Consider the following 230,686-nt stretch of genomic DNA (forward strand, 5'->3'; position numbering starts at 1 on the left):
CGCGGTAAGCGTCTGCTGGGGATGACGGAGCCGGGTAAAGCGCTCTTATCCATTGCCGAACGCATTCTCAATGAAGCCAGCAATGTCCGCCGTCTTGCCGACCTGTTTACCAACGATGCCTCCGGTGTGCTCACGATTGCGACGACTCATACCCAGGCGCGCTACAGCCTGCCGCCGGTGATTAAAGCTTTCCGGGAGCTCTTTTCCGATGTGCGGCTGGAGCTGATTCAGGGTACCCCTCAGGAGATTGAAGCGCTATTGCATAACGGTGGCGCAGATATCGGTATCGCCAGTGAACGTCTGAGTAACGATCCGACGCTGGTGGCTTTTCCCTGGTTCCGCTGGCATCACAGCCTGCTGGTGCCGAAAGATCACCCGCTGGTGCAAACCACCCCTTTAACCCTGGAAGCTATTTCCCGCTGGCCGTTAATTACCTACCGCCAGGGCATCACCGGGCGCTCGCGTATTGATGAAGCCTTTAACCGTAAAGGGCTGATGCCGGATATTGTCCTTAGCGCACAGGACTCCGATGTCATTAAAACCTATGTTGAGCTCGGACTCGGCGTCGGGCTGGTGGCGGAACAATCGGGCGATGCCCGGGAGTCAGACACCTTCACCCGCCTGGAAACCCGGCACCTTTTCGATGCCAATACCGTCTGGTTAGGGCTTAAACGCGGGCAGCTGCAGCGTAATTACGTCTGGCGGTTTATCGAGCTGTGCAACGCCGGGCTGTCGCTGGATGAAATTAAACGCCAGGCAATGGAGCCGGAAGAAGCGGCCATTGATTATCAGATTTAAAATGCCATCGCGGTGGCGGATAAAGGAACAGCGGTCCGTTGCCACGAGGAGGTGAGAAAAACGCTATAATTCATTCACGATTGTCGCGACTGAGGAAGGGAAATAAATGGTGCGGCGTGTGAAATGGTTTTGCTCTCTTTTAGTTATTCTCTCAAGCCAGTGTGCGCTGGCCGTCAGTTATCCGCTGCCGCCGGAAGGAAGCCGCCTGGTGGGAAGCCCGCAGCGGGTTACCGTACCGCACAACAATACGCAACCGTTGGAGGCCTTTGCGGCGCAATATGGCCAGGGGCTGAGCAACATGCTGGAGGCCAACCCCGGCGTTGATGTCTTTCTCCCGAAGTCGGGGACGACGCTGGTGATCCCGCAGCAGTTGATTTTACCTGACACGGTTCGCGAAGGTATTGTGATCAACGTTGCGGAAATGCGCCTCTATTACTATCCGCCGGAAGGCAACACCGTTGAAGTTTTGCCGATTGGCATCGGCCAGGCGGGGCGCGAAACGCCGCGCAACTGGGTGACGACCGTAGAACGTAAGCAGGAAGCGCCGACCTGGACGCCAACGGCTAATACCCGGCGTGAATATGCCCGCCGAGGTGAGAGCCTGCCAGCGTTCGTTCCGGCGGGGCCGGATAACCCAATGGGACTGTACGCAATTTATATCGGCAGGTTGTACGCGATTCATGGCACCAATGCCAATTTTGGTATCGGGCTGCGCGTCAGTCAGGGATGCATTCGCTTACGTAATGACGATATCAAATATCTGTTCGATAACGTCCCGGTTGGCACTCGCGTGCAGATTATCGATCGGCCGGTGAAGTTTACCGCAGAGCCGGACGGTAGCCGCTGGGTGGAAGTTCATGAGCCGCTATCGCGTAACCGCGCAGAATACGAATCTGACAGAAAAGTGCCGTTACCCACGACCACAGGCATCCAGGCGTTTGTGAAGGGGGAAGGCGTCAATGTGATTCGGGCGGAGCAGGCTCTTGAACGACGCTCCGGAATGCCGGTCAATATCAGCGAGGCCGGCACGCAAAGTCATATCGGGAGCTAGCGAGCCCGCTTCTTTTGGGTCCTTTGTTGCATAAGGCATGACTGACCTGCGGTTTTTTCAGATCAAAATTTAGTCTCCGGTATTATTTATGACAGGCCAGGGCCAGAAGATCGCTCTGGCCTGTCATTTTCAATAAATTATCTATTTTATCAATGTAATACAGATCGTTTTACAACCACTCATACCCACCACAAAGCATGAAACCCGTCTCTGTCAGCCGGGAATTTCTTCATTTGTCATGCCTCTTTGAAGCCACTTTCTTTCGCGCCTTAGCGGGATCATTTCCACGAATATCCCCCTGTTCATTTCGTGACCCGACTCCCATTTTATCCATTTTTCAAATGGTCACTCTTGCTAACTATGTGGCGAAGTGTATTTTAGCATATAACTTCACAAATAATTGTGAAGAAGGAAAGTACATCACAAACCTGTTTTGAAGGATCCACCCTTATGTCCGAACTGAAATTTGCCACGCGTTTAAACTCTTTTGCCTCAGGAGCTAACCTCTACTGGCCGGATCTTCAGGGAAAACCCTCTGTACTGCAGATGATTGCTCGTGCCGGTACGGTTAAGGGGTTAACCCACCTTGATCTGAACTACCCGCAACACATCACGACGGATATTCAAATGCTGCGCCAGGCCATTGAAGATGCGGGGCTGGCGGTCAACGGAATGCAAATGCGCTGGGATGCACCGCAATTTAAAATCGGGGCATTTACAAACCCTAATCCGCAGATCCGCCGCGAGGCCATTGAACTGACAAAACGCGGGATTGATGCCGGACGGGAATTTGGTTCCCGCCTGATGACGCTCTGGATGGGGCAGGATGGCTATGACTATTGCTTCCAGGCCGATTACAAAAAAATCTGGGACGATGCGGTGAGTGCGGTCCGCGAAATTGCCGAATATGCGCCGGACGTTGATATCAGTATTGAATACAAACCGAATGAACCGCGGGCTTACAGTATTTTCCCCAATGCCACGACCTGTTTGCTGGCGGTAGAAGAGGCGGGTTGCCCGAACCTGGGTATCACGCTCGATTTTGCTCATGTGCTGTTTGCTAATGAGATCCCGGCCTACGCAGCCGCGATGGTCGCTCGCCGTTCACGCCTGCTGGGGCTTGATCTCAATGATGGCTGGGGGAAACGTGACGATGGCTTGATGGTGGGGTCGGTAAATCCGCGTGCCACGCTGGAATTCCTCTGGCAGATGCAGAGAGATGGTTATCAGGGCGCCTATTACTTTGACACCTTCCCGGATGCCAGCGGTCTTGATCCGGTTCGTGAAGCTGAAATCAACATTGCTACCGTTACCCGATTGCTCAAACTGTGTGCCCGGCTTAATGATAATGATGAACTGACCTCAGCCATCAGCCGTCAGGATGCGGTGGCCTCTCAACGAATCGTCAATGACATCATGCTAGCCAGATAGTGGCAAGCATTAGCAAAAATAAGAAAGCGTTCCCTACGTGACAATAGAAGGCTGAAAAATGAAAAAACTCATACTCTCTGTACTCGCCTCTTCTTTACTGTGCTCGATGGCTTATGCCGCTGATTTAGCCCCGCTGAAATCGGATACTGAGCCCGATCGCACGGACTGGACCCAGCTCAGCAGCAAATATGGTCCAATGCCGAAAGTCGACAGCAAACTAAAAATAGGCGGCGTATCAAAAACGCTGACCAATGAATACTGGCGTTCACTTGGCGAAGGTTACCAAAACGTCGGTAAAAAATATGGTTTCACCGTGGCTTATCAGGCAGCTGCAAATGAGGACGATCAGCTGGGCCAGCTATCAATTGCGGAAACGCTTATCTCCCAAGGGTTTAATGGTCTTCTGGTATCACCCCAGACCGATATTAACCTTGAGCCCGCTCTCGAAAGTGCCACCAGTAAAAGAATTCCCGTGGTCAACGTTAACGATGCCGTGATGCCAAATGCTCCGTATTACGTGGGTAATGTGCAGAAGGATAACGGTGTACGGGTGGCGAAATGGTTCATTGAACATCATCCGCAGGGCGGCAAGGTCGCGGTGATCGAGGGCCAGCCAGGAGTCTATGCTGCCGGTCAGCGTACCAGTGGCTTCAAAGAGACGCTGCAGGCCAATGGCAAATTCAATATTGTCGCCAGCGTGCCGGCGAACTGGAGTCGCGAACAGGCGTTTAATGCCGCCTCAACCATTTTACAGCAGCATCCCGATCTGATTGGCTTTTACGCGAATAACGACACCATGGCGCTGGGGGTCGTGGAAGCGGTTCGTTCGTTGAATAAAGCCGGGCAGGTGGCCGTCTTCGGTACCGATGGTATTTCAGATGCTTATGCCTCGATTAAACGCGGTGAGCTGACAGGAACGGTGGATAGCTTCCCGGTGCTGACGGGGGAAGTTGCAATGGAAGTTATGCTGCGTCTGATTGATGGTCAGAAAATCTCCCGCGTGGTCTCGACGCCCCAGGCTTTAATCACCAAAGAGAATGCGGACGCCTTCTCAACCAAAGATAACGACAAGCTGCGTCAACTGCTGGCTCAGCAGTAAGCCAGGCGGAGGGTGTATGGAACAGTATCGCTTAATGATGCGTGGAATTAGTAAAACATACGGTAATGCGGCGGCATTGCAGGACGTGGACTTTGCGGTCAAACCTGGAGAGGTACATGCTCTGATTGGTGAGAATGGCGCGGGAAAATCCACGCTGTTAAATATTCTTTCAGGTGTACGAGAGGCCGATAGCGGTGAGATTAGCGTCAACGGGCAAACCGTTCAGATGAAGAATCCGTTGAGTGCGCGCCATGCCGGCATTGCCATGATTCATCAAGAATTACAGCATGTTCCGGAACTCTCCGTCGCGCAGAATATGTTTCTTGGCCGACCGCTAACCAAAGCAAAAGGTCTATGGGTGGATAAACAGGCTCAGCTGGAAAGAGCTGAGCTGATCCTCAAGCAACTGGATCCGACAATCGATCCCAATGAGCCGATCAAAAACCTGAAAGTCTCACAGCAGCAGATTGTGGAAATAGCTCGCGCCATGCTCGACGATGCAAAAATTATCGCGATGGACGAGCCGACATCCAGTCTGACTCCGAGAGAGTTCGACCGGTTGGCCGAGCTGATTTCGGATCTGAAAGCTATGGGGGTATCGCTTATCTATGTTTCTCATAAGATGAACGAAATTTTCAAAGTCTGCGACCGGGCCACCATTATGCGGGATGGCAGGCAGGTTGGGGTGGTGAATATTTGTGATGAGGATGAAGAGAGCATCGTCTCAAAGATGGTCGGGCGCAAGATTGAGAAACTTGAGCACAACTCATATGTGACCGAGCGCGAAGTGCTTCGCGTAGAGAATCTCTCTCGGGGTGGCGCTGTGAGCGATGCCAGTTTTACCGTCCGTGCGGGTGAGGTGCTCGGTATTGCGGGTCTGGTCGGAGCCGGGCGTACGGAACTGATGAAACTGATTGCCGGTATTGATAAGCGCAGCAGCGGCAACGTGTTTGTTAACGGTAAGGCAGTACGCAATCACAACGTCACTGCTGCCATCAGGTCCGGTATCGGCCTGGTGCCTGAAGACCGCAAGAAAGAAGGGATTATTAAAGAACGTGCGGTGAAGATGAACATGGCGCTGCCTTCAATGCGTAACTTCACCATTTCGGGAATGATCAGTAAAGTTAAGCTTAATCGGGTGGCGCATGAAGTGATGAGCGATTTGAAGCTACGACCACTGAACATTGATAAAACGATTGGCACATTAAGTGGAGGTAATCAGCAGAAAGTTATTATTGGACGCTGGGTCGCCGCAGATGCTCAGGTTTTTCTGTTTGACGAGCCAACCCGGGGAATTGATATTGGGGCAAAATCAGAAATTTATAATCTGATAGAAAAACTGGCCCGTGCAGGCAAAGCGATTATTGTTGTCTCTTCAGAGATGACAGAGATTATTCGTATTTCTGACCGCGTACTGGTTATGCGTGAAGGGAAGATTACTAAAGAACTGAAAGGTGATGCCATCACGGAAGATAATATTGCACGCTCTGCCATTAAAGATGTCGAAGAGACCATTTAAACTTCTTACCCGTATTAATTTGAAAGGCCATAATCATGATTTCACAAAGTAATTCCCGGCCCGAAAAGCTTCGTGCACTGCCGTTTAAATTTAACCTTCGCGATGCCGGAACATTAATTGGTTTGCTTATTATCATTATTACGTTTTCTTTTCTATCACCGGTGTTTTTCACCATCCCTAATTTGTTGAATATTTTACAGCAATCATCCATTAACGCATTAATTGCGCTCGGGATGACTCTGGTCATTATCTCCGGAGGGATCGATCTTTCGGTTGGTCCGACCGCAGCATTATCGGCGGTTTTAGGGGCAACCATGATGGTAGCCGGCGTCCCCGTGCCGCTGGCCATTCTGGCAACGCTGGGAATTGGGGCTATCTGCGGCGTCTTTAGCGGTTCGCTGGTTGCCTATGCCGGATTGCAACCCTTCATTGTTACCCTCGGGGGGCTGTCGTTGTTCCGTGCTGTCGCGCTGATTTATACCGGCGGCAATCCGGTATTTGGCATCCCGACGGAATTCCGTAGCCTGATTAACAGTGAAATCTTTGGCATTCCAACGCCTATCGTTATTGTCGCCGTTATTGCTTTAGTGCTGTGGACCGTCATGAATAAAACGCCGTTAGGAGAATATATTCTGGCTGTTGGCGGCAATGAAGAAGCCGCTCGCGTTGCCGGCGTGCCGGTGAAAAGAACCAAGGTCACGGTATTTGTTATCTCAGGAACCCTGGCCTCTCTGGCCTCTCTGATCTTGATTGGCCGGTTAGGCGCTGCGGAACCAACGATTGGCAATCTGTGGGAACTGGATGCCATTGCCGCCGCGGCCATCGGTGGGGCTTCACTGATGGGAGGGAAAGGCAGCGTTGTGGGCACAATTATTGGCGCGATCATTCTCGGCGCATTACGCAATGGTTTGACGTTACTAAATATTCAGGCCTTTTACCAATTGCTTGCTACTGGTCTTATTATTATCATAGCTATGTTGATTGACAGAGCGACCAGAGGCAAGTAATGAAGCAAGATCCACGAGCCATTGGTGCTCAAATCCGTATGCGACTGCCCCAGCTGACACCCTTAGAGCGACGTGTGGTTGAGGCGATCATCGCCCGAACCGATATTACTGAGCAAACCTCTCTAAAAGAAATTGCCCAGGAGAATAATGTTTCAGAAGCGATGATTGTCAAAATAGCCAAGAAGCTTAACTTTTCAGGTTTTAGAAACTTCAGAACTGGCTTGATTTATTATAACCAGTCTGAAGTGGCAAGTTTACACGCGGAAATTGAGCCTGATGATTCATCGGAACAACTGTTGTCAAAAGTATTCAGAACATCGATTCAGGCTATTGAAGAGACAATGTCTATTCTGGATATTGCAGAGTTTGACCGCGCTGCGGACATTATATTCAAGGCTCGATATATTGACTTATATGCTGTCGGTGGTTCTGCCACGGTAGCACGTGACTTATCCCACAAGCTTTTAAAGATTGGTATTAAGTCGACGGTCTATGACGACGCCCATATTATGTTGATGTCCGCTGCGGTGCTATCTGACGACGATGCTGTACTTGCAATCAGTCACTCTGGCGCAACGCGTGCCGTTAACGATCCGGTAAAACTGGCGGCACGCAATGGCGCTAAAGTGATTGCGATTACGAATTATGCCGAATCGCCTATTGCGCGTAATGCGCATGTGGTACTCAATTCAACGTCTCAGGGATCGCATTTGCTAGGGGAAAACGCCGCGTCACGCATTGCTCAGCTCAACATTCTGGATGCATTGTTTGTGGCCATTGCGAAGAAGGATCTGAAGCAGGCGGAGAAGAATTTGATGAAAACCCAGCATGCGGTTCAGGACCTGCGAGAATATTAACTATGGGTAAAATTGTTGTGGCGGGCAGCCTCCATTACGACATCATGCTGGATGCGCATCATCGCCCGGAAAAAGGTGAAACGGTAATGGGCACGGGCTGTGCTTACAAGTTTGGCGGTAAAGGGGGCAATCAAGCCATATCCGCTGCTCGTGCGGGAGGGGACGTCATTTTTATTGGTGCGGTAGGGGCTGATGCGCAAGGGGCGTTTCTTCTGCAGACGCTTCGTGATGCCGGAGTCAATATCGAGTCAGTCGCCAAAATAGATGAGATACCTTCCGGGATGAGCGTGGCGATTTCTGATGTTGATGGTGATTATGGTGCGGTTGTCGTCTCAAATGCGAATCAGCATATTCCGGCAAAACTCTTTCAACGGGGTGACATCTGGCAAGATGCCGGAATGCTGGTTCTACAAAATGAAGTTCCGGAAACGATAAATCTATGTGCGGCCATCGAAGCCAGCAAGCGGGGGATTCCGGTCTGTATCAATGCGGCGCCGGCCAGAGAGCTGAGTCCGCAGCTGGAAAGCTGCATCACTTTGCTGGTGGTTAATGCCATAGAGGCGCGTGATATGAGTGGCGTGACGGTGAACGACCTTTCTTCAGCTCTGGAGGCTGCTGAATCATTGGCTAAACGTTTCTCTCAGGTTGTTGTCACTGCCGGCGAACATGGTGTCGCGTTTTGTGAAGCGGGCATTGCAGGCTCGACGTTAGCCGCCAGGCGGATAACGCTGGTGAGTACTCATGGCGCTGGTGATTGTTTTATGGGGGTTTTATGCACCAGCCTGATGCATGGAGAGGCGCTTAGCGATGCGGTATTTCGTGCGAATGAAGCGGCCGCCCGCCATGTCTCTCAACCCCGGGCATAAACAGGTCTTCCGCCATCCAGAGCCTTTTGTATGGCAAAACTAACAGCTGATTTGTCTTCAGAAGAAGGCTGAAAAGCAAGAAGCCCGCTTAAGTTTCCTTAAGCGGGCTTCTTAAATATGGCTCCTCTGACTGGACTCGAACCAGTGACATACGGATTAACAGTCCGCCGTTCTACCGACTGAACTACAGAGGAATCGTGTGAACGAGGCGCATACTACTGGCCTGGCATTTTTGTGTCAACACTAAAATTAACTCACTGATTCAAATGGCTAAATTTAAGTCAACTCGTTGTTTTAGTGCACAAGGTGTTCGTCATCTGTATCTAGCCGGCCATTCTCACGTAATCTTTGTAAGGGATCCTGGCGATAGAAATGGCAAAAACGCTGCCAAAGAGCCGGAAAGCGCGGGGCAAACAGCTCTGGTGCGCTAAAGAAATATTCGGATAACACGGCAAAACACTCGGCCGGGTCGGTCGCCGCATAGGCGTCAATACTGGCGGCGCTCTCGCCAACCAGATCGATCTCATCCTGAATGTTGTTCATCGCTGCGTGGAGGTCGTGCTCCCAGCCGGCGACTTCACGTAACGGAATCAGCGGCACGCCGCTGGCGCGATCGCCATTGCGCATATCCAGCTTATGTGCAACTTCGTGCACGATAAGGTTGAAACCAGATGCATCGAAAGAGTCCTGAATATCCAGCCAGTTCAGGATGATTGGCCCTTGTTGCCAGCTCTGGCCGGACTGGACAATCCGTTGATTGTGGACCAGACCAATATCGTCTTCCCATTCATCATCAACCACGAATGGGGCAGGGTAGATTAGCACCTCGTGGAAGCCATCCAGCCACTCAATGCCAAGCTCAAGAACCGGCAAACAGAACAGCAGGGCAATGCGGGCGTTTTGCAGCGGAGTGAGTTCAAGCCCTTGCAGGGCAACCAGGCGTTTTTGTTGCAGAAAGCGTGCCGCCATCTGCACCAGTTCCTGCTGCTCTTGCGCAGAAAGATTGGCTAAAACAGGAATGGCAAGCGCGTGTTCCCAGGGCATTTCTGCGTTGCCGGACTCTTCATCTACTTTCCAGGGCCATTTAAACATCATATTGCTCGCAAAGTCGTCACTTGAACATAATTAAAGAGACAGGAACTATTAAAGTGCCAAAGAACCTGGCATTATAGCAACCTCAGCGGAGAGATGCCGGAGCGGCTGAACGGACCGGTCTCGAAAACCGGAGTAGGGGCAACTCTACCGGGGGTTCAAATCCCCCTCTCTCCGCCACTATTCAAACACTTACGTCAATTCCTTTCAACGACCCGCGTCACACACTTCTATTGTGTTGGTATAACGGAGCGTCGCAAGTCCATCAATCATCATCCTCTGATTTCTCGTCGACGGGAAGGGCTTACCTCGAGGATATCCGAATGCTTCCTGCTGGCAGAAGATTTCTTTCCTCGTCGCTATAGATGAGAGAAGGGGTTTGCTGACGTTAAGGCAAGAACGGGTGGGCAGGGCAGAAGTCGAATCTGAAAAACAAAGCCCGCACACGGCGGGCTTTAAAACGTAAATTGCATCAGAACTGATAGGTAATACCGACAGCAAACTGATTGTCTTCGGCGGCACCAGTTATGATGCTGTCTTTGTGATCGATCAGGTTAAATTTGTAAGCACTGTAGACATTGAAGTTTTTGTTGAAGTAGTACCAGGTACCCAGCTCGATATAATTCTTCATTTCGGCAGTCTTGTCGCCATTAGTGCCGAGATCTTTGCCTTTTGCATAAACATAGCCGAGAGAAGGGCGCAGACCAAAATCAAACTGGTACTGAACAACGGCCTCGATATTCTGCGTTTTGTTGGCGAAAACGCCATTTTCCATTGGCGTCATATTATGCGATTCGGCATACATCACCGCCGTGTAAAGGCTATTGGCATCATACTTGGCGGCTAAACTCCAGACTTCTGCGGTTTCACCTTTACGATCTGCCGCCTGCTCGTCGGTACGGTCTGAATTGCTGTATGCGGCGGCAAAACCAAATCCATCGATGTTGTAATCGACTGACGTGCTATACCCGTCACCGTTAGCTTTCAAACGATCGCGGTTATTATTTTTACCCTGATATTGCAGTGCGATTGTCAGGCCATCAACCAGGCCGAAAAAGTCGCTGTTACGATAAGTGGCGACGCCGTTGGTGCGAGCCGTCATAAAGTTGTCGGTTGCTACCAGGCCATCGCCACCCCATTCGACCAGCATATCGGTGTAACCCGCCGCGTCATAAACCAGACCATAGTTACGACCATAATCAAATGAGCCGTAGTTGGCGAATCTTAAACCAGCAAACGCCAGACGCGTTGCGCTACCCTGTTCGCCTTCTGGTTTATCGGCTTTGATGTTGTATTCAAACTGTCCATAGCCGGTCAGATCGCTGTTAATCTGCGTTTCACCTTTTACGCCGAAACGGGCATAAGTGGTATCTTTGGAGTTATTGTCACTGTTGTTGCGATCGGTGTTGGTGAAAATGTGTTCACCCACCATTTTGCCGTAGAAATCCAGCTTGTTTCCGTTCTTATTGTAGATTTCTGCTGCATTGACGGTTCCGGCCACTAATAATGCCGGAATCAAAAGTGCCAGTGTTTTTCTTTTCATTATATATTCCCTTTTAATCATCATTAATATGAATAGGTGTGCGTGTTGCAAAAAGCAATTTCATAGTATCGGCAAGGTTCAATTTTATTTAAAATAAAAATGTAAATAAATTATATCCAATATTACAAAATGTTTCATTTTGAATTTTTATATTAAAAATTTATCATTTTGAAATGATGTATTTTTGTGGTTTATTGTTTTTAATAACAATATGTTAGGTGTTTGTGGTGATGTATTCATGTCATTAATTTAATTATCATAAATTATGAGTGTCATTTAAATGATTTGGGTGGGTTATTTAATTCTCGGATAATGCGTGATGCTGCAATGTGCGTGCGGATTTATACGGGCTTTGAGGATGGAGAAATATCTCTCCGCTATACGAACGGTAGTGAGCCAGCGTGCTGGTTATTATTATCCGCCACAGATTTATGGCGATGGATAATAAATCCTGTGCTGCAGTGGCACGTAAGTATCGCTATCTCGCGATGGTTAAAAGCGCTTGTTCACCGGAGGAAGGTGCTGTTTCGTTATCTTTTTCACAGTATAATGTGACGTGCGTCACCTTTTTGCCGGGTGCCGCGGTTTCGTTGTCAGTTAAAGGAGAGGAGTTAATGGAGCAGAAAGCGAAACGAAGCCCGGGTGGGAAACTTGCCCTGTGGGTCTTTTATGCCTTTTGTGGTTACTTTCTGTGGGCAATGGCGCGCTACTGGTGGGTCGTTGGCAAAATTGAAAGTGTCCCCGGTGCGACAATTGACGGCGATCTGGGATCGACGTCAGGTAAGTGGCTTGGCGCTCTGCTCGGGTTCCTTGTGCTGAGCGTGGTTGGCGCTATTCTGGGGGCGATAGCCTGGTACACCCGCCCTGACCCCAGGATGCATGAACAACACGATTAAAGTTGCTATGCTCAACGCTGACTTCTCTCAGAGGAACGCGTATGCAACAACTAGACTGGCAGCAACGCTTTGAAGCCTGGCTTGCGGGACATCTCACCCAGGGCGACTCCGCCCACGACATTTCGCACTTTCGTCGCGTGTGGGGAACCGCGCAGCGGCTGGCTGAAGAGAGTCAGGCCGATCGCCTGGTCATTCTGACCGCCTGTTATTTTCATGACATTGTTAGCCTGCCGAAAAACCATCCCGAGCGCAGCCGCTCCTCGGTGATGGCGGCAGAAAAAACGCTGGCTATTCTCCAGTCGTCATTCCCCGATTTTCCTCGCGACCGCTATCCAGCCGTTTATCATGCGATTGAAGCGCACAGTTTCAGTGCCGGTATTTCCCCACAAAGCGCGGAGGCGAAAATTGTCCAGGACGCCGATCGGCTGGAGGCGCTTGGCGCAATTGGTCTGGCCCGCGTCTTCGCGGTCTCCGGGGCGCTGAACAACATCCTGTTTGATGCTGACGATCCCTTTGCTGACCAGCGTAAACTGGATGACAAAAAATATGCGCTGGACCATTTCCAGTGCAAGCTGTTGCGTTTACCCGACACGATGCAAACGGACAAAGGCAAAGAGATGGCGATACACAATGCGCGCTTCCTCGTGCAATTTATGGCCAAGCTTAGCGCTGAACTTCGCGGCGACCCACTGTCGGTCGATGAGGCGGTTTTAAGGCGCTTTGAGCCACTGGCCTGAAACTGCCCGCATGATTTATGGTAATCTCTGCAAAATTGTCCGGGCTGGTTGAGGGTATGCCGCAAAATTTATCGAAGGAAAAGAGCCTGTTGTTGCCTCCGGAACCTGCCGGGGAAGAGGCTCAGGCGCTGTTACGCCAGCTGATGGCAATATACGATGTGAAAACGCTGGTGGCATTTCTGCTGGCCGTTGGCGATCGCCACTGGAGCCCGGCGATCTTAAAACGCGTGGCGACGGTTCAGCGGGCGGCTAGCCGTATTACGGCCAATGAGTATGCCCGTCTGGCAACGCTGCTGCCGCCACCGCCGGCCCACCATCCCCGTTATGCTTTTCGGTTCGTCGATCTCTTTGCGGGAATCGGCGGGATCCGCAGCGGCTTTGAGGCGATCCGCGGGCAGTGTGTTTTCACCAGCGAATGGAATAAGCATGCGGTGCGCACCTACAAAGCCAACTGGTATTGTGACCCGAATCAGCACCGCTTCAACGAAGACATTCGTGATATTACCCTCAGCCATCGCCCGGATGTCAGCGATGAACAAGCCGCGCAGCATATTCGCGAGACCATTCCTCCCCACGATGTTCTGCTGGCGGGCTTTCCTTGCCAGCCTTTTTCGCTCGCCGGGGTATCGAAGAAAAATGCGCTGGGCCGGGCCCACGGTTTCGCGTGTGAAACCCAGGGCACGCTGTTCTTTGATGTGGTCAGAATTATCGCCGCCCGCAGGCCTGCCATCTTTGTACTGGAGAACGTTAAAAACCTGAAAAGCCATGATAAAGGACGGACATTCCGCATTATCATGCAGACGCTGGATGAACTGGGTTATGAAGTCTCCGATGCCGACCACAGCGGCGCCGACGATCCGAAAGTGATCGATGGACGTCATTTCTTACCCCAGCACCGCGAACGTATTGTACTGGTGGGCTTCCGTCGCGATCTCCAGCTGCACGACGGTTTTACCTTGCGCGATATCTCAAAATATTACCCGACCGCGCGGCCGACCTTTGGCGATCTGCTGGAACCGACGGTGGATGCTAAATTTATTCTGACGCCGGTGCTGTGGAAGTATCTGTATCACTATGCGCGCAAGCATCAGGCGCTGGGCAACGGGTTCGGTTACGGCCTGGTTGATCCGCGCAATCCTCAGAGCGTGGCGCGCACGCTATCCGCACGCTATTACAAAGACGGAGCCGAGATTCTGGTCGATCGCGGCTGGGACCGCCCGTTGGGGGAACAACACTTCGACGATGCGCAAAATCAGCTTCGTCGTCCGCGCCGGCTGACGCCGCGCGAATGTGCGCGGTTGATGGGGTTTGAAAGCCCGCAGGGCTATCGCTTCCGTATTCCGGTTTCCGATACCCAGGCCTATCGTCAGTTCGGCAATTCGGTGGTGGTGCCGGTGTTTGCGGCCGTCGCGAAATTACTTGCGCCGCGAATCGCGCAGGCCGTGGCGCAGCGTGAGTCCGAGGATGAAGCCGGTGGACGTCCACGATAAAGCCACGCGCAGTAAAAACATGCGGGCGATTGGCCAGCGCGATACGGCGATCGAAAAACGCCTTGCCGCGCTGCTCGCTCAGGCCGGATTTACGTTTACCGTTCAGGATGCGACCCTGCCGGGGCGGCCGGACTTTGTCGTGCCAGAGTACCGCTGCGCTATCTTTGCCCACGGCTGTTTCTGGCATCACCATCGTTGCTATCTGTTTAAAGTGCCCGCAACGCGCACGGCGTTCTGGCTGGAGAAAATTGGCAAGAACGTCGCGCGCGATAGCCGCGATATCATGCGCTTGCAAGAGCAGGGGTGGCGGGTGCTGATCGTCTGGGAATGTGCGCTGCGCGGGCGACTGAAGCTGAGCGATGAGGCGCTGACTGAGCGTCTGGAAGAGTGGATCTGCGGCGGCGGTCACCGCGCGCAGATCGACACGCAGGGCATTGGCGAGCCAGAGCTTACTTCTCCACCTCACAAGGCGTAACTTCAGCTCGAGCGGGGAACAGGTATTTCCCCAGCGTGACCAGCACCACGGCAAAAATAATGACGCCCAGCGCCAGCCACTCGATGGACGAAAGGCTCTCTCCGGCAAATCCGGTCCCCAGCAGGACCGCCACCACGGGATTCACGTAAGCGTAGCTGGTGGCGACGGCGGGGGTAACGTTACGAATTAAATACATGTAGGCGTTAATGGCGATAAGAGAACCAAAAATCGCCAGATAGGCAACGGCAAAAATACTGGACCATGACGGCATTTGACTCAGGGTTTCGCCGGTCGCCCAGGAGGCGACCGCCAGGACCACGCCCGCGGCGAGCATTTCAATCGCCCCAGCCATCATGCCCGTCGGAAGCTCAATTCGGGAGCCGTAAACCGAACCAAATGCCCAGCTCATTGAACCGATAAGGATCAACAGCGCCCCCCACGGATTACCGCTCAGATTCCCGCCGCTGTTAAGCAGAATGATGCCCGCCAGACCAATAGCAATCCCCAACCACTCAATCTTGCGGGTGGTGATACCAAAAAAACGGCTAAAGCAGAGCGTGAAGAGCGGCACGGTCGCCACCATGACCGCCGCAATGCCAGAAGGCACATGCTGGTGCTCGGCCAGGGTGACAAAACCATTGCCGACGGCCAGCAGCAGGATGCCGATCAGCGCCGCATTGAGCAGAGGCCTGAGCGGTGGAAGCGAGTGGCCGGTTGCCAGCAAATAAGCGAGCAGTAGCCCGCCGGCGGAGAGAAAACGGATACCGGCCATCATCAACGGCGGCCAGCTGGCAACGCCAATGGCAATGGCAAAATAGGTCGATCCCCAGATGATATAAAGCGCAAACAGGGCGCCGATAAGGGGCAGAAGCTGGCGGGTAGACATACGTCCTCACGACGGTACAGAGATAGAAAGGAGACATATAGTAAACGTGAAAACTACTGCGCTGGCGAGCGCTTTAATTGATCGATAATTGTTAAATTTATATTGACTCCGCGCATCTCTGGGCGAAAAAGCACTTTTACCTCATACTTATGCGGACATGGCCGCTAAGCGTTCAGGCTGCGGCTGGACGCCAGGGGATTAACCCTCAATAAATGAAGGAATACAATTTTGGCAGGAAGTAGTCTTTTAACGCTGTTGGATGATATCGCCACCTTGCTTGACGATATCTCCGTGATGGGGAAACTGGCAGCGAAAAAAACGGCCGGCGTACTGGGAGACGATCTCTCTCTCAATGCTCAGCAGGTGACGGGCGTACGGGCCAATCGTGAGCTCCCCGTTGTCTGGGGCGTTGCAAAGGGATCGTTGGTCAATAAAGTGATTTTAGTGCCGTTGGCCTTACTGATCAGCGCGTTTATTCCCTGGGCGATTACGCCATTGCTGATGCTGGGCGGCGCATTCCTGTGCTACGAAGGCGTTGAGAAAGTGCTGCACAGTCTGCAGGCGCGCAAACACAAGGAAGATCCGCAGGCCCGTCAGCAGCGTCTGGAAGCGCTGGCGCAGCAAGATCCGCAGGCCTTTGAACGCGATAAAGTGAAAGGGGCGATACGCACAGACTTTATTCTGTCCGCTGAAATCGTGGCCATTACGCTGGGAATCGTGGCCGACGCGCCGCTGCTCAATCAGATTCTGATTCTCTCCGGGATTGCCATCCTGGTGACCGTTGGCGTGTACGGCCTGGTCGGCATTATCGTGAAGCTGGATGATATGGGCTACTGGCTGGTGAAGAAGAGCAGCACGCTGGCGCGCTGGGTCGGTAACGGGTTACTGGCGGTTGCGCCGCGCCTGATGAAGCTGCTCTCCATCGTCGGGACACTGGCGATGTTTCTGGTCGGCGGCGGCATTATCGTACACGGCATCGCGCCGCTTCATCATGCGGTTGAACAGTGGGCAGGTGAACAGTCCGCCCTCATCGCCTCACTGCTGCCGACCGGCGTCCACCTGGTGCTGGGCTTTATCGTCGGTGCGGTAGTGCTGGCGGGCGTGAAGGTTATCAGCGGCTTTCGCGCTACGGCAGAGTAAAATCGCCCGGCGATTATGCAAAATTGCTCAGCTTCGTCTATGGTGAAACGGTTTCTCCCAGATGACGGACTAAAAAATGGTATTGTTGGTCAGTGATGAAGTGAGGCGAAAAAGCGGAGGGCCGCGCATGGTTGTGACGGGCTTCGCCAGCGGAATGGTCGAGTGTCGTTGGTACGACGGTTATGTCGTTAAACGCGAGGCGTTCCGTGAAGATGAGTTAGTGCGTGGGGAAGGGCAGCGACAGAAGAGTGCCTGACCCCTATAGCGCCCGGCAAAAGCCGGGCGCTTTGTCGTTATGCTGCTTATTTAACCAACAGGGAGCGTTGATGACGTTTGTTGCTTTGATTGTACTGCGAGAGAACAATGGATAAACCACTGTGGGTAAGAAAACTTCGCCGCGTTTCTCGCCCGGGACATGTGGTTAATTATTGTTTTGTCGCAGTACTCTTTTTTTCTACGCTCCTGATCTGGCGCGAAGTGATGGTGTTGGAAGGGGCCTACGTCACCAACCAGCGCAACAATCTTGAAAACGTCGCCGATGAACTGGACAGTCTGCTGCTGTTCAACATCGACAGAATGGTGTTTTTTCGCAACGGGATGCAGTCGGCGCTGGAAACGCCGCTGGATTTTGAGATTTTGCGTAATGCAGAACAGGAATACATGAGCAAACGCCATGAACCGATCTGGTCCGTGGCGTTACATAACCGGCGTACTCTGCCGGTGTATGGCGTTTCCGATGACTTTGTCGACAGTCAGAGCTCGCTCTCGCGCAACGATGCCCTGACCGGTAATGAGCTGATGGCGGTTCTGGAGCTGGGGTATCTCCTGCGTCTGGTCGAGAATAACCGCGGATTTAACGAACGCATGCTGTACATTTCGCGCAGCGGTTTTTTTACCAGCACCACGTTGCCAAAAAACGCGGTACAGGCCCAGACGTTATATACCCATGCGATCGCCGCCCCGTGGTTTACCCGGCAATCGCAGCGCAATAATCCCGGTCGCGGCGTGTTCTGGCAGACCGTTCTCGATGAGCATGCGCAAAACGACGATCCGGTAGTGACTGCCTCCATTCCCCTTGATTTCCGACATGACTGGCTCGGGGTGCTGTCGATGGATTTTTCGGTGCGAGAGATGAAAGCGTTTCTGGTCAGCGCCATTAAGGGGGGCCAGGAGGGGGAATATCAGCTGTATGATAGTCGGCTTAACCTGATTGCTTCCTCGGCGTCGGGGAATGTACTGACCCTGTTGTCCGCCCGTGAACAGGCGATGCTTAGCTACGCGTTTTTGCATCAAAACCAGGGGGGGATTCGTTTATTAACGCGCTATATCAGCTGGCAGAAATTAAACAACTTTGATGGCGTGCTGCTGAGGATCCATACGCTGCAGGAAGGCGTGCGCGGTGCTTTCGGGACCATTACTATTGCGCTGACGCTGATGTGGCTACTCTTTACGCTGATGCTGATCATCTCCTGGCAGGTGATTCTGCGGATGGTGCGTAATATGAGTGTTTTGCAAAAGTCGCTGGAGTGGCAGGCCTGGCATGACGCGTTAACCCGCCTGTTGAATCGCGGGGCCTTATTTGAAAGGGCAATCGCTACCACCAGAATGTGCGAGCGGACGGGGCGGCCGATCTCGGTGATCCAGCTCGATCTCGATTACTTTAAGAAGGTGAATGACCAGCACGGGCACCAGGCGGGCGACCGGGTCCTGTCGCTGGTTGCCAGTACCATCGCGAGCAATATCCGTGAAGGCGATCTGGCTGGCCGCGTCGGCGGTGAAGAGTTCTGTGTTGTGATGCCTGACACCACCTTACAGGTGGCAACAGCCATCGCCGAACGTATCCGCATCCGCATTTACAGCCGTGAAATTCTGCTCTGCAACGACACCAGTTTGCGGATCAGTGCTTCACTGGGGGTCAGCAGCAGCGATGATTGTGCCGGATTTAATTTTGAAAACCTGCAGTCAACGGCCGATCACCGGCTCTACCTCGCCAAACAAAATGGACGCAACCAGGTCTGCTTTAACGATTTGCCGTCGTGCGCTGGTTTGCGGAAATGAGATTTATCTTAAAAAAACACCCGTGGCCAATGCGCGATCGGAGAAAAAAGAACGCAACAAACCCTTGCGCCATCAGCATTCTGGCAGAGTGACAGAAAGTTCATCCCATTTCTCAATTATTTTCTTCATGAATAGCTCTTGTCATGCAAAATAATTGAGGATAATGTTTTCCCGCAACGGATATCCCGGTGTAACGAATTTTCAAGTGCTTCTTGCATTAGCAAGTTTCATCCCGACTCCTGCGAGTCGGGATTTTTTTCACCTGTACCTAGCGGTTGATCTCCGTGACGCTAAAGTCATGAATATCGAGTTCAAACGCTTCCGCTAGTTCGCACCAGGTGTGATAGTCGCGGCCATCAACGCTGACGTGATGCGGATCGTCGCGCGAACGCCGTATCTCGCTCTCGCTGATTTCATTAATCGCCGCCAGCAGGGCATCAACATCGACATTCACCCCGCGACTTCCCGCATATCCACTATCTTTGGCGGTTTTCATCATGGCTACCTCGCTTGGCTCAGATCGTGCCTGTTTAAGTATAGGCAAAAAATCACCGGATGGTCGGCGCGGCATAGGGGCCGTCGTAATGGCGGATGGTCGATAAAAACGCACTCACCGGGCAGGGCGCTGCACAGCGGGCAGTTTTGTTCTACACTGGCTCAAAAATAGAGGAGATAAGTTATGCAGGTGAACGATCGTGTCACGGTGAAGACCGACGGTGGCCCACGTCGATCGGGTGTAGTTCTGGCAATAGAGTCGTTTAGTGAAGGGACAATGTATCTGGTTTCGCTGGAAGACTACCCGCTGGGGATCTGGTTTTTTAACGAAGCAGGGCACCCGGACGGGATCTTTGTTGAGAGAGAAGATTAGTTCGTAAGGCATCTGAACTGGCGGAGAGCACCGCCAGTTTTGCCTGCGCCTGGTTCAGCGCAGGTTAACGTGTATTCCGCTGGTAATGTTTTCCGCCAGGCGTACGATATGGTAAATCACCTGTTTATTGTGGGTCTGAATTTTCTTTTTAATATTTCCTTTATGCGACGAAACCGTCTTTGCCTTGATGTTCATCTGGCTTGAAATCTGCGCTGTACCATAGCCCGCCATCCACATTTGCAACATATTCGATTCGGTACGACTAAGCGACAGTGTCGGTATATTGATACGGGCGCTGCTGTAGTTATCGTATTTAAGACGATTACCCAGAATTTCATCAAGGTCTTTTGGCGTCAGCGATTTGGAGCTAATAAGTAAATTCTTGCGCACCAGCAGATAGCGATCGAAATGAATGTTAGCTAACGACATAAAGATAACAAATAACGTCCCAGGGTGCTGGGTAATGATATGCCGGATAAGCTGATTGCTGTCCGGATGATGAATAAAGCAATCTTCATTGATAAATACCACTGCCGGATGCATGAATTCACAGGCCTCTTTCAGGCATTCCACAGAATGTACTTCACTAATGTCGCGCTTTTTTATTCCCCGGCTTGTCAGATACCCGGACAATCCCAGCCGGGTATAGCTACACAAATCCATGATAATCGTTGACATGACCCATCCTCAATCAACACGTAACGATAATTTATCCCTCGCCGACAAGCGCGATGAAATCCATTTAAGTGGGTAATAAAAACCCGGTTCAGCACAGGAACCATCAGAGAGTCTAAACTATTCCGTAATATTGCCCATAATTTGCTAGGAATACTCCCAAAGTAATGTGTGGCCCGGGTTATGTGAGGGAATTAAAAGCAAAATTGCCTCTTTTCCAGAGAGCGTGGGCCACAAATAATAAATATTTTTAGGATTTTCCTTATGTTGATTGCGTAAATAGCCAGCGCTTTGTCATCGGCCCTTCATGATCGTTATTAATTAATAATGCGGCGGCGGCCGGCTGCATTTTTTCCTGGAGCGACGGTGGCGTTTTGCGTACGGTCATGTTGGCAAGTTTGACGCCGGTCAACGGCAGGGGTGGCGGGCTTAACGCTTTAATGCCACAATACTTTTTTATCGGTTTGTGGGATGGATGATGAAAAAGTTAGTGATTGTCGGTGCGCTGTTGATGCTGGCCGGGTGTGTCCAGGTTGATAATTACGATACCGTCGTTAAAGCGCCAGCGCCCGCCGGGTTAGAGGGATACTGGCAGTCAAAAGGCCCGCAGAGCGAAATGATGAGCCCGGACGCGATTGCCAGCCTGATTGTGACGAAAAATGGCGACACCCTGGATTGTCGTCAGTGGCAGCGCGTCATCGCCACGCCGGGTAAATTAATGCTGCGTGACGAGCAGGTCTATAACGTCACCTCCAGACTCGATGTTTATCCTGTTGAGCGCTCTGGTAATACGCTGCAATACGATCGCATGACCCTGACTCGCGTTGACCGCCTGACCGCCGAGTGCGAGCAGGCGTGGAAAAAAGCCGCGGCAGGGAAAAGCGTGAACTAATGCAGGTGCGGGCTGAGGCAACGTTCAGCCCGCGAGCTTCCAACGACTACAGCACCTCCTCAATGACCCAAACGCTGACGCTTCCGCCGTTGCAGGTAAAAGTGCCGCAGCCTTCGTCGTCGGTTTCTACCACCTCCTGGCGATTGCCCAGAAAATCTTTCCAGCGCTTATTGCCATAGTTGGCGCCCAGCGGCAGCTGCTTCTCTCCCTCATCGCCGTTAGACAATACAACGACGCATCCCGGATCTTCATCGGTGCCGCTGCGGCTGAACGCAATGCAGTTGGGATGATCGAACCACAGCGTCTGGACGCCGTGGGCAAAACGCTGGCGGGCATCAATCAGTTCATGCAGTTGCTCAATAACCGGCATCTCAATGGCATAGGTCTGGCCATCACCACCGGTATCTTCATAGCTGGCGCCGAAGAGGTCGGCATAAAAAACCGAGGGGACGCCGTTTTCGCGCAGCAGAATGAGCGCATAGGCCAGCGGTTTGAACCACGGTTCGACGGGGGCCTCCAGTGCCTGCAAGGGTTGAGTGTCATGGTTGGTCACCAGCGTAACGGCATGAAACGGGTCGCTTTCAACCAGCGTGCCGCTAAAAATCTGGCTCATATCGTAGTCGCGCCCCTGACGTGACGCCTCGTGAAACTTCATCTGCAAAGGGGCGTCAAACAGCATCGTTTTACCGTCGACGCGCTCAATATATTGCTGGAGCTTATCAACTTCATGCGACCAGTACTCCGCCACGATAAACAACGGCTTTGTCGCCACTTCCTGGACGTGGTCAATCCACGCTTTATAAAACCATGCGGGAATATGTTTAACCGCATCGAGACGAAAACCGTCGCAGCCGGTTTGCTCCATAACCCAGCGGGCCCAGTACTTCAGTTCTTCGGCGACCGCATGATTGCGGAAATCAATATTCTCGCCCATCAGGTAATCGAAATTACCCATCTCATCATCGACCTGATCGCTCCAGCCTTCGCCGGTATAATCGTTAACAATTTTAAAAACGCCGTCCTCGTCGGGATTCTCGATGTGATCGACGCCGCTGAAACATTTGTAGTCCCAGATAAACTGAGAGTACTGCCCGTCCCGGACCGGGAAGGTGTAGCGTGTCCAGGCTTCGCACTCGATAATCTCCTCCGCGATTTGCGTCCGGTCCTGCTCATCGACGCGCTGCACGCGAATATGCTCTTTCTCATCTGCGCCCATCTTGTGGTTGACCACCACATCAAGCAGCACCGCAATATCGTGCTGGTGAAGGGCCGCAATGGCGGCAAGGAGCTGGGCTTTATCACCATATTTCGTGGCAATGGAGCCTTTTTGGTCGAACTCGCCGAGGTCAAACAGATCGTAGCTGTCGTAGCCGACGGAGTAACCGCCGGACGCCCCTTTGTAAGCCGGCGGTAGCCAAATCATGTTAATGCCAATTTCATTCAGGTTCGGGGCCAGGGCTTCGACTTCGCGCCACAACTCGCCGCCGGCGGGGTAATACCAGTGAAAGCACTGCAGTAACGTGGGGTTTTTCATCTTCCATGCTCCAGACGTCATCAAGCTGACCTTTGCAGTATGAGATATCTCCAGCAAATCCGATCAATTTTGGCTCTCTTTTCGCTATGTCTTAAATCGCTGCATATATAATATTTCGGAATAAGATGTAGCGTATAGGTGTTGGTGAGCGAAACTAAACGCCTTACACTACTGGAAAATATCACTTATCAGGGGCATCTATGAAATTAGCACTTCTGGGTCGTCAGGCGCTGATGGGCGCGATGGCTGTAGTTTTAATGGCCGGCGTCAGCGCAAAATCGTTTGCTGCGGAAAATCTGCTCGGGCAGATTAAAGAGCGCGGGACGCTGCGCGTAGGCCTGGAAGGGACCTATCCGCCGTTCAGCTATCAGGGCGACGACGGAAAGCTGACTGGTTTCGAGGTTGATTTTGCTAATGAACTGGCGAAACATCTGGGCGTGAAGGCCGATCTGAAACCGACCAAATGGGACGGCATGCTGGCTTCCCTCGATTCTAAACGTATTGACGTGGTGATTAACCAGGTCACCATTTCCGACCAGCGCAAGCAAAAGTATGACTTCTCTACCCCCTATACGGTGTCGGGTATCCAGGCGCTGGTGAAAAAAGGCAATGAAGGCATTATCAAAACCGCAGCGGACCTGAAAGGTAAAAAAGTCGGCGTCGGTCTGGGGACCAACTACGAAGAGTGGCTGCGCCAGAACGTCCAGGGCGTAGATATTCGTACCTATGATGATGACCCGACTAAATATCAGGATCTGCGCGTGGGCCGTATTGACGCGATTCTGGTCGATCGCCTGGCGGCGCTGGATCTGGTGAAGAAAACCGGCAATACCCTGGCGGTGACCGGCGAAGCGTTCTCCCGTCAGGAGTCTGGCGTGGCGTTGCGTAAAGGCAACGAAGACCTGCTGAAAGCGGTTGATGGCGCGATTGCAGATATGCAGAAAGATGGCAGCCTGAAAGCGCTGTCGGAAAAATGGTTTGGCGCTGACGTGACGATGTAACGGCGGGCGGTGAAAAAAGGCGCTATTGATAGCGCCTTTTTTTATTTCGTACGCCAGTGTGTGCATAATAAAGATAACTCAGTCAGGAGGTACCATGTCACTGCAAAATTTAACGCGCTTCCCGCGCCTGGAATTGATTGGCGCGCCGACGCCGCTGGAATATCTACCGCGCTTGTCCGATCATCTGGGCCGCGAGATTTTTATAAAACGTGACGACGTGACCCCGCTGGCGATGGGCGGCAATAAGCTGCGTAAGCTGGAGTTCCTGGCGGCAGATGCGCTGCGTGAAGGCGCGGATACGTTAATCACCGCCGGCGCGATTCAGTCGAACCACGTTCGTCAAACGGCGGCGGTGGCCGCGAAACTGGGTCTGCACTGTGTGGCGCTGTTGGAAAACCCTATTGGCACTCGCGCCGAGAACTACCTGACCAACGGTAACCGCCTGCTGCTGGATCTGTTTAATACTCAGGTTGAGATGTGCGATGCGCTGACCCAACCCGATGTTCAGCTGGAGGAGCTGGCAACCCGCATTGAAGCGCAGGGCTATCGGCCCTATGTCATTCCGGTGGGGGGCTCAAATGCGCTTGGCGCGCTGGGCTATGTGGAAAGCGCCCTCGAAATCGCTCAGCAGTGCGAAGGCGCCGTGGAACTCTCTTCCGTGGTGGTCGCCTCCGGGAGCGCGGGTACTCATGCCGGACTGGCCGTAGGACTGGAACAGCTGATGCCAGGGGCTGAGCTGATTGGCGTCACCGTATCACGCAAGGTGGCGGATCAGTTGCCGAAAGTCGTTGCGCTTCAGCAGGCGGTGGCGAACAGTCTGGAGCTCCAGGCCAATGCGGAGATTAAGCTGTGGGATGACTATTTTGCGCCGGGATATGGCACGCCGAACGACGAAGGAATGGAAGCCGTGAAGCTGCTGGCGCAGCTGGAAGGCATTCTGTTGGATCCGGTTTATACCGGCAAAGCGATGGCCGGGTTGATTGACGGCATTAATCAGAAGCGCTTTAAGGATGAAGGGCCGATTTTATTTATCCACACGGGTGGAGCGCCGGCGCTGTTTGCCTATCATCCCCATATCTAAAGCAGAACATACAGAATGCAAGAGAGTATCCAACTGGTTATCGATTCCGCGCCTTATCTGCTGAAAGGCGCGGTGTTTACTTTACAGCTGAGCATCGGCGGTATGTTCTTTGGCCTGGTGCTGGGCTTTATCCTCGCTTTGATGCGGATGTCGCCTCTGTGGCCGGTGAAATGGCTGGCGAGAATGTATATCTCCATCTTCCGCGGTACCCCGCTGATTGCCCAGCTGTTTATGATCTATTACGGTCTGCCGCAGTTTGGTATTGAGCTCGATCCGATCCCGGCGGCGATGATTGGCCTGTCGCTTAACACCGCGGCCTACGCGGCGGAAACGCTGCGGGCGGCGATCGCCTCGATTGACAAAGGGCAGTGGGAAGCGGCGGCCAGTATCGGTATGACGCCGTGGCAAACCCTGCGCCGGGCGATTTTGCCGCAGGCTGCGCGCGTGGCGCTGCCGCCGCTCTCCAATAGTTTTATCAGCCTGGTAAAAGATACCTCGCTGGCGGCCACCATTCAGGTTCCGGAACTGTTCCGTCAGGCGCAGCTGATTACCTCGCGCACCCTGGAGGTATTTACTATGTATCTGGCCGCATCGCTGATTTACTAGGTGATGGCGACGGTGCTGTCCTCGTTGCAGAACTATTTTGAAAACCAGCTGAATCGCCAGGAGCGTGATCCAAAATGAGTGCCATTGAAGTCAAAAACCTGGTGAAAAAATTCCATGGCCAGACGGTACTGCACGGTATCGACCTCAATGTCCAGGAGGGGGAAGTGGTGGCGATCATCGGCCCCAGCGGCTCCGGTAAAACGACGCTGCTGCGCAGTATTAACCTGCTGGAACAGCCGGAAAGCGGGACCATCCGGGTGGGCGATGTGACCATTGATACCGCGCGCAGTTTCAGCCAGCAAAAAGGGTTGATTCGCCGCCTGCGCCAGCATGTGGGTTTCGTGTTCCAGAGCTTTAACCTGTTCCCGCATCGTACGGTACTGGAAAACATCATTGAGGGGCCGGTTATCGTCAAGGGTGAGGATAAAAACGAATCCATTGTTCGCGCCCGGGAACTGCTGGCAAAAGTGGGGCTGAACGGTAAAGAAAACAGCTATCCCCGCCGTCTGTCCGGCGGCCAGCAGCAGCGTGTGGCCATCGCGCGTGCGCTGGCGATGCGCCCGGATGTGATTCTGTTTGATGAGCCGACATCGGCTCTCGATCCTGAGCTGGTTGGCGAGGTGCTGAACACCATTCGCCAGCTGGCGCAGGAGAAGCGCACGATGGTGATTGTGACTCATGAAATGAGCTTTGCCCGCGATGTCGCGGACCGCGCTATTTTTATGGACCAGGGGCGTATCGTCGAACAGGGTGAGGCGAAAGCGCTGTTTGCTAACCCGCAGCAGCCGCGCACCCGCCAGTTCCTTGAAAAATTTCTGATGCAGTAATTTTTACCAGCTCGCGGCGGCCGTCCCCAGCGGCGAGGGCGGCCGCGACCAGACCACCGGTGTTCCCGCCAGCTGTAACGGAAAGCGCAGACGCTCACCCAGGCCGAAAGCTGACCACTCCAGCGCCGGCTGGAAATCGCCCCGCTGCGGTTCACGAAAAGAGAGGGGGCTTTCTGGCGTGGGATATTGCATTAAGCATGCCGCCACCCGAGCCAGCGACAGGCGCGCGCGGTAACCCTCACCGCAGGTCGCACGACGATAAAGACCTTTGAGTACCGCGGCAGCCATTAAATAACCGGTGGCATGATCCAGGGCCTGAACCGGCAGAGGCACCGGTTTATCCGCCAGGCGCCACTGTTGACCGGCTGCGGCAATGCCGCAGGCCATCTGCACCAGACTGTCAAAACCGCGGCGGTTACGCCATGGACCGCTCCATCCCCAGGCATTCAGCGACACATCGACCAGCCCTGGTCTGAGTCGAGCCCGGGTTTCGCTATCGAATCCCAGGGTGTCCAGCGCATCGGCACGGTAGCCGTGTACGATAACATCAGCCTGAGAGAGCAAATCTATTAAACGTTGCTTATCGATTGCTGTTTTAATATTCAGTCGTGCGCAGCGCTTGCCGAGCGTGATTTCCTCTTCGAGCGTCGGCTCATACCAGTCTGGCGGATCGATCCGCAGCACCTGCGCACCGAGGCCGGCGAGCAGACGGGTGGCCACCGGTCCGGCAATAATCCGCGTCAGATCGAGAACCCGAATGCCGAGCAGCGGCCTGCTGCGAGATAAACGCCAGTCGACGGGGGAGCCAGACGGTAACGGTGTTTCGATCAGCAGCGGTTCCTGACTGACCGCCATGCCCTGCGGGTGCGCCTGCCATTGTCGGGCGCTGCGCATTGCCGCCGCACAACCGCCTGCTTCGACGACCGCTTGTTCAAGCGCCTCAGCCTGCCACTGGCTAACCGCGGACGCCAGAGAAGCCCGGGAGTCATGTTCACCTAAAACGCGCGCCATGGCACGACGGTGGTGATGTGCGTTGGTATGCAAACGGATCCAGCCTTCCTCAGTCGGGTAGTCGCCGGCCAGGGGATCCCAAAGCGACTGGGGCGGCCGGTTTACAGGATACAGGCTATGATTAAACCAGTAAGACGCGAGGCGCCGGTCGATCCGGATGGGCGAGGGAGAGCCTGAGAGTTGTGCCAGTTGACCGCCCGCGACGGCAATAGAAGCTGAGGCAAAATCGGTGACGGCAAAGCAAGAACGCAGCGCCCCCGTCTGGGTAAATTCGACTTCCGGGGCCGGGTGGGAACTAAAGGCCTGCCATAGCCGGGAATATATCGTGTTTAGCGATAATGGATCCGACATACTTTTCTCCGGTAACGGGTGAGGAGCGCCAGTCATGGCCTAATAAGTGCGATGCATACGATATTTTATACATATAAATAAGATTTATGTGTTAGTTTTCTGTATTTCTAATAATGATTATTACTCAGGAGTTATTTGGTCGGTTATGAGGGACATTGATTTTTTCAGCTGGCGGCGGGAAATGCTGCAACAATTTCAGTCAATCGCGACGGGAGGGGAAGTTTATAATCTCCTGCAACAACAAACGGAAGGGCTGGAATATGACTATTTTGCGCTTTGCGTACGCCACCCCGTGCCTTTTACCCGGCCCAGGATTACGCTGCAATCGACCTACCCGCAGGCGTGGATGACACACTACCAGGCTGAGAATTATTTTGCTATCGATCCGGTATTGCGTCCCGAAAACTTTCTCCGTGGCCATCTGCCGTGGGATGACAGACTCTTCCGCGATACGCCGGAATTGTGGGATGGCGCGCGGGATCACGGGTTGAACAAGGGGGTTACCCAGTGTCTGACCTTGCCTAATCATGCTCAGGGGTTTTTGTCCGTTTCCGGCCGTAGCCGCAGCGCAGGGCCGTTTCATGAAGACGAGCAGGAGATGCGCTTAAGAACGCTGACCGAGCTGAGCCTGCTGACGTTACTGCGGCTGGAAGATGCGATGGTCATGCCGCCGGAAATGAAGTTTAGTCGTCGTGAACTGGAAATATTGAAATGGACTGCGGAGGGAAAAACATCGGCTGAAGTGGCGATTATTCTCTCTATCTCAGAAAATACCGTTAATTTCCATCAAAAAAATATGCAACGAAAATTCAATGCGCCAAATAAAACGCAAATCGCCTGTTATGCGGTGGCGACCGGTTTAATTTGAGCAGGTAGGGTGTTCTGCGTGTCAGACGTGGGGACCGGCTGTGCTGAACTCACAGCCGGTTGACTGTTACTGGCGGTAAGCTTGTTTAATTTGCTTAACGGTGCTGGAGAATACGGCAGCCTGAGCCTCATCTTCCATCTGCGTGATCTGTTTTTCCATTTTAATAATCACCCGACCCGCATCCGCCTGGCCCATTGCCTGGAGCATCAGCGTCAGCAGCGTTTTCAGACAGGTCACTTCCTGCGCCAGTTCTTGATTATTTTCTGCAGTGGAAAAATCTGGAGTGCTCATCGATATCCTCGTTTGCTATCGGCGCTTTTGCGCAATACTAAATGTTAAGGCGGCGCAGTATACCACAAGCGACGGGAAAAAAAGGAGCGCGTAATTTGTGTCCTCTCATCAGAGGTGTAGGCGCATTAATTGCCTGAATAATACGTAATCTGCCCGCGCATCGCAGGTTAATTTTTGCGGTAGTGTGTTTTCATCGTTAATTATTGTTACATATTTTGTTTCGTATTTTGCCCTGCGGTATCGCGGCGCCCTGCGGGTGTTTTTGTAGGGCAAATGTTAAAAATGAAGCGTAATACAACTTACTGTTATCTATAAGTTTCCACTTGCTGTGCAGACAAATTGACATATCCGGGGAAGAAACTTTCCGTAGGGCATTTTTTTGCCTTTTAAAGTGACGAGAAAACCCGGTAATATGTATGAGATAAGCTATCCGTAGCGTTATCCCTAATTCTGGAGATTATTCCTTTGATCAACGTCCTTCTTGTTGATGACCACGAGCTAGTGCGCGCAGGGATACGACGCATTCTGGAAGATATAAAAGGGATTAAAGTTGTCGGTGAGTCCTGCTGCGGCGAGGATGCGGTGAAATGGTGCCGCGCCAATTCCGTTGATGTTGTTCTGATGGACATGAACATGCCTGGAATGGGTGGCCTGGAAGCCACGCGCAAGATTGCGCGTTCCATTGTCGATACCAAAGTGATTATGCTCACCGTGCATACCGAAAATCCGCTGCCGGCAAAAGTGATGCAGGCTGGTGCCGCAGGTTATCTGAGTAAAGGTGCTGCGCCTCAGGAAGTGGTGAATGCCATTCGCTGCGTAGCGTCCGGCCAGCGTTATATTGCTTCCGATATCGCCCAGCAAATGGCGCTTAGCCAGATTGAGCCGGAAAAGACAGAATCGCCTTTTGCCAGTTTGTCTGAACGCGAATTGCAGATTATGCTGATGATCACCAAGGGTCAGAAGGTGAATGAGATCTCAGAGCAGCTAAATCTGAGTCCCAAAACCGTGAACAGCTATCGCTACCGGATGTTCAGTAAATTAAACATCCACGGTGACGTCGAGTTGACCCACCTGGCCATTCGACATGGTCTGTGCAATGCGGAGTCGTTAGCAAGTCAGTGAGTGATGTTTTTGACGCAAAAGCTTTCCTGAAAACGGTAACCAGCCAGCCGGGCGTCTATCGCATGTATGATGCTGGCGGCACCGTCATCTATGTTGGCAAAGCAAAAGATCTGAAAAAAAGGCTGAGCAGCTATTTTCGGAGCAACCTGGCTTCGCGTAAAACCGAAGCGCTGGTGGCGCTGATTGCGCAAATCGACGTGACCGTAACCCATACGGAAACGGAAGCGCTGCTGCTGGAGCACAACTACATCAAGCTGTATCAGCCGCGTTATAACGTGCTGCTGCGTGATGACAAATCCTATCCCTTCATTTTCCTTAGCGGTGATACCCACCCGCGCCTGGCAATGCACCGCGGGGCGAAACACGCCAGGGGCGAGTATTTCGGTCCTTTCCCGAATGGTTATGCGGTTCGCGAGACGCTTGCACTGCTACAAAAAATTTTCCCTGTGCGTCAATGCGAGAACAGCGTGTACCGTAACCGGTCGCGTCCGTGCCTGCAGTATCAAATTGGCCGCTGCCTGGGGCCCTGTGTGTCAGGCCTGGTGAGTGAAGAGGAGTACGCGCAGCAGGTTGAATATGTGCGGCTGTTCCTCGCGGGTAAAGATGATCAGGTGCTGACGCAGCTCATTGCCCGGATGGAGAAAGCCAGCCAGGCGCTGGAGTTTGAAGAAGCGGCGCGCATTCGCGATCAGATTCAGGCCGTACGCCGGGTGACCGAGAAACAGTTCGTCTCGAATACCGGGGATGACCTCGACGTTATTGGCGTCGCCTTTGATGCGGGCATGGCCTGCGTCCACGTTCTGTTTATTCGTCAGGGCAAGGTTCTCGGTAGCCGCAGCTATTTTCCGAAAGTGCCCGGCGGTACGGAGCTTGGCGAAGTGGTGGAGACGTTTGTCGGCCAGTTCTATCTGCAGGGCAGCCAGATGCGTACCCTGCCGGGAGAGATTCTGCTCGATTTTAATCTTGGCGATAAAACCTTGCTGGCGGATTCCCTCTCTGAACTGGCGGGGCGCCGGGTGAACGTCCAGACGAAACCGCGCGGCGACCGGGCCCGCTATCTGAAGCTGGCACGTACCAATGCGGCCACGGCGCTCACCACGAAACTTTCCCAACAGTCGACGATCCATCAACGTCTGCAGGCCCTGGCTACCGTACTGAAACTGCCGGCCGTTAAACGTATGGAATGCTTTGATATCAGCCATACTATGGGTGAACAGACGGTGGCTTCCTGCGTGGTGTTCGACAGTAACGGGCCACTGCGTGCCGAGTATCGACGTTACAATATTACCGGCATTACCCCGGGCGATGATTATGCGGCGATGAACCAGGTTCTGCGCCGCCGCTATGGTAAGGCAATAGAAGAGAACAAGATTCCTGACGTTATCCTGATAGACGGCGGTAAAGGGCAGCTTGGGCAGGCGAAAAGCGTCTTTGCCGGGCTGGATGTGCCCTGGGATAAACAGCATCCTCTCTTATTGGGGGTGGCAAAAGGTAGCGATCGTAAAGCCGGGCTGGAAACGTTATTCTTCGAACCAGAAGGCGAAGGGTTTAACCTGCCGCCTGATTCGCCTGCGCTGCACGTTATTCAGCACATTCGCGATGAATCCCACGATCATGCCATTGCCGGGCATCGTAAAAAAAGGGCAAAAGTGAAAAGCACCAGTTCACTGGAGACTATCGAAGGGGTAGGGCCGAAACGCCGCCAGATGCTGCTGAAGTATATGGGCGGATTGCAAGGGTTACAGCAAGCCAGCGTCGAGGAGATAGCCAAAGTACCGGGTATATCTCACGGTCTGGCAGAAAAGATCTTCTACTCGTTGAAACATTAGGGGCTCTGTAGCAACATAGGGCTAATTTTTACTTCTAACAGATAGTTACCTGTCACTATGCAATTTAATATCCCTACATTGCTTACTCTGTTTCGCGTCATCCTGATACCGTTCTTTGTGCTGGCGTTTTATCTGCCTTTCGTCTGGGCCCCTTTTGCCTGCGCCCTGATCTTTTTTGTCGCTGCCGTTACCGACTGGTTTGATGGTTATCTGGCCCGCCGCTGGAATCAGAGCACCCGTTTCGGCGCTTTTCTTGACCCGGTTGCCGATAAGGTGATGGTGGCGATTGCGATGGTGCTGGTGGTTGAGCACTATCACACCTGGTGGGTAACCCTGCCGGCCGCGACCATGATTGCCCGTGAAATTATTATTTCTGCGCTGCGTGAGTGGATGGCCGAACTGGGCAAACGCAGCAGCGTAGCGGTCTCCTGGATCGGGAAAGTGAAAACAACCGCGCAGATGACGGCACTGGTGTGGATGCTGTGGCGACCAAACGCCTGGGTAGAGTGGGCCGGAATCGCCCTGTTCCTCGTGGCAGCGGTGCTGACGCTGTGGTCTATGCTGCAGTATTTGAACGCCGCACGCGGAGATTTGCTTGATCAGTGATCGTTTCGCCGCAAATTTCAGCAAACGACACAAGGATTTAAAAAATATCGTTGACTCATTTCGCCAGGTAAGTAGAATGCAACGCATCGAACGGCAGCACAGCTTGCCAGACGATAACAAAATCAAGTGATTAGCAAATTTGCTTGATAATGCGGGAATAGCTCAGTTGGTAGAGCACGACCTTGCCAAGGTCGGGGTCGCGAGTTCGAGTCTCGTTTCCCGCTCCAGATTAAAAACATCGGCAGATGCGGGTGTTTAAGTATTAAGGCGCGTTAGCAAAGCGGTTATGTAGCGGATTGCAAATCCGTCTAGTCCGGTTCGACTCCGGAACGCGCCTCCAATTTACATCCCGAGCCCGGATGGTGGAATCGGTAGACACAAGGGATTTAAAATCCCTCGGCCATAGGCTGTACGAGTTCAAGTCTCGTTCCGGGTACCATTGGGATTATAGAATAAAATCAATGATAAGCAGTGTCGTGAAACCACCTACGGGTGGTTTTTTCATTTCTGAAATCCCTCCATTCCTGATATCACGGCGTAACATCTTTCTTGTCGCACGGTCCGTCGACTGACGGAGCGACCGCAATTATTCTGCCATACCGACCGTTTCCCGAAGATCTCATGACGGGGTAATTTATGTCGGGTGAAATCTCGCCAGGCCAGCCGCTTAAACTGATATCATCAATGTCTCTGTTCTTCGGAAAAGGTGTTCATATGCTGCATTCTGGCCAGCCGGCGAGGCGTAGAATTTTCATCGGCGATATCCACGGTCAGTACCACAAGCTCGCCGCTTTGCTGGAACACCTTGATGCTCTGTACCAACCGGATGAGCGTTTACTGATCTTCGTCGGCGATCTGATTGATAATCAGCCAGGGGCGCAGATCGACCACCTGGCGGTGCTGGAGCGGGTGAGGGCGGAAGTGGAATCGGGACAGGCGATATGTCTGATGGGCAATCATGAATTTAACGCCGTTGGCTGGGCACTGCGCCATCCGCATAGCGCTCAGCCGCTGCGGTCGCACTCCCCGAATAATCGACGTCAGCATCAGGCCTTTCTGGCCGATGTCGTCGAAGACACTCCGCGGCATGATTTCTGGATCGACTGGTTTAAAACGCTGCCGCTGTTTGTTGATTATGGCGATATTCGGGCGGTACATGCCTGTTGGCAGGACAAGACGATTGCCCGACTGCGACCGTGGCTGGATGAGCAGAATCGGTTGAAACCCGAAAACTGGGTCGCTGCTTTTGATCAACAGCATCCTCTGTTCCGGATGATCGAGACCGTGCTTAAAGGACCAGAACTGAAACTACCTGCAGGCTTTAGCTTCGTGGATAAGACGGGCGTCGAGCGCCGCCATATTCGTCTGCGCTGGTGGCGGGATGATGCGAAAACCTATCGCCAGATAGCCCAGGTTCAGCCGGAAATGATCGGCCGGATCCCGGATATTCCTCTGGAGCAGACCCATCTGGACACAACAGATGTCCCGGTGGTGATCGGTCACTACACTTTATCCGGTGAACCTTGCTCCTTGAGCGAGCGTGTTGTCTGCGTCGATTACAACGCGGCGAAAGCCGATAACCCGCTTTACGCCTGGATTCAGGAACCCGGTTCGCGGCGCGCGATAACGGGGACGTTTGTCCGCCAGCCCACAATCCTCTCCCGCCATCCTGCCGGGTAGTACCGGTATTCAGCGTTTCCCCCATTTTTCTCAGGCGCGGTATGGCCAAACTGCGGTAAAATAGCGCTCCGGTTCGCCGGACTATTATCCTTTGGGAACGGAACGCCGTTATGGCAATAAAAACAAATTAAATGAGGGATCTTATGGCTACATTGCTTGAAAGCTACGGTGATTGCTTCCGCAAATATGCCACCTTTCGCGGGCGTTCGGCGCGCAAGGAGTATGTGGTTTTTACCGTCGCCAACTTTGTGCTTTCGGCCGTACTGGGGTTGATTCCGATCGTGGGAGGCCTGTTTGGCCTGATCATCATTATCCCCGGCATCGCGGTTGCGGTGCGCCGTCTGCACGATTTGAACAAATCAGGCTGGTGGCTGCTGTCACCCTATGCTGTTCTGCTGGTTGGCTTTATCGGCATTATCGCCACCGTTGATAACGGCGAGGCGGCCGTCTGGGTATGGATAACGGCGGCGGGAGGCATGGCGGCGCTGGCGTTGTCTATCTGGCTGCTGTTTGCCCGCGGCACCGATGGTGTTAACCGCTATGGCGACATTCAACAAGAGAGTGAATACAGCCCGTCAGCAGCCCGGCAGAGCGCGCCGCTCTCATCCGCCGATGATGTGCGGGAACGCCTCGCGCAGGCGAAAAAAATGTTCGATGACGGAACCATTACCGAGAGCGAATACGAAACGATGCGCGCCAGCATCATTAAAGACATTTAACGCTTGCTGAGTACGCTGCCGGGTGGTTTTCTCCCGGCATTTCCGCTACTGTATGCGCCATTTTTCTACCACGACGAGCCTGTTTATGAAAACCGGACCCCTGAACGAAAGCGAACTTGAATGGCTGGACGATATCCTGTCGAAATACGCCACCGAGGGCGCCATCCTTGATGTCTCAGAGCTTGACGGCCTGCTGACGGCCATTCTCTCCGGCCCGAAAGAGATTGAACCGGCTCAGTGGCTGCTGGCTATCTGGGGCGGAGCGGACAATGTGCCGCGCTGGGCGAATGACCGCGAGCGTGACCACTTTGTTAACCTGACTCTGCAGCACATGAGCGACATTGCCGAGCGTCTGGACGAGTATCCCGATCAGTTTGAACCGCTGTTTGGGACCCGCGAAGAGGAAGGTCAGGAGCTGACGATTGTTGAGGAGTGGTGCTTCGGCTATATGCGCGGCGTCGCTCTCGGAAACTGGCCCGCTCTGCCGGAAGAGCCGCAGTCGGCGCTGGACAGCATTGCTTTGCACGGCACGGAAGCGCAGTTTACGGCGGTTGAGGCGCTCTCTGTCGATGAGTTTATCGCCAGCGTGGACCATATCCGCCCGGCAGCGCTCTCGTTGTACCAATACTGGACTGAGCATGCTGAGCCGGAAGTCGTGCAGCAACCGATCCGCAATGAAGTCAAGGTCGGGCGTAACGATCCCTGTCCCTGTGGCAGCGGTAAAAAATATAAGCAGTGTTGCTTAGCGAAATAAATAACGGGTCTGCTGGTCTGATGCCGATCGTTTAAGGGTCGGCTGACCGCTCCGGCAGAGGGGGAAGTATCCGTCATCTCAAAGAGATTGCCGATTTTTATCCGGCGCTGTCAGGTTTTCAACACGCCTGCGGGCAAGTCTGTCCTGGAGGTCGCTGTTAAGCCAGGGATGTCGGTTTTACGCTGGTTTGCGCGAAAGGGGTCTGTCGCGTGGGTTCCGTGGAATATTCCGTCCGCGTATTTCTGTTTCCTGCGCGACAGATGAACTTCCCAGGGCCGGTTTCGCCCGGCCCTGGGAACCCGGCATCGCTCTGGTCGGCGATAAACCAAAAAAATGCGGGTCGCCTTTAAGTGACCCGCATTAGGCCAGAGGCCGTTTTTTTTATCCTACCGCCGGGAGCAAACCCGCGACGATGCAAAACTGAATAGCGACAATCGCAATACCACACAACAGCACCAGCCACAGCGCCGGTGTTCCCCCGGCGACCCGCCAGGGAGCGTCAGGGTGCTGTTTCCGACTCTTCATCACCAGCAGCGAAGGCAGCATGAGCGCCAGCACCGCCAGCGCGACGCCGGCATAGCCCAGCGCCATCACGAAGCCGCGCGGATAAAACAGGGCAAACGCCAGCGGCGGGAGGAAGGTGATTGCACCGCTTTGCAGACGACCGCCGGGGCTGTTTTTACGCTGGAACAGATCGGCCAGATAATCAAACAGTCCAAGCGCCACGCCAAGGAACGAGGTGGCCAGCGCGAGGTCGGCGAACAGATGCACTGCCAGTTCAACGTGCGGCGACGCCACGACTTCGCGCAGTGCTTCCAGCAGTCCGTTCAGGCCGGCATTTTGCGCCAGCAGCGCGGTAAACGCCGGGGAGTCAATACTGCCGAGCGTCGCCAGCTGCCAGAAAATATAGGCGACCAGCGGGATAAAGCTACCGATGATAAAGACCCGACGCAGCTTACGAATATCGCCGTTAAGATAGCTGACGATGCTCGGCACGCTACCGTGAAAACCGAAAGAGGTAAAAATCACCGGGATCGCCGATAGCGCCAGGCCCTGCTGGAGCGGGAGCGTCAGCAGATTGATGCGATGGATATGCGGCAACAGCAGCGCCAGCATAATGGCGAGAAAAATGATCTTGGCGCTAAACAGGAAGCGGTTAAACAGATCAACCAGCGATGTGCCGAGGCAGACTACCGCGCCACCAATGGCGGTAAACAGCAACACGCCGCCCGCAGGAGGAAGCGACCAGCCCAGCCACTGGTTGAGGCTGGAGGCCAGCAGTTCGCCCGCGCCGCTAATGTAGGCTGCGGTTAGCGCATACATCAGGAATAACATGCAGAAGCCGGTCACCCACTGCCCGTAACGTCCGAGATAACGTGCCGCCAGCGAACCGAGCCCCATATCGGCGGGCACGTGCTGATAGACCTCCAGCAGTAATAACGCGGTGTAGCACATCAGCGCCCACAGCGCGATCAGTAAGCAGAAGGTGACGCCGAAACCCACGCCCGCGGAAGCCAGCGGCATTGCCAACATCCCTGCGCCGATTGTGGTCCCGGCCACGATTAAAATACTACCCAGAGTGCGGTTCTTCACGTTTCTCTCTATCCATGAAGGAATTAACAATAAAATATGTCGCGCAGAGTATGTGAAATTATCATTCTCGTCAAATGAGGGTTACAGTGGTTGTAATTAAATATTTACACTCCGCGAAGGCCGCCTGAAGGCTGCGCTGGCGCAAAGCTTCCAGCCTTTCGCCGGGCTATGCTGGGCGTTTTACAGGAGGAGCTATGCAATCGATTCATGGTCATGAAGTGCTGCAGATGATGATCGCCTCGGGCGAACCTTACTCAACGGCCACTCTTGAGGCGGCAATCATCGCCCGCTTCGGCGCAGATGCACGTTTTCATACCTGCTCGGCAGAAAATTTAAGCGCGGCGGAGCTGGTGGCATTTCTACAGAAAAAGGGGAAGTTTGTTGCCGTAGAGGCGGGGTTTAATACGCGTGAGAGTAAGATCTGCCGGCATTAATTTAGCGGCGAAGCCGAAACTTCGCCGCCGGGATAATTAATTCTGCGTGTCGAGCGTCGCCAGCTCTTTATCAATAAAGTACAGGCCTTCGCCGCTTTTACCGGCGAGGGTCAGCTTATCAATAACAGATTTAAATAATTTCTCTTCTTCGTGCTGTTCAGCCACATACCACTGCAGGAAATTAAACGTCGGATAATCCTGATTAGTCATGGCGGCGTGGGCCAGCTCATTAATTTTCTGGGTAATCAGCTGTTCGTGTTCGTAGGTGACGCGGAACAGCTCATCCAGCGATGCGTACTCGGCAAACGGCGAGGAGATAGCGTTGATGCAGGGCAGGCTGCCGGTATCGGTCAAATAATCAAACAGGCGCTGCATATGGGTCATCTCTTCCTGCGCATGACGGCGGAGGAATGCGGCGGCGCCTTCAAAGCTGTGGTAGCTGCACCATGCGCTCATTTGCTGATAAAGCAGAGAAGAATAAAGTTCAAGATTCATCTGCTCATTCAGTTTATCGATCATTTCTGTTTTCAGCATCGCGTGTGCTCCGAAAATAAAGGGTCAACGTAATTGTGCGGTTACTATAATTTGTTATTAATTTATTTGCAAAAAGTAAATTAAAAAACTTATTTATTAAAAATGAAAATGGGAATAAAACGCATTGGCAATTTAATAAGTAATGAGAATGGTTTCGGTTTAATATTTTAGTCAGTTCGTATTATCAAAATAAAAAACAGAAATAAGGTGTCTGGCGTTGGCAGGAAGATGGACTGCCAGGGAGCTGACTGCGTCTCTGCCTGTGGCGGCTGGTACCGGGAGGGCGGGGGCGAAGGCGAAAAATGTGAAGCGCTACGTAATTTATAAAACAACTTTTCATAAAATTTGAAAGTGCGTTTGTTAAGTAGTAGAGTCCATCATAACGCTAACGAACTATCGCGGGAGTGCCCGCACAGCATTCAGGAGAGTAAAGCATGAAAATTGCACTGATGATGGAAAACAGCCAGGCCAGCAAAAACGCCATCATCCTCAACGAGCTAAACGCCGTTGCCGATGAAAAAGGGTTCCCGGTATACAACGTCGGGATGAGCGATGAGCACGACCATCATCTGACCTATATTCATCTGGGCATCATGGCCAGCATTCTGTTGAATTCGAAAGCGGTTGATTTCGTGGTAACCGGCTGCGGAACCGGACAGGGCGCGCTGATGTCGCTGAACATCCACCCAGGCGTAGTGTGCGGCTACTGTATTGATCCGGCTGATGCCTTCCTGTTTGCGCAGATTAATAACGGTAATGCGCTGTCCCTGCCGTTTGCCAAAGGTTTTGGCTGGGGTGCCGAGCTGAACGTGCGCTTTATTTTTGAAAAAGCCTTCACCGGTCGCAATGGCGAAGGTTACCCACCGGAGCGCAAAGAGCCGCAGGTGCGTAACGCCGGGATCCTGAATACGGTGAAAGCTGCCGTGGTGAAAGATAACTATCTGGATACTCTGCGCGCTATCGATCCGGAACTGGTCAAAACGGCTGTCTCCGGCCCGCGTTTCCAGCAGTGCTTCTTCGAGAACTGCCAGGATAAAGAGATCGAAGCTTTTGTCCGCCAGATAGTCGGCTAAGCAAGCCCTCGTTTTTTCGAATAAGGCCAGCCACCGCTGGCCTTTTTGCTGCTATTTTTTGCTCTGCGAGACGCTGCTACCGGCATCTTTGCTCAATCGCAGACTATCTACCATTCCCACCAGACAAATTAAGGCAATAAAGACAAAGGAGAGCCGGAAGCTGATCCCCGGTAGGGTCGTCAGACTTAACCACTCACTGGCTTTTTCACCCATGCGAATGCCGATCGCGCCGAGGGTGATCCCCAGACCCACGGCCAGCTGTGACGCGGTACTGAACAACGTATTGGCGTAGCTCATCTGCGCAGGCGGAACATCGGCAAAAGCAAGCGTGCTCACGCCGGTAAACTGAATCGAGCGGAATACACCGCCGAGATACAGGATCATACAAATAAGCCAGACCGGGGTCTGCGGCGTTAAAAAAGCACAGGCGAGCAGCGAGATGACGTTTAGCGTCCCGTTTATCAATAGCAGCCGACGGAAGCCGAGCCAACGGATGAGCGGGGTGGTAGCGGGTTTAATGGTGAAGTTGCCGACAAACACCGCCAGCACCAGCAGCCCGGAATGGAACGGATCCATACCAAAGCCAACCTGAAACAGCAGCGGTAACAGAAAGGGGACGGCGCTGATGGAAGCACGGAAAAGCGATCCTCCATACATCGTAACCCGAAAGGTGGGCACCTGTAGCGCATCGAGACGCACCATCGGCCACTCTGCCCGGCGGAAATGGCGCAGAGCGAACAGCATGCATCCCGTACCGATCCCCAGCAGGACCAGGGTTGTCCAGCCTTGTGGTCGGGTATCGCCAAGCAACTCCATGGCGCTCACCAGGCTCACCATAGCAACCGATGTCGCAAAGAAGCCGGGAAGGTCAAAGGGACGTCGCTGCGCTTCGCGGATATCGGGAATAATTCGCAGCGACAGCGCGATGGCGATCAATCCCAGAGGAACATTAATAAAGAAAATCCAGTGCCAGCTGGCATAGCGGGTAATAAAGCCACCCAGCGGTGGACCGATGATCGGCGCAACCAGCGCCGGCCATGTCAGTGTGGCAATGGCTTTGATGAGCTGATCTTTTGGCGTGGTACGCAGTACCGCCAGGCGGCCGACGGGCACCATCAGCGCGCCACCAATACCCTGAAGGATTCGCATGGCGACAAAGGTGTCCACGTTGCCGGCAAAGCCGCAAAAAACGGAGGCAAGCGTAAAAATGGCCAACGCCAGCGTGAAGATCTTACGCGCGCCGAAGCGATCGGCAATCCAGCCGCTGGCCGGGATCAATACCGCCAGCGTAATCAGGTAGGCGCTGATACCGATATTGAGGTCAACCGCCGCAACGCCAAAATCTTTTGCCATGTCCGGCAGCGCGGTAGCGATTACCGTCCCGTCAAGAAACTCCATGAAAAATGCGCCGGCGACCAGCAGCGCAGGAGCAGAGAAGGCGCGGCCTTCTCGTGAAGAGATATCTGTACTCATTGTGTGTTTGCCATCGCCTGGTGAGGTGCCTATCGCGGGAAAAACGTGCAGGCTCTTAACTCTGCGATTTCCCTCACTTTTGTTTAATTTATAAATTATTCTTGTAAATAAATTGTGAGTTAGCGCATGTTTCTATTGATTTATGTGATGCAAGTCATATTATAGACCCCATCAATGGTAACACCTGCATAACAAAACCGGAGTCGCTTCATGAAACTGCGCAAAATTCTGAAGAGCATGTTCGAGCAGTACTGCAAAACATTCAAAGATGTACCGCCTGCCGGTATGTTCTGATAAAAAAACCTGCTGCGGCAGGTTTTTTTATCTCTCGGGATTTAGGTTACTATTACGCTCCTCGAAAAAGGAGTAATAAATGTCTCAACATCTCACCGAACAAGACGAACTGGTTTCTGACGTTGTCGCCTGCCAGTTGGTTATCAAACAGATTCTCGACGTCATTGACGTCATCGCCCCTGTTGAAGTCCGCGAAAAAATGACCACGCAGCTGAAAGCCATCGATTTTGCCAGCCATCCGGCTTCGGCCGATCCGGTGACGCTGCGCGCGGTCCAAAAAGCGATTACGCTGATTGAGCTTAAGTTTACGCCGCAGGGTGAAGCACACTAAGTTGTTTCGCCCCGCTATCGCTGTCGATGGCGGGGCGAAAACCAGACGTTAATGAGAGATAGCGGCCCTTGCCGACGCCGGCTGTTCATCTTTAAATAGCTTACTGTTGCCCCAGCACTCTTCATAACGATGGCCGACTAAATCCTCCACGATAATACGCACATCGGACGGGATATCGCTAACCTTACCCCCTGCTTTAATCCGCGCCACTTCCTGCAATACGACCAGGTGCGCTTTGCGATCCAGTTTCATCTGCTTGCTGAAGACAATGGCCGCCAGCGCCAGCAGGATCACGCCGCTACAGAACACCACCGCAATGGCGGTCACTGCGCTTTCTGGTTGCGTATGCGCTTTAGACTGGAACCCGTAAAAGCTGAGAATAGCTCCCATCGTGAAGACAATAATCGAACGCAGGATTTTTCCGGAGAAGGTCATGGCGCCCGCGTAGATCCCTTCGCGGCGGCGGCCGGTATAGATCTCATCAACATCGGCGAGGAAGGTGTAAACGGTCCATGGAATGTAGTACACGCCGCCGGTACCCAGGCCAAACAGCACCGTGATCCCAAACATCAGGATGGTTGCCAGATGAGCGGGCAGATGGAAAAACCACAGCGAGGTGTACAGCAACACGGAGAAAATCACGATGCTCAGCGCCAGAATATAGGGCTTGCTGAATCCCTTTTTCACACACAGGCCGATAAACAACGCCGTAGAGAGCAGCTGCAGAATCGAGTTCAGGCTGTTCAGCCCGGCGACCATCGCCGGATCGTGCTGCAGGACAAAGATAACGAAGTAGGTAAAGATCGAGGCAAACAGCCATTCTGCGCCGAAACCGCAGAGATACATCCCAAGATGTTTGCGGAACACGCGTAGATAGAAGGTTGAACGCATATCCTTCGCCAGCATCAGCAGGGTCGTGAGCAGGCCTTTTTTCTCATTCACGCGAACGTCTTCTTCACGCGGGCGCTCCCAGCTGCAAAACCACAGGCAGGAGATGGCGATAATCAGAATAACCCCGTAGGTCAGCCCGGTCAGGAAGAACGGTGTGGCGGAATCTTTGCCGTACAACAGGATAAACTGACCTGGGATGAACGCCGCCAGGAAGTTGGCAAGCTTGCCGAAAATGGCTTTATAGCCGGTCAGTTTAGAGCGTAATGAGAAGTCGTCGGTCATTTCGGTGGCTAAGGTTTCATAAGGCACCATGACTGAGGTATAAATAATCTCAAAGACGACGTAGGTGCAGAGGTAGTACCAGAAACCCAGCCCCTCAACCCACAGCAGCGGGTAAAACATCATCAGCGGGATGCCGATCAATAAAAAGAAACGTCGGCGTCCGAAGCGTTTGCCGAGCCGCGTTTTACCGAAGTTATCGGTCAGGTAGCCCATTAACGGATTGCTGATCGCATCGATGATGCTGGCGACGGAGAAAATGAACGACGCCTCAATCAGCGTCAGTCCGCAGAACGTGGTGTAGAAATAAAGTAGCCAGGCGCCGCTGATCGCCAGCGCGCCGCTCCCCAGTAAATTACCGCCGCCGTAGGCTAGCTGATGGCGTAACAAAATCGGTCTTCCCTGCAACCCTTGTGAGGTTGAAGCCGCGTATCCTGCCATTAATATAAACCTCATGTTTTAAATTTTTGAAACGCTGTTTTTATATTCTTAAAGTCGATGGCGAAAAGTGATCGCCGTCACTAATCACCCGCTGCGCCATTTCCCAGAGCAGGAATGCGATCGGCTTAAAAGTTTTTAATGCTTTTCAGGAATAAGAACGGCGCCTGAACGGCGGAAATGATGTGTCAGAAACAGCGATCGCTGGAACGTTATCCGCGATGGACGGAGGCGTGAAGCGGAGGGATTGATGATCCGGTGTCGTTTATTCGCGCAGCGGAACGGTGGCCATACGGCGGTCTGCAGGGCATCGTCCGGCGGGTTTTAGTGCCAACGCTGCGCGGTTGCGCCGGCCAGGGCGATCGCTATGCTGCGATGCGAAAGCCGTTCTCTCGGGATCCATACTCGCTGAGAGAACGGTTGATGTGATGCCGGCGCGATGGCCTTAATCCTGGCGGCGTGTCACCAGACTGAGCAGGCGGCGATCGGTCTGAAGCATACCCAGGCCGGCTTTATCCGCGTTACGAACCTCTTCAAGCACGCTTTGCAACAGCACGCCATCCTGCTGCTGCTCTTTCTCCAGCAGCGTCAGGAAGCGCCAGGTGGTGTCGTCGCGTTGCGCTTTAGCCTCTTCGGTCAATCCGGACAGCATGCTGCTACGCTGTTCATAATCGGCCAGGGTGGTGGTAAACAGATCTTCGAGGGAGTGACAGTTATAGCTGTAGCTGCCTTCATTTTTGACGATCGGCCAGTTTCCGCCGGTCTTCATAAAATCGAATACGCGCATCATCTGCGTCACGTGGGATTGTGCCCGGGAGCGCAAAAAGATGGCGGTGCCGTTCAGACGGTGCTGTTCGCACCATTCGCTGAGATGCAGATATAAATTTGAGGCATGAAACTCAAGGTTCATCTGATTATTGAGTTTTTGAGCCATTCCTGAAACGACCATAAAAAATATCCTTATTAAGCTGGAGGTATCATTCACGCGTCGGGAATCTTCGCCGGTGAACGATAAAATGCGAGACTCTTTACGCGTAACATTGTCGGCAAAATAATGAATTTGCACTTTCCCTATGTGTATCGGTAATTAATTAGCGCCTGCCGATATATATAGAATACCCTCAATAATAGACTAAGAAAACTCTCAAGTGCATCTGTTTACGTTTCGTTACAACATCCTTATAAAGCGTGTTGTTTTTGTCTTTTACTTGATTTTAATATCCATATCTTGATGATTTTATTGAATTTATTTTTATGGCTTTTTTTATGATATGGATGATGCCTACGACATATTAATTAAATATGAATTTAATCCTGAGGTCATAATTCGGTCATGTCGCATCAACCATTCGGTAAAAAAGAAATCACGAGAAATGATTGAGTGACGTCATTTTTACAGGACCAGATAAGCGGGATGATGAGGTGTATTCTGTTATTAACGGTAATAAAATTCTCCTGTGCGATATTTCATCTTGTGAGAAGTCGTATCGGTAAGGGAAACGGCTGAAAAAGGGGGCACAGCACTTTCGGGACATCTACTGAGAGCAGGCGGCGGTAGCGACAAGGATAAGTCTGCTGATGATATGGATAATATTGCTATGTGCAGGGCTAATTGTCTGACAATTAGCTCTTTTTTTATGTCATTTTTCGCTAAATCTATGCACGCAATTACTGTAATTCCGCGATGTGATAATGCTCTCGTATGGAGAATTGATTTCCAGTTATTACTTAATGAACAACGGCAGTTCGGTGTGCAATTTTTCTAATGCCTTGTTTTACGTCCGATAAAAAAATTAAGTCCGATACTTCCCTACAGAAAAGCGAAATAAAGCTGGAGTTTACCATGCACAAATTTACTAAAGCGCTGGCGGCGATCGGTCTCGCTGCGGTTATGTCACAATCAGCTATGGCTGAAACGCTTAAACTCGGATTTCTGGTCAAACAACCGGAAGAACCCTGGTTTCAAACCGAGTGGAAATTTGCCGATAAGGCCGGCAAAGATTTGGGCTTTGAGGTAATTAAAATTGCGGTCCCGGATGGTGAGAAAACCCTGAATGCCATCGACAGCCTGGCGGCCAGCGGGGCAAAGGGCTTCGTTATTTGTACACCTGACCCGAAACTCGGGGCGGCGATTGCCGCTAAAGCGCGCGGATACGATATGAAAGTCATCACCGTCGATGACCAGTTCGTGAATGCGAAAGGTAAACCGATGGAGAGCGTACCGTTGGTGATGATGGCCGCCAGTGAAATTGGCGCCCGTCAGGGGCAGGAGCTGTACAAAGAGATGCAAAAACGCGGCTGGGATGTGAAGGATACCGGCGTGATGGCGATTACCGCTGATGAACTCGATACCGCCCGTCGTCGTACCACGGGTTCCATCGACGCGCTGAAAGCGGCCGGTTTCCCTGACCAACAGATCTACCGCGTGCCGACTAAATCCAACGATATCCCGGGCGCCTTCGACGCCGGTAACTCGATGCTGGTACAGCATCCTCAGGTGAAGCACTGGCTGATCGTGGGGATGAATGACAACACCGTACTGGGCGGCGTGCGCGCCACCGAAGGTCAGGGCTTTAAAGCCGGGGATGTGATTGGCATTGGCATTAATGGTGTGGATGCGGTTAACGAACTCTCCAAAGCGCAGGCGACCGGTTTCTACGGTTCTCTGCTGCCTAGCCCGGATATCCACGGATATAAAACCAGCGAGATGCTCTACAACTGGGTCACAAAAGACGCAGAACCGCCGAAATTCACTGCGGTCACCGATGTGGTGCTGATCACGCGCGACAACTTCAAAGAAGAGCTGGCGAAAAAAGGGCTGTAAGGCCTGGTTGACCCTGCCTCCCGCAGCCTGCGGGAGGCTGAGCATAGAAGAGCGGAGTTGTTATGCAACAGTCTACCCCTTATCTCTCATTTCGCGGCATTACCATGACCTTTCCCGGCGTTAAGGCGCTCTCCGATATTAGCTTTGACTGCTATAGCGGACAGATCCACGCCCTGATGGGGGAAAATGGAGCCGGAAAATCGACGCTGCTGAAAATTCTCAGCGGCAACTATATTCCTACCGCCGGCGACCTGCAGATAGACGGCCAACCGCGCGTATTCAGCAACACTACCGAAGCGCTGAACGCCGGAGTGGCAATCATTTATCAGGAGCTGCACCTGATTCCGGAAATGACCGTCGCGGAGAATATCTACCTCGGCCAAATCCCGCATAAGTACGGCTTAGTGAACCGCTCGCTGCTCAACTACGAAGCGCGGCTGCAGCTGGAGCATCTGGGGCTGGATATCGACCCGGAAACGCCGTTGAAATACCTCTCCATCGGCCAGTGGCAGATGGTTGAGATTGCTAAGGCGCTCACCCGTAACGCAAAGGTTATCGCATTTGATGAACCGACCAGCTCTCTTTCGGCGCGCGAGATCGACCATCTGTTTCGCGTCATCCGCGAATTGCGTGAGGAAGGGCGCGTGATTATTTATGTTTCGCACCGCATGGAGGAGATTTTTGCGCTCAGCGATGCGATCACCGTGTTTAAAGATGGCCGCTACGTACGCACCTTCGATGATATGCAGACCGTGAGTCATGACGCGCTGGTGCAGGCGATGGTCGGGCGCGAGCTGGGCGATGTTTACGGCTGGAAACCGCGTGAGTATGGCAAAGAGCGTCTGCGCCTGGAGCAGGTCAAAGCGCCCGGCGTCCGCAGGCCGGTAGATCTGTCGGTGCGCAGCGGGGAAATCGTCGGCCTGTTTGGGCTGGTCGGGGCCGGGCGCAGCGAGCTGATGAAAGGGTTGTTTGGCGGAACCCGTATCACCGGCGGTCAGGTGTATATCGACGGGCAGGCGATCGATATTCGCAAACCGGCACAGGCTATCGAGGCCGGAATGATGCTGTGCCCGGAAGACCGCAAAGCGGAGGGCATTATTCCGGTCCATTCCGTACGCGACAATATCAATATCAGCGCGCGTCGCCGGCATATTCACGCGGGCTGCATCATTAACAACGGCTGGGAAGCGCACAACGCCGATCGGCATATTAAGTCGCTTAATATCAAAACCCCGGGCCCCGAACAGCTGATTATGAATCTCTCCGGCGGCAACCAGCAGAAGGCGATTCTGGGACGCTGGCTGTCGGAAGAGATGAAAGTGATCCTGCTGGATGAGCCGACCCGCGGCATTGATGTGGGCGCTAAGCATGAAATTTATAACGTTATCTATGCCCTGGCGGCCTCCGGTGTCGCCGTCGTTTTCGCCTCCAGCGATTTGCCCGAAGTGCTCGGCGTGGCCGATCGTATCGTGGTGATGCGCGAAGGTGAGGTGGCGGGCGAACTGCTGCATGATGATGCCAATGAACAGCAGGCGTTAAGCCTTGCGATGCCAAAAGTGAGCCAGGCGGTCGCCTGAGTAAGGAGTCAATAATGTCCTCTGTTACTACCCCTAATGCCCGCCAGAGTTCGTTTAGCTTTGCCCGAATCTGGGATCAGTTTGGCATGCTGGTTGTTTTTGCCGTGTTGTTTATCGGCTGCGTGATTTTTGTACCCAATTTTGCCTCGTTTATCAATATGAAAGGGCTGGGGCTGGCGATTTCAATGTCCGGTATGGTGGCCTGCGGCATGCTGTTTTGCCTGGCGTCCGGGGATTTTGATCTGTCGGTGGCATCGGTCATCGCCTGCGCTGGCGTAACGACGGCAGTGGTGATTAATCTGACGGAAAGCATGTGGATAGGGATTGCCGCCGGTCTGCTGCTGGGGGCAGTCAGCGGGCTGGTTAACGGCTTCGTGATTGCCCGGCTGAAAATTAACGCCCTGATCACGACGCTGGCCACAATGCAGATTGTGCGCGGCCTGGCTTATATTATCTCCGACGGAAAGGCGGTCGGCATTGAAGATGAGCGCTTCTTTACCTTAGGCTATGCCAACTGGTTTGGCCTGCCGGCCCCGATCTGGCTGACCGTCGCCTGCCTGATTGTTTTTGGTTTACTGCTCAACAAAACCACCTTTGGCCGCAATACGCTGGCTATCGGTGGCAATGAAGAGGCGGCCCGTCTGGCGGGGGTGCCGGTGGTGCGGACCAAAATTATTATCTTCGTGATCTCAGGCGTGGTTTCTGCGGCCGCGGGGATTATCCTCGCCTCGCGCATGACCAGCGGCCAGCCGATGACCTCGATTGGCTATGAGCTGATCGTTATCTCAGCTTGCGTGCTGGGTGGCGTGTCGCTGAAAGGCGGGATCGGTAAGATCTCTTATGTGGTTGCCGGGATCCTGATCCTCGGCACCGTAGAGAACGCCATGAACCTGCTCAATATCTCGCCGTTCTCTCAGTACGTGGTGCGCGGGGTGATTCTGCTGGCGGCGGTTATCTTCGACCGTTATAAACAAAAAGCAAAACGGGCTGCTTAATAATCCCCCAACCTTTTAGTCTAATCCCTGATTATCGCCAGCGCCCGCTACGCTGGCGATAGCTATCAAAAATGGCGATCCCGGTCACACTGTCTATACTTACATGGCTAACAATCCGTTAACAACCAGCGTTGTGCTGGCCATGAAAGGAGGAGAACAGGGTGGCTGACAAGATATCTGTACCGCCTGTGCCAACCGAACATCATGCATTTTTCTTTGACCTCGACGGCACGCTTGCCGATATCAAACCTCATCCCGATCAGGTTGTTATCCCCACACCGGCGCTTCAGGCGCTGCGGCAGCTTGCGCAGCAGCACGGTGGGGCGGTGGCATTGATTTCAGGGCGCTCAATGGTTGAGCTTGATGCGCTTACCCATCCATACCGGCTGCCGCTGGCCGGTGTTCACGGGGCAGAACGCCGCGATATCAATGGTAAAACGCACATCGTCACGCTTCCTGATGCGCTGCTCCGGGAACTGGATGAGCAGCTGCGGGCGGCGCTGGAGACGATGCCGGGATGTGAGCTGGAACACAAAGGCATGGCGTTTGCGCTGCATTATCGCCAGGCGCCGACGTACCAGAGCGCGGCGCTATCGCTGGCGCAGGGGATTGTCAAACGTTATCCCATCCTCGCATTGCAGTTGGGTAAGTGCGTGGTGGAGATTAAGCCGCGTGGGGTCAATAAAGGGGAAGCGATTGCGACGTTTATGCAGGAGGCGCCGTTTCAGGGGCGTAAACCGGTATTCGTTGGCGACGATTTGACGGACGAAGCCGGGTTCAACGTCGTGAATCAGCTCGGCGGCATGTCGGTAAAAGTTGGCAAGGGCGACACCCAGGCGCAGTGGCGTCTGCCGGATGTCGCGGCCGTTCAGCATTGGTTAATCAGCATCGCAAATAATAAGCAACAACCTGATGCGCAAAATGACAGGAGGGAGGGTTATGGGGCGCTTAGTCGTAATATCTAATCGTATTGCGCCACCGGATGATAAAAAGGCCAGCGCGGGTGGCCTGGCCGTGGGCATTTTGGGCGCGCTGAAGGCCGCCGGTGGATTATGGTTTGGCTGGAGCGGAGAGATTGGCGATGACCAGAAACCGCTAAACACGGTGACGCGAGGCAATATCACCTGGGCCTCGTTTACGCTCAATGAACGGGATCATGACGAATACTACAACCAGTTTTCCAACGCCGTGCTGTGGCCGGCATTTCACTATCGCCTGGATCTGGTGGACTTCCAGCGTCCGTCATGGGACGGCTATCTGCGGGTTAATGCCAACCTGGCGAAGAAGCTTCTCCCGCTGATTGAGCCCGATGATATTTTGTGGATTCATGATTATCATCTGCTGCCTTTTGCCAGCGAGCTGCGCAAGCTCGGGGTCAATAACCGTATCGGTTTCTTTTTGCACATTCCGTTCCCGACGCCAGAGATTTTTAACGCGCTGCCTCCGCATGCCGAGCTTCTTGAGCAGCTCTGTGACTACGATCTGCTTGGCTTCCAGACCGATAACGACAGAGTGGCGTTTCTTGATAGCGTCTCGCTGCAGACCCGGGTGGTGACGCGAGATGGCCGACGCCATGAGGCATGGGGCAAACATTTCCGCACCGAGGTTTACCCGATAGGCATCGATCCTGACGAGATTGTGCGCAGTGCGAAGGGGCCGCTGCCGCCCAAACTGGCACAGCTGAAAAGCGAGCTTAAGGGAGTAAAAAATATCTTCTCCGTTGAGCGACTGGATTACTCTAAAGGCCTGCCGGAGCGCTTTCTCGCCTATGAAGCCCTGCTGGAGAAATACCCGCAGCACCATGGCAAGATTCGCTATACGCAGATTGCGCCAACCTCCCGCGGCGAAGTACAGGCCTATCAGGATATTCGCCATCAGCTGGAGACCGCCAGCGGCAGAATCAATGGCCAGTACGGACAGCTGGGCTGGACGCCGCTGTACTACCTGAATCAACATTTTGAACGCAAACTGTTGATGAAGATCTTCCGCTATTCCGATGTCGGGTTAGTGACGCCTCTACGCGACGGGATGAATCTGGTGGCGAAAGAGTTTATTGCTGCCCAGGATCCGCAGAACCCGGGCGTGCTGGTCCTGTCGCAGTTTGCCGGGGCGGCGAATGAGCTAACCAGTGCGCTGATCGTCAATCCCTACGATCGCGATGAGGTGGCCGCGGCGCTGGATCGTGGTCTGACGATGCCGCTGGCGGAACGCATTGCGCGTCATGCGGAGATGCTGGCGGTCATCAAGGATAACGATATCCATCATTGGCAGGAGCGGTTCATCAGCGATTTGCAGCAGATCGAACCGCGCAGTGAGGAGAGCCGATTGCAACGCAAAGTCTCAACTTTCCCCAAACTGGCGTAGCGCGGTAAGCGGGATACAGGCTGACGCCTTTGGCGTCAGCCTTTTTCCAGAGAGACCAGTAAAACGTCCACGCCGCTGCTGCCGACGATGCTTTTCGCCGAGCAGGTGGCGCGCGAAAACAGGCTGTGGTTGTGATTGCCACATATCACCAGGTCCACGTGATGCTGCTGGCAAAAATCTTTGATGTGGTGGCTGAGTTCGCCGCTGGCAATCGTCACGTTGTCGATAGGGTAATTGGCTTCTTTCGCCAGTCCGGAGAGAAAATCTCGCGTTTCTTCATGCATCAAGTCCCGCAGGTTTTCCAGCATCGGCGCAGCAAACTGGTTATATAACTCCGGATCGGTGGCCAGCGTGATCAGGCTGACTTTGGCATCCAGCGGACGTGCGATAGAGACCGCTTTATTGATAAGCACGCGGCTTTCCGGCGTTGGGGCGACGGCAACGAGCAGATGAGAATAGGACATCAGGCCTCCTTCAGATACGCGAAATAACCCTTCATACTTTCTTTACTCTCATTTTTTATCTCCCGCAATCCCTGTTCATCACACATTAAGCGACTGATTTCTGGTGGAGATAAATCACGTTTTCATCGACCAAATTTTAGTTTTGGACATTCGTTTTGTTATAAAGGAAATGCTGTTTTATAAATAGGTGATGCGTGTTCGTCGACTCTTTGTATTTTTGCCATGGACGGGGGCGAGCTGGCAAAAACGAAAAGGTAACCCTGTTCTCATACTTCTACTGTAGCCATGTATCCACTCCCTTTTGGCTAAGCCAGAAAGCTTGTCGGAGTTCACTAAAAAAAAGACACAGGATTTACGGCGATGAAAACACGTAAAATCGGTTTAGTTAATTATCTGGCCTATGGCTCGGGCGACTTCCTCGGCGCCGGGACCACCGCGCTGACCGCGGCCTGGCTCCTCTACTTCTACACCACCTTCTGCGGCCTTTCCCCTATTGAAGCAACATTGATTTTTGCCACGGCGAGAGTGCTGGACGCGGTGATCAGCCCGCTGATGGGCTTTCTGACCGATAACTTTGGGACCACGTGGCTCGGCAAACGCTTTGGCCGACGTAAGTTCTTTATTCTGCTCGGCATCCCCTGCGTGTTCAGCTACTCCATCATGTGGGTTGGCGATATGGGATTCTGGTATTACCTGCTCACCTATCTGCTGTTCGATATCGTCTACACCATGATTCTGGTGCCGTATGAAACGCTGGTACCGGAAATGACTGATGATTTTAAACAAAAAACCAAATTCTCCGGCGCGCGTATTTCGATGGCGCAGATGTCGGCCATTCTGGCGTCATTCCTGCCGGGCATTCTGCTGACCCAGTTTGGTAAGGACAATGCGGTTTCCTTTTTCTACGCAAGTCTCGTCTTCTCCGTGCTGTGCGCGCTGATGCTGACCTTCGTCTGGTTCTTTACCTGGGAACGTCCGCGGGAAGAGTGGTCGGAAGCCGCGCTGCGGGCGGAAGAAGAGAAGCGCAATTTGTCTTTGGTTCAGAGCCTCAATCGCCTGTTTATTGAGCTGAGTTCGACGCTGCGGATTAAGATTTTCCGCCAGCACCTGGGGATGTACCTTGGCGGCTATATCGCTCAGGACGTCTTTAATGCCGTGTTTACCTACTACGTGGTGTTTGTGCTGATGCAGGAGGCCTCAATGGCGTCCAACCTGCTGGGCACCATGGCTATCTTCCAGTTTATTGCCGTCATCGCCATGATTCCGCTCTGTATTCGCTTCGGGCCCGCCCCTTCGTATCGTATGGTGGTCGTGCTGTTTGGCCTGAGCTCGCTGTCCTACGCGATTCTCTATTACGCCGGACTGAGCGATGTCTACTCGCTGCTGCTGTTGATCTCTGCCGTCGCGGGACTTGGGCGTGGCGGAATCAACTATGTGCCATGGAATACCTACACCTATATCGCGGATGTGGATGAGGTCATCACCGGGCAGCGTCGTGAAGGGATTTTTGCCGGCATTATGACGCTGACGCGCAAAGCCTCTCAGGCCGGCGCGGTGATGCTGGTGGGTATCATTATGCAGCTCTCGGGATTTGTTTCCGGGCAGAAGACCCAGCCCTATGAAGTGAGCCATACCATCCTGTTGATCCTGAGCGTCGGCACGCTGGCGGTGCTGGCCTGCGGTTTCCTCGTCTCCCTGCGCTTCAGGCTCAATCTTGCCACGCATAGCGTGCTGCGGGCGGAGACGCTCAAAATGCGTCGCTCGGGCCGCGCACAGCCAGAGCTGGCGACAGCGGAAGATCGCGCGGTGGTTGAGATGCTGGCCGGCATGCCGTTCGACGCGCTGTGGGGAAATAACAATATTGGTTATCTGAACCGCAATAAACCTGCCGCGCCATCGCTGAAGCAGGGTGCTGAAATGAAATCGACATACAACAGAGGGTAAAGAGATGAAGGTGTGGCCTGTCAAACATAGCCCGTTACTGCGTCAGCCGGCGCATTTTATTAGCCGCCATGAACTGCAGTCGCTGATCCAAAAAGTGACCCATAATCTGGTCAATATTCGCGATGAAGCGGGGACGTTTCTGCTGCGGCTGGACGACGGGCGGGTCATTGATACCAAAGGGTGGGCCGGTTGGGAGTGGACGCATGGCGTAGGTTTGTACGGTATTCATCAGTACTACCAGCAGACCGGGGACACGGCGATGCGCGATATTATCGACAGCTGGTTTGCCGATCGCTTCGCCGAAGGAGCGACCACGAAGAACGTTAATACCATGGCCCCATTCCTGACCCTGGCCTGGCGCTACGAAGAGACCGGGAGACCGGAGTATCTGCCCTGGCTCGATAGCTGGGCGGAGTGGGCGATGCATGAGATGCCGCGCACGGAGCATGGGGGAATGCAGCACATCACGCTGGCGGAAGAGAACCATCAGCAGATGTGGGACGATACGCTGATGATGACCGTACTGCCGCTGGCTAAAATCGGTAAATTGCTCAATCGTCCGCAGTATGTGGAAGAGGCGGTGTATCAGTTTTTACTTCACGTTCAGAACCTGATGGACCGGGAAACCGGGCTGTGGTTTCACGGCTGGAGCTATGACGGTCAGCATAACTTCGCCCGCGCTCGCTGGGCGCGGGGTAACAGCTGGCTGACGATGGTGATCCCCGATTTCCTTGAACTGGTTGATTTACCTGAGCACAGCGCCGTCAGACGCTATTTGATCCAGGTGCTGAATGCGCAAATTGCCGCGCTGGCAAAATGTCAGGATGACAGCGGCCTGTGGCATACGCTGCTGGACGATCCGCACTCGTACCTGGAAGCATCGGCCACCGCCGGATTTGCCTATGGCATTCTGAAAGCGGTGCGTAAGCGCTATGTCGCGGCGGAGTACGCCGAGGTGGCGGAGAAGGCGATTCGCGGGGTGGTGAAAAATATCTCCCCGGAAGGCGAGCTGTTACAGACCTCGTTTGGGACCGGGATGGGCGGCAATCTCGACTTTTACCGCGAGATCCCGCTGACTTCGATGCCGTATGGTCAGGCAATGGCGATATTGTGTCTGACGGAGTATTTGCGCAAATACTTCTAAGGCAGGATTTGATCGCCCTGACAGACGCTGACAAGCACCGCGCCATCAGGCATTTCCCCGGCAGCGCGCGGCTAGCCGGGGCGACAAAATCCCCCGCCGACTTACATCCGCTCGACGGTTTCAATACCCAGCGTATCCAGACCCTGTTTCAGGGTTCTGGCCGTCAGCTGCGCCAGCTTCAGACGGCTGTTGCGTGCGGCTTCGCTCTCGGCGGTGATAATCGGGCAATGCTCGTAGAAACCGGAGAACAGGCCCGCCAGATCGTAGAGATAGGCGCACATGACGTGCGGCGTGCCTTCGCGGGCCACAACGGTCAGCGTCTCTTCGAACTGCAGCAGGCGCGCGGCCAGCTGCGCTTCGCGCGCTTCGGTAATGATCACCGGTGCCGCAGCCAGCGCCTGCTCGTCAACTTCCGCTTTACGGAAGACGGAGAGCACGCGGGTATAGGCATACTGCATATACGGCGCGGTGTTGCCTTCGAAGGCCAGCATGTTATCCCAGTCAAATACGTAATCGGTGGTCCGGTTTTTGGACAGATCGGCATACTTCACTGCGCCAATACCGACCGCATTGGCCAGCTGTTCCAGCTCATCGGCAGGCATGTCCGGATTTTTCTCGGCCACCAGGCGGCGCGCGCGTTCCAGCGCTTCATCCAGCAGATCCGCCAGCTTCACGGTACCGCCGGCGCGAGTTTTGAACGGCTTCCCGTCTTTGCCCAGCATCATGCCGAACATGTGATGTTCCAGCGGCACGGATTCCGGTACATAGCCCGCTTTACGCACGATCGTCCACGCCTGCATCAGGTGCTGGTGCTGACGGGAATCGATGTAGTAGAGCACCCGGTCGGCGTGCAGCGTTTCATAACGATACTTCGCACAGGCGATATCGGTAGTGGTGTAGAGGTAGCCGCCATCCTTTTTCTGGATGATGACGCCCATCGGTTCGCCTTCCTTGTTTTTGTACTCATCAAGGAACACCACGGTCGCGCCTTCGCTCTCGACGGCCAGACCTTTGGCTTTCAGATCGGCAACAATGCCCGGCAGCATCGGGTTGTAGAGACTTTCACCCATGACGTCATCGCGGGTCAGGGTGACGTTCAGACGATCGTAGGTAATCTGGTTTTGGGTCATGGTGATGTCAACCAGCTTGCGCCACATCTCCAGGAAGTAAGCATCGCCACCCTGGAGTTTTACTACGTAGTTACGGGCGCGTTCGGCAAAGACTTCATCTTCGTCATAATGCTTTTTCGCATCGCGATAGAAGCCTTCGAGGTCGGACAGCGCCATTTCACCGGCGTTTTCCTGCTGCTGTTTTTCCAGCCAGGCGATCAGCATGCCGAACTGAGTGCCCCAGTCGCCGACGTGGTTCGCACGGATCACCTTATGACCGAGGAATTCAAGCGTACGGACGGCAGCGTCACCGATGATGGTGGAACGCAGATGGCCGACGTGCATCTCTTTGGCGACGTTCGGGGCGGAGTAGTCAACGACGATAGTTTGCGCCTGCGGCCGGGCGACGCCCAGACGCTCAGACGCCAGCGCGCTGTTCACATTTTCCGCTAAAAAGGCCGGATCGAGGAAAATATTGATAAAGCCGGGCCCGGCGATTTCAACCTTGTTAGCAATCCCGTTAAGGTCGAGATGAGACAGTACCTGCTCTGCGAGTTGTCGCGGCGCCATACCCAGTTTTTTCGCTACTGCCATCACGCCGTTGGCCTGATAGTCGCCGAACTGGATTTTTGCTGACTGGCGGACCTGAGGTTCGCAATCGGCAGGCGCACCTGCCGCGATCAGGGCCTGGCTGACTTTTTCTGAGAGAAGAGCCTGAATATTCACCGGAATACCTTACGTTTAAGGCGCTATAACCCCTGTGGGGCAGCGCCGGAATGTGGACAAATTAGGGCAGGAGTATACTGCATTTGCGCCCATGCGTCAGCACCGTGCGCGCGTTGCCGGGCAGCGCGCTTAATGAATAGCCACTCGGCGAACCCCACAGAAGATTCCCGGTTGGTCGCCGCCGGGAAACACGCTAAATTACCCCCCTTTGACGTGCATTGAGGTGCAGTATGGCAAACTGGCAGCAAATTGATGAGCTTAACGATATTTCCGCGGATCTGCCGCGTTTCACCGACGCGCTAAGCGGGCTGGCCGACCGACTTGGGTTGGATATCGCGCCGCTGGATGCCGACCATATTTCCCTGCGCTGCCACCAAAACGCCACGGCAGAGCGCTGGCGTCGCGGTTTTGAACAATGCGGCACGCTGCTGTCGGAAAACACGATCAACGGTCGACCTATCTGCCTGTTCAAACTGGATGAGCCGGTTTCGGTGGCCCACTGGCGTTTCAGCGTGGTTGAGCTGCCGTGGCCGGGCGAGAAACGCTATCCGCATGAAGGATGGGAGCACGTTGAGATTGTGCTGCCGGGCGAGCCGGATGCGCTCAATGCTCGCGCGCTGGCGCTGCTGTCTGATGAGGGATTGAGTCAGCCGGGGATTTTTGTCAAAACCAGCTCGCCGAAAGGAGAGCGCGAACGGCTGCCAAACCCGACCCTGGCGGTGACGGATGGCCGCGTCACGATTAAATTTCACCCGTGGTCAATTGAGCAAATTGTCGCCAGCGAACAATCTGATGCGTAACAGTGTGAAGCGACGCGGTTTTTGAACGGATAAATCATGACATGCTGTGTTGCCCGCAGCGTAAAGGAGAAGGAAATGACGCTACTGGAAGTCTGCTGTTATAGCATGGCCTGTGCGCAAGAGGCGCAGCGCTGTGGAGCCGATCGCATTGAGCTCTGCGCCGCGCCGCATGAAGGGGGATTAACCCCGTCGCTGGGCGTGCTGAAAACAGTACGCGAAACGGTGACCATTCCGGTGCATCCGATTATTCGCCCGCGCGGCGGTGATTTTTGCTACACCGAAAGCGAGTTTGCGGCGATGCTCGACGATGTGGCGACGGTCAGGGAGCTGGGTTTTCCCGGCGTGGTCATCGGGGTGTTAGATGTGGATGGTCGGGTCGATACCGCGCGCATGCAAAAAATTATGGCGGCGGCCGGTTCGCTGGCGGTCACGTTCCACCGGGCTTTTGATATGTGTGCGGATCCGTATCAGGCTTATCGCACGCTGGCCGATTTCGGCGTTGCCCGTATCCTGACATCGGGTCAGCAGGCCAGCGCTGAAAAAGGTCTTTCATTAATTACGGAACTTATTGCCCTGGGGGATACTCCAACCATTATGGCTGGTGCAGGTGTTCGAGCGGCCAACCTGGCGAAGTTTCTTCAGGCAGGTGTCAAAGAGGTCCACAGCTCGGCCGGACACTGGGTGCCATCGCCAATGCGCTTCCGTCATTCCGGATTATCGATGTCCGCCGATGCCGACGCAGATGAATATTCACGCTATGCCGTTAATGGCGTAGCGGTGGCAGAAATGAAGCAAATCATTTCTGCGCAGAGAAGTTAAACCGTTTTTTGCTGCACATCATGTCGCCCAATATGATGATTGCCCGTACCAGGCCCCTGCAATTTCAACAGGGGTCTTTTTTTCACCTTTATTTGCCCCCGGCTGACTTTTTCGCCAGCGATTGCTGGGTCTCAGGTTTGTTGGCAATAATCACCGCGCGCACCGGCGCCGGGTAACCTTCAAGCGTTTTACTGCTGTCTTCGGGGTCGAGGAAGTCAGCCAGCGACTCCGTAATCATCCATTCGGTACGGCGCTGCTCTTCGGTGGTGGTGGCGCAGACATCGACAATCCGCACATTGACAAATCCGCACTTCTCCAGCCACATTTTCAACGCCGCGGCCGACGGAATAAAGTAGACGTTGCGCATCTGCGCATAGCGGTCGCCTGGTACCAGAACGCTATTTTCATCCCCTTCGACCACCAGCGTCTCCAGCACCAGTTCGCCACCGTCGACCAGCTGATCTTTGAGCTGCCATAAATGGTCGAGCGGCGAGCGGCGATGGTACAGCACGCCCATCGAAAAGACGGTATCGAAGGCGTTGAGCGCCGGAAGCTGCTCAATGCCCAGCGGCAACAGGTGGGCGCGCTGATCGTTACCCAGCAGCTTACGCACCGCTTCAAACTGGCATAAAAACAGCTGCGTCGGGTCAATCCCGACCGCCAGATGCGCGCCGGCGCCGATCATGCGCCACATGTGGTAGCCGCTGCCGCAGCCAACGTCGAGAATCGTGCGCCCGGTCAGATCGGACAGATGCGGCAGCACGCGCTCCCATTTCCAGTCAGAACGCCATTCGGTATCGATATTCACGCCGTAAAGCGAGTAGGGCCCTTTGCGCCAGGGCATCAGGTTTTTCAGCAGGTTCTCTACGCGCAGCCGATGGCCTTCGCTTAGCGGCGTTTCGCTTTCGGCGGTGACGCTATGCAGCAGGTCCAGACGATACGGGGCCAGCTCCGGCAGAAACTCTACGGCCCGTTCCCACTCGCGGAATTTGCCGTGCAGAGCTTCCCGTTGCCACGCCGCGACCTGGGCAGGGAGCGTCTCCAGCCAGTGAGATAGCGGGCTGAGAGCGATGCGTTGATAAAAATGATTGAAATCGATCATGCTTTTTCCTCTGATTTCACCGCCACCAGTGAACCAAAGTTAAAGCACTGAAACCACAATTCGGCATGTTCAAACCCGGCTTTATGCAGGCGGGCTTTGTGCGTTTCGACCGAATCGGTCAACATGACGTTTTCCAGCATGCTGCGCTTCTGGCTGATTTCCAGTTCGCTGTAGCCGTTGGCACGCTTAAAGTCGTGATGCATGTTGAACAGCAGTTCGCCAACATGCGCATCTTCGAAACTGAATTTTTCGGACAGCACCAGCGCGCCCCCGGGATTCAGCCCCTGGTAAACCTTATCCAGAATAGCCTGGCGTTCATCGGGGGCCAGAAACTGAATGGTAAAGTTCAGTACCACCATGGAGGCGTTGTCGATGGTGATATCACGAATATCGCCTTCCACAACCTCGACGGGCGTCGGCGCTTTATAGGCATCGATGTGGCGACGGCAGCGTTCGACCATTGCCGAAGAGTTATCCACCGCCACAATTTTGCAGCCAGGGTGGGCAATGTTACGCCGGATAGAGAGCGTTGCCGCTCCAAGCGAGCAGCCGAGGTCATAAACCTGGGTATCGGGCTGAACGAAGCGTTCAGCCAGCATGCCGATCATAGAAATGATATTGGAATAGCCGGGCACGGAGCGCTGGATCATATCCGGGAAGACTTCAGCAACCCGTTCATCAAAGGTCCAGTCGCCGAGGCTGGCAATCGGCGCGGAAAAAAGCGTATCGCGGTGAGACATAACGTTAAACCCGAAAAAACGAAAACGGCGTATTGTGCGCTAATGTAAGGAGAAAACCAACTCCCAGGGCATATACCACAGATTCGCGAGCACCATCAGCAACAGGGCGCACCAGGTGGCGCTCATTCCGGAGCGACGCCAGCTGAAGAGCCGGTGGTGAAAACCGTAAGAGTGCATCAGTCGTCCGGCAATCAGCAAAATACCGCAGACGTGCACCATCCAGTTCTGCGCGCCATTCATCTCCATAAACAGCAGCAGGATGATGCCAATGGGGACATACTCAACGGCGTTGCCGTGCACGCGGATAGCAACCTGCAGCTCGCTAAACCCTCCGTCACCATACCCAACGTGGTATTGCGTGCGCAGACGTACAACATCAAAAGAAAACTTAATTAGCAATAACGCACCCAACACCGCGTACAGCGCGCTGACCATACAAAAAACTCCCTTTCACTCTTTCAGATGGCTCCGATTAGCATAGCAGGATATCAGAAAAGCGCGGTTTGCTGCGGAATTGACGGTGCGGTCCCGACCTCTGGCATCACCCGGCGCAAATCTTCCCAAAGCGTGCTGACCAGCTCCGGGGCCTGCGCGATGTCCGGGGTGTGGAGAAATAAATAGGGCGTTGTCGACTGGCTCCATTGGGGTAAGGTCTGCAGCCAGACGCCAAACAGCCGGTGATTGTGGGCCATGTCGTCGCTGCCGATAAAGCGAACCAGCGGATTCCCCGCCGTGACCACGGCATGAACCGGAAGTTTGGGTTTTTTACGCTGGGCGTCGATCATGGCCGGATTTCGCGCGATGGCGCTATGCACCGGGCGGCTGTCGAGGATGGCGCGATTCACGTGACGTTGATGCAGCCCGCGATTGAGCGCCTTTTCGGCGTCCCCTTTGGCGAAAAACTCCGGATGCCGTACTTCGACGCCATAGGTGAATTGGGTCGGCAGCGTATCGAGAAAGTGCCACAGGGCAGGGAGGTCTCCGGGGCCAAAGGTGGCGGGCAGCTGCAGCCAGTACTGGCCAATACGCGTTTCCAGCGGCGCCAGACGAGTAAAAAACTCGTGGCTCAGGTCGTCGCAATGGCGCAGAGCGGCCTGATGCGAAATGGTGGCCGGAAATTTAAAGCAGAAGCGAAAATTATCGTGAGTTTGCTCATACCAGCGGGCGACAATCTCCGCCTTCGGCAGGGCGTAAAGGGTCGTATTACCCTCCACGCAGTTAAAGTGGCGAGCATAGTCTGCAAGGCTGGTGATGCCCAGACGCACCCACTTCGGGTGCGACCATTGCGGGAGCCCGATATAAATCATAAGGCGGCGAGGACGTCCTCGGTGCTGCGCACGCGGGCGATGCGCGGGAAAATATGCGTCATGCTGCCCTGGTGCTGCTCGGCAGAGGCGGCGCTGCAGGCGTCTTCGACGATAACCAGGTTGAAGCCCAGCTCCCAGGCATTACGCGCGGTGGATTCAACGCCGATGTTGGTGGAGATGCCGCAGAGAATAAGGGTATCAACACCGCGACGACGTAGCTGCAGCTCGAGATCGGTACCATAGAAGGCGCCCCACTGGCGTTTGGTGACTTCGATATCGCCGTCCTGTTTGCCCAGCGCCTGCGGGTAGGTCCACCAGTTATCCGGCAGCGCGTGCCCGCCGGCCTGCGCGTCAACCGGTTGCTTTAGCGCTTCGGCAAAATCAGCGGACCAGCCAACGCGGACCATGATGACCGGCGAGCCTTGCTGACGGCACTTTTCAGCCAGACGGGCCGCGCGCGTTACCACGTCATCGGCACGATGCGGCCCACCGGCGAAGGGCAAAATACCCTCTTGCAGATCGATGACAACGAGCGCAGTTTTTTTCGCATTGAGTTCTAACATGGTATCCCCGTATCTTCTTCTGTGGTTTGACCGTTACAATACCGTTGCCGATCCGGCTCATGGGTAACAATTTTTGTTAATTTTTGTGAGCACAGGCAATAAGCGTACAGCAAAGCAACGTACAAACTGCATCGGGCTTATCGTGCGGCGGAAATTCTATTATAATGACCGCCTTTTTTCATTCAGTTGTGACATTCAGCTAAAGCTGCGACTCCGTCGCCTGCGAGGCAGGCAACAATCCGCCTGCGGCTAAGTTAAGGGATATCTCATGCGTACAGAATATTGCGGACAGCTACGTCTGTCCCACGTGGGGCAGCAGGTGACTCTGTGTGGTTGGGTCAACCGTCGTCGTGATCTTGGTAGCCTTATCTTCATTGATATGCGTGACCGCGAAGGCATCGTGCAGGTGTTTTTCGATCCGGATCGTGCGGAGGCGTTAAAGCTGGCTTCCGAACTGCGCAATGAGTTTTGCATCCAAATCACCGGTACCGTGCGTGCGCGCGACGAAAAAAACGTCAACAGCGAGATGGCTACGGGCGACATCGAAGTGCTGGCCTCTTCGCTGACGATCATCAACCGTGCAGAAGCGCTGCCGCTTGACTCCAATCACGTCAACACCGAAGAAGCGCGACTGAAATACCGTTACCTGGACCTGCGTCGTCCGGAAATGGCTCAGCGTCTGAAAACCCGTGCGAAAATCACCAGCTTCGTGCGCCGCTTTATGGACGATCACGGTTTCCTCGATATCGAAACCCCGATGCTGACCAAAGCGACCCCGGAAGGCGCGCGCGACTATCTGGTGCCGAGCCGCGTTCACAAAGGCAAATTCTACGCGCTGCCGCAGTCTCCTCAGCTGTTTAAACAGCTGCTGATGATGTCCGGCTTTGACCGTTACTATCAGATAGTGAAATGCTTCCGTGACGAAGACCTGCGTGCAGACCGCCAGCCGGAATTCACCCAGATCGATGTGGAAACCTCCTTTATGACCGCGCCGCAGGTGCGTGAAGTCATGGAAGATCTGGTTCACCAGCTGTGGCTGGACGTGAAAGGCGTCGACCTGGGCAAATTCCCGGTGATGACCTTTGCGGAAGCCGAGCGCCGCTTCGGTTCCGATAAGCCGGATCTGCGTAACCCGATGGAGCTGGTCGATATTGCCGACCTGGTGAAGGCCGTAGAGTTTGCCGTCTTCTCCGGCCCGGCCAATGATGCCAAAGGGCGCGTCGCTGCGCTGCGCGTACCGGGTGGCGCTGCGCTGACCCGTAAACAAATTGATGAGTATGGCAAGTTCGTCCAGATCTATGGCGCGAAAGGCCTGGCGTACATGAAAGTCAACGAGCGTGCGAAAGGTCTCGAAGGCATCAACAGCCCGGTAGCGAAATTCCTCAACGCAGAGATCGTCGACGCCATTCTTGAGCGCACCGGCGCCCAGGATGGCGACATGATTTTCTTCGGCGCGGACAATAAGAAAGTGGTTGCCGATGCGCTGGGTGCGCTGCGTCTGAAGCTGGGTAAAGACCTGAGCCTGACCGACGAAACCAAATGGGCGCCGCTGTGGGTTATCGACTTCCCGATGTTCGAAGATGATGGTGAAGGCGGTCTGACCGCGATGCACCACCCGTTCACTTCGCCGAAAGACATGACTGCGGATGAACTGAAAACCGCGCCGGAAACGGCGATCGCTAACGCCTACGATATGGTGATCAACGGGTATGAAGTGGGCGGCGGTTCCGTCCGTATCCACAATGGCGACATGCAGCAGACCGTCTTCGGTATTCTGGGCATCAACGAACAGGAACAGCGTGAAAAATTCGGCTTCCTGCTGGACGCGCTGAAGTACGGTACGCCGCCGCACGCGGGTCTGGCCTTCGGTCTTGACCGTCTGACCATGCTGCTGACCGGTACCGATAATATCCGTGACGTTATTGCCTTCCCGAAAACGACCGCCGCGGCCTGTCTGATGACCGAAGCGCCGAGCTTTGCTAACCCGACATCCCTGGGTGAGTTAGGTATTCAGGTTGTGGCGAAAGAGACAAAAGAGTCTCCGGAGAATAAGTAAGATGTCATTCAAGCTTCCCGTTTCCGTTCTGGTGGTCATTTATGCCGAAGATACGAAGCGGGTGCTGATGTTGCAGCGACGCGACGATCCCGCTTTCTGGCAGTCGGTAACCGGCAGCCTGGAAGCGGGGGAGACCGCAGCGCAAGCCGCCGTGCGTGAAGTAAAGGAAGAGGTCGCGATTGATGTTGCTCATGAGCAGCTGACCTTAATGGACTGTCAGCGCACGGTGGATTTCGAGATTTTTTCTCATTTACGTCATCGCTACGCGCCGGGCGTTGAGCGCAATACGGAATTTTGGTTCTGTCTTGCGCTCCCTCATGAACGCCAGATTGTCTTTACGGAACATCTGGATTACCGCTGGGTCAATGCGGCAGAAGCCGCCGCCCTGACCAAGTCGTGGAGTAACCGGCAGGCGATTGAAGAATTTGTAATTAACGCCGACTAGTCTTCCCAGCCATTTGCAGGTCGAAAGGCTGCGGGAAGCAGGCATTTTTGGAGAGTTTTTTATGGCAGGTCATAGTAAATGGGCCAACACCAAACACCGCAAAGCGGCACAGGATGCCAAGCGCGGTAAGATCTTTACTAAAATCATTCGTGAGCTGGTTACCGCTGCGCGTCTGGGCGGCGGCGATGTCGCTTCTAACCCGCGTTTGCGTGCGGCAGTAGATAAAGCACTGTCCAACAACATGACCCGCGACACCCTGAACCGTGCTATCGCCCGTGGCGTTGGCGGCGATGATGACGCGAACATGGAAACCATCATTTATGAAGGTTACGGCCCTGGCGGCACCGCGGTCATGGTTGAATGCCTGAGCGACAACCGCAACCGTACCGTTGCCGAAGTGCGCCATGCCTTCAGCAAAACCGGCGGTAACCTCGGCACCGATGGCTCCGTAGCCTATCTGTTCAGCAAAAAAGGGGTCATCTCTTTTGAAGCCGGCGACGAAGACGTGATCATGGAAGCCGCGCTGGAAGCTGGCGCGGAAGACGTTGTGACCTATGACGACGGCGCGATTGACGTGTATACCGCGTGGGAAGAGATGGGCGCGGTGCGCGATGCGCTGGAAGCGGCTGGCCTGAAGGCTGATGCGGCTGAAGTCTCCATGATTCCTTCGACCAAGGCGGATATGGATGCGGAAACGGCACCCAAACTGCTGCGTCTGATCGATATGCTGGAAGACTGCGACGACGTGCAAGAAGTGTATCATAACGGCGAGATCTCTGATGAGGTCGCCGCAACGCTCTAATGTTGCTGACCGTTAAATCACTAACCGGAGGTGCGTGATGGCCATTATTCTCGGCATTGACCCGGGGTCACGCATTACCGGTTATGGCGTTATTCGTCAGGTCGGGCGGCAGCTGAGCTATCTTGGCAGCGGCTGTATTCGGACCAAAGTCGACGATTTACCGTCGCGCCTGAAGCTGATTTACGCAGGCGTGACGGAAATTATCACCCAGTTTCAGCCGGACTATTTCGCCATCGAGCAGGTGTTTATGGCGAAAAACGCCGACTCGGCGCTGAAGCTGGGGCAGGCGCGCGGCGTGGCGATTGTCGCGGCGACGAATCAGGACCTGCCGGTGTTCGAGTATGCCGCGAGGCAGGTTAAGCAAACCGTTGTCGGCATCGGCAGCGCGGAAAAAAGCCAGGTGCAGCACATGGTGCGCACGCTGCTTAAGCTTCCCGCCAACCCCCAGGCGGACGCGGCGGATGCGTTGGCTATCGCCATTACCCACTGCCACGTCAGTCAGAACGCGGCTCAGATCAGCGAGACGCGGCTCAATCTGGCGCGTGGGCGCTTACGATAACGTCAAATCAGGCTGGATATTCATCCAGCCTTTTTTTATGATACCGCAGATACTTTAGCCCTTAACGCAGGAGCTCCATGTGATAGGCAGACTCAGAGGCATCGTTCTCGAAAAACAACCCCCGCTTGTATTACTGGAAACGGGAGGCGTGGGCTATGAAGTACATATGCCAATGACCTGTTTTTATGAACTGCCGGATGTGGGCAACGAGGCCATCGTTTTTACCCATTTTGTCGTTCGCGAAGATGCGCAGCTACTCTATGGTTTTAATAACAAGCAGGAACGCACCCTGTTCAAAGAGCTGATTAAAACCAACGGCGTCGGGCCAAAGCTGGCGCTGGCGATCCTCTCCGGTATGTCGGCGCAGCAGTTTGTTAACGCCGTAGAGCGCGAGGAGCTGGCTGCCCTGGTGAAACTGCCGGGTATCGGTAAGAAAACCGCTGAGCGTCTGATTGTTGAAATGAAAGACCGGTTCAAAGGTCTGCACGGCGATCTGTTTACGCCGGCGACGGATCTGGTGCTGACTTCACCGGCGGGTCCGTCTGATGACGATGCGGAGCAGGAAGCGGTTGCTGCGCTGGTGGCGCTGGGCTATAAACCTCAGGAGGCCAGCCGGATGGTGAGTAAAATCGCTCGCCCGGATGCCAACAGTGAAATGCTAATTCGCGAAGCGCTCCGCGCCGCGTTGTGAGGTAAGGGATGATTGAAGCAGACAGGCTGGTATCGGCAGACAGCGCCGGGTTTGAAGAGACGGCCGACCGCGCAATCCGCCCGAAATTGCTGGCAGAGTATGTCGGTCAACCGCAGGTGCGTTCGCAAATGGAGATTTTTATCCAGGCGGCAAAGCTGCGCGGGGACGCGCTCGATCACCTGCTGATCTTTGGTCCACCGGGGCTGGGAAAGACGACGCTGGCAAACATCGTCGCCAATGAGATGGGCGTCAACCTGCGAACCACCTCCGGTCCGGTGCTTGAGAAGGCGGGTGACCTGGCCGCCATGCTCACCAACCTCGAACCCCACGATGTGCTGTTTATTGATGAAATACACCGCCTCTCGCCGGTAGTGGAAGAGGTGCTGTATCCGGCAATGGAAGACTATCAGCTGGATATTATGATCGGCGAAGGGCCTGCGGCGCGGTCGATCAAAATCGATCTGCCGCCGTTTACCCTGATTGGCGCCACGACGCGCGCGGGGTCATTAACTTCGCCGCTGCGTGACCGTTTCGGGATTGTACAGCGCCTCGAGTTTTACCAGGTTCCTGACCTGCAGCATATCGTCAGCCGCAGCGCGCGCTTTATGGGGCTGGAAATGAGCGACGAAGGTGCGCTGGAGGTGGCCCGCCGCGCGCGCGGCACGCCGCGTATCGCCAACCGCCTGCTGCGCCGGGTACGTGACTTTGCCGAAGTGCGCCATGATGGCACCATTTCGCTGGAGATTGCCGCTCAGGCGCTGGACATGCTGAATGTTGATGCGGAAGGGTTCGACTATATGGACCGCAAACTTCTGCTGGCGGTCATCGATAAATTCTTCGGCGGCCCCGTCGGCCTGGATAACCTGGCGGCGGCGATTGGCGAAGAGCGGGAAACTATCGAAGATGTTCTGGAACCGTATCTGATCCAGCAAGGCTTTTTGCAGCGTACGCCGCGTGGGCGTATGGCGACGGTACGCGCCTGGAATCACTTCGGTATTACGCCGCCGGCAATGCCGTAACCTGGCTGCCGGCAGATGAGCGGTGAGCTTGTTCCGGCAGGGCAGGGATGAGGACCCCGGTCAACTCGCCGCGACCGGGGAAGAGGGCGCGGCTCAGGCGGCCGATTTTTTCATCATGCTGAAGATAAACAGCAGCGCGGCGCACAGCACCACGGACGGGCCGGCGGGGGTGTCGTAAAACGCCGAGAAGGTCAGTCCACCGGTCACCGCGATAATCCCCACACCAACGGCAGCGGCGGCCATCTGCTCCGGCGTACGGGCAAAGCGGCGCGCCGTGGCGGCAGGAATGATCAGCAGCGAGGTAATAATCAACGCGCCGACGAACTTCATGGCGACGCCAATGGTCAGCGCGGTGACCAGCATTAACAGCAGTTTCACCCGCTGCAGCTTCACGCCATCGACAAACGCCAGATCGGGGCTGATGGTCATCGACAGCAGGTTGCGCCACTGCCAGAGCAGGATAGCCAGCACAATCACCACGCCAATGGCGATAGAGATCAAATCTTCCGGCGTTACCGCCAGTAAATCGCCAAACAGATAGGCCATCAGGTCGACGCGAATATTCGACATCAGGCTAACCACCACCAGACCAAGCGACAGCGCGCTGTGCGCCATAATCCCCAATAAGGTATCGAGCGCCAGATGCGGACGTTTTTCCAGCCACACCAGACCGCCTGCCAGCATTAAGGTCACGGCGATCACCGCATAAAACGGATTGACGTTAAGCAACAGCCCGAAGGCCACGCCAAGCAAAGAGGCATGCGCTAAGGTATCGCCGAAATAGGACATCCGGCGCCAGACCACAAACGACCCGAGCGGGCCTGCCGCACAGGCAAGCATCATCCCGGCCAGCCAGCCGGGTAACAGAAGTTCAATCATCAGCGCTCATTTCCCCTACGCAGTACGATCCGCCCCTGCAGGTCATGGCGGTGATTATGATGGTGACGATAGATTCCCAGCTGTTCCGCCCCACGCTGGCCAAACATCGAGATAAACTGCGGATGCGTGGAGACCACTTCCGGGGTGCCGGAACAGCAAATATGTTGATTCAGGCACAGCACCTCATCGGTTTTTGCCATCACCAGATGCAGGTCGTGGGAGACCATCAGCACCGAGCAATCAAGCTCCTGGCGCAGCTGGTTTATCAGATCGTACAGGGCAACCTGCCCGTTAACGTCGACGCCCTGCGTGGGTTCATCCAGCACCAGCAGCTGCGGCTGGTTCAGCAGGGCCCGGGCCAGCAGCACGCGCTGGGTTTCGCCACCGGAGAGTTTTTGCATCGGCGCTTCAATCAGGTGCCCGGCCTGGACACGTTTCAGCGCCGGCAGGATGTCCTGCTTGCGGGTGCCGGGACGTAAGCGCATGAACCGGCTGACGGTCAGCGGCATCGTGGCATCCAGATGCAGTTTTTGCGGGACGTAGCCAATCCGCAGATTGTTCTCGCGCTTGATAACACCGTCACTCGGTGCTACCAGTCCAAGAACCACCCGCACGAGCGTGGATTTGCCTGCGCCATTAGGGCCGAGTAAGGTCAAAATTTTGCCGGGCTTTAGCGTCAGCGAAATGTCAGACAGTACGCGTCGTTGGCCGAAGGCGACCGAGACGTTTTCGAGAGTTACAAGATTTGTCATGTCAAATTAGGGGTTGCACAAGCGAGTGAATGTTATAATATCACATCTTTCTCATTCATTACGATGACTAGACGCATTATGTTACATAAAAATACGCTTCTTTGCGCTGGACTTAGCGCCGTTTTTTTGTTCGCTCAGACCTCTACGGCGAATGCTGCCGTGGTTACCTCAATGAAACCCTTAGGCTTTATCGCTTCCGCTATCGCGGATGGAGTCACGGAGACCCAGGTGCTCCTGCCTGACGGTGCCTCAGAGCATGATTATTCACTGCGTCCTTCCGATGCAAAACGCTTACAGAACGCAGACTTAGTGGTCTGGATTGGTCCAGAGATGGAAGCGTTCATGGACAAGTCAACGCAAAGCATTGCGTCGAATAAAAAGGTGACCATCGCTGAGCTTGCCGGCGTGAAACCGCTGCTCATGAAAGGGGCGGATGACGACGATGACGATCATGGCCACGAACACGCCGCAGGTGAAAATAGTGACGGCGATCACCATCATGGTGTTTACAATATGCATCTGTGGTTATCCCCAGAGATAGCGCGGCTTTCAGCGGTTGCAATCCACGATAAATTATTGGAACTTATGCCGCAGAGTCGAGCCAAACTTGACGCTAACCTGAAAGAATTTGAGGCAAAATTAGCCTCAACCGATAAGCAGGTGAGTAACGAGCTCGCACCGCTGAAAGGAAAAGGGTATTTCGTTTTTCATGATGCCTATGGCTACTTTGAAAAACACTACGGTCTGACCTCTCTGGGGCATTTTACCGTAAACCCTGAAATACAGCCCGGTGCGCAGCGTTTACACGAAATCAGAACACAGCTGGTTGAGCAAAAAGCAACGTGCGTTTTTGCTGAGCCACAGTTCAGGCCAGCCGTTATAGAAGCTGTTGCCAGGGGCACCTCTGTGCGCATGGGGACTCTGGACCCTCTCGGTACCGGGATTAAGCTGGGTAAAGAAAGTTACCCGCAGTTCCTCGACCAACTGGCGAAACAGTATTCGAGCTGCCTGAAAGGAGATTAACGAGGAAGTGAATACGTGCAACAGATAGCCCGCGCTGTCACTCAGGCATTCAACAATTTGCCACGACCTCACCGCGTCATGCTGGGGTCGTTGAGCGTTCTGACATTAGCGGTCGCCGTCTGGCGACCCTATATCTACCATCCAGAATCCGCCCCTATCGTCAGGACGATTGAGCTGGAAAAAAGCGAAATCCGCTCTCTGCTGCCGGAAGCCTCCGAACCTATCGACCAGGCGCCGCAGGAAGAAGAAGCCATTCCTCAGGATGAACTGGATGATAAAGCCGACAGTGAGTCAGGCGGCCACGAATATGTGGTCTCCACTGGCGATACGCTGAGCAGCATCCTCAACCAGTACGGCATCGATATGGGCGATATCGCCCAGCTCTCCTCAGCCGACAAAGAGTTGCGAAACCTGAAAATTGGTCAACAGCTCTCGTGGACCTTAACGGCAGAGGGGGATTTGCAAAGTCTGACATGGGAAATGTCGCGCCGTGAAACCCGCACCTATACCCGGGTTGCGAACGGCTTTAAAATGAGCAGCGAGCTGCAGAAAGGGGATTGGGTCAACAACGTGTTGAAAGGCACCGTGGGCGCCAGCTTTGTTGCCAGCGCTCGTGAAGCCGGGTTAACCAGTACGGAAGTCAGCGCGGTGATCCGAGCGATGCAGTGGCAGATGGACTTCCGCAAGCTGAAAAAAGGCGATGAGTTCTCGGTACTGATGTCGCGCGAAATGCTTGACGGTAAACGGGAACAGAGCCAGCTGCTGGGCGTGCGTTTGCGTTCAGAAGGCAAGGATTACTACGCGATTCGTGCGGAAGACGGTAAGTTCTACGATCGTAACGGTACCGGTCTGGCGAAGGGCTTTATGCGCTTCCCGACGGCACGCCAGTTCCGCGTCTCTTCGAACTTTAATCCGCGTCGCCTGAATCCGGTGACCGGGCGCGTGGCGCCGCACCGCGGCGTCGATTTTGCTATGCCGCAGGGGACGCCGGTTCTTGCGGTCGGCGATGGTGAAGTCGTGGTCGCTAAGCGCAGCGGCGCGGCGGGATACTATGTGGCCGTACGCCATGGTCGCACCTATACCACTCGCTATATGCACCTGCGTAAACTGCTGGTGAAACCGGGGCAGAAAGTGAAGCGCGGCGATCGTATTGCGCTGTCGGGTAACACCGGCCGTTCTACCGGTCCGCATCTGCACTACGAAGTGTGGATTAACCAACAGGCCGTGAACCCATTAACGGCGAAACTGCCGCGTACCGAAGGGTTGAGCGGTTCCGATCGCACCGATTATCTGGCGCAGGTCAAAGAGGTCATCCCGCAGCTGCGGTTTGACTAGCAGGATGTCAATGCAAGCCGGTGCCTGTCGCGCGCCGGCTTTTTCTTTTGTAGGTTCCCCGTCGTATCGCTAAACTATACCCACAATAAGTCGTCTTACGGCTTCTGAGGCTGCAACTTGCGGTTTGACGGGATTACCCCATTATCTTTTTTATGCAGTACGGCTGTGGACTGGGCATGGAAACGAAAAAAAATAATATTGAGTTTATTCCAAAGTTTGAAAAATCCTTTTTACTCCCGCGCTACTGGGGCGCCTGGCTGGGGGTTTTTGCGTTTGCCGGTATCGCTCTGACGCCTCCCTCTTTTCGCGATCCGATCCTCGGTAAACTGGGACGGGCGGTGGGTCGGCTGGCGAAAAGCTCGCGCCGGCGTGCGCAGATAAACCTGCTGTATTGCTTCCCGGAAAAGAGCGAGCAGGAGCGCGAGGCAATTATCGATGAAATGTATATGTCGGCACCGCAGGCGATGGTCATGATGGCCGAGCTGGGTCTGCGGGATCCTGCTCATATTCTTTCCCGCGTCGACTGGCAGGGCAAAGAGATCATCGAAGAGATGCAGCGCAATAACGAAAAGGTGATCTTCTTGGTGCCGCACGCCTGGGGGGTGGATATTCCAGCCATGTTGATGGCCTCGGGCGGTCAGAAAATGGCGGCAATGTTCCATAACCAGGGGAATCCGGTCTTCGACTACGTGTGGAATACCGTCAGACGTCGCTTTGGCGGGCGCATGCACGCGCGTAACGATGGCATTAAACCGTTTATCCAGTCGGTCCGCCAGGGCTACTGGGGCTACTATTTGCCCGACCAGGATCACGGCGCCGAGCACAGCGAATTCGTCGATTTCTTCGCGACCTATAAAGCCACCCTGCCGGCGATTGGCCGGCTGATGAAAGTCTGCCGTGCGCGCGTGGTGCCGCTGTTTCCGGTCTATGATGGGAAAACTCATCGTCTGACGGTGCTGGTGCGTCCGCCGATGGATGACCTGCTGGACGCCGATGATCGCACGATCGCGCGGCGGATGAACGAAGAGGTCGAGATTTTCGTCAAGCCGCATACCGAGCAATATACCTGGATCCTCAAGTTGCTGAAGACGCGTAAACCGGGGGAAATCGAGCCTTATAAGCGCAAAGAGCTCTTCCCGAAAAAGAAATAGCGCCCGCCTGTTCCTGCACCGACGTAGCAAAAGAGAGCCAATGAACCTGTCGGGTTCATTGGCTGTATTGTCTGAGTAAAGCGATATGTTCGCTAATCAACCGATAGCGGTATTCCGGTCTGCCGGTGAGACCATAGTGGTTATTGGTGAAGAGAATCCCCGTTTTTTCTAGCCAGATTAAATATTTACGACACGAAACTCTGGAGATTTGCAGCGCGGTGGCGATCTCATTTGTCGAGAAGGCACTCTCCTGATGGGTATCGATCCATTGGCATACCAGGCGCAGCGTTTGCGGCGTTAATCCCTTAGGTAAGCGGCGGGCGTTATCCGGGCGCTGAATACCGCTGCGCAGTAAATCGTCAACATCGGACTGCTCGTAGCGGGATTTGGCGCGCTGCAGCTCGCGTCGTTTACGCCATGTCAGCAGCGCCTCTTCAAAGCGCGGGAACTGAAACGGTTTAATTAAATAATCAACCACGCCATAGCGCATTGCCGTCTGGACGGTTGCCGCATCGGCGGCGGAAGTAATCATGATCGCATCGATGCTGCGGGCGCTCGTACGCAGGGTGGGCAGCAGATCCAGCCCGTTCTCTCGCTGCATGTACACATCCAGCAGAACCAAATCGATCGGTGGCAAATGGTTCAGCATCTGCTCAGCTTCCGCCAGCGTTGAGGCGATACCGCAGCAGCGAAAGTCGGCGACCCTGCTGATAAACAGCCGGTTCAGCTCCGCAACCATCGAATCATCATCCACAATAAGCACATTGAACATGCGTGGTTCCTTTGACTATCGGGAAGCAGGGGAGTCGACGCCTCGATGCTTCCCGCAGGATTAATGAAGAGACGTGTCGCTATAGCGATGAACGCTTATAGGAGGTGTAACGCGCGTGCCAGAAGGTTTTATCAATATTGGCGATCAGCTCTTCCTCGCTGAGTTTTGCGGCGACGCCTTCGGCCTGGGCCACCAGAGCGACATCAAGGGCAATGGCCCGGGAAATCATCTCAATCTCTTCTACCGGGGGTAATAATCCGCCTTTTCCGGTTGTGGCTAACGGCGAGTGCGCCGCCAGCGTTTTACTGCAGGTAATCAGCATGGCTTCGGTGACGCGTTCTGCTTTGGTCGCCAGGATGCCTAGCCCCAGTCCCGGGAAAATATAGGCGTTGTTGCACTGAGCGATATCGTAAGTCGCACCTTGACAGAACACCGGTTCAAACGGGCTGCCGGTGGCGATCAGCGCGTTACCCTGAGTCCATTCAAGCAACTCTTTCGGCTGCGCTTCGGCGCGGGAAGTTGGGTTAGAGAGCGGCATCACGATTGGCCGCGGGCAGTGGCGGTGCATCTCTTTGATAATCTCTTCGCTGAACAGACCCGGCTGGCCGGATACGCCAATGAGCACGGTCGGGTGCACATTGCGCACGACATCCATCAACGACAGGTTGGCAGACGTGACATCCCAGTGGGCAGTAGTGTCCCGCGGCGTCACGAGGCGTTGCTGAAAATCGAGCAGATTGGGCATCTCATCGGTCAGTAAACCAAAACGATCGACCATGAAGACTTTGCTGCGGGCCTCTTCCTCCGACAAACCATCATCAACCATCAGCGCAATAATTTTTTCAGCAATACCGCAGCCGGCGGAACCGCCGCCGAGGAAGACAACGCGCTGGTCGCGCATACGGGTACCTGCCACCGCGGCGGCGGCAATCAGCGTACCTGTCGTGACGGCAGCGGTTCCCTGGATATCATCGTTGAAACAGCACAGCTGGTTGCGATAGCGATTAAGCAGGCGGCTGGCATTCTTCTGGGCAAAATCTTCGAATTGCAGCAGGACATGCGGCCAGCGACGTTTTACCGCATCGACAAACATATCCATAAACTCCATATACTGATCGTCGTTAATGCGCGGATGACGCCAGCCCATATACAGCGGGTCTTCAAGGAGCTTCGCATTGTTGGTCCCGACGTCCAGCATCACTGGCAGCGTCGCGGCGGGATGAATGCCGCCGCAGGCGGTATACAACGAGAGTTTACCGATCGGAATACCCATCCCGCCGATGCCCTGATCGCCCAGACCAAGAATACGCTCGCCGTCGGTGACGACGATCACCTGAATATCGTTGCGCGAGAAGCCCTGCAGCATCTCGTCAATGTGATGGCGGTTAGGCCAGGAAATAAACAGACCGCGGCCGCGACGATAAATTTCAGAGAAGTGTTCGCAGGCTTCTCCGACGGTTGGCGTATAAATCACCGGCAGCATCTCTTTCATATGACGACGCAGTAAATGATAAAATAGTGTCTCGTTAGTATCCTGAATATTCCGCAGATAGATATGCCGGGAAATATCGCGCTTAAATTCACTGAACTGCTTCCACGCGCGCTCCGTTTGTTCTTCGATAGTTTCAACATTATGCGGAAGCAATCCCTGGAGATTAAACGCCGTTCTTTCCCCCTCGGTAAATGCGAGCCCTTTATTTAACAGCGGATTTTCCAGCAGGACTGCGCCATTATAAGGGGTATATAATGTTTCTTTGACTAACATTTGATGACTCCTGAACATTGTTTAAATAAAAACAGGTTTTAACTTGATAGAAATGTTGCCCTGAGACGGTAATTAAGAAATTAAATAAATCATGATCCCTTCGGTGACCACGCCAATGGCGGTGCCGAGTAAAATAGAGGATGAGGCCGGCTCAATATACGTATCGCTGCGCAGTGCAAACATACCGGCGGCGATGGCTGAAGGGGTTGCGCCAATGATAATAACCTGCTGCATCAGCGTGTGGCTAAGACCAAAAGCCAGGCCTGCCGCGGCCATCATGGCGGGCTGAATCAGATTTTTAATACTGATGTTGGTGCAGGTCTGAATATTAACCGTCGGGCGTTCGCCATAAAACAGCAGGCCAAGAGCAAACAGCGACAGGCCGCCGGCAATTTTCCCGACCATTTCAATCGGCATGCTGAGCATATGGGGAAGCTGTACGCCAGCAAGGCTCAGCAGCACCCCTGAGATAGGGATCCAGACGATTGGATTTCTTATGGCTTTCAGCAGGTTTTGCACAATCAGCTTACCAGCATGAATCTCCTCGCCATCGCCAGCGGCATGTTTATCGCCCATCCGAATCAGGATTATCGTCAGGGGAATCATGAACACGCTGGTGATTAAGTTGCCGATAAGCACGCCCAGAAAGCCTTCGGGTCCAATCAGGACGGCAAGGACCGGCGCACCGAAATAGGCCATATCAGGAAATGCGCACACCAGGGACTGGATCGCGCTGGTTTTGATGTCATGGCGGAATACATAGCGCGAGATCAGCAGAGTAAGGAAATAAGACCCCATCAGGCCAATCACTAATACGGCCATAAAGGCGAAGTTTTTAATTTTATCCGGGTTGGTATTTAACGCGCCAATAAAAAGATGGAAGGGCAGAGCAAACCGAATGACCACGGTGGCTAACACCGAAGCATCTTCACGACGGGTATAGCCTAACTTACCGCTGAGCCAACCGAGTAACATGATAAAAACTAATGGGAACAATGATTGCAATAGCAGCGTAGGCATAAATTATCCTGAAAATAGGGTGTAGGGTTGCTTGTGGTTTTTAATCTAACGATCCCCTATGGAATGAAAGGTGATTGAAATCACAATGGCGGGTATTTAAATAATTTCGCCTTGGGAACTTTACTTACAAATAGCGGTGCGGAGATTAACTCCTTGTTTTTCATGGCTGTCGATAACGCAATGTCGTAACCAATAACTTTAACTACGGCGTAATAATTTAAATTACTTAAAAGGGAGTTTCTAACTCAGTCACAAAGTCGTGAACGGAGAACGTTGTTTTCTTTTTTAGCGAAAATTCCTGTGCTACCGTTTACGTGGTTTTAATTCGAATGTTTCTTCATTTTTTGTTTCTTTTTATTTTTATTTGACTGCGCAATTTTAATATTGCGCCTCGATCCTACGCCATCTATCACAATTCAGGTGAAACATGAAAAATAATTCACTCAACCATCCGGTAGAACAAACGCACTCGAGTGGGCAAACTCCGCGGTTCTTATCCAACGTTGATGTCGGCGCCGTACCTTTAACGCTGTTTGTCGGTATTGCAATGATTGTCGCCGTCTCATCAATGGCGGGACTGTTGCCAAAGAACATGATTGGCGGGCTGGCGGTCATTATGACCCTGGGATTCGCGCTGGCCAAAATCGGGCGAATGGTGCCGGTGCTTAAAGATATCGGCGGCCCGGCCATTTTGTGTCTGATGATGCCGTCGGTACTGGTCTATTTCGGGGTATTTGATCCCCACACTCTGGGCACCGTGCATCTGTTGATGAAAGAGGCCAATTTACTCTATTTTGTCATCGCCTGTCTGGTGGTTGGCAGTATTCTGGGAATGAACAGAACCATTCTTATCCAGGGAATGGTGCGTATGTTCGTTCCGCTGGTTGTGGGGACCGGAGCGGCGATCGCGACGGGGCTGCTGGTGGGAAGCCTGTTTGGCTACAGCATGTACCATACCTTTTTCTTTATTATTGTGCCGATTATCGGCGGCGGTATTGGGGAAGGCATCCTGCCGCTGTCGCTGGCATATTCTGCGATCCTTGGGCAAACGCCGGACGTGTATGTGGCACAGCTGGCGCCAGCTGCGGTGGTGGGGAATATCTTCGCCATTATCTGCGCAGGCTTTCTGGCTCGCCTGGGCGTCCGCCGCCCGGCGCTGTCCGGCGATGGCATGTTAATTCGCAGCCATGATGATAACCACGTTTTCTCGCAGTCTCAGGGAGGGCAGCCCACCGATTTCCAGCTGATGGGGGCCGGGCTGCTAATGATCTGCGCATTTTTCATCGTTGGCGGGCTGCTGGAGAAAGTGCTGCACATCCCGGGACCGGTATTGATGATTCTGGCCGCCGTTCTGTGCAAATACACCAAAATTATCCCCGCAGCGATGGAGCTGGGGGCGCATAGCTGCTACAAATTTGTGTCCGCAGCCCTCGTCTGGCCGCTGATGATCGGCCTTGGGATGCTATATGTCCCTCTGGAGAGCGTGGTTTCCGTCTTCTCGATTGGCTACGTCGTGGTTTGCGGTTCCATCGTGATTGCCATGGCGTTAAGCGGATTTTTCATCGCTTCCCGGCTGAATATGTATCCTGTTGAAGCGGCGATTGTGACCAGCTGCCACAGTGGGCTGGGCGGCACCGGGGATGTGGCGATACTCTCGGCATCGAATCGCATGTCGCTGATGCCGTTTGCACAGATTGCCACCCGTATTGGCGGCGCCTCAACGGTGATTGCCGCGACGTTGCTGCTGAGTTGGATTGTCTGATTACGGATAAAAAAAACCTGCCAGCATGATGCTGGCAGGTTGGGCGTTCACCACGAGGTCGGTATTACTCGACGGTCAGAATACGCGTGGTGTTAGTGCTGCCGATGGTGCTCATCACGTCACCCTGGGTCACGATAACGAGGTCACCGGAGACCAGATAGCCTTTATCGCGCAGCAGATTCACCGCATCGTGCGCCGCCGCGACGCCGTCGTTGGTGCTGTCGAAGTGAACCGGCGTCACGCCGCGATACAAGGCGGTCAGGTTCAGCGTACGTTCATGGCGGGAGAGGGCGAAAATGGGCAGGCCAGAGCTAATGCGTGAAGTCATCAGCGCGGTACGACCGGACTCGGTCATGGTGATGATCGCGGTGACGCCTTTCAGGTGGTTCGCCGCATACATCGCTGACATGGCAATCGCCTCTTCAACGTTATCGAACTGGATATCCAGACGATGTTTGGAGACGTTGAGGCTTGGGATTTTTTCGGCGCCCAGACAGACGCGCGCCATAGCGGCCACGGTTTCTGACGGATACTGACCGGCGGCGGTTTCCGCTGAGAGCATCACGGCATCGGTACCGTCGAGGACGGCGTTAGCGACGTCCATGACTTCCGCGCGGGTTGGCATCGGGTTAGTAATCATCGACTCCATCATCTGAGTCGCGGTGATGACCGAACGGTTCAGCTGACGAGCGCGGCGAATCAGGGCTTTCTGGATCCCCACCAGCTCCGGGTCGCCGATTTCAACGCCAAGGTCGCCACGGGCAACCATCACCACGTCAGAGGCCAGAATTACGTCGTCCATTGCGTCCTGATCGCAAACCGCTTCCGCACGCTCAACTTTCGCGACGATCTTCGCATCGCAGCCGGCTTCGCGCGCCAGGCGGCGGGCATAGTTCAGGTCTTCGCCACAGCGTGGGAAGGAGACGGCCAGGTAATCAACGCCGATTTTCGCCGCGGTGACGATGTCAGCCTTGTCTTTCTCAGTCAGCGCTTCGGCGGACAGGCCGCCACCCAGTTTGTTGATACCTTTATTGTTTGACAGCGGTCCGCCGACGGTGACTTCGGTGAACACTTTCAGACCCTTAACTTCGATGACTTTCAGCTGTACGCGGCCATCGTCCAGCAGCAGGATATCGCCTGGCACGACATCCGCCGGCAGGCCTTTATAATCAATACCGACTTTCTCTTTGTCGCCTTCGCCTTTGCCCAGCTCTGCATCAAGCAGGAATTTGTCGCCGATATTAAGGAAAATTTTGCCTTCTTTGAAGGTGGATACGCGAATTTTGGGGCCTTGCAGATCGCCGAGGATGGCCACATGACGGCCCAGTTTTGCCGCGATCTGACGGACTTTATCCGCGCGAATCTGATGATCTTCCGGGGTACCGTGAGAGAAGTTCATACGTACCACGTTAGCGCCTGCGGCGATCACCTTTTCAAGGTTGTTATCACGATCGGTTGCCGGGCCTAAGGTCGTTACGATTTTGGTTCTGCGAAGCCTTCTGGACATGTAATACTCCGTTGACTAAAACAACTTTGGTGTTGCGTGAACATGGAATCGGCGGTGCCGGTCAGCAATGTCGCTCTGCCGGAACGTTACCGAAGGTGTAATGGGTCACTACCTAATTATCAAGTTTTATGGGTTGTCGCTGTGTACAGGCAGCTCTTTATCAAAACGCGATTCCTTCAATGCTTCCTTGACCCTCTTCAAGTTATCTCTGAATTTCGCTCCTCGACGGAGGGTAAAACCGGTGGCCAGCACATCTATTACCGTCAGCTGAGCAAGACGTGAAACCATGGGCATATAGATATCCGTATCTTCGGGGACATCAAGCGTAATCGACAAGGTTGCCTCTCGCGCCAGCGGGGTACCCGCCGACGTGATGGCGATGACCATGGCATCGTTTTCACGCGCCAGCTGCGCCAGTTCGACCTGGCTTTTTGTCCGGCCAGTATGTGAGATAATCACGACAACGTCATCATCATTGCAATTCATACAGCTCATGCGTTGCAGGACAATGTCGTCGGAGTAGATAACCGGAACGTTAAAACGGAAAAATTTGTTCATGGCGTCATGCGCGACGGCTGCCGAGGAGCCGAGGCCAAAGAAGGCAATTTTCTTGGCCTGGGTCAGAAGGTCGACGGCACGATTAACCGCTGACATATCGAGAGAGTGGTGGACCTGATCTAAACTGGCCATGGCTGACTCGAAAATCTTCCCCGTATAGGACTCTACGCTGTCGTCTTCATCGACATTGCGGTTAACATAGAGAGTACCGTGTGCCAGGCTTTGTGCCAGGTGAAGTTTAAAATCAGGAAAGCCGCGGGTTTCCAGACTCCGGCAAAAACGGTTAACGGTCGGTTCGCTGACGCCAGCTTCCAGCGCCAGGGCCGCAATGCTTGAATGAATTGCCTGAGCAGGCGTAGCAAGAATGACTTCCGCCACTTTGCGTTCGGATTTGCTAAGGTGTTCCAGCCGGGACTGGATTTTTTCCAGCATGTTCATGGGTAACGGAGCGCTCATCAGTGGAAGCGATTTCATTAATGGATGAAATCATCAGGCGTTTTAGCAAGAATATACCCCTCCGTTACGCTAAGCGGGGAGGAATGACGTTAAAAAATGTTGTTTTTTTTCATTACATGATCAGAGTCGTATTTTATTAACTTAAAACCGGTCGAAAGAACGAACAAGTTTAGCCGTTTGCCCAAATAGTCGCCGGAACTTTTCTCCGCGTGCGGTTTAGCGTCGGGAATGGCGGCCTGAGGGTTTCGGGAAGTTCGTAAACACAGTACAGTGCAGTGTAAGAAAATTACAAATATAGCCTGGCATAAGCACCAGACTATCAACTGAGGAGAATGACATGGCGGTAACGCAAACGGCCCAGGCATGCGATCTGGTCATTTTCGGCGCGAAGGGTGACCTGGCGCGTCGTAAATTGTTGCCTTCCCTGTATCAGCTCGAAAAAGCTGGCCAGATCAACCCTGAGACCCGGATTATCGGGGTCGGACGTGCTGACTGGGATAAAGATGCTTACACCAAAGTCGTCCGTGAAGCGCTTGAAACCTTCATGAAGGAAAAGATTGATGAAGGTTTGTGGGAAACCCTGAGCGGACGTCTGGATTTTTGTAACCTCGATGTGAACGATACCAAAGCGTTTTCCCGTTTGGGCAAAATGCTGGATCAGGAAAACCGCGTCACCATCAACTACTTTGCCATGCCGCCGAGCACTTTTGGCGCCATTTGCAAAGGCCTCGGCCAGGCGAAACTGAACGCCAAACCTGCGCGCGTGGTGATGGAAAAACCGCTGGGTACCTCTCTGGATACCTCCCGCGAGATCAACGATCAGGTCGGCGAATTCTTCGAAGAGTGCCAGGTTTACCGTATCGACCATTACCTCGGCAAAGAAACGGTGCTCAACCTGCTGGCGCTGCGCTTTGCGAACTCCCTGTTTGTCAATAACTGGGACTGCCGCACGATCGACCACGTTGAAATCACCGTAGCGGAAGAAGTGGGTATCGAAGGTCGCTGGGGTTACTTCGATCAGGCCGGGCAAATGCGCGACATGATCCAGAACCATCTGCTGCAGATCCTGTGCATGATCGCGATGTCGCCGCCGTCAGACCTCAGTGCCGACAGTATTCGTGACGAAAAAGTAAAAGTGCTGAAGTCGCTGCGCCGTATCGACCGCTCCAACGTGCGTGAGAAAACGGTCCGCGGTCAGTACACCGCCGGCTTCGCCCAGGGTAAAAAAGTCCCGGGCTACCTCGAAGAAGAGGGGGCGAACAAATCCAGCAATACCGAGACCTTTGTGGCTATCCGCGTCGATATCGATAACTGGCGCTGGGCCGGCGTGCCGTTCTACCTGCGTACCGGTAAACGCCTGCCGACCAAATGTTCTGAAGTGGTGGTGTATTTCAAAACCCCGGAGCTGAACCTGTTTAAAGAGAACTGGCAGGAGCTGCCGCAGAACAAGCTGACGATTCGTCTGCAGCCGGATGAGGGCGTGGATATTCAGGTCCTCAACAAAGTGCCGGGCCTTGACCACAAACACAATCTGCAGATAACCAAGCTGGATCTGAGCTATTCGGAGACCTTCAACCAGACTCACCTGGCGGATGCCTATGAACGTCTGCTGCTGGAAACCATGCGCGGTATCCAGGCGCTGTTCGTGCGTCGCGATGAAGTCGAAGAGGCGTGGAAGTGGGTTGACTCTATTACTGAAGCCTGGGCTGCTGACCGCGATGCGCCGAAGCCCTATCAGGCAGGTACCTGGGGGCCGGTCGCCTCTGTGGCGATGATCACCCGCGACGGTCGGTCCTGGAACGAATTTGAATAGTTTGCGGGTTATCCGGAGGAGTTATTTTACCGGTAACATGATCTGACGCAGCAAGTCGCATAATTTTTGCTCTTTTAAGCCCCGGGAGGATTCACCCCCGGGGCTTTTTTTATTACACTGCGGATAGATATTTTGCCGCTGAGCTGCAGTGTTGGTGCCTTTCACCTTCTAAGAAGTTGCTAAAATGCTGTGGCCGGACAGATAAAAATTCAGGAGCCTTTATGAATTCGACAATGTTACGGGTAACAAATCGCATTATCGAACGGTCGCGCGATACCCGCACCGCCTACCTCGCACGGATTAACCAGGCGAAGACCGATACCGTCCATCGCGCGCAGCTGGCGTGCGGTAATCTCGCCCACGGCTTTGCTGCCTGTCAGTCGGACGATAAAGCCTCGCTGAAAAGCATGTTGCGTAACAATATCGCCATTATTACCTCTTACAACGACATGCTGTCCGCCCACCAGCCCTATGAGTATTACCCGGATATCATTCGCAAAGCGCTGCATTCGGTAAATGCGGTAGGCCAGGTCGCGGGGGGCGTTCCGGCGATGTGCGATGGTGTCACCCAAGGTCAGGACGGGATGGAACTCTCCCTCCTGAGCCGCGAAGTGATTGCAATGTCGGCCGCTATCGGCCTGTCGCATAACATGTTCGACGGCGCGCTGTATCTGGGCGTATGTGACAAAATCGTCCCCGGACTGACGATGGCCGCGCTCTCCTTTGGCCACCTGCCGTCAGTCTTCGTACCGTCGGGCCCGATGGCCAGCGGCCTGCCAAATAAAGAAAAAGTGCGCATCCGCCAGCTGTATGCTGAGGGTAAAGTCGATCGTATGGCGCTGCTGGAGTCTGAAGCGGCGTCCTACCACGCCCCGGGTACCTGCACATTTTACGGTACGGCGAACACCAACCAGATGGTGGTGGAGTTTATGGGCATGCAGCTTCCGGGCTCGTCGTTTGTGCATCCGGATGCCGAACTGCGCCAGGCGCTGACCGCCGCCGCCGCACGCCAGGTGACGCGCATGACCGGTAACGGTAATGAATGGATGCCGTTAGGCAAAATGTTTGATGAGAAAGTGGTGGTCAACGGGATCGTGGCGCTGCTGGCAACCGGCGGTTCGACCAACCATACGATGCACCTGGTGGCGATGGCTCGCGCGGCGGGCATTATCATTAACTGGGATGATTTCTCCGATCTCTCCGACGTTGTGCCGCTGCTGGCGCGCCTTTACCCGAACGGTCCGGCGGATATAAACCACTTCCAGGCCGCGGGCGGCGTACCGGTGCTGGTCCGTGAGCTGCTGAAAGGCGGCCTGCTGCACGAAGAGGTCAACACCGTAGCCGGTTTTGGTCTCTCGCGTTACACCATGGAACCCTGGCTGAATAACGGCGAACTGGACTGGCGTGAAGGGGCGACGGCGCCATTAGACGATCAGGTTATTGCAACTTTCGACAAGCCATTCTCTCGCCATGGCGGGACGAAAGTGCTGAGCGGCAACCTCGGGCGTGCGGTGATGAAAACCTCGGCCGTACCGGTTGAGAACCAGATCATTGAAGCGCCGGCGGTGGTGTTTGAAAGCCAGCACGACGTTTTGCCTGCTTTCGAGGCCGGAATGCTGGACAAGGATTGCGTGGTGGTTGTTCGCCACCAGGGGCCAAAAGCGAACGGCATGCCAGAATTACATAAACTTATGCCGCCACTTGGTGTATTATTGGACCGCCGTTTCAAAATTGCGCTGGTTACCGATGGTCGACTCTCTGGCGCATCCGGCAAGGTTCCGTCAGCAATCCACGTTACGCCGGAAGCGTATGATGGCGGGCTGCTGGCAAAAGTACGTGATGGCGATATCATCCGCGTCAACGGGCAGACGGGCGAACTGACGCTGCTGGTGGATGACGCTGAACTGGCTGCACGCCAGCCGCATGTTCCTGACCTCAGCAGTTCGCGCGTCGGGAGCGGCCGGGAAATGTTCGCAGCGCTGCGTGAAAAACTCTCCGGAGCCGAACAGGGCGCAACCTGCATCACTTTTTAAGACGATACAATTTGTAGATCTGGCGAGAGAGAAACTCTGATGAAAAACTGGAAAACAACTGCAGAAGCAATCCTCACCAACGGCCCGGTTGTCCCGGTGATCGTGGTGAAAAAGCTGGAACACGCTGTGCCGATGGCCAAAGCGCTGGTTGCCGGCGGCGTACGCGTACTGGAAGTCACGCTGCGTACCGCATGCGCGCTTGATGCGATTCGCGCGATTGCGAAAGAAGTGCCGGAGGCGATTGTCGGCGCAGGTACCGTAACAAACGTTGAGCAGCTGAAAGCCGTCACCGAAGCTGGCGCGCAGTTCGCTATCAGCCCGGGTCTGACCGAGTCCCTGCTGAAAGCGGCGACTGAAGAAGGGACCATCCCGCTGATCCCGGGGATCAGCACCGTGTCCGAACTGATGCTGGGCATGCAGTATGGCCTGAAAGAGTTCAAATTCTTCCCGGCAGAAGCTAACGGCGGCGTGAAAGCGCTGCAGGCGATTGGCGGTCCGTTCGCCCATATCCGTTTCTGCCCGACTGGCGGCATCTCTCCGACGAACTACCGCGACTACCTGGCACTGAACAGCGTGCTGTGCATCGGTGGTTCCTGGCTGGTTCCGGCGGATGCGCTGGAAGCGGGCGATTACGACCGTATTACCAAAATTGCTCGCGAAGCGGTGGAAGGCGCGAAGTAATTTTCACGCCCTGATAACGAGCGAAATCCAGACCCGGTAGCGCTGAGGCGACCGGGTTTTTTTTATCCCTGAACCAGCACGGCCGACGCGGCGGCTTTCGCGCGCGCCACCGCCTCCTCGACGCTATCGGCGACGGCCAGCGTGACGCCCAGTCGACGAGAACCGTCAATCTCCGGCTTACCGAACAGGCGCAGCTGCAGTCCCGCCCCTACCGCGCCCTGGATATTGCTAAAGGTGACGTTCTGGCTGGTGAGCTGCGGCAGAATGACCGCGGAGGCCGCCGGGCCATACTGGCGAATCGCGCCAACCGGCAGACCGAGGAAGGCGCGAACGTGCAGAGCAAATTCCGAGAGGTCCTGGGAAATCAGCGTCACCATCCCGGTGTCGTGTGGGCGAGGGGAGACTTCACTGAAAATCACCTCATCGCCGCAGACGAACAGCTCTACGCCAAACAGACCGTAGCCGCCAAGCGCCAGCACGACTTTGCTGGCAATTTCCTGGGCGCGGGCCAACGCCAGCTCGCTCATCTGCTGCGGCTGCCAGGATTCGCGATAATCGCCATCCTCCTGGCGATGGCCGACCGGGGCGCAGAAATGGACGCCATCGACCGCGCTGACGGTAAGCAGGGTAATTTCAAAATCGAAATTCACCACCCCCTCGACGATAACCCGACCGGCGCCCGCGCGGCCACCTTGTTGCGCATAGCGCCAGGCCTCAGCCAGCTGATCAGCGTGACGAATAAAGCTCTGACCTTTGCCAGAAGAGCTCATGACCGGCTTCACAATGCAGGGAAGGCCAATCTCCGCGACGGCTTCGCGAAAGGCCGCTTCGCTGTCGGCAAAGCGGTATGCCGAGGTGGGAAGCAGCAGCTCCTCCGCAGCCAGGCGGCGAATACCTTCGCGATTCATGGTCAGTTTCGCCGCGCGAGCGGTGGGAACGACTTTCTGCCCGGCCTGCTCCAGCTCCACCAGCGTATCCGTAGCGATAGCTTCAATTTCCGGTACGATAAAGTCAGGTTTTTCTTCCGCAATCAGCGCGCGCAGCGTTTCACCATGCAGCATGTTGATGACGTGCGAACGGTGCGCCACTTGCATCGCCGGCGCGTCGGGGTAGCGGTCGACTGCGATGGTCTCAATACCCAGCCGTTGGCACTCAATGGCGACTTCTTTACCCAGTTCGCCGGAACCTAACAACATCACCCGTGTCGCTGCCGGACGCAGCGCTGTGCCTAATAACGTCATGACTCTTTTCCACAGTAAAAAAACATGCGCCACATTATAAACGAAAACGTTTGCGTCTGTCTTTATGACCGTTGGTTGAGTCCTGGGTGAAAATTTGCTATACTGTATAAAAATACAGTATAAAGAGGCTGCACAATGGCGGTTGAAATTAAATATGTGGTGATCCGCGAAGGTGAGGAAAAGATGTCGTTTACCAGCAAAAAAGAGGCCGATGCTTACGACAAAATGCTCGATCTTGCCGAGGTCCTCAACGACTGGCTGGTAGAGTGCCCGCTGACGCTGGATGAAACCCAGCGTGATGAAATGGCAATGTGGCTGGCGGAACGCAAAGAGACATTGCACCACATTCTGAGGTCAGGAAAACGCCCGGAAGCAGAAGACGGGGCAACCGGACAGGCTTCTCAGGATGAGAGCTCCGCGGCTGAAATCTCAGAGGCCGTAGCCGAGGGGGCAAGCGAACAACCCGCGGCAACCGCGCCGGCAAAATCGCGCAAGGTAAAGGCCGCCTGAGTCCGGCCGAATTTGCGCATCTTTAGCTGCTCATAACATTTCCTGACATCTCGTCGTTTAGGCTGATGACATCGCTTAATAAGCAACGAGGGAAATCATGGCTAACTGGCTTAATCAACTCCAGTCCCTGCTGGGCCAGCAGGGACCGTCTTCCTCATCAGGCGAGCGGCCGGATGGTAAAAGCTTCCTTCTGCCCGGGGCGCTGGGCGGCCTGGCGGGGCTGCTGGTGGCCAGTAAATCATCGCGCAAGCTGCTGGCCAAATATGGCACCAGCGCACTGCTGGTTGGCGGCGGGGCGGTGGCGGGAAGCGTGCTGTGGAACAAGTATCAGCAGAAAATGCGGGAAAATTCCCCTGCGCAATCTGTCGCTTCGCCGGGGCAAGCCACCGGGGCGTCAACCTCGCCAGCCTCCGGGCTTGATGCCCGCAGTGAACGGCTCATTCTGGCGCTGGTGTTTGCCGCTAAAAGCGACGGGCACATTGATGACAGCGAGCGGGCAAACATTGAAGAGCAGCTGCGCGCGGCCGGTATTGCCGTGCAGGGGCGCGTTCTGATCGATCGCGCGCTGTCCCAGCCTCTCGATCCGCAGCGTCTGGCGCAGGGCCTCAACAGCGAGCAAGAGGCGCTGGAGATCTATTACATCAGCTGTGCGGCGATCGATATCGACCATTTTATGGAGCGTAGCTATCTCAACGCTCTGGGCGAAGCCTTAGGCCTCCCGCCAGAAGTGCGTGCCGACATCGAACAGGATATTCAGGCACAAAAACAGGCGCTTTCTACCTAAATCAGCAGGTTTTGCTTGCAACGTGGGCCACTTTTGCCACCCTTATACACACGCCATCCTTCAAGCCGCTTCTTGAATGATTTTGTGTATGAAATACAGGATGCAGAAGACCAAAAGATGCCACCAAAAGCAAAACGAATCCCCCACGCCATGACCCTTCATGGCGATACCCGTATCGATAATTACTTCTGGCTGCGCGACGATGAGCGTTCGCGGCCGGAAGTGCTTGATTATCTTCGCGAGGAAAATGAGTACGGCCGGCAGGTCATGGCGACTCAACGTAGCCTGCAGGAGCGGGTGCTAAAAGAGATTATTGATCGTATCCCGCCGCGCGAAGTCTCCGCGCCCTACAGCAAAAATGGCTACCGCTATCGTCAGGTATATGAGCCGGGCTGTGAATACGCTATTTATCAGCGTCAGTCGGTGCTGAAAGAGGAGTGGGATGAATGGGAGGTGCTGCTCGATAGCAACCAGCGCGCGGCGCAGAGTGAATTCTATACTCTCGGTGGGCTGGGCATTTCGCCGGATAACATGATCATGGCGCTGGCGGAGGATTATCTCTCCCGTCGGCAGTATGGCCTGCGTTTGTGCAATCTGCAAAATGGCGAATGGTATCCTGAAGTGCTGGAAAACGTCTCCCCGGAATTTGCCTGGAGCAATGATTCGCAAACGCTGTGGTATGTCCGCAAGCACCCGACTACGCTGCTGCCTTACCAGGTCTGGCGGCATACCGTGGGCGCTTCGCCGCGTTCCGATGTGCTGGTCTACGAGGAGAAGGATGAAACCTTCTACGTCAGCCTCCATACGACCACCTCCCGGCAATTCGCCGTGATCTATCTTGCCAGCGCGACAACCAGTGAAGTGCGGCTGCTGAATACCGAAATGCCGGATGCGGAACCGGTGTGTTTCCTGCCGCGACGTAAAGATCACGAGTACAGTCTCGATCATTACCAGCATGCTTTTTATCTTCGCTCCAACCGCGAGGGGAAAAACTTTGGTCTCTATCGTACCCATGAACGCGACGAACAGCAGTGGGAGACGCTGATTGCGCCACGCCAGGATGTGATGCTCGAGGGATTCACCCTGTTTACCGACTGGTTGGTGGTTGAAGAGCGCCAGCGCGGGTTAACCAGCCTGCGCCAGATTAACCGCAAGACCCGGGAAGCGGTTGGCATTGCCTTTGATGACCCGGCCTACGTGACCTGGCTTGCCTATAATCCGGAGCCGGAAACTTCGCGCTTACGCTACGGATACTCATCCATGACCACGCCGGATACGCTCTTTGAGCTGGATATGGATACCGGTGAGCGGCGGGTATTGAAACAGCAGGAAGTGAAAGGGTTTGAGGCCAGCCATTATCGCAGTGAACATCTGTGGATTAAGGCTCGGGATGGTGTGGAGGTTCCTGTTTCGCTGGTTTATCGGCGTGAGCATTTCCGCAAGGGCGTCAGTCCGCTGCTGGTCTATGCCTACGGGTCGTACGGCGCCAGCGAAGATGCTGATTTCAGCGCCAGCCGGTTGAGCCTGCTCGATCGTGGTTTCGTGTTTGCGATCGCCCACGTTCGCGGCGGCGGTGAATTAGGGCAGCAGTGGTACGAAGACGGCAAATTCCTGTGTAAAAAGAATACCTTTAATGATTATCTTGATGTCTGCGATGCGCTGCTGGCGCAGGGATATGGCGATCCTCGCCTGTGCTACGGCATGGGCGGCAGCGCGGGCGGCATGTTAATGGGCGTCGCTATTAATGAGCGGCCGGAGCTGTTTCACGGCGTAGTGGCTCAGGTTCCGTTTGTCGATGTCCTGACCACCATGCTCGACGAGTCGATTCCGCTGACGACCGGGGAATTTGAAGAGTGGGGAAATCCGCAGGACGAAGAGTACTATCGCTATATGAAGAGCTACAGTCCTTACGATGGCGTCACGGCGCAGGCCTATCCCCATCTGCTGGTTACCACCGGGCTGCACGATTCCCAGGTGCAATACTGGGAACCGGCAAAATGGGTGGCCAGGCTGCGCGAGCTGAAAACGGACGATAACCTGTTACTGCTGTGCACCGATATGGATTCAGGGCACGGCGGTAAGTCGGGGCGTTTTAAAAGCTATGAAGGGGTTGCGCTGGAGTATGCCTTTCTGATTGGCCTGGCGCAGGGGACGTTACCCGGCCAGGCGGACGTTTAGCGTCGCTACTCCCCGAGATAGTGCTTGAGCGTTAAGCGCAGCTCGGGGCTCATCCGATCCAGGTTATTGAACAGCCAGCGTAAATAGCCCGGGTCGTTTTCTGCGATTTCGGCCACCGCCTTGCCGCGATATTTACCGAAGGTAAAGGTGGTCAGCAGCGCCGGACGACCGGTAATGGTCGCCATCTCCTCAGGCTGCCAGCCGGAAACGTTGATAATATCGAGAAGCAGTGCGGCGGTGATATAGCAGTCGTACAGCGCGCGGTGTTGATGCAGTCCGGCAGGCGTTGCGACACTGAGCTTACGCGATTTATACAGCCCCATATTGCTGTATTTAATGCCTGGCCACAGACGGCGGGCCATCTTCATGGTGCAGATCCACTCCCCGTGCATTTCCGGTAACACCCGGCGATCGAAGCTGGCGTTGTGGGCGACATACCACCGGCTGCCGATGTAATGCGGCAGAACCTCTTCAATCCACGGCTTGTCGGCGACCATCTCTTCGGTGATACGGTGAATTGCCATGGCCTGGGGGCTGATAGGTCGGTCGGGACGAACCAGATGACTCATGGGATTGGTTATCTGACCATCGACAATATCAACAGAGGCGATTTCCACAATGCCTCCCTGCAGTCCGCAGGTTTCCGTATCGATTACGCGTAGCATGGCTCACTCCGGCCCAAAGAAACCAGCGTAAATGAATGCGCAGCGCTTGCCAACCGGGACGTCCGTAAGGGACGAGAATTATTTCGCTTTGGGTTCATAGGGCAGGCGCGACAGCGAAACAGACGCCAGTCGATGGGCGATCAGGCGTTCACGGAACCAGTCACGCAGGTGTGACGGTTGCTCCCGCTCCACTAAATCGGCGACAACGGGCATATTGTAGCGTTCTTTAAAGGCGACACCGGCCGCGGCAAGGTCGACGTTCACTTTGTCCATCTCGTCCTGCGAAATTTTGGCCAGATTTTTTTCCATATGGTTTCTCCTTCATGATGCTGAAAACCGATCGGGCGCGACGTCGGACCGGGACGCATCGCTCGACTACGCCATTATACAGGGTTATTCTCTGTGCTACATACATAACGAAAAGGAATGACGATTATGCGTACCATCGCCGGGCGCGCGCTGCGCGCCTCTGCTTTTTTCGCCGGTTTCCTCGTCAGCACCGCGGCCTTTGCCCATGCGCATCTTCAACAGCAAACGCCAGCCGCAGATTCGACTGTCGCCGCCTCTCCCGAATCACTGACCTTGAGCTTTTCTGAAGGTATCGAAACGGCCTTTAGCGCCGTGACCCTGACCGGCCCGCAGCAGAAAGCCGTTGCGACCGGTAAGCTTACCCGCAGCGACAGCAATAAAGCCCAGCTGATTGTTCCGCTGACGCAGCCGCTGGCGGCGGGGGAGTATACCGTTGACTGGCACGTGGTCTCCGTTGATGGCCACAAAACCAAAGGGCAATATCACTTTACCGTGAAATAACGCATGCTCACGGGAATCTATATCGGTCTGCGCTTCGTCCACTTTCTCTCGCTGATGGTGGCGTTTGGCTGCGTGCTGTACGGCGCGTGGTGGGCGCCGCTGACGCTGCGGCGTTTGCTGATGCAGCGTTTCTTCCCGCTACTGCGCCACCTTCTGCTGCTCAGCGCGGTTTCTGCGCTGCTGATGCTGATGGTACAGGGCGGTCTGATGGGGAATGGTTGGGCGGATCTCTGGCAGCCTGCTATCTGGCAAGCCGTTGCCGGTACCCGCTTTGGCAGCGTCTGGGTCTGGCAGATTCTGCTGGCGTGGATTGCGCTGGCGATCGCGTGGCTCAAACCTCGTCGTCCGGCGCGTCTGCTGCTGGTGCTGCTGTGCGCGCAGATCTTGCTGATGGCGGGCGTTGGCCATGCGGCAATGAGCGAGGGGGGACGAGGTGTAGTGCAGCGGACTAACCATGCTGTGCATCTGTTCTGTGTCGCCGGCTGGTTTGGCGGGCTGCTGCCGTTCATCTACTGCCTGCGCCTGGCGCGCGGGCGCTGGCGTCAGGCCGCTATCGGCACCATGATGCGCTTTTCTCGCTACGGACATCTGGCGGTTGCGGGCGCGATCGCCAGCGGTGTGATAAATGCGCTGCTGATCCAGGGCGGATTATTCCGTGATTCGCTGTGGGGAGAGATGCTATTGATCAAATGTGCCCTGGTCGCAGGGATGGTAGCAATTGCGCTGGTGAACAGGTATGTTCTGGTGCCACGTATGTCGGTGAACGGAACGCGAGCGGAGCAGCTCATTTTGCGCACCACGCAGGTTGAAATGGCGCTCGGAGCATTGGCGCTGCTGGCCGTCAGCCTGTTTGCGACCTGGGAACCTTACTGAATTAACTGGCTAAATCATGAAAAAAACTCTTTTAACTATGTTGTTACTGGCAAGCTCTGGCGTCGCGCTGGCAGCACCGCAGATTATCACCGTTAGCCGCTTCGAAGTGGGGAAAGATAATTGGGCGTTCAATCGCGAAGAGGTGATGTTGACCTGTCGCCCGGGGAATGCGCTGTTTGCCATTAACCCCAGCACGCTGGTGCAGTATCCGTTGAATGATGTTGCTGAGCAGCAGGTGAAAGCGGGGAAAACCAGCGCTCAGCCGATCTCAGTGATCCTGGTCGACGATCCGCAACATCCGGGACAAAAAATGAGCCTTGCGCCATTTATTGAGCGCGCGCAGAAGCTTTGTTGATACCCGAACCTATCTTACTGTATTAAAATATAAAAAACCGCCTGCGTTCCTTTCAGGAAGCGGCGGTTTTTTGTTGGCACCGGCCATTTTGTCAGGAATTATTCGACCACTTTTGTTGCGGACTGGAAAACCTGACGCGGTAAACTATTCTTATAAGGCAAGGCGACTTAGCCTGCATTAATGCCAACTTTTAGCGCACGGCTCTCTCCCAAGAGCCATTTCCCTGGACCGAATACAGGAATCGTGTTCGGTCTCTTTTTATCTGAAGCTTATCAACTCGTTACATAAAAAGACCGGAAATCATCCCTCATTTCCCGTTACGGTCTTTTTCCCTTATACCACAACAAAAAACGCCTTAACATTCTCTTTACAGAAAATCTGAGCCGGATACTGCGGGTCAAGGTCAGGGCGATGGCGCGCCGCGCGCCCGCAGACAAGGTCTTCATCGCCGCTGGATATCCATGCCCTGAAGATACGCGGGCATATTATTTTAGTGCGATCTATTTGGCCGCGCGTTGCCAGGAAATGAAGGGCTGCCGGGATGAAGATGGAGTAATAAAAACAACGTATTATTCAGGCGCGACGATTGACGGATACAGCTGGGATTCAAGGTAGCAGACCAGGGTCCAAATCTCACCGCTGAAAATAAACCAAAGCGCACCGAGCAGAATTATTATCACGATAACCAGAAGGGCAATTTCACTTTTACTCATAACTTCACTGGCTACCAGAAAGGAAACGATGAAGAGATGATAGTAACGAAACCACAGGATAAGATGCAAACGCCGTGATTTAAAAACGGCGTTTGTTTGATATGGACAGGCGTTAATCCGTCAGGGCTGGGGAGTCAGCTGCGCGACCTGCGCGATCAGGTCGTCCAGCAGCTGGAAGCGGCGGCGGTATTCCGCCCGCTTTTTACTGGCGATGGCATCCAGCGATTTCCTTTCCATCTGTCGCGGCAAGCGCCAGCGCCAGGCGCCATCGGCTACGCCATCAATAGACTGCCAGAACTCATCATAGCTGGCGTGGAAATGGCGCCCCTTGCTGAGACGATAGCGCAGCGCGCGGAAAACGTGGCCATTATCGCTTACGCCATAAATGGCCTGAATGTGGCTTCTGGCGGCCAACGCCCAGATAAACTCGATCAGCAGGCGTTTAGGAAACAGACCATGGCAGGCGCGGGTGGCGAGTTTAATCACTTCATGCGGCACGTTACGTCGCGGCCCCTGCAGCCCGCCGATAACCAGCTGCCATTGCTCCTGCTGGCGCACGACGCTGAAGGTGGCGCTGGCCAGCAGCGTCTGGTTACCATCGCGCAACCACAATGTGGTTTCGCCTTCGCGCTCGGCTTTACCCGCGGAGGAGGCCGAGAGAGTGAAGCGGGCTTCATCTTTACCCTGCAATTCCAGCAGGATCGTCTCTTTAGCGGCGGTCATGGCAGCAGCCAGCTGCGTGCCTGACAGTGAGTCGATGAACTGATAGTGGCTGATAATCGCCTGGGCGCGTTGGCTGGCGTTTAACCCACGCGTCAGATACTGGCGGTGGACTTTACCCGGCATGGTAACCTGTGCGGCAAGCAACTGATTAAAGTCAGGACGCACGGAAAGATTATCCAGCATTGCGCGAGTGGGCGTATAAAATAAGGCCGTACGCAATAAAAATTTCAGCCGGTAATTACGCTTTTGCCAAATCGGAGCGGGAATAAGTCTGCCCATCACCAGATCGGCAATAAGATTTGTGCGGGGCTGTTGTGCGAAGGCTGAGTGCAGGCTATTGTCCGTCACGATAAAATACCTCGTTGTTATTTAGCCTCTATTTTAAGGGCTTGGTGAGGCGAGATTAATATCCTGGCGGACTATATTTCTGTTTCGTTTATATTTGATTGAGGTGGGTATCTTTGGGGTGGTGAAGAGAGAATTAACTATAATTGTATCAGGGGGGCAAAATATGTATCAGCGTATTGAGGGTTCGGCCTGGCGCAATATCTGGCTGGTTGGCGATCTCCACGGCTGCTTTGCCGTATTGATGAGCCATCTCCGGCAGATAAAATTCGACCCATACCAGGATCTTCTCATCTCCGTGGGCGATTTGATCGATCGCGGGCCGCAAAGCGCGAAATGTCTCGCGCTTCTCGACTGCCGCTGGTTCTGTGCGGTGCGAGGTAACCATGAACAGATGGCGCTGGATGCGCAAGAGAGCGGGGCGTTGACGCTATGGGTCATGAACGGAGGCCACTGGTATCAGGAGAGCACGCGCGGCGAGCGGCTGCAGATTGACGAACGCCTGGATCGCTGTCGCCAGCTGCCGCTGATTGTGGAGCTCAGCGCCGGATCGCTGCGCCATATTGTGGCCCATGCCGACTACCCGGCGGCGACCTATCGTTGGCAGCAGCCGGTGGATGAACAACAGGTGCTCTGGAGCAGACAGCGCCTGATGGACCATCTGGCCGGTCGACATGGCGCGATAGGCGGAGCGGACCACTTCTGGTTTGGCCACACGCCGTTGAAGCAACGTTATGATAGCGATAATCAACATTATATTGATACGGGGGCGGTATTCGGCGGTGCACTCACCCTGGTGCAGCTGCAGTAAGCCGCTTAAAAATCGCTGTATTCGCTGGCAGGCTGCCAGAAACCATCAATAAAATCTTCAACCGGAAAACAGCCGCCCTGGCGTATCCGCTGATCGTTCATCGCCACAAGGCACCGTCGTTCGTTATCGTAAACGTCGACGACAATATCTTCGCAACCACCGTCCAGGTAACAAATAAACAAAACTAAGGCGAACATCCTGGCCTCATGTTTGGGTTTGTTAATCAGTATAGGGTAGCTCATAAACGGGGGGAATAAATAACCCGTCTCAGGCGACGGGTTCTTTTTGAATCAGGCAACGCGCATGATCCAGGCATCGGATTGTTGATCGTAGTGCTTACGGTAGAGGACGGAATGTTGACCATCAAGAATGGCAGGGACGCTGGTTTCCGCATCCCAGCCATCCAGCTGCATGCATAAGTCCGGATCGGATTTGCAAGGAATGCTTAACGTTCGCTCCCCCTGCTGTTCACCGTGCAGCTCGGCGTCGTCTATCTCAAACGCGCCGATTCGAATGCTGGTTTTACTCATAAATTCACCCCGTTGGTCTGCTGAGTTGTGGTACGACCAGTTAGGCCGTCATTTTTCAGCGTAGACAACGGGGGACAAACCGCCAGTAAAAAAATGCGGTTTTTTTGCAGTCGATCACGCCTTACCGGCAAATAGTTTACCGTCGCGAACCAGCTCACGCGGGTAGCTGTTTTTCAAACGGGAGCCGACTTTTTTCGCCAGGCCCAGCGTTGCCCCCTGGAACGTGACGATGACTTCATCCTGCTGCGGCGTCGTTTCAGGGTAGACGTCGCGGCCACGATACCACTCTTCCGCTTCATCCTGCGTCAGTTCAAAAGGAGCATCCGGGACGGCGAGCGCAATGACCGCTTCGTGCTGCCAGCGAAAGCCTTTGTTATGGGTTTCCGCCAGGCGAATGCCAATCCGCGAAAAACGGACCTGGCCGATAAATGATTCCAGCGCTTGCGGGAACAGCCAAATCTCTTTATCACGCTGCCAGAGCGTATGATGGTCATCCCAGTGCAGTCCGACGGCGGCCGCGGCGGCGGAAATCGCTGCGGCTTCCCGGCTTTTAAGCGGCGTAAAAGGAAATTTTCCGACTTTGTAACCCGGCGCCGGTCGCGCCTCGATCGCTGCGGTTTTCTTGAGGCGGGCAACAAAAAAACCTTCGCAGTCAAAAATCTGCGGAAAGACGTGGAGAAATCCCTCTGCGGTTAAGGCCTCCGTAGCCTGCGGGAACAGCGTGCCGAGCGGTAGCACCTCGACCGCCTGCGGATAGCGGGCTAACAGCCACTGCACGACCTCTTCGTTCTCTTCCCGGTTCAGGGTGCAGGTCGAGTACACCAGCGTGCCGCCGGGGCGCAGCGCGTGAAATGCGCTGTCGATGAGCTCCCGCTGAGTTTCGGCGATCTGCTGATTACTCTCAGGCGACCAGTTTTTCAACGCATCGGGATCTTTGCGCACCACCCCCTCGCCGGAGCAGGGGGCATCCAGCAGGATGGCGTCAAAGCGTTCCGGCAGCGCGGCGCCAAACACCCGACCATCGAAGTGGGTCAAGGCGACGTTGCTGATGCCGCAGCGGCTGATATTGGCATGCAGGACTTTAACCCGACTGGCGGAAAACTCGTTGGCGAGAATCCCGCCCTTATTTCCCATGCGCGCAGCAATCTGTGTGGTTTTGGAACCAGGGGCGGCGGCCACATCCATGACCCGCTGCGGCATGTCGCCATCGGCAAACAGCGCCGCAACCGGCAGCATAGAACTGGCTTCCTGGATGTAAAACAGGCCGCTGAGATGTTCGGCGGTGCTGCCCAGCGGCAGGGAGTCCTCATCATCGCGTTCGATCCAAAAGCCCTCTTCGCACCACGGGATTGGAGTCAGCTGCCAGCCATAGGGCGCCACCTGCTGCAGAAAGTCGGCGACGGAAATTTTCAGCGTATTCACGCGCAGGCTGCGGCGTAACGGGCGCTGGCAGGCCGCGATAAAGGCATCGAAAGAGAGATGCGTGGGCATCGCGTCACGCATTTGAGCGAGGAATTGGTCAGGAAAATAGACTGCGTTTTGAGCCACTGGTGCGCACCACAAGAAAAAAGGGTGCGCAGTTTATCATAAACGCTCCGGCGGGGGACACCGGAGCGTTTTGCTTACTGTGGCAGGGCCGTGCCCCATTCCCGCCACTCTTTCGGTTCGCTTTCCAGCAGCAGGAAGTGTTTACCATCCTGTGCCTTCGGCGCCAGCGGCGTGCCCGGCGGCGTGGCAAAGGAGATACCGCCGCGAATGAACTGGTTAAAGGTCCCGGTTTTCACGACGCCGCCAATCAGGCCAAAGTCGAGGTTATAGCCGGAAGAGAGCCAGAAGACCGAATTGTTACGCACCAGATACTGATAGCGTTTGCTGATACGCAATTTGACCATCACGCGATCCGACATCGAGCCCAGCGTCAAGCCGGTCACCGTACCGACTTCCAGGCCGCGGAACAGTACCGGCGTTCCGATATCCAGCGAACCGGCTTCCGGCACTTCGACAACGATGCTCAGACCGTCAATGTAGCGGGAGTCGCTAATTGTCGTTTCCTGAATTTCGAAATCACGGCGTGGCGTGCCGCGGCCGGGTTCAACGTTGATGTAGGGCTGGAAAATGGTATCCAGGTGTTCGACGCCCGCCGCAGAAATCTGCGGGGTGATCACCGAGAAACGGGTCCCGCTGCGGGCGAAGGTCTCGACGTACTCCGGGTAAAGCACGGCTTTCGCCTGGACTTCGTTTTTTGCGGTAATCAGATTCAGGGACTGGATCTGGCCGATATTAATGCCCAGGTAGCGAATCGGCATCCCTTCGGAAATTTTACCGGCATCAAAGGCATGCAGCGTAATCTGGCCACCGACTGCCCGGGCAGCGGTTTCAGAAGCATAGAGAATGCGTTTGTTGCCAATTCGCGCGCCGGCGCTGCTGCCGCTGAGATCGTCAAAGCTGATTGCGCCTTTCAATGCCCGTGACAGCGGTGATGCCTGCACGGTCAGACCATTGCCATCGAGCTGGACTTTGGCGCCGCCCTCGGCCCAGAAGACGCTATTGTTGGTCAACAGATTGCGATATTCCGGCTTAATATGCAGATCGATATCAAATGCGTTGCGGCGGGGTTTAACCGAAATGATCTCGCCGACGGCAAACTTACGATACAGCACCACCGAGCCTTCCTGAACATCAGGCAGGGTCTCTGCCGTCAGGCTCAGAGTGGTGGTGGGCACTTCGCTGAGGCTGTTTTCTTCCGCCTTCTCCATATTGGCATACAGCGGATAGCTGGCCTGTATTGCCCCTTTCTCGCCAGGGATAATACGAATACCGCCTTCGACCCACTCGCTGGCGCTGGCGCCCAGCACTTTGATGCCATCAAAACCCACTTTCACGTCAAGACGGCTGTTAACGACAAATTTGCTGTCGCCGCGCACCAGGTCGCGATACTCAGGGGTAATGGCCACCTGGAAGGTGACGCCTTTAGCGGTCAGCTTGCGCTCCAGAACCTGACCCACTTTCACGCCGTGCAGCACCAGCGGCTGCCCGGCATCAATGCCGTAACTCTCCGCTGCCGTGAGCGTCACCGTCGCCACATCCGGTTCATCGAGCAGGGATTTGTCAGCCGGAAGCACCACAAAGTGATTTCGCGTCTCCCCCTCTCCGGGCACCAGTTCGAACGTATTCCCGGTCAACAGGGCGCTGAGGCTGGGGTTATCCAGCGAGATTTTCGGCTTTTTCATCTGAATAAGCGTCTTATCTCTGAGCAGGGTGACCACGCTTGGGTCAACCGTCATCTCACCGGTCACTTTACTGCCGGGATTGAGGTTGAGTTTGGTCAGTTGCCCGACTTCCAGCCCCTGGTACATCAGCGGGGTGGAGCCGGCTTTCAGGCCTTCGCCGTCAGGCAGCTCCAGCGTGACCAGAACCCCGCGCTGGCTATGAGCCAAATCTTCGTACAGACCAAACTCATCGTTTTGTTGCGCGGCCTGAGAATCGGCAGGGGAGTCAAAGGCAATAGCGCCATTGACCAGCGCGGAGAGGCTTTCCAGCTGGACTTTCGCGCCGCCGAGGCCGACATCGGCCTTAACGCCTGACACATTCCAGAAGCGGCTGCCTTTTTTCACCAGGTTTGTAAAGCGGCGTTCAATCAGCACATCGATAGTGACGCCCTGATTGTTATCATTGAGCGCAAAATCGTAAACCCGACCCACCGGAATTTTGCGGAAGTAGACCAGCGATCCGCTGGTGAGCGAACCGAGGTCCGGCGCCTGCAGATGAATCATCAGCTCGCCGTTGTTGATATGGTATTTCGGCTGGGTATCGAGAGCGACGAAATGGTCCTGCGGCTCCCCTTTACCCGGCATCATGCCGATGTAGTTACCGCCAACCAGCGCATCAAGACCGGATACGCCGGCCAGCGAGGCTTTCGGAGTAACCAGCCAGAACTGGGTATCTTTGCGCAGAGCGTCTTTCATATCGCCCTTCACACTGGCAGAGACTTCGATTTTGCTCAGGTCTTTGCTCAGCGAGATATTCTCGACGGTGCCCACCTCGACCCCTTGATAGCGGATAGGCGTGCGCCCCGGGACAATCCCGTTGGCCGACTGGAAGTCGATGGTGATGGTCGTCCCGCGATCGTTATAGCTGGTCCAGATCAGCCAGCTGGCGATCAGCAGGGCTATTACCGGCAGCAGCCAGAATGGCGAGATGCGACGTTTAGTTTTAATTCTGGCTTCAGTCGGTGAAGCGGGCGTTTCCTGACTCATGTGCGTCCCAAAGTAAGCGGCTGTCCAGCCATTCAACAGCAAGGATAGTTAATATTACCGCGGCGCCGAAATATACCGCAGCAGGCCCCATCGTGAAAGCGAGGAGTTGGTCGCGATTAATCAGTGACATGGTTAATGAGATAACAAAAAGATCCAACATTGACCAACGGCCGATCCAGGTAATCAGCCGCAGCAGGATGATGCGGGTACGCAGCCCCTGTTCGCACTTGAATTGTATGCTCACTAATAGCGTAAACAAGACAATAACTTTGGTAAATGGCACCAGAATACTGGCGATAAACACCACGCCGGCAATCGCCACATTGCTATTGGCCAACGACATAATCCCCGACAGAATCGTATCATCCTGTCGTGCGCCGTTGACGTAAATAATGGAGATCGGCAGCAGGTTTGCGGGAAGCAGGAACACCACCGACGCAATCAGCCCGGCCCAGCTTCGCTGCAGACTCTGCGGCCGTCGATGGTGGAGCGGCGTATGGCAGCGTCGGCAGCGTCCGCGGGCATCGCGAAAGCCGGTGTAATGACAGCCGGTGCAAACCTGTAGCGCCGGGTCGGCCCGAAACGCTGGACGCTGGGGATAAAATCGCTCCCATAACTCTTCAACGTTCATATGAATGATCGTCAGAATGCTGAGCAGGGTGAGCGAGATAAAGGCCACAAGCCCGACGCCCGGCTGCAGGAAGGCGTAATCCTGTACTTTGATGGAGGCCACGCCGATACCGACCAGATAGATATCCAGCATCACCCACTCTTTGAGTTTTTCCAGCATCAGCAGCACCGGGCGTAAATTCATCCCCAGAACGTTCCCCAGCCAGAGATAGGCGATCGAGATGACCAGCAGCGCCGGTGCGCCAATCGCACAAAACAGCACCATCGCGGCAGTAAGCGGATCGCCCTGACCGGTCATTTGCCAGATCCCCTGGATTACGTTCGCATCGATACGTACGCCGAGCAGATGCAGACGCAGTAAGGGTTCGGTCCACGCAAAGGGCATCAGGAGCATCATGGTAATGGCCATACTACCCAGTCGCGAAAGAGACCAGTCGCGGCCATCACGCACTTTCGCATTGCAGCGCGGGCACCAGGCACTTTGATAACGCTTAAGCACCGGCAAACGAAAAAGAACGTCACACTGCGGGCAGCGGTGATAATGTGCCTGAGGGAGCGGACGGCTGACCGCATGCACGACCATCTTTTTTGCCGGTGTTATCGGTTGTGTTTTTAGTGGCATTTATTACGTACAGGAATGAATGTATCTCACTATCTTAACCCAGGATTGAATTCATCTTGAGCCTGAACGCATTTAATGCTTATTTTATTAGGCAATGCGTGTTTCGCAGTAAGACAACTAAGTGACCAGATAATGAACAAAACAGAATTTTACGCGGATTTGAACCGTGATTTTCAGGCTTTAATGGCAGGTGAAACCAGTTTTTTGGCGATGATCTCTAATACCAGCGCGCTGCTGTTTGAGCGCCTGACCGAGGTTAACTGGGCAGGTTTCTATCTGCTTGAAGGGGAAACGCTGGTTTTAGGACCATTCCAGGGCAAACTGGCCTGCGTACGGATTCCGGTTGGGCGAGGCGTATGCGGTGCGGCCGTTGCGCAAAATCGCGTTCAGCGGGTGGAAGATGTTCATGCCTTCGATGGACATATCGCGTGTGATGCCGCCAGCAATTCGGAAATCGTCTTTCCGCTGCAGGTGAACAATCAGATTATTGGCGTTCTTGATATCGACAGCACCGCCTTCTCCCGCTTCACCGCTGAGGATGAGCAGGGGCTGGCTGAACTGGTCGCGCATCTGGAAAAACTCATTTCTGCGACTGACTATCAAAAAATATTCGCCCACGTCGCAGGATAATCAACGGATAACGTAGCATTTAGCGATGGCGTCATTATAATGACGCCTGTTCATGCCTGCGGCTTGTTGGCTACGTCCGTTGTAATCAGGAAATTTCATGGAAAATCAACCTAAGTTGAATAGCAGTAAAGAAGTTATCGCGTTTCTGGCCGAACGTTTCCCTCAGTGCTTCAGCGCTGAAGGTGAAGCTCGCCCCCTGAAAGTCGGTATTTTTCAGGATCTCGTGGAGCGTGTTGGGGGGGAGATGAATCTCAGCAAAACCCAACTTCGTGCCGCTTTACGTCTTTATACTTCGAGCTGGCGCTATCTGTACGGCGTTAAGCCAGGCGCAGTTCGCGTTGACCTTGACGGCAACCCGTGCGGCGAACTGGAAGAGCAGCATGTTGCTCACGCTCGTCAGCAGCTCGAAGAAGCAAAAGCTCGCGTTCAGGCGCAGCGCGCAAGCCAGCAGGCTAAAAAGCGCGAAGCCGCCGCCGCTGCGGGTCAGCAGGAAGACGGTGCTCGTCGTGAGCGTAAGCCACGTCCTCAGGTTCGTCGCAAAGAAGGCACCGAACAGCGTAAGCCGCGTCCAGCCGTTGCAAAAGCACCGCGTGAAGAACGTCATACCCCTGTATCAGATCTGACCGCGTTAAGCGTTGGCCAGGCTCTGAAGGTGAAAGCAGGCAACAACGCAATGGACGCCACCGTTCTGGAAATCACCAAAGATGGCGTTCGTGTACAGCTGACTTCTGGTATGTCAATGATTGTACGCGCAGAACACCTGGTGTTCTGAAACGGAGGCCGGGCCAGGCATGAACACATTCTTTAAGCTCACCGCGCTTGCGGGCCTGCTAGCAATAGCAGGCCATGCGTTCGCCGTGGACGATATTACTCGAGTCGATCAAATTCCCGTGCTGAAAGAAGAGCCGCAGCACGCGACGGTGAGTGAGCGCGTTACCTCGCGCTTTACCCGTTCTCACTACCGGCAATTTGATCTCGACAACGCCTTCTCGGCAAAAATTTTCGACCGCTATCTGAATCTGCTGGACTACAGCCACAATGTGCTGTTGGCCAGCGATATCGCTCAGTTCTCGGCGAAGAAGAATCAAATCGGCGATGAGCTGCGTACCGGAAAGCTGGACGTTTTTTACGACCTGTATAACCTGGCACAGAAGCGTCGTTTTGAGCGCTATCAGTATGCATTGAAGGTGCTGGAACGTCCGATGGACTTTACCGGCAACGACAACTTCAACCTTGACCGCAGCAAAGCCCCCTGGCCGAAAGACGAAGCCGAGCTCAACGCGCTGTGGGATGCCAAGGTTAAGTTTGACCAGCTGAGCCTCAAGCTTACTGGCAAAGATGACAAAGAAATTCGCGATACCTTAACGCGTCGCTACAAATTCGCCATTCGTCGCCTGGCGCAGTCCAACAGCGAAGATGTGTTCTCGATGGTGATGACCGCTTTTGCTCGCGAGATTGACCCGCACACCAACTATCTGTCCCCGCGCAATACCGAACAGTTCAATACCGAAATGAGCCTGTCGTTAGAGGGCATCGGCGCGGTACTGCAGATGGATGACGACTATACGGTCATCAATTCGCTGGTAGCCGGTGGTCCGGCGGCGAAGAGCAAATCGATCGCCGTCGGCGATCGTATCGTCGGCGTCGGCCAGTCCGGTAAAGGCATGGTTGACGTTATCGGCTGGCGTCTGGATGACGTTGTTGCGCTGATTAAAGGGCCGAAGGGCAGCAAAGTGCGCCTCGAAGTTCTGCCTGCTGGTAAGGGCGCGAAAACCCGCATCGTCACGCTAACCCGAGAGCGTATTCGTCTCGAAGACCGCGCGGTGAAGATGTCGGTGAAAACCGTCGGCAAAGAGAAAGTCGGCGTGCTGGATATCCCGGGCTTCTACGTTGGCCTGACGGACGACGTCAAGGTGCAGCTGCAGAAGCTGGAGAAACAGAACGTCAGCAGCATTGTTATCGACCTGCGCAGCAATGGCGGCGGGGCGCTGACCGAAGCAGTTTCACTCTCCGGTCTGTTTATCCCGTCTGGCCCGGTGGTTCAGGTCCGTGACAACAACGGCAAAGTGCGTGAAGACAGCGATACCGATGGCGTGGTGTACTATAAAGGCCCGCTGGTGGTGTTGGTCGATCGTTTCAGTGCTTCGGCCTCTGAAATCTTCGCTGCCGCCATGCAGGATTACGGTCGCGGCTTAATTGTTGGCGAGCCGACCTTTGGTAAAGGCACCGTTCAGCAGTATCGCTCGCTGAACCGGATTTACGATCAGATGCTGCGCCCTGACTGGCCGGCGCTGGGCTCTGTACAGTACACCATTCAGAAGTTCTACCGCATTAACGGCGGCAGTACCCAACGTAAAGGTGTCACGCCGGATATCATGATGCCGACCGGTAGCGAAGATCGTGAAACCGGTGAGCAGTATGAAGATAACGCGCTGCCGTGGGATAGCGTCAATGCGGCGACCTACGTGAAATCCGGTGATTTGAAACCGTTCGATCCGCAGCTGCTGAAGCTGCATAATGAGCGCATCGCCAAAGATCCCGAGTTCCAGTACATCATGAAGGACATCGCTCGCTATAACGCAATGAAAGATAAGCGTTATATCGTTTCTCTCAACTACGCTCAGCGTGAAAAAGAGAACGAAGAAGACGATGCGACGCGCCTGGCACGGATTAACGATCGTCTGAAGCGCGAAGGTAAACCGCCGCTGAAGAAACTGGACGATCTGCCGAAGGACTACCAGGAGCCGGATCCGTATCTTGATGAGACGGTTCACATTGCGGTAGACCTTGCGCATCTTGAGAAAGAGATGCCCGCGGTAGAACCGCCGGTCAGCAAATAAGCACCCAACGGGCACAATGATTGTGCCCGTTTTTCTTTCCGTCATCTTCCCGACCGTCCTCTCTTAGACATACAAAATGTCAACAACTTACGCAGATGTCAGTTCGCTGTGACAAAATGTAAAGTTGTGTTTTTCTCGTGACTTAGCGGGGCCTGATCGTTGAAAATTGGCGTTCTACCCATACGATATGGGTAATCGCATAGTGCGTTTTGTTAAATCGAGGTTAAAAGAAAATTATGATGCGAATCGCGCTTTTCCTGTTGACCAACCTGGCGGTGATGGTGGTATTCGGGCTGGTGTTAAGCCTGACGGGAATTCAGTCAAGCAGCATGACCGGGTTACTGATCATGGCGCTGCTTTTTGGTTTTGGTGGATCGATCGTTTCGCTGATGATGTCGAAATGGATGGCACTGAAATCCGTGGGTGGGGAAGTGATTGAGCAGCCGCGCAATGAAACAGAACGCTGGCTGATGAACACCGTCGCACAGCAGGCGCAGCAGGCGGGTATTGGCATGCCGCAGGTCGCCATCTACCATGCGCCGGATATCAACGCGTTTGCCACCGGCGCCCGCCGCGATGCTTCTCTGGTCGCCGTGAGCACCGGGCTGCTGCAAAACATGAGTCGTGACGAAGCCGAAGCGGTCATCGCCCACGAAATCAGCCACATCGCCAACGGTGACATGGTCACTATGACGCTGATTCAGGGGGTGGTGAACACCTTCGTTATCTTTATCTCGCGTGTTATCGCGCAGATTGCCGCCGGCTTCCTGGGCGGAAACCGGGATGACAGTGAAAGCAGCAACGGTAACCCGCTGATTTACTTTGCCGTAGCGACCGTGCTGGAACTGGTGTTCGGTATTCTGGCCAGCATTATTACCATGTGGTTCTCGCGCTATCGTGAATTCCACGCCGATGCCGGGTCTGCCAGACTGGTTGGGCGTGAGAAAATGATTGCCGCGCTGCAGCGCCTGAAAACCAGCTATGAACCGCAGGAAGCCAGCAGCATGATGGCGTTCTGCATTAACGGTAAGGCGAAGTCAATGAGCGAACTGTTCATGACTCACCCGCCGCTGGATAAGCGTATTGAAGCGCTGCGCAGTGGCGAATACCTGAAGTAACGTTGTTGCAGAATAGCTAAAAAATCCGCGGCCCCCGGGCTGCGGATTTTTTTTGGGCTGAAGCCTGAGGAGAGCGGCTATTGTCCCGGACGGGGCTGGGTTACGCGAAGCCCGCTGACGGTTGCGGCAATCACCGCCAGCCCACCGGCCAGCAGCAGTGCGCTGTGGGTGCCGCCGTTGCCCTGCAGGTTAAGTAGCAGGGCAACCAGCGCCGCACCGGTACTTTGACCGAGCAGTCGCGCGGTCCCCAGCATTCCGCTGGCGCCGCCGCTGCGCTGGGCCGGTGCGGAAGAGACAATGGTATGGTTGTTCGGCGACTGGAACAGGCCAAAACCGGCGCCGCACAGCGCCATGCGCCAGATAATATCCAGATCGGAAGGCGAGGAGGGCAACAGCGCGAGGCCAAACAGGCCGCAGGCCATCACCAGCAGACCGATTGCCCCCAGTAATCCCGCGTGCACTTTCTCAATCATATAACCCGCCAGCGGCGCCATCACCATGGTAGCCAGAGGCCACGGCGTCAGCAGTAAGCCGGTTTCGACTTCGCTACGGCCCATCACCGACTGCAGGAAGAAGGGCAGGGAAACCAGCGCCAGCATTTGCGCGCAGAACGAGCAAACAGAGGTACAGATAGACAGGGAAAACAGCGGGATGCGCAGCAGGTCAATCGGCAACAGCGGTACCGGCATCTGCAGCTGGCGGCGCACAAAGAAGAAACCGATAACCAGCATCGCGGCCACTTCTGCAAGCACGAGTCGTCCCGACTGACCCTGGGCAAAACCGCCGAGAGCGGTGATCAACAGGCCAAACGTCAGCGCATTCATTATGGCGCTGGGAAGATCGAAACGGGTGATTTTGCTCCGGCCAACGTTCGCCGGCAGGTAACGCATGGCGAGGATAAGCGAAACAATCCCGAGCGGAATATTAATAAAAAACAGCCATTGCCAGGAGGCCACCGAGAGAATCGCTGCCGCAATAGTGGGGCCAGCGGCCGATGAAACCGCCACCACGAAGGAGTTAATCCCCATCCCGCGTCCGAGAAAACGCTGCGGGAAAATAAGCCGGATCAGCGCCGTATTGACGCTCATCAGGGCGGCGCCGCCAAGGCCCTGCGCGACGCGGGCAAGGGTCAGCATCTCCAGACTATGGGAAAGTGCGCAGGCGAGCGAGGTCAGAGTAAACAGCGCAAGGCCGATTTTATAGATACGCCGATAGCCAAACATATCGCCGAGAAAAGAGAGCGGCAGAAGGGCAATCACGATAGCTATCTGGTAGGCGTTGACAATCCAGATTGACGCCGCCGGCGAGGCGTTTAAATCGGTGGCAATAGTCGGCAGGGCCACGTTAGCGATTGCGCCGTCGAGTACCGCCATGGCTAACCCTAAAACGATGGTCAGAATTGCGCCGTAGCGCTGCGGCAAAGGCAGGCCATCGGAAATGTTTTTATCCATGTTGAATGTATGTCTTTAGGGTAATTATTCTCTGAGTAATGATTTTAGCATTGATTATTCGGCTGTATGTCGCAGATTTGTAACGAATGAGCAGAAGAACGATTGCGGGGGGCGCGATGCGAATTTATAATAAAAACCGGTTCTGATTTTTATAAAACAGTTACGATGAGGTGATAAATGGCAGTTGCAGATTTGGATAAGCAGCCAGATTCTGTCTCTTCGGTATTGAAAGTTTTTGGCATTCTGCAGGCGCTTGGTGAAGAGCGTGAAATTGGCATAACCGAACTGTCCCAGCGCGTCATGATGTCAAAAAGCACCGTTTATCGCTTTTTGCAAACCATGAAATCGCTGGGCTATGTGGCGCAGGAAGGTGAATCCGAGAAATACTCCCTGACGCTCAAGCTGTTCGAACTGGGCGCGCGTGCGCTACAGAATGTCGATCTGGTCCGCAGTGCCGATATCCAGATGCGTGAACTTTCGCGGCTGACGAAAGAGACGATCCACCTGGGGGCGCTGGATGAAGACAGCATCGTCTATATCCACAAAATCGACTCGATGTACAACCTGCGGATGTACTCACGAATCGGTCGCCGCAACCCGTTGTACAGTACCGCTATCGGTAAAGTGCTGCTGGCGTGGCGCGATCGCGCTGAAGTTGAGCAAATTCTTGAAGGCGTCGAATACAAACGCAGCACCGAGCGGACCATTACCAGTACGGAAGCGCTGCTTGGCGTCCTGGATCAGGTTCGTCAGCAGGGCTACGGTGAAGATAATGAAGAACAGGAAGAGGGACTGCGCTGCATCGGCGTACCGGTTTTCGACCGCTTTGGCGTGGTGATTGCAGGTCTGAGTATCTCTTTCCCGACTCTGCGTTTCTCGGAAGAGCGTCTGAGTGAATACGTGGAGATGCTGCACACGGCGGCGCGTAAGATTTCTGAACAGATGGGCTATAACGACTATCCATTCTGATCCGAAGGGCAGCCTGGTCAGTTAAGCGACAGCGGGAATACGTTTCCCGCTGTCGCTTTTACGCATTAACCTTTGTCGATAACGGTTTCGCTTTTGCGTAAAATCGGGCAGTCGGTAACACCGATAATACCGCTATCAGAATGAACGTATTGTGCGGTACTGGTGCCGCGAGCGGTCAGATATTTACACTGAAGCCCCAGTCCCGCAGCATTCTCATTGCTGCCAATAAGAATGCCATAGCCGCTCAATAATATCCCAATCCATACGATAGCCAGTACTACAATGGAACGAATGATTAATCGCATTGTTGCCTCATGGTTTACATTATCCCTGCGCCTATTTTGACAGCTACACGTATTGAAACAAGTCTATGATTCCTAAACTTGTCTTTCGTATTACAGTTAGCCACGGTTTAAGATGCTCATGTTATCCTGGAAACATCTGATACTGATGCGGAGAATGGAGTGAAAAAAGTACGCTGGGTTTTGCTGATAGTCATCATAGCGGGCTGTTTGTTGCTGTGGACTCAGATGCTTAACGTAATGTGCGATCAAGATGTACAGTTTTTCAGCGGCATCTGCACAATCAACAAGTTTATCCCCTGGTAAGACATTTTTATGACGACCGATTTCCTTCTGCTGCGCGAGTGGTAGAATGGACGCCTTCTCTTTGAGGTGGTGAAATGAGTGAGTTACTGAATCCTGGGATCTTAAATCTGGCATCGCTGGCACTGTCCGTTGTGCTGCTGCTTGTCGGTTTGTTGTTATGGTTTTTTGTTAATCGCGCAAGTTCGCGCACCAATCAGCAGATTGAACTGCTGCAGGCGTTACTGGACCAGCAAAAGCGGCAAAATGCGCTGCTGCGCCGTCTCTGTGAAGCCAATGAGCCTGAGAAAGAAGAGGTTACTAAGACTTCGGCGGGAGAGAAAGACGATGACGACTTTATCCGTCTCGTCGCCGAACGGTAACTGACTGACAGGTGTGCACCGCGTCGGTGTGCACCTGGATCACGGAGAGGCTATAACTTTTTCTTATCCTTCCCGATCGTTTTGTTACACTTCCTCGCGCCCTGAGTGTGTTCCCGCTCTCAATTCTGGCTATTGACGCCATTGATTTTTTAGTTAATCAAATTAAATAATAACAATCTGTTTTAATTGTCTGATGAAAAATATCGTCATTAATGCTTCATGTTTAAATTGTATTATAAATAATATTTATAACGTGAGCGGGTGACGATTTTATATCTTTACCTCCGCAGAATTTAAGCGAAATTTCAACTATAGATATGACCTTTTATACGCATCATTATGCACCGGTCCTGACGGTGCTTGCTGAAAATGTGGTGTCTGAATAGCCAGGTACCTGGACGAACCGAAGTTGTTGAGCTATGGTAAAAAAGTTGCAATCATGGGGTTGGCTATATTGCGAATCCTACGGTAGCAGCGAGGGCAACCCTGGGCGGCAAAGACGCATAAATGTGCAGGCGATCAAATGATTACCTTATAATTTGTGCGAAGGATCGAGACACGTTTAAAAATGGCTTGCCATTATTTACGTTGTATGTGATAACACCTTTCGGGTTAAACGAGGTACAGTTCTGTTTATGTGTGGCATTTTCAGTAAAGAAGTCCTGAGTAAACACGTTGTCGTTGAATACCGCTTCTCTGCCGAACCTTATATTAGTGCCTCATGCAGTAATGTGTCAGTTTTATCTATGTAAGCGCCTGTGGGCGAAGAAAACAGTCTAAGGAATTTTGCAAATGGCAAAGATTAAAGGTCAAGTTAAGTGGTTCAACGAGTCTAAAGGTTTTGGTTTCATTACTCCGGCTGATGGCAGCAAAGATGTGTTCGTACACTTCTCCGCTATCCAGGGTAATGGCTTCAAAACTCTGGCTGAAGGCCAGAACGTTGAGTTCGAAATTCAGGACGGCCAGAAAGGTCCGGCAGCAGTTAACGTTACTGCTATCTGATTCAAGACCACTCATCTTGTAAGAAAAGCCTCGCCTCTGCGGGGCTTTTTAGTCTTTATTGCAAAACATTTCCATTTTTCCCCCTCCGTCGCGCTTTGTTGCAAAACAACATCCTTATTCGCATAGTTTCGCATCCTGTTGTGCCGATTTTCTGTTAAATCAGAGGGTTGCAATATAATGCTGGAGCTACGGTGCTAAAGTACAAAAATAAGTCAGTTGCTCATTTCACCCCTCTTCGTTTTGGGCTGTTGTGCGTGGCAATTCTCGGGTGTCTCGGAATACTGTTGGGGCGGGTAGCCTGGCTGCAAATCGTTTCTCCAGATAACCTGGTGAAACAAGAAGATATGCGTTCGTTGCGCGAAGAACCCATCGATGTACAGCGTGGAACCATCAGCGATCGCGAGAACCGCCCGCTGGCGGTCAGCGTGCCGGTGAGCGCTATCTGGGCCGACCCGCAAACCATTATGCAAAAGGGCGGCGTCGGCTATGACCCGCGCTGGCAGGCGATGGCGGAGGCGCTGCACCTCAATCTGAGCGAACTGGCCAAACGCGTTGAGAGCCATCCGCATATGCGGTTCATCTATCTGGCCCGTCAGGTTAACCCGGAGCAGGCCGAATGGATCGACAAACTGCACCTGCCAGGGATCAACCTGCGCGATGAGTCGCGCCGCTTCTATCCCGCGGGGCACGTGGCGGCTAACCTGTTGGGGTTTACTAATATCGATAACCAGGGCATTGAGGGGATTGAGAAAAGCTTTAATGTCCAGCTTACCGGAAAGCCGGGGCGCCGGCTGGTGCGTAAAGATCGTCATGGCCACGTGATTGAAAATATCACCGAGATGCCGGCGGTGCCTGCGCATAATATTCAGCTGAGTATCGACGAACGTCTGCAGACGGTGACTGAAGATGCGCTGGATAACGCCGTGAACTGGAATAAGGCGGAATCAGGGGCGGCGGTACTGATTAAGATTGATACCGGCGAGATACTGGCGATGGCCAGCTATCCGGACTTCAATCCCAATAATCGTGACAACGCCAGGCTCGATGATTTTCGCAACCGCGCCATCAGTGACACCTTTGAGCCAGGCTCGACGGTAAAACCGCTGGTAGTGATGACGGCGTTACAGCAGGGGATTGTGCAGCCGGACAGCGTAGTGGATACCCATCCCTTTGTGCTTGATGGTCACCGCATTCGTGACGTTGGCTATTATCCCGAACTGTCATTGACCGGTATTTTGCAAAAATCCAGCGATACCGGCGTTTCGCATCTGTCGCTGGCCATGCCGGTTCAACACCTGATCGATACCTATAAAGCGTTCGGTTTTGGCGACCCGACCGGGCTGGGGCTGACCGGTGAAAGCGCCGGACTGATGCCGCAACGGCGCTATTGGGGCCAGCTGGACCGCGCGACCTTTGCCTTCGGATATGGTCTGATGGTGACCCCGCTGCAGCTGGCGCACGTTTATGCCACGATCGGCGGCTTCGGTATCGAACGACCGCTCTCGATTACCCGTATCGACCCGCCGGTTATCGGCACGCGGGTTATGCCAGAACCGATAGTGCATGAAGTGGAGCATATGATGGAGAGCGTGGCGTTGCCGGGCGGCGGCGGAACCAAAGCGGCGGTGCGCGATTATCGCATTGCGGTGAAAACCGGGACCGCGAAAAAAATCGGTCCTGACGGTAAATATATCGATAAATATGTGGCGTATACCGCAGGCGTGGCGCCCGCCAGTCGTCCGCAGTTTGCGCTGGTGGTGGTGATTAACGATCCCAGCAATGGCGCCTATTATGGTGGGGCGGTTTCTGCACCGGTCTTTAGCCAGATCATGGGAGATGTGCTGCGGCTGGAAAATGTGATGCCGGACGGTATGCCACAAGGTTCGGAAAATCTGATTGTGATGCATAGCGGGGATGCCGTTCCGCCGGCGTTGTAACAGTGGTCTGAAAGGGCGAATAGCGCTACACTTTCGCCCTTTCAGCGACACCGGAGTTGTCATGTCATACAGTTGCCCACTTTGCCACGCGCCGCTTTCCCGCCGCGATAATAGCTATATCTGCCCGCAGCGGCACCAGTTCGATCTGGCGAAAGAGGGGTATGTCAATTTACTGCCGGTGCAGTTTAAGCGGTCTCGCGATCCGGGCGATAGCGCGGAGATGATGCAGGCGCGGCGGGCGTTTCTCGACGCGGGCCACTATCAACCTCTGCGTGATGCCATTAGCGACTTTCTGTCCGTCGCTGCCCCTGAGCGCCTGCTTGATATCGGCTGCGGGGAAGGGTATTACACCCATGCGTTTGCCGCCATCGCCGCTCATTGTTGGGGGCTGGACGTCTCAAAGTCGGCCATTCGCGCGGCGGCCAGACGCTATCCGCAGGTTAACTTTTGCGTCGCATCGAGCCAGCGTCTGCCGTTCGACGACGCCAGCCTGGATGCGGTGGTGCGAATTTATGCCCCTTGTAATGCGCAGGAGCTGGCACGGGTGGTCAGACCCGGCGGCTGGGTCATTACCGCCACGCCGGGGCCGCGTCATTTGCTGGAGCTGAAAGGGTTGATTTACGATGAGGTGCGTCTGCATGAGCAAAATCATGAACAGATGGCCGGTTTTACATTAAGCCAGAAGCAGCAGCTGGCCTATCCGATGCAGCTGACCGGGGCCGAGGCTGAAGCGCTGCTGCAGATGACGCCATTCGCGTGGCGGGCGAAGCCAGCGGTGCGTGAAACGCTGCGCGCGCAGGCGACTTTCCGCTGCCAGACCGATTTTATGATTCACTGCTGGCAGCGTGAGGCCTGAGAACTAACCGGCGAAATGGCTCCAGAGAATCTGGGCGCCGATACCCATCAGGACAATACCACCAAGAATTTCGGCTCGTTTGCCCAGCAGCGGGCCGATAAACCGTCCGACCATTATCCCCAGCGTCGACATCACCAGCGTTGCGCAGCCGATAGCCAGCGCGGTGGCGATAATATTTACCTGCAGGAATGCCAGGCCGACGCCGACGGCCATCGCATCGAGACTGGTGGCGAAAGCGGTGGTGACCAGCAGCCAGAAACCATGGCGACGAGGCGCTTCACACGCCTCATCTTCGGTTGTACGAAAACCTTCGATGACCATACGTCCGCCGAGAAAGACCAGCAGCACGAACGCGATCCAGTGATTCCACTCCAGCACGAACTGGCTGGCGAGCATCCCCATCCCCCAGCCGACAAGCGGGGTGAGCGTTTCGATGGCGCCGAAAATTAACCCGGTGCGCAGCGCTTCGGAGAACTTAGGTTTGTGTAAGGTGGCGCCTTTACCGATAGAGGCCGCGAAGGCGTCCATGGACATGCCAAAGGCAAGAAGAATCGTAGCGGAGATGTTCATGATTGCGTCCTGACCGGGGAAAATCCATATGACACATCACAGCCCCCAGTAGATATACGCAGCCCGCGATTCAGGTATGCGTACAGCGGTGATGTGTCTATGGTCTCGCCTGATTGAACACCTTCTTCAACCCGTACGTGCCACGTTTTGCAACGAGTATGTTGACACGCACATTTCCTGGCAGGCAGGAAACCGGCTACTCCCCAACGACGGGCGCAACCTTAACATATTTTAAGAATATAAAACAATAACAGGATTTATTTATTTCGATAACCAAATGATAACGATTTTCATTTGAATTTATGGGTAAATAATTCGTTAATAAATATAAGTAAAGTGCGCAGACGGAATATAGCCATGGCTATATATCCATCTGCCAGAAATCGCTGAAATATAGCGTTGGCTATATTAGTAACTTACTGAGTTGAAACGAGAAGTTTGTATATCTTTTCCAGATCGTCGATGTTTCGTACACGAATAAGCAGGCGCCGCTGTTCTAATTGCATCACCAGTACGCCATCTTCCGATAAATTCATCGCTTTAATTCGCTTATATTCAATCCAGATATTGGCGAAGAAAAAACCAGTTGGTTTGAAGATGATTTTCGGCGTCCGGATCCAGAACAGAAACAACCCCATTAACGCCAGCGCAGATAATAACCATGTGGTGATTAGCGCACCGTGACTGATGATATTGTTATAAATCAGAATGGCGATCAGGCCGACGAAGATGATCCCGTCAACGCGACTGCGGCGGAGCAGGGGGATGGCCAGGAGTAACGGGCCGTTGCGACGGGGCATAATAAACTGGTCATAAATGGCAAACGCCAGCAGAACAACAATAAACAGAATCAGCACCAGATCCGTGATTGTCATCTATCCTCCAGTGAAAAAAAAGCCGGGGGCAAGCCCCCGGCGGACAACAGGATTATTACAGGCCCAGCAGGCCGATAGCGTAGCCGACGATACCGATGACGAAGAAGCCGACGATAATCCACAGGGCGTTAACTTTCTTACGCAGCAGCCACATACAGGCGAAAGTCAGCAGCAGAGGCACCAGGCCCGGCATCAGCTGGTCAAGGATAGTCTGTACGGTCGTTACGTGAACCTGACCATCTGAACCGGTGATTTTTGACACCACCAGCGGAATGTTCACATGCGTCCACTTGTTAACCAACGCCCCCATGACAAACAGGCCGAGAATTGACGCCCCCTCGGTCAGTTTCTGCAGGAAGCCGCCGCCCATATCCTTAACGATATCGACACCTTTGCTGTAACCGTATGCCACGCCGTAGTAACGGGTCAGCAGACGGACGGCGTTGAACAGAATAAAGAACAACAGCGGGCCTAACAGGCTGCCGCTCATCGCGATACCGGCGCCCAATGCCGCAAATACCGGACGCACGGTACCCCAGAAGATCGGGTCGCCGACGCCAGCCAGCGGCCCCATCAGACCGACTTTGATACCGTTGATGGCACCATCATCGATCTCGGCACCGTTTGCACGCTGCTCTTCCATCGCCAGCGTTACGCCCAGAACGGGCGCTGCGACGTACGGGTGAGTGTTAAAGAACTCCAGGTGACGCTTAATTGCCTGCTTACGCGCATCGTTGTTCTCCGGATACAGGCGACGAATAGCCGGTACCATAGAGAAGCAGAAGCCCAGCGCCTGCATACGTTCGAAGTTCCATGACCCCTGGAACAGGTTAGAACGAATGAACACGCCACGAATGTCACTCGGAGTGAGTTTTTTCTCGGTGGTATTTTTAGTCATATCAACCATTTCGCTCACCTGTTAGTCCAGTTCGTTATCGAGATCGTTATTACCAGCAGCCTGCGCTGGCGCACCCGCTACGCGGTTGTATTTCGGGCTCAGCTGGATGTAGAGGATAGCCATTACCGCGCCAATCACCCCCAGCGCAACCAGGTTGAAGTTAGTGAACGCAGCGGTGACGAAGCCAAGGTAGAAGAACGGCATCAGGTAGCCTGCGCGCATCATGTTGATGACCATCGCGTAACCAACGACCACGATCATGCCGCCGGCGATGTTCAGACCGCTGGTGACCACTTCAGGAATCGCATTCAGCATGCCCTGAACTTCGCTGGTTCCGACGGAGATAGCCACGATGACCGCCGGGATAGCGATACGCATAGCCTGCAGGAACAACGAAGAGACGTGGAGCCACGAAATCGCCGTCAGGTTGCCATTTTCCGCCGCTTTATCCGCCGCGTGCTGGAAGGCTACGGTAATGGTACGAACGATGATGGTCAGAACCTGGCCTGCTGCTGCCAGCGGGATAGCCAGTGCGATACCGGCGCCGATACCCTGATGACCGGCAATAACCAGAACGGTAGAAATGATGGATGCCAGCGCGGCATCCGGCGCAACCGCCGCACCGATGTTCATCCAGCCCAGGGCGATCATTTCCAGGGTACCACCGATGATGATACCGGTTTTCATATCGCCGAGAACGGCACCGATCAACGTACACGCGACCAGAGGACGGTGGAACTGAAATTCATCAAGTACCGACTCCATACCCGCAATACACGCGACGATGAACACCAGCACAATCTGAAGAAGGGTAATCTCCATTGTACTTCTCCTGTTGATTAAGTCTTAAGTTGAAAACTGGGGCGCGACCCGCAAGGTTATTTCGTTACCTTGCCAATCAGGTCCATCATTTTCAGTTTCTGGTCGGTGGAAACTTTGCGGACTTCCAGCTCGATACCGCGGGCATTTAGCTTTTTAAATGCTTCAATATCTTTTTCATCGACCGAAACGGCGTTGTTCACCTGCGTTTTACCCTGACGGAAAGCCATACCACCAATATTGACGGTGGTGATTTTCACGCCGCCTTCAACGACACGTTCGACGTCGGTAGGGTTGGTAAACAGCAGCATGACGCGATCGCCTGCGTATTTCGGGTTGTTGTAGACGCGAATCATCTTCGCAACGTCGACAACGTGGGCCGTCACGCCCGGAGGAGCAACCTGAGTCAGTAACGTTTTGCGCACGGTATCCGCCGCCACTTCATCACTCACGACAATAATACGGGTAACGTTGGTTTCTTTGGTCCAGCGGGTGGCCACCTGACCATGAATGAGACGGTCATCAATACGCGCCAGGCCGATGACCATGTAGTCGTTCGGACCCATTGGTTTTGCCGGGGCTGCCGCTTTGGCTGCTGCCTTAACCGGCGCCGGAGCGACTTTTTCCACCGCTTTCGCTTTCAGCGCCTTCACGCCTTCGCGACCGGTTTCTACCGCCAGAGCCACCAGCTCGTCGAACGACGGATCGTCGTCGCGCGCCATCAGCGTTTCGACCAGCATCGGAATGTTGACGCCAGCAATCACTTCGTAATGTTCTTTATCGACGACAATGCGGCTGGCGGCATTAAATGGACTACCTCCCCACGTATCGACGAGAAATAACACGCCCTTAGTTGTGTCCAGCTTTGCCAGCTGTGCGTTGTATTTCTCAATTAGCGTTTCGGCATTTTCACCGGGAACGAAATCGATCCAGCCAACGTTTTCCTGCTCGCCCAACAGCATTTCTGCGGTTTTCAGCAGTTGTTCTGCAGCCCAACCATGTGTGCCTATTACAATAGCAATCGTCACTTGCTACCTCCTTTATTATCGTGAATGCATCATCTGTGGTGATACATCCTGAATCACTCTTGCGAACAAAATCGATTCAGTGAGGGTGTAAGATCTAAAATAATTACTACCGCGAATTATTTTAGATAGTGAAAAAATAATTAATGTGATGAAGATCCGTTAATCACGCATCTGCGATTAATAATTTCGCAGCGCAAAAAATAGGCTTACCTATTGCAAAGACTGGTAAAATTTTTTCCAATCTTCCTCCATTTTTTGCTATGTTTAGCTTCCGTTTAATTACTCAGGAGTATAGGGCATAGCCCGCTGTATGGACCCTCATCGACGTCTTTTCACCTTCTGGCATTTTTCTGCCACCGCTACCTGCTACGCTTTTTTACCAGCAACGATTGTCTCTGCCGTGCGTGACATCGCGATGACTCCGTCTGTCGTGAACTGGAGCAACTCATGGAATTCTTAATGGATCCCTCTATCTGGGTCGGTTTATTGACGCTGGTCGTCCTTGAAATCGTCCTCGGTATCGACAACCTGGTCTTTATCGCTATCCTCGCGGATAAACTGCCGCCGAAACAGCGTGACAAAGCGCGGCTGATCGGTCTGTCGCTGGCGCTGTTTATGCGTCTGGGGCTGCTGTCAGTCATCTCGTGGATGGTGACCTTAACCAAACCGCTGTTCAGCATTGCGGATTTCTCTTTTTCCGGGCGCGATCTCATCATGCTGCTCGGGGGGATATTCCTGCTGTTTAAAGCGACGACGGAACTGCATGAACGGCTGGAGAACCGCCAGCACGATGCCGGTCATGGTAAAGGTTATGCCAGTTTCTGGGTGGTGGTGTTACAAATCGTCGTGCTGGATGCGGTCTTCTCGCTGGATGCAGTCATTACCGCCGTCGGGATGGTCAACCATCTGCCGGTGATGATGGCCGCGGTGGTCATTGCGATGATGGTGATGCTGCTGGCCTCTAAGCCGCTGACCCGTTTCGTGAACCAGCATCCGACGGTCGTGGTGCTCTGTCTGAGCTTCCTGCTGATGATCGGCCTGAGCCTGGTGGCTGAAGGCTTCGGTTTCCATATTCCGAAAGGGTACCTGTACGCCGCTATCGGCTTCTCGATCACCATTGAGTTCTTCAACCAGGTGGCACGACGCAACTTTATTCGTCACCAGTCGACGCTGCCGTTACGCGCACGCACGGCTGACGCTATCCTGCGCATGATGGGCGGGCGCAAACAGCACGCCGTGAGCCACGATGGCGAGAGCCCGGCGCCGGTTCCGGTGCCGGAAGGGGCGTTTGCGGAAGAAGAGCGCTATATGATTAACGGCGTCCTGACCCTGGCACAGCGTTCATTGCGCAGCATCATGACGCCGCGCGGTGAAATCAGCTGGGTGAATGCGGAACAAAGCGAAGAAGAAATTCGCCGTCAGCTGCTTTCTTCGCCGCACAGTCTGTTCCCGGTATGCCGGGGCGAACTGGATGAAATCATTGGTATCGTACGGGCCAAAGAGATGCTGGTGGCGCTGGAGGCCGGTGAGAACGTCGCCGCATTAGCCTCGGCTTCGCCGGCGATTGTGGTCCCGGAAACGCTGGATCCTATCAATCTGCTGGGGGTGCTGCGTCGCGCTCGCGGAAGCTTCGTCATCGTGACCAACGAGTTTGGCGTGGTGCAGGGGCTGGTGACGCCTCTGGATGTCCTTGAAGCCATCGCCGGGGAGTTCCCTGATGCCGATGAGACGCCGGAAATCGTCGCGGATGGCGACGGTTGGCTGATTAAAGGATCAACCGATCTGCATGCCTTACAGCAGGCGGTCGGGCTCGATGACATCGTCGATGAAGATGAGGATATTGCGACGGTAGCCGGACTGGTCATTGCCGTGAACGGCCATATACCGCGTACCGGCGATATTGTTGAGCGGGCGCCGCTGCAGTTTACCGTCCTCGAAGCGAACGACTATCGTGTCGATCTGGTGCGCGTAGTCAAAACGGTGCATGACAGCCAGGAAGAAGAATAATCCTCCGGTGTCGTCAGACTGACCGGCCGGTCTCCGCTGGAGGCCGGCCGGTTTTATTATCTGCCATCGCCTCGACCTGACGTCGGGCCGCCAGCCACTGCGGAAAGTCTTCAACCGGCATCGGCCTGGCATAGTAAAATCCCTGCAGGATATCAACGCCGTGGCGCCGCAAATATTCGTCCTGCTGCCGGGTCTCCACACCTTCTGCCACCGTCACAATATTCAGCCGGTGCGCCAGCGCAATAATGATATCCGTTACCGTCGCATTCACGCTGTCGATACCGATAGCGCTGGTAAAGGATTTATCAATTTTCAGCACGTCAGGCCGCAGTTTTTCCAGCCAGGAGAGCGAGCTGTTGCCGGTGCCAAAGTCATCGATAGCCAGGTGCACGCCTCTGAAATGCAGATGTTCCGCCATGTGGTGATCGCCGTCCTGAAGCACGTCCCGCTCGGTGAGTTCAACCACCAGCTGCTGCACCGGGTAGGCGCTGAACCAGAGTTTATGCAGATCGCGCAGCAGTTCACCCTCGGCAAAATGGCGAGCGGCGACATTAATCGAAATGTGAAAATGTTTATCGTGGGGGAATAGCGAAAGCTGGCGTGCGGTTTCTGCAATGACATAGCGGGTGAGGGGAATGATCAGGTTGTAGCCTTCGGCGATAGGAATGAACACATCCGGCGATATGTTTCCCCGTCGCGGATTGTTCCAGCGGAGTAAAATCTCGACGCCGGTACATTTTCCCGAATGGAGATCCTTCAACGGTTGGCACCACAGCTTGAATTCGCGGGCGGCGATGCCGAGGCTGATTTCCCGGGAAAAACTCATCCTGCCCGCGGTAGCCAGCCAGGCTATTCCGGTCATCAGTAGACTCAGGATCAGCGCCAGCGGCAGTTCGCCCGGCAGTTCGTGGAGGGCGATAGCGGAAGCGCCGGGACCGCTGACGTTGATGGCAAACGGGAACTGGGTCGAATGTTGACGGTATATCACAGACTCGCCGGGAAGCACCGGATGATCAACCACCCCGGTCCCGCTGATAAAGTTGCGGGGGCCGACGCTCAGTCCAATACCGGTAATCAACGATGATTTTGCGTTGAGAATTAACTCTCCCAGCAGCTCAATATTGATGATCATCATCACGCCGTCGGCGCTATTGAACGCCGAGGGATACCATTGAATTAAGATGGGCGAGCCGACCAGCAGCGTGTTATCGGTTGAAAAAGCCAGCAGCTCCCGCTGGACTGGCAGGTCGGGTTGCAGCTGATGAATAGAGACGTTGCGATCGCCAAAGATGCTGGAGCAGTAGAGAATATTCGACTTAACCAGCACGATCGAACGCACGGTCTGTAGCGAGGCCGCCAGTTTGCGCAGCGGCAGACGCACATCCTCGCAGGGTTTCCCCACCAGCTGAAGCAGCGAAAGGTGTTGTTCCGATAACGGGCGTAAAATTTTATCCATCGCCACCACCATTTTATTGGTGGTCATCTGGACACGCTGCTGATTTAAACTACGCTGCGAAATAAATCGGATCGCCAACGTGGTCGTCAACGTCAGGAGCGCAACAATCAAACAAATGACAATCCGCTTACGACGGTATGTCGAAATGACCTTTTGTGCATTTTGCATGCGCGACACCCTGTCGACTCTTTGTGTGGAGTAGAATAACAACCGCCATTCAGCAAGTGTAGTGGGTGTAAATAAATAACCGAGAAAAATGCGCCCGGAAGGGCGCATTTGATGGGGAGAGTTTAGTCACACTGAACTTTGATCGCCAGACCACCGCGAGAGGTTTCGCGATACTTGGCGTTCATGTCTTTACCGGTCTCATACATGGTCTCAATAACTTTATCGAGAGAGACGCGCGGTTCGCTGGTGCGACGCATGGCCATACGCGCGGCGTTGATCGCCTTCACGGATGCAATCGCGTTACGTTCGATGCACGGAACCTGTACCTGGCCGGCAACCGGGTCGCAGGTGAGGCCCAGGTTATGCTCCATCCCGATTTCTGCCGCGACACAAACCTGTTCCGGGCTGGCGCCAAGAAGTTCGGCAAGACCGGCTGCCGCCATGGAGCAGGCCACGCCAACTTCACCCTGACAGCCGACTTCCGCGCCAGAAATAGAGGCGTTCATCTTGTACAGGGTGCCAACGGCGCCGGAGGCCATAAAGTAGCGAATATAAATATCCGGGCTGACCGATTCGATAAAATGATCGTAGTAGGCGAGTACCGCCGGTACGATTCCGCAGGCGCCGTTTGTGGGGGCCGTCACCACGCGTCCGCCGGCAGCGTTCTCTTCGTTTACGGCCAGGGCGAACATATTCACCCAGTCAACGACGTTCATCGGGTCGTTTGACAGCTTATCGCTGGCTACCAGCAGACGACGCAGCGCAGAGGCGCGACGAGGAACTCGCAGCGGGCCAGGCAGCACGCCTTCGGTATTCATCCCGCGATCGATACAGGCGCGCATGGTCTGCCAGACGTGAGCAAAATAGTCTTCAATCTCTTTTTTGCTGTGGAGAGCCAGCTCGTTTTGCATCACCATGCCGGAGAGCGACAGCCCGGTCTCTTTGCAATAGGCCAGCATCTCCTGCGCCGATTTGTACGGGTAAGGCACGCACAGTTCGTTGGCACTTTCTTTACCGAAGTGCTCTTCGTCGACGATAAAACCGCCGCCAATAGAGTAGTACGTTTTGCTGTAGATCTCTTTGTCGCCCGCCCAGGCATGAATCGTCATGCCGTTCTCGTGCAGCGGCAGGTTGTCGCTACGAAAGCGCATGCCGTCATCCGCCGGGAAGTCAACTTCATGCTGCCCTTGTGCCAGCAGCAGACGTCCGCGGGTTTCAACGTCGCGGATAAATGCCGGTATCGCGTCAATATCGACCGTATCGGGCTGATTACCCGCCAGTCCCATAATGATGGCGATATCCGTATGGTGGCCTTTGCCGGTTAATGAAAGTGAGCCGTAGACATCGACTGCCACGCGGGTCACTTCATTAAGCAATCCCTTTTCGACCAGGTCATCGACGAACTGTTTACCGGCCTTCATCGGGCCTACAGTATGGGAAGATGAGGGACCAATCCCCACCTTGAACATGTCGAATATACTAATCACGATAATACTCCTGACAGGGTTACCGCAGCGGCGGTAACGATGTGATAACTGCGCATAGTGTAAGAGGGAACCGCACCATCAGCTTAACTATTCACATGAATTAAACTAATGGATAACGGTGAATTTACTAATGGTGAGAGCGCATTCTCATTTTGAGTATATACCCGAAACAGATACCCCGACGACGGGGATAGCGACGGGTCCGAAGCGAGGGAGGCGGCCGGAATTTCAGCCGCGTCAGGCATGATGAAGAAAACTAAGGTTTAGTCCCGATTTGCAGCGCCAGTTCGCGAATAATACCGGCGGTCATTCCCCAGACGAAATAGTGCTGATACCACGACAGCCAGACGCGATGCGAGTTACCGCGGCGGTGAATATCCAGCGGGTGGTAGCGTCCCAGACGCAGCGCTTCAGCGAGCGGCATCTCGAACACCGCAGCGACCTCATCCTGACTGGCGTGATAGTGGAGATTCGGCGGAATGATGCCGACCACCGGCGTGACCTGGAAACCGGTCACGCTGTCTACCGGCGGCAGCACGCCGATAATCTCGACCGACCCGGGGGGAATGGCGACCTCTTCCTGCGCTTCGCGCAGCGCGGCGGCAATCAGCGTGGCATCGGTGGCATCCACGGCGCCGCCGGGGAAGGCAACCTGACCGGCGTGTTTACGTAGCCGCGGCGAGCGTTGGGTTAACAGCAGTCCCGGCTGCGGACGACGAACGATAGGCACCAGCACCGCGGCCTGGCGCTGATTCAGCGCATTGCGCGAGGGCTGCGGGCGCAGTAATTGAAAACGCGAAAGAAAGTCGTCCAGCTCAAGGGCGCCATCCGCCATGTTCTAGCTCTCCAGTTGTTGCAAAATACGATTAACTTTATCAAACGTTTCCTGATATTCGGCCGCTTCTTCGCTGTCCGCCACGATGCCGCCGCCGGCGGAACAGTACAGTTGACCTTGCCAGGCCGTCAGCGTACGAATAGTAATACTGGTATCCATATTGCCACACAGGCTCAGATAGCCGATACTGCCGCACCACGCATTGCGGCGCTGCGGTTCGAGCTCATCGATGATCTGCATCGCCCGCACTTTGGGCGCGCCGGTAATCGACCCGCCGGGGAAGGCCGCACGCAGCAGGTCGCTGGCATGCAGATGAGCCGGCAACCGGGCGGTAATGGTGCTCACCAGGTGGTGCACCGCCGGGAACGGCTCAACCACAAACAGCTCCGGAACCCGTACGCTACCGGCTTCGGCAACCCGACCGATGTCATTACGCATCAGATCGACAATCATCAAATTCTCCGCCCGATCTTTAGGCGAGCTGGCCAGCTTCTCCGCCTGACGGGCGTCCTGCTGCGGATCGGCCAGACGCGGCAGCGTACCCTTAATCGGGCGGGTCTGAATTTCGCCCTGGCGAAGCTGGATAAAGCGTTCCGGCGAAAGGCTGAGTACGGCGCCGTCCTGCAGACGAATAAAGGCGCTGAACGGCGCGCGATTGACGCGGTTCAACTGGCAAAATGCCTGCCACTCATCGCCGCGATAGCTGGCCTGAAAGCGCTGAGCCAGGTTGACCTGATAGCAGTCGCCGCTGTGCAGCCAGGTCTGAATCTGACGAAATTTTTCTCCGTACTGTTCGCGGCTCATATTGGAGCGCCAGGCGGACGTCAGCGCAAACGGGGTCGTTGGCGCGGCGGACTGCGCCTCCAGCCAACGCAGGCGGGCGTGCGGATCGCCATAGCTGAGCAGCGACACTTCGCGGCGCTGGTGATCGACAATCAGCGCCCAGTCATAAATACCGACGGCCATATCCGGCAGCGCGATATCCGCGACGGCGTGCGCGGGCAGAGATTCAAAACGGCGTCCTAAATCATAGCCGAATAACCCCAGCGCGCCGCCGAGGAACGGCAGATGAGGATGCGCCTGTGGCTTTAATCCGCAGCGATCCAGCTGCGTCTGCAGCAGCGTCAGGGGATCGGCCGTTGAGCTGCTCTGCGTCTGACCGTCATCCACCGCGGTTATTTCACCGCGGGTCAGCAGCGTCGTGAGCGGATCGGCGACGATAATGTCAAAACGGTTATGCGGATGGTCAGCAAAACCAGAATGCAGCAGCATCGCCCACGGGGTTGTGCTTAAAGGAGTAAAGTAACGCTCGGCAGCATCCGGGTGCCATGGCAGGGTAATAATAGCGGGGGACAACATCTTCCTCGATCCTAATCGTCACCGTCCTCTGGAAAATCAGGCGGGCGGCATGAAATAATTACGCCACACAATGTAGCAGGAGTGAGTCATGTTTGCAGGTTTACCTTCGCTGAGCCACGAGCAGCAGCAAAAAGCGGTAGAACGTATTCAGGAGCTGATGGCTAACGGGATGAGTAGCGGTGAAGCCATTGCGCTGGTGGCGAGCGAACTGCGCGCCACGCATACCGGCGACCGGATCGTAGCGCGCTTTGAAGATGAAGACGAAGACGAGTAATTACACCGCGGCGATAATTTTAATTTCGACTTTGTATTCAGGCTTCATTAACGCGGCCTGAACGGTGCAGCGTACCGGGGCGTGACCGGCAACCACCCAGGCGTCCCAGGCTTTATTCATGGCGGCAAAATCGCTTTTGTCCGCCAGGAAAATGGTGGCATCAAGAATACGTGACTTGTTGCTGCCCTGTTTTTCCAGCACCGCGTCAATCTGCGCCAGGGTGTTCGCGGTTTGCTCACAGGCGTCCGCGTCAAGGTTGGCCGGTACGCCGGTGTAGTAAAGGGTCTGGTTGTGGATGACGACATCAGACCAGCGGGCTTCCGCATCGATACGCGTAATTGTCATTTTCATTTCCTTCGGTTTTATTCCATCAGACAGCGGCAAGACTGCCATAATGTTCTGCCCACGTCACTACCCGGGCTGGTGAAACGGCGCCCTCCCTGACATAATCACTGTCCAAATAACCAGGGGGCAATGTGATCGACGATTTTGCAGCAGACGGCCAGCTGGCCAGCGCCATTCCGGGATTTAAACCGCGCGAACCGCAGCGCCAGATGGCGGTGGCGGTGGCCCACGCCATAAAAGAGGCGCGGCCGCTGGTGGTTGAAGCCGGGACCGGGACCGGGAAGACCTATGCCTATCTGGCGCCGGCACTGCGGGCCAACAAAAAGGTGATCATCTCCACCGGTTCGAAAGCGCTGCAGGATCAGCTCTACAGTCGCGACCTGCCAACGGTGGCAAAAGCGTTGAACTTCACCGGCAGGCTGGCGCTGCTGAAGGGGCGGTCAAATTACCTGTGCCTTGAGCGTCTTGAGCAGCAGACTCTGGCCGGCGGCGATCTGCCGGTGCAAACCCTGAGCGACGTCATTTTGCTGCGATCCTGGTCTAATCAAACCATAGATGGCGATATCAGCACCTGCGTCAGCGTCGCCGAAGACTCTCAGGCCTGGCCGCTGGTGACCAGTACCAATGACAACTGTCTCGGCAGCGACTGCCCGCTGTACAAAGATTGCTTCGTCGTTAAAGCGCGTAAAAAGGCGATGGATGCCGATGTGGTGGTGGTTAACCACCACCTTTTCCTTGCCGATATGGTGGTGAAGGAGAGCGGTTTCGCCGAGCTCATCCCCGAAGCGGAGGTGATGATCTTCGATGAAGCTCATCAGCTTCCGGATATCGCCAGCCAGTATTTTGGCCAGTCGCTCTCCAGTCGTCAGCTGCTGGATCTGGCGAAAGATATCACCATTGCCTACCGCACCGAGCTGAAAGATACCCAGCAGCTGCAAAAGTGCGCCGACCGGCTGGCCCAGAGCGCGCAGGATTTCCGCCTGCAGCTCGGCGAGCCCGGCTATCGCGGCAATTTGCGCGACCTGCTGGCGGACAGCAACATTCAGCGGGCGCTGCTGCTGCTCGATGACGCACTGGAGCTGTGCTATGACGTGGCAAAACTGTCTCTGGGTCGTTCGGCGCTGCTGGATGCCGCCTTTGAACGCGCGACGATCTATCGTGCGCGGCTCAAGCGACTGAAAGAGATCAACCAGCCGGGCTTCAGCTACTGGTACGAATGCACTTCCCGCCACTTTACCCTGGCGTTGACGCCGTTGACCGTGGCCGAAAAATTTAAAGAGGTGATGGCGCAGAAAGCGGGGAGCTGGATTTTTACCTCCGCGACGCTGTCGGTTAATGACGATCTTCGTCATTTCACCGCGCGGCTTGGCATCGAAGAGGCGGAATCGCTGCTGCTGCCCAGCCCGTTTGATTACGCGCATCAGACGCTGCTCTGCGTGCCGCGCAACCTTCCTCTGCCAAATCAGCCCGGTGCCGCGCGACATCTCGCCGCGATGCTCAAGCCGTTGATTGAAGCTAACGACGGCCGCTGCTTTATGCTGTGCACCTCGCACGCGATGATGCGCGATCTGGCGGAGCAGTTCCGCGCCACCATGACGTTACCGGTTTTGTTACAGGGGGAAACCAGTAAAGGGCAGCTGTTGCAGCAGTTTGTCAGCGCCGGCAACGCTCTGCTGGTGGCGACCAGCAGCTTTTGGGAAGGGGTGGATGTGCGCGGCGATGCGCTATCGCTGGTGATTATCGATAAGTTGCCGTTTACCTCACCGGACGATCCGCTGCTGAAAGCGCGAATGGAAGACTGTCGCCTGCGCGGCGGCGATCCGTTTGACGAAGTCCAGCTGCCGGATGCGGTCATTACGCTGAAACAAGGGGTCGGGCGTCTGATCCGCGATATCGACGATCGCGGGGTGCTGGTCATTTGCGACAACCGGCTGGTGATGCGCCCCTATGGCGCCGTCTTCCTCGCCAGCCTGCCGCCAGCGCCGCGAACCCGCGATATCCGCCGGGCGGTGCGTTTCCTCGCCGTGCCGCCGGCGAGGTAATCTGTCGCAAAATGTGGTAAGCTGCGCGCCATTTTGTCAATCTGCTAGAGCGAGAGCGCGACAACTCATGCGAATTTTGGCTATCGATACCGCCACGGAGGCCTGCTCCGCGGCGCTGTGGAATGATGGCACCCTTTGTGCTCATTTCGAAATTTGTCCCCGTGAACATACCCAACGTATTCTGCCGCTGGTGCAGGATGTCCTGAATGAAAGCAATGTCTCACTGACCGAGCTGGACGCTCTGGCCTTTGGCCGCGGGCCAGGCAGCTTTACCGGCGTGCGCATTGGTATAGGCATTGCTCAGGGGCTGGCGCTGGGGGCTGAACTGCCGATGATTGGCGTATCGACCCTGGCGACCATGGCGCAGGGCGCATGGCGTAAAACCGGGGCCAGCCGCGTTCTGGCGGCCATCGATGCCCGAATGGGTGAAGTGTACTGGGCCGAATATCAGCGCGATGAGCAGGGCGTCTGGCACGGCGAAGAGAGCGAAGCGGTGCTGAAACCTGATGCCGTTCGCGAACGTCTGCAACAGCTGGACGGTAGCTGGGCGACGGTAGGGACCGGCTGGCAGGCCTGGCCCGATCTGGCGAAGGAGACTTCGCTGGTCTTAACCGACGGTGATATGACGCTACCGGCGGCGGAAGATATGCTGCCGCTGGCCTGCTACCTGCTCGCTGCCGGGAAAACCGTTGCTGTAGACAAAGCCGAACCGGTTTATTTGCGTAACGACGTGGCGTGGAAGAAACTTCCTGGCCGAGGATGAATCTCAGTAGGTATAAGACTGAGAGAAGGAGTCGCATCATGGCGGGTCAAAACAAAGCAGTACGTTGGTTATTAGCGGGCGCCGTTGCCGTCGCGTTAAGTGGATGCGTGTCGGTGCCGGACGTGATTAAAGGCTCCAGCCCGACGCCACAGCAAGATTTAGTCCGGGTCATGGCCGCGCCACAGCTCTACGTTGGTCAGGAAGCCCGTTTTGGCGGTAAAGTCGTCAACGTCCAGAATCAACAGGGTAAAACCCGTCTGGAAATTGCCACGGTTCCGCTGGACAGCGGTGCCCGGCCTGAGCTGAACGAAGCATCACGCGGGCGCATCTTCGCCGATGTGAACGGCTTCCTTGATCCGGTTGATTTCCGCGGCCAGCTGGTGACCGTCGTTGGCCCGATTACCGGCGTCGTTGACGGAAAAGTCGGCGGCACACCGTACAAATTTATGCTGATGAATGCGACCGGCTATAAGCGCTGGAACGTGGTGCAGCAGGTGGTGATGCCGCCGCAGCCCATCGATCCGTGGATGATCGGTCCGCGCCCCTGGGCTTACGGTTATGGCGGCTGGGGCTGGTACAATCCGGGCCCTGCGGAAGTCAGAAATGTTGTAACTGAATGATTTTGTGGTTTTTGTAAGCTAAAAGAAACAGCGGCTTGTCCGCTGTTTCTTTATTTTTGGACTAATAAGAAAAATAAATAGTGACGCGCTTCGCAACCTGTAAAACGCCTAATTAATAAACTGGTACGCTGAGTTAATATAATGTTAACAGAATGTTTGTTGATCAGGGGCTGTGATGACGACGAATAACTATTTCAGAGGTGATGCAGTGAAAAAGGTTTGGCTAAACCGCTATCCCGCCGATGTTCCGGCGGAGATAAATCCTGACCGCTACCAATCCCTGGTTGAATTATTTGAACATGCCGCCACGCGCTACGCCGACCAACCGGCGTTTATCAACATGGGCGAGGTGATGACCTACCGTAAGCTGGAGGAGCGCAGCCGGGCGTTCGCCGCTTATCTTCAGCAGGGGCTGGGGCTGCAAAAGGGCGATCGCGTCGCGCTGATGATGCCTAACCTGTTGCAATACCCCATTGCGCTCTTCGGTATTCTGCGCGCGGGGATGATTGTGGTGAACGTCAATCCGCTGTATACGCCGCGTGAGCTTGAACATCAGCTGAATGACAGCGGGGCGGCGGCGATTGTGATCGTCTCCAACTTTGCCCATACCCTGGAGAAAGTGGTCGAGAAAACTCAGGTTAAACATGTGATCCTGACCCGGATGGGCGATCAGCTCTCGACAGCGAAAGGCACCCTGGTGAATTTCGTGGTGAAGTACATCAAGCGCCTGGTGCCGAAGTATCACCTCCCCGATGCGATCTCTTTCCGCAGCGCGCTGCATGCCGGTTATCGCATGCAGTACGTTAAACCCGACATTGTCTGTGCCGATCTGGCTTTCCTGCAGTACACCGGTGGTACTACCGGCGTGGCGAAAGGGGCAATGCTCACCCACCGCAATATGCTGGCTAACCTCGAGCAGGTGAATGCGACCTACGGGCCGCTGCTACATCGTGGGAAAGAGTTTGTCGTGACGGCGCTGCCGCTGTACCACATTTTTGCGCTGACCATGAACTGCCTGCTGTTCATTGAGCTCGGCGGCCAGAACCTGCTGATTACCAACCCGCGTGATATCCCGGGGCTGGTCAAAGAGCTGGCAAAATACCCGTTCACCGCAATGACCGGGGTCAATACGCTGTTCAACGCCTTGCTTAACAACAAAGAGTTTCAGCAGCTCGATTTCTCTTCTCTGCATCTTTCCGCCGGCGGCGGAATGCCGGTGCAGCAGGTGGTGGCCGAGCGGTGGGTTAAGCTCACCGGTCAGTATCTGCTGGAGGGCTATGGCCTGACGGAGTGCGCGCCGCTGGTCAGCGTGAACCCGCACGATATTGACTACCACAGTGGCAGTATCGGGCTGCCGGTTCCGTCGACCGAAGCGAAGCTGGTGGACGATGACGATAATGAGGTCGCGCCGGGCCAGCCGGGCGAGCTGTGCGTGAAAGGCCCGCAGGTGATGCTGGGCTACTGGCAGCGCCCCGATGCGACCGCTGAAATCATCAAAAACGGCTGGCTGCATACCGGCGATATTGCGGTGATGGACGATGAAGGCTTTTTGCGCATCGTCGATCGCAAAAAAGATATGATTCTGGTCTCCGGGTTTAACGTCTATCCGAACGAAATCGAAGATGTGGTGATGCAGCATTCGGGCGTTCAGGAGGTGGCTGCCGTTGGCGTACCGTCGGGAAGCAGCGGTGAAGCGGTGAAGATTTTCGTCGTCAAGAAAGACGCGTCGCTGACCGAAGAGGCGCTGATCACCTTCTGCCGCCGCCAGCTGACCGGATACAAAGTACCGAAACTGGTTGAATTCCGTGATGAACTGCCGAAATCCAATGTTGGAAAAATTTTACGGCGAGAACTGCGTGACGAAGCCCGCGCTAAAGTAGACAATAAAGCCTAAGGTATACGAGAGTCGCCAGACGCCGGCTAAGCCGGCGTTTTTTATGGGCGCAAGTTAAGAGAGCATGATTTGAACTATCAGATGATCACCACCGACGATGGTCTTCGCGCCATCTGTGAAGCGGCAAACGCGGCACCCGCGATTGCGCTGGATACAGAATTTGTCCGCACCCGCACCTACTATCCGCAGCTGGGCCTGCTGCAGCTGTTTGACGGGGAACAGGTTTCGCTGATTGACCCGCTGGAGATAACCGACTGGGCGCCGATGCGTGAGCTGCTGCTGAACAAAGACGTCACCAAGTACCTGCACGCTGGCAGTGAAGATCTGGAAGTGTTCCTCAACACCTTTAACCTGATGCCGCAGCCGTTGATTGATACCCAGATTCTGGCCGCTTTTTGCGGGCGCCCGATGTCCTGGGGATTTGCGTCAATGGTGGAAGAGTATACCGGCATTGCGCTGGATAAGAGCGAGTCGCGCACCGACTGGCTGGCTCGTCCGCTGACCCAGCGTCAGTGCGACTATGCGGCGGCAGATGTCTGGTATCTTCTGCCGATCGCCAGCAAGCTGATGGCGGAAACCGAGGCCGCTGGCTGGCTGGATGCCGCGCTGGACGAGTGCCGTCTGATGCAGCAACGCCGTCAGGAAGTGCAGGACCCGGCGCAGGCGTGGCGTGATATCGGCAACGCCTGGCAGCTGCGCACCCGTCAACTGGGCTGTCTGCAGCTGCTGGCGGAGTGGCGTTTACGTAAGGCGCGCGATCGCGATATGGCGGTCAATTTTGTCGTTCGTGAAGAGCATCTGTGGAACGTGGCGCGCTATATGCCGGGGAGTCTCGGTGAACTTGATAGCCTCGGCCTGTCCGGCAGCGAAATTCGTTTTCACGGTAAGACGCTGATCAGTCTGGTGGCGAAAGCCCAGGAGTTGCCTGAAGAGGCGCTGCCGGAGCCGCTGCAAAACCTGATCGATATGCCGGGCTACCGCAAAGTCTTTAAAGAGATTAAAGCGCTGGTGCAGGAAGTGAGTACCGAGAAGGGGCTGAGCGCTGAGCTGCTGGCGTCAAGACGACAGATTAATCAGCTGCTGAACTGGCACTGGCAGTTGAAAAGCGGAAACGGGCGACCTGAGCTGATTTCCGGCTGGCGAAGCGAGCTGATGGCCGATCGTCTACAGGCGTTGTTAAGCGAATACCCGCGCTAAGCCACAGCAAAAAGCCCGGACAGGTTCTCCGGGCCACTAAGTCGACCAACCCGATAGCGCAAGGCTGTCGGGTTTATTTGGCTCAGGACTTCGACTCTTCCGTTTCTGGCAAAGTCACGTTCAACTCCAGAATCGAAATATCGCCATCCCGTTGTTCCAGCTGAACGCTGACCATTTCCGGGTCGATCTGTACATACTTACAAATCACTTCCAGAATATCTTTGCGTAACTGCGGCAGATAATGCGGTTCAGCGTCGCCGCGACGACGCTCCGCGACGATGATTTGCAGGCGCTCTTTCGCAATGTTGGCCGTGTTCTTTTTCCGCGAGAGAAAAAAGTCGAGTAATGCCATAATTTATCCTCCGAACAGGCGTTTGAGGAAACCTTTCTTCTCTTCTTCAATGAAGCGGAAAGGACGTTCTTCTCCGAGCAGACGTTCAACCGTATCGGCATAGGCCTTGCCTGCGTCTGACGCGTCATCCAGGATAACCGGCTCACCCTGGTTTGATGCCCGCAGCACGGACTGATCTTCCGGGATTACGCCTACCAGATTGATACGCAGGATTTCCAGAACATCTTCCATGCTCAGCATGTCGCCTTTGTTGACACGACCTGGGTTGTAGCGGGTCAGCAGCAGGTGTTCTTTGATCGGCTCATCGCCATTTTCCGCGCGGCGGGATTTGGAGGCGAGGATACCGAGGATACGGTCGGAGTCACGAACGGAGGAGACTTCCGGGTTGGTGGTGATGATGGCTTCATCGGCAAAATAGAGCGCCATCAGCGCACCGGTTTCGATGCCTGCAGGGGAGTCGCAGACCACAAAATCGAAGTTCATCTTTTTCAGTTCTTCGAGAACTTTATCTACACCTTCGCGGGTCAGCGCATCTTTATCACGCGTCTGGGAGGCGGGGAGGATATAGAGATTGTCGGTGCGTTTATCTTTGATTAACGCCTGATTCAGCGTGGCATCGCCCTGAATCACGTTGACGAAGTCATAAACGACCCGACGCTCGCAGCCCATAATCAGGTCGAGGTTACGCAGACCGATATCAAAGTCGATAACGACAGTTTTCTTTCCCTTCTGGGCCAAACCGGTAGCGATGGCCGCGCTGGAGGTGGTCTTGCCAACGCCCCCTTTACCCGAAGTCACAACAATAATGCGTGCCATAGAAATTCCTTGTTAAAAAGGGACTAACTCAACGGTTGAATAGTCAAAGCGGTATCACCCAGACGCAGGCGGGCCGCTTTGCCATAAAATTCGGCCGGGATATTATCACTCAGCCAGTATTCCCCTGCGATGGAAACCAGTTCCGCCGTGAGGTGTGAACAAAATATTTGCGCTTCTCTGTCGCCGCCTGCGCCCGCGAGTGCGCGTCCCCGCATCATGCCATAAACATGGATGTTACCATCGGCAATAAGTTCCGCACCGGCACTCACATGATTTGTAACAATCAGATCACAGTTTGGTGCATAAATGCGCTGACCGGAACGTACCGGCAGATCAATTAAACGCGTTTTTGTGATCGGATTAACAACTGGCGGCGGCGTGACCGGCTCTGGCGTCGCCTGGCGGGGGATTTTCTCTTTCCCTTCCGTCAGTAAAGGAATCCCGGTGCGGTCGATTTCCGTTTTTAGCCGCGGGATTTTGCAACCACTCACGCCCATAATCCGTAAACCGGTGCTCGCAATGGCTTCATGCATAGGGCGCCAGTCAACGTCGTTTTCGACATTGCTGATATTCACAACGACCGGAGCGTGACGTAAAAAAGCGGGAGCCTGGGCGATCTTGTCTTCTAACGCCTGACGAATAACCTCGGGATTTGCGTCGTGCAAATGAACGACAGATAAGGTGAAGCTACTGCCCTTAAGTTCGATTGGCGTATTTGACATCCTGGCCTTACTCAATTTGCTGTTTATCACCCGCCGAAGTGCGGTGATATTCCGAAGACTAAAAGGCATGTTATAGTCACTCATATATTGAGGCAAGTGACCACGGGTCTAATTCCGAGTAAAACTATGTTTTGTGTGATCTATCGAAGTACTAAACGTGAGCAAACCTATTTATATGTCGAAAAAAGGGACGATTTCTCACGCGTTCCTGTCGAACTGATGGCAAGCTTCGGCACGCCGCAGATGACCATGCTTTTACCGCTCGACGGACGGAAAAAGCTTGCCGGTGCCGATCTGGAAAAAGTCAAACAGTCGCTGATTGATCAGGGCTATTATCTCCAACTTCCTCCTCCGACTGAGAATCTACTTAAGAAACACCTGGCGGAACAGGGGAATAAATCTGATTAACCCACCGAGGGGAAATAATGTACCAACATCATAACTGGCAGGGAGCATTACTGGATTATCCGGTAAGTAAAGTCGTTTGCGTGGGCAGCAATTATGCAAACCACATTAAGGAAATGGGCAGTGCAATGCCGGAAGAACCGGTGCTGTTTATTAAACCTGAGACGGCGCTATGCGATATCCGCCAGCCGTTGGTGCTCCCCGAAGGATTGGGTTCGGTGCATCACGAAGTTGAACTGGCGGTGCTGATTGGCAGCACGCTGCGTCAGGCGACGGAAGAGCACGTGCTAAAAGCGATTGCGGGCTACGGCGTGGCGCTGGATCTTACCCTGCGCGATCTGCAGGGTAAGATGAAAAAAGCCGGCCAGCCGTGGGAAAAAGCCAAGGGCTTTGATAATTCTTGCCCGGTTTCCGGTTTTATTCCGGCGGCAGAATTTCATAGCGACCCGCAAAATACGCCGCTGAGCCTGAAAGTGAACGGCGATGTTCGCCAGCAGGGAACGACGGCCGATATGATCCATAAAATCGTTCCGCTGATTGCCTATATGTCGCGTTTCTTTACGCTCAAAGCCGGCGATATCATCCTGACCGGCACGCCAGAAGGCGTCGGGCCGCTGAGTAGCGGCGATGAGCTGGAAGTCGGCTTTAATGGTCTGACGCTCTCCACCCGCGTACTGTAACGTCCTTTTGCCGCCTTTGCGGGCGGCAAAACTTGCATCAGCGTGCCAGACTGGTTATAAGGTGCACCCTGAATGGCAATGACGGACATCCCCTATGAGCGAACAACTTTTCTGGCAGCAAAAAACACTTGATGAAATGACCGACGCGGAGTGGGAATCACTGTGCGACGGCTGCGGACAGTGCTGCCTGCATAAGCTGATGGATGAGGATACGGATGAGATCTATTTCACCAACGTCGCCTGTCGTCAGTTAAATATTAAAACCTGCCAGTGCCGGAACTATGAGCGACGTTTCGAGTATGAGCCGGACTGCATCAAGCTGACCCGCGATAATCTGCCAACGTTCGAATGGCTGCCGCCGACCTGCGCCTATCGCCTGCTGGCGGAAGGGAAGCCTCTGCCGCACTGGCACCCGCTGCTCAGCGGCTCGAAAGCGGCGATGCATGGCGAACGCATCTCCGTACGCCATATTGCGGTTAAAGAAGAGACGGTGCGCGACTGGCAGGATCATATCCTCAATAAGCCCGACTGGGCGCAGTAAAGCGTTACCGCTTGCTAACGTTTGCTAAAACCCGCCGCGAGGCGGGTTTTGTGTTTCAGGCTCTCTGAGCGGCGGGGTCAGGCTTTCTTAGCGTGAAACAGGCCGTTTTCGCCATGGCTCTCTTCTTCAACCCAGAAGTTGATATTGAACTGGGCATCATCGCTCATCTCGATGCGGTGCCAGTACTGCGGCGGGCTGGTGGCAAACTGGCCGGCGTTAATCACCACTTTGACTTCCGGTTCGCTTGCCTGTTCGTCAGCAAAGCCATAATAGGTGACGGTTCCTTCCATCACGCACAGCTGGCCGAAAACGCTGGCGGCGGTATTGTGGTGGCTGAGCAGGGCGGCGGGGACGTTCTGTTTGGTGAAAAATGGCGTGGAGCGTTTAACTTTCCAGTGAGCAGGAATACGCAGGTGTGACATCGTCGGCTCCTTAGTGGATACTTAAAAGATGTATTTAATATGCATCTTTTAAGGTGGCGTCGTCAATCGACAGGCAAAAAAAAACGCCCCTGAAGGAGCGTTTTTACTACCACGAACTTAGCGGCCGAAGAGATCGCGTTTTTTCGGTTTGAAAGGCTGGGCAATCAGCACCAGCAGCGCCACGATCAGATAGGCGGCGAAGATCCCCACCAGCCACTGCGGCATCTCCAGCGTCAGAAACTCCCACTGACGAACGGAGCAGTCGCCGCTGGCGACGAACATCTGCGGGATCCATTTATCCAGCGGGAGCCACGTCGGAAAGCGGGCGGCGAAATCGCAGGTCTGGAACGGGGAAGGGTGCAACTGAATCATGGTGTGTTCCCACGCCAGCTGCAGACCGCGCAGCGCGCTGTACAGCCAGATGACCAGCGCCACATAGCGTAACGGCGTTTTTGGCGCGATGGCTCCGACAATACCGGCGCCCATAATGCCTAATAATGCACAACGTTCATAAATACACATCACACAGGGTTGCAGCAACATCACGTGCTGGAACCACAGTGCGACTAATTCAAGGATAAAAGCGGTTAACGCCATCAGGAGCCAGGCTCCGCGTCCCCTCGAGCACTGGTTTAAATATCGCAACATAGTCATTTCCCTGGAACATGCTAAATCATGGCAGTGTAAACGAAAACCGAACCGACGCCAGCAGCAAGCCCGAAAATATTACGTAAAAGAATTTTGACCTTCCGCCGATCGGCGGCGGAAGGTCGCTTTCGTATTCAGGGGAGCAGCGGCGTTACGATCCACTGATGATCGAGCATCCACTGGGTAACAGGCATCAATGTGAATTCAACGCACAGCAGCCCCACCAGGGTCATGACGATGGTGTAGGGCAGCGCCATCCACACCATGCGGCCATAGGAAAGGCGAATCAGCGGCGCCAGCGCGGAGGTCAGCAGGAAAAGAAACGCTGCCTGGCCGTTAGGCGTGGCGACGGAAGGCAGGTTGGTGCCGGTATTGATCGCCACCGCCAGCAGTTCAAACTGCGGCAGGCTGATAACGCCGTTGTGCAGCGCCGTGCGGGCTTCGTTGATATACACCGTGCCGACGAAGACGTTGTCGGAAATCGACGACAGCAACCCGTTAAACAGATAGAACAACGACAGCTGGGCGTGCGGTGAGGCCTGGAGGACAAACTGAATCACCGGCGTAAACAGGTGCTGGTCGATGATCACCGCAACCACGGCGAAAAATACGGTCAGCAGGGCCGTGAACGGCAGCGCTTCGGTAAAGGCTTTACCAATGGCGTGTTCATCGGTGACGCCGGAAAAGGTGGTGGCCAGAATAATCACCGACAGGCCAATCAGCCCGACTTCAGCGAGGTGCATCGCCAGCGCGGTCACCAGCCAGATGCCGATAATCCCCTGAGCAATCAGCCGCAGGCGATCCTGACGGCTGCGCTGCTGGCGGCTGCGATCGTCGAACTCTTGTAACACTTTACGTACGGCTGGCGGCAACGGCTCGCCGTAGCCGAACCGTTTGGTTTTCTCCAGCAGCAGGCAGGTCAGCAGGCCGCAGATCATGACCGGTAGCGTCACCGGCGCCATCCGCAAAAAGAACTCGCCGAAGTGCCAGCCCGCCGCCTTGGCAATAATCAGGTTTTGCGGCTCGCCCACCATGGTCATCACGCCGCCCAGCGCCGTCCCGACGCCCGCATGCATCATCAGGCTGCGCAGAAAGCCGCGGAACTGTTCCAGCACTTCACGATAATGCTGGTCGATGTGGCTATCGTCGAGGATATCGTTATCATCCGGGCGCGCGGAGGCGACGCGGTGATAAATGCCGTAGAAGCCAACGGCGACGCTGATCACGACCGCCACAACGGTCAGCGCATCGAGGAAGGCGGAGAGGAAGGCCGCGGCGAGACAAAAAGAGAGCGACAGCAGCATCTTACTGCGAATCCCCAGCAGCAGGCGGGTAAAGATAAACAGCAGCAGCTGCTTCATAAAATAGATCCCCGCCACCATGAACATCAGCAGTAGGAGCACTTCCAGATTGCTGGCAATCTCTTCACGGACATGTTCCGGGCTGGTCATGCCGATCATCACCGCCTCAATCGCCAGCAGGCCTCCCGGCAGGAGCGGATAACACTTGAGCGCCATGGCGAGGGTAAAGATAAATTCCACCACCAGCATCCAGCCGGCAATAAACGGATTGAGGTGAAAAACCAGAGGGTTAACGATTAAAACAATGATGAGAGTGAGTTTATACCAGTCAGGGGACTGGCCAAGAAAATTGCGCCACAGAGCGCGGCCATAAGACATTTCCACGACAGACTTCCTTCCCGTCAAATTAATGACATAATTTTACGTGTAACTATTCACAAGATTACCAGTTGAGCAAAACGGGAAGCAACTTACTTCGCCCCGCGTTCGCGCAATGACGGAGAGAACGAAAAGTTGAAAATGAAACGCCGATCCCCTTTTAATTACTTCCTGACGCTATCTGCTCTATAGCGGCTCTGGTATGATGAGTGGAATATGCAACGCTGTGTAATGGAAATCTAATTATGGTCATTAAGGCGCAAAGCCCTGCGGGTTTCGCGGAAGAGTACATCATCGAGAGTATCTGGAATAATCGTTTTCCCCCAGGCACCATCCTCCCCGCCGAACGTGAACTTTCTGAACTCATTGGTGTAACCCGCACCACCTTACGCGAAGTGTTGCAACGTCTGGCCCGCGATGGTTGGTTGACGATTCAGCACGGCAAGCCGACGAAGGTGAATAATTTCTGGGAAACCTCCGGGCTGAATATTCTCGAAACTCTGGCGCGTCTTGATCATGACAGCGTTCCGCAGCTGATCGATAACCTGCTGTCGGTACGTACCAATATCTCGACCATCTTCATCCGCACCGCGTTCCGCCAGCATCCCGACAATGCGCTGGAAGTACTTGCCAGCGCGCGGGAAGTCGAAGATCACGCCGACGCGTTTGCCGAGCTGGATTACAACATTTTCCGCGGCCTGGCGTTCGCCTCCGGGAACCCGATTTACGGCCTGATCCTCAACGGAATGAAAGGGCTGTACACCCGCATCGGTCGTCACTATTTCGCCAACCCGGAAGCGCGCAGCCTGGCGCTGGGCTTCTATCATCAGCTGGCGAAAGTGTGCGAAGAGGGGCTGCACGAGAAGGTTTACGAGATTGTCCGTCGCTACGGCCACGACAGCGGCGAGATCTGGCACCGGATGCAGAAAACCATGTCGGGTGATTTAGTCATCGGCATGCGTTAAGGTATGTTGAGGTTATAAAAAATGCCCGGCAAGTGGACTGTCGGGCATTTTTTTATCGTTTTACAGCGCGTTCTGGCGCGGCGGGCTGCGCTCCAGCAGCTCGATACTGCCATCGGCATTTTGTTGTTCCAGCAGGATATCAAACCCCCACAGACGATGGACGTGCTTGAGCACTTCGCGACGCCCTTTATCCAGCGGGACGCGGTTGTGCGGCACATAGCGCAGCGTCAACGAGCGGTCACCGCGTAGATCGACGCTCCACACCTGAATATTCGGCTCAAGGTTGCTGAGGTTGTATTGGGCGGACAGCTTCGAGCGGATCTCCCGATACCCCTCCTCGTTATGGATAGCGGAGATCTCCAGGTAGTTGTTATGATCGTCATCCAGCACCGTAAAGAAGCGGAAATCGCGCATGACCTTCGGTGACAGGAACTGACTGATAAAACTCTCGTCTTTGAAATCACGCATCGCGAAATGCAGCGTTTCCAGCCAGTCAGAGCCGGCGATATCCGGGAACCAGTAGCGGTCTTCTTCGGTCGGCGACTGGCAAATACGCTTAATGTCCTGGAACATGGCGAAGCCCAGGGCGTACGGGTTAATCCCGTTATACCACTGGCTGTTATAGGGCGGCTGGAATACCACGTTGGTGTGGCTGTGCAGAAACTCCAGCATAAAGCGCTCCGTCACTTTCCCTTCGTCATAAAGGTGATTGAGGATCGTGTAATGCCAGAAGGTGGCCCACCCTTCGTTCATCACCTGGGTCTGCTTCTGCGGATAAAAATACTGGCTGACCTTGCGCACGATCCGCAGGATTTCGCGCTGCCACGGTTCCAGCAGCGGCGCGTTCTTCTCCATAAAGTACAGCAGGTTCTCCTGCGGCTCTGAAGGGTAGCGGCGGGCCGACTCAATGGTCTTCTCTTCTTCCCGCTTCGGCAGGGTGCGCCATAGCATATTCACCTGGCTTTGCAGATACTCTTCCCGGCTTTTCTGCCGCGCTTTCTCCTCCTGCAACGAGATTTTTTGCGGGCGTTTGTAGCGATCGACGCCGTAGTTCATCAGGGCATGACAGGAATCGAGGAGCTTCTCAACCTCATCAACGCCGTAGCGCTCTTCGCAGTCGGTAATGTATTTCCGGGCGAAAATCAGATAATCAATGATCGAGCTGGCGTCGGTCCAGCTGCGGAACAGATAGTTGTTTTTGAAAAAAGAGTTGTGACCGTAGCAGGCATGCGCCATGACCAGCGCCTGCATGGTGATCGTGTTCTCCTCCATCAGGTAGGCGATGCAGGGATTGGAGTTAATCACAATCTCATAGGCCAGCCCCTGCTGACCGTGCTTATACGCCTGCTCGGTTTCGATAAACTTTTTACCGAACGACCAGTGCGGGTAGTTGATGGGCATGCCGACGCTGGAGTAGGCATCCATCATCTGCTCGGAAGTAATGACTTCGATCTGGTGTGGATAGGTGTCGAGACGGTACAGCTTCGCTACCCGGTCAACCTCGGCAAGGTAGGTTTCCAGCAGTTCAAAAGTCCAGTCGGGTCCATCGCTTAAACGAGTGGTGTCCCTGTTCATGGAATCAATCGTAGCCATTAGCGCGCCCTCGTTGTAGGTGGCTCTCTCTGTACGGAAAGCCTCTCATCAAGCATAGAACAGGGGATGACAAACTGCGCCTCCCGACAATTTCTTTTCTTCGCGATTTCGCAATCTTAAAGGCCTTATTTGCCCAATGATGCAGAATACTATTCTGAGTAAAAATGAAGCGCAGCAGGAGATAGTAAATCTATAGGGTCAGTGCTGGTGCGGTTTGCTGTGAGTTAAGTCACCATAAATAAAGCGTATGTTGAATAATATTTTCAGCTGAGTTATCAATTTGTAATCAGATGATTGTTCTTTAACTATTACGGAGTCGCTATGCGAGTCGTCATACTGGGAAGTGGGGTAGTTGGGGTTGCGAGTGCATGGTATTTAAGCCAGGCGGGTCACGAAGTGACGGTTATCGACCGTCAACCCGGGGCGGCGGAAGAGACCAGTGCCGCTAACGCCGGGCAGATTTCCCCGGGCTATGCTGCGCCGTGGGCGGCGCCAGGCGTGCCGCTGAAGGCCATCAAATGGATGTTCCAGCGCCACGCGCCGCTGGCTATCGGTCTTGACGGGACTCAGTTCCAGTTGAAGTGGATGTGGCAAATGCTGCGCAACTGCGATACCCGCCATTATATGGAGAACAAAGGGCGGATGGTGCGTCTGGCGGAATACAGCCGCGACTGCCTGAAAGCGCTGCGTGAAAGCACCGGAATCCAGTATGAGGGCCGTCAGGGCGGCACATTGCAGCTGTTCCGTACTGAAAAACAGTATGAAAACGCCACCCGCGACATCGCCGTGCTGGAAGATGCCGGCGTTCCGTACCAGCTTCTGGAAGCGAAGCGTCTGCTGGAAGTGGAGCCCGCGCTGGCCGAGGTCAGCCATAAGCTGACCGGCGGTCTGCGTCTGCCCAACGATGAAACCGGCGATTGCCAGCTGTTTACCACGCGCCTGGCGGCGATGGCGGCGCAGGCGGGCGTCACCTTCCGCTTTAATACGCCGGTGGACGCGCTGCTGTATGAAGGCGAACAGATTGCCGGCGTGAAATGCGGCGCGGAAATCATCAAAGGCGATGCCTATGTGATGGCCTTTGGTTCTTACTCGACCGCGATGCTGAAAGGGCTGGTGGACATTCCGGTCTATCCGCTGAAGGGCTATTCGCTGACCATTCCGATTGCCGAAGAGGACGGCGCGCCGGTTTCGACTATTCTTGATGAAACCTACAAAATCGCCATTACCCGCTTTGACCAGCGCATCCGCGTGGGGGGGATGGCGGAAATCGTCGGCTTTAATAAAGATCTGCTGAAGCCACGCCGGGAAACCCTGGAGATGGTGGTCCGCGATCTGTTCCCGCGCGGCGGCCACGTCGAGCAGGCCACCTTCTGGACCGGGCTGCGCCCGATGACCCCGGACGGTACGCCGGTGGTGGGCCGTACAGCGTATAAGAATTTGTGGCTGAACACCGGGCACGGCACGCTGGGCTGGACCATGGCCTGCGGTTCCGGGCAGTTGCTCAGTGATTTGATCTCAGGCCGTACACCGGCCATTCCGTATGATGATCTGGCCGTCGCGCGCTATAGCCCCGGCTTTACTCCGGCACGCGCTCAGCATCTGCACGGCGTTCATAACTAAGGAGTCTTCATGTCCCGTCCTGTATTGGCCAGCATTGATTTGCCGGCCTTGCGGCAGAATTTGCAGATTGTCCGGCGTGCGGCCCCCGCCTCGCGCCTGTGGGCGGTGGTGAAAGCCAACGCCTATGGTCATGGCCTGTCGCGCGTCTGGAGCGCGCTGAGCGGCGCTGATGGCTTCGCGATGCTCAACCTTGAAGAGGCGATCCTGCTGCGTGAGCACGGCTGGAAAGGGCCAATTTTGATGCTGGAGGGTTTCTTCCACGCCGATGAGCTGGCGCTTTTCGATAAGTATCGCCTGACCACCAGCGTGCACAGTAACTGGCAGATTAAGGCGCTTCAGCAGGCAAAACTCCACGCGCCGCTGGATATCTACGTCAAGGTCAACAGCGGGATGAATCGCCTCGGCTTTATGCCGGATCGCATTCATACCGTCTGGCAGCAGCTGCGGGCGCTGAACAACGTCAGCGAAATGACGCTGATGTCGCATTTTGCCGATGCGGAAAATCCGCAGGGCATCATTGAGCCGATGCGCCGTATCGAGCAGGCGGCGGAAGGACTGGACTGCCGGCGCTCGCTCGCTAACTCAGCGGCGACGCTGTGGCATCCTGAAGCCCATTTTGACTGGGTGAGGCCGGGTATTGTGCTGTATGGCGCATCGCCTTCCGGCCAATGGCAGGATATCGCCAATAGCGGCCTCAAGCCGGTAATGACGCTCAGCAGCGAAATCATCGCCGTGCAGAACCTGAGGGCGGGAGAGGCGGTGGGCTACGGCGGCCTGTATCGGGCATCCGGCGAACAGCGCATAGGGATTGTGGCCTGCGGTTACGCCGACGGCTATCCGCGCGTGGCGCCGGACGGTACGCCGGTGTTGGTTGACGGTGTTCGGACCCGCACGGTGGGCCGGGTTTCGATGGATATGCTGGCGGTCGATTTAACGCCTTGCCCTCAGGCCGGGATCGGTGCGCCGGTGGAGCTGTGGGGCAAAGAGATCAAAATTGACGATGTCGCCAGCGTCTGCGGCACCGTCGGCTATGAGCTGATGTGCGCGCTGGCGCCCCGCGTTCCGGTGGTGACCGGGTAACGTGCCTGAACGGCGCCATTCGCCGCACTTATGAGCCAGAATTTCAGTAAGTTACTGGGATTCTGGTTTTCCGCTTACGCTCGTCAGCAAAACCGACGCCGTTGTAAGCCGGGGAAATACCCGCGTCAGCCGTGCGTTGGCGGCGCGGGCCCGCTGCTCATCCTCGTCCTGCACGCCCCGGCCCGACCGCCGCAGGCCTGCCCGCAATACAACGTGCCGCTTGATAGCCACCTGGCGCCTTGATTCGATGTTGTTGCCTGCTACGATCTGCTTAGCGCAGGCTGGCATCGCCATAAGCACGGATGGTCCGAACATGACGCACTTCAAACCCGGAGATACGGTGTTCGACGGGACGGGGCCCTCCAGCGTGCCCGACAGATTTGGCAATATCAATACCGCCCCTCCCGGTGGTGGCGCGGTCATCGACGGTCGTCATAAGCGCAGACAATAAAAATCAGCAACCGACTACTTCTGGAAACAACGTCCATCACATGACTACAATGCCCCGGCGAGCCAACGGTCGTTATGTACAGAACACAACACGGACAGCGATATGCCAATGATGAGATTTACCCGCCCCCTGATTAACGCTGGTTTAAAAATGGCCTCGCTGGGGAAAAAAATAGCGATTGGCCTGCTTATCGTTATTACCGTTTTTATTGCCGGGCGTATTTACGAAACGCAGCGAGGGCCTGCACTGCATCCGTGGCATACCTGGTCTGCCGATGAAATGTCGGCAGCAGAGATAGACCGCACAACCTTCGCTGGCTATCTGGGGCGAGAAGAGGCGATTTTTCGCGAGATGAAACTTGAGCTGATCGATACGCTTCCTGACGATCAAAAAACGCCGCTTAATCGTTTTTATGCCCAAAGTCAGGTCTACCCGCAACAGTTTCAGCCTGACTGGAATCGCTCCTTTGTGCTACTGCCGGAGGGAACGCCGCGCGGCGCCGCGGTGTTGCTTCATGGCTTGACGGACTCGCCGTACAGCGTGCGCTATCTGGCAAAAGCCTACCAGCAGCAGGGGTTCGTTGCCGTGGTACCGAGGCTGCCGGGGCACGGTACAGCGCCGGGTTCGCTGACCGCCGTTGACTGGCAGCAGTGGATGGCGACCACGCGACTGGCGGTACGCGAAGCGACCCGACTGGCCGGGGCGAACGTCCCGCTGCATGTTATCGGCTATTCCAACGGCGGCGCGCTGGCGCTGAAATATGCGCTCGACGCGCTGGATGATAAGGCCTTGCCTCCGCCGCAGCAGATAGTCCTGCTGTCGCCGATGATTGGGGTGACCGCGTTTGCCCGCTTTGCCGGACTGACGGGATTACCGGCGGTGTTTCCTGCTTTTGCCCGGGCGGCATGGCTGAACGTGGTGCCCGAGTTTAATCCTTATAAATACAACTCATTTCCGGTGAAGGCGGCCCGACAGTCGTGGTTGTTAACCCAGGCGCTGCAGGCGAAAATTGTCCAGGATTCCCGCAGCCAGCGGCTCGCTGCGCTTGCTCCGGTGCTGACTTTTCAGTCGGTGATGGACTCCACGGTCAGCACCCGGGCCGTGGTGGATTCGCTGTATCGCTATTTGCCGGACAACGGCAGTGAACTGGTGATTTTTGATATCAACCAGGCGGCGAATTTACGCGCGCTGTTTCGGCCTGCGGTCTACTCTGCGCTCAGCACGCTATTGCCGCCAGCGCCGCGCCGCTATCGCACAACGGTGATTACTAATGCTTCGCCTACCACCTACGAGACCGTCGCACGTACCACGCCAGCAGGCGCGCAAGAGGAGCAGGTGACGCGGCTGAACATTGCATGGCCGCAGGATATGTATTCGCTCTCGCACGTCGCGGTGCCATTCCCGATGAACGACTCCCTGTACGGTCGCGAGCCGACGGAGAAGAACCGTTACGGTATTAGTATCGGCACCATTTCGCTACGCGGAGAGACTTCAACCCTCAGCGTAGGGCTGGATACGCTGATGCGCGTCACCTCCAACCCGTTCTTCCCGTTTATGATGGACCGTATTCAGCAACATATTCGCGGCGCTTTCCCGCCTTCCCCCGAATCGGGATTATAATGCAGAGGACATTCTGTTATTTCCCGGCCGGCAACGATATACCTGTCATAAGGGACGCCTGTTAGCCGCAAAAATGGCGGCGGTGATATTTGCAAAGGGTGTTTATTCTTCCCGGACGAAATCGTTACCGGTGATTTTTTAAGGAAAAATCTATGCAACATTGTCGGCTGATAGTGTGGGCAACCCTGGTGATTTTCGCCACTGCGGTACAGGCTGAAGACCATGTTTACGGCGAACAGCGCATCAGCGGCTGGTGGAACTGGCTCAAAAACGATGTTTCGCAAACCTGGAATCAGCCGCAAAATTATGACCTGTATCTGCCGTTTCTTAGCTGGCACAACCGTTTAACCTACGATAAAGAGAAAACGGATAACTACAACGAGATGCCCTGGGGCGGCGGCTTCGGTCTCTCTCGCTATCACGATGACGGCGACTGGAGCTCGCTGTACGCCATGATGTTTAAGGATTCGCATAACAAGTGGCAGCCGATCGTTGGCTACGGCTGGGAGAAGGGCTGGTATCTGGATAGCCGCCAGGATTTCCGCCTTGGCCTTGGCGTGACCGCCGGGATCACCGCCCGCGATGATTTCGCCAATTACGTGCCCTTACCGATTATTCTTCCCTTGTTTTCCGCGAGCTATCGGCGACTTAGCGTACAGTTCACCTATATTCCCGGCACCTACAATAACGGTAACGTCCTGTTTGCCTGGCTGCGCTATGGTTTTTAAACCCGGCGTCAGGCCGGGCGCCGGTGATTTAAAGGGTGATCACTTTTTTAGCGACGGAGTTGGATAACGCCAGCATTGAAATCAATACCGAGACGATAAACGTCAGGGCAATCAGCATTAATTTTGTGCTCAGCGAACCGATTGGGATAAGGGTGCTCAGGAGATGAAAAATGGAGTAATGGAGGATATAAACCCCGGTCATCGTTTTGCTGATTGCCGCCAGAATACTCTCTTTAAACTCGCTGTTTTTTCGGAAACGGACGCCGTTGGCCGCAATAACCAGCGCGACCACCAGAATATAAATTTGCGAACCGGTGAGAATGAATGCATTTCTGTCGGCCTTGAACAGAGCGAAAAAGAAATGGCGCTCGTAAAACCAGGTGAAAAGATAAATAAAGGGTATCGCAAACATCGCGGCTTTGACCACCTTATCGCGATTAAGCCAGCGCACCACCAGCGGGTCGCTAAACAGCTGACCGGTTAAATAGAACAACAGCCAGGTCCACAGGCGATACTGCGGCGCCAGCGTCAGCGCATGCACGTTGGGATAGAGGGCTGCCAGCAGGTCGTAACCATAGGAGAAAAGCAGCAATACAAACACCACGCTAAAGAAGATCCTTCTGCGCTGGCTTAGCCACTCGATCAGCGGGTGGAAGGTATAAATCACAATAAAGGCGAAGACAAACCACGGCTGGATAAGATAGCCGCGCTGGTAAGGTTCCCAGAGATAGTAAATCGTCATCCAGAAAAGAAAGACGATCACCACGCTTTTAATTTTCCCCATCTGCCAGCTCGTACTATGCCGGGACTGGGCATCGAGATAGCCGGCCACCACAAAAAACAGCGGCGTGGCGATGGTCGAGATAAACGTCAGAAAGCCGAGGATCCAGTGGTAATCGTAATCATACCGATCCCAGGTGTTATAGATGGTAAAGAACGTTACCGCCGTCATGCATCCCAGCGTTTTAATAATATTTAACCCGGTGGTGTTCATTGTGGTTGCTGCATATCCTTAGGGTGGAAACAGGCGTAAATAACCGGAAGAACCAGTAGCGTCAGAATGGTCGCAAAACCCAGCCCGAACATGATAACCACCGCCATACTCTGGAAGAAGACGTCCAGCAACAGCGGCGCCAGCCCGAGCACGGTGGTGAAGGCCGTGAGCAGTATAGGGCGTAAGCGCGAGGTTGCCGCATAGATAATCGCCTCGTGCTGCGGTTTTTCCTGTTTTTGTTGTTCAATCTCTTCGACCAGCACGATGCCGTTACGGATAAGCATGCCGCTCAGGCTGAGTAAACCGATAAGCGCCATAAAGCCGAAGGGGATGCCGGTAATTAAAAAGCCCGGGGTCACGCCAATCAGCGCCAGCGGCACGGTCAGCCAGATGGCGACCGCATTTTTCAGCGAGCTGAACATCAGGACGGTGATGACGAACATCACCAGATAGCCCAATGGCAGGGTGGTGAACAGCCCCTGCTGCGCTTCGCTGGAGTTCTCCGCGTCGCCTCCCCACTCAATGCTGTAGCCGTGCGGCAGGCTGAGCGCGTTAATCTGCGGCTGGACCCGCGCCAGAATATCGCCCGGGGTTTGATTGCTCAGCGGGTCGGGGTCGGTCATCACCGTGAGCACGCGACTGCGGTCGCGGCGCAGAATTAACGGGTCTTCCCATTCGAGGTTAAAGCCGCTGACCACGTTGCTCAGCGGAATGTACTGCTGACGGCTTTGGCTCCACACCAGCACGTTTTTCAGATGGTTGGCATCCTGACGTTCGGCGGCCGGCGGGCGCACCACCACCGGCAGCAGATCGGCGCCTTCGCGGTACAACCCGGCGCGGCTACCGCTGAAATTCATCTGCAGCGCACTGTCGATATCTTGCTTATCCACCCCCAGCTCGCGCCCCAGGGTCGGGGAATACTGCGGGCGGATCGTTTTACTACGGTTTTGCCAGTCGTTGCGCACGCTACCGACGGCCGGATCCGCCGTGAGGATAGTGCTTACCTGGCTGGCTATCAGCCGTAATCTGTCGGGATCGGGGCCTTTAATTCGCACCTCGATGGCGCTGTCGCCGGATGGACCAAACATCACCCGCTTGCTGCTGGCATTCACCTGCGGATAGTGGCGCGCAATATAGGCATCCACGTGGCGAGTGAGGGCGTCAATACTACGCTGGTCGTCCATGCGCACCATGATCTGCGCATAGTTGCTGTACTGGCGCTGGCCGCTATAGGTGAGGATAAAGCGCATGCTGCCCTGACCGACGGTCGCCACGGTGGTGACGACGCCGGGCTGGCCGTTAATCGCGGTTTCGATATCGCTGGCCATTTTTTCCGTGGAGGCAATGTCGGTGCCGTAGGGTAGCCACAGATCAACAAAGAAGATCGGCGTATTGGATGACGGGAAAAAGTTCTGCCGCACCGAGCCAAATCCCCAGACTGCACCGGCCAGTAGCGCGGCCATCACCACGAGGGTGACGGTTTTTTTGCCGCAACAGAGCGTTGAGGATCCGCTGATAGCTGCGGTAAAAGCGTCCGCGGTAAGGATCGGCCTCAGCGGCCGGCGGCGGGGAGGCGGCGCCTTTAAACAGCCACCATTTGATCAGCACCGGGGTAATGGTGAGCGCCGAGAACCAGCTGAGCATCAGGGAGATTAACAGCACCTGGAACAGCGATTTACAATACTCCCCCGTCGAGTCCTGCGACAGGCCGATGGGCGCGAAGGCGAGGATCGCAATCACCGTTGCCCCCAGCAGGGGCAGGGCGGAACGGCGGATAACGTAGTTGATGGCGGTCAGCAGCGTTGACCCCTGCTGACGGGCAATCAGCACCCCTTCGACAATCACGATGGCATTATCGACCAGCATGCTAAGGGCGATAATGAGCGCCCCCAGCGAGATCCGCTGTAGCTCAATACCCCACAGATACATAATCAGCAGCGTGCCCAGCACGTTGAGGGCCAGCGAGAACGCGATAATAATGCCGCTGCGCACGCCCATAAAGATCAGCAGCACGCCGACAACAATGGCCAGCGCCATTAAAAAATTAGTGATAAAGCCGTTAACCGAGTGGCCAACTTCAGCCGCCTGATCGTAGAACAGATCGAGGTGAATCCCGGCGGGTTTTTCCGCCGACATTTGTTCCAGCTTTGCCTCCAGCGCATGGCCAACATCGATGACGTTGACGCCGGGAATGAACGAGACGCCCATCGTCACCGCCTGGCGGCCGTTGGCGTGGTAGATGCTGGACGGGGATTCGCTCAGCCCGCGCGAGATGGTGGCAATATCCCGCAGCCGGGTCGCCGCTCCCGTACCGTGCGGGTTGATCGGCAGGTCGCCCAGTTCGTCGATATTCTCAAACTCCCCGGTCGGATGCAGGCGAATGGACTCGCTGCCGGATGTTATCTCTCCGGCGCTGGAAACGACGTTCAGGCGGCTGAGAAGAGCGGAAAGCTGGTTAAGCGTGATGCCGCGGGCCGCCATTTTAGGCAGCGAGATATCAATGTTAATTTGCTGCGGGATCGCTCCGCCGATGGCTACCTTGCCGACGCCGGGCACCAGCACCAGCTCCCGGCGCAGCTGCTCGGCATAGCGGACCAGCTCAGGATTGGTAAAACTGTCGCCGGAAATGGCAAAGAAGAAGCCAAACACGTCGCCGAAATCATCGTTCACGAAGGGGGAAACCACGCCCGGCGGAAAGAGGCGGGCCGCATCACCCACCCGGCGCCGCAGCTCGTCCCAGATTTGCGGCAGCTCGTTGGAGTGGTAATTCGAGGCGATATTCACCGTAATCTGCGACAGCCCGTTGGACGAAATAGAGCTGACGTTATCCAGGTAGGGCAGCTGTTGCAGGGCGTTTTCCAGCGGCAGGGTGACCTCTTCCTCGACCTGTTGCGCCGATGCGCCAGGGTAGTGGGTAATGACCACCGCCGTTTTAATGGTAAAGGCCGGATCTTCCAGACGGCCGATATTGAGCAGGGCGAAAATACCGCCAATGCCCAGCAGCAGAATAGTGAGCCAGACGCGCACGGGATTATTAATAAACTGGCGAGAGATATCCATTACAGGCCTCGTTCACGCGTCCAGATTCGAACCGGCTGTTGGGCATGCAGTTCGCTGACGCCAGCCGCCACAACGCGCTCGCCGGCGCTGAGACCGTCGGTAATAACCACCCCCTGGGTTGTCACCTGCCCGACGCTCACTTTGCGATCCTCAAGATGCAGCTGCTCGCCATCGCCTTTAATCACCCACACGTGCGGCTCGTTGCGCGGATGATTATCGGGATTGAACACCGCCTCAACCGGCACCACCAGCGCTTCACGACCGGCGTTAGCGGGCAGATTTGCCAGATTCACCGTCACGGTGCCGCTGACGCCGCCCACCGCAGGGAAATCAGCCGGGCGCGGCATGGTCAAAATCACCTGCCAGGTGAGCGTGCTATTGTCGCTGCTGCCGGAATGCTCTTTGTACTGGGCGGTGAACTGGCGGTCTGGCAGGGCGTTGATTTTCACTATCGGGCGGTACTGCGCGTTGCGAATATCAAAGGCGCTAAACAGGTTTTCCGGAATACTGAAGACCACATCGAGGAGATCGGTACGCGTCAGGGTCACAATGGTCTGGCCGGCGGCGACCACCTGGTGATTGCGAACCGGCACGCTGGCCGCTACCCCGCTGAACGGCGCGTTGAGCGTCATCTGGTCGAGTTCTTCGCGGGCAATTTTCAACGCCGCATTTGCCGAGTCGCGGCTGGCGCGCTGGATGTCCATTTCGGCTTTCGAAATAGCCTGGCGGCCGGCCAGGGTCTGGAAGCGATCGAACTGCCGCTGCGCGAGCGTGGCGGCAGTTTGTCGTTCATTGACGCGCTGCTGGGCTTCCCGGGCGTTAAGGCGGGCGAGGACCTGTCCTTGCGTAATGTTCGCACCCTGACGAACGTCGAGCGATTCAACCTGGCCACCGCGTTTAAAAGACAGATCCGTCGAATCCCCGGATTCGATGCGTGCAGGAAAAATACGTTGCTGTGAATCACCGACGGCGGTCACCTCCACCGCTTTAACCATCCGCGGCAGCGGCGTGACCTGAGGTGCTTTCTGATCGCAAGCTGTTGTTATTAAAATAACAACAGGAATGAGAGAAAAATAACGCTTCACTGTATTCCCCTCAGAGTGAATAGATTTATTTTACATGTTTGTTACAAGCGCCATGATTATTCAGCCAACGCGGAGACAACGACATAAGTGAATAAACCTGTCGCCGTACAGGCAATGATTGCCAGGGCGATAAACAGGCTCAGACGAACCAGACTATAGCCAAACATCGCTCCTCCTTTAGTACTGGATATATAGTAAGTAAATTCTCATATGCCTAATTATGGAGTGGTTTTTGGAAGTGCTATAGCTCCTGATTATGAGCATAGTCGTAGAAAGGCGGAAATGTTAAAAAGAGTAAAAATTTTCCTTATGTCGACGTTTTAGCGTGGTTTCCAGCCGTTTTGTCTGAGGGGGGCGGGCTCTGTGATATTTTTCAATATAATAATTGGTGGTTGAATAATGTTAACCGTCCTGTGCTACGTTTAATTATAGCGACTTCTGTGCCAGCTTTTGTTTCTGAGATTCTTTCCTCAATACGACACGTCAGGCGTTAATCGCCAACTATTCTATTGGTAATAAAAGGATTGTCTGTATGTATAAAAATATCCTGGTCCCGGTTGATGTCTTTGAAATCGGCCTCGCCGACAAAGCGTTATCCCATGCTCAGTTTCTCGCGCAAAGCGCTTCCGGGCAAATTCATTTAGTGCACGTAAACCCGCTGTTTTCCCCACAGCTGACGCGCGGATTTATTTCTGATGCGCGAAAAATGGAAGACTATCTGGTTAAAAACTCAGAGGAAAAACTTGCTGAGCTGGCCAAAAAGTCCAGTCTGCCGGAAAGCGACATCCATATTCATGTCCGCAGCGGCAATATTCGTGATGAAGTGATCAAACTGGCCGACGAACTGCAGGCAGATGTGGTGATTATTGGCTCGCGTAACCCCAATATTCAGACCCATTTGCTGGGTTCCGAGGCGGCAAGCATCGTTCGTTATGCTCACGTTCCGGTTTTCGTTGTGCGTTAGGGGCGGCCTGATGCTGTTCTGATTTCCGTTACAGGAGTGAGGAGATAACCATGAGTACAGACAAACCGGCTGGCCCGTTCTACAAGCTCTCCGTCGATGAAACCCTGACCAGCACCAACAGTTCCTCCGAAGGTATTAGCAGCGCAGAAGCCGCCTCGCGGCTCCAGCAGTACGGTGAGAATGCGCTCCCCCAAAAGCCGGGCAAGCCCGCATGGCTCCGTTTCCTGGCCCATTTCAACGATGTCCTGATTTACGTCCTGCTGGCGGCCGCGCTGCTGACTGCGGTGATGGGGCACTGGGTCGATACCCTGGTGATTCTGGGCGTCGCGGTGATTAATGCCCTGATTGGCCATATCCAGGAAAGTAACGCGGAAAAATCGCTGCAGAGCATTCGCAATATGCTTTCCAGCGAAGCGGTGGTGATCCGCCAGGGGAACCATGAAACGGTGCCGACCACCGCGCTGGTGCCGGGTGATATTGTGGTGATCCGTGCGGGCGACCGAATCCCTGCCGACCTGCGGGTTATTGAAGCCCACAATCTGCGGGTGGAAGAGGCGATTCTTACCGGCGAGTCGACGGTCGTGGAAAAAAACACCGAGGCGCTGAGCGGCGATCTTCCTCTCGGCGATCGCACGAACCTGCTGTTTTCGGGGACCACGGTCAGTTCCGGCGGCGGTAAAGGCCTGGTGGTGGCGACTGGCGGAGATACCGAACTGGGCCATATCAACCAGATGATGGCGGATATTGAAAAGCACCGTACGCCGCTGCTGGTACAGATGGATAAGCTCGGCAAAGCCATCTTTATTATCATTCTGGTGATGATGGCCGCGCTGTTCGTCTTCAGCCTGCTGTTCCGCGATATGCCGGTTTCAGAGCTGATGCTCTCGCTGATAAGTCTTGCGGTGGCCTCGGTGCCGGAAGGTTTGCCGGCGATCATCTCGATCATTCTCTCTTTGGGCGTGCAGACCATGGCGCGGCAGAAGGCGATTATCCGCAAGCTGCCGACGGTTGAGACCCTCGGGGCGATGACGGTGATCTGCTCGGATAAAACCGGGACGCTGACCATGAACGAGATGACGGTAAAAGCCGTCATTACGGCGGATACCGTCTATCGGGTAGAAGGCGATAGCTATGAACCGATCGGGAATATTCACCCGGTAGATGGGGCCGGGCCGGTTGTGGTGGCGCCCGGTACGCTGCTTGAGCGCTATTTGAGGACCATTGATTTATGTAATGACAGCCAGCTTATTAAGGATGAAAGCGGGTTATGGAAAATTACCGGCGGTCCAACGGAAGGGGCGCTGAAAGTGCTGGCGGCGAAAGTCGCGCTGCCGGTGGTGGCAACCGAATTGCGCAGCAAGATCCCTTTTGATTCGCAATATAAATATATGTCGACGCTCTATCGGATCGGTAATGAAGAGATGATCTTAATCACCGGTGCCCCGGATGTGCTGTTCCGGCTTTGCCAGCAGCAGCAGACCGAGGACGGCCTGCAGCCGCTGAATCAGCCTTACTGGGAAGCAAAAATTGAAGAGTACGCGCGGGAAGGGTTGCGCATGGTCGCGGCGGCGTGGAAACCGGCGGCCAGCGGGCAAAGCGAGCTGACCCATCAGGATCTGCAGCAGGGGGTTATCCTCCTCGGTATTGCCGGAATGATGGATCCGCCGCGTCCGGAAGCGATTACGGCGATTGGCGACTGCCTGCAGGCGGGCATTCGCGTGAAAATGATCACCGGCGATCACCCGCAAACCGCGATGAGTATCGGCAAAATGCTGGGCATTGGCAATGCCGGCAATGCCATCACCGGGCGTGAACTGGAGGTGATGGACGACCTGCAGCTCAGCGAAGCCGCGCAGAAATTTGATATTTTCGCCCGTACCAGTCCGGAAGATAAATTCCGTCTGGTGCAGGCGCTGCAGAGTAAAAAAGAGGTGGTCGGGATGACCGGCGACGGGGTGAACGATGCCCCGGCGCTGAAGCAGGCCGACGTTGGGATCGCCATGGGCATCAAGGGGACCGAAGTGACCAAGGAAGCGGCCGATATGGTGCTGACTGATGACAACTTCGCCACCATCGCCAGCGCGGTCAGGGAAGGGCGGCGGGTGTACGATAACCTGAAGAAAACCATCCTCTTTATTATGCCGACTAACCTGGCGCAGGGGCTGTTGATTATTATTGCCCTGCTGGCGGGGAATTTAATTCCGCTGACTCCGGTGCTGATCCTGTGGATGAACATGGCGACCTCGGCCACGCTGTCGTTTGGCCTGGCGTTTGAGGCCGGCGAAAAGAACATCATGAAGCGTCCGCCGCGCGATCCTAAGCTGCACGTTATGGACGGTTTCGCTATCTGGAGGGTCATTTTCGTCGGCTCGATGATCGCCGTGAGCGCCTTCGTGCTGGAAGCCTGGCTCCAGCCGCGCGGCTATTCGCCAGAGTTTATTCGTACCGTCCTGCTGCAAACGCTGGTGACCGCTCAGTGGTTCTATATGCTCAACTGTCGCGTCGCCGACGGATTTTCTCTGAGTAAAGGGCTACTGGCAAACAGAGGCATCTGGATCGTCAGCGCCGTCCTGCTGGCGTTGCAGCTGCTGATTATCTACGCGCCGTTTATGCAAATGCTGTTTGGTACCACCGCGCTGCCGTTCCGCTATTGGGTAATCACTTTTGTCATCGGATTTGTGATGTTCCTGATTGTGGAAATCGAAAAACCGTTAACCCGGAAATGGCGTACCGCCTGATGTACGTCGACATGAGGATGCCTGCTGTGAAAACGTTCAGGTAAAAGGTAGGCGGGCATCGGGGAGGGGTCTTTCCCGCAGCGACCGTGGCCTTGAAGGCCACGGTCGCGCGTTTGCGGAGATGATACCGGGGGGCTTTATACGGCTCTGTAATGAGCAAAAGCATGCAAGATTAATATCTTAACCAGGATGATGAGGCGGTTCATTCCGCCTCGTCTTCCGCCACGCGTACCCCGACCTTCAGCACGTGGTCTTCCTCTTTCTCCGCCACCGTCCACAGCATCCCGGCGAACTCCACCTGGTCACCGACGACCGGCGCGGCCCCGAGCAGGTCCTGAATCACGTCCCCCAGCGACTGCTGGCGTTCGCGAAACTCTTCCCCGCCGTCAAGACCGTAAATTTGCGCCACATCGGCGAATTTTGCGCTGGCGTCGAGAATAAAGTCGCCGAAGAAGCGCTGGTCGAGCGCCACCGGCGGCGACTGGCTGAACATTTTACCCAGCGCCGGCAGATCGTGCTCGCGGCCGATCACGCAGAGAATATCGCCTTCGAGCAGGCGGGTGCTGCCGGTCGGGTGCAGCAGAACATTGTCGCGGAACAGGGCGGCAATGCGGGTTTCCGGCGGCATATGCAGATCGCGCAGCGCCGCGCCGACGCACCATTTATCGGCGCTCAGCTGGTACACAAACTGCTCCCAGGGGTTTTCCGGGTGAATATCCAGCCCGACGCGGGAAATAGGCCAGCCCACCGGCGGAACCACCACTTTGGCTTTTTTCGCCGCCCAGGAGAGGGACGTTCCCTGCAGCAGCAGCGAGACCAGCACCACGAAGAAGGCGACGTTAAAGAACAGGCGGGCGTTATCAAGACCGGCCATCATCGGGAAGACGGCGAGAATAATTGGCACCGCGCCGCGCAGGCCAACCCAGCTGATAAACACCCGCTCGCGCAGGTTAAAGCCGCGAAACGGCAGCAGGCCGGCAAAGACCGACAGCGGGCGGGCGACGAAAATCATCCACATCGACAGCAGCAGCGCCGGGATGGCGATAGGCCACAGATCCGACGGCGTGAGCAGCAGACCGAGCACGAGGAACATGGCGATTTGCGCCAGCCATGCCAGTCCGTCAAAGTTCTGCAGGATCCCGTGGCGGTTGCGAATCGGCCGGTTGCCAAGCAGGAAGCCGCACAGATACACCGCCAGAATACCGCTGCCGTCCAGCGACGTGGTGACGGCAAAAATCATAATTCCGCCGCTCAGCGCCAGCAGCGGATAGAGTCCCGTTGGGAGCACGATGCGGTTAATCATCTGCAACAGCAGATAACCGCCGCCAAGACCAATCGCAATACCGAGGCCGAACTGCTGCACGATATGCACGGCAAACATCCAGCTCAGGCCGGTTTCATGCTGCTGAATCATCTCGATAAGGGTAATGGTCAGGAACACCGCCATCGGATCATTGCTACCGGATTCAATCTCCAGGGTGGAGCCCACGCGTTCGTTCAGTCCTTTGCCGCCGAGCAACGAGAAGACCGCCGCGGCGTCGGTGGAGCCGACAATCGCGCCGATCAACATCCCCTCGATCAGATCGAGATGGAACAGCCACGCGGCCATCATCCCGGTCAGACAGGAGGTGATCAGCACGCCCACGGTCGCCAGCGAGAGGGCGGGCCAGAGCGCGACGCGAAATGAGCTCGCCTGGGTGCGCATGCCGCCGTCCAGCAGGATCACCGCCAGCGCCAGGTTACTCACCATGTAGGCGAAAGGGTAGTTGTCAAAAGGGATGCCGCCGATACCATCGACGCCGGCCAGCATACCGATGGCAAGGAAAATAACCAGAATCGGGATGCCAAGGCGCGAGGAAAAGGAACTCAATAAAATGCTACAGGTTACTAATACAGAACCCAGAATAAACAGACTAATGACCGCACCGGCGTCCAAAGTTGACGTACTCCTTACTGGCGTGAAGGTTTTATGAAAGTGACATCATTTTAACAACCTGCAGAGTATCCGAAAATGTGTAACAGAAGTTTTTATTCTGTCAGTACCGGATGTCCGCTGAGCGTTAAGGTGGTGGTGGCCGCGTTGTTCACCAGCAGCGCCTCCGCGCCGAGGGGCAGAGTCACGGTCTGCTGCTCGTGGCCGAAGTCCAGGCCGCTGATGAGCGGAACATCGAGCTGGGTGCGAAGATAGTCACAGACCTGCGGTAAATCATAGCCCGCGTCGTAATCGTTAGGCCGGGCACCGGTAAAGCTGCCGAGGACAATGGCGCGCTGATTCGCGAGGATACCACTATTGAGCAGCTGCAACAGCATTCGTTCGACGCGGAACGGATGCTCATTAATATCTTCCAGCACCAGAATACCGTTGGCGATTTGCGGCAGCCACGGCGTGCCAATCAGCGAGGTTATCATCGCCAGATTGCCGCCCCACAGGGTTCCCTGGGCCCGACAATCCGGGCCTTCGCCCTGCCACTCGAGGGTAAATTCCGGGCTGCGCAGCGCTTGCCAGAAGTGGCGTTCAGTAAACGGATCCATCGCTTCGGCGCCAAAGTTACCGGCCAGCATCGGACCGCTGAAGGTGATTATGCTACCCTTTGCCAGCAGGCCCATCTGAATCGCTGTAAAATCGCTGTGTCCGCAAATGATTAGCGGGTTCTGCCGCTGGCGTGCAACGAGGGCCTGCCAGTCGATGTGCGCCAGCAGGCGGCTGGCGCCGTAGCCGCCGCGTACCGCCAGCACGATACGATTAGCGCCTTCGAGGGTAGCCAGCTGGTTGATGTCGTTCAGGCGCTGATGCTCAGTTCCGGCAAACCGCTGCTGGCGGCGAGGGATGACCTCCTGGTGCAGGACCTGATGCCCGGCTTCCTGCAGACGTTGAACGCCGCGGTACGCTGCCTCCTGGTTGAGGCAGTAACCTGAAGGGGCGACCAGATAAAACTGAGACATGACAATTCCTTGCTAAGAATGAAAGGGTTATCATGCCGCCTGGAGCGATTATTGTCATCTCCAGGCGGCAAACTTCAGCCAATAAGGATAGATGTGTGAAATTGAGATGGTTTGTTTTTATCGTTGTATTGTTGGCCGGTTGTAGCTCAAAACAGGATTATCGTAACCCGCCGTGGAACGCTGAAGTTCCGGTTAAGCGGGCGATGCAGTGGATGCCGATCAGTGAAAAAGCCGGCGCGGCGTGGGGCGTTGATCCGCAGCTGGTGACTGCGATTATCGCCATTGAATCCGGCGGCAACCCGACGGTTATCAGCAAATCCGGTGCAGTAGGCCTGATGCAGCTGAAGCCTTCCACATCCGGGCGCGATGTCTACCGGCGCATGGGCTGGCGCGGCGAGCCGTCGGTCAGCGAGCTGAAAAACCCCGAACGTAATATCTCGATGGGCGCGGCCTATCTGAGCATCCTTGAGAATGGCCCGCTTGCCGGGATTAAAGATCCGCAGGTGATGCGCTATGCGGTGGTGGTCTCCTACGCCAACGGCGCCGGGGCGCTCCTGCGCACCTTCTCCTCGAATCGTCAGGATGCGATTGACGAGATTAACGATATGGATGCCGATGAGTTCTTTGAGCACGTGGTGAAAAAACATCCGGCTCCGCAGGCTCCGCGCTATATCTGGAAGCTGCAGCAGGCGCTGGACGCCATGTAGCCGCTTCCGCTCGCGCTGCGCTTCACGGTGACACATCGGGTGTCATTCGCAGAGCCCGGCGCGAGCGGAACGTTTTTCAGACAATCCTTAGAAGTCGTAGCCGACGGTGGCGGTCACGCTGCGTTCGGCTCCCCAGTAGCAGTTGCCGGTTCCGTAGCAGCCGGAGAGATACTCCCGGTCGCTGAGGTTATTGGCATTAACCTGCACAAAAGCTCCTTTCAACGACGGCGACCAGACGCCGAGATCGGCGCGCACCATCGCATCCAGTAAGGTGACCGACGGCAGGCGCTCGGTATTCGCATCATCCGCCCACTGTTTCCCGATATAGCGTACGCCGGCCCCGGCGCTGATCCCTGCCGGGAACTGATAGCGCGCCCAGAAAGAGGCCATCTGATCCGGCGTCAGCTGCGGCGTGTTGTCGTTAGTCCCATCTTTAGTGTCCTGGAAGCGCAAGCGGTTCCAGGTGTAGGAGGCGAGGGTGCTCAGCTCAGGCGTAATCTGGTTGTGCATCTCCAGCTCCACGCCCTGAGAGTGAACTTTTCCTGCGGGAATAAAGGTCGCGGTGGCGATGTTTGGATCGCGCGTCGCCACATCTTTTTGCGTTAAATCGTAGATAGCGATGCTGTACATATCGGCGGAGCCCGGCGGCTGGAACTTCAGTCCCGCCTCCAGCTGTTCTGCCGTGGTCGGTTTCAGCAGGGTGCCATCGGCGCCCGGCAGCATCGCTGGGGTAATCGCCTGGCTGTAGCTCAGATACGGCGAGAGGCCGTTTTCCAGCGCATACAGCAGCGATGCCCGGCCGCTGATATGGTCATCGGAGCGGCGGCTGGAGGTGCCGAAGGTATCGCTGACCTGTTGCGAAACAATGCGATCGTAACGGCCGGAGACATCCAGATGCCAGCGCGCCCAGACCATTTCGTCCTGCAGATAGAGCCCGGTCTGGTAGTAGCGGCGGTTGTTGTTATCGCTGTAGGTCACGGTATGCCCGGTCTGCGCGGTATAGCCGCTGAACGGATCGAGAGGCGACGCGCTGCCGGCGCCGGTCCACAGATCGTTGCGGAAACGGTGATATTCCCCGCCGAGGATCAGCGTATGGGCCAGTTCGCCGGTGGTGAAATCGGCGCGCAGGCGGTTGTCGGTTGACCAGGCATCCAGCGAGCCGCGCGAGCCGCTGTAACCGCGCGCCAGACTATCGCTGTCATCAATCCAGCCGACCTGATACACCTGATCCAGCGATACGTTGGTGTGGGTATAGCTTCCGGCGGAGTAGGCGGACCAGACGTCATCAAACTGATGAGTGAACTCGTAGCTGTAGATCTGCTCGCGGCGCTGATACCCGTCTGACGGATCGCCTTCGTTGGTGCTGGTGGAGAGCTTACGTCCGTTGTGAGCATAGCGGGTGCCGTCCAGCGGCAGCGAGCCGTGATAGCCGCCCGACGGATCTTTTTGCAGGTAGGCGCGCAGCAGCAGCGAGGTGTCGGTATCCGGCTGCCAGAGCAGGGAAGGTGAAATGGCGTAGCGCTCTTCGCGGGTATTATCGTACTGGGTATCGCTGGTGCGCGTCATGCCGATAATCCGGTAAGCCCATTGATCGTTGAGGGCATCGGTATAATCGAAGGCGGCCCCTTTGGTGTTCTGCGTCCCGCCGCTGAGGCGGAAATGGCCTTCCGAGGTAAACTGCGGGCGTTTCGAGGTCAGATTCACCACCCCGCCCGGCACGCTCTGACCGTACAGCGCCGAAGAGGGGCCCCGGATGACGTCAACCCGTTCAACAAACCAGGGATCGATTTGCAGGACGTTGTGGCTGCCGCCGTCGCTCATCAAGCGCATGCCGTCGAGAAACAGGTTATCAACATCACCGCCGTGGTAGCCGCGTAGCGATACCGTATCAAAGCGGGTCGCGCCGCCGCCGAAGCTGGAGTAAACCCCCGGGGTGTATTCCAGCGCCTGGCTGATGGTATTGGCTCCCTGATCATTCATCTGTTGACGGGTGATGACGGAGACCGATTGCGCGGTGGTAATCAACGGCTGATCGGTTTTCGTCGCGCCAGCGGAGGTTTTGGCACTATAGCCCTGCGTTGGCGAGATGGCTGAGTCGATGGGTTGTGCGGTGACGATAACCGTCTCTTCCGCCAGGCTGGCAAACGGGAAGACGGTGGCCAGCGCGTACAGCAGCGCCGGGCGTTTGAAAATGACGCGAGCGGTCATGACATAATCCTGAGTTGACGTAGCCTGGTACTCCTGTACGCCACCACGCATAAAAAACGAAAGTGTCATCTCTCGTAAAAAAGTAATGCGAATTATTATCGTTCTGTTTTTGATTATCAAGGCGGGATTGGTAAATATGAAAATGAAAACCCATGAAAAACTTAATGTTTATTTGACAGGACGGTGATAAACAGCGGATTAAGCGGCGATGGAAACCTGAACTGGCTACCTGATTTGGTAGCCAGTGGTTGAGGGTGGAGGGGATCAGCGGCGACTGTCTAAGCGCATCATGGCAATGGCTCTCCAGGGGGTGGCAAGGAACGGCATCGCAGAAAGAGCCTGCAGCTCCTCTTCCGTCCCTCCATCACTGAAGATGATCGCCTGCACCCGGCTGAGTGGCCAGTCTACGGCAGGTCGGTCGAGCAGTCGGAATGTATCGCCGCAGCGGGCTTCGCCAGGCGCTATCACCCGATAAAACCAGCCGTTGCGCGACTGTTGATGCATCAGTTCTGGAGCATCAGGATCCTGCAAACGGGTCGCCATCGTTTGACAGGCAACGCGCCCCCAGGAGACCTGTACTTCGGCAGCGCCAAGACGAAAGACATCGCCCGGACATACGTTAGCTTCCGTCATGCCATAAGTGGACAAATTTTCCCCAAACAGGCCGGCGCAGAGGCGCTGCCCGGCCTGCGCGGGATATCGCTCACGCCAGAAATCGTAATGTTCCCGGGCATAATGCATGAGCGCGCAATCGGGATCCTGAAAATGTTCCCGGATGCCGTTCTCGGCTTCCAGTCCATGCGTATTGAAATACACGCTGCCGCTTAACGGCACTTTGTGCACTGACCCGTCCGTCCGACGTTGATTGCCGAGGATTGTATGCAGTATCACTTTAAAATCTACGATCATAAGGATCTCCTTCATTTTTCCACCGAGTGGAGAAATGAATCAGAATTTGTATTCCACGCCGGCCCAGAAATTACGACCTTCTTCGATAAAACCTTCGCTGTAGTAATAGCGCGTATCGAAGAGGTTATTGACCGATGCATTGACGCTAAAGCCGTGGCCTATTGCGTAATCGGCGCGCAGGTGGGTGATGGCAAACCCTGGCGCTTTTTGCGAACCATTGCTGTTGCTGTAGCTAGAGGAGCGCGCTTCTTCAGAAAGGGTGAGCTGCAGCGGCGCAATCGGTTTTAGTGTCAACCAGGCGCTGAGCGTCTGGTTTGGCAGGTCGGTGACTTTGCCCGCCTCTTGCCTTTTGCTATCGGCATGAATCAGGCCATAGCTCAGACCGACATCGAGCATTTCAAACGGTGACCCTTTGATCCCAAGATCCAGACCGGTATAGTCGACCCGGCCGCTGTTCTGGTTCTGGACCGTATCAGCATCGATATTAATCGACAAAATGGCGTCACTGACGCGGTTATAGTACGTGCTTATCTCATAGGCCCAACCGTCGGTGATATGGCCATTCCAGGTCAGGTCGATGCTGCGGGCCCGCTCTGGTTTCAGGTAAGGATTCACAAGGGCAATCTGGTCTTTCGCGGGTTTTGAGGTCGTGTAGCGCTCTTTGAGCGTCGGGAAACGGGTACGGTCGGACCAGGACAGGGCCAGCGTATCTTCGTTGGCGAAATGATAGCGGGCCATCGTTTCCCAGTTGAATGCGTTCTGCCTGTTTTCGTCGTAGCGGGTCACGCTGCTGTTCTTTTCGTGTTTCATTCCTTCGAGACTGTTGCGCCAGTCATAACTCATACCGGCGACGATATCGAGATTATCTGCGGCTTCCCATTGATATTCACTGGCGAGAGACCAGGTCCGATCTTGATAGCGATCGTAAGGGCCGTCGGTGCTGCTTTTTTCTCTGTGGACATCATCTTTCCAGTTCACGCCGAAAGAGAGCTGGTCGCGATGACGTACGTCTGCTGAAAGCTGTAAACCTGCGCCAGTGCTGTAATCGCTATAGTGGCTATAGTTGCCGTTTTTGCTGTGCAGATCGGCCAGCGAGTTATACATCATCAGGGTGTTTTTGAAGGTATCGCGATACAGGCGGCTTTTCAGCGTGAAGCGGTCGCCGAGGTGAGTTGTCCCTTGATAGTAATAGCTTTCTTTATCGTACTCTGGCCACTGCCAGTAGCGTGATTTTTGCGAGCTGTTCCCGGCATAAGGTGGATTCTGCTTTTCGCCATCCTGCTTGATCCAGGTAAAAGCATATTCATCGTTTCCCCGAGGGGTAAAACCGAGTTTGAAGATCCCGCGCTTATCATCGCTCGCCGAGTTGGTCATCTTGCCATCTTCACCCGCGAGAGGATTCGTTGTCCCGTGGGGCAGAGCAAGGAAATCCCGTTTCAGGCGGCTACCGCTGAGCTGGATATAGCCCAGTTCGTTGCTTGCCCCGAGAGAAGCATGCGTATCATAGGCGCTATCCTCGCTACGGCTCCAGCCCTGGCGATAACCGATACTGGCCTCCAGCGGTTTGCTCGGGCGCGGCGTGGTAATATTGATGGCGCCGCCCATCTGGTTTGGCCCCTGCAGCAGCGAGGAGTAACCCTTCGACACTTCCACTGACCCGATGTCCGATGTGAGAAAACGCCCGAGGTCGAGATTACCGTCGTAGGGGACATAGATTGGCACGCCGTCGAAAAATACCGGGACCTGGCGACCGTCAAACCCGCGAACTTTGACCTGGAGTTCATTCCGCCCACCTGATTTTTGTAAAACAACACCGGGCATGACGGACAACGCGTGCGCCACATCCTGCTTATCCAGACTCTGGATGGTGTCTGTCCCGAGGATATTCGTTGTCGCAGCGGGTACGGAACTGGACCATACGGTCATCGATTCTTCCGGCCGATCCCCCCACGCGACCTGACTTAAGCTCAAACTTATCAATGTGCAAAGATAACGTTTCCTGACTCTCATTTTTATTATTCCTGTTTTGGTTATTTTTATTTTGAATTGTCTGGCCTCAGTCGAACCTGAATATCAGCCGGTGGCGCATACCACGGCGCCGAAGTAATAAACAATTCAATTCCACAATCGAGGTACTGACAAAGGCTGGCGAGGGTCATTCCGCCGGTCAGTGCCAGCGTGCAAAGCGGGGCGATATGGCGGGCTTGATCTGAGACCTCGCGGGCCTGCTGAGGCGTAAATTTATCAAGTTGCAAAATGTCGGGTTGTGCTCGCAGCGCAGCCAGCGCTTCTTCCGGCGTATCGGCTTCCACGGCCACTTTTTTTTCGGGTGAGCGTCGACGCAGCAGATCTATGGCGTGGGCCCAGTCGCCGTCGTCGGTAAGGAAGCGACGATGGTTCGCGAACAGCAGCAGCGTTTCGGCGCAGCCAGCACGATGGATTAAGCCGCCTGCGGCGACGATCGCCTGGGTGCCTAGCAGCCGCGTGCCGGGGATGGCCTTGCGGGTACAGGCAATATGCGCGTTGGGAAGTCGGGTATGCAGCAGGGCCAGCATCTGCGCAACGTAGGCCGATACGCCGCAGCTCCACTCCAGCACATTTTGCACGGCTTTCCAGCCCTGTTGCAGCGCACATGCGCGACCGGTCGCGCGCAGCAGCACCTCGCCTGGCCTTGCCTGGGCGCCATCTTCCAACCGTGCGGTGACCGTTAACCCGAGGCTTCGCAGCATCTGCGCCGCCGGCGCAATGCCGCTCACGCAGCCGCCCTGACGATGGCGAAACTCCATTATTCCCGCCTGGTTTCCCGTTCCCAGCGCGCGGGTCGTCAGGTCTCCGCCTTGAATATCTTCCATCAACCATGCATCGGTTAGCGCCTGAGGTATGTAGATCATGCTCTTTCTCCGCAATCCCAGGAGATCAGCGCCCAGTCACGGGTAGCGGGCGCGATGGCCTGCGGGGCCTGCTGTTGGTACCAATGGTGAAGCCGTGCTCGCTCTTCATCACTGAGTACGCCGAGCGTCCACTCAACATTTTCTTCGAAGCGTTCGTAGGTGCTGTTATCGCGCTGACAGTTGCGGCCACGGATAAAATCGACCCGCGCCTGAATCCCCATCTGATAGAGGATGTTCAGCGCGTAAATGTAATTTGGCAGTTCGATAACCGCGCGACCCAGCGCGCGTTGGATGGCCGGCGACATAAATGTCGGGCTGACGAGATGTGTGGTATAGACGCGTAGTCGAGCCTGTTGGTGGAGTTTAGTCATCGCTTCCTGCATATCGCCAACTAGCGTTGAGCGGGAGGCGACGGCAATGTCGCAGCGGGGAATATCGTGCCACGATGATTCCCACGCGCGGCAGTGCCAGTGAGCATGGGTGATGCCCATTTGCGAGGCACGCCTTGCGGCAACGTCGAGCATCTTCGGGCTGTAATCGACGCCGTGCACGGCGTGAAGTTTATCAGCCAGCGCCAGCGATACGGTTCCCGGCCCGCAGCCCATATCGAATAAGGTCTCTGCGCCGGTGAGATCGATTTTTGCCAGCAGCTGTACAAGGTAGCTGTCCGCTGGATCGCTGCAACTGATGGACATTTTCTCCGCCCGGGCGTCCCAGTGGGCAGGGGATTTTTCCGTGCGACCGGCAAATCTGAGCTGTTGTCGGTATAGTTCTGCAAAATCAATATCATCAATAAGCATAATCATTCCTGAAAGTGAGGGTTGCCAAGGTGGTGACGAATCTGGGCGGGGGTAACGCCATAGAGCCCGGCGAGGTTATCTGGCTGAAGCTGGGTTGACGGTGGTCCGTGGCTGACAAGCCCATCCGCTTCAACCCGGATAACCGTGTCGGCAACGGCGAGAGCGTGCAGCGGATGATGGGTTGCCATCAGCAGGGTCATGCCGTTTTGGCGAAGTTCACGTAGCGTGTCGAGCAGGCGAATCTGATGGCCAAAGTCGAGGCTTGAGGCGGGTTCATCCAACAGCAACAGCCGCGGCCGCTGCGCCAGTGCGCGGGCGATAAGCGCCAACTGGCGTTCGCCACCGCTCAGCGTGGCCCAGTTCCTGGTTGCGAGATGGGCAATGCCGAGCGTCTCCAGCTGGGCTAAGGCGATATGGTGTTCGCTCTTGATTGGTTGGGAAAAGGCGCCGATGTAGGGGCTTCGTCCCATCAGGACCATCTCCAGCACGCTAAAAGCGAAGGCTCCGTCGTGGGCCTGTGGCACCCAGGCGACGGCGCGCGCACGGTCACGAGGGGTCATTTGTGCGATGGCGATGCTGTCTATCAGAATCTGACCAGAGAGCAGGGGAAGGAGCCCGAGAATACTGCGCATCAGCGTGGTTTTGCCGCTGCCATTGGCGCCCAGCAGACAGCATACCGAGCCAGACGTCAGAGAAAATGACACTTCGCGGAGAACCGTGCGTCCCGGGTAACCCACGCTGGCATGCTGAATCGTGAGCCGTGTCATGGGCGGTTTCCTCGCAGCAGCAGCGCCAGAAAGAACGGCGCGCCGACAAATGAGGTCAGAATTCCCAGCGGGATCTCGGTTGCACTCAGCCCGCGAGCCAGGGTATCGGTGAAGAGCAGCAAGATTGCGCCGATCCCCATTGCCACCGGCAGCAAACGCTGGTGATTACTGCCGGTCAGCAGGCGTCCGGTATGCGGAACAATCAGTCCAATCCAGCCAATAATACCGGCAATGGCTACCGCGCTGGCGGTGGCCAGAGTCGCGCAGACCACCACAATCAACCGTAAGCGTGCGACATCAATGCCCAGAGAACGAGCCTCATCATCGGACAGCGTCAGCAGGTTAAGGCGCCAGCGTAGCAGCCATAGAGGCAGGCAACCGATAATCATCAGCGGAGCGGCAAAGGCCAGATCGCGCAGGGTAATATCCGCTAAGCCGCCCAACAGCCAGAACGTAATAGAGGGAAGCTGAGTATAAGGATCGGCCAGGGTTTTAATCAGTGAAATGCCCGCCCCGCATAGCGTGCCGAGCGCAATGCCTACCAATACCAGCGTCAGCGCCGGATCGTGGCGCGTGATGGCGCGGGCCAGTATGCCGGCACTCAGAACGACCAGCAGGCCACCGCAAAAGGCCAACAGCTGGATATAGAATATCGACAAGCCCAGCCAGATGGCGAGACAGGCGCCCAGACCGGCTCCGGCGGCCACGCCCAGAATATCCGGCGAGACCAGGGGGTTACGAAACATGCCCTGATAGGCCGCTCCCGCAGCGGAGAGCGACGCGCCGATGGCAAGGGCGGCGATAATTCTCGGCAGGCGGATTTGCCAGAAGACGATACTTGCCTGGGGAGGAAGCGACGCGCTATGGGGAGTGAATAAGAGCTCGAACAAACGCCCGACGGTGAGATTCCACGGGCCAGTCAACAAGGCGCCGGAGATAGTCAGTAGCGCAGCCAGCAGCAGTATGAGACTTAGCGTAGATAGTTTCATGCTGAATGCATCAATGTAGCATAGCGGGCAGGCGTTAACGCTGCATGCCAGAAGAGCGAGCTATAGCGAGTTAAATCATCCTGCAGCGAAGTCTGGATCCGTGGGTCGAGCCAGGCATGAAGCCGGCGCATCCCGGCAAGACGGTTAATGCCCGGTGGCGCATCCAGCCAGCCAAACGGCAAACCATCAAGCAGTAGCACCTGCCGTTTCGCAGCGGCGCTGACTCCCTTCCATGCAGGATCCTGCAGAATGTAGTTTCGCGTCGTCACATTTTGGGTCAGGATGATATCCGGTTGCCAGGCCAGCAGATTTTCCAGAGAGACCTGGGTGAGCCCGCTGCGTCCGGCGACGCGGGCAACGTTTTCCAGCCCCAGCAGCTCTGCCGCCTCGGTATGCAGCGATCCCGCTAACCCTGTCTCCAGTCCCTTCGCCCCGCGGGCGGCATAAAAGCGCGTCCGTGCTCTGGAACCGCTTGAAAAGGCCTGAGCGTCGGCGATGAATCTCTGCGCCAGCGCCGCCTGCCGCCGCGTACGGGCTTCGGTCCCAACGATATCGCCAATCGTAAGCAGCTGCTGGGCTGATGAGGCCAGGTTTCCGCCGATCAGTACCCACGGAATCTTGCTACGTTCGCTGACCCGTTGTGCCTGAGAGACCCAGCTGTCGTCTACATTGCCGCAGTCCACCACCAGATCGGGTTCAAGCGCGAGCAGCGTCTCCAGCGATAGCGTGCTGGCGTGTCCGGCAAGTCTCCCCAGTCTGGGAAGTCGGGCGAGGTCCGCCGGGACGGGGGCATCCGGGAACTGAGAAAAATCAAAAGAGGAAAATCCCAGCAGCTTCTCCGGCGCTGCCGCAAGCAGCAACATGTCGGCAGGTGCCCCGGCGCTGATAATCCGACGAATATGAGCGGGAGCGGGGCGTTCACCAACGTGCAAAGCCAGCGGCGTAGCCGCCGTCCCCTCCAGGGTGGGGAGACACAGGAGCAGGCTTAGCGCCTGGATAAAGGTGCGGCGGGATAGAGGCATAAGTTTCTTTCCTGAAACAATAAGATGAAAAAATCGCTATATATTTACATATATAACGATGCTGGAATTGCTTGAGATCAAGGAGAGCTGGATTTGTGTACGAACTACCCCGTAAGGGTAGGAATGAGAACAAGGGCCGGAGTGGAGGAACGCAGGAGAGTCTGGATAAAAAACGCGGCGGTGAGCCCGCCGCGTACGAAGTTTACGGCGCCGATTTTTTAGCGGGTTCGGCGACAGCATCGTTGGCGGCCGGCTGGGTGCTGACGGCGGCAACGGGTTTTTCCACATTCTCGACCGGGCGCGAGGCCGGCAGTGAATCGCACGGTTTCTCTTGCGGACAGATCAGATCCAGCATTTTCAGCGTGACGCCGTTGGTCCAGCCGAAACCGTCCTGCAGCGGATATTCACCGCCGCCACCGCCGGTGCCCGTCGAGCTGACATCATACTTTTCGACCAGCTTTTGTTGACTGTCGTAGGTATGCTGAACATTGCTGAGGAAACGCCAGCTCACCTCCATCGCTATTTTCTGCTGACCGTAGTTTTGTAGCCCCTGGGCGGCAACCCACTGCAGCGGCGCCCAGCCGTTCGGTGCATCCCACTGCTGACCGCTGTTCACGTTAGTCGTGGTTAAGCCACCGGGTTTCAGTAGCTGCGATTCTGCCGCCGCAGCAACCTTCGCCGCGCGCTCGCGGGAAGCGGCGTTGACGTACAGTGGGAACAGGGCCGCGGCGGTGAGCTGATTACGTACTTTATGAGTCTTGAGGTCATAATCGGCGTACCAGCCCGCTTTATCATTCCACAGATATTTCTCCAGCGCCTTCTGGCGGTCGTTGGCCAGGGCATCGTACTGCGCCGCTTTGGCGCTGTCGCCCGCGGCCTTGCTGGCGCGTGCGAGGGTTTTCTCCATGTGGAACATCAGCGCGTTGAGATCGACCGGCACGATGCTGGTAGTGCGGATGGTGCCCAGTTTTTTCGGGTCATCCATCCAGCGTGAGCTGAAATCCCAGCCCGAGGCGGCGGCAGAACGCAGGTCGCGATAGATCTCGGTCGCCGGACGATTCGGGTTGTTCTTCGCGGTGGTGACATCATCGAGCCACGATTCCGGACGCGGCGTATCGTTATCATCCCAGTAGCGGTTCAGCAGCGCGCCATCCTCCATACGCACCACCCGCTGGTTGGCTTTTCCCGGCTCCAGCGCATCGGCGCCTTGCATCCAGTACTGGTACTCTTTTTCCATCTGCGGCAGCCAGGTTTTCAGCACCCGATCGCCATCATGGGTCGCGAGGAGCTCCACCATAAATGAGAAAAACGGCGGCTGTGAGCGGCTTAAATAGTAGCTACGATTACCGTTGGGGATGTGGCCCCAGGCATCGATCTCCGCCGCGAAGTTGGTCACCATATCCTCAACGTTATCCCAGTGCCCGCTCTCGGCCAGGCCCAGCATGGTGAAGTAGCTATCCCAGTAATACACTTCCCGGAAGCGGCCGCCGGGCACCACGTAGGGTTTAGGCAGCGGCAGCAAAGAGTCCCACTTTTCGACTTCAACGGTGCTGCGGGTGAGCACTGGCCACAGGCCGTCGATATGCTGACGCAGCGTCTGACCCTTCGGCGGAACGTAGCGGTCATTGTCTTTCGGCAGGGTGAAGTTCAGCTCGACGAAATGGCGCAGGTCGAAGCTGGTCTGGTTTTTTTGCATGCGATAGTCGGCCAGGATCATCAGCGGATCGCTATTGGGGATGGCATCGGCAAAGGTTTTCTGGTCGGGGAAGAGTCTGGCATTTTGTACATCATTAAACAGCGGGCCGAGCATCACATCCGGGGATGGCGGCACGGGTTTGGTTTCCACGGCCTGGGCGGCCAGCGTCGATAAAGCGAAAATCGCGCCTCCGAGCGCCAGAGATAAAGCGTAAGGCAACGTTGCGGGACGACGTGAAACCGATCTCGTCATGGGGAATTCTCCTTATCATTTCAGACGGTCTTGCCACTGCATTTGACCATCAGAAAACCTTAGACGAATATCCGCCATCCGGGGTGTTGCAGGTAACATTTTGCGTGAAAACAGACAATTTACCTGCCCGTCCGGGCAGAGAAACGAGAATAAAAGACCGGGGGAGAGCGGCGGTGTGCTGTTATCGGTCGATTAAAGTCTGAGGAGAACTGCGGGTGAATCGACGTCATTTTCTACTGTTAAGCGCCGTGTCGCTGTGGGCTGCGGCACGCGCCGGGGCCAGCGATCGCCGGGATGAGGCGCTCTGCTTATGGCCTGGCGAACCGCCGGGCGGCGGCGGGCCATCCGGGGCGCCGCGGCTCTCTGCGCGCGGCGCGCTCACTCATATTGCCCGGCCGCAGCTGACGGTGTGGCGACCGGCGCTATCCCGCGGTCATGGTGTACTGATTGCCGCCGGAGGCGGCTACCGGCGCATCGAAATGGCGAAAGAAGCCTGGCCTGCCGCGCGCTGGCTGACCGCACGCGGTTATACCGCCTATATCCTGAGCTACCGGTTGCCCGGCGAAGGGTGGGGCGCCGGCGCGCTGGCGCCGTTGCAGGACGCCCAGCGGGCGCTGCGGCTGATTCGCGCGCGGGAAGAACAGGTCAGCCTGCTGGGGTTTTCCGCCGGCGGGCATTTGCTGGGTATGGCGGCCTGCCGGGCCGATTTTGCCGCTTATTCGCCGCAGGATGCCCTCGATGATCGCCCGGCTCGTGCCGATAAAGCCGCGCTGATTTATCCGATTATTTCGCTGATGTCGCCCTATAGCCATACCGCGACGCACCGGATGCTGGCAGGAGCCCATGCCTCAGAGGCGGTTGACCGCGCCTGGTCGGTCCAGACCTACGTCAATGCACAGACGCCGCCCTGCTTTCTGGCCCAGGCGGAGGACGATTCGGTGTCCGATCCGCATAACACCCTGATCATGGCCGCCGCCTGCCGGCAGCATCAGATACCGGTCAGCCTCTATCGCTATGCCCGCGGCGGACATGGTTTTGCCATGGGCCGTCCCGGTACGCCGACCGTCGAATGGCCGGAGCATTACGCGCGCTGGCTGAACGGGGGCTAACCCTGATGGCGCAGGCGCACGATATTTGCCTCATGGTGGTGCACAACCGGCGTGGCATCGGCTATCGGGGTGATGGTTTTTTGCACAATAAAGCGGCGCGCTGCAGGGAATTGCACTCGTCTCATGCCGTCTGCTACCTGGCATAATAAATGCTTATCTCTTTGCGGGGTTACCCCAACGTGAGTATAACCGGAGGAGACGGCCATGATAAAAATAACGCTTCCTGACGGGCATTATTATGATGAGATGCTTACCGCGCAGGGACAGCAGCGTCACCACTATAACGCCTGGTGGCAATGGTTTCACAACACCGATCAATTCTCTATCCGGCAAAAGAAAGAGCAGGCGGAGCTGCTTTTTCACCGCATCGGCATCACTTTTAATGTGTATGGGGAAGATGAAGGTACCGAGCGTTTGATTCCGTTTGATAGCGTCCCGCGCATCATTCCCGGCGGAGAGTGGAAAAAGATCGATCGCGGTATTCGTCAGCGGGTCAAAGCGCTGAACGCCTTTTTGTACGATATCTACCACGAGCAAAATATCCTGCGCGCGGGCCTTATTCCGGCGGAGCAGGTACTGGCCAATGAACAATATCAGCCCTGCATGCAGGGGATAAATCTGCCCAATAATACCTATGCCCACATTACCGGCGTCGATATGGTGCGCAACAGCGACGGCCAGTATTACGTGCTGGAGGATAACCTGCGGACCCCTTCAGGGGTCTCGTATATGCTGGAAAACCGCAAAATGATGATGCGTCTCTACCCGGAGATGTTTGAAAATCACCATATTGCGCCGGTCGAGCGCTATCCGGGCTACCTGCTGCAAACCCTGCGTGAAAGTTCCCCGGTGGACGATCCCTGTGTGGTCGTGATGACGCCCGGGCGTTTTAACAGCGCCTATTTCGAACACAGTTTCCTCGCCCAGCAGATGGGGGTTGAGCTGGTAGAAAGCGCCGATCTGTTTATTAAATCGGGCGCGGTCTATATGCGCACCACCGAAGGGCCGCGGCGGGTGGACGTGATTTACCGGCGTGTTGATGATGCCTATCTCGACCCGCTGGCGTTTCGCGCCGACTCGATGCTCGGCGTGCCCGGCCTGCTGTCGGTATATCGCGCGGGCGGCGTGGTGCTGGCTAATGCGATTGGCACCGGCGTGGCGGACGATAAGTCGATCTACCCCTTTGTGCCGGAAATGATCCGGTTCTATCTTGGCGAGCAGCCGATTCTGAACAACATTCCCACCTGGCAGTGTCGTAAGCCGGAGGATCTGCAGTACGTGCTGGGCAATCTCGAGAGGATGGTGGTCAAGGAAGTTCATGGCGCCGGGGGATACGGCATGCTGGTGGGGCCGCGTTCAACCAAAGAAGAGCGGGAGATGTTTCGCCAGCGTCTGTTGGCCAATCCGGCTAACTATATCGGACAGGAGACCCTGGCGCTGTCAACCTGTCCGACCTTCGTGGAAGGGGGGCTGTCGCCGAGGCATATCGATTTGCGTCCTTTTGTCCTCTCCGGCCAGGAGATTCGTCTGGTGCCAGGCGGTCTGACGCGGGTGGCGCTTACCGAAGGCTCGCTGGTGGTGAACTCATCGCAGGGCGGGGGCACCAAAGATACCTGGGTGATGGAGGATGGTGAATCATGCTGAGTCGGACTGCGAGTGAACTATTCTGGATGGCGCGCTACCTGGAGCGCGCGGAAAGCTATGCCCGGGTGCTCGATGTGACGTGGAAGCTGTCGATGATCCCGCGTCACAGCCAGCAGTCGCGGGACCTGGCCCTGCCGCTGAATTTGTCCTTAACCCATGAACTGTTTCAGGCGCGACATGCGCGCTTCACCATGAGCAATTTGCTCAACTTCTTCGCCCTCGACGGCAACAACCCCTGCAGCATTTACAGCTGCGTGGAGATGGCCTGGAACAACGCGCACGCGGTTCGCGGCAGCCTGTCCGCCGAGGTGTGGGAGTGTATCAACGCGACGCGCATTGAACTGCGCCAGCTCCGCCAGCGAGGGATTAGCGAACTGGGCACCGATGGTTTTTTCGAGTGGGTAAAGGAGCGGGTGCACCTGTTTCGCGGCGCGGTGCTGGGTACGCTGCTGCGCAATGACGCGCTGAGTTTTATCGGTATCGGCACCTTGATTGAACGGGCCTACGCCACCACGCAACTGCTGCTGATCAAGGATCAGCAGCTGAGCAGCGATCCGGATCCGGTGCGTGAATACTACCGGCTGGATACTCTGCTTAACGCGGTCAGCGCCCGGGAAGCCTACAACAGTATCTTTCGCCAGCCGGTCACCCGGGAGACGGTGATGGAGCTACTGATTTTGCGCAACGACGTGCCGCGATCCCTGCGGGCCTGTATCTCCGATCTGATTGGTCAGCTGGAACATATCGCCAACGACCGCTCGCACCTGCCGCTGCGCCTGGCGCATCAGCTGAATGTCGATCTGCGCTTCAGCACCCGCGACGATCTGGCGGGCGCCGATTTACAAAGTTACCTCAACGGACTGCTGGCGCGTATTAATGCTCTGTCCGACAGCATCAGACAAACTTATCTGGAGGCGCTATGAAACTGGTCATCGATCACCTGACCCGCTACGGCTACGATGAAGAAGTGAAGTTTTCGACCCAGTATCTGCGCCTGACGCCGCGCAGCACCGGGCGGCAAACCATTACCGCCTGGACGCTGACCTTGCCGGAAGGCGCGGCGGTGACGACCACCGACGCGTGGGGAAATGTCCTGCATGTGTTAACGCTCGACAATCCTCACAAAGAGATTGCCATCCGCGCCAGCGGGATCGTGGATATTGCCGAGGACAGCGAACAGAGCGATGTGGCGGAAGAGGAGCTGCTCTCTCCGCTGGTCTATTTACGCTGTACGCCGTTGACCCGTGCCGACGATCGGATCCGCGAGTTTGCCCGGCGCCTGTATCGCCACGACGAGCCGGAGGAGAGCCTGAATCAACTGATGGCGGACCTGCTGCTGAGAATGCCATACTCACCGGGAGCCACGCAGGTACAGGACTCTGCCGCGGATGCCTTTGCCAGGGCAAAAGGCGTCTGCCAGGATCACACGCACGTCTTCCTCGCCTGTTGTCGCGCGCTGGAGATCCCGGCGCGCTACGTCAGCGGCTACGTTTACAGCGATAATGCCCAGCATGTCGCGATGCACGCATGGGCAGAGGTGTGGCTCAACGGACGCTGGCAATCTTTTGATATCACCAATAATACCCGTCACCTCAACCAGCATCTGCGGCTGGCGACCGGGCTGGACTATCTTGACGCCTGCCCGGTGCGCGGTACCCGGCTGGGCGGCGGCGGGGAAATAATGCTAACCAACGCTGAAGTGCGCGAGCATTCGCAACAGGCACAGCAGCAATAAAAGCAGGAACAATTAACGATGACCTACTGTGTGGCCATGTGTTTAGCGGATGGACTGGTTTTCGCCTCAGATTCCCGTACCAACGCGGGAGTGGATCATATTGCGACCTTTAAAAAGCTCCATGTCTTCGCCGAGGACGGTGAACGCGTCATGGTGCTACAGTCCGCCGGCAATCTGGCCACCACCCAGAGCGTCATAAGCCTGCTGAGTACGCGGATTGCGACTCAGCAGGAGCCTAATTTGATGCAGGTGAGTTCGCTGTATGATGCGGCGATGCTGATCGGCAAAACGCTGCAGGAGGTGATTCAGCGCGACAGCAGCAATCAGCAGCACTGTGGCAACACCAATTTCAACTGTAATCTGCTGCTGGGCGGGCAGATTGCCGGGGAAACGCATCGCCTTTTCCATATCTACCCGGAAGGCAATTTTATTGAAGCCTCGTACGACACCCCTTATTTCCAGATTGGCGAGAGCAAATACGGCAAGCCGATTATCGACCGGGTGCTCAGCCGGGAGACACCGCTGGAGCAGGCGATGTGCTGTGCGCTGATCTCGATTGACTCCACCTTGCGCAGCAATCTCTCCGTGGGCCTGCCGCTGGACACGCTGCTGTACCGCAGCGGCAGTTTGAGCAGCGCCGGCCAGCATCGCATCACCGAAAGCGACCCGTACTTCAACACCATTCGCAAGGCGTGGTCGGAAGGACTGCAAAACACGTTCCTGACCTTGCCGCCCTTTGCGCCGGGCGGCGATCGTTAACGCGTGGTCTGCGGTGAGAAATAGCGTCCCGGCGTCATGCCGGTCATGGTGCGGAAAAAGTAGATAAAGGCGCTGTCGCTGGCGAAATCCAGCGCCTGCGCGGTATCGGTAATACGCGCCCCGGTGGCCAGCAGCTCCACCGCTTTCATCAGGCGCCACTGCTGGCGCCACTGCTGATAAGTCATCCCGGTATCGCGACGGAAAATCCGGCTGATGGTTTTTTCGCTGGCTCCGCAGCGGATCGCCAGCTGCTGCAGCGGCGGCAGCAGGGCGTCGCCGGCGAGCAGCGCCAGACGCTTATCCTGAGGCAGGGCGAGCATCATCGGCTCCTGCGTCGCGCTGCACATTTCCGCCTCGCAAAGCGCGGCGAGGTGCCAGCCGATGCCGTTCTGCCAGTCACTATCCCACGGGCTGGCGGCGATTCGCTCCAGCAGTTCGCGCAGCAGCGGGCCGACGTTAAGGATCGCCGGATGACGTGGGAGAGCAGGATAGTGGGTCGGATGAAACCAGATCGAGCGATAGTCGACAATGCTTTTCATCTCCGCACGATGGTCTATACCGGCCGGTATCCAGGCCGCCCGGGTGGGCGGCAGCAGGCACAGCAGCGCGCCGTTGTTGAGGGTCAGGCGTACGCAGCCCTGACGGGTAAACAGCAGCTGTCCCATCCGGTGCAGGTGGCTACCTGAATCATGTTGGCCCAGCGCCGAGCAGACGCCAATCACCCTGTTATGCAGATCGTCCGGATTAAATAGCGCATTCGCCTCGAGCCACGCCATGATGTCTGATTTCCGATATAAAAAGTCATTATGTTTATAATGTGCGATTTATGGTCCGCCTACAATAGCGCCTCTTAATGGTTCAGGAGGTGATGATGTTCGGGCGTTCGGCCATGGTGCTGGTCACCGCATTATTGATGTTCCCGCAGATCGTGGAGACGATTTACAGTCCGGCGCTGACCGATATCAGCCGCTATTTTTCCATCAGCGCGGCAGAGGCGGCGCAGACTCTGTCGGTTTACTTTATCGGCTTCGCCGTCGGCGTTCTGTACTGGGGCCGATTCAGCGACCGCTATGGCCGGCGTCCGGCGCTACTGGCGGGTCTCGCGACCTATGCCCTGGGCTGCGTGCTGGCGCTGGCGGCGCGTGATTTCACTTTACTGCTGGTCGCCCGGATACTGTCGGCGTTCGGTGCGGCAACGGGGTCTGTGGTGAGCCAGACTATCCTTCGCGACCGCTTTAACGGCCGCCAGCTTGCCGCTCTCTTCTCGATGATGGGCCTCGTGCTGGCGGTCAGCCCGGCGGCAGGCGTCTACCTCGGCGGCGCCATCGTTGCCGGCTGGGGAATGCACGGTGTGTTGACGGCCCTCGCGCTGCTGGCCGCGGTTTTGCTGCTGCTGTGCTGCTGGCTGCTGCCGGAAACTCGTCCGCCGCAGCATGTTCACACCGCGTTTTTACCGCTGTTACGCCGGATGGCGACGGATAAGTCGCTGGCGCTGGCGGTCCTGCTGGTGGCGGCCTTCAACGTCAGTCTGTTCAGCTATTACAGCCTGGCGCCGTTCATTTTCGCGCAGCTGCGTCAGGGGAGCGTGGCTTTTGGCTACAGCGGCATCGCCTTGGCCGTCGGGTCGTTGGCCGGGGCGCTGTTCAATCGTTGGCTGCTCCGCAAAGCCGTTGCGGAAGCGGGAATATTGCTGCTCGCCTGTCTGATACAGCTGATCAGCAGCGTAGCGGTGTTCTGCCTGGCGGATACGCTGCTGTTCCTGCTGCCGATGATGGGGATCACCTGCGCCTACGCCATGGCGATCCCGCTGCTACTCGGCACGGCGCTGGGCGCTTATGGTCACTGTCGGGGAACCGCCGGGGCTATCTTCGGCCTGGCCTATTATGTGCTGATTGGCCTCGGGCTGGCGGCGGTGGGATGGGGGCAATCGCTGGGTGGAACGCTGATCGTGAGCGCCAGCGTAAGCTGCATCGCCGGGCTACGCTATGGCTGCTGTTTGCGCGACATGCGGGCGGGGGCGACCTGACCCGCCCGCGAGGTTCAGCGTGCGGATACCAGCCGTTCGCCGCTGGCGGCGTCGAAAAGATGGATTTTCTCGCGCCGTACCGCCAGCGATAAGGGCTGACGGATAGTCGCTTCGAGACGCCCGGCGACCTGGACATGGATTGGGAAGCCCTGCCAGTCGAGATGCAGCAGCGTGGACTCGCCGGTGATCTCGACAATATTGACGACCCCCGGCAGCCCTTCGTCAGCCGGCTGAATATCCTGCGGACGCAGACCGACAATCACCGGCGCCTGACCCTGCCGTGCCGCCGCCGGATACCAGCGTTCAGGTAGAGCCAGCCACAGTTCGCCGCACTGCACGCCGGGCTGGCCATCGCGCTGCTGAATCTGCCCCTCCAGCAGATTCATCGGCGGGGAGCCGATAAAGCGCGCCACGAAGGTGTTGCAGGGGCGATCGTAAATCTCCAGCGGCGCCCCCTGCTGCACGATCACGCCATCGCGCATCACCACGATCTGGTCGGCAAGCGTCATGGCTTCAACCTGATCGTGGGTGACGTAAATCATGGTGGTGTTGAAGCGCTGGTGCAGGGATTTGATCTCGGCCCGCAGCTCCATGCGCAGCTGGGCATCGAGGTTGGAGAGCGGCTCATCGAACAGAAAAACCTGCGGGTTGCGCACCATCGCCCGGCCCATGGCCACGCGCTGACGCTGGCCGCCGGAGAGCGCTCGCGGATAGCGGCCGAGCAGCTTATCGATACCCAGCATGCTGGCGATGTGCTGAACCTTGTTTTTCTGTGTCGCCTTGTCGACTTTTTTGACCTGCATATGAAAGGCGAGGTTTTCCGCCACCGTCAGATGGGGATAGAGCGCGTAGCTCTGAAAAACCATGGCGACATCGCGGTCCGCGGGATCGAGATCGTTGATTGGGCGGCTGTTCATCAATATCGTTCCCGCCGACAGGCTTTCCAGCCCGGCCAGCAGGCGCAGCAGCGTTGACTTTCCGCAGCCGGATGGCCCGACCAGCACCGTAAAGCTGCCGTCCGGAATGGTCAGATCCAGCGGATGCAGCACCGTCTGTTTACCGTACTGCTTGGCGACGTTTACCAGTTCAACGCTGGCCATAGTCGACCTCCTCGATATGGTGTTGCAAGGTTCGCCAGTCGGGATAGCGACGCGGGGATGAACCGATCGCGTATGCGGCCACGGCGTTGCCCCAACGTAACGCCTGTGAGGCCGACTGGCCGTTTAACAAACCGGCAAGAAACCCGGCATTAAAACTGTCTCCGGCGCCGATGGTGTCGATGACCTCGACCGGTTTCGCCGGCGCGTGATGCCCCTGGTCTGCCGTCCACCACCAGGCGCCATCGGCGCCGCATTTGACAATGCAGCCGCCCCGGCCGCTGAGACGCGTCGCCAGCGTGCGGGCCGCCGCCGGGAGTACGTCCATATCTGCAAGGCCGAGCGTTTCAACCTCATTGAGCAGCAGCCAGTCGCAATCGCCCAGCCAGCGGTGGGTCGCCTCACGCAGCGCGCTGTCCCAGCTGTGCGGCGGCCAGCCGGTATCGACCGCCACCTGAAAACCGCGGTCGCGCAGGGTCGTCAGCAGACGCGGATAGTCCGGTAACAGCGCGGTGCATAAGAAGGTGCCGCAGAGCAGCACAATATCGCCGGGCGTCGCCCGGGTCGGGAGCTGGGTCAGAATGTCGTCGGCGGACAGGCGGGTGATATGTCCATAGTTGCTGAGAAACGAGCGTTCTTTGTCGGGATGCGTCACCGCCACCGTCAGCGAGGTCTCGCAGGGATACTGCGGCCAGCGTTCGGCGCTGCCGGGGAACTGCGCCGCCAGCCAGGCGGTAAAGGCGTCGTCTCCCTGGCAGCCGACGGTGCAGTGGGGGATCTGCATGGCCGCCGCCGCCAGTGCGCAGTTGCCCGCGGAGCCGCCGGGGCGCAGCGCGCTGTGTTCCAGCATCACCTCGGTGCCGGGGAGCGGCCAGTGCGCGAGGGTCCCCATAATTAAGTCAATATTGTAATTACCTGCGATATAGAGCACAGGCGCGGTGAGCGTTTGCATAGTTATCCTTTACTTCCACCGTGAGTGAGACCGCTGACCAACGTTTTTTGTAACCAGATGGCGATAAACAGCGGCGGGACCGAGGCGAGGATACCGACCGCCGCCACCAGTCCATCGTCGGTGGCGCGCCCGGCGGTGAATCCGGCAATGGTGACCGGCAGCGTCTGGGCGGTAATGTTGCTGGTAAACAGCAGCGCATAGAAAAACTCGTCCCAGGCCAGCAGCCAGCCGAACAGCGCCGACGCCCCCAGCATCGGTTTTGCCAGGGGAAGGGTGATGCGCAGCAGCACCTGCCAGACCCGCAGACCGTCGAGTCGGGCGGCCTGCTCAATATCCTGCGGCAGCGCGTCGAACTGATTTTTCACCATCCAGGTGAGAAACGGCATAATCAGCGAACAGTAGACCAGCACCAGCCCGCTGCGGGTATTCAGCAGCCCGAAATGTTCGAGAATAAAATAGAGCGGCAGCACGAAGGCCACCGGCGGCACCATATAGATGCCGAGTCCGGCGTACAGCCAGCCGTCGCGTCCGGGGTAGCGCGAGAAGCTGAAGGCAGCAGGCACCGCCAGCAGCAGCGACACCAGCGTCGCCCCCGCGGCAACCAGCAGGCTGTTGCGCAGAGCGGGGAGAAACAGCGCGCCGGGCTCGCCGGGCTGCAGTGACAGCAGACGGGCGTAGCGGCTGAAGTCCCACTGGCGCGGCAGCCACTCCAGCGGTACCCGGGTCAGATCGGCCGTGGCGCTGACGCTCATCAAAAAGAGCCACGTCATCGGGGCAAGTATCGACAGCGCGACCAGCAGGGCCGCCAGGTAGCGCAGCAGAATACGCAGTTTACGCTTCATAATCAGTGCTCCGGCGACGCTGACGAAGCAGCATAAACAGATACAGGACGATCAGCAGGGCGCACATCAGGGTCATCAGGATGGCGTACGCCGCGCCGCTGCCCGCCCGCAGATAGCTAAAGGACTCCTGGTAGACGAAGAAACTCAGCGTGCGGGTACTGTCCAGCGGCCCGCCGCGGGTCATCACGTAGATGATATCGAAGACTTTAAACGCGTCGATGGTGCGCAGGACCAGGGCCACGCCGAGCGGGGCGACGATCGCCGGGAAAGTAATGGCGCGAAAACGCCGCCATGACGAGGCGCCGTCAAGGCGGGCTGCTTCGTATAAATCCTCCGGAATGGATTGCAGCGCGGCCAGCACCAGCAGGGTGACCAGCGGATAGTTTTTCCAGATATCCGCCAGCATCACCGCGTTGAGCGCCGAGTCCGGCGACCCCAGCCAGCTGCGGTAACCGTCGATAATGCCCCATTGACTGAGCAAGGCGTTAATACTGCCGTAGTCCGGGTTGAAGTTGAGCCGCCACATCATCGCGTTAACGATAGTCGGCAGCGCCCAGGGCAAAATGACCAACACCCGCAGGATATTGCGTCCGACAAATTTCTGATTGAGCAACAGCGCCACCAGCACGCCGATAACCCCTTCAATAGCGACGGAGACCACGGTGAAATAGAGCGTGCGGGCGAAGGCGGCGCGAAAATCCGGATCGGTTAACGCATACAGATAGTTATCCAGCCAGAGGTAATTGGTCGCATCGCCATTGCCCACCAGCGCGGTGTCGGTAAAGCTCAGCCATAGCGTGCGCGCCAGCGGCCAGGCCGTCAGCAGAAACATCACGATGAGCATGGGTGCCAGAAGCACCCATGCCTGACGCCGCTCGCGTTGTTGCAAACTCAGCATCAAATGTCCTTAACGCAGGCGCGCCGCGCTTTTGTCGACGGCTTGCATCGCGGCATCCGGGGCGGCCTTGTCCTGCAGGACGGCCTGAAGCTGCTGCTGTAACGCGTTGGAGAGGCGCGAGTAGTCCGCGGTTTCCGGACGCGACAGCATCACGTTCAGTGATTTATCCGCTGCGGCGATCAGGTTCTCCTGACCTTTCGCCACGGCCGGGTCCTGGTAGGAGGATTTCCATACCGGCAGGCTCAGCTTCGCATACTTATCCTGCACCGGTTGGGAGGTCAGATAATGGATATACTGCCACGCCTGTTCCGGATGCTGGCTGGCTTTGGCAATGCCCAGCCCCATTGACCCGTTCACCGCGCCGGGTTTGTCCGGCGTATCACCGGGCGCCGGCATAATGCCGACATCGCCCGCGACCTTACTTTGTTTCGGGTCGTTGGCCATGTTGTACATATAGGTCCAGTTCAGGGCGAATGCCGCGTCGCCGTTGGAGAAGGCCTTGCGCACATCCTCTTCGAGATATTCGCGGGAGGCCGGATTGCTCAACCCGTCATCCAGCGATTTCTTCATCAGCGTGACCGCTTTCAACGACGCCGGAGTGGAGAAATCCAGTTTACCGTTCTGATAAAACTGCCCGCCAAACCCGGAGACGAGGGTGGTGTAGTCGCACACCAGCGCTTCTGCCTGCGACCAGCTCCACACCAGCGGGTATTTAACGATACCTTTATCCTTGATGATTTTGGCGTCATCCATTACCTGTTGCCAGGTGGTCGGCAGCTGCTTGATCCCGGCTTTGTCCAGCATCGCTTTGTTGTAGTAAAGATACTTGGTGTCGAGGATCCACGGCATGCCCAGCGTTTTGCCTTTGTAAACCACGGTATTCATGGCGCCGGGGAAGACCTTCTCCCGTTCGGCGGCGGGAATACGTGCCGAGACATCCTGCAGGAGATCGAAGTGGCTAAATTCGGCAGGCCAGATGGCATCGAAGAGCACCACGTCGTAGCCGTTACCGCCGGCCCCGCGTGCGGCCACGATTTTGTCATGCAACGCTTCGTAGGGGACGAACTCAAGGTTGATTTTGATATCCGGGTTTTGTTTTTCGAAGTCGGCGGTCATGGCACGAATGTCATTTTCGCTGTATGCCGCCTGGGTCATAAACAGGGCGTTAACCTGGGTGGCTGCCGCCGCCGCACTCCCGCTGATGACCAGCATAGCCAGCAGACCGGCTTTAACCCGAAATGCACTGTAGTCGTTCATGTTGCTCTCCGCGGTACTGAAAAGAGGGATATGATTTATTAAATCAATTTGATTGACTTAATCGGGGCGACAATACGGCCCAAACGTCATTCGTGGCCCTTAGCATAAGCGTAGCAAAGCTTATGCCACCCGAAAGGCGGGCGGAGAATGTCGTTGCGCGAATTGTGACGCTGGCTAAAATTGCAGCATGATGCGACCAGGAAGGGACGGAATGAAAACCTCGGGAACGAACCTTGAACATGCGCGAGTACACAACCGGCGGGTGGTGATTGAGGCCGTGCGTCTGCACGGTACCCTGACCCGGGCGGAGCTGGCGCGAATGACCGCGCTGACGCCGCAAACGGTCTCCAATATTGTCGCCGAGCTACAGCAGATGGCGCTGCTCACCAGCCATGAACCGCGCCGCGCCGCAGGGCGTGGCCAGCCGGCGGTGCCGGTGAGTCTCAACCCCGCCAGCGCGTGGTCCATCGGGATCCATCTCGACCATCAAACCTTGATCATCGTGCTGGTGGATCTCACCGGCGAGATCCATTTCCGCCGGCTCATTCTGGTGCAAAAGCCCCAACCTGGTGCCACCTTTGCCCGCATTGCCGAGGTGGTGCAGGAGATCAAAGCGCTACCCGGGCTCGACTGGAGCCGGGTGCTGGGCATTGGCGTGGTGATGCCGGGGCCGTTTGGCGTGGAGGGCATTTCATCGACCGGGCCGACCACCCTCAACGGCTGGGAAGGGGTGGATGTGGCGTCGGAGCTGGGGCGGATAAGCGGTCTGCCGGTCACCCTCGAAAATGACGCGACGGTGGCGGCTATCGGCGAGCGCTTCCACGGAGTGGCGCGCCAGCTGAATTCGTTTGTTTATCTGTATATCGGCACCGGGCTTGGCGCCGGGATCTTCACCGACGGTCATATTTATACCGGCCACGCCCATAACGCCGGAGAGGTCGGGCATATCGTGGTGCAACCGGGAGGACGCGCCTGCTACTGCGGCAACCAGGGCTGCCTTGAGCGCTACGTTTCCCTGCAGGCGGCCTATGAGTTTTGCGGCCTCGACCCCTACCGGGCGTTGCCCGAGGATCTGCTGGCGGTGGAGGCATCGCTGTTCGATCGGTGGGTGGAGACGGCGTTACCCTCGCTGCGCCAGGCCATTAATTTGCTGGAGTGCGTTTTCGATGCGGAAACGGTGGTGGTCGGCGGCATGATGCCCGCGCCGCTACTGGAGAAAGTGCTGGCCCGTCTGCCGCCGCTGTATCAGTCGGTGCGCGGGCGCTATCTCCCGGCCATGCGGGTGAAAATGGGGATGACGGGCACCGACACCGCCGCCCTCGGCGCTGCCGCACTGCCGATCTTCGATGAGTTTAATCCGCAGTTTCAGGCCTTGATGAAGTAGGCCCGCCGCGGTTCAGTACAGCAACGGTCGGGCCGCGCGTCGCGGATGAGCCCGCGAAAGGACCGCCGGCGGGGACTCATCGCGAGCGGACCACGCGGTTAAAGGCGTTGATTCACGCTTTCGCCAGCGGCAAGTTGTGGATCTGCAGTACCGCTCTGGCGGCTTCCTGACCTTTTTTGATGAAATGCTGGCTGTAAAAATCGATGAACTCGTCGGCAGGCTGGAAGTTGTGCGGCGTCAGAGATACCGAGAACATCGGGACTTCGGTAGCCAGCTGGGCCTGCATCAGACCGCTGACCACGGCCTGGGCGACAAAGTCATGGCGATAGATACCGCCATCGACCACCAGCGCGGCGCACACGATGGCATCATAGCGTCCGCTTTTTGCCAGCTTCTGGGCCAGAAGCGGCATTTCAAATGCGCCAGGGACATCCCAGCTGTCGAGCGAATAATCAACCTGCTGACGTTCCAGCTCCTGCTGAAAACCGGTCTGCGCCTGGCTGACGATGTCACTGTGCCAGTTGGCTTTGATAAAGGCGACGTTTAACGATGGCATGGCATACTCCTGTAAAATGACCGCATCAGGCGAGTCAAAGAATGTTGATCTTCAGGTCTTATACTCCGCGAGCCGTTTCAGGCGACCACCGGGCGATGCTGTCAATTGCTCGGTTCACGCGCGTTCACACGGAGCTCAGGTCCGATCTCATTATCCCAACGCGCTAGCGCATTCAGCCGCGGTTCGGACGTGATCCGGGCGTTAACATTATACTGTTATGTCAAGAGACGATAGCCGTTTTTATCCGCCGCGCGCCGCGCAATACCGGGTTCCGGGTCGGCGGGCGGCGCGGCCGTCGCCTGGGGGCAGGGCGCGCTGTCCCGCCGGACAGAAAAGTGCGCGCATCACCATTTTCTGGCAAAGCTAAGTGATTTAAATTCTTTGTTATTTTCCGCATTTTCTCACATCTTCTGGAGGCAAAAAGTAACGCGGAGAGAGTACCGGTAGTGATGACACAGCACTCGTCGAAGTACCTGCATCAGCAGCAGCGCGATCTGATTCGCCAGCTTTCCCGCCGCTGGCTGTGGCGCAGTGAATTACCCACCTGGATATTAATAATTGTGGTCTACAGCGGCTGGTTTATGACCCTCGCCTACTGGCAGACGCTGGGGCTTTTCCCGGCGACCGTGCTGCTCATCTGGTTTACCGCCTGGTATATGTCGTTGCAGCATGAGCTGATCCACGGCCATCCGACGCCCTGGCGGTGGTGTAATCAGCTGCTGGGTACGCTACCGCTGGCGGTGTGGTATCCCTACGGGCTTTATCGCGACTCGCATCTGGCGCACCACAATAACGACCGGCTGACGCTGCCGGTGGATGACCCCGAATCCTACTATTTTAGTGCCGAAAGCTGGCGCCGTTTCTCGCCCTGGCAGCGTAAAGTGATACATCTGCGCAATACGTTTTTCGGCCGACTGTTGCTGGCCCCGCTGCTGGATATTGTGCAGACGCTGGTCAGCGCGGCGAACGCCTTTCGCTATCGGCAGGGGAAAGCGATGCTAATGTGGCTGGTGCACGGCGGATTGCTGGCCGCGCTCCTGACGTGGATGGCGCGCTGTGATTTTTCACCGCTCTATTTCGTGGTGGTCATCAGCTATCCGGCGCTGGCGCTGACCAAAATTCGCTCCTTCCTCGAACATCGGGCCGCTGACGATCCGCTGGCGCGCTCGGTCATCAATGAGGCCGGGCTGTTGTGGCGGGTGCTGTTTCTGAATCTGAACTACCACTCCGTGCATCATGACCTGCCCGGCGTACCGTGGTACGGGCTGAGAAAAATCTATCTGCTGGAGCGAGATCGCTACCAGCAGCGTAACCACGGGTTCGTGGTGCGCGGCTATGGCGAGTGGCTGCGCGCCTTTTTCTTCCGCGCGGTGGCGGTTAACGCCCATCCGGGTATCGGAAAAGCCTCCCGGGCAGGGGAGCAGACAGGTGAGCGCGATGAGTCATAACGTGAATTTGCCGATGTATGCGGTGCGTCTGCCTGAGAACCAGGCGTTAGAAGCTGCGGTGCGGGAACTGCTTCTCGCCCGAGGCATTGCCGTGAGTTCGCCAACGCCGCCGCCGGCGGACCTACTTTCGCACTGGCGTCAGCCGGACCTGCTGCTGAGCCAGACCTGCGGCTACCCGCTGGTGACTCTGTTGCCGGAGGTTCAGACGGTGGGCTGTTTTCACTATTCGGCGCCCGGCTGTGAAGGCATTGATTATCGCAGCCTGCTGGTGGCCCGTGCGGCGGATAACGCGCGGTCGCTCGCCGATTTCCGTGGGCGGCGGGCTATCTGCAATTCGCCCGATTCGCAGTCAGGTTACAACGTGTTACTGAAAATGGTGGCTCCGCTCGCCCGCGAGGGGCGTTTTTTTGCCGGGGTTAATTTCAGCGGCAGCCACCGGCAGTCGCTGCTCGGCTTACAGCAGGGGACGGGCGATATGGCCGCCATCGACTGCGTTAGCTGGGCGCTGCTGGTGCGTCACGAGCCTGCCGTACTGGAGGGCTTGTGCGTTATCGGCCAAACGCCGTCGGCGCCAGGGCTACCGCTGATTACCGGGCCACAAACGTCAGCGCAAACCCTCGCCGGTTTGCGATCGGCGCTGCGGCAGCTGGTCAGCGATGCGCGATATCGGGAGCGCTGCGAGGCGCAGTTTATCTGCGGTTTCAGCCCGGTGACCCGGGAACCCTATTCCCGATTGCTGGCGTGGCGCGAAGAGGCGCGTCAACAGGGCGTGACGCAACTCTGAAAGACCGGAGAAGGGCTGACCTCCTCCGGGTAAGGCGTCGCATGCGTTGCCGCCTGCTATCGGGTAAAGCGGTTATCTACCTGCGGTAAGCCCAGTTTTTCCCGCAGGGTACCCGGCAGATAGCGCTTTTTCATGGCGCCGCTGCGTTGAAGGATCGGCACCACCTGCTCGACAAAACGATCGAAATCGCCCGGCAAGAGCGGGAACATCAAGTTAAACCCATCGGCCGCGCCGGCGCGCCAGATCGCGGTAAGCTCGTTGGCGACCTCTTCTGCGCTGCCAATCAGCAGCCAGCTATCGGAGCTTTGCAGCAGTAAACGGCCCAGTTCCAGTATGGTCAGCGCCGGGTCGTAGTCGCGGATCAGCCGCAGCGCGGTGCGAATGCCGTCAAACGTCTCTTCATCCGGCAGCGGCGGCAGCGGCTGGTCGACAGCACAGGTCGAGAGGTCCATACGCAGGTAGGAAGAGAGCAGGTCGATAGCCATCCGATCGCTCATCAACCGGTTGTTTAGCTGCTGGCGCTGCTCTTTTTCATCACTGGAGTTCACCACCACCGGCAGCACGCCGGCGATGATTTTAAAGTGTGCCGGGTCGCGTCCGTTCGCCAGCAGCCGCTGGTTCATCTCCTGGCGATAGCGCAGCCCCTCTTCAATGGATTTAATAAACACGAAGTGCATATCTGACCAGGTGGCCGCCAGCGCTTTCCCTGCCTCCGACGATCCGGCCTGTACCAGCAGCGGATGGCCCTGCGGCGGACGCGGCACGTTCAGCGGTCCGCGAACGTTAAAGAATTCGCCGTGATGGTCGAGGTGATGGACTTTCTGTTTGTCGGCAAACAGGCCGCTCGCCTTGTCGTACAGGACGGCATCCTCTTCCCAGGAGTTCCAAAGCCGGGTGACTACGTCAATAAATTCACCGGCGCGCTGATAGCGGTTGCCGTGTTGGGGCAGCTGTCGGAGGCCGAAGTTTGCCGCCTCTTCCTCCAGCCACGAGGTGACGATATTCCAGCTTGCCCGGCCGTTGCTCAGAAAATCGAGTGAGGCAAAGTAGCGTGCAAGGTTGTAGGGCTCGTTATACGACGTCGATGCCGTCCCCATCAGGCCAATATGCTCGGTGACGGCCGCCAGCGCGGCGAGCAGGGTAATGGGTTCCAGCCGGGCGTTGGCGTAGTGGGTCAGACCGCTGGGCACCGTATCCCAGATAGCGATATGATCGGCAATAAAAATAGCATCGAGCGTGGCCGCCTCGGCTTTCCTGGCCAGTTCGGCATAATAACTGAGGGTAAAAATTTCTTTTCCCGGCGCCTGCGGGTGGCGCCAGGAGAAGCGATAATCTCCCTGGGGATTGAAGAAGAACAGATTCAGAATCATCGGGTTTTTAGACATCGTCGCACTCATTCAACTGATGGCCACTCCCTGGCCGGATGATTAAGGGGTCGTCAGGTTGGCATTAACCCATTGTTCGGCCACGGCCGCCGGGTCTTTATGCTGAAGATCCACCTGCTGGTTCAGCGCAATCAGCGAGGCATTGTCGAGTCTGGCGGAGACCGCATTGAGCACGCTGCTGACGTTCGGCGACAGGCTGGCCTTGCGCACCAGCGGCACGACGTTCTGGCTGGGCTGTTCATGCTTATCGTCGGCTAAGACCACCCAATCCTCTTTCGCCAGATTGCCCTGGGTAGAGACCACCGTAGCGACGTCGATTTTGCCGGAATTTAGCGCCAGACGGGTCAGCGGCCCGCCCATATCCAGCGATTTCACCGCTTTAAACTCAAGGCCGTAGACGCGCTTGAGCCCCGGTAACCCCAGCGCGCGCACCGCCAGCTCCGGCGGCCCGCCGATGGTCAGTTGATGGGCGATGGGTTGAAGATCGGAGAGTTTCGTCAACTGGTATTTTTTCGCCGTCTCCGCGCGTACCGCCCAGGCGGTAATCGACGTGGCTGGTGAAGGGTCAAGCAGTGTAAAATCGGTGGGCAGTACTTTCGCCAGTTCTGCGCTCACGTCGCTCTGGCGAGTCGCCTGGGTTTTCCCGTCATAATAGTTAAGCAGGGCGCCAAGATATTCCGGCACAATATCGATCTCGCCGCTCTTTAGCGCCGGCAGAATAATCTCGCGGTTGCCGAGATTAAGCCGGGTTTTGACCTCAATATTCTTTTTCTTCAGTGCGCTGGCGTAAATATTGGCGAGAATAGAGCTCTCGGTAAAATTGGCTCCGCCGATAGTCACGCTTTCTGCCAGTACGCTAAAACTCAAACTGAATAATCCGGCGGCGAGGAGAGATAAACGGAACCGTCGGGCGTTAACAGGGAACCCCAAAATATGCTTCATAGTGCCTCTTTATATGCAGGTGATTTATGGTTGTGGTCGTTGTTTAATACTCTGGTGCGATAGCGGTATGACGCCATCTGCGGCTACAACAGCTGAACAGCAGTTCACTGCCGATAGCCAGTAGCGAGACCACCAGCGACCCGGCAATAACCTGTGGAATATCGCGCTGGCCAAGACCGTCAATCAGGAAACGCCCCAGCCCACCCAGGCCGGCGTAGGCGGCGACCACGGCGGTGGCGATCAGCTGGACCAGCGCGGTGCGCAGCCCGGCGATAATCAGCGGCGCCGCCAGCGGAATACGCAGTTGCCACAGGCTTTGCCATGGCGTCATTCCCAGCGCGGTAGCGGCGTCGCAAAGCGGGCGATCGGCATGATAAATCCCGACCCAGGTATTGGTCAGCACGGGGGGGATCGACATGGCCACCAGCGCGGCAAACACCGGCAGATCATTAAAACCAAATAAAATAATGCACAGCAAAATAAGCCCTAATGAGGGAATAGCGCGGCCAATATTAAACAGATTAATAATAAGGAAGGCGCCTTTCCGCCAGTAGCCGAGGGCAATGCCCAGCGGCAAAGCGATTGCCGATGCGATAGCGATGCTGATCAGCACATAATAAATATGCTCGCGCAGGCGCAGTAAAATACCCGCATCGCCGAACCAGTGTTCGGGTTGTGAAAACCAGTGGACGGTAGCCAGTAATATATCCATTAGCGTGCCCAGGGCGTTAGCCAATAGCCGATGTGGGCAATCAGCGAATCCAGTAAAAACGACAGCACGAGGCTTAATGCCAGGCTGACAACAATCGGGGTGAGAAAATCCTGATTAAAGCCCGCCAGCAGCAATTGCCCCAGACCGCCCTGGCCAATCAGCGCGGTGACGGTCACCAGCCCCACCAGCGTCACGGAGGCAATCCGCAGACCGGCAAACAGAGAGGGCGCCAGCAGAGGTAACTCAATATCCATAAACCGGTATCGGCGTGTGTAGCCGAGCGCGCGAGCCGACTCCAGCACGGCGGCAGGCAGCTTTTCGATTCCGGCGATAACGTTACGCAGCAGGATCAACAGTGAATAGATGGTTAACCCGATGACCGAGGTCGTCAGCGACAGGCCGGTAAAGGGCAGTAACAGAATAAATAACGCCAGCGACGGGATAGTAAAGATGACCCCGCAAAGATAAATCAACGGCTGAGCGGTGGCGGGCCAGCGTAGCGTTACGACCAGCAGCGCGCCCGTTAACAGCGTACCAAAAAACAGCGAGATGCAGACCAGCTGCGTATGCTGCCACAGCAGGTCGCCAATCAGGATTTTATTGTCAACCATCCACTGCCAGTCAATCATAGCGGCGAATTTCCACGTGGCCATCCAGCACATGCTGGAGCAGGGCATGAGAAATGGTGCCCTGATACTGGCCATTGCTGTCCACGTGCACCAGCACGCCCCCCGGCGCATCCAACAGCGCGCTGTAGGCAAAACGCAGCGTATTCAGGGCCTGCAGCGGCTGAACAATCGGCAGCGTGACGCGTTTATCCGGGTCGAACCAGTGAACGGGACGTTGTTCTTTATCCAGCACCAGCCGCAGCGGGCTGGCGACCGTCGGATGCGCGGTGGCTATCGGGGATAAACCTTCGTCAACCAGCGTGACATCATGTCGCGGTAGCTGGCCGACCTGAATCATCCCCAGCCGTTTCAGGTTAGGTTCGGGACCGATAAAGCGTTGGACAAACTCGCTCGCCGGGTGGGCGAGAAGCCGGTCCGGCGTATCACACTGCGCCAGCACGCCCCCTTCCTGGAAGATGGCGATCTTATCTCCCAGCCGGATGGCCTCATTAATGTCATGTGTTACCAGCACGATGGTTTTATGCAGGCGCTGCTGAATAAGCAATAGCTCATCCTGCAGACGCTCGCGGACTACCGGGTCAATGGCGGCGAAGGGTTCGTCCATCAGCAGAATCGGCGGATCGGCGGCTAACGCCCGGGCAATCGCGACGCGTCCCTGCTGCCCGCCGGAGAGCTGGTGCGGGTAGCGCGTCAGCAGGTGACGGTCCAGTGACATTAAGTCCACCAGTTCATCGATACGGGTGCGAATCTGCGCTTTACGCCAGCCCAGCAGACGAGGGACGGTGGCGATATTTTGCGCCACCGTGCGATGGGGAAACAGCGCGGCGCTTTGCATGACAAAGCCAATTTTGCGTCGCACCTGAATGATATCGACCTGCGCGATGTTAACGCCCTGGACATAGACGCTGCCGGAGTCCGGTTTATCGAGCTGATTAATCATGCGCAGGATTGTGGTTTTGCCGCATCCGCTGGGACCGACAAACGTGCAGAATTCACCGTCATTAATTATCAGGTTCAGGCCGCGTATTGCCGCATGCGCGCTGCCGGGGTAGGTCTTATTGATGTTTTCTAATCTGATCATCGGGAATTGTAGCACTCTGAATATATTGAGAATTTATGGCTTTTACGGCGGCACGAATAAAATACAAATTACAGAGCGGCCATGGGGAGGGCAAATACGTTATTCGCAATTGCATAGTTGGAATCTGTTCAACTCTGTCCCGCCCAAAACGCAGTTTTTATCTGATCCGGCCGCGCAGAGCGCGTTTTTGTTCTGCAGGCGTGGCGAAAACGACGATTCTGCTGCCGTTTTGCGCGCGGAAAGGGGGAGACGCAGAATATTGATTTCAGAATTTGTGATGTATGGCACAAACGTCTGGATGGTAAAGTTTTTGTCGTATGAAAAGTTACATTTGATTTTAATCAAGAAATTACGTGCTGAAAATGGTGAAAAATGCAGAGTTAAAATTGTATGGGAAATGATAATGTATTGTATCTGGTATTTTGCGCAATAATGAATAAAACATACTTTTACAAACAACCGGGGCGGAAAAGTGTGACCCCATACGATTTTTAATAAAAGAAAAACCTGATTTCTCATTATATTTTATTGTTTCAACTAACAGTTGAATAACAATATCGCTGAATAATTGCACGGCGAAGGTTGAAATATCATGTTTAACCCCCCTTAAAATAGCTCAAAAAATAGCCTTTGTTATCCCCATAAAATATTGTTATCCCCGCATCTTTTTTTGACAAAAGTCATGCAAAAAATCGACTTTTAATTTGTATTGCATTGATATTGTTGGTTTTATTTACATATTAAACGGTGGGGAAAATAGCTGTCAGAGGTGTTTGTGAGTGGTCTCACATAACCCTGCGATCGCCATTTGGTACACTTCACCGCGTCGAAAAGATAATTAAAGCAGGTTGCTATGAATACCATTCCTCTGCCAAAAACACAGCACCTGGTCGTTTTCCAGGAAGTTATCAGAAGCGGTTCGATCGGCTCGGCAGCAAAAGAATTAGGATTAACTCAACCGGCAGTGAGTAAGATCATCAATGACATTGAAGCCTATTTTGGCACCGAACTGGTGGTCCGTAAAAATACCGGCGTCACCTTGACCAATACCGGTCAGGTACTGCTATCCTGGTCGGAATCGATTACCCGTGAAATGAAGAATATGGTCAATGAAATGCACAGCATGACCTGTAACACGGTCGTCGATGTCTCGTTCGGTTTTCCTTCGCTGATTGGCTTCACCTTTATGTCTGACATGATTCACAAGTTCAAGAAGGTGTTTCCTAAAGCCCAGGTATCGATGTACGAAGCGCAGCTCTCCTCGTTCCTGCCGGCCATTCGCGACGGGCGTCTCGACTTCGCCATTGGCACGCTGAGTGATGAAATGAAGCTCCACGATCTGCACGTGGAACCGCTGTTTGAGTCGGAGTTTGTGCTGGTGGCCAGCAAGTCACGAACATGCATCGGCACCACCACGCTGGCGTCGTTGCAGAACGAACAGTGGGTGTTGCCGCAAACCAACATGGGTTACTACAGTGAACTCCTCACCACGCTACAGCGCAGCGGCATCAACAGTGAAAACATCGTTAAAACCGACTCCGTCGTCACAATTTATAATCTTGTTCTCAATGCTGATTTCCTGACCGTTATTCCTTGCGATATGACAACGCCCTTTGGATCCAACCAGTTTATTACCATCCCGATTACCGAAGCATTACCAGTTGCCCGCTATGCGGCAATTTGGTCAAAGAATTATCGCATTAAAAATGCCGCCTCGGTATTGGTGGAATTAGCAAAAGAATATTCAGCATCTGGTGGTTGCAGAAAAAGACAATTAATCGAAGTTGAGTAGTTAAACAGATTTATTCTTGGTTATAAATTCATATCATCGCGCTGACTATCAGCCGTTGGTACCGGCTAACTATACCCTGAATAATTCAAACCGTAGCGTCGGTGGGGAAATAATCCTGCCGGGAAAGATACGCTTTGAAACATGACGGGACTATTATTTGATATCCAGTTAAGAGGCTATAATGCACATTACATACGATCTCCCGGTTGCCATTGACGATATCCTCGAAGCAAAGAAAAGACTGGCAGGTAAGATTTATAAAACAGGCATGCCGCGCTCTAATTATTTTAGCGAGCGCTGTAAAGGTGAAATATTCCTCAAGTTTGAGAATATGCAACGCACCGGGTCGTTTAAAATCCGCGGCGCCTTTAACAAACTCAGTTCACTAAGCGAAGCTGAAAAGCGTAAGGGCGTGGTGGCATGTTCCGCCGGCAACCATGCGCAGGGGGTCTCGCTCTCCTGCGCCATGCTGGGAATCGACGGCAAAGTGGTGATGCCGAAAGGGGCGCCGAAATCCAAGGTCGCCGCCACCTGCGATTATTCGGCGGAAGTGATTCTGCACGGCGATAATTTCAATGACACTATTGCTAAAGTCAGCGAAATTGTCGAAATGGAAGGTCGCATATTTATTCCTCCGTATGACGATGCCAAAGTTATTGCCGGGCAGGGGACCATTGGCCTGGAAATCATGGAAGATCTTTATGATGTCGATAATGTCATTGTGCCAATCGGCGGCGGTGGTCTGATTGCCGGCATCGCGGTAGCGATTAAATCTATTAACCCGACCATTCGAATTATTGGCGTGCAATCAGAAAATGTCCACGGTATGGCCGCGTCTTATTATGCTGGCGCTATTACCAGTCACCGAACGACCGCTACTCTGGCCGATGGCTGCGATGTTTCACGCCCGGGAAATCTCACTTACGAAATCGTTCGCGAACTCGTCGATGATATTGTTCTGGTCAGTGAGGATGAAATTCGCAATAGCATGATCGCATTAATTCAGCGCAATAAAGTTATTACCGAGGGCGCCGGGGCGTTAGCCTGCGCCGCATTATTAAGCGGGAAGTTAGATAGCTATATTCAGAACCGGAAAACCGTCAGCATTATTTCTGGTGGCAATATCGATCTTTCTCGCGTTTCGCAAATTACTGGTTTAGTTGACGCTTAATCTTATGTTGAGGACAGGATATGAGTACTACTGATAGCATTGTATCCAGCGAGACAAGACAGTCATCCTGGCGTAAATCGGACACCACGTGGACCCTGGGATTATTTGGTACTGCCATCGGCGCCGGGGTGCTCTTTTTCCCCATTCGCGCCGGGTTTGGTGGTTTAATCCCGATTCTTTTGATGCTGGTTTTAGCTTACCCCATCGCCTTTTATTGCCACCGGGCGCTGGCCCGGCTCTGTCTGTCCGGTTCGAATGCCTCCGGTAACATCACTGAGACGGTGGAAGAGCATTTCGGGAAAACGGGTGGCGTGGTCATCACGCTCCTCTACTTCTTCGCCATTTGCCCGCTGCTGTGGATTTACGGCGTCACCATTACCAACACCTTCATGACCTTCTGGGAAAACCAGCTGCAGATGCCGGCGCTGAACCGCGGTTTTGTCGCGCTGTTCCTGCTGCTGCTGATGGCGTTTGTCATCTGGTTCGGGAAGGATCTGATGGTCAAAGTGATGAGCTTCCTGGTCTTTCCGTTCATCGCCAGCCTGGTGCTGATTTCGCTGTCGCTGATTCCCTACTGGAACTCTGCGGTTATCGATCAGGTGAACCTCAGCGATATTGCCTTAACCGGGCACGATGGCATCCTCGTGACCGTGTGGCTGGGGATTTCTATCATGGTTTTCTCCTTTAACTTTTCGCCGATTGTCTCCTCGTTTGTGGTCTCGAAGCGGGAAGAGTATGAAAAGGATTACGGCCGCGATTTTACCGAGCGCAAATGTTCGCAGATTATCTCCCGTGCCAGTATGTTGATGGTCGCGGTGGTGATGTTCTTCGCCTTCAGCTGCCTGTTCACGCTGTCGCCGGAAAACATGGCGGATGCGAAAGCGCAGAACATTCCGGTGCTCTCTTACCTGGCAAACCACTTTGCCTCCATGTCCGGCAGCAAATCGACCTTTGCAACGGTACTGGAGTACGGCGCATCGATTATCGCCCTGGTCGCTATCTTCAAATCGTTCTTCGGCCACTATCTCGGTACCCTTGAAGGGTTGAATGGACTGGTTCTCAAGTTCGGCTATAAAGGTGATAAAACCAAAGTCTCTACCCGCAAGCTCAACACCATCAGCATGGTCTTCATTATGGGTTCCACCTGGGTGGTGGCTTATGCCAACCCCAATATCCTCGACCTGATTGAAGCGATGGGCGCGCCAATTATTGCCTCACTGCTGTGTCTGTTACCGATGTATGCCATCCGTAAAGCGCCGTCGCTGGCGAAATATCGTGGCCGGCTGGATAACCTGTTCGTCACCGCGGTGGGTTTACTGACCATTCTGAATATCGTCTACAAACTGTTTTAATTAAGCTCAGGATGAGCGGAGTGATGAAATGAATGAATTCCCGGTAGTACTGGTCATTAACTGTGGATCGTCTTCAATTAAATTTTCAGTCCTTGATGCAAGCAGCTGTGATGTTTTAATGGCGGGAATTGCCGACGGGATTAATTCTGAAAACGCTTTTTTATCCATTAACGATGGAGAGCCAGTTAAGCTGGCTCACCGTAGCTACGAGGGGGCATTAAAGGCCATTGCCTTTGAACTGGAAAAACGGTCGTTAATCGACAGCGTGGCCTTAATTGGCCACCGTATTGCCCACGGCGGAAATATATTTACGGAGTCTGTGGTAATTACCGAGGAGGTTATTGACAATATCCGTCGGGTGTCGCCGTTAGCGCCGTTGCATAATTACGCTAACCTCAGCGGCATTGCCTCCGCGCAACAGCTCTTCCCGGGGGTCAGGCAGGTGGCGGTGTTTGATACCAGCTTCCACCAGACGCTGGCGCCAGAGGCCTATCTCTATGGGCTGCCGTGGAAGTATTTTGAGGAGCTCGGCGTGCGCCGCTACGGTTTTCACGGCACCTCGCATCGCTATGTTTCTCAGCGGGCGCAGAGCTTGCTGGCGCTGCCGGAAGCGGATTGCGGGCTGGTTATCGCCCATCTGGGCAACGGGGCCTCTATCTGCGCCGTGCGCAACGGACAGAGCGTGGATACCTCAATGGGGATGACGCCGCTGGAAGGGCTCATGATGGGCACCCGCTGTGGCGATGTCGACTTCGGCGCCATGGCATGGGTCGCCCGCGAAACCAACCAGACCCTCAGCGACCTTGAGCGGGTGGTGAACAAGGAGTCCGGGCTGCTTGGCATTTCCGGCCTCTCTTCCGATCTGCGGGTGCTGGAGAAGGCCTGGCACGCCGGTCATGACCGCGCCCGGCTGGCGATTAAAACCTTTGTCCATCGGATTGCCCGCCATATTGCCGGTCATGCCGCGTCGCTGCATCGTCTCGACGGGATTATTTTTACCGGCGGCATCGGTGAGAACTCGTTGTTAATTCGTCGCCTGGTGATTGAACATCTGGCGGTACTGGGGGTTACCCTGGATCCTGATATGAATAGTCTGCCCAATTCCCACGGCGAAAGAATTATTTCCACCGATTCCGCCCGGGTTATTTGCGCGGTTATTCCGACTAATGAAGAGAAAATGATTGCCCTCGATGCGATTCACTTAGGAAAAATTAGCGCACAAGTGGAATTTGCATAATTTATTTTTTGTTCTGTAGAGAGACTATTTTTCATGAAGGTAGATATCGATACCAGCGATATGCTGTATGCCGAAGCGTGGCAAGGTTTTAAAGGGACGGACTGGCAAGCAGAAATTAATGTCCGTGATTTTATTCAGCACAACTATACGCCTTATGAAGGGGACGAATCCTTTCTTGCCGAGGCCACGCCGGCAACCACCGCACTGTGGCAAAAAGTGATGGCGGGAATACATATTGAAAATGCGACTCACGCCCCGGTCGATTTCGATACGAATATTGCCACTTCGATTACCGCGCATGATGCCGGCTATATTGAACAGGAACTGGAAAAGATCGTTGGACTGCAAACGGAGCAACCGCTGAAGCGCGCGCTGCATCCGTTCGGCGGTATCAACATGATCAAAAGTTCTTTCGAGGCCTACGGTCGTGAAATGGATCCGCACTTTGAATATCTGTTTACCGACTTGCGTAAAACGCACAATCAGGGGGTGTTCGATGCCTATTCGCCGGATATGCTGCGCTGTCGTAAATCTGGCGTACTGACCGGGCTGCCGGATGGCTACGGCCGCGGACGCATTATCGGCGACTATCGCCGCGTGGCGTTGTACGGTATCCGTTATCTGGTGCGCGAACGCGAGCTGCAGTTTGCCGATCTGCAGTCCAACCTGGAGTACGGGCAGAATCTGGAAGCGACGATTCGCCTGCGCGAAGAGCTGGCGGAACACCGCCGCGCGCTGCTGCAAATGCAGGAGATGGCGGCGAAGTACGGTTGCGATATCTCCCGCCCGGCGCGTAATGCTCAGGAAGCGGTACAGTGGGTCTATTTTGCCTATCTGGCGGCGGTCAAATCGCAAAACGGCGGCGCCATGTCGCTGGGCCGCACCGCCACTTTCCTCGATATCTACATTGAGCGCGATTTCAACACCGGGCGCTTAACCGAGCAGCAGGCTCAGGAGCTGATCGACCACTTCATTATGAAGATCCGCATGGTGCGTTTCCTGCGTACGCCGGAGTTCGACACGCTCTTCTCCGGCGACCCTATCTGGGCGACCGAAGTGATCGGTGGCATGGGGCTCGACGGGCGGACGCTGGTGACCAAAAACGCCTATCGCTATCTGCATACGCTGCATACCATGGGGCCGGCCCCGGAACCAAACCTTACCGTTCTCTGGTCCGAAGCGTTGCCGATCGCCTTCAAGAAATATGCGGCCCAGGTCTCCATCGTCACCTCCTCATTGCAGTATGAAAACGATGACTTAATGCGGGTCGATTTTAACAGCGACGACTACGCCATTGCCTGCTGCGTCAGTCCGATGATTATCGGCAAGCAGATGCAGTTCTTCGGCGCGCGCGCCAATCTGGCGAAAACCCTGCTGTACGCGATTAACGGCGGCGTGGATGAGAAGCTGAAAATTCAGGTCGGACCGAAAACGGCGCCGCTGATGGATGAGGTGCTCGACTATGACACGGTGATGGACAGCCTCGATCACTTTATGGACTGGCTGGCGGTGCAGTACATCAGCGCGCTCAACATCATCCACTATATGCACGACAAGTACAGTTATGAAGCTTCGCTGATGGCGCTGCATGACCGCGACGTGTATCGCACCATGGCCTGCGGCATCGCCGGGCTGTCGGTGGCGACCGATTCGTTGTCGGCGATCAAGTACGCGAAGGTGAAACCGGTCCGCGACCATACCGGGCTGGCGGTTGATTTTGTCATCGAAGGCGACTACCCGCAGTATGGCAACAACGATCAGCGGGTCGACAGTATCGCCTGCGATCTGGTCGAACGCTTTATGAAGAAGATTAAAGTGCTGCCGACCTACCGCAACGCTGTACCAACCCAGTCGATTCTGACCATCACCTCCAACGTGGTCTATGGGCAGAAAACGGGCAACACCCCGGACGGTCGCCGGGCCGGTACGCCGTTCGCGCCGGGGGCGAACCCGATGCACGGTCGCGATCGCAAAGGGGCGGTGGCGTCATTAACCTCTGTCGCTAAGCTGCCGTTCACCTATGCCAAAGACGGTATCTCCTACACCTTCTCTATTGTTCCCGCCGCGCTGGGCAAAGAGGAGACCACGCGCAAAACCAACCTGGTGGGGCTGCTGGACGGCTACTTCCACCACGAAGCACACGTTGAAGGCGGACAGCACCTGAACGTCAACGTGATGAACCGGGATATGTTGCTCGATGCCATCGAACACCCGGAAAACTACCCGAACCTGACGATTCGCGTCTCCGGCTATGCCGTGCGCTTCAATGCGCTGACTCGCGAACAGCAGCAGGATGTCATTTCACGCACCTTTACCCAGGCGCTGTAGCGCCGGAGGAACGATGAGAAAGATCATTGCAACCCCACACGCGCCGGCGGCCATTGGCCCCTATATTCAGGGCGTCGACCTCGGCTATCAGGTCATGACCTCGGGACAGATTCCGGTCTGCCCGCAGACGGGAAAGATTGCCGACAACGTGGCCGATCAGGCGCGTCAAAGCCTGGAAAACGTTAAGGCGATCGTGACGGCGGCGGGGCTGGAGGTGGGCAGTATCGTGAAGACCACCGTCTTTATTACCGACCTTAATGACTTTGCCACTATCAATCAGGTCTATCAGCACTTCTTTGATGAGCATCAGGCGACCTACCCGACGCGCAGCTGCGTGCAGGTTGCCCGCCTGCCAAAGGATGTAAAGCTGGAAATTGAGGCCATCGCGGTACGCGACCTCTGAGGCAGCGGCGGCGGGGCAAGCCTGTTTTTGCCCTGCCGCCCAACACCGGTGGCTCCTGCTCTCCACGCAACGGCAACCCGAGGATGGGGATATGATTAGCGCATTCGATATTTTTAAACCCGGTATTGGTCCTTCCAGTTCGCACACCGTAGGGCCGATGAATGCCGGAAAACGTTTTATCGACCAACTGGTGAACATGGGCGATATCGCGCATATCACGCGTATCGTGGTCGACCTCTATGGTTCTCTGTCGCTGACCGGTAAAGGTCATGCGACCGATGTCGCGATTGTTATGGGACTGGCGGGAAACAGCCCGCAAAATGTTGATATTGACGCCATGCCGGCATTTATTCAGCAGGTGATGCACAGCGGGCGTCTGCCGGTCGCTAACGGCGTGCAGAGCGTAGACTTTCAGATGGCGGACGACATCGTGTTCCACGCGCAAACCCTTCCGTATCACGAAAACGGGATGCGTATTACCGCCTGGAGTGGCGCGCAGGCGTGGGCGAGCCAGACCTACTATTCGGTCGGCGGCGGTTTTATCGTCGAAGAGGGGGCCTGCGGGGGAACGCAGGATGCCGACGTCCCGGTGCCCTATGATTTTCGCTCCGCCAGCGAACTGCTGCGGCTTTGCGAACGCAACGGCCTGTCGGTCTCCGGACTGATGCTGCAAAACGAGCTGGCGCTGCGCAGTAAGGCGGAGATTGACGCGGGTTTTATGCATATCCACGCGGTGATGCGCGATGGTATCGAGCGCGGGATGAATACCGAAGGGGTGTTGCCCGGTCCGCTGAATGTCCCGCGTCGCGCGGCGGCGTTAAGGCGTCGGCTGGTTTCCAGCGATAGCCTCTCCAGCGACCCGATGAACGTCATTGACTGGATCAATATGTTCGCCCTGGCGGTCAGCGAAGAGAATGCCGCGGGCGGGCGAGTGGTGACCGCGCCCACCAACGGCGCCTGCGGAATTATTCCCGCCGTGCTGGCCTATTACGATAAATTCCGCCGTCCGGTTAACGCCGGCTCGCTGGCGCGCTATCTGCTGGCGGCGGGGGCGATTGGCGCGCTGTATAAAATGAATGCGTCGATTTCGGGGGCTGAAGTTGGCTGTCAGGGGGAGATTGGCGTCGCCTGCTCGATGGCGGCGGCGGGGTTGACCGAACTGCTTGGCGGCAGCCCGGCGCAGGTCTGCATTGCGGCGGAAATCGCCATGGAGCATAACCTCGGCCTCACCTGTGACCCGGTTGCCGGCCAGGTGCAAATTCCCTGTATTGAGCGGAATGCGATTAATGCGGTTAAGGCCGTCAATGCGGCACGTATGGCGCTGCGCCGCACCTCCGAGCCACATGTTTCGTTGGATAAGGTTATCGAAACGATGTACGAAACCGGCAAGGATATGAATGATAAATACCGCGAAACCTCCCGGGGCGGGCTGGCGATAAAAGTGCTCTGCGTGTAGGCCGTGCTGCAATCGCAGGGGAGGGCGGGGCCCGGTGGGGAGAATATCAGGAGGCGGCAGATTACCGCCCCCTGATACCTTATTGGCAGGAAAATCAGACGGTCAGCGCTTACAAAGCGCGTTGTTTCACCGCCGTTTTCATCGGAATCAAGGCAATCACCACCGCGCCCAGCACGAGGAATCCGGCGACCATAAAGATACCGGCGTTGAAATTCCCCGTGACGTCTTTCAGCCAACCCATCAACAGCGGCCCCAGCGCCGCGCCGGTCATGCCGGTCGCATTGATGACCGCAATCCCCAGCGCCCGCGCACGCAGAGAAATGGACTGGTCAGGGGTAGTCCAGAAAATGACCATCGCGGCAAAGGCGCCGGCAGAAGCCATTACGATCCCGGTGAACTGCAGCAGCGGGTTGCTGCTGGAGGCGGTGAGCATCCAGCCCGCCGCCGCGAACAGATAGGGCAGCAGCGTATGCAGCTTACGCTCCTTCAGGCGGTCGGAACGCTTACTCCACCAGATCATCCCGACGATGGTACAGATTTGCGGAATCGCACTCAGGATCCCGATGGTGATATTACTGCTCTGCTCGTTGAAGCTGCGCAGAATCAGCGGCGTCCAGACGCTGAGGGCGCTCAGGGTATTGGTCAGGCAGAAATAGGCCAGCGTGTAGAGCATGATAACCGGGGTAAACAGCTCCCGCAGCATGCTGCGCTGAGACAGCGGCAGGCTGGCTTCGCTGAGTCGCGATTGCTGTACCGCCGCGCGGTCGGCATCCAGCATCTCTTTTAAACAGGCTTTATCATCGGCAGTCAGCCATTTGGCTTTATCCGGGCTGTCATCAAGCCAGAACCACACGACCAGCCCGAGCAGCACCGACGGAAACCCTTCCAGCAAAAAGAGCCACTGCCAGCCTTTCAGATTCAGCACGCCGTCGAGATTCAGAATATACCCGGAAGCCAGCGAGCCAAGCGCCATGGTGACGGGCATCGCAATCATAAACAGGGCATTGGCGCGGGCGCGGTATTGCGCCGGGAACCAGAAGGTTAAGTACAGCAACAGCCCCGGCAGGAAGCCGGCTTCGGCAATCCCCACCAGCATTCTCAGCGCGTAAAGACTGTTCGGGCCGGTGGCGAACATGGTGGCTGTGGAGGCTATTCCCCAGACCACCATCAAAATAGCGATCCAGCGGCGGGCGCCGACGATACTGAGCATGATGTTGCTGGGGATGCCGCAGATCACGTACATCACGTAAAACAGGGTGGTGGCCAGGCCGAACATGGTGCTGGTGAGCCCCAGATCTTTGCCCATGGTCAGGCCGGCAAAGCCAATGTTGATGCGGTCGAGGTAGGAGAATACGAACAGAATAAAAAGAAAAACGATTAAGCGACGAAATAATTTATTGATGACGGATTGCTGACGGGCATCCAAAGGTCTCGCCTCCGAGGAGGGCGGGACCAGTACCTCGGAGCGGGTCTGTTCCATTGAAGGACTATTGTTCATCAAAAGCTCCACATTGTGATTATTAGTATTGGTCAACAGGTCGGCTAAACGTATAGGAAACAGACAGGGATAACGTCAATTTAATGTTCAATAAATGATACAGAATTGTTACTTAATCGACATATTGGAATCATAATGAGAGCCAGATCGCCTGGGAATAATACGCCAGGGCTGGCATGTTCAGTCGGCGGATCTCGGTAGATTCGCACTCACGGTGAGGCAAAAAAAGCGCGGTTGCTGACCAGGTGCAGAGAGGCAGGGCGTGACAGGGACGAGGAAACAGAGAGGTTATGTGCAGTTGCGAAGAGAGCTGATACGGCTAATTACTTGAATATTCATGTAATTAGCCTGTGGCTCCACGCCCGTAACCGATGGGGGTTCCGCTTAAAAGCTATCGTCAGAAATATGATTCATTTTTATTAGTTTGCTACATAATAATGAAGCCGGTTTTAAAGCGCCGCGGCGACTGTCCAGCATCGGGAGATTCAGAACGGACTGTCATTGCGCGCGGTGACGGGCTCGCCGCTGACAGGGTGAACAAAATGCAGTTCGCTGGCATGTAACATGAGCCGCGGCGCGTGTGCGCTGCCCGGCCACGTCAGACCACCGTAGAGATCGCAGCCCAGGATCGGGTGCCCCAACAGTTGACAATGGATACGCAGCTGGTGGGTGCGTCCGGTTTCCGGGAATAGCTGTACCCGGCTCAGCGGCAGCAGGCTACCCTCTGCGCCTTCACGGGTAAGGCGTTCTGTCACCCGGTAGCGGGAACGGGCGGGCTTGCCGGTGATGGCGCAAATGGCCATGCGCGGAAAGCGGGCCGGATCTTTGGCAATGGCGGCATCGATTGCGCCTTCATCCTCACGCAGATGCCCGCACAGCAGGGCGCTGTATACCTTAGTCACCGAACGTTGGCTGAACTGATGGCTTAGCGCCGCATTAATGGTTTTATTCTTTGCCACCACCATCAGCCCGGACGTACCAAAATCGAGACGGTGAACGAGGGTACAGCCGGGAAATTGCTGCTCCAGCCGATGGTGCACCGAGTCGAGATTCTGCGGATTTTTCCCCGACAGGCTGAGCAGCCCGCTGGGCTTATTGATCAGCAGCAGGTGCTCGTCCTGATACAGGATGTCGATGGCTTCGTGGCAGGGGGGCGCAATAAACGTATCGACGATGGTGGACATGAGCAGGTGCCTGAAAAGGGTGGGGGCGGATAATAGCGAATTTTCCGCCCGCTGGCGATTGCTGCGGCACGACTCGGGGTTGCCGGCTGAAGCGGCCCGGACTTGCCGGGTCGCCGCAGCCAACGTTGTTACTGCTCGCGTCGGGCCATAAACTGCGCCAAATCGACCAGACGATTTGAGAAGCCCCATTCGTTGTCATACCACGCGAGGATCTTGACCATATTCCCGCCAATCACCAGCGTCGACAGGCCATCAATAATGGAAGAACGCGGGTCGCCCTGATAGTCGCTGGAGACCAGCGGCTCGTCGCTGTAGCCGAGAATACCCTGCAAGGGGCCAGCGGCAGCGGCCTGGCGGAATGCCTCATTCACCTCTTCTGCCGTCACGTCGCGCTCCAGCGTGACGGTAAGATCGACAATCGACACCACCGGCACCGGAACGCGCAGCGAGTAGCCGGTCAGACGACCATCGAGTGCCGGAATCACTTTACCCAACGCTTTGGCCGCGCCGCTGGAGTAGGGAACGATGGATAACGCTGCCGCCCGGGCGCCGCGCAGATCTTTTTCCGGCTGGTCATGTAGCGCCTGGCTGTTGGTGTAGGCGTGGGTGGTATTCATCAGGCCATGCTTGATCCCGAAATGCTGATGCAGAACCTGAGCGGCCGGGGCAAGGCCGTTGGTGGTGCAACTGCCGTTGCTGACGACCGAATGGTGCTGCGGATCGTAAAGCGCGTGGTTAACCCCCATCACGATGGTTAAATCGTCATTCTTGCCGGGCGCCGAGATAATCACCCGTTTCGCCCCGCCGCTGTGAATGTGAACCGCCGCTTTTTCACGTTCGGTAAAGAACCCGGTGGCTTCGATGACGATGTCCACCCCCGCATCTCGCCACGGAATACGCGCCGGGTCACGTTCGCTATAGACGATGACGGGTTGGCCATCGACGCTAAGCTCTCCGTCGGCCGCCTCCACGGCCACCGGCAGGGTGCCCAGCAGCGAGTCATATTTCAACAGGTGGGCCAGCGTTTTGCTGTCAGTCAGATCGTTGATTGCCACAATCTGAATATCCGGATTGCCCAGCGCCGCGCGCAGGACGTTACGCCCGATTCTGCCGAAACCATTAATACCGACCTTAACCATGATCAACTCCTTATTTGTTGTCTCTGGTGGTACTTTAGGTTTCCGGCATTTCGGCGTAAATGACGAATAACGATCACTTTACGCCATTTTTCGGCAGTGAAAGCGCTGACGATATTCTCCCGGCGTCAGATGCAGCTGCTTTTCAAAGACCCGCCGCAGGTTGATAGCGCTACCAAATCCCGTTTGCTCAGCAACGCGTTCCAGCGTGTCGTAACTCTGCTCGAGCCGCTCTCTGGCGGCGGCAAGGCGCGCTTCGGCGACGTAGCGCGCCGGAGAGACCCCGGTTTCGCGGGTAAACACGCGGGTGAAATTGCGCGGGCTCATGGCGACCTTTTCCGCCAGGTTCTCCACGCACAGGTTGCCGGTGAGGTTGTCGAGCATCCACTTCAGCAGATCGCCAATCGGCCCAGGGCTGTTGATTTGCCGCAGGTTATAGCGGCTAAACTGCAGCTGGCCGCCGGGGCGACGCAGGTACATCACCATATCCTGGGCGATATCGCGGGCGAGGCTAAAGCCGTAATCTTCTTCCACCAGGGCCAGCGTCAGGTCGAAACCGGAGCTGACGCCGCCGGAGGTCCAGATCGGACCGTCCTGAATATACAGCGGCCCGCCTTCCACCCGCACCGCCGGGAAGGCCGACTGCATAGCGTCCAGCAGCTTCCAGTGGGTGGTGGCCCGCCGGCCGTTCAGCAGACCGCTTTGCGCCAGCAACATCGCGCCGCCGCATACGGAGGCGATGCGCCGGGCGTGGGGCGCGGCAAGACGCAGCCAGTCGACAACGGCGGTACCTTCCTGCTCGTTTTGCCCTCTGCCGGTGATGATGATGGTATCGAGCGGTTCGCGCGGATCCACTTCGTGAAGGCGGTGGTCGGCAAGCAGATTCAGCCCGGACTGACCGTGGATCACCTGGTGGGGCTGGGTGGTGGCGACGGCGACACGATAACGCGGCGCCAGAGCGCCGTCGGCATGCAGCCGGTTTGCCTGCATCAGAATGTCGGCAATACCGGCGGACTCAAACAACATGCCGCCATCGGGGACGATAATCAGTATTTTCTTCATGTCCTGAAAAGTAAACCTTTAACAAAATAAGTCAACAGGCAAGGTGGGGGTTACTTCGTAAGGACGAGGGCAGGCTGCCGGCACATTCAGGCGCGGCTCTGGAAGAAGAAAAAGGGCATCAAAGCGACCATTGTCCATTGATGCCCGGGCGTTAACCCCGCTGGCGCACAGGGAGGGGGCCTGCCGTCAGGCAGTTAAAAGTCATACTCGAGGGCCAGACGATTTTGCCAGAAATTTTTATCCGAGGTGGAGTTGGTCTGTACGCCGGCAAAGTCCGTCAGACTCAGCCCGTTCAGCAGCCCTCCGAAACGATAGGTGCCGTAGATCAGGTATTCAGACTGGTGGCTGCTGGAAGCGCCTGCCGTCGGGGTTAAATCCATAAACGAGTAGCGGCTGCCGAGAGAAACCTGCTCCGTGGCGGCCCAGTTCAGATCGGTGGAGTAGGCGTTGCCGCTGCCCAGGTCCTGGGTACTGGTAAAGAAGGGCTGAGCGAAGTAGGGTCCGGAAGAGGTATTGTGTGCGTACGGCGTCACCAGGGCGCCGTTGCCATAAGCATTACCGTTGGCGGCGATGTGGTTATAATTCAGCGTCCACGCCAGAGACGGGAGCAGCTTCATACTGAACTGCGCGCCATAGCTGGTGCTGTTCACTTCGCCGGCCAGCGCTTTACCTTCGCTCAGGCCGCGAATGAACTGGAGGCCAATTTTGGGCGCCGTGGCATATTCGTTCCACGAGAGAAAACTGTCGGCATAGACGATCCGCGTATAGTCGTCATAGTTTTCGTACCACATCTGGGCGTTAACTTTGCGATCGCCAAACGGTATGGATCGCCCGCCGCCGACGCCCCACATCCCGTTGGTACTTTGCTCAATGTCGGTATAGGCGGTGGTATCCAGAAACTGGTCGTCGCCCCAGGGTTTATAGCGAGTGATTTTCGTGGCATGCAGGAAATTGTCGCTATCGCCATAGCTGGCATCAATCGCCCGGAAAAGTATTGGCGTAATGCGCCAGTCATAGTCGCCGATGAAAGGAATATTAATCCGCTGGTCGCCGGCGGTGATCCTGAACTGGTCATAATGCCAGCTGAGCCAGGCTTCGCCGACGCCGGTTTGATTGGGGCCGAGTTCGTTAACCAGATGGTCATCGTTATGGGAAATCCCGCGCTGGAGAATGCCGCTGACGCCGAGGCTGACGCCATAATATTCCGCCGTGGCATATTTTACGCTGCCGCCGTAGCTGACCGTGTCCTGCGATAGCCCTGAAACAAAATAGGCGTTATGGGTTGAATAATATAATGTGCGCAGGCTGCCGCTGACGCTACCGCAGGTAAAGAATTCGGTGAGTGAACTGGCGATACCGGATTCACAGTCGTGGGTTAATGGAATAGCGGCATGGCTGGCATGGATAAATACCCCCTGGGAAATGAGCAAGGCGCCCAGCGTCGCTCCACGGTATATGGTTTTGCGTTTCATTGACATCACCCTGTTAAATATCACTGCAATTTCGGAAAGAAAAATACCGGCCACGAATATGGCGGATAATCACCTTGTGCTTTTATTTTGTAGGGCGCCAGGTAGATGGCCTGAATTTTATTTATCGGTTAATGACAACGGGTTGCTGTCTAAGACTAACTGGTCGCGCAGTGCCCAGCCGCGCAGCTTGCCCGGGTTTAGCAAACCATCGGGGTCGATATATTGTTTAACGGCCACGACATCCGGGCGAATAATTCCCTGCTTGCCATCTTCAACCTGAAAAACATGCGGGTTATTAATCTTGATATCGTTATCGCGAAATATCTGCATAATCTCATTGAGTCGCTCTTCTGTTGAATAACGCACCAGTTGCAGGCCGCTGGCGGTAATATTGCCATCATTATCGCGGAGGAATTCAATATGCGATATAACTTCCCCGGCGAAGCGCTGTTCCATCTGCAAAATTTGCTTCGGGAAGTGCTGATAATTAAACGCCGTTTGTAAGTAAGTCAGCGTATTGTCGACTTTGAGCGCATGTAGCGTGGTGTGGTTCCAGCAATATTCCATTAATGAGGTATGGCTCTCCCGGGCCTCATCGCTACTCTGGCGGATGGCATTTTCTCCCCGATGCTTCAGCATCAGACCGGTACAGAGTCCTTCGCTCTCCTCGGCGATAACGCTGATGACCGCGTGTTGCCCGGCCCGATAATGGCCGTTAAGGTGGCTAAAATAGTCGGGGATTGGCGCGGCAAGCAGCGCCAGCTGGCGCTTGACGAAACCGGGAGAACGGAGGCACTCGTTGGCATAATTCAGAGCATCGGCGAAGTCGTCAAACACATCCAGGCGTTCGATCCAGCGATGGACGGGGGCCAGCGCCAGTTCGACTTCAAGAATAATGCCGTTGCTGCCGTAGGCGTGGTGTAGCAGCAGCGCCTGCGGAGCCGGAATAGTCAACACCCGGGGGGACGCTTCAACGGTCATCACTTTGACGCTGAGCACGTTGCCGGGGGCAGCCAGGGGGCCGTAGTTAATGGAGCCGATGCCGCCAAAGCCGCCGCAGTAGAGGCCGCCTAAGCTGGCCAGACGGAAGGTTGACGGCATGCAGCGCAGCTCCCATCCGGTCGGGTGAGTGGCGGCTTCAATCTCCGCCAGGCGAATGCCAGCCTGGGCGCGCACCGTGCCGTTCTTGAGTTCGCAGATCCGGTTCAGGGCGGTCATATCGACCAGCACTCCGCCCTCAAGGGGCACCAACTGGCCATAATTACCGGTGGCGCTACCGCGCAGGGTCAGCGGCAGCTGCTGCGCTACGCAGGCGGCAACCAGCTGCCGCAGCTCTTCCTGGTCGCGCGGACGGACCACCGCGTCCGCCTGCTTTCCTTCCAGCTGCTGGTTGAGCACCGGGCTGAACCAGTGGAAATCGCGGGAAAGACGTTTGATCTTCGCTGGCTGTAAGGTCCACTCCAGTTCCGGTAATGCCTGCTGGATCAGCGCGACCGCCTGTTGACGTTGCTCACGAGTCATCATGTTTCTACCTGTTAATCATCAATACGTTAATGAGATTGCACCGCTTCGCTTTCATGCCATGCGCTGAGCGCCCGGCGCGATACCCACGACATCACGCCAAACAGCGCGATACCGGCGAGGGAAATTAACAGCAGAGCGGCAAACATCAGCGGGATGTCCAGCTGGTAACCCGCCTGCAGGATCTGATAGGCAAGGCCGGTATTGGTGCCTCCGGTCCCGGCGACAAACTCCGCCACCACGGCGCCGATCAGCGACAGGCCGCTGGAAATACGCAGGGCGCCGAAGAAATAGGGCAGCGCGGAGGGAATGCGCAGTCGCACCAGGGTTTGCAAGCGGCTGGCATGGTTGAGCCTGAAATAGCTCAGCAGGCCGGGCGACACGCTGCGCAATCCCTGGGTGGTATTGGAGATAATCGGAAACACCGCCATCAGGGTGGAGCACACTACCAGCGAGAGGGTGGCGTCCTTCACCCAGATAATGATCAGCGGCGCGATAGCGACAATCGGCGTTACCTGCAAGAAGACGATGTACGGAAACAGCGCGGTTTCCACAAAACGGTTCTGCACCAGGATAAACGCAATGGCGGTGCCGATGACGATCGACAGGAGAAACGAGATCAGGGTGATCTTCAGCGTGAACAGCAGCGACAGCAGCAGCGGCGTCAGATGCGTCCACAGGCTTTCCACCATCACGAGCGGGGAAGGCACCAGAAATTGCGGGATGCGGAAATAGCTGACCGCCCCCTGCCACAGCATAATCACCAGGACCGCGACGAGGGTCGGGTAGAGAATTTTGAGAAAGCGGGGATGATTAATCCACGGTGTTGATTTAGCGGCTTTCATATTATGGCTCCATACCGGATTGGCTTGCCTGTAAGAGGCTGTCCTGCAACTGCCGGGCATAGTGGGAAAATGTCGGGCTGACGCGGAACTCCTCGCTGCGTGGGAACGGCTCCCGGATGGCGATATCTTCGACCACCCGGCCGGGGCGGGCCGCCATCATAATCACCCGCTGAGAGAGGAATACCGCTTCATGGATCGAATGGGTGACGAACACCACCGTCAGGTTTTGCTCTTGCCAGAGACGCAGCAGATCGCTATCGAGCTTATTGCGCGTAATTTCATCCAGCGCGCCGAAGGGTTCATCCATCAGCAGCAGTTTTGGCCGCGTCACCAGACCACGGGCGATGGAGACGCGCATCTGCATGCCGCCGGAGAGTTCGCGCGGCAGGACGTTGGCGAACTTGCCCAGCCCCACCAGCTCAAGGGCTTCGCTCACCCGGGTGTTGGCTTCTGCTCGTGGGACGCCGGCAAGATCCAGGGGCAGCCGGACGTTGCTATGGACGCTGCTCCAGGGCATCAACGTGGCTTCCTGGAAGACGAAAGAGAGGGGAAGCTGGGCTTTTTCCCGGCTGTCGCGACGCCACAGCATCAGCTTACCGTCGCTGGGTTCCACCAGACCGGCGACCATCTTCAACAAGGTGCTCTTCCCGCAGCCGGAGGGACCGAGCAGGGTCACAAACTCGCCCTGATTGATGGTCAGATTGACGGGCAGCAGCGCCCGGGTGCCGTTGCTGTAAATTTTTTCCGCCGAGAGTACTTCGATGGCCGGCGTCGCGGGCGCCTGGGCGAAGCGACTGTCGCTCATGACGGTGAGTTTAGGGGCGGTATTCATGGCATGACTCCGGCATCTTTGACCATATCCAGGGTATAGGTCTGCTCAAAAGGTACTTTGCTGGCGTCGATCAGCTTGTTTTTCACCAGCATGTCCCAGGTTTTTTTCAGCCGCGGTTGGGTGATGATACCGATGCCGTCGGTCATCGCATCGCCGCCGGTGACCAGCTGATATTTCTTCATCTGGGCTATGCCAAAGGCGATCTGCTCGGCGCCCATTTGCGGGTTCGCTTTGCTAATCAGTTGATTACCGGCAATGGGATCCTGAAGATAGCTTTTCCAGCCTTCCATCGAGGCTTTGACGAATGCCGCTACGGCCGCCGGGCGCTTCTTGATGGTGTCGGCCATACAGATAATCGAGTTGCCGTAGGGAGGGTAGCCCCAGTCGCTGAGCGGATAGACGTAGAACGGCTGCCCCCCTTTGGCGACGGAGAACGGCTCGGAGGTTACGTAGCCCTGCTGCACCAGATTTTTATCCGCCAGGAACGGCTGAACGTTGAAGGTATAGGGGCGCACTTTGGTGTTGCCCAGCCCCAGTTCGCTCTTCGCCCACGGCCAGAAAGAGGTATAGGCTTCGGTAGCGAGCAAGAAGGTTTTATCTTTTAATTCTGCCGGGTTATTCACCTTATCATGGGTGATAAATACCGTCGGCGAATGCTGGAAAACGGTGGCGACGGTGACGGCGTGCACGCCGGCCTGCCAGGTCTCCAGCGCCTGGCCGTTATCGCCGAGGGTGCAGTCCGCCTGACCCGCTGCCATCAGTTGCATGACGTTGATCTGCGGGCCGCCCATTTTAATCTCGACATCGAGGCCGGCGTTTTTATACAGCCCCTTGGCCTGGGCCTGATAGAAACCACCGTGTTCCGCCTGGGCATACCAGTTGGTCAGGAAAGTAAATTTTTCCGCCGCGAGGCAGGATGCAGAGGCGGCGATGGCCGTAAGGGCCAGCATCGTGTAAGCCGGAGTACGCATATTTTTCATCAGAGTTCCTTTTACTCAGCAACGGAAGAGGAGGGGGCGGACTGCACAAAGCCGTTCCAGTGGTGTTTTCCCCAGCTCGCTTCGTGACGTACGACCCACTCCATGCGGTGGACTTCGCTAATCGCCTGCGCCCAGCTGACGGCCAGGGATTCGAGTAACCCCTGGCCCTGCTCCAGAGTCGCCGGGGTCGGGTCGCCGATAACGCCGCTGGGGCCAAAATCGAAGGAAGCCCAGGCCGCCGCGGGGCGGCCTTTTGACAGGGTCGGGCAGGGGAACGGCGGCGGAAAGTTGGCGACGGCGCGCTCCATATGAACGCACTCCGGCGCAAGGGCCAGCATTAGCGCCGTCTCGCTATGGCCCGCGTGCATCGCCATTTTTTGTTCCTGAGGGCTGAGAAACTGCTTTTCGCTATTGGGGACGTTGAACACGTCGTGCGCGATGATGATCATATCGCCATGACGCAGGCGCATTTCCCGGGAGGCCATCTGCAGCACCTGCGGCTGTCCGCCGTGACCGTTGATCATCAGTAGCTTGCGAAAGCCGGCGCGATACAGGGATTCGGCTATCTCAAGGAGGGTATGCAGCAGCGTGTCGCCGCTCAGGGTCAGGGTACCGGGAAAATGCAGATGCTCGTCGGACTTTCCGTAGGTAATCGGCGGGATGGCGTAGGCCGGGATATCCGCCGGCAGCCGGGCGAGGGCATGTCCCGCCACGCCGGAAGAGATCACGCTGTCCACGGAACAGGGCAGATGCGGACCGTGTTGCTCGATGGCTCCGGTGGGGAGCACGATAACCGTATTGCTTTTGTCCGGCAGGGCGGCAATCGCCGTCCAGCTCAGAAAAGGGAGAAAGCGCTCTGCAGGAATATAACCGTTGATCATCGCTGTGCCTCTGGGTCGAGAATTATTGGGGTAACCAGACCGTCGCTTCGACTTCAATCAGCACCGTGGCGTCGGGCAGCATTTCGCTGACCTGTACCACGGTCGACACCGGCGGCTGGTCGGGGTAAAACAGCTTTCTTACCCGGCTGTAATAGGGAAAATGGTCGAGGTTGCGAAAGTACTGCACCAGCTTGATGACGTCGCTCATCTGCCCGCCCGCGGACTCCACGGTCCGGCGGATGCTTTCCAGCACGTACCAGCTCTGGGCCAGAATCGGGCCCTGTTTGGCATCCGTCGAAAACTCGCCCGTTTGCCCCAGCAGCTCCCGCACCTCCTCCGGCACATCCTGAAAGCCGTTGACGATGGTGCCGTTCAGCGGATTGACCGGAATAATGCCGGAGAGAAAAATAAACTCGCCGGCTCTGCGCCAGGCGGCATACCGCGCCAGCGGAGCGCCCGCGCCTGCTTCAAGACTCATACGTCATCTCCTGTCGCCACACCCGCTGGTGGGTTAACCTGCCGCGGTTAATCACCAGACGAGCTGCACTGTTTAAAGGCCAGGTAAACCTGTCGCTACCCGGGAAAATCACCACGCTGGCCGCGTTGCCGACGGCGAAAGGCGCAGCGTCTGCCGGCGCACCGGTTAACGCCGCCCGATCGCAAATCAGCTGCGACTGACGGTCGAAAACGTCGCTGAGCTGGGCGCTGAACAGGCCGCAGGCCAGGGTATCCAGCGGGTCATAGCTCCCCGCCGGGCAGAAAGCGTCCTGCACATTGTCGCAGCCGAGGAGGGTGGCAACGCCGGCGCAGCGGGCCTCCTGAAGCAACGTGATCCCCCGCTGGCGCGGCGTGCGGCCAGTAACCGCATCCTGTAGCAGCAGGTTGGTCATCGGCAGGGCGATAAGGGTGACGGAGTGGGCCGCCAGCTGGCGCAGGATCTTCTCCGCCTGCTCTTCGCTGCCGCAGGCCAGGGCGCAGCCGTGGCTGCAGCAGAGGCGTCCCGGAAAAGCGTGGCGGGAGAGGTACTCCGCCAGCCAGGCCAACCCCCGCGGATTGTCGCTGAGCTCCTCATCGATATGCAGATCCAGATCCAACCGCCAGCGCGTCGCGCTGCGCAGCAGGTTTTCCATCGCCGCGGGATCCCAGTTAGAGGAGTGGACAAACCCGCCGAGCAAGCAGCCCTCGCCGCCTTCGGCCACCGTCTGCGCGATGGCCTCCGCGGCGGCCGGATCGGCAAACAGTCCCAGCGGCACCAAAGCCACCCGCTCGACGCTGATGCCGGGATGGTCCAGGCGGGCGATCTCCTGCCAGGCGTCAGGCGCGGCGGCGGTGAACCAGTCAATATGGGTGCGCAGATGAGTGACGCCATTGGCCGCCGCCCGGGCCAGTGCGGCGGACGCACGGCGCTGGAGATCCTGTGCGGTCCAGTGCCGGCGATCCTCGTGCATGGCGCGAATAGCGGCCAGTAGACCGGGTTCCGACGGACGGCAGCGTTCAATGGTATAGGTCTTATCCAGATGGGCATGGGGTTCAACAAGGCCGGGCAGCGTCAGCGCTCCACCGAGATCCCATAAGCCGTGATTCGCCTGGCCGGATGGCGCTATCGTCGCGATCTGCCCGTCGGCAAAGGTCAGGTCCGCGGTCAGCGGCGTGCCGTTATGCTCCGTTGGCCAACCCGCAGGTAGCGCCCATGCCGGGAGACGGGCGTTGCTGACGCCGGCAAGCGGCGTGTGGGGGGAGGGAATGTGCATCGTCGCTCTCCTCACAGGTCGAGAACCAGAACCGGCGTTTTCGCCCGCGAGCAGCACAGGGTAATCTGACGGTTCCCGGCTTTTTCTTCCGCCGTCAGGACGCTATCCCGGTGCTCAGGAATGCCGTCGATAACGTCGGTAATACAGGAGCCGCAGATCCCCTGCTCGCAGGAGAGCATGACCTCGACGTTGGCGTGCAATAATACCTCGGCGATGGTTTGTTCCGGCGCAACCTGCAGGCGCTGGCCGGTTGACGCCAGCTCAATATAAAAACCTTTATTCTCCACATCATGATTCAGCCCGCCGGAGGTAAAACGTTCAAATGAGAATTGCGAGGCCTGCCAGCCATATATTGGCATCATATCCTGTAGCCGCTGAATAAAGCCGTCCGGGCCGCAGGCAATGACCGCCGTATCGACGTCAGGCGCGGTTAAACAGGCGGGGATCTCCCGGCGCAAAGAGTCACCCTCGTCGCTGCAATGGATAACGATCTTTCCCGTCGCAGAGAGCCGCTCCAGCCGCGCGGCAAAGGCCACGTGACGGGCGGTGGAGACATAATAATGTATTTCAAAATCAATATGTTGCCGTGCTATCTCTTCAGCCATCGCCAGCAGAGGAGTGATACCGATGCCGCCGGCCAGCAGCAGGTAACGTCCGGCTGCCGGCAGTGGAAAATGGTTGCGTGGACGGGAGATGGTGAGTCGGTCGCCGGGCTTAAGCGCATGATGCAAATAGCGGGAGCCGCCGGAGGAGATATCTCCGAGCTTGACGCAGACTTCATAACTCTGGCGGTGGTCAGGCATCCCGCAGAGGGAATATTGCCGCGGGCCGACGCCCGGAATCATAATATCGATATGGGCTCCCGCAGAATAGCCGGGTAATATTTTCCCGCCTTCGGGAATAAATTTTAATGACAGATTACTCTGCCCGTTCAGGCTTATTTCCTTGACCGATACAGGAATCAGATCGCCGTCTTTCATTAACGTTTACCATCCCATATTAAGCTGTCTGCAGGGCGGCCTGAGTCAGCGAAGGGAGAAAATGCCCTGCGCCGTAGGCTGTCCGCCAGGTGAGTTAATTGGTGAAACGATTGTTTCTCCGCTATGAATGCTACGGTATTGTGATAAAACTGTTGCGTCCAGAGCTTTGATTCGCACAACCCGTTGCAAAAAAGAGAGCACCCAGACCATGTTTGCATTCTCCCGTTTTCTGCTGTATTTCACCGAAGTGGCCCGTCAGGGGTCGTTTCGTAAAGCGTCAGAGGCGCTGCATGTCTCGGCGTCTTCCATCGATCGTCAGATTTTGCGCGTCGAAAATGAGCTGGCGATGCCGCTATTCGAGCGCCATCCGACGGGACTGCGCCTGACGGCCGCCGGGGAGCTGCTCCTGCACGCGGCAAATAACTGGAAAAAGGACTTTACCCGGGTGTGCGAGCAGCTGGATGACCTGCGCGGGCTGCGGCGCGGGCATGTGCGCATCGCCACTATCGATGCCATTAACCGGCATTTCTTTTCGGCGATGCTGAAGGAGGTGCATAACCATTACCCCAACATTTCGTTTACATTAACCACCATGAACAATATCAACATCCAGCAGGCGCTGATCTCGGGCGAGGCGGATTTTGGTATCATGCTCAACCCCCAAAGTTCCCGCGAACTGCAGGTCCGGGCCTTTGCCGAAATGAATATCGGGATCGTGGTGCCCAAAGGCCACCCGTTGGAAAGCCGCAGCACCGTACGATTTAATCAGTGCATCGAGTACCCGTTTATCATTCCTTCCGCGCCGCTGATGATCAGCGAGCCGGTGGAAGCGCTGGTGAATATCAGCGGCAATGAGGTTAGGGAAGTGGCTGTTTCTAATAACATTCATATGATAAGAACCCTGATAAAAGAGCAGATGGGAATCGGTATTTTGTGTCGTCTTGATATTCTGGATGAGATTCAGTCCGGCCAGCTGGCGTTTATTCCGTTGACCGATCCGCAGCTTAAACCCTTCACGCTGGCGCTGTGCGTATCCCCCGCCCGGCAGCTGTCGCTGGCTGCCTCCATGATGCTCAAGCAGCTGGAAATTCTCTTCAGTCAGATTTGATACCCGGCACTAAAACAATCCACTAATGCACCATTATGGTGCGCTTTGTGTGTTGATGAATCAAAGGTTGCATAAGCGGGTCGCTGGAACAGCGCATTCCTGCGGGGGGGTCGTGAGATGACGGATGCCGATCGTACCTGGCATCGTTTTTGTATAACGGAATATGAGTAGAAGCGGTCAGTACGATTTATCCGTACGGGACATTGCTCAGTAACCATTTCGCGGTTCAACGTTGACCGGGGTGGGAGGCTGAGCCGTTGTCCGCTCGTCCTCTTTCCCGGCGTTATGAGGAGAGGGGCAATGAAAATACGTTCACGCACTCCCTGGGGCTACCGTGTGCTGGGTCTGGTGGCCCTGAGCGGTATGTCTCTGGCCGTTGAGGCCGAGGAGAAAATTGTTTTGCTGACCTCCTGGTACGCCCAGGCGGAGCAGGGCGGCTATTATCAGGCGCAGGCGACGGGGATCTACAAAAAATATGGCCTGGAGGTCGACATTCGCTCCGGAGGCCCCCAGGTTAACGGCATGCAGCTGCTGCTATCAAAACGGGCGGACGTTATTATCGGCTACGATCTGCAGCTGCTGGAAGGCATTCAGCGGGGATTCCAGGCCAAAGCCATTGCTGCTCCCTTTCAGTATGATCCCCAGGGACTGCTGACCCATACCGATGTCGCTTCACTGGAGGGACTGAAAGGGAAAACCATTCTGGTCTCCAGCTCCGGTCAGGCAACGTGGTGGCCGTGGCTGAAGGGGCAGTATCAACTGAATGATGCCCAGGCCCGACCCTATACCTTCAATATTCAACCCTTTGTCGCGGATGACAACGTCGCCCAGCAAGCCTACGTCAGTTCCGAGGTTTTCCAGGTGCAAAAGGCGGGCGTGAAATCAAACTTCTTCCTGTTTTCCGAACACGGCTATCCCCCCTACGGCGGCATTCTGATTGCCCGTCCGGAAACCATCGCCGACCGTAACGCGGCGCTGGCAAAGTTTGTCCGCGCGTCGATGGAAGGCTGGGTGAGCTACCTGAACAACCCGGCCCCGGGAAATGCGTTGATTAAAAAAGATAACCCCAAAATGACCGACGATCTGCTGGCCTGGGCCGTCACGCAAATCCGCCAGCATCATCTGATTGATGGCGGCGACGCCGCCAGCGAGGGCTGGGGGACGATGACGGAAACGCGCTGGCGGAAGACCCGTGATTTTATGGTCAGCGCCAACCTGCTGGATGCCGCTACCGACTGGAAGCAGGCCTATACCACCGAGTTTGTGCAGACTATGCAGATTAAACCCTGAGGAGTGACGCTATGTCATTAGTGATTAAAAACGCGCATGCCATTCTCAGCGGTCTCCCGGGGGATGCCGCGCGGCTGGCCGGGCCGGATATCCGTATCCACGATGGCGTTATCGCCGCCATCGGTTCGCTGGCGGCGCTGCCGGAGGAGCGACAGATCGATGCCCGGGACTGCGTGGTCTATCCGGCATGGGTGAATACGCATCACCATCTGTTCCAGTCGCTGTTAAAGGGCGAGCCTCAGGGGCTGAATCAGAGCCTGACGGCATGGCTGAGCGCCACGCCGTACCGGTTTCGCGCCGCGTTCGATGAGCACACTTTCCGTCTGGCGGTACGCGTCGGGCTGGTGGAGCTGCTGCGATCGGGATGCGCCACCGTCGCGGATCACAACTATTTATACTGGCCCGATATGCCCTTCGATACCTCGGAGATTGTATTTAGCGAAGGCGAGGCGCTGGGCATGCGCATTGTTCTGTGTCGCGGAGGCGCAACCCAGGGGCGGGCCGTTGAGCAGGATCTGCCGGTCGCGCTGCGTCCTGAAACCTTCGATGGCTATATGGCGGATATTGAACGGCTAGTCAAACGCTATCACCGCCCTGACGCCGGTTCCCTGCGGAGGGTGGTGATGGCGCCCACCACCGTGCTGCATTCTGCACCGGGCGCTCAGCTGCGGGAGATGGCCAAACTGGCTCGTCACCTGGGCATTCGGCTGCACAGCCATTTGTCGGAAACCGTGGATTATCTGGATGCCGCGCGGGAGAAGTTCGCGATGACGCCGGTCCAGTTCTGCGCCGAACACGACTGGCTGGGAAATGACGTGTGGTTTGCTCATCTGGTGAAGCTGTTGCCGGAAGAGATCGCGCTGCTTGGGCAAACCGGCACCGGCATCGCCCATTGTCCGCAAAGCAACGGGCGGTTGGGAAGCGGGATCGCGGATTTGCTGGCGCTGGAAAAGGCCGGGGTGCCGGTATCGCTGGGCGTGGACGGCGCCGCCTCCAATGAAGCGGCGGATATGCAAAGCGAAGCCCATGCTGCATGGCTGTTGCAACGAGCGCGTAAGGGCATGCTGGCGCAGCCGCGCTACGCTGGCGGTACCTTTGAGGGCGGTGCTGACGCCGCCACGGTGGAGGATGTGGTGCGCTGGGGAAGCGCGGGCGGCGCACACATCCTCGGCTTGCCGCAGTGCGGCACCATCAGCGTCGGGATGCAGGCGGATTTAGCGATTTATCGCCTCGACGATCCGCGCTACTTCGGGCTGCACGATATCGCGATTGGCCCGGTGGCCTGCGGCGGTCGGGCCTCCCTGAAAGCGCTGCTGCTCAATGGCCGGCCGATCGTTGAGGAGGATGTGATCCCCGGCGTGGATCTTGACGCCATGCGTCGCGACGCGCTGGCGGCGGTACGAACCCTACAACAGCGGGCGGCTGTTTAAACCCAATACAGGACAATCATAATGACGCAATCTGTTCAAAATCAGGGCTATGCATTACAGGAACTGGAGAAAGAGGCGCTGATGGGCGCGCCGGGGGAAGAGACATTTACCCGCGAAGTGCGCTGTATCGATCTCTCAAATTTTGAGGAGAGGAAAAGTGAGATTGCCGATCGGCTATGGGAGGCGGCAGTGGAGATTGGCTTCTTTCAGGTCAGTCATCACGGTATTCCGCTGGCGGAAATTCGCCAGGCATTCAGCATGACCGAGGCGTTTTTCGCCCTGCCCGATGAGGTGAAAGGGCAGTATCCGCTGGCCCGCAATGCCGGTTGGGAAAGCAAGGCGCAGGTCCGGCCATCGACGAAGACCCCGGATCAAAAAGAGTCGTACCAGATTACCCGTCCGCTGATGGCGGGGCTGTGGCCCAGCGACCAGCAGCTCCCGGCGTTCAGAAAGACGATGCTGGAGTTTGAATCCCGGTGCTGGCAGCTGGGGATGAAGCTGCTGTCATGCTTTGCCCTTAAGCTGGGATTTGCGGAGTCGTTTTTCACCACCGCTCACGATCCGGATCGTGAGACCTACCAGAGCACATTGCGTATGCTGCACTACTACGCCAGCGAGCGGGCGCAGCAGGGGATGTGGCGCGCCGGCGCCCATACGGATTTTGACTGCCTGACGCTGTTGTTCCAGCGTCCGGGGCAGGGCGGTCTGCAGGTGTGTCCGGGTAAGGACCGCGAGAGCCAGCAGTGGACCAGCATTGAGCCTCGCGAGGAGGTGATCACCTGTAATATCGGCGATATGCTGATGCGCTGGAGCGACGACCAGCTCCCCTCGAACTTCCACCGGGTGAGAAGCCCGCTTGCCCATGAGTATCAGGGACCGCGCTATAGCCTGGCGTTTTTCTGTCAGGCCAATAAAGATGTCGAGATCCTCGGGCCGCAGGCGAAATACCCGCCGATTACCGCAGAGGCCTATCTGCAGCAGCGTATCCAGGCCAATTTTGCCAAAGGATAGACTTTCCCGACGGCTGGCGTTGCGCGGCTTTTTCTGAAACGGGCATCCCGTAAAATCCCACGCCGCGGCATGGGATTTTACGGTCATCAATAGCGGATATTCGCAAAAGAACAATTTCATAGCGCTGTTCAATTTAATCGTCTGAACAGTAGCCAGTTAGTGAGTGCCTCTCTTTTATTTGGCCATCGTTGTGCCCGGATTATATTATCGCATGCCGATGAATGTTAATTAATATAATAAAAACAGAAGCAACGTAATCACCGCATTAACAATTCTCATACAACTCATTTTTTGTTTGTGAGCGGTTTCATCATTTTAAAATGCTAAATAGGGTATGGTTTAACGGCATTTGACTTGAGGTGGTGGATATCATGAAAAATAAATACAAATTACACGAATTTCTTGATGTTGACCGTTTGCAAACGCTGCAGGACAATTTTAGTCAATCGATGATGATTGCGCTGGTGGTGGTCGACCAGGACGGTATTCCGGTCACCCAGGCGAGCGGTTTCTCCGATTTTTGCGCCCGATCAAGAATGAATGCCACCCTGGCCCGCCACTGCTATGACAGCGACAGCGCCGGAGGGCGGGCGGCAATGCTCGCCGGTGAACCGGTGGTCTATCGCTGCTACTGCGGTTTTGTCGAATTTGCGGTACCCATTATGATTAATGGTCATTACCTCGGCGCGTTTATTTCAGGGCAGGTCAAGGTCGAGGCGGAGAAAGAGCAAACGATCCCCTATATCCTCGACAATAATCATCTGTGGCAAGAGAATCCCTGGCTTATCAATCTGCATGAAAATACGCCGCGGATGCCCTACGATCGCTTTGAATCGACGGCCTACACGCTGCTGCACGTTGCCTCTTATCTGGTCGAGCAGGCCCATGCCAACAACATCCAGCGTGAGCTGCGGCAAAAAGAGCAGGAGCTAACCAGCGAACTGCGTAAACGCGTGGAGATCGAACGTTCATTACATGAGGCCGAGTTCAAGGCGCTGTCTTACCAGATTAACCCCCACTTTTTGTTTAATGTGCTGAATACGATCGGTCGGCTGGCGTTTCTCGAAGATGCCAGCCGTACGGAAACGATGGTGCATGACTTTTCCGATATGATGCGCTATTTACTGCGCAAAAATAATAATGGTCTGATTACCCTTGGCCGCGAAATGAATTATGTCAATTGCTATATGGCCATTCAAAAAGTCAGAATGAATGAACGTTTTGACTATGTTTGCGATATTCCTGAAAAATATAATGAAACGGTTTGTCCTTTTTTAATTCTTCAGCCGCTGGTGGAGAACTTTTTTAATTATGTTGTCGAGCCGCGTGAAACCAAAAGCCACATCATTCTCCGGGCTACCGATGATGGTAAAGATGTCATTATCGAGATAGCCGATAACGGAGATGGCATTTCACCCGAGGATATTGAACATATTCTCTCTGGCAACCAGAATCGACAGAAAGGCGGGATCGGCATTAATAATATCAACAATCGCCTGCAGCTGTTATTTGGTGAAAGCTATGGTTTGCAGATTGCCAGTCCCCATAAGCCGATGCTCGGCACCACGGTAAAACTCCGGTTCCCGATGGCGCCAGCTGAGTCTGGAGTGTGAGAATGTATAACATTGTTATTGTCGAAGATGAGTATATTGAGTCGGAATCGCTCAAGCGGATCGTCTCTCGCTGCGTGGAGAATTCTGTCATTCATGAGGCGTCGACGGGGAAAAAGGCTATTCAGCTTATCGATGAACTGAATCAAATCGATATGATGCTGGTGGATATCAACATTCCGCTGCCCAATGGCAATCAGGTTATTGAGTATCTCAAGCAGAAAAACACGCAAACCAAAGTGATCGTCACGACGGCAAACGACGACTTTGACATTGTGCGCCATATGCTGAGCCTGAAAGTGGATGACTATCTGCTAAAACCGGTTAAGCAGAGTATTCTCAGCGATACGATCCGCAAAACCTTGCTGGTGGATGAACAGGGGGCTGTCGCGACGCGGGAGCAGCGGCAGACGATAAGCGATCTGATGGGCAACTGTGATTATCCCGGCTGGCACACCTGGTTGTTCGGTATTCTTGATGCGGCCTGCGCGCAACACATGTCTGATAACGATGGGGCGAAAAGGCTGACCGATGTCCTGGAATTGCTCCAGCAGCATCTTGCCGGGCTCGGCGATAAATATATCCCGTGTCGGCAAAAAAATAGCGATCTGATCCATAGCATTCATCAGCACGGTCTGGGCACCGGCCGCTACTGGCCGGTGATGGTAGGGTTATTCAATCTCAGCCACGCGATCTTTGAGCAGCTGTTTAAAAGCGCCAGCGGCAGCATGGATTTTGTCGCCAGAGCCCGTTTCCATATTGAAAAAAACATGCTTAACAACATGACGCTGGATGATATTGCCGCGGAGTCCTTCGTCAGTCCGTGCTATCTGAGTCGGGCGTTTAAAAAGAGTACCGGCAGCGGGTTCTCCAGTTACATTACCAGCCGAAAAATCAATATCGCCAAATCTCTTCTGCACTACAGCGATCTCAAAGTGAATACTATTGCGCTGGAACTCTCCTGGCAGGATGCGAACTATTTTTGTCGGATCTTCAAGAAAGAGACCGGCATTGCGCCATCCGATTATCGCCGTATCGCCTCGCCCGAGGCGGGCTGATTGTCACCCGGTCTTTTTTGCGCTTGCCCCAGCGTAAGCGCAAGAAAGTCCGCTATCCCGGCAAGATTGTTTACTCGTCGCCGCGCCGCGCGCCGCTAAGATGGGACACGATTCTTTATACAGTGGCGCTGCCGTGGATGAATACCTCTTTACTTCTGAATCCGTTGCCGAAGGGCATCCGGATAAGATGGCGGACCAGATTTCTGACGCCATTCTCGATGCCTGTTTACTCAAAGATCCGTGGGCCAAAGTGGCCTGCGAGTGCCTGGTCAAAACCGGGGCGGTGATTGTGGCCGGGGAGATATCGACCGATGCCTGTATCGATCTTGAGCAGATTGTGCGGGCGACGGTGAAATCTGTCGGCTACGACCATTCATCGAAAGGCTTTGATGGCGCAACCTGTGCGGTTATCAGCATGCTGGGCCGGCAATCTGACGATATTGCTAACGGGATCCGCGCCCGCGATCCGGCCTCGCTGGGGGCCGGCGATCAGGGAATAACCTTCGGCTATGCGTGCGATGAAACGCCGCAGCTCATGCCTGCTCCTGTTCTCTATGCCCATCGGCTGATGGCGCGCCAGGCGCAGCTGCGTAAAACGCGCCAGCTGGATGGGCTATTACCGGATGCCAAGAGCCAGGTGACGCTGCGTTATGGCGGCGGACGGATCCATTATGCTGACACCATCGTGGTCTCCACGCAGCATCGCGCCGACCTTCCGCTGGCGACGCTGCGGGAAGCGGTGATGGAAGAGATGATTAAACCGGTTATTCCGGCACGCTGGCTGACCCCCGCTACCCGGCTGCTGATTAATCCAGCGGGGCCGTTTATCAACGGTGGGCCCGCTGCGGATTGCGGCCTGACCGGGCGCAAAATCATTGTCGATACCTATGGCGGCGCAGCGCGCCACGGCGGCGGGGCGTTTTCCGGTAAAGATCCGTCGAAGGTCGATCGTTCGGCGGCCTATGCCGCGCGCTACGTGGCAAAAAATATCGTTGCCGCCGGGCTGGCGACGCGATGCGAAGTCCAGCTGGCCTGGGCCATCGGTCTTTCCCGACCGGTTTCGGTCGCCATCAATACTTTTGGGACTTCCCGTCTGTCGGCGAACCAGCTGACGCAGCTGGTCGACCGTCATTTTGACCTCAGCGTTTATGGCATTATCCGCCAGCTTGATTTGCTGGCGCCGCGCTATCGCCAGACGGCCTGCTACGGCCATTTTGGTCGGGAAGTCTTCCCCTGGGAACGCACTGATAAGGCGCCGCGGTTGCGTGACGATGCCGCCGGTCAGCTGTGCGCGTCGGTGTGTACCCCCTTGCATGAAAAATAACAGGAGAGAGATATGTCCGGGCAGAGCTTAGGCTTAATTGAAACCGTTGGCTTAACGGTGGCGGTAGAGGCCGCTGATGCCGCAATAAAATCGGCGAATGTCGAACTGGTCGGCTATGAGCTGACCAAGGGCAGCGGGCTGGTGACCATCAAATTAACCGGTGAGGTTGGCGCCATGAACGCCGCCGTCTCCGCCGGGGTTGCCGCCGCTAGCCGGGTCGGGCAGGTCTACGCCTGGAAAGTCATTGCGCGTACCGCTACCGGGATTGATAGCCTGATTGCCTCATCACAAACGTGCGGCACGCCTCCTGAACCGACAGCGCCTGCCGCCGCGGAAGTTCCTGACGCGACGATAGCGGTGGTCAATATTACGTCTCCCGTACAGTCCGCCTCCTGCCTGGCTTTTGAGGAGAGCCCGGGCGTTGAGTTGCCGGCGTCGCTGGCGGCGGAACCTGACCCGGCGCTGGTTCAGCCGGTGGGCGCAGAGGCTGAACCTCAGAATGAGTCGGCGGTTCAGGCTACTCAGGAGGAGAAAAAAACGGCACGGACCCGGGCGAAGAACACCCGGCGCTAGCCGCTGTCATTTCAGTTAAGCCACCTGCGGGTTAATGCGGGTCACGTCAAGGTGACCCGCATTTTTTTGCTTTATCGCAGGCCAGGACGATACCGGTAAACGGTGGCTGGCGCGAAAATACGAAACCTCTGGCTTAACCGCGACCTTGAGGGCTGCCTCGCCTGCAGACGTGTTGAAAACCTGACAGCGCCGCATAAAAAACCGGCCATCTCTTTGAAATGGCGGATACTTACCCCTCTGCCGGATCGGTCAGCTGATCCTTAAACGATCGGCATTAACCTGCAGGTGGCTTTTTTGTTGCTGCGCGCCAGGAGATGACGCGAGCGAGAGATGAGCAACCGGGCTCTGCCCGGATGCGCGGCTAAGAATCGGATGAGGTGCCTGGGGGGAGGAGGAGCAGGTGACACGAGCAGAAAAGGGGCGTTTGTGGAGCACTCCGCCACAATGTGTTGCGCTGGCGGAGTGCGGGCGCATCGGGTCAATCAGGATAGCGGATGACTCACCGTCTCCGCGGCGGCTTTGGCGGCGGGGAGATGGCGCCCGATACCGTAGCGGTAGATCGCCGCGCCCAGGATTCCACCGATGACCGGCGCAATCAAAGGTACGAGGAAGTAGGGAATCTCTCTGCCACCGGTCATGGCGACGGAGCCCCAGCCGTTCAGAAACGTAAACAGTTTTGGACCAAAATCGCGAGCCGGGTTCATGGCAAATCCGGTTAGCGGGGCGGTCGCCGCACCGATGACTGCCACCAGCAGGCCGATCAGCAGCGGCGCAAGCGGCCCTTTTGGCACCCCGTTGCCATCGTCGGTCAGCGCCATAATCAAGCCAATCAGCATCGAAGTAATGACAATTTCCACCAGCGCCGCGAGCCAGACGCTGATGCTTGCCGCCGGATAGGTCGAAAAGATGCTGGCCAGATACAGGCTGTCCTGGCTGCCGCGCACCATCTGGTGGGCCTGTTCATAGTCGGCGAACAGATTGTGGTACAGCAGATAGGTCAGAGCGGCACCGCAAAATGCGCCGGCCATTTGCGCCAGGATATAAGGCGCTACTTTCTTCGCCTCAAAGCGGGCGAACATCCATAAGGCGATGGTGACCGCCGGGTTAAGATGAGCGCCGGAGATCCCTGCCGTCAGGTAGACCGCCAGCGCAATACCCAGCCCCCACACAATGCAGATTTCCCAAAGACCGAAGCTGGCGCCGGCCAGTTTTGCCGCACACAGCACGCTGGTGCCGAAAAACATAAACAATCCGGTACCAAGAAATTCTGCAATACACTGTCCGGTTACTGATTCACGAGAGTCACTCATAGTTTTTTTCCTGTATTAAGCGATGCGCTATGCCATCTCTTAACGATTGGGGTACAAGGGATAAGAGCGCGAAATCTTTTTTTTGTGTTGTCAGGATTAGCCGCCGATATGGCAATGAAATCCCATCGATTCAACGATTTTTTTCAGGCTGGCCATTTTGTCTTCGGAGTGCGAACCGGCATCGCCCATGGGATAAATACGGCCCAGCAGGGTATATTTATTTTCGCCAAAGGTGTGATAAGGCAGTAGGTGAATCGTGTCCACTCCAGACATCAGGCGGGCAAATTCAGCAATGCTGCGAATCTCCTCCGGGCTGTCGTTAACGCCGGGAATCACCGGGATGCGCACAATAACGTGAGTGATAAAGGAGATCCGAATCAGGTTTTCCAGAATCGTACGGTTATCAACACCCGTATTAAGTTGATGAATAGTCGGGTTCACGGCCTTAATATCCGTTAATGCCAGATCGACCCACGGAAAGACGTCCTCAATCACCGCTTTGCTGGTCATTCCCGTCGTTTCCATCGCCGTGTGCCAGCCTTTGGCCTTACAGGCTTTCAGGAGCTCGCGAGCAAACACCGGCTGCGCCAGCGGTTCACCGCCTGAGAGGGTAATTCCGCCGCCGGAGCGTCGAAATAAGTTCTCTTCTTTCTGCAGCTCACGGATCACCTCGCTGACGGTCATACGTTTGCCTTTCATTTCCAGCGCCTGAGTCGGGCAAACCGCGGTGCATTGGCCGCACTGAATACAGCGTTCGCGGTCGATAAAGAACGGATTGCCCGGAGAAAGCGCCCGCTGCGGACAGACCTCCACGCATTTTCCGCAGCGGATACAGTCGCTTTTTTTATAGATTAACTCGGGCTGCGGGCGCTGTGATTCCGGGTTGCTGCACCACTTACAGGCCAGCGGACAGCCTTTAAAAAAGGGGATCGTGCGGATGCCGGGGCCATCATGCAGGGAGTAGCGTTGAATATTGAATAACACGCCTTCGGTATCGTATTCGACTCTGTTCATAACATCACTCGTCAACAAAGCGACCACCAGGCAACAGCAAGTCAGCCGCTAAAATCGGGTCTGATAAAGGGCCATACGTTGCCGTATGGCCCTGGCAGGTCAGGCAAAATCAGAATTGCTGTTCGGTGCGGCTGATGATGTCATCCTGGACTTCTTTCGCCAGTACCACGAACTGCGCGCTATAGCCCGCAACGCGAACCACCAGGTCCTGATGCTGCTGCGGATTTTTCTGCGCCTCCAGCAACGTGTTGCGATCGATAACGTTAAACTGTACGTGCATCCCTTTCTTATCGAAGTAGTTACGCACCAGACCGCCAAAGTTTCGCAGACCCTTTTCCCCCGCCAGCGAGGAGGGCAGGAATTTCTGGTTGTAGAGCGTTCCGTTCGAGGCGATAAAGTGATCCAGTTTGGCTACCGAGTTGGCTGCGGCGGTCGGGCCGAGGGTATCTTTCCCCTGGCGCGGCGATACGCCGTCGGCAAGCGGCTCTTTCGCCAGGCGACCGTCCGGCAGGGCGCTCACATCTTTACCAAACAGCACGTTCGCCGACACCGGATAGATACCGGCCTGGAAACGTCCGCCGCGTGGGTTGGTGTACTTCTCCACTTCCTGACAGTAGATCAGCGCGCATTGGCGGGCGACAAGATCCACGTCGTCGATGTCGTTACCAAAACACGGCGTATTTTCCAGAATATGGCGAATCTCTTCATAACGCGGATTGCCTGCCGATGGGGCCGGACTGGTGCTGGCGAGCTGACGATAGACTTCGTTTTTAATCTCTGCCGGGTTCAGCGAGCCGTGCCGGTCGATAATGCGTTTGACCACTTCGTAAATATCCTGCTCGCCGAGAGAGGATTTTGCCGCCGCGCTATGCGCGGTGCCGCCGACCGGGTAGCCGAAGTTGGCGTCCAGCGCGCCCTTCAGTTCCTGGAGCGTCAGGCGGCGATCCTCAAACACCTGTTTTTGGATGGCGTAGACGGAGTCGCCGGTATCGGCAATGCCGAACGCCTGTGGGCCGGTAAAGTTGTAAATCGCGCCGCCTTCCTGCAGGGATTTACCACGGCCAATGCAGTCATCGACCAGAGCGGACAGGAACGGCAGAGGGCAGCGTTCGCCGTGGGCGATGTCGACGCTGTTGCACGCTTCGACCAGCTGGTGCACAAAGTGCGCCATCTGTTTTTTGAAGGCCGCATAGAAGTCATCCATGCTGGTGTACTGGGTCATCTCACCGGTCATCGGGCCAAGCTGTTTGTTTCCTGAGCGGCCGTTGTTAAGGGTAATCTCCAGGACCTTCGCGACGTTGAAGAACGCCGCGTCGTGCCAGCCTTCGGTGCGATGTGGCGCCTGCGGCTCCACGCAGCCAATGATGCAATAGTCGCGGGCATCATGCAGCGAGACGCCGCGGTTTTGCAGCGCCGGGATAATCACTTCATCGTTGTACATGGCCGGTACGCCAAGTCCCAGACGGACCAGCTCGCAGGCGCGATAGAGAAACTCATCCGGCGTGCCTTGCCAGACGCGAATCGAGAAAGAGGGCTGCGGCAAACGCACGTGGGCCGTGGCTTCCATGCACATGTAGGTTAACGGGTTGGTGGCATCACGGCCGTCTTCCGTCTGACCGCCGACGCACAGGTTCTGGAACACGGCGTAGCCGGCGAAGGCCTGGGCAGAAACCTCATCGCGGGTTTTGTTGATATCGTTTAGCTTGATCCAGCAGCAGTCCACCAGCTCCTGGGCAAATTCGCTGCTGATGGCGGTATCTGCCGCCAGATACGGATACATGTACTGATCGAAACGGCCGGGAGAAATTGAGTGGCCGCTGGATTCAATCTGCAGCATGCTCTGAATAAACCAGAAGGTCTGGCAGGCTTCCCAGAAGGTTGTCGCGCCATATTCCGGCACGCGGGTACAGTTGCTGGCAATCTGTTCCAGCTCGCGCTGACGGGTTGGGTCGCGTTCTTCACGGGCAAGGCGCGAGGCTTCCTGCGCGTAGCGATGGGCGAAATTGATTGCCGCCTGATAGCTCAGAATAACGGCGTTGTAGAACTGCTCTTTTTTGATGTAATCGGGGGTGCTGCGATCGAGTTTCTCCAGCGCGCGGGTGACTTCATCGATGATCCCGCGAAAGCCGATTTTCAGTACCTTGCCATAGTCGACGCTGACGTGTCCGACACCGCCGAAGAAGTAGTTGCCGACGGTGAAAACGCCGTTGCCCATGCTCTCTTTTGTCCCTTCGGACATATAGGAGGCGGCGAGCGAACTGGTGGTTTTACCCGGCCAGTATTTAAAGGCCTGGTGGAGCTCATCGGCGGTTTTTTTCTCAATGATGAACGGGTCGGCAACGCGGTGCGCCATGGTGTCGAACTCTTTTTCGACCCAGTCATAAGAGAATTCAGGACAAATTTCTGTCGAACGTGGATTAATCGTGACGGCGCCGACGATTAACTCGTCAGGGCGAATAGTGACCGGCAGTTCGTTAAATATTTTCTCAACGACTTTTGCCCGCCGCATAATAGCGGGAAGCTGCTCATTTTCTTTATATGCCTCGGTTGCCAGCACCGCACGTTCAGATTCTACATACGGTTTAGCATGCAGAATCATATTTTTGAGTCTTACTACACGATCGGTCGGATGAGTAAAGCCTTTCTCTAACATACAATAACTCCCGAAATGATATAAGCGTGGGGTTTTTCCACACCTGAGTTTTTTTACCTGACGGTAGGGCCGGGTACGCTAGCTAATAGTGTTGCTGCCGATTAAACTAATAAATTGACGTAATATTTCCGGGTGCGCCATCCAGGTCGTCGCGGTGACAAGATTGCCGTCATGTACCGCCTCGTGGTCTGCGGCGCTCACCCAGATGCCGCCAGCCATTTCAACTTCAGGCTTTAAGGTGAAATATCCCGTCAGCGTTTTGCCTTTTAATATGCCGGCAGCAACCAGAATTTGTGGTCCATGACATATAGCGGCAATCGGTAGCGCAATATTATTGGCACAGTGGATGATATTTAATACCATCCGGTTGAGACGTAAATATTCCGGAGCGCGGCCGCCGGCAAGATATATTCCACAATATTCCTGTATCCTGACTTCATCAAAAGAGGCGGTTAAGCGGAACAGATGGCCCGGTTTTTCGCTATAGGTTTGATCGCCCTCAAAATCATGAATCGCGGTCTTTATATATTCCCCACAGCGTTTCCCGGGGCACACCACATCCACTCTGAAACCTAACATGCTTAATGCCTGCCATGGCACCATGACTTCATAGTCTTCAGAGAAATCGCCTGCCAGAAGCAAAATTCTTTTCATAAGCGAACTCTCAGAACGTACTGTCATCATCCTCAATAATACGCATGGCTTCATTCACTGCGGCGATCTCGCCGAACAGCGCCAGCGTCGTGATATGCTGCGGACAGCTGCCAAAGATCTCCGATACCGCAACATGTGCGCTTTTACTTGCCAGATCGGCGTAAAAGTACAGATCCGGTACCGGCAACATAATCAACCCGATAGCGTCGATGCGGATACTTTCCAGCCGGTTGCGAGATTCCGAAGGCATCCGCCTTTTCAGCATGGCGAGCGTTTCCGGCGTCGGCGCGTTGATAATGCGTTTTTTCATGATCGAGTCAGCCATCCTGCTTCAGTCAACGAATATTGAGCGCTTCAACCATCACGCAGCGACGGTGCCTGGCGTAGGAGCGTGCTGAGGTCAGGCCTTCACCGGTCGGACCGGCAATGGTAAATGTCGCATGTCCTTCGCCGCCAACGCCCAACCCGGCATATGACGGGCCATTTTTGACAAAAATAGTGGTCTGGATCAGCCGCGCCATTTTGGTCAGTTTTTCAACGTTGGTAGAGTGCATCATGGCCGTGTGACGATGACCATGTTCAACTTTCACCGCCAGATCGATCGCTTCATCGACGTTCTCCACTCTGACCACCGGCAAAACCGGCATCATAAGTTCGTGCAGCACGAATGGATGGTCACGTTCGGTTTCAATCAGGATAACTTTGATCTCCTCCGGCACGCTGATACCGATTTGCTGCAGAATGTAGCGCGCATCTTTCCCCACCAATGCGGTACTCGGGCCGTTTCCTTTTTCATTCAGCACCAGCGCCTGTAACTGCTGAATATGTTGTTTGTCGCACAGCAGCCAGGCGCCGCTTTTTTTCATGCAGTGGATGAGATAGTCCGCCACTTCATTGACGACAATGACCTCTTTTTCCGCCACGCAGGGGAGGTTGTTATCGAAGCTGCAGCCGTTGATGATATCGCGGGCGGCTTTCTCGATATTGGCGGTTTCATCAACCACAACGGGAGGATTGCCCGCGCCGGCGCCAATCGCTTTCTTACCGGACGACATCACGGTTTTCACTATCGCCGGCCCGCCGGTGGCGACCAGCATATTGATACGCGCGTCGCCGATTAAGGCATTGGTGTTGTCAATCGACGGGCTGGCGACCGTGACCACCAGACTGGCG

The 230,686-nt window shown here is 55.7% G+C and carries 215 protein-coding genes, 5 tRNA genes and 3 pseudogenes (2 of these 223 only partly in view); 119 read left to right on the top strand and 104 right to left on the bottom strand.

The window, feature by feature from the left end; translation table 11 throughout:
• From cbl to DSD31_RS08975, 8 genes are all read left to right on the top strand, one after another.
• Nucleotides 1-798, top strand: the 3' portion of a protein-coding gene (cbl, locus tag DSD31_RS08940) for an HTH-type transcriptional regulator Cbl (protein WP_015583978.1). It extends 153 nt beyond the left edge of the window; 798 of the gene's 951 nt are visible here — the last part of the coding sequence; its start codon lies beyond the left edge, outside the window; the stop codon is at nt 796-798.
• A 109-nt stretch (nt 799-907) separates the two neighbouring features.
• Nucleotides 908-1,849 (top strand): L,D-transpeptidase, encoded by a 942-nt coding sequence (gene ldtA, locus DSD31_RS08945; protein ID WP_162786332.1) that lies wholly within the window; start codon nt 908-910, stop codon nt 1,847-1,849.
• A 450-nt stretch (nt 1,850-2,299) separates the two neighbouring features.
• On the top strand, nt 2,300-3,280 hold the full coding sequence (locus DSD31_RS08950; RefSeq protein ID WP_004864385.1) for a TIM barrel protein: 981 nt from the start codon (nt 2,300-2,302) through the stop codon (nt 3,278-3,280).
• 58 nt (nt 3,281-3,338) lie between these two features.
• Entirely contained in the window at nt 3,339-4,379 is a 1,041-nt protein-coding gene (locus tag DSD31_RS08955; protein ID WP_004864381.1) for a sugar ABC transporter substrate-binding protein, read from the top strand.
• Between the two features lie 16 nt (nt 4,380-4,395).
• The gene (locus tag DSD31_RS08960; RefSeq protein WP_113990993.1) at nt 4,396-5,898 is read left to right on the top strand and encodes a sugar ABC transporter ATP-binding protein; all 1,503 of its coding nucleotides are present in this window, start codon (nt 4,396-4,398) and stop codon (nt 5,896-5,898) included.
• A 35-nt stretch (nt 5,899-5,933) separates the two neighbouring features.
• On the top strand, nt 5,934-6,905 hold the full coding sequence (locus DSD31_RS08965) for an ABC transporter permease (RefSeq protein WP_004864377.1): 972 nt from the start codon (nt 5,934-5,936) through the stop codon (nt 6,903-6,905).
• The gene (locus tag DSD31_RS08970) at nt 6,905-7,762 is read left to right on the top strand and encodes a MurR/RpiR family transcriptional regulator (RefSeq protein ID WP_113990994.1); all 858 of its coding nucleotides are present in this window, start codon (nt 6,905-6,907) and stop codon (nt 7,760-7,762) included. The genes DSD31_RS08965 and DSD31_RS08970 overlap by 1 nt, the downstream gene beginning before the upstream one ends.
• Nucleotides 7,763-7,764: 2 nt before the next feature.
• The gene (locus tag DSD31_RS08975) at nt 7,765-8,628 is read left to right on the top strand and encodes a ribokinase (RefSeq protein WP_032717843.1); all 864 of its coding nucleotides are present in this window, start codon (nt 7,765-7,767) and stop codon (nt 8,626-8,628) included.
• 118 nt (nt 8,629-8,746) lie between these two features.
• On the opposite strand, the gene DSD31_RS08980 is transcribed toward DSD31_RS08975, so the two are convergent.
• Together DSD31_RS08980 and mtfA are read right to left on the bottom strand one after the other, a co-directional pair.
• Nucleotides 8,747-8,822, bottom strand: a tRNA-Asn gene (locus tag DSD31_RS08980).
• A 100-nt stretch (nt 8,823-8,922) separates the two neighbouring features.
• A complete protein-coding gene (mtfA, locus tag DSD31_RS08985; RefSeq protein ID WP_160873414.1) occupies nt 8,923-9,723 on the bottom strand; it encodes a DgsA anti-repressor MtfA in 801 nt (266 codons plus the stop codon).
• An 87-nt stretch (nt 9,724-9,810) separates the two neighbouring features.
• Here mtfA and DSD31_RS08990 point away from each other — a divergent pair.
• A tRNA-Ser gene (locus DSD31_RS08990) sits at nt 9,811-9,900 on the top strand.
• A gap of 292 nt (nt 9,901-10,192) precedes the next feature.
• On the opposite strand, the gene DSD31_RS08995 is transcribed toward DSD31_RS08990, so the two are convergent.
• The gene (locus DSD31_RS08995) at nt 10,193-11,263 is read right to left on the bottom strand and encodes a porin (RefSeq protein WP_004864210.1); all 1,071 of its coding nucleotides are present in this window, start codon (nt 11,261-11,263) and stop codon (nt 10,193-10,195) included.
• Between the two features lie 614 nt (nt 11,264-11,877).
• On the opposite strand from DSD31_RS08995, the gene drpB reads away from it, so the two are divergent.
• Genes drpB through DSD31_RS09015 form a run of 4 tightly spaced genes read left to right on the top strand, consistent with a single transcriptional unit; the run spans nt 11,878 to nt 14,861 of the window.
• Nucleotides 11,878-12,159: a cell division protein DrpB gene (gene drpB, locus DSD31_RS09000; protein WP_004864207.1), complete on the top strand. Its 282-nt coding sequence runs from the start codon at nt 11,878-11,880 to the stop codon at nt 12,157-12,159.
• Between the two features lie 41 nt (nt 12,160-12,200).
• On the top strand, nt 12,201-12,896 hold the full coding sequence (locus DSD31_RS09005) for a phosphohydrolase (RefSeq protein ID WP_015583983.1): 696 nt from the start codon (nt 12,201-12,203) through the stop codon (nt 12,894-12,896).
• Between the two features lie 56 nt (nt 12,897-12,952).
• Entirely contained in the window at nt 12,953-14,386 is a 1,434-nt protein-coding gene (locus DSD31_RS09010) for a DNA cytosine methyltransferase (RefSeq protein WP_064359125.1), read from the top strand.
• A complete protein-coding gene (locus DSD31_RS09015) occupies nt 14,361-14,861 on the top strand; it encodes a very short patch repair endonuclease (RefSeq protein WP_032717077.1) in 501 nt (166 codons plus the stop codon). Before DSD31_RS09010 ends, DSD31_RS09015 begins: the two co-directional genes overlap by 26 nt.
• Here DSD31_RS09015 and yedA read toward each other — a convergent pair.
• A complete protein-coding gene (yedA, locus tag DSD31_RS09020; protein WP_015583985.1) occupies nt 14,836-15,747 on the bottom strand; it encodes a drug/metabolite exporter YedA in 912 nt (303 codons plus the stop codon). The genes DSD31_RS09015 and yedA overlap by 26 nt on opposite strands.
• 228 nt (nt 15,748-15,975) lie before the next feature.
• Between yedA and DSD31_RS09025 the strand changes: the two genes are divergently transcribed.
• From DSD31_RS09025 to dgcQ, 3 genes are all read left to right on the top strand, one after another.
• On the top strand, nt 15,976-16,887 hold the full coding sequence (locus DSD31_RS09025; RefSeq protein ID WP_088883836.1) for a DUF808 domain-containing protein: 912 nt from the start codon (nt 15,976-15,978) through the stop codon (nt 16,885-16,887).
• A 76-nt stretch (nt 16,888-16,963) separates the two neighbouring features.
• Nucleotides 16,964-17,143 (top strand): YodC family protein, encoded by a 180-nt coding sequence (locus tag DSD31_RS09030; protein WP_015583987.1) that lies wholly within the window; start codon nt 16,964-16,966, stop codon nt 17,141-17,143.
• A gap of 107 nt (nt 17,144-17,250) precedes the next feature.
• A complete protein-coding gene (gene dgcQ, locus DSD31_RS09035; protein ID WP_044023513.1) occupies nt 17,251-18,945 on the top strand; it encodes a cellulose biosynthesis regulator diguanylate cyclase DgcQ in 1,695 nt (564 codons plus the stop codon).
• 268 nt (nt 18,946-19,213) lie between these two features.
• Here dgcQ and yodD read toward each other — a convergent pair whose 3' ends face one another.
• Complete coding sequence (gene yodD, locus DSD31_RS09040; protein ID WP_015583989.1) at nt 19,214-19,441, bottom strand: YodD family peroxide/acid resistance protein; 228 nt, start codon at nt 19,439-19,441, stop codon at nt 19,214-19,216.
• Nucleotides 19,442-19,624: 183 nt separating this feature from the next.
• Here yodD and dsrB point away from each other — a divergent pair, with 183 nt between their 5' ends.
• Nucleotides 19,625-19,813, top strand: a complete 189-nt coding sequence (gene dsrB, locus DSD31_RS09045) for a protein DsrB (RefSeq protein ID WP_004864183.1) — start codon at nt 19,625-19,627, stop codon at nt 19,811-19,813.
• 54 nt (nt 19,814-19,867) lie between these two features.
• Here the strand turns inward: dsrB and rcsA are convergent, their stop codons facing one another.
• Nucleotides 19,868-20,491 (bottom strand): transcriptional regulator RcsA, encoded by a 624-nt coding sequence (rcsA, locus tag DSD31_RS09050; RefSeq protein WP_004864179.1) that lies wholly within the window; start codon nt 20,489-20,491, stop codon nt 19,868-19,870.
• Nucleotides 20,492-20,963: 472 nt separating this feature from the next.
• Between rcsA and yedD the strand changes: the two genes are divergently transcribed.
• Nucleotides 20,964-21,380, top strand: a complete 417-nt coding sequence (gene yedD, locus DSD31_RS09055) for a lipoprotein YedD (protein ID WP_160873412.1) — start codon at nt 20,964-20,966, stop codon at nt 21,378-21,380.
• 46 nt (nt 21,381-21,426) lie between these two features.
• Here the strand turns inward: yedD and amyA are convergent, their stop codons facing one another.
• Nucleotides 21,427-22,914 (bottom strand): alpha-amylase, encoded by a 1,488-nt coding sequence (gene amyA, locus DSD31_RS09060; RefSeq protein ID WP_004864174.1) that lies wholly within the window; start codon nt 22,912-22,914, stop codon nt 21,427-21,429.
• Nucleotides 22,915-23,114: 200 nt separating this feature from the next.
• On the opposite strand from amyA, the gene tcyJ reads away from it, so the two are divergent.
• The 4 genes and pseudogenes from tcyJ (at nt 23,115) to tcyN (ending at nt 26,429) form a co-directional block, all read left to right on the top strand.
• Nucleotides 23,115-23,915 carry a cystine ABC transporter substrate-binding protein gene (tcyJ, locus tag DSD31_RS09065; RefSeq protein WP_004864171.1) on the top strand — a complete coding sequence of 267 codons (801 nt, stop codon included), beginning with the start codon at nt 23,115-23,117 and terminating at the stop codon, nt 23,913-23,915.
• Nucleotides 23,916-24,009: 94 nt separating this feature from the next.
• On the top strand, nt 24,010-24,996 hold the full coding sequence (dcyD, locus tag DSD31_RS09070) for a D-cysteine desulfhydrase (RefSeq protein ID WP_004864169.1): 987 nt from the start codon (nt 24,010-24,012) through the stop codon (nt 24,994-24,996).
• A 15-nt stretch (nt 24,997-25,011) separates the two neighbouring features.
• Nucleotides 25,012-25,680 (top strand): annotated as a pseudogene (tcyL, locus tag DSD31_RS09075) (cystine ABC transporter permease).
• On the top strand, nt 25,677-26,429 hold the full coding sequence (tcyN, locus tag DSD31_RS09080) for an L-cystine ABC transporter ATP-binding protein TcyN (protein ID WP_004864162.1): 753 nt from the start codon (nt 25,677-25,679) through the stop codon (nt 26,427-26,429). Before tcyL ends, tcyN begins: the two are co-directional and overlap by 4 nt.
• A 3-nt stretch (nt 26,430-26,432) precedes the next feature.
• Here the strand turns inward: tcyN and DSD31_RS09085 are convergent, their stop codons facing one another.
• Nucleotides 26,433-27,791: a CoA transferase gene (locus DSD31_RS09085; protein WP_113990995.1), complete on the bottom strand. Its 1,359-nt coding sequence runs from the start codon at nt 27,789-27,791 to the stop codon at nt 26,433-26,435.
• Nucleotides 27,792-27,936: 145 nt separating this feature from the next.
• On the opposite strand from DSD31_RS09085, the gene sdiA reads away from it, so the two are divergent.
• Nucleotides 27,937-28,659 (top strand): transcriptional regulator SdiA, encoded by a 723-nt coding sequence (sdiA, locus tag DSD31_RS09090; protein ID WP_004864155.1) that lies wholly within the window; start codon nt 27,937-27,939, stop codon nt 28,657-28,659.
• A gap of 66 nt (nt 28,660-28,725) precedes the next feature.
• Here the strand turns inward: sdiA and DSD31_RS09095 are convergent, their stop codons facing one another.
• Nucleotides 28,726-28,950: a DUF2594 family protein gene (locus DSD31_RS09095; protein WP_004864152.1), complete on the bottom strand. Its 225-nt coding sequence runs from the start codon at nt 28,948-28,950 to the stop codon at nt 28,726-28,728.
• A 465-nt stretch (nt 28,951-29,415) separates the two neighbouring features.
• On the opposite strand from DSD31_RS09095, the gene uvrY reads away from it, so the two are divergent.
• The 9 genes from uvrY to DSD31_RS09140 all read left to right on the top strand — a co-directional run bounded on the left by uvrY (nt 29,416) and on the right by DSD31_RS09140 (nt 35,660).
• Nucleotides 29,416-30,072 (top strand): UvrY/SirA/GacA family response regulator transcription factor, encoded by a 657-nt coding sequence (gene uvrY, locus DSD31_RS09100; RefSeq protein WP_004864149.1) that lies wholly within the window; start codon nt 29,416-29,418, stop codon nt 30,070-30,072.
• Nucleotides 30,069-31,901: an excinuclease ABC subunit UvrC gene (gene uvrC / locus DSD31_RS09105; RefSeq protein WP_004864146.1), complete on the top strand. Its 1,833-nt coding sequence runs from the start codon at nt 30,069-30,071 to the stop codon at nt 31,899-31,901. The genes uvrY and uvrC overlap by 4 nt, the downstream gene beginning before the upstream one ends.
• Before the next feature lie 57 nt (nt 31,902-31,958).
• The gene (pgsA, locus tag DSD31_RS09110) at nt 31,959-32,507 is read left to right on the top strand and encodes a CDP-diacylglycerol--glycerol-3-phosphate 3-phosphatidyltransferase (RefSeq protein WP_004864143.1); all 549 of its coding nucleotides are present in this window, start codon (nt 31,959-31,961) and stop codon (nt 32,505-32,507) included.
• 151 nt (nt 32,508-32,658) lie between these two features.
• Nucleotides 32,659-32,734 (top strand) — tRNA-Gly (locus DSD31_RS09115).
• A 39-nt stretch (nt 32,735-32,773) separates the two neighbouring features.
• A tRNA-Cys gene (locus tag DSD31_RS09120) sits at nt 32,774-32,847 on the top strand.
• A 13-nt stretch (nt 32,848-32,860) separates the two neighbouring features.
• Nucleotides 32,861-32,946 (top strand) — tRNA-Leu (locus DSD31_RS09125).
• 275 nt (nt 32,947-33,221) lie between these two features.
• Entirely contained in the window at nt 33,222-34,187 is a 966-nt protein-coding gene (locus DSD31_RS09130) for a metallophosphoesterase (RefSeq protein ID WP_227505869.1), read from the top strand.
• Between the two features lie 143 nt (nt 34,188-34,330).
• Nucleotides 34,331-34,906, top strand: a complete 576-nt coding sequence (locus DSD31_RS09135) for a DUF805 domain-containing protein (RefSeq protein WP_004864134.1) — start codon at nt 34,331-34,333, stop codon at nt 34,904-34,906.
• Nucleotides 34,907-34,991: 85 nt separating this feature from the next.
• Nucleotides 34,992-35,660 (top strand): YecA/YgfB family protein, encoded by a 669-nt coding sequence (locus DSD31_RS09140; protein WP_015583992.1) that lies wholly within the window; start codon nt 34,992-34,994, stop codon nt 35,658-35,660.
• Nucleotides 35,661-36,041: 381 nt separating this feature from the next.
• Here DSD31_RS09140 and tyrP read toward each other — a convergent pair whose 3' ends face one another.
• Nucleotides 36,042-37,253, bottom strand: a complete 1,212-nt coding sequence (gene tyrP / locus DSD31_RS09145) for a tyrosine transporter TyrP (protein ID WP_032717084.1) — start codon at nt 37,251-37,253, stop codon at nt 36,042-36,044.
• Nucleotides 37,254-37,447: 194 nt separating this feature from the next.
• On the opposite strand from tyrP, the gene DSD31_RS09150 reads away from it, so the two are divergent.
• Nucleotides 37,448-37,687 (top strand): YecH family metal-binding protein, encoded by a 240-nt coding sequence (locus DSD31_RS09150; protein WP_032717085.1) that lies wholly within the window; start codon nt 37,448-37,450, stop codon nt 37,685-37,687.
• A 36-nt stretch (nt 37,688-37,723) separates the two neighbouring features.
• Here DSD31_RS09150 and ftnA read toward each other — a convergent pair whose 3' ends face one another.
• On the bottom strand, nt 37,724-38,221 hold the full coding sequence (ftnA, locus tag DSD31_RS09155) for a non-heme ferritin (protein ID WP_004864122.1): 498 nt from the start codon (nt 38,219-38,221) through the stop codon (nt 37,724-37,726).
• Nucleotides 38,222-38,655: 434 nt separating this feature from the next.
• On the opposite strand from ftnA, the gene DSD31_RS09165 reads away from it, so the two are divergent.
• Entirely contained in the window at nt 38,656-39,294 is a 639-nt protein-coding gene (locus DSD31_RS09165; RefSeq protein ID WP_004864120.1) for an RpiB/LacA/LacB family sugar-phosphate isomerase, read from the top strand.
• A 51-nt stretch (nt 39,295-39,345) separates the two neighbouring features.
• Here DSD31_RS09165 and DSD31_RS09170 read toward each other — a convergent pair whose 3' ends face one another.
• Complete coding sequence (locus DSD31_RS09170) at nt 39,346-40,767, bottom strand: MFS transporter (RefSeq protein WP_004864116.1); 1,422 nt, start codon at nt 40,765-40,767, stop codon at nt 39,346-39,348.
• A gap of 210 nt (nt 40,768-40,977) precedes the next feature.
• Here DSD31_RS09170 and azuC point away from each other — a divergent pair, with 210 nt between their 5' ends.
• Both azuC and DSD31_RS09180 read left to right on the top strand, forming a co-directional pair.
• Nucleotides 40,978-41,061 carry a stress response protein AzuC gene (gene azuC, locus DSD31_RS09175; RefSeq protein ID WP_015583995.1) on the top strand — a complete coding sequence of 28 codons (84 nt, stop codon included), beginning with the start codon at nt 40,978-40,980 and terminating at the stop codon, nt 41,059-41,061.
• Nucleotides 41,062-41,140: 79 nt separating this feature from the next.
• Complete coding sequence (locus DSD31_RS09180) at nt 41,141-41,392, top strand: DUF2766 family protein (RefSeq protein ID WP_113990996.1); 252 nt, start codon at nt 41,141-41,143, stop codon at nt 41,390-41,392.
• Nucleotides 41,393-41,440: 48 nt separating this feature from the next.
• Here the strand turns inward: DSD31_RS09180 and DSD31_RS09185 are convergent, their stop codons facing one another.
• Both DSD31_RS09185 and DSD31_RS09190 read right to left on the bottom strand, forming a co-directional pair.
• Nucleotides 41,441-42,952, bottom strand: coding sequence for an MFS transporter (locus DSD31_RS09185; RefSeq protein WP_015583996.1), 1,512 nt, complete (start codon nt 42,950-42,952; stop codon nt 41,441-41,443).
• 493 nt (nt 42,953-43,445) lie between these two features.
• Nucleotides 43,446-43,949, bottom strand: a complete 504-nt coding sequence (locus DSD31_RS09190) for a non-heme ferritin-like protein (RefSeq protein WP_004864107.1) — start codon at nt 43,947-43,949, stop codon at nt 43,446-43,448.
• An 894-nt stretch (nt 43,950-44,843) separates the two neighbouring features.
• On the opposite strand from DSD31_RS09190, the gene DSD31_RS09200 reads away from it, so the two are divergent.
• The 5 genes from DSD31_RS09200 to otsA all read left to right on the top strand — a co-directional run bounded on the left by DSD31_RS09200 (nt 44,844) and on the right by otsA (nt 50,760).
• The gene (locus DSD31_RS09200) at nt 44,844-45,824 is read left to right on the top strand and encodes an arabinose ABC transporter substrate-binding protein (protein WP_113991388.1); all 981 of its coding nucleotides are present in this window, start codon (nt 44,844-44,846) and stop codon (nt 45,822-45,824) included.
• Between the two features lie 62 nt (nt 45,825-45,886).
• Nucleotides 45,887-47,401 (top strand): L-arabinose ABC transporter ATP-binding protein AraG, encoded by a 1,515-nt coding sequence (gene araG, locus DSD31_RS09205; protein ID WP_004864098.1) that lies wholly within the window; start codon nt 45,887-45,889, stop codon nt 47,399-47,401.
• A gap of 14 nt (nt 47,402-47,415) precedes the next feature.
• On the top strand, nt 47,416-48,396 hold the full coding sequence (gene araH, locus DSD31_RS09210; RefSeq protein ID WP_032724644.1) for an L-arabinose ABC transporter permease AraH: 981 nt from the start codon (nt 47,416-47,418) through the stop codon (nt 48,394-48,396).
• 161 nt (nt 48,397-48,557) lie between these two features.
• Nucleotides 48,558-49,361 carry a trehalose-phosphatase gene (gene otsB, locus DSD31_RS09215; RefSeq protein ID WP_113990997.1) on the top strand — a complete coding sequence of 268 codons (804 nt, stop codon included), beginning with the start codon at nt 48,558-48,560 and terminating at the stop codon, nt 49,359-49,361.
• Nucleotides 49,336-50,760 (top strand): alpha,alpha-trehalose-phosphate synthase, encoded by a 1,425-nt coding sequence (otsA, locus tag DSD31_RS09220; RefSeq protein ID WP_113990998.1) that lies wholly within the window; start codon nt 49,336-49,338, stop codon nt 50,758-50,760. The genes otsB and otsA overlap by 26 nt, the downstream gene beginning before the upstream one ends.
• A gap of 35 nt (nt 50,761-50,795) precedes the next feature.
• Here the strand turns inward: otsA and uspC are convergent, their stop codons facing one another.
• On the bottom strand, nt 50,796-51,224 hold the full coding sequence (gene uspC / locus DSD31_RS09225) for a universal stress protein UspC (protein WP_004864087.1): 429 nt from the start codon (nt 51,222-51,224) through the stop codon (nt 50,796-50,798).
• A 360-nt stretch (nt 51,225-51,584) separates the two neighbouring features.
• Between uspC and DSD31_RS09230 the strand changes: the two genes are divergently transcribed.
• Nucleotides 51,585-53,168 carry an MFS transporter gene (locus tag DSD31_RS09230; protein ID WP_048023973.1) on the top strand — a complete coding sequence of 528 codons (1,584 nt, stop codon included), beginning with the start codon at nt 51,585-51,587 and terminating at the stop codon, nt 53,166-53,168.
• A 4-nt stretch (nt 53,169-53,172) separates the two neighbouring features.
• Nucleotides 53,173-54,312: a beta-galactosidase BglB gene (gene bglB, locus DSD31_RS09235; RefSeq protein WP_015583999.1), complete on the top strand. Its 1,140-nt coding sequence runs from the start codon at nt 53,173-53,175 to the stop codon at nt 54,310-54,312.
• 101 nt (nt 54,313-54,413) lie between these two features.
• Here the strand turns inward: bglB and argS are convergent, their stop codons facing one another.
• The gene (argS, locus tag DSD31_RS09240) at nt 54,414-56,147 is read right to left on the bottom strand and encodes an arginine--tRNA ligase (protein WP_004864079.1); all 1,734 of its coding nucleotides are present in this window, start codon (nt 56,145-56,147) and stop codon (nt 54,414-54,416) included.
• Between the two features lie 230 nt (nt 56,148-56,377).
• Here argS and DSD31_RS09245 point away from each other — a divergent pair, with 230 nt between their 5' ends.
• Both DSD31_RS09245 and cutC read left to right on the top strand, forming a co-directional pair.
• Nucleotides 56,378-56,947 carry a VOC family protein gene (locus DSD31_RS09245; RefSeq protein WP_032717090.1) on the top strand — a complete coding sequence of 190 codons (570 nt, stop codon included), beginning with the start codon at nt 56,378-56,380 and terminating at the stop codon, nt 56,945-56,947.
• Nucleotides 56,948-57,022: 75 nt separating this feature from the next.
• Nucleotides 57,023-57,766 (top strand): copper homeostasis protein CutC, encoded by a 744-nt coding sequence (gene cutC, locus DSD31_RS09250; RefSeq protein ID WP_004864073.1) that lies wholly within the window; start codon nt 57,023-57,025, stop codon nt 57,764-57,766.
• A gap of 88 nt (nt 57,767-57,854) precedes the next feature.
• Here the strand turns inward: cutC and cmoB are convergent, their stop codons facing one another.
• From cmoB to DSD31_RS09275, 5 genes are read right to left on the bottom strand one after another with little or no spacing between them, the layout of a single operon-like run.
• The gene (cmoB, locus tag DSD31_RS09255; RefSeq protein ID WP_071359587.1) at nt 57,855-58,868 is read right to left on the bottom strand and encodes a tRNA 5-methoxyuridine(34)/uridine 5-oxyacetic acid(34) synthase CmoB; all 1,014 of its coding nucleotides are present in this window, start codon (nt 58,866-58,868) and stop codon (nt 57,855-57,857) included.
• Entirely contained in the window at nt 58,865-59,608 is a 744-nt protein-coding gene (gene cmoA, locus DSD31_RS09260) for a carboxy-S-adenosyl-L-methionine synthase CmoA (protein WP_004864067.1), read from the bottom strand. Before cmoA ends, cmoB begins: the two co-directional genes overlap by 4 nt.
• A gap of 39 nt (nt 59,609-59,647) precedes the next feature.
• Entirely contained in the window at nt 59,648-60,043 is a 396-nt protein-coding gene (locus DSD31_RS09265; protein ID WP_004864064.1) for an MAPEG family protein, read from the bottom strand.
• Nucleotides 60,044-60,096: 53 nt separating this feature from the next.
• Nucleotides 60,097-60,915, bottom strand: a complete 819-nt coding sequence (locus DSD31_RS09270; RefSeq protein WP_004864059.1) for a DUF72 domain-containing protein — start codon at nt 60,913-60,915, stop codon at nt 60,097-60,099.
• Nucleotides 60,912-61,478, bottom strand: a complete 567-nt coding sequence (locus tag DSD31_RS09275; protein WP_004864056.1) for a hydrolase — start codon at nt 61,476-61,478, stop codon at nt 60,912-60,914. The genes DSD31_RS09270 and DSD31_RS09275 overlap by 4 nt, the downstream gene beginning before the upstream one ends.
• A 268-nt stretch (nt 61,479-61,746) precedes the next feature.
• Between DSD31_RS09275 and aspS the strand changes: the two genes are divergently transcribed.
• From aspS to ruvB, 6 genes are all read left to right on the top strand, one after another.
• The gene (gene aspS / locus DSD31_RS09280) at nt 61,747-63,534 is read left to right on the top strand and encodes an aspartate--tRNA ligase (protein ID WP_004864054.1); all 1,788 of its coding nucleotides are present in this window, start codon (nt 61,747-61,749) and stop codon (nt 63,532-63,534) included.
• Nucleotide 63,535: 1 nt separating this feature from the next.
• Nucleotides 63,536-63,979, top strand: a complete 444-nt coding sequence (gene nudB / locus DSD31_RS09285; RefSeq protein ID WP_004864050.1) for a dihydroneopterin triphosphate diphosphatase — start codon at nt 63,536-63,538, stop codon at nt 63,977-63,979.
• Between the two features lie 61 nt (nt 63,980-64,040).
• Complete coding sequence (locus tag DSD31_RS09290; RefSeq protein WP_004864047.1) at nt 64,041-64,781, top strand: YebC/PmpR family DNA-binding transcriptional regulator; 741 nt, start codon at nt 64,041-64,043, stop codon at nt 64,779-64,781.
• 37 nt (nt 64,782-64,818) lie between these two features.
• A complete protein-coding gene (gene ruvC, locus DSD31_RS09295) occupies nt 64,819-65,340 on the top strand; it encodes a crossover junction endodeoxyribonuclease RuvC (protein ID WP_004864044.1) in 522 nt (173 codons plus the stop codon).
• 79 nt (nt 65,341-65,419) lie between these two features.
• Nucleotides 65,420-66,031: a Holliday junction branch migration protein RuvA gene (gene ruvA, locus DSD31_RS09300; protein WP_004864039.1), complete on the top strand. Its 612-nt coding sequence runs from the start codon at nt 65,420-65,422 to the stop codon at nt 66,029-66,031.
• 8 nt (nt 66,032-66,039) lie between these two features.
• Nucleotides 66,040-67,050, top strand: coding sequence for a Holliday junction branch migration DNA helicase RuvB (ruvB, locus tag DSD31_RS09305; protein WP_004864035.1), 1,011 nt, complete (start codon nt 66,040-66,042; stop codon nt 67,048-67,050).
• A 93-nt stretch (nt 67,051-67,143) separates the two neighbouring features.
• On the opposite strand, the gene znuB is transcribed toward ruvB, so the two are convergent.
• The gene (znuB, locus tag DSD31_RS09310; protein WP_004864032.1) at nt 67,144-67,929 is read right to left on the bottom strand and encodes a zinc ABC transporter permease subunit ZnuB; all 786 of its coding nucleotides are present in this window, start codon (nt 67,927-67,929) and stop codon (nt 67,144-67,146) included.
• Nucleotides 67,929-68,681, bottom strand: coding sequence for a zinc ABC transporter ATP-binding protein ZnuC (gene znuC / locus DSD31_RS09315; RefSeq protein ID WP_004864029.1), 753 nt, complete (start codon nt 68,679-68,681; stop codon nt 67,929-67,931). Before znuC ends, znuB begins: the two co-directional genes overlap by 1 nt.
• 78 nt (nt 68,682-68,759) lie before the next feature.
• Between znuC and znuA the strand changes: the two genes are divergently transcribed.
• The 3 genes from znuA to lpxM all read left to right on the top strand — a co-directional run bounded on the left by znuA (nt 68,760) and on the right by lpxM (nt 72,190).
• Nucleotides 68,760-69,704: a zinc ABC transporter substrate-binding protein ZnuA gene (gene znuA / locus DSD31_RS09320; RefSeq protein ID WP_032717095.1), complete on the top strand. Its 945-nt coding sequence runs from the start codon at nt 68,760-68,762 to the stop codon at nt 69,702-69,704.
• A 15-nt stretch (nt 69,705-69,719) separates the two neighbouring features.
• Nucleotides 69,720-71,039, top strand: a complete 1,320-nt coding sequence (mepM, locus tag DSD31_RS09325) for a murein DD-endopeptidase MepM (protein ID WP_004864022.1) — start codon at nt 69,720-69,722, stop codon at nt 71,037-71,039.
• A gap of 176 nt (nt 71,040-71,215) precedes the next feature.
• On the top strand, nt 71,216-72,190 hold the full coding sequence (gene lpxM, locus DSD31_RS09330) for a lauroyl-Kdo(2)-lipid IV(A) myristoyltransferase (RefSeq protein WP_004864019.1): 975 nt from the start codon (nt 71,216-71,218) through the stop codon (nt 72,188-72,190).
• A 55-nt stretch (nt 72,191-72,245) separates the two neighbouring features.
• On the opposite strand, the gene dcuR is transcribed toward lpxM, so the two are convergent.
• From dcuR to DSD31_RS09345, 3 genes are all read right to left on the bottom strand, one after another.
• On the bottom strand, nt 72,246-72,962 hold the full coding sequence (dcuR, locus tag DSD31_RS09335; protein WP_004864016.1) for a two-component system response regulator DcuR: 717 nt from the start codon (nt 72,960-72,962) through the stop codon (nt 72,246-72,248).
• A 79-nt stretch (nt 72,963-73,041) separates the two neighbouring features.
• Nucleotides 73,042-74,727, bottom strand: coding sequence for an NAD-dependent malic enzyme (locus DSD31_RS09340; RefSeq protein ID WP_004864014.1), 1,686 nt, complete (start codon nt 74,725-74,727; stop codon nt 73,042-73,044).
• 72 nt (nt 74,728-74,799) lie between these two features.
• A complete protein-coding gene (locus tag DSD31_RS09345; RefSeq protein ID WP_044347111.1) occupies nt 74,800-75,747 on the bottom strand; it encodes an AEC family transporter in 948 nt (315 codons plus the stop codon).
• A 427-nt stretch (nt 75,748-76,174) separates the two neighbouring features.
• On the opposite strand from DSD31_RS09345, the gene DSD31_RS09350 reads away from it, so the two are divergent.
• The gene (locus tag DSD31_RS09350; protein ID WP_004864007.1) at nt 76,175-77,509 is read left to right on the top strand and encodes a 2-hydroxycarboxylate transporter family protein; all 1,335 of its coding nucleotides are present in this window, start codon (nt 76,175-76,177) and stop codon (nt 77,507-77,509) included.
• 64 nt (nt 77,510-77,573) lie between these two features.
• On the opposite strand, the gene pyk is transcribed toward DSD31_RS09350, so the two are convergent.
• Complete coding sequence (gene pyk, locus DSD31_RS09355; protein ID WP_004864005.1) at nt 77,574-79,016, bottom strand: pyruvate kinase; 1,443 nt, start codon at nt 79,014-79,016, stop codon at nt 77,574-77,576.
• A gap of 126 nt (nt 79,017-79,142) precedes the next feature.
• Entirely contained in the window at nt 79,143-80,048 is a 906-nt protein-coding gene (locus tag DSD31_RS09360) for a MurR/RpiR family transcriptional regulator (RefSeq protein WP_160873290.1), read from the bottom strand.
• Between the two features lie 319 nt (nt 80,049-80,367).
• Between DSD31_RS09360 and zwf the strand changes: the two genes are divergently transcribed.
• From zwf to DSD31_RS09380, 3 genes are all read left to right on the top strand, one after another.
• The gene (gene zwf, locus DSD31_RS09370; RefSeq protein ID WP_004863999.1) at nt 80,368-81,843 is read left to right on the top strand and encodes a glucose-6-phosphate dehydrogenase; all 1,476 of its coding nucleotides are present in this window, start codon (nt 80,368-80,370) and stop codon (nt 81,841-81,843) included.
• Between the two features lie 221 nt (nt 81,844-82,064).
• Nucleotides 82,065-83,876 (top strand): phosphogluconate dehydratase, encoded by a 1,812-nt coding sequence (edd, locus tag DSD31_RS09375; RefSeq protein ID WP_015584007.1) that lies wholly within the window; start codon nt 82,065-82,067, stop codon nt 83,874-83,876.
• 39 nt (nt 83,877-83,915) lie between these two features.
• Nucleotides 83,916-84,557: a bifunctional 4-hydroxy-2-oxoglutarate aldolase/2-dehydro-3-deoxy-phosphogluconate aldolase gene (locus tag DSD31_RS09380; protein ID WP_113990999.1), complete on the top strand. Its 642-nt coding sequence runs from the start codon at nt 83,916-83,918 to the stop codon at nt 84,555-84,557.
• 62 nt (nt 84,558-84,619) lie between these two features.
• Here DSD31_RS09380 and purT read toward each other — a convergent pair whose 3' ends face one another.
• The gene (gene purT / locus DSD31_RS09385) at nt 84,620-85,798 is read right to left on the bottom strand and encodes a formate-dependent phosphoribosylglycinamide formyltransferase (RefSeq protein ID WP_113991000.1); all 1,179 of its coding nucleotides are present in this window, start codon (nt 85,796-85,798) and stop codon (nt 84,620-84,622) included.
• A 135-nt stretch (nt 85,799-85,933) separates the two neighbouring features.
• Between purT and DSD31_RS09390 the strand changes: the two genes are divergently transcribed.
• From DSD31_RS09390 to ptrB, 3 genes are all read left to right on the top strand, one after another.
• Nucleotides 85,934-86,308, top strand: a complete 375-nt coding sequence (locus tag DSD31_RS09390) for a YebG family protein (RefSeq protein ID WP_015584009.1) — start codon at nt 85,934-85,936, stop codon at nt 86,306-86,308.
• Nucleotides 86,309-86,405: 97 nt separating this feature from the next.
• Nucleotides 86,406-87,092 (top strand): tellurite resistance TerB family protein, encoded by a 687-nt coding sequence (locus tag DSD31_RS09395; protein ID WP_004863985.1) that lies wholly within the window; start codon nt 86,406-86,408, stop codon nt 87,090-87,092.
• 117 nt (nt 87,093-87,209) lie between these two features.
• Complete coding sequence (gene ptrB / locus DSD31_RS09400; protein ID WP_032724251.1) at nt 87,210-89,270, top strand: oligopeptidase B; 2,061 nt, start codon at nt 87,210-87,212, stop codon at nt 89,268-89,270.
• A gap of 5 nt (nt 89,271-89,275) precedes the next feature.
• On the opposite strand, the gene exoX is transcribed toward ptrB, so the two are convergent.
• Nucleotides 89,276-89,935, bottom strand: coding sequence for an exodeoxyribonuclease X (exoX, locus tag DSD31_RS09405; RefSeq protein WP_004863981.1), 660 nt, complete (start codon nt 89,933-89,935; stop codon nt 89,276-89,278).
• A 78-nt stretch (nt 89,936-90,013) separates the two neighbouring features.
• Nucleotides 90,014-90,244, bottom strand: coding sequence for a DNA polymerase III subunit theta (locus DSD31_RS09410; RefSeq protein ID WP_004863978.1), 231 nt, complete (start codon nt 90,242-90,244; stop codon nt 90,014-90,016).
• Between the two features lie 126 nt (nt 90,245-90,370).
• On the opposite strand from DSD31_RS09410, the gene yobA reads away from it, so the two are divergent.
• Genes yobA through DSD31_RS09425 form a run of 3 tightly spaced genes read left to right on the top strand, consistent with a single transcriptional unit; the run spans nt 90,371 to nt 91,973 of the window.
• Nucleotides 90,371-90,745: a CopC domain-containing protein YobA gene (yobA, locus tag DSD31_RS09415; RefSeq protein ID WP_004863975.1), complete on the top strand. Its 375-nt coding sequence runs from the start codon at nt 90,371-90,373 to the stop codon at nt 90,743-90,745.
• A 3-nt stretch (nt 90,746-90,748) separates the two neighbouring features.
• Nucleotides 90,749-91,618, top strand: coding sequence for a copper homeostasis membrane protein CopD (gene copD, locus DSD31_RS09420; RefSeq protein ID WP_004863974.1), 870 nt, complete (start codon nt 90,749-90,751; stop codon nt 91,616-91,618).
• A gap of 16 nt (nt 91,619-91,634) precedes the next feature.
• Nucleotides 91,635-91,973 (top strand): YebY family protein, encoded by a 339-nt coding sequence (locus DSD31_RS09425; protein ID WP_015584012.1) that lies wholly within the window; start codon nt 91,635-91,637, stop codon nt 91,971-91,973.
• 569 nt (nt 91,974-92,542) lie between these two features.
• On the opposite strand, the gene DSD31_RS09430 is transcribed toward DSD31_RS09425, so the two are convergent.
• On the bottom strand, nt 92,543-92,686 hold the full coding sequence (locus DSD31_RS09430) for an Ecr family regulatory small membrane protein (protein WP_054828791.1): 144 nt from the start codon (nt 92,684-92,686) through the stop codon (nt 92,543-92,545).
• A 120-nt stretch (nt 92,687-92,806) separates the two neighbouring features.
• Nucleotides 92,807-93,778 (bottom strand): VirK/YbjX family protein, encoded by a 972-nt coding sequence (locus DSD31_RS09435; RefSeq protein WP_205318372.1) that lies wholly within the window; start codon nt 93,776-93,778, stop codon nt 92,807-92,809.
• Nucleotides 93,779-93,920: 142 nt separating this feature from the next.
• On the opposite strand from DSD31_RS09435, the gene pphA reads away from it, so the two are divergent.
• Complete coding sequence (pphA, locus tag DSD31_RS09440) at nt 93,921-94,565, top strand: protein-serine/threonine phosphatase (protein ID WP_004863967.1); 645 nt, start codon at nt 93,921-93,923, stop codon at nt 94,563-94,565.
• A gap of 5 nt (nt 94,566-94,570) precedes the next feature.
• On the opposite strand, the gene DSD31_RS09445 is transcribed toward pphA, so the two are convergent.
• From DSD31_RS09445 to yebS, 5 genes are all read right to left on the bottom strand, one after another.
• On the bottom strand, nt 94,571-94,762 hold the full coding sequence (locus tag DSD31_RS09445; RefSeq protein ID WP_004863962.1) for a YdfD/YebW family protein: 192 nt from the start codon (nt 94,760-94,762) through the stop codon (nt 94,571-94,573).
• A gap of 93 nt (nt 94,763-94,855) precedes the next feature.
• Nucleotides 94,856-95,095 (bottom strand): YebV family protein, encoded by a 240-nt coding sequence (locus tag DSD31_RS09450; protein WP_004863958.1) that lies wholly within the window; start codon nt 95,093-95,095, stop codon nt 94,856-94,858.
• 114 nt (nt 95,096-95,209) lie between these two features.
• On the bottom strand, nt 95,210-96,643 hold the full coding sequence (gene rsmF, locus DSD31_RS09455; protein WP_072046549.1) for a 16S rRNA (cytosine(1407)-C(5))-methyltransferase RsmF: 1,434 nt from the start codon (nt 96,641-96,643) through the stop codon (nt 95,210-95,212).
• 74 nt (nt 96,644-96,717) lie between these two features.
• Nucleotides 96,718-99,351: a PqiB family protein gene (locus DSD31_RS09460; RefSeq protein WP_015584016.1), complete on the bottom strand. Its 2,634-nt coding sequence runs from the start codon at nt 99,349-99,351 to the stop codon at nt 96,718-96,720.
• A complete protein-coding gene (gene yebS, locus DSD31_RS09465) occupies nt 99,320-100,603 on the bottom strand; it encodes a membrane integrity lipid transport subunit YebS (protein ID WP_015584017.1) in 1,284 nt (427 codons plus the stop codon). Before yebS ends, DSD31_RS09460 begins: the two co-directional genes overlap by 32 nt.
• 132 nt (nt 100,604-100,735) lie before the next feature.
• On the opposite strand from yebS, the gene DSD31_RS09470 reads away from it, so the two are divergent.
• The 4 genes from DSD31_RS09470 to htpX all read left to right on the top strand — a co-directional run bounded on the left by DSD31_RS09470 (nt 100,736) and on the right by htpX (nt 105,191).
• Nucleotides 100,736-101,233: a GAF domain-containing protein gene (locus DSD31_RS09470; protein ID WP_064367730.1), complete on the top strand. Its 498-nt coding sequence runs from the start codon at nt 100,736-100,738 to the stop codon at nt 101,231-101,233.
• A 97-nt stretch (nt 101,234-101,330) separates the two neighbouring features.
• Nucleotides 101,331-102,005 carry an RNA chaperone ProQ gene (proQ, locus tag DSD31_RS09475; protein WP_004863942.1) on the top strand — a complete coding sequence of 225 codons (675 nt, stop codon included), beginning with the start codon at nt 101,331-101,333 and terminating at the stop codon, nt 102,003-102,005.
• 19 nt (nt 102,006-102,024) lie between these two features.
• On the top strand, nt 102,025-104,073 hold the full coding sequence (gene prc, locus DSD31_RS09480; RefSeq protein ID WP_004863939.1) for a carboxy terminal-processing peptidase: 2,049 nt from the start codon (nt 102,025-102,027) through the stop codon (nt 104,071-104,073).
• A 236-nt stretch (nt 104,074-104,309) separates the two neighbouring features.
• Nucleotides 104,310-105,191 (top strand): protease HtpX, encoded by an 882-nt coding sequence (gene htpX, locus DSD31_RS09485; protein ID WP_004863936.1) that lies wholly within the window; start codon nt 104,310-104,312, stop codon nt 105,189-105,191.
• A gap of 77 nt (nt 105,192-105,268) precedes the next feature.
• Here the strand turns inward: htpX and DSD31_RS09490 are convergent, their stop codons facing one another.
• Nucleotides 105,269-106,642 (bottom strand): MFS transporter, encoded by a 1,374-nt coding sequence (locus tag DSD31_RS09490; protein ID WP_015584019.1) that lies wholly within the window; start codon nt 106,640-106,642, stop codon nt 105,269-105,271.
• A 177-nt stretch (nt 106,643-106,819) separates the two neighbouring features.
• Here DSD31_RS09490 and kdgR point away from each other — a divergent pair, with 177 nt between their 5' ends.
• Complete coding sequence (gene kdgR, locus DSD31_RS09500) at nt 106,820-107,611, top strand: DNA-binding transcriptional regulator KdgR (RefSeq protein ID WP_004863930.1); 792 nt, start codon at nt 106,820-106,822, stop codon at nt 107,609-107,611.
• Between the two features lie 65 nt (nt 107,612-107,676).
• Here kdgR and DSD31_RS09505 read toward each other — a convergent pair whose 3' ends face one another.
• Entirely contained in the window at nt 107,677-107,916 is a 240-nt protein-coding gene (locus DSD31_RS09505) for a YobH family protein (RefSeq protein ID WP_004863927.1), read from the bottom strand.
• A 159-nt stretch (nt 107,917-108,075) separates the two neighbouring features.
• Between DSD31_RS09505 and mgrB the strand changes: the two genes are divergently transcribed.
• The 6 genes from mgrB to rlmA all read left to right on the top strand — a co-directional run bounded on the left by mgrB (nt 108,076) and on the right by rlmA (nt 112,373).
• On the top strand, nt 108,076-108,219 hold the full coding sequence (gene mgrB, locus DSD31_RS09510; protein WP_015584020.1) for a PhoP/PhoQ regulatory lipoprotein MgrB: 144 nt from the start codon (nt 108,076-108,078) through the stop codon (nt 108,217-108,219).
• Nucleotides 108,220-108,293: 74 nt separating this feature from the next.
• Nucleotides 108,294-108,578, top strand: coding sequence for a YebO family protein (locus DSD31_RS09515; RefSeq protein ID WP_004863926.1), 285 nt, complete (start codon nt 108,294-108,296; stop codon nt 108,576-108,578).
• Between the two features lie 635 nt (nt 108,579-109,213).
• Nucleotides 109,214-109,330, top strand: a complete 117-nt coding sequence (locus tag DSD31_RS09525) for a DUF2627 domain-containing protein (RefSeq protein ID WP_049267871.1) — start codon at nt 109,214-109,216, stop codon at nt 109,328-109,330.
• A gap of 40 nt (nt 109,331-109,370) precedes the next feature.
• A complete protein-coding gene (gene cspE / locus DSD31_RS09530) occupies nt 109,371-109,580 on the top strand; it encodes a transcription antiterminator/RNA stability regulator CspE (protein ID WP_001062678.1) in 210 nt (69 codons plus the stop codon).
• Between the two features lie 191 nt (nt 109,581-109,771).
• Nucleotides 109,772-111,517: a peptidoglycan glycosyltransferase FtsI gene (gene ftsI / locus DSD31_RS09535; RefSeq protein ID WP_088883849.1), complete on the top strand. Its 1,746-nt coding sequence runs from the start codon at nt 109,772-109,774 to the stop codon at nt 111,515-111,517.
• A 61-nt stretch (nt 111,518-111,578) separates the two neighbouring features.
• Nucleotides 111,579-112,373, top strand: coding sequence for a 23S rRNA (guanine(745)-N(1))-methyltransferase (gene rlmA, locus DSD31_RS09540; RefSeq protein ID WP_113991001.1), 795 nt, complete (start codon nt 111,579-111,581; stop codon nt 112,371-112,373).
• Between the two features lie 3 nt (nt 112,374-112,376).
• On the opposite strand, the gene mntP is transcribed toward rlmA, so the two are convergent.
• The 5 genes from mntP to manX form a co-directional block, all read right to left on the bottom strand.
• Nucleotides 112,377-112,943 (bottom strand): manganese efflux pump MntP, encoded by a 567-nt coding sequence (gene mntP, locus DSD31_RS09545; RefSeq protein ID WP_004863916.1) that lies wholly within the window; start codon nt 112,941-112,943, stop codon nt 112,377-112,379.
• A 416-nt stretch (nt 112,944-113,359) separates the two neighbouring features.
• The gene (locus tag DSD31_RS09550) at nt 113,360-113,818 is read right to left on the bottom strand and encodes a DUF986 family protein (protein WP_004863915.1); all 459 of its coding nucleotides are present in this window, start codon (nt 113,816-113,818) and stop codon (nt 113,360-113,362) included.
• 55 nt (nt 113,819-113,873) lie between these two features.
• The gene (locus DSD31_RS09555; protein ID WP_004863911.1) at nt 113,874-114,725 is read right to left on the bottom strand and encodes a PTS mannose transporter subunit IID; all 852 of its coding nucleotides are present in this window, start codon (nt 114,723-114,725) and stop codon (nt 113,874-113,876) included.
• A 12-nt stretch (nt 114,726-114,737) separates the two neighbouring features.
• Nucleotides 114,738-115,538, bottom strand: coding sequence for a PTS mannose/fructose/sorbose transporter subunit IIC (locus DSD31_RS09560; RefSeq protein ID WP_004863908.1), 801 nt, complete (start codon nt 115,536-115,538; stop codon nt 114,738-114,740).
• A 56-nt stretch (nt 115,539-115,594) separates the two neighbouring features.
• Nucleotides 115,595-116,563: a PTS mannose transporter subunit IIAB gene (gene manX / locus DSD31_RS09565; RefSeq protein ID WP_004863905.1), complete on the bottom strand. Its 969-nt coding sequence runs from the start codon at nt 116,561-116,563 to the stop codon at nt 115,595-115,597.
• Between the two features lie 447 nt (nt 116,564-117,010).
• Here manX and yoaE point away from each other — a divergent pair, with 447 nt between their 5' ends.
• Entirely contained in the window at nt 117,011-118,570 is a 1,560-nt protein-coding gene (gene yoaE, locus DSD31_RS09570; protein WP_004863902.1) for a CNNM family cation transport protein YoaE, read from the top strand.
• Nucleotides 118,571-118,583: 13 nt separating this feature from the next.
• On the opposite strand, the gene DSD31_RS09575 is transcribed toward yoaE, so the two are convergent.
• From DSD31_RS09575 to pabB, 4 genes are all read right to left on the bottom strand, one after another.
• Nucleotides 118,584-120,194 carry an EAL domain-containing protein gene (locus DSD31_RS09575; protein ID WP_064367733.1) on the bottom strand — a complete coding sequence of 537 codons (1,611 nt, stop codon included), beginning with the start codon at nt 120,192-120,194 and terminating at the stop codon, nt 118,584-118,586.
• A 122-nt stretch (nt 120,195-120,316) separates the two neighbouring features.
• Complete coding sequence (sdaA, locus tag DSD31_RS09580; protein WP_004863895.1) at nt 120,317-121,681, bottom strand: L-serine ammonia-lyase; 1,365 nt, start codon at nt 121,679-121,681, stop codon at nt 120,317-120,319.
• Between the two features lie 256 nt (nt 121,682-121,937).
• Nucleotides 121,938-122,516 (bottom strand): CoA pyrophosphatase, encoded by a 579-nt coding sequence (locus tag DSD31_RS09585; RefSeq protein ID WP_004863892.1) that lies wholly within the window; start codon nt 122,514-122,516, stop codon nt 121,938-121,940.
• Nucleotides 122,517-122,519: 3 nt separating this feature from the next.
• On the bottom strand, nt 122,520-123,875 hold the full coding sequence (pabB, locus tag DSD31_RS09590) for an aminodeoxychorismate synthase component 1 (RefSeq protein WP_113991002.1): 1,356 nt from the start codon (nt 123,873-123,875) through the stop codon (nt 122,520-122,522).
• Between the two features lie 88 nt (nt 123,876-123,963).
• Between pabB and DSD31_RS09595 the strand changes: the two genes are divergently transcribed.
• The gene (locus tag DSD31_RS09595) at nt 123,964-124,149 is read left to right on the top strand and encodes a YoaH family protein (protein ID WP_004863886.1); all 186 of its coding nucleotides are present in this window, start codon (nt 123,964-123,966) and stop codon (nt 124,147-124,149) included.
• Here the strand turns inward: DSD31_RS09595 and DSD31_RS09600 are convergent, their stop codons facing one another.
• Nucleotides 124,150-124,494 (bottom strand): RidA family protein, encoded by a 345-nt coding sequence (locus DSD31_RS09600; protein ID WP_004863882.1) that lies wholly within the window; start codon nt 124,492-124,494, stop codon nt 124,150-124,152.
• 131 nt (nt 124,495-124,625) lie between these two features.
• Here DSD31_RS09600 and DSD31_RS09605 point away from each other — a divergent pair, with 131 nt between their 5' ends.
• From DSD31_RS09605 to rnd, 5 genes are all read left to right on the top strand, one after another.
• Nucleotides 124,626-126,536, top strand: a complete 1,911-nt coding sequence (locus DSD31_RS09605) for an ATP-dependent DNA helicase (protein ID WP_004863879.1) — start codon at nt 124,626-124,628, stop codon at nt 126,534-126,536.
• Nucleotides 126,537-126,603: 67 nt separating this feature from the next.
• The gene (gene tsaB / locus DSD31_RS09610) at nt 126,604-127,299 is read left to right on the top strand and encodes a tRNA (adenosine(37)-N6)-threonylcarbamoyltransferase complex dimerization subunit type 1 TsaB (RefSeq protein WP_113991003.1); all 696 of its coding nucleotides are present in this window, start codon (nt 126,604-126,606) and stop codon (nt 127,297-127,299) included.
• Between the two features lie 38 nt (nt 127,300-127,337).
• Nucleotides 127,338-127,919: a Slp family lipoprotein gene (locus DSD31_RS09615; RefSeq protein ID WP_032724646.1), complete on the top strand. Its 582-nt coding sequence runs from the start codon at nt 127,338-127,340 to the stop codon at nt 127,917-127,919.
• A 208-nt stretch (nt 127,920-128,127) separates the two neighbouring features.
• A complete protein-coding gene (fadD, locus tag DSD31_RS09620) occupies nt 128,128-129,813 on the top strand; it encodes a long-chain-fatty-acid--CoA ligase FadD (RefSeq protein ID WP_086816208.1) in 1,686 nt (561 codons plus the stop codon).
• A gap of 81 nt (nt 129,814-129,894) precedes the next feature.
• Nucleotides 129,895-131,010 carry a ribonuclease D gene (gene rnd, locus DSD31_RS09625; RefSeq protein ID WP_004863868.1) on the top strand — a complete coding sequence of 372 codons (1,116 nt, stop codon included), beginning with the start codon at nt 129,895-129,897 and terminating at the stop codon, nt 131,008-131,010.
• Between the two features lie 82 nt (nt 131,011-131,092).
• Here the strand turns inward: rnd and minE are convergent, their stop codons facing one another.
• Genes minE through minC form a run of 3 tightly spaced genes read right to left on the bottom strand, consistent with a single transcriptional unit; the run spans nt 131,093 to nt 132,900 of the window.
• Nucleotides 131,093-131,362, bottom strand: a complete 270-nt coding sequence (gene minE / locus DSD31_RS09630) for a cell division topological specificity factor MinE (RefSeq protein WP_002910902.1) — start codon at nt 131,360-131,362, stop codon at nt 131,093-131,095.
• 3 nt (nt 131,363-131,365) lie between these two features.
• Nucleotides 131,366-132,178, bottom strand: coding sequence for a septum site-determining protein MinD (minD, locus tag DSD31_RS09635; protein WP_004863866.1), 813 nt, complete (start codon nt 132,176-132,178; stop codon nt 131,366-131,368).
• Between the two features lie 23 nt (nt 132,179-132,201).
• A complete protein-coding gene (gene minC / locus DSD31_RS09640) occupies nt 132,202-132,900 on the bottom strand; it encodes a septum site-determining protein MinC (RefSeq protein ID WP_113991004.1) in 699 nt (232 codons plus the stop codon).
• A 126-nt stretch (nt 132,901-133,026) separates the two neighbouring features.
• Between minC and DSD31_RS09645 the strand changes: the two genes are divergently transcribed.
• The 3 genes from DSD31_RS09645 to DSD31_RS09655 all read left to right on the top strand — a co-directional run bounded on the left by DSD31_RS09645 (nt 133,027) and on the right by DSD31_RS09655 (nt 134,526).
• On the top strand, nt 133,027-133,308 hold the full coding sequence (locus DSD31_RS09645) for a YcgL domain-containing protein (RefSeq protein WP_004863862.1): 282 nt from the start codon (nt 133,027-133,029) through the stop codon (nt 133,306-133,308).
• 17 nt (nt 133,309-133,325) lie between these two features.
• A complete protein-coding gene (locus tag DSD31_RS09650) occupies nt 133,326-133,985 on the top strand; it encodes a fumarylacetoacetate hydrolase family protein (RefSeq protein ID WP_004863860.1) in 660 nt (219 codons plus the stop codon).
• A 94-nt stretch (nt 133,986-134,079) separates the two neighbouring features.
• A complete protein-coding gene (locus DSD31_RS09655) occupies nt 134,080-134,526 on the top strand; it encodes a YcgN family cysteine cluster protein (protein ID WP_004863857.1) in 447 nt (148 codons plus the stop codon).
• A 77-nt stretch (nt 134,527-134,603) separates the two neighbouring features.
• On the opposite strand, the gene DSD31_RS09660 is transcribed toward DSD31_RS09655, so the two are convergent.
• From DSD31_RS09660 to nhaB, 3 genes are all read right to left on the bottom strand, one after another.
• Nucleotides 134,604-134,948 (bottom strand): TehB family protein, encoded by a 345-nt coding sequence (locus DSD31_RS09660; protein WP_113991005.1) that lies wholly within the window; start codon nt 134,946-134,948, stop codon nt 134,604-134,606.
• A gap of 117 nt (nt 134,949-135,065) precedes the next feature.
• The gene (dsbB, locus tag DSD31_RS09665) at nt 135,066-135,596 is read right to left on the bottom strand and encodes a disulfide bond formation protein DsbB (RefSeq protein ID WP_004863849.1); all 531 of its coding nucleotides are present in this window, start codon (nt 135,594-135,596) and stop codon (nt 135,066-135,068) included.
• Nucleotides 135,597-135,730: 134 nt separating this feature from the next.
• Complete coding sequence (gene nhaB, locus DSD31_RS09670; RefSeq protein WP_004863846.1) at nt 135,731-137,281, bottom strand: sodium/proton antiporter NhaB; 1,551 nt, start codon at nt 137,279-137,281, stop codon at nt 135,731-135,733.
• A 239-nt stretch (nt 137,282-137,520) separates the two neighbouring features.
• Between nhaB and fadR the strand changes: the two genes are divergently transcribed.
• Nucleotides 137,521-138,240 (top strand): fatty acid metabolism transcriptional regulator FadR, encoded by a 720-nt coding sequence (fadR, locus tag DSD31_RS09675; protein WP_004863845.1) that lies wholly within the window; start codon nt 137,521-137,523, stop codon nt 138,238-138,240.
• A 60-nt stretch (nt 138,241-138,300) separates the two neighbouring features.
• On the opposite strand, the gene DSD31_RS09680 is transcribed toward fadR, so the two are convergent.
• Entirely contained in the window at nt 138,301-139,833 is a 1,533-nt protein-coding gene (locus DSD31_RS09680; protein WP_004863842.1) for a SpoVR family protein, read from the bottom strand.
• A gap of 321 nt (nt 139,834-140,154) precedes the next feature.
• Between DSD31_RS09680 and DSD31_RS09685 the strand changes: the two genes are divergently transcribed.
• From DSD31_RS09685 to DSD31_RS09695, 3 genes are read left to right on the top strand one after another with little or no spacing between them, the layout of a single operon-like run.
• Nucleotides 140,155-141,453, top strand: a complete 1,299-nt coding sequence (locus tag DSD31_RS09685) for a D-amino acid dehydrogenase (protein WP_004863841.1) — start codon at nt 140,155-140,157, stop codon at nt 141,451-141,453.
• Between the two features lie 9 nt (nt 141,454-141,462).
• Nucleotides 141,463-142,533, top strand: a complete 1,071-nt coding sequence (dadX, locus tag DSD31_RS09690) for a catabolic alanine racemase DadX (RefSeq protein WP_004863837.1) — start codon at nt 141,463-141,465, stop codon at nt 142,531-142,533.
• 30 nt (nt 142,534-142,563) lie between these two features.
• Complete coding sequence (locus DSD31_RS09695) at nt 142,564-142,776, top strand: hypothetical protein (RefSeq protein WP_113991006.1); 213 nt, start codon at nt 142,564-142,566, stop codon at nt 142,774-142,776.
• Nucleotides 142,777-142,804: 28 nt separating this feature from the next.
• On the opposite strand, the gene DSD31_RS26155 is transcribed toward DSD31_RS09695, so the two are convergent.
• Complete coding sequence (locus DSD31_RS26155; protein ID WP_162786316.1) at nt 142,805-142,969, bottom strand: hypothetical protein; 165 nt, start codon at nt 142,967-142,969, stop codon at nt 142,805-142,807.
• A 117-nt stretch (nt 142,970-143,086) separates the two neighbouring features.
• Between DSD31_RS26155 and DSD31_RS09700 the strand changes: the two genes are divergently transcribed.
• Nucleotides 143,087-144,604 (top strand): alpha/beta hydrolase, encoded by a 1,518-nt coding sequence (locus tag DSD31_RS09700; RefSeq protein ID WP_064356925.1) that lies wholly within the window; start codon nt 143,087-143,089, stop codon nt 144,602-144,604.
• A 152-nt stretch (nt 144,605-144,756) separates the two neighbouring features.
• Entirely contained in the window at nt 144,757-145,332 is a 576-nt protein-coding gene (pagP, locus tag DSD31_RS09705) for a lipid IV(A) palmitoyltransferase PagP (RefSeq protein WP_004863830.1), read from the top strand.
• Between the two features lie 28 nt (nt 145,333-145,360).
• Here the strand turns inward: pagP and DSD31_RS09710 are convergent, their stop codons facing one another.
• The 3 genes and pseudogenes from DSD31_RS09710 to DSD31_RS09720 form a co-directional block, all read right to left on the bottom strand.
• Complete coding sequence (locus DSD31_RS09710; protein ID WP_160873329.1) at nt 145,361-146,284, bottom strand: acyltransferase; 924 nt, start codon at nt 146,282-146,284, stop codon at nt 145,361-145,363.
• 38 nt (nt 146,285-146,322) lie between these two features.
• A pseudogene (locus DSD31_RS09715) lies at nt 146,323-149,386 on the bottom strand (efflux RND transporter permease subunit).
• A complete protein-coding gene (locus tag DSD31_RS09720; RefSeq protein WP_015584034.1) occupies nt 149,386-150,471 on the bottom strand; it encodes an efflux RND transporter periplasmic adaptor subunit in 1,086 nt (361 codons plus the stop codon). The pseudogene DSD31_RS09715 and the gene DSD31_RS09720 overlap by 1 nt, the downstream one beginning before the upstream one ends.
• Nucleotides 150,472-151,003: 532 nt before the next feature.
• Here DSD31_RS09720 and DSD31_RS09725 point away from each other — a divergent pair.
• Both DSD31_RS09725 and DSD31_RS09730 read left to right on the top strand, forming a co-directional pair.
• Nucleotides 151,004-151,435 carry a universal stress protein gene (locus DSD31_RS09725; RefSeq protein ID WP_004863814.1) on the top strand — a complete coding sequence of 144 codons (432 nt, stop codon included), beginning with the start codon at nt 151,004-151,006 and terminating at the stop codon, nt 151,433-151,435.
• A 50-nt stretch (nt 151,436-151,485) separates the two neighbouring features.
• Complete coding sequence (locus DSD31_RS09730) at nt 151,486-154,173, top strand: cation-transporting P-type ATPase (protein ID WP_015584035.1); 2,688 nt, start codon at nt 151,486-151,488, stop codon at nt 154,171-154,173.
• Nucleotides 154,174-154,441: 268 nt separating this feature from the next.
• Here DSD31_RS09730 and DSD31_RS09735 read toward each other — a convergent pair.
• Together DSD31_RS09735 and ldcA are read right to left on the bottom strand one after the other, a co-directional pair.
• Nucleotides 154,442-156,109, bottom strand: a pseudogene (locus DSD31_RS09735) (potassium/proton antiporter); the annotation flags it as partial.
• Nucleotides 156,110-156,201: 92 nt separating this feature from the next.
• Nucleotides 156,202-157,116, bottom strand: coding sequence for a muramoyltetrapeptide carboxypeptidase (gene ldcA / locus DSD31_RS09740; RefSeq protein WP_004863802.1), 915 nt, complete (start codon nt 157,114-157,116; stop codon nt 156,202-156,204).
• Nucleotides 157,117-157,211: 95 nt separating this feature from the next.
• Between ldcA and emtA the strand changes: the two genes are divergently transcribed.
• Nucleotides 157,212-157,823 (top strand): membrane-bound lytic murein transglycosylase EmtA, encoded by a 612-nt coding sequence (gene emtA, locus DSD31_RS09745; RefSeq protein WP_015584038.1) that lies wholly within the window; start codon nt 157,212-157,214, stop codon nt 157,821-157,823.
• Between the two features lie 87 nt (nt 157,824-157,910).
• Here the strand turns inward: emtA and DSD31_RS09750 are convergent, their stop codons facing one another.
• The 9 genes from DSD31_RS09750 to DSD31_RS09790 all read right to left on the bottom strand — a co-directional run bounded on the left by DSD31_RS09750 (nt 157,911) and on the right by DSD31_RS09790 (nt 169,357).
• A complete protein-coding gene (locus DSD31_RS09750) occupies nt 157,911-160,031 on the bottom strand; it encodes a TonB-dependent siderophore receptor (protein ID WP_004863797.1) in 2,121 nt (706 codons plus the stop codon).
• Between the two features lie 264 nt (nt 160,032-160,295).
• A complete protein-coding gene (locus DSD31_RS09755; RefSeq protein WP_032717117.1) occupies nt 160,296-160,940 on the bottom strand; it encodes an MOSC domain-containing protein in 645 nt (214 codons plus the stop codon).
• A 39-nt stretch (nt 160,941-160,979) separates the two neighbouring features.
• Entirely contained in the window at nt 160,980-162,950 is a 1,971-nt protein-coding gene (locus DSD31_RS09760; RefSeq protein ID WP_113991007.1) for a TonB-dependent receptor plug domain-containing protein, read from the bottom strand.
• Nucleotides 162,951-162,976: 26 nt separating this feature from the next.
• Nucleotides 162,977-163,831, bottom strand: a complete 855-nt coding sequence (gene modD, locus DSD31_RS09765) for a ModD protein (RefSeq protein WP_015584040.1) — start codon at nt 163,829-163,831, stop codon at nt 162,977-162,979.
• On the bottom strand, nt 163,828-164,631 hold the full coding sequence (locus DSD31_RS09770) for a class I SAM-dependent methyltransferase (protein WP_113991008.1): 804 nt from the start codon (nt 164,629-164,631) through the stop codon (nt 163,828-163,830). The genes modD and DSD31_RS09770 overlap by 4 nt, the downstream gene beginning before the upstream one ends.
• A gap of 2 nt (nt 164,632-164,633) precedes the next feature.
• Nucleotides 164,634-165,398 carry an ABC transporter ATP-binding protein gene (locus DSD31_RS09775; RefSeq protein ID WP_113991009.1) on the bottom strand — a complete coding sequence of 255 codons (765 nt, stop codon included), beginning with the start codon at nt 165,396-165,398 and terminating at the stop codon, nt 164,634-164,636.
• Entirely contained in the window at nt 165,395-166,387 is a 993-nt protein-coding gene (locus tag DSD31_RS09780) for a FecCD family ABC transporter permease (RefSeq protein ID WP_048024013.1), read from the bottom strand. Before DSD31_RS09780 ends, DSD31_RS09775 begins: the two co-directional genes overlap by 4 nt.
• Nucleotides 166,384-167,409 (bottom strand): ABC transporter substrate-binding protein, encoded by a 1,026-nt coding sequence (locus DSD31_RS09785; RefSeq protein ID WP_113991010.1) that lies wholly within the window; start codon nt 167,407-167,409, stop codon nt 166,384-166,386. Before DSD31_RS09785 ends, DSD31_RS09780 begins: the two co-directional genes overlap by 4 nt.
• 202 nt (nt 167,410-167,611) lie before the next feature.
• Nucleotides 167,612-169,357, bottom strand: a complete 1,746-nt coding sequence (locus DSD31_RS09790) for an alpha,alpha-trehalase (RefSeq protein WP_032717120.1) — start codon at nt 169,355-169,357, stop codon at nt 167,612-167,614.
• Nucleotides 169,358-169,572: 215 nt separating this feature from the next.
• Between DSD31_RS09790 and DSD31_RS09795 the strand changes: the two genes are divergently transcribed.
• Nucleotides 169,573-170,466 (top strand): alpha/beta hydrolase, encoded by an 894-nt coding sequence (locus DSD31_RS09795; protein WP_064356934.1) that lies wholly within the window; start codon nt 169,573-169,575, stop codon nt 170,464-170,466.
• Here the strand turns inward: DSD31_RS09795 and DSD31_RS26555 are convergent.
• Nucleotides 170,463-170,591 carry a hypothetical protein gene (locus DSD31_RS26555; protein ID WP_255265535.1) on the bottom strand — a complete coding sequence of 43 codons (129 nt, stop codon included), beginning with the start codon at nt 170,589-170,591 and terminating at the stop codon, nt 170,463-170,465. The genes DSD31_RS09795 and DSD31_RS26555 overlap by 4 nt on opposite strands.
• 79 nt (nt 170,592-170,670) lie before the next feature.
• On the opposite strand from DSD31_RS26555, the gene DSD31_RS09800 reads away from it, so the two are divergent.
• The 4 genes from DSD31_RS09800 to DSD31_RS09815 are packed head-to-tail and all read left to right on the top strand — an operon-like array spanning nt 170,671 to nt 174,604.
• Entirely contained in the window at nt 170,671-172,110 is a 1,440-nt protein-coding gene (locus DSD31_RS09800; protein WP_004863765.1) for a circularly permuted type 2 ATP-grasp protein, read from the top strand.
• Entirely contained in the window at nt 172,104-173,033 is a 930-nt protein-coding gene (locus DSD31_RS09805; RefSeq protein WP_004863763.1) for an alpha-E domain-containing protein, read from the top strand. Before DSD31_RS09800 ends, DSD31_RS09805 begins: the two co-directional genes overlap by 7 nt.
• A complete protein-coding gene (locus tag DSD31_RS09810; protein WP_004863760.1) occupies nt 173,030-173,845 on the top strand; it encodes a transglutaminase family protein in 816 nt (271 codons plus the stop codon). Before DSD31_RS09805 ends, DSD31_RS09810 begins: the two co-directional genes overlap by 4 nt.
• A gap of 18 nt (nt 173,846-173,863) precedes the next feature.
• A complete protein-coding gene (locus DSD31_RS09815; protein WP_048024020.1) occupies nt 173,864-174,604 on the top strand; it encodes a proteasome-type protease in 741 nt (246 codons plus the stop codon).
• On the opposite strand, the gene DSD31_RS09820 is transcribed toward DSD31_RS09815, so the two are convergent.
• Complete coding sequence (locus tag DSD31_RS09820) at nt 174,601-175,380, bottom strand: AraC family transcriptional regulator (RefSeq protein WP_113991011.1); 780 nt, start codon at nt 175,378-175,380, stop codon at nt 174,601-174,603. The two genes, DSD31_RS09815 and DSD31_RS09820, sit on opposite strands and share 4 nt — an antisense overlap.
• A gap of 95 nt (nt 175,381-175,475) precedes the next feature.
• On the opposite strand from DSD31_RS09820, the gene DSD31_RS09825 reads away from it, so the two are divergent.
• On the top strand, nt 175,476-176,630 hold the full coding sequence (locus tag DSD31_RS09825; protein ID WP_044348964.1) for a Bcr/CflA family efflux MFS transporter: 1,155 nt from the start codon (nt 175,476-175,478) through the stop codon (nt 176,628-176,630).
• 14 nt (nt 176,631-176,644) lie between these two features.
• Here the strand turns inward: DSD31_RS09825 and DSD31_RS09830 are convergent, their stop codons facing one another.
• The 5 genes from DSD31_RS09830 to DSD31_RS09850 are packed head-to-tail and all read right to left on the bottom strand — an operon-like array spanning nt 176,645 to nt 181,676.
• Nucleotides 176,645-177,730: an ABC transporter ATP-binding protein gene (locus DSD31_RS09830; protein WP_015584048.1), complete on the bottom strand. Its 1,086-nt coding sequence runs from the start codon at nt 177,728-177,730 to the stop codon at nt 176,645-176,647.
• Nucleotides 177,717-178,679, bottom strand: coding sequence for a carbohydrate kinase family protein (locus tag DSD31_RS09835; RefSeq protein WP_004863745.1), 963 nt, complete (start codon nt 178,677-178,679; stop codon nt 177,717-177,719). The genes DSD31_RS09830 and DSD31_RS09835 overlap by 14 nt, the downstream gene beginning before the upstream one ends.
• A gap of 2 nt (nt 178,680-178,681) precedes the next feature.
• Nucleotides 178,682-179,521: a carbohydrate ABC transporter permease gene (locus tag DSD31_RS09840; RefSeq protein ID WP_004863742.1), complete on the bottom strand. Its 840-nt coding sequence runs from the start codon at nt 179,519-179,521 to the stop codon at nt 178,682-178,684.
• Nucleotides 179,511-180,419 carry a carbohydrate ABC transporter permease gene (locus DSD31_RS09845; RefSeq protein WP_004863739.1) on the bottom strand — a complete coding sequence of 303 codons (909 nt, stop codon included), beginning with the start codon at nt 180,417-180,419 and terminating at the stop codon, nt 179,511-179,513. Before DSD31_RS09845 ends, DSD31_RS09840 begins: the two co-directional genes overlap by 11 nt.
• A 9-nt stretch (nt 180,420-180,428) precedes the next feature.
• The gene (locus DSD31_RS09850) at nt 180,429-181,676 is read right to left on the bottom strand and encodes an extracellular solute-binding protein (RefSeq protein ID WP_113991012.1); all 1,248 of its coding nucleotides are present in this window, start codon (nt 181,674-181,676) and stop codon (nt 180,429-180,431) included.
• Between the two features lie 211 nt (nt 181,677-181,887).
• Between DSD31_RS09850 and DSD31_RS09855 the strand changes: the two genes are divergently transcribed.
• Nucleotides 181,888-183,060 (top strand): ROK family transcriptional regulator, encoded by a 1,173-nt coding sequence (locus DSD31_RS09855; protein WP_004863733.1) that lies wholly within the window; start codon nt 181,888-181,890, stop codon nt 183,058-183,060.
• 112 nt (nt 183,061-183,172) lie between these two features.
• On the opposite strand, the gene DSD31_RS09860 is transcribed toward DSD31_RS09855, so the two are convergent.
• The gene (locus DSD31_RS09860; RefSeq protein WP_015584050.1) at nt 183,173-183,616 is read right to left on the bottom strand and encodes a 6,7-dimethyl-8-ribityllumazine synthase; all 444 of its coding nucleotides are present in this window, start codon (nt 183,614-183,616) and stop codon (nt 183,173-183,175) included.
• Nucleotides 183,617-184,065: 449 nt separating this feature from the next.
• Here DSD31_RS09860 and DSD31_RS09865 point away from each other — a divergent pair, with 449 nt between their 5' ends.
• A complete protein-coding gene (locus tag DSD31_RS09865; protein ID WP_004863727.1) occupies nt 184,066-185,064 on the top strand; it encodes a fatty acid desaturase in 999 nt (332 codons plus the stop codon).
• Entirely contained in the window at nt 185,054-185,848 is a 795-nt protein-coding gene (locus DSD31_RS09870) for a phosphate/phosphite/phosphonate ABC transporter substrate-binding protein (RefSeq protein ID WP_113991013.1), read from the top strand. Before DSD31_RS09865 ends, DSD31_RS09870 begins: the two co-directional genes overlap by 11 nt.
• A gap of 56 nt (nt 185,849-185,904) precedes the next feature.
• Here DSD31_RS09870 and DSD31_RS09875 read toward each other — a convergent pair whose 3' ends face one another.
• Genes DSD31_RS09875 through DSD31_RS09895 form a run of 5 tightly spaced genes read right to left on the bottom strand, consistent with a single transcriptional unit; the run spans nt 185,905 to nt 190,597 of the window.
• Nucleotides 185,905-187,233, bottom strand: coding sequence for an LLM class flavin-dependent oxidoreductase (locus tag DSD31_RS09875; protein ID WP_113991014.1), 1,329 nt, complete (start codon nt 187,231-187,233; stop codon nt 185,905-185,907).
• A 42-nt stretch (nt 187,234-187,275) separates the two neighbouring features.
• Nucleotides 187,276-188,175 carry an ABC transporter substrate-binding protein gene (locus tag DSD31_RS09880; RefSeq protein WP_064356941.1) on the bottom strand — a complete coding sequence of 300 codons (900 nt, stop codon included), beginning with the start codon at nt 188,173-188,175 and terminating at the stop codon, nt 187,276-187,278.
• Between the two features lie 43 nt (nt 188,176-188,218).
• Nucleotides 188,219-188,887, bottom strand: coding sequence for an ABC transporter permease (locus DSD31_RS09885; RefSeq protein WP_004863718.1), 669 nt, complete (start codon nt 188,885-188,887; stop codon nt 188,219-188,221).
• A complete protein-coding gene (locus DSD31_RS09890; protein WP_015584055.1) occupies nt 188,887-189,516 on the bottom strand; it encodes an ABC transporter permease in 630 nt (209 codons plus the stop codon). Before DSD31_RS09890 ends, DSD31_RS09885 begins: the two co-directional genes overlap by 1 nt.
• Entirely contained in the window at nt 189,509-190,597 is a 1,089-nt protein-coding gene (locus DSD31_RS09895) for an ABC transporter ATP-binding protein (RefSeq protein ID WP_015584056.1), read from the bottom strand. Before DSD31_RS09895 ends, DSD31_RS09890 begins: the two co-directional genes overlap by 8 nt.
• A gap of 853 nt (nt 190,598-191,450) precedes the next feature.
• Between DSD31_RS09895 and tdcA the strand changes: the two genes are divergently transcribed.
• From tdcA to tdcG, 7 genes are all read left to right on the top strand, one after another.
• Nucleotides 191,451-192,389 (top strand): transcriptional regulator TdcA, encoded by a 939-nt coding sequence (gene tdcA, locus DSD31_RS09900; RefSeq protein ID WP_004863710.1) that lies wholly within the window; start codon nt 191,451-191,453, stop codon nt 192,387-192,389.
• Between the two features lie 181 nt (nt 192,390-192,570).
• Nucleotides 192,571-193,560, top strand: coding sequence for a bifunctional threonine ammonia-lyase/L-serine ammonia-lyase TdcB (gene tdcB / locus DSD31_RS09905; RefSeq protein WP_004863707.1), 990 nt, complete (start codon nt 192,571-192,573; stop codon nt 193,558-193,560).
• 20 nt (nt 193,561-193,580) lie between these two features.
• Nucleotides 193,581-194,912: a threonine/serine transporter TdcC gene (tdcC, locus tag DSD31_RS09910; protein WP_015584057.1), complete on the top strand. Its 1,332-nt coding sequence runs from the start codon at nt 193,581-193,583 to the stop codon at nt 194,910-194,912.
• A 28-nt stretch (nt 194,913-194,940) separates the two neighbouring features.
• The gene (tdcD, locus tag DSD31_RS09915) at nt 194,941-196,149 is read left to right on the top strand and encodes a propionate kinase (RefSeq protein WP_004863687.1); all 1,209 of its coding nucleotides are present in this window, start codon (nt 194,941-194,943) and stop codon (nt 196,147-196,149) included.
• Nucleotides 196,150-196,182: 33 nt separating this feature from the next.
• Nucleotides 196,183-198,477: a formate C-acetyltransferase gene (pflB, locus tag DSD31_RS09920; RefSeq protein WP_004863684.1), complete on the top strand. Its 2,295-nt coding sequence runs from the start codon at nt 196,183-196,185 to the stop codon at nt 198,475-198,477.
• 13 nt (nt 198,478-198,490) lie between these two features.
• Nucleotides 198,491-198,880, top strand: a complete 390-nt coding sequence (locus DSD31_RS09925; RefSeq protein WP_004863682.1) for an enamine/imine deaminase — start codon at nt 198,491-198,493, stop codon at nt 198,878-198,880.
• A gap of 91 nt (nt 198,881-198,971) precedes the next feature.
• The gene (tdcG, locus tag DSD31_RS09930; RefSeq protein WP_004863680.1) at nt 198,972-200,336 is read left to right on the top strand and encodes an L-serine ammonia-lyase; all 1,365 of its coding nucleotides are present in this window, start codon (nt 198,972-198,974) and stop codon (nt 200,334-200,336) included.
• 109 nt (nt 200,337-200,445) lie between these two features.
• On the opposite strand, the gene hpaX is transcribed toward tdcG, so the two are convergent.
• From hpaX to DSD31_RS09995, 13 genes are all read right to left on the bottom strand, one after another.
• Nucleotides 200,446-201,816, bottom strand: coding sequence for a 4-hydroxyphenylacetate permease (gene hpaX, locus DSD31_RS09935; protein WP_015584058.1), 1,371 nt, complete (start codon nt 201,814-201,816; stop codon nt 200,446-200,448).
• Between the two features lie 503 nt (nt 201,817-202,319).
• Nucleotides 202,320-203,018 carry an RluA family pseudouridine synthase gene (locus tag DSD31_RS09940; protein WP_032717132.1) on the bottom strand — a complete coding sequence of 233 codons (699 nt, stop codon included), beginning with the start codon at nt 203,016-203,018 and terminating at the stop codon, nt 202,320-202,322.
• A 128-nt stretch (nt 203,019-203,146) separates the two neighbouring features.
• On the bottom strand, nt 203,147-204,157 hold the full coding sequence (gene gap / locus DSD31_RS09945; protein WP_004863671.1) for a type I glyceraldehyde-3-phosphate dehydrogenase: 1,011 nt from the start codon (nt 204,155-204,157) through the stop codon (nt 203,147-203,149).
• Between the two features lie 78 nt (nt 204,158-204,235).
• Nucleotides 204,236-205,216, bottom strand: a complete 981-nt coding sequence (locus DSD31_RS09950) for a GlxA family transcriptional regulator (protein ID WP_004863669.1) — start codon at nt 205,214-205,216, stop codon at nt 204,236-204,238.
• Between the two features lie 194 nt (nt 205,217-205,410).
• Nucleotides 205,411-206,688, bottom strand: a complete 1,278-nt coding sequence (locus DSD31_RS09955; protein WP_113991015.1) for a TonB-dependent receptor — start codon at nt 206,686-206,688, stop codon at nt 205,411-205,413.
• 117 nt (nt 206,689-206,805) lie between these two features.
• Entirely contained in the window at nt 206,806-208,212 is a 1,407-nt protein-coding gene (locus tag DSD31_RS09960; protein ID WP_160873297.1) for an FAD-binding oxidoreductase, read from the bottom strand.
• A gap of 26 nt (nt 208,213-208,238) precedes the next feature.
• Nucleotides 208,239-209,054: an ABC transporter permease gene (locus DSD31_RS09965; RefSeq protein WP_004863661.1), complete on the bottom strand. Its 816-nt coding sequence runs from the start codon at nt 209,052-209,054 to the stop codon at nt 208,239-208,241.
• Nucleotide 209,055: 1 nt separating this feature from the next.
• Entirely contained in the window at nt 209,056-209,886 is an 831-nt protein-coding gene (locus DSD31_RS09970; protein WP_004863658.1) for an ABC transporter ATP-binding protein, read from the bottom strand.
• Nucleotides 209,883-210,866: an ABC transporter substrate-binding protein gene (locus DSD31_RS09975; RefSeq protein ID WP_004863655.1), complete on the bottom strand. Its 984-nt coding sequence runs from the start codon at nt 210,864-210,866 to the stop codon at nt 209,883-209,885. Before DSD31_RS09975 ends, DSD31_RS09970 begins: the two co-directional genes overlap by 4 nt.
• Before the next feature lie 11 nt (nt 210,867-210,877).
• Nucleotides 210,878-211,747 (bottom strand): creatininase family protein, encoded by an 870-nt coding sequence (locus DSD31_RS09980; RefSeq protein ID WP_032717136.1) that lies wholly within the window; start codon nt 211,745-211,747, stop codon nt 210,878-210,880.
• A gap of 22 nt (nt 211,748-211,769) precedes the next feature.
• Nucleotides 211,770-212,225 carry a RidA family protein gene (locus tag DSD31_RS09985; RefSeq protein ID WP_004863650.1) on the bottom strand — a complete coding sequence of 152 codons (456 nt, stop codon included), beginning with the start codon at nt 212,223-212,225 and terminating at the stop codon, nt 211,770-211,772.
• Nucleotides 212,215-213,498, bottom strand: a complete 1,284-nt coding sequence (locus DSD31_RS09990; protein ID WP_004863646.1) for an amidohydrolase family protein — start codon at nt 213,496-213,498, stop codon at nt 212,215-212,217. The genes DSD31_RS09985 and DSD31_RS09990 overlap by 11 nt, the downstream gene beginning before the upstream one ends.
• Nucleotides 213,499-213,509: 11 nt before the next feature.
• A complete protein-coding gene (locus tag DSD31_RS09995; protein ID WP_064358979.1) occupies nt 213,510-214,478 on the bottom strand; it encodes a PDR/VanB family oxidoreductase in 969 nt (322 codons plus the stop codon).
• A gap of 208 nt (nt 214,479-214,686) precedes the next feature.
• Between DSD31_RS09995 and DSD31_RS10005 the strand changes: the two genes are divergently transcribed.
• The 8 genes from DSD31_RS10005 to DSD31_RS10040 all read left to right on the top strand — a co-directional run bounded on the left by DSD31_RS10005 (nt 214,687) and on the right by DSD31_RS10040 (nt 223,882).
• The gene (locus tag DSD31_RS10005; RefSeq protein WP_004863639.1) at nt 214,687-215,586 is read left to right on the top strand and encodes a LysR family transcriptional regulator; all 900 of its coding nucleotides are present in this window, start codon (nt 214,687-214,689) and stop codon (nt 215,584-215,586) included.
• A 300-nt stretch (nt 215,587-215,886) separates the two neighbouring features.
• Entirely contained in the window at nt 215,887-216,876 is a 990-nt protein-coding gene (locus tag DSD31_RS10010) for an ABC transporter substrate-binding protein (protein ID WP_004863635.1), read from the top strand.
• 11 nt (nt 216,877-216,887) lie between these two features.
• Nucleotides 216,888-218,306 (top strand): amidohydrolase family protein, encoded by a 1,419-nt coding sequence (locus tag DSD31_RS10015; protein WP_048025098.1) that lies wholly within the window; start codon nt 216,888-216,890, stop codon nt 218,304-218,306.
• Nucleotides 218,307-218,327: 21 nt separating this feature from the next.
• Entirely contained in the window at nt 218,328-219,317 is a 990-nt protein-coding gene (locus tag DSD31_RS10020) for an isopenicillin N synthase family dioxygenase (RefSeq protein ID WP_004863630.1), read from the top strand.
• A gap of 371 nt (nt 219,318-219,688) precedes the next feature.
• Entirely contained in the window at nt 219,689-220,930 is a 1,242-nt protein-coding gene (locus DSD31_RS10025; RefSeq protein WP_004863628.1) for a sensor histidine kinase, read from the top strand.
• A gap of 2 nt (nt 220,931-220,932) precedes the next feature.
• A complete protein-coding gene (locus tag DSD31_RS10030) occupies nt 220,933-221,985 on the top strand; it encodes a response regulator (protein WP_004863625.1) in 1,053 nt (350 codons plus the stop codon).
• Nucleotides 221,986-222,085: 100 nt separating this feature from the next.
• Nucleotides 222,086-223,309, top strand: coding sequence for a methionine adenosyltransferase (gene metK, locus DSD31_RS10035; RefSeq protein WP_099144284.1), 1,224 nt, complete (start codon nt 222,086-222,088; stop codon nt 223,307-223,309).
• A gap of 12 nt (nt 223,310-223,321) precedes the next feature.
• Nucleotides 223,322-223,882 (top strand): BMC domain-containing protein, encoded by a 561-nt coding sequence (locus tag DSD31_RS10040; RefSeq protein ID WP_104896810.1) that lies wholly within the window; start codon nt 223,322-223,324, stop codon nt 223,880-223,882.
• 482 nt (nt 223,883-224,364) lie between these two features.
• On the opposite strand, the gene DSD31_RS10045 is transcribed toward DSD31_RS10040, so the two are convergent.
• The 6 genes from DSD31_RS10045 to DSD31_RS10070 form a co-directional block, all read right to left on the bottom strand.
• A complete protein-coding gene (locus DSD31_RS10045) occupies nt 224,365-225,192 on the bottom strand; it encodes an MIP/aquaporin family protein (protein WP_004863618.1) in 828 nt (275 codons plus the stop codon).
• Between the two features lie 96 nt (nt 225,193-225,288).
• Nucleotides 225,289-226,206 carry a glycyl-radical enzyme activating protein gene (locus DSD31_RS10050; protein ID WP_004863616.1) on the bottom strand — a complete coding sequence of 306 codons (918 nt, stop codon included), beginning with the start codon at nt 226,204-226,206 and terminating at the stop codon, nt 225,289-225,291.
• Nucleotides 226,207-226,315: 109 nt separating this feature from the next.
• Nucleotides 226,316-228,859 carry a glycyl radical diol dehydratase GrpM gene (gene grpM, locus DSD31_RS10055; RefSeq protein WP_113991016.1) on the bottom strand — a complete coding sequence of 848 codons (2,544 nt, stop codon included), beginning with the start codon at nt 228,857-228,859 and terminating at the stop codon, nt 226,316-226,318.
• Between the two features lie 78 nt (nt 228,860-228,937).
• Nucleotides 228,938-229,513 (bottom strand): DJ-1/PfpI family protein, encoded by a 576-nt coding sequence (locus DSD31_RS10060; protein ID WP_004863606.1) that lies wholly within the window; start codon nt 229,511-229,513, stop codon nt 228,938-228,940.
• Between the two features lie 10 nt (nt 229,514-229,523).
• Nucleotides 229,524-229,823 carry a hypothetical protein gene (locus tag DSD31_RS10065; RefSeq protein ID WP_004863604.1) on the bottom strand — a complete coding sequence of 100 codons (300 nt, stop codon included), beginning with the start codon at nt 229,821-229,823 and terminating at the stop codon, nt 229,524-229,526.
• Between the two features lie 25 nt (nt 229,824-229,848).
• Nucleotides 229,849-230,686, bottom strand: the 3' portion of a protein-coding gene (locus tag DSD31_RS10070; protein WP_004863602.1) for an aldehyde dehydrogenase family protein. It continues 677 nt past the right edge of the window; the window shows 838 of its 1,515 coding nt (coding positions 678-1,515); its start codon lies off the right edge, out of view; it ends in the stop codon at nt 229,849-229,851.

It is taken from the genome of Klebsiella sp. X13 (genome assembly GCF_003323835.1).
In the GTDB taxonomy this organism is placed as follows: Bacteria; Pseudomonadota; Gammaproteobacteria; order Enterobacterales; family Enterobacteriaceae; genus Klebsiella; species Klebsiella ornithinolytica.

Coding starts and splice junctions, on each gene's coding strand:
- DSD31_RS08950 (WP_004864385.1), top strand. CDS start 2,300: ATGTCCGAACTGAAATTTGCCACGCGTTTAAACTCTTTTGCCTCAGGA.
- DSD31_RS08955 (WP_004864381.1), top strand. CDS start 3,339: ATGAAAAAACTCATACTCTCTGTACTCGCCTCTTCTTTACTGTGCTCG.
- DSD31_RS08960 (WP_113990993.1), top strand. CDS start 4,396: ATGGAACAGTATCGCTTAATGATGCGTGGAATTAGTAAAACATACGGT.
- DSD31_RS08965 (WP_004864377.1), top strand. CDS start 5,934: ATGATTTCACAAAGTAATTCCCGGCCCGAAAAGCTTCGTGCACTGCCG.
- DSD31_RS08970 (WP_113990994.1), top strand. CDS start 6,905: ATGAAGCAAGATCCACGAGCCATTGGTGCTCAAATCCGTATGCGACTG.
- DSD31_RS08975 (WP_032717843.1), top strand. CDS start 7,765: ATGGGTAAAATTGTTGTGGCGGGCAGCCTCCATTACGACATCATGCTG.
- mtfA (WP_160873414.1), bottom strand. CDS start 9,723: ATGATGTTTAAATGGCCCTGGAAAGTAGATGAAGAGTCCGGCAACGCA.
- DSD31_RS08995 (WP_004864210.1), bottom strand. CDS start 11,263: ATGAAAAGAAAAACACTGGCACTTTTGATTCCGGCATTATTAGTGGCC.
- drpB (WP_004864207.1), top strand. CDS start 11,878: ATGGAGCAGAAAGCGAAACGAAGCCCGGGTGGGAAACTTGCCCTGTGG.
- DSD31_RS09005 (WP_015583983.1), top strand. CDS start 12,201: ATGCAACAACTAGACTGGCAGCAACGCTTTGAAGCCTGGCTTGCGGGA.
- DSD31_RS09010 (WP_064359125.1), top strand. CDS start 12,953: ATGCCGCAAAATTTATCGAAGGAAAAGAGCCTGTTGTTGCCTCCGGAA.
- DSD31_RS09015 (WP_032717077.1), top strand. CDS start 14,361: ATGAAGCCGGTGGACGTCCACGATAAAGCCACGCGCAGTAAAAACATG.
- yedA (WP_015583985.1), bottom strand. CDS start 15,747: ATGTCTACCCGCCAGCTTCTGCCCCTTATCGGCGCCCTGTTTGCGCTT.
- DSD31_RS09030 (WP_015583987.1), top strand. CDS start 16,964: ATGGTATTGTTGGTCAGTGATGAAGTGAGGCGAAAAAGCGGAGGGCCG.
- dgcQ (WP_044023513.1), top strand. CDS start 17,251: ATGGATAAACCACTGTGGGTAAGAAAACTTCGCCGCGTTTCTCGCCCG.
- yodD (WP_015583989.1), bottom strand. CDS start 19,441: ATGAAAACCGCCAAAGATAGTGGATATGCGGGAAGTCGCGGGGTGAAT.
- dsrB (WP_004864183.1), top strand. CDS start 19,625: ATGCAGGTGAACGATCGTGTCACGGTGAAGACCGACGGTGGCCCACGT.
- rcsA (WP_004864179.1), bottom strand. CDS start 20,491: ATGTCAACGATTATCATGGATTTGTGTAGCTATACCCGGCTGGGATTG.
- yedD (WP_160873412.1), top strand. CDS start 20,964: ATGATGAAAAAGTTAGTGATTGTCGGTGCGCTGTTGATGCTGGCCGGG.
- amyA (WP_004864174.1), bottom strand. CDS start 22,914: ATGAAAAACCCCACGTTACTGCAGTGCTTTCACTGGTATTACCCCGCC.
- tcyJ (WP_004864171.1), top strand. CDS start 23,115: ATGAAATTAGCACTTCTGGGTCGTCAGGCGCTGATGGGCGCGATGGCT.
- dcyD (WP_004864169.1), top strand. CDS start 24,010: ATGTCACTGCAAAATTTAACGCGCTTCCCGCGCCTGGAATTGATTGGC.
- tcyN (WP_004864162.1), top strand. CDS start 25,677: ATGAGTGCCATTGAAGTCAAAAACCTGGTGAAAAAATTCCATGGCCAG.
- DSD31_RS09085 (WP_113990995.1), bottom strand. CDS start 27,791: ATGTCGGATCCATTATCGCTAAACACGATATATTCCCGGCTATGGCAG.
- sdiA (WP_004864155.1), top strand. CDS start 27,937: ATGAGGGACATTGATTTTTTCAGCTGGCGGCGGGAAATGCTGCAACAA.
- DSD31_RS09095 (WP_004864152.1), bottom strand. CDS start 28,950: ATGAGCACTCCAGATTTTTCCACTGCAGAAAATAATCAAGAACTGGCG.
- pgsA (WP_004864143.1), top strand. CDS start 31,959: ATGCAATTTAATATCCCTACATTGCTTACTCTGTTTCGCGTCATCCTG.
- DSD31_RS09130 (WP_227505869.1), top strand. CDS start 33,222: ATGCTGCATTCTGGCCAGCCGGCGAGGCGTAGAATTTTCATCGGCGAT.
- DSD31_RS09135 (WP_004864134.1), top strand. CDS start 34,331: ATGGCTACATTGCTTGAAAGCTACGGTGATTGCTTCCGCAAATATGCC.
- DSD31_RS09140 (WP_015583992.1), top strand. CDS start 34,992: ATGAAAACCGGACCCCTGAACGAAAGCGAACTTGAATGGCTGGACGAT.
- DSD31_RS09150 (WP_032717085.1), top strand. CDS start 37,448: ATGCAATCGATTCATGGTCATGAAGTGCTGCAGATGATGATCGCCTCG.
- ftnA (WP_004864122.1), bottom strand. CDS start 38,221: ATGCTGAAAACAGAAATGATCGATAAACTGAATGAGCAGATGAATCTT.
- DSD31_RS09165 (WP_004864120.1), top strand. CDS start 38,656: ATGAAAATTGCACTGATGATGGAAAACAGCCAGGCCAGCAAAAACGCC.
- DSD31_RS09170 (WP_004864116.1), bottom strand. CDS start 40,767: ATGAGTACAGATATCTCTTCACGAGAAGGCCGCGCCTTCTCTGCTCCT.
- azuC (WP_015583995.1), top strand. CDS start 40,978: ATGAAACTGCGCAAAATTCTGAAGAGCATGTTCGAGCAGTACTGCAAA.
- DSD31_RS09180 (WP_113990996.1), top strand. CDS start 41,141: ATGTCTCAACATCTCACCGAACAAGACGAACTGGTTTCTGACGTTGTC.
- DSD31_RS09190 (WP_004864107.1), bottom strand. CDS start 43,949: ATGGTCGTTTCAGGAATGGCTCAAAAACTCAATAATCAGATGAACCTT.
- DSD31_RS09200 (WP_113991388.1), top strand. CDS start 44,844: ATGCACAAATTTACTAAAGCGCTGGCGGCGATCGGTCTCGCTGCGGTT.
- araG (WP_004864098.1), top strand. CDS start 45,887: ATGCAACAGTCTACCCCTTATCTCTCATTTCGCGGCATTACCATGACC.
- araH (WP_032724644.1), top strand. CDS start 47,416: ATGTCCTCTGTTACTACCCCTAATGCCCGCCAGAGTTCGTTTAGCTTT.
- otsA (WP_113990998.1), top strand. CDS start 49,336: ATGGGGCGCTTAGTCGTAATATCTAATCGTATTGCGCCACCGGATGAT.
- uspC (WP_004864087.1), bottom strand. CDS start 51,224: ATGTCCTATTCTCATCTGCTCGTTGCCGTCGCCCCAACGCCGGAAAGC.
- DSD31_RS09230 (WP_048023973.1), top strand. CDS start 51,585: ATGAAAACACGTAAAATCGGTTTAGTTAATTATCTGGCCTATGGCTCG.
- bglB (WP_015583999.1), top strand. CDS start 53,173: ATGAAGGTGTGGCCTGTCAAACATAGCCCGTTACTGCGTCAGCCGGCG.
- DSD31_RS09245 (WP_032717090.1), top strand. CDS start 56,378: ATGGCAAACTGGCAGCAAATTGATGAGCTTAACGATATTTCCGCGGAT.
- cutC (WP_004864073.1), top strand. CDS start 57,023: ATGACGCTACTGGAAGTCTGCTGTTATAGCATGGCCTGTGCGCAAGAG.
- cmoB (WP_071359587.1), bottom strand. CDS start 58,868: ATGATCGATTTCAATCATTTTTATCAACGCATCGCTCTCAGCCCGCTA.
- cmoA (WP_004864067.1), bottom strand. CDS start 59,608: ATGTCTCACCGCGATACGCTTTTTTCCGCGCCGATTGCCAGCCTCGGC.
- DSD31_RS09265 (WP_004864064.1), bottom strand. CDS start 60,043: ATGGTCAGCGCGCTGTACGCGGTGTTGGGTGCGTTATTGCTAATTAAG.
- DSD31_RS09270 (WP_004864059.1), bottom strand. CDS start 60,915: ATGATTTATATCGGGCTCCCGCAATGGTCGCACCCGAAGTGGGTGCGT.
- DSD31_RS09275 (WP_004864056.1), bottom strand. CDS start 61,478: ATGTTAGAACTCAATGCGAAAAAAACTGCGCTCGTTGTCATCGATCTG.
- aspS (WP_004864054.1), top strand. CDS start 61,747: ATGCGTACAGAATATTGCGGACAGCTACGTCTGTCCCACGTGGGGCAG.
- nudB (WP_004864050.1), top strand. CDS start 63,536: ATGTCATTCAAGCTTCCCGTTTCCGTTCTGGTGGTCATTTATGCCGAA.
- DSD31_RS09290 (WP_004864047.1), top strand. CDS start 64,041: ATGGCAGGTCATAGTAAATGGGCCAACACCAAACACCGCAAAGCGGCA.
- ruvC (WP_004864044.1), top strand. CDS start 64,819: ATGGCCATTATTCTCGGCATTGACCCGGGGTCACGCATTACCGGTTAT.
- ruvB (WP_004864035.1), top strand. CDS start 66,040: ATGATTGAAGCAGACAGGCTGGTATCGGCAGACAGCGCCGGGTTTGAA.
- znuB (WP_004864032.1), bottom strand. CDS start 67,929: ATGATTGAACTTCTGTTACCCGGCTGGCTGGCCGGGATGATGCTTGCC.
- znuC (WP_004864029.1), bottom strand. CDS start 68,681: ATGACAAATCTTGTAACTCTCGAAAACGTCTCGGTCGCCTTCGGCCAA.
- znuA (WP_032717095.1), top strand. CDS start 68,760: ATGTTACATAAAAATACGCTTCTTTGCGCTGGACTTAGCGCCGTTTTT.
- lpxM (WP_004864019.1), top strand. CDS start 71,216: ATGGAAACGAAAAAAAATAATATTGAGTTTATTCCAAAGTTTGAAAAA.
- dcuR (WP_004864016.1), bottom strand. CDS start 72,962: ATGTTCAATGTGCTTATTGTGGATGATGATTCGATGGTTGCGGAGCTG.
- DSD31_RS09340 (WP_004864014.1), bottom strand. CDS start 74,727: ATGTTAGTCAAAGAAACATTATATACCCCTTATAATGGCGCAGTCCTG.
- DSD31_RS09345 (WP_044347111.1), bottom strand. CDS start 75,747: ATGCCTACGCTGCTATTGCAATCATTGTTCCCATTAGTTTTTATCATG.
- DSD31_RS09350 (WP_004864007.1), top strand. CDS start 76,175: ATGAAAAATAATTCACTCAACCATCCGGTAGAACAAACGCACTCGAGT.
- pyk (WP_004864005.1), bottom strand. CDS start 79,016: ATGTCCAGAAGGCTTCGCAGAACCAAAATCGTAACGACCTTAGGCCCG.
- DSD31_RS09360 (WP_160873290.1), bottom strand. CDS start 80,048: ATGAAATCGCTTCCACTGATGAGCGCTCCGTTACCCATGAACATGCTG.
- zwf (WP_004863999.1), top strand. CDS start 80,368: ATGGCGGTAACGCAAACGGCCCAGGCATGCGATCTGGTCATTTTCGGC.
- edd (WP_015584007.1), top strand. CDS start 82,065: ATGAATTCGACAATGTTACGGGTAACAAATCGCATTATCGAACGGTCG.
- DSD31_RS09380 (WP_113990999.1), top strand. CDS start 83,916: ATGAAAAACTGGAAAACAACTGCAGAAGCAATCCTCACCAACGGCCCG.
- purT (WP_113991000.1), bottom strand. CDS start 85,798: ATGACGTTATTAGGCACAGCGCTGCGTCCGGCAGCGACACGGGTGATG.
- DSD31_RS09390 (WP_015584009.1), top strand. CDS start 85,934: ATGGCGGTTGAAATTAAATATGTGGTGATCCGCGAAGGTGAGGAAAAG.
- DSD31_RS09395 (WP_004863985.1), top strand. CDS start 86,406: ATGGCTAACTGGCTTAATCAACTCCAGTCCCTGCTGGGCCAGCAGGGA.
- ptrB (WP_032724251.1), top strand. CDS start 87,210: ATGCCACCAAAAGCAAAACGAATCCCCCACGCCATGACCCTTCATGGC.
- exoX (WP_004863981.1), bottom strand. CDS start 89,935: ATGCTACGCGTAATCGATACGGAAACCTGCGGACTGCAGGGAGGCATT.
- DSD31_RS09410 (WP_004863978.1), bottom strand. CDS start 90,244: ATGGAAAAAAATCTGGCCAAAATTTCGCAGGACGAGATGGACAAAGTG.
- yobA (WP_004863975.1), top strand. CDS start 90,371: ATGCGTACCATCGCCGGGCGCGCGCTGCGCGCCTCTGCTTTTTTCGCC.
- copD (WP_004863974.1), top strand. CDS start 90,749: ATGCTCACGGGAATCTATATCGGTCTGCGCTTCGTCCACTTTCTCTCG.
- DSD31_RS09425 (WP_015584012.1), top strand. CDS start 91,635: ATGAAAAAAACTCTTTTAACTATGTTGTTACTGGCAAGCTCTGGCGTC.
- DSD31_RS09430 (WP_054828791.1), bottom strand. CDS start 92,686: ATGAGTAAAAGTGAAATTGCCCTTCTGGTTATCGTGATAATAATTCTG.
- pphA (WP_004863967.1), top strand. CDS start 93,921: ATGTATCAGCGTATTGAGGGTTCGGCCTGGCGCAATATCTGGCTGGTT.
- DSD31_RS09445 (WP_004863962.1), bottom strand. CDS start 94,762: ATGTTCGCCTTAGTTTTGTTTATTTGTTACCTGGACGGTGGTTGCGAA.
- DSD31_RS09450 (WP_004863958.1), bottom strand. CDS start 95,095: ATGAGTAAAACCAGCATTCGAATCGGCGCGTTTGAGATAGACGACGCC.
- DSD31_RS09460 (WP_015584016.1), bottom strand. CDS start 99,351: ATGAGTCAGGAAACGCCCGCTTCACCGACTGAAGCCAGAATTAAAACT.
- yebS (WP_015584017.1), bottom strand. CDS start 100,603: ATGCCACTAAAAACACAACCGATAACACCGGCAAAAAAGATGGTCGTG.
- DSD31_RS09470 (WP_064367730.1), top strand. CDS start 100,736: ATGAACAAAACAGAATTTTACGCGGATTTGAACCGTGATTTTCAGGCT.
- proQ (WP_004863942.1), top strand. CDS start 101,331: ATGGAAAATCAACCTAAGTTGAATAGCAGTAAAGAAGTTATCGCGTTT.
- prc (WP_004863939.1), top strand. CDS start 102,025: ATGAACACATTCTTTAAGCTCACCGCGCTTGCGGGCCTGCTAGCAATA.
- htpX (WP_004863936.1), top strand. CDS start 104,310: ATGATGCGAATCGCGCTTTTCCTGTTGACCAACCTGGCGGTGATGGTG.
- DSD31_RS09490 (WP_015584019.1), bottom strand. CDS start 106,642: ATGGATAAAAACATTTCCGATGGCCTGCCTTTGCCGCAGCGCTACGGC.
- kdgR (WP_004863930.1), top strand. CDS start 106,820: ATGGCAGTTGCAGATTTGGATAAGCAGCCAGATTCTGTCTCTTCGGTA.
- DSD31_RS09505 (WP_004863927.1), bottom strand. CDS start 107,916: ATGCGATTAATCATTCGTTCCATTGTAGTACTGGCTATCGTATGGATT.
- DSD31_RS09515 (WP_004863926.1), top strand. CDS start 108,294: ATGAGTGAGTTACTGAATCCTGGGATCTTAAATCTGGCATCGCTGGCA.
- DSD31_RS09525 (WP_049267871.1), top strand. CDS start 109,214: ATGTGTGGCATTTTCAGTAAAGAAGTCCTGAGTAAACACGTTGTCGTT.
- cspE (WP_001062678.1), top strand. CDS start 109,371: ATGGCAAAGATTAAAGGTCAAGTTAAGTGGTTCAACGAGTCTAAAGGT.
- rlmA (WP_113991001.1), top strand. CDS start 111,579: ATGTCATACAGTTGCCCACTTTGCCACGCGCCGCTTTCCCGCCGCGAT.
- mntP (WP_004863916.1), bottom strand. CDS start 112,943: ATGAACATCTCCGCTACGATTCTTCTTGCCTTTGGCATGTCCATGGAC.
- DSD31_RS09550 (WP_004863915.1), bottom strand. CDS start 113,818: ATGACAATCACGGATCTGGTGCTGATTCTGTTTATTGTTGTTCTGCTG.
- DSD31_RS09555 (WP_004863911.1), bottom strand. CDS start 114,725: ATGGTTGATATGACTAAAAATACCACCGAGAAAAAACTCACTCCGAGT.
- DSD31_RS09560 (WP_004863908.1), bottom strand. CDS start 115,538: ATGGAGATTACCCTTCTTCAGATTGTGCTGGTGTTCATCGTCGCGTGT.
- yoaE (WP_004863902.1), top strand. CDS start 117,011: ATGGAATTCTTAATGGATCCCTCTATCTGGGTCGGTTTATTGACGCTG.
- DSD31_RS09575 (WP_064367733.1), bottom strand. CDS start 120,194: ATGCAAAATGCACAAAAGGTCATTTCGACATACCGTCGTAAGCGGATT.
- DSD31_RS09585 (WP_004863892.1), bottom strand. CDS start 122,516: ATGGCGGATGGCGCCCTTGAGCTGGACGACTTTCTTTCGCGTTTTCAA.
- pabB (WP_113991002.1), bottom strand. CDS start 123,875: ATGTTGTCCCCCGCTATTATTACCCTGCCATGGCACCCGGATGCTGCC.
- DSD31_RS09595 (WP_004863886.1), top strand. CDS start 123,964: ATGTTTGCAGGTTTACCTTCGCTGAGCCACGAGCAGCAGCAAAAAGCG.
- DSD31_RS09600 (WP_004863882.1), bottom strand. CDS start 124,494: ATGACAATTACGCGTATCGATGCGGAAGCCCGCTGGTCTGATGTCGTC.
- tsaB (WP_113991003.1), top strand. CDS start 126,604: ATGCGAATTTTGGCTATCGATACCGCCACGGAGGCCTGCTCCGCGGCG.
- DSD31_RS09615 (WP_032724646.1), top strand. CDS start 127,338: ATGGCGGGTCAAAACAAAGCAGTACGTTGGTTATTAGCGGGCGCCGTT.
- rnd (WP_004863868.1), top strand. CDS start 129,895: ATGATCACCACCGACGATGGTCTTCGCGCCATCTGTGAAGCGGCAAAC.
- minE (WP_002910902.1), bottom strand. CDS start 131,362: ATGGCATTACTCGACTTTTTTCTCTCGCGGAAAAAGAACACGGCCAAC.
- minD (WP_004863866.1), bottom strand. CDS start 132,178: ATGGCACGCATTATTGTTGTGACTTCGGGTAAAGGGGGCGTTGGCAAG.
- minC (WP_113991004.1), bottom strand. CDS start 132,900: ATGTCAAATACGCCAATCGAACTTAAGGGCAGTAGCTTCACCTTATCT.
- DSD31_RS09645 (WP_004863862.1), top strand. CDS start 133,027: ATGTTTTGTGTGATCTATCGAAGTACTAAACGTGAGCAAACCTATTTA.
- DSD31_RS09650 (WP_004863860.1), top strand. CDS start 133,326: ATGTACCAACATCATAACTGGCAGGGAGCATTACTGGATTATCCGGTA.
- DSD31_RS09655 (WP_004863857.1), top strand. CDS start 134,080: ATGAGCGAACAACTTTTCTGGCAGCAAAAAACACTTGATGAAATGACC.
- DSD31_RS09660 (WP_113991005.1), bottom strand. CDS start 134,948: ATGTCACACCTGCGTATTCCTGCTCACTGGAAAGTTAAACGCTCCACG.
- dsbB (WP_004863849.1), bottom strand. CDS start 135,596: ATGTTGCGATATTTAAACCAGTGCTCGAGGGGACGCGGAGCCTGGCTC.
- fadR (WP_004863845.1), top strand. CDS start 137,521: ATGGTCATTAAGGCGCAAAGCCCTGCGGGTTTCGCGGAAGAGTACATC.
- DSD31_RS09680 (WP_004863842.1), bottom strand. CDS start 139,833: ATGGCTACGATTGATTCCATGAACAGGGACACCACTCGTTTAAGCGAT.
- DSD31_RS09685 (WP_004863841.1), top strand. CDS start 140,155: ATGCGAGTCGTCATACTGGGAAGTGGGGTAGTTGGGGTTGCGAGTGCA.
- dadX (WP_004863837.1), top strand. CDS start 141,463: ATGTCCCGTCCTGTATTGGCCAGCATTGATTTGCCGGCCTTGCGGCAG.
- DSD31_RS09695 (WP_113991006.1), top strand. CDS start 142,564: ATGAGCCAGAATTTCAGTAAGTTACTGGGATTCTGGTTTTCCGCTTAC.
- DSD31_RS26155 (WP_162786316.1), bottom strand. CDS start 142,969: ATGACGACCGTCGATGACCGCGCCACCACCGGGAGGGGCGGTATTGAT.
- DSD31_RS09700 (WP_064356925.1), top strand. CDS start 143,087: ATGCCAATGATGAGATTTACCCGCCCCCTGATTAACGCTGGTTTAAAA.
- pagP (WP_004863830.1), top strand. CDS start 144,757: ATGCAACATTGTCGGCTGATAGTGTGGGCAACCCTGGTGATTTTCGCC.
- DSD31_RS09710 (WP_160873329.1), bottom strand. CDS start 146,284: ATGACGGCGGTAACGTTCTTTACCATCTATAACACCTGGGATCGGTAT.
- DSD31_RS09725 (WP_004863814.1), top strand. CDS start 151,004: ATGTATAAAAATATCCTGGTCCCGGTTGATGTCTTTGAAATCGGCCTC.
- DSD31_RS09730 (WP_015584035.1), top strand. CDS start 151,486: ATGAGTACAGACAAACCGGCTGGCCCGTTCTACAAGCTCTCCGTCGAT.
- ldcA (WP_004863802.1), bottom strand. CDS start 157,116: ATGTCTCAGTTTTATCTGGTCGCCCCTTCAGGTTACTGCCTCAACCAG.
- DSD31_RS09750 (WP_004863797.1), bottom strand. CDS start 160,031: ATGACCGCTCGCGTCATTTTCAAACGCCCGGCGCTGCTGTACGCGCTG.
- DSD31_RS09755 (WP_032717117.1), bottom strand. CDS start 160,940: ATGATCGTAGATTTTAAAGTGATACTGCATACAATCCTCGGCAATCAA.
- DSD31_RS09760 (WP_113991007.1), bottom strand. CDS start 162,950: ATGAGAGTCAGGAAACGTTATCTTTGCACATTGATAAGTTTGAGCTTA.
- modD (WP_015584040.1), bottom strand. CDS start 163,831: ATGATCTACATACCTCAGGCGCTAACCGATGCATGGTTGATGGAAGAT.
- DSD31_RS09770 (WP_113991008.1), bottom strand. CDS start 164,631: ATGCTTATTGATGATATTGATTTTGCAGAACTATACCGACAACAGCTC.
- DSD31_RS09775 (WP_113991009.1), bottom strand. CDS start 165,398: ATGACACGGCTCACGATTCAGCATGCCAGCGTGGGTTACCCGGGACGC.
- DSD31_RS09780 (WP_048024013.1), bottom strand. CDS start 166,387: ATGAAACTATCTACGCTAAGTCTCATACTGCTGCTGGCTGCGCTACTG.
- DSD31_RS09785 (WP_113991010.1), bottom strand. CDS start 167,409: ATGCCTCTATCCCGCCGCACCTTTATCCAGGCGCTAAGCCTGCTCCTG.
- DSD31_RS09790 (WP_032717120.1), bottom strand. CDS start 169,357: ATGACGAGATCGGTTTCACGTCGTCCCGCAACGTTGCCTTACGCTTTA.
- DSD31_RS26555 (WP_255265535.1), bottom strand. CDS start 170,591: ATGAGACGAGTGCAATTCCCTGCAGCGCGCCGCTTTATTGTGCAAAAA.
- DSD31_RS09800 (WP_004863765.1), top strand. CDS start 170,671: ATGATAAAAATAACGCTTCCTGACGGGCATTATTATGATGAGATGCTT.
- DSD31_RS09805 (WP_004863763.1), top strand. CDS start 172,104: ATGCTGAGTCGGACTGCGAGTGAACTATTCTGGATGGCGCGCTACCTG.
- DSD31_RS09810 (WP_004863760.1), top strand. CDS start 173,030: ATGAAACTGGTCATCGATCACCTGACCCGCTACGGCTACGATGAAGAA.
- DSD31_RS09815 (WP_048024020.1), top strand. CDS start 173,864: ATGACCTACTGTGTGGCCATGTGTTTAGCGGATGGACTGGTTTTCGCC.
- DSD31_RS09820 (WP_113991011.1), bottom strand. CDS start 175,380: ATGGCGTGGCTCGAGGCGAATGCGCTATTTAATCCGGACGATCTGCAT.
- DSD31_RS09825 (WP_044348964.1), top strand. CDS start 175,476: ATGTTCGGGCGTTCGGCCATGGTGCTGGTCACCGCATTATTGATGTTC.
- DSD31_RS09830 (WP_015584048.1), bottom strand. CDS start 177,730: ATGGCCAGCGTTGAACTGGTAAACGTCGCCAAGCAGTACGGTAAACAG.
- DSD31_RS09835 (WP_004863745.1), bottom strand. CDS start 178,679: ATGCAAACGCTCACCGCGCCTGTGCTCTATATCGCAGGTAATTACAAT.
- DSD31_RS09840 (WP_004863742.1), bottom strand. CDS start 179,521: ATGAAGCGTAAACTGCGTATTCTGCTGCGCTACCTGGCGGCCCTGCTG.
- DSD31_RS09845 (WP_004863739.1), bottom strand. CDS start 180,419: ATGCTGAGTTTGCAACAACGCGAGCGGCGTCAGGCATGGGTGCTTCTG.
- DSD31_RS09850 (WP_113991012.1), bottom strand. CDS start 181,676: ATGAACGACTACAGTGCATTTCGGGTTAAAGCCGGTCTGCTGGCTATG.
- DSD31_RS09855 (WP_004863733.1), top strand. CDS start 181,888: ATGAAAACCTCGGGAACGAACCTTGAACATGCGCGAGTACACAACCGG.
- DSD31_RS09860 (WP_015584050.1), bottom strand. CDS start 183,616: ATGCCATCGTTAAACGTCGCCTTTATCAAAGCCAACTGGCACAGTGAC.
- DSD31_RS09865 (WP_004863727.1), top strand. CDS start 184,066: ATGACACAGCACTCGTCGAAGTACCTGCATCAGCAGCAGCGCGATCTG.
- DSD31_RS09870 (WP_113991013.1), top strand. CDS start 185,054: ATGAGTCATAACGTGAATTTGCCGATGTATGCGGTGCGTCTGCCTGAG.
- DSD31_RS09875 (WP_113991014.1), bottom strand. CDS start 187,233: ATGTCTAAAAACCCGATGATTCTGAATCTGTTCTTCTTCAATCCCCAG.
- DSD31_RS09880 (WP_064356941.1), bottom strand. CDS start 188,175: ATGAAGCATATTTTGGGGTTCCCTGTTAACGCCCGACGGTTCCGTTTA.
- DSD31_RS09885 (WP_004863718.1), bottom strand. CDS start 188,887: ATGGATATATTACTGGCTACCGTCCACTGGTTTTCACAACCCGAACAC.
- DSD31_RS09890 (WP_015584055.1), bottom strand. CDS start 189,516: ATGATTGACTGGCAGTGGATGGTTGACAATAAAATCCTGATTGGCGAC.
- DSD31_RS09895 (WP_015584056.1), bottom strand. CDS start 190,597: ATGATCAGATTAGAAAACATCAATAAGACCTACCCCGGCAGCGCGCAT.
- tdcA (WP_004863710.1), top strand. CDS start 191,451: ATGAATACCATTCCTCTGCCAAAAACACAGCACCTGGTCGTTTTCCAG.
- tdcB (WP_004863707.1), top strand. CDS start 192,571: ATGCACATTACATACGATCTCCCGGTTGCCATTGACGATATCCTCGAA.
- tdcC (WP_015584057.1), top strand. CDS start 193,581: ATGAGTACTACTGATAGCATTGTATCCAGCGAGACAAGACAGTCATCC.
- tdcD (WP_004863687.1), top strand. CDS start 194,941: ATGAATGAATTCCCGGTAGTACTGGTCATTAACTGTGGATCGTCTTCA.
- pflB (WP_004863684.1), top strand. CDS start 196,183: ATGAAGGTAGATATCGATACCAGCGATATGCTGTATGCCGAAGCGTGG.
- DSD31_RS09925 (WP_004863682.1), top strand. CDS start 198,491: ATGAGAAAGATCATTGCAACCCCACACGCGCCGGCGGCCATTGGCCCC.
- tdcG (WP_004863680.1), top strand. CDS start 198,972: ATGATTAGCGCATTCGATATTTTTAAACCCGGTATTGGTCCTTCCAGT.
- hpaX (WP_015584058.1), bottom strand. CDS start 201,816: ATGGAACAGACCCGCTCCGAGGTACTGGTCCCGCCCTCCTCGGAGGCG.
- DSD31_RS09940 (WP_032717132.1), bottom strand. CDS start 203,018: ATGTCCACCATCGTCGATACGTTTATTGCGCCCCCCTGCCACGAAGCC.
- gap (WP_004863671.1), bottom strand. CDS start 204,157: ATGGTTAAGGTCGGTATTAATGGTTTCGGCAGAATCGGGCGTAACGTC.
- DSD31_RS09950 (WP_004863669.1), bottom strand. CDS start 205,216: ATGAAGAAAATACTGATTATCGTCCCCGATGGCGGCATGTTGTTTGAG.
- DSD31_RS09955 (WP_113991015.1), bottom strand. CDS start 206,688: ATGAAACGCAAAACCATATACCGTGGAGCGACGCTGGGCGCCTTGCTC.
- DSD31_RS09960 (WP_160873297.1), bottom strand. CDS start 208,212: ATGATGACTCGTGAGCAACGTCAACAGGCGGTCGCGCTGATCCAGCAG.
- DSD31_RS09965 (WP_004863661.1), bottom strand. CDS start 209,054: ATGAAAGCCGCTAAATCAACACCGTGGATTAATCATCCCCGCTTTCTC.
- DSD31_RS09970 (WP_004863658.1), bottom strand. CDS start 209,886: ATGAATACCGCCCCTAAACTCACCGTCATGAGCGACAGTCGCTTCGCC.
- DSD31_RS09975 (WP_004863655.1), bottom strand. CDS start 210,866: ATGAAAAATATGCGTACTCCGGCTTACACGATGCTGGCCCTTACGGCC.
- DSD31_RS09980 (WP_032717136.1), bottom strand. CDS start 211,747: ATGATCAACGGTTATATTCCTGCAGAGCGCTTTCTCCCTTTTCTGAGC.
- DSD31_RS09985 (WP_004863650.1), bottom strand. CDS start 212,225: ATGAGTCTTGAAGCAGGCGCGGGCGCTCCGCTGGCGCGGTATGCCGCC.
- DSD31_RS09990 (WP_004863646.1), bottom strand. CDS start 213,498: ATGCACATTCCCTCCCCCCACACGCCGCTTGCCGGCGTCAGCAACGCC.
- DSD31_RS09995 (WP_064358979.1), bottom strand. CDS start 214,478: ATGAAAGACGGCGATCTGATTCCTGTATCGGTCAAGGAAATAAGCCTG.
- DSD31_RS10005 (WP_004863639.1), top strand. CDS start 214,687: ATGTTTGCATTCTCCCGTTTTCTGCTGTATTTCACCGAAGTGGCCCGT.
- DSD31_RS10010 (WP_004863635.1), top strand. CDS start 215,887: ATGAAAATACGTTCACGCACTCCCTGGGGCTACCGTGTGCTGGGTCTG.
- DSD31_RS10015 (WP_048025098.1), top strand. CDS start 216,888: ATGTCATTAGTGATTAAAAACGCGCATGCCATTCTCAGCGGTCTCCCG.
- DSD31_RS10020 (WP_004863630.1), top strand. CDS start 218,328: ATGACGCAATCTGTTCAAAATCAGGGCTATGCATTACAGGAACTGGAG.
- DSD31_RS10025 (WP_004863628.1), top strand. CDS start 219,689: ATGAAAAATAAATACAAATTACACGAATTTCTTGATGTTGACCGTTTG.
- DSD31_RS10030 (WP_004863625.1), top strand. CDS start 220,933: ATGTATAACATTGTTATTGTCGAAGATGAGTATATTGAGTCGGAATCG.
- metK (WP_099144284.1), top strand. CDS start 222,086: ATGGGACACGATTCTTTATACAGTGGCGCTGCCGTGGATGAATACCTC.
- DSD31_RS10040 (WP_104896810.1), top strand. CDS start 223,322: ATGTCCGGGCAGAGCTTAGGCTTAATTGAAACCGTTGGCTTAACGGTG.
- DSD31_RS10045 (WP_004863618.1), bottom strand. CDS start 225,192: ATGAGTGACTCTCGTGAATCAGTAACCGGACAGTGTATTGCAGAATTT.
- DSD31_RS10050 (WP_004863616.1), bottom strand. CDS start 226,206: ATGAACAGAGTCGAATACGATACCGAAGGCGTGTTATTCAATATTCAA.
- grpM (WP_113991016.1), bottom strand. CDS start 228,859: ATGTTAGAGAAAGGCTTTACTCATCCGACCGATCGTGTAGTAAGACTC.
- DSD31_RS10060 (WP_004863606.1), bottom strand. CDS start 229,513: ATGAAAAGAATTTTGCTTCTGGCAGGCGATTTCTCTGAAGACTATGAA.
- DSD31_RS10065 (WP_004863604.1), bottom strand. CDS start 229,823: ATGAAAAAACGCATTATCAACGCGCCGACGCCGGAAACGCTCGCCATG.